Annotated in this window: 200 protein-coding genes, 9 tRNA genes and 3 pseudogenes (1 of these 212 cut by a window edge); 108 read left to right on the top strand and 104 right to left on the bottom strand. The window is 71.2% G+C overall.

The window, feature by feature from the left end:
* The 8 genes from AB0G04_RS06170 to AB0G04_RS06135 all read left to right on the top strand — a co-directional run.
* On the top strand, positions 1 to 330 hold the final stretch of the coding sequence (locus AB0G04_RS06170; RefSeq protein ID WP_360977241.1) for a hypothetical protein. It extends 558 nt beyond the left edge of the window; only the last 330 of its 888 coding nucleotides appear in the window; its start codon lies beyond the left edge, outside the window; it ends in the stop codon at positions 328 to 330.
* Between the two features lie 208 nt (positions 331 to 538).
* Entirely contained in the window at positions 539 to 1339 is an 801-nt protein-coding gene (locus tag AB0G04_RS06165) for a slipin family protein (RefSeq protein WP_360977238.1), read from the top strand.
* 99 nt (positions 1340 to 1438) lie between these two features.
* Positions 1439 to 1981: a hypothetical protein gene (locus AB0G04_RS06160; protein WP_360977235.1), complete on the top strand. Its 543-nt coding sequence runs from the start codon at positions 1439 to 1441 to the stop codon at positions 1979 to 1981.
* Positions 1981 to 2658, top strand: a complete 678-nt coding sequence (locus tag AB0G04_RS06155; RefSeq protein ID WP_360977880.1) for a PIG-L deacetylase family protein — start codon at positions 1981 to 1983, stop codon at positions 2656 to 2658. Before AB0G04_RS06160 ends, AB0G04_RS06155 begins: the two co-directional genes overlap by 1 nt.
* Positions 2655 to 4019, top strand: a complete 1365-nt coding sequence (locus AB0G04_RS06150) for a glycosyltransferase family 2 protein (RefSeq protein WP_360977232.1) — start codon at positions 2655 to 2657, stop codon at positions 4017 to 4019. Before AB0G04_RS06155 ends, AB0G04_RS06150 begins: the two co-directional genes overlap by 4 nt.
* Positions 4016 to 6181, top strand: coding sequence for an ATP-grasp domain-containing protein (locus tag AB0G04_RS06145; RefSeq protein ID WP_360977229.1), 2166 nt, complete (start codon positions 4016 to 4018; stop codon positions 6179 to 6181). Before AB0G04_RS06150 ends, AB0G04_RS06145 begins: the two co-directional genes overlap by 4 nt.
* Entirely contained in the window at positions 6178 to 7461 is a 1284-nt protein-coding gene (gene wecB / locus AB0G04_RS06140) for a UDP-N-acetylglucosamine 2-epimerase (non-hydrolyzing) (RefSeq protein ID WP_360977226.1), read from the top strand. The genes AB0G04_RS06145 and wecB overlap by 4 nt, the downstream gene beginning before the upstream one ends.
* Positions 7462 to 7465: 4 nt before the next feature.
* The gene (locus AB0G04_RS06135) at positions 7466 to 8191 is read left to right on the top strand and encodes an HAD family hydrolase (protein ID WP_360977223.1); all 726 of its coding nucleotides are present in this window, start codon (positions 7466 to 7468) and stop codon (positions 8189 to 8191) included.
* 79 nt (positions 8192 to 8270) lie between these two features.
* On the opposite strand, the gene AB0G04_RS06130 is transcribed toward AB0G04_RS06135, so the two are convergent.
* The 3 genes from AB0G04_RS06130 to AB0G04_RS06120 form a co-directional block, all read right to left on the bottom strand.
* The gene (locus AB0G04_RS06130; protein WP_360977220.1) at positions 8271 to 9305 is read right to left on the bottom strand and encodes a hypothetical protein; all 1035 of its coding nucleotides are present in this window, start codon (positions 9303 to 9305) and stop codon (positions 8271 to 8273) included.
* The gene (locus AB0G04_RS06125; RefSeq protein ID WP_360977877.1) at positions 9298 to 9609 is read right to left on the bottom strand and encodes a PadR family transcriptional regulator; all 312 of its coding nucleotides are present in this window, start codon (positions 9607 to 9609) and stop codon (positions 9298 to 9300) included. The genes AB0G04_RS06130 and AB0G04_RS06125 overlap by 8 nt, the downstream gene beginning before the upstream one ends.
* Before the next feature lie 252 nt (positions 9610 to 9861).
* Positions 9862 to 10728, bottom strand: coding sequence for an alpha/beta hydrolase (locus AB0G04_RS06120; RefSeq protein WP_360977217.1), 867 nt, complete (start codon positions 10726 to 10728; stop codon positions 9862 to 9864).
* 160 nt (positions 10729 to 10888) lie between these two features.
* Between AB0G04_RS06120 and AB0G04_RS06115 the strand changes: the two genes are divergently transcribed.
* The 6 genes from AB0G04_RS06115 to AB0G04_RS06090 all read left to right on the top strand — a co-directional run bounded on the left by AB0G04_RS06115 (position 10889) and on the right by AB0G04_RS06090 (position 16937).
* Positions 10889 to 11947: a hypothetical protein gene (locus AB0G04_RS06115; RefSeq protein WP_360977214.1), complete on the top strand. Its 1059-nt coding sequence runs from the start codon at positions 10889 to 10891 to the stop codon at positions 11945 to 11947.
* Positions 11944 to 12909 carry a hypothetical protein gene (locus AB0G04_RS06110; RefSeq protein WP_360977210.1) on the top strand — a complete coding sequence of 322 codons (966 nt, stop codon included), beginning with the start codon at positions 11944 to 11946 and terminating at the stop codon, positions 12907 to 12909. The genes AB0G04_RS06115 and AB0G04_RS06110 overlap by 4 nt, the downstream gene beginning before the upstream one ends.
* A gap of 11 nt (positions 12910 to 12920) precedes the next feature.
* Complete coding sequence (locus tag AB0G04_RS06105; RefSeq protein WP_360977207.1) at positions 12921 to 14234, top strand: hypothetical protein; 1314 nt, start codon at positions 12921 to 12923, stop codon at positions 14232 to 14234.
* A 72-nt stretch (positions 14235 to 14306) separates the two neighbouring features.
* Positions 14307 to 14855: a helix-turn-helix domain-containing protein gene (locus AB0G04_RS06100; protein WP_360977204.1), complete on the top strand. Its 549-nt coding sequence runs from the start codon at positions 14307 to 14309 to the stop codon at positions 14853 to 14855.
* The gene (locus AB0G04_RS06095; protein ID WP_360977201.1) at positions 14852 to 16084 is read left to right on the top strand and encodes an MFS transporter; all 1233 of its coding nucleotides are present in this window, start codon (positions 14852 to 14854) and stop codon (positions 16082 to 16084) included. The genes AB0G04_RS06100 and AB0G04_RS06095 overlap by 4 nt, the downstream gene beginning before the upstream one ends.
* A 103-nt stretch (positions 16085 to 16187) precedes the next feature.
* Positions 16188 to 16937: a DUF4232 domain-containing protein gene (locus AB0G04_RS06090; RefSeq protein WP_360977198.1), complete on the top strand. Its 750-nt coding sequence runs from the start codon at positions 16188 to 16190 to the stop codon at positions 16935 to 16937.
* A 26-nt stretch (positions 16938 to 16963) separates the two neighbouring features.
* Here AB0G04_RS06090 and AB0G04_RS06085 read toward each other — a convergent pair whose 3' ends face one another.
* Positions 16964 to 17470 (bottom strand): hypothetical protein, encoded by a 507-nt coding sequence (locus AB0G04_RS06085; protein WP_360977195.1) that lies wholly within the window; start codon positions 17468 to 17470, stop codon positions 16964 to 16966.
* Positions 17471 to 17595: 125 nt separating this feature from the next.
* Between AB0G04_RS06085 and lexA the strand changes: the two genes are divergently transcribed.
* Complete coding sequence (lexA, locus tag AB0G04_RS06080) at positions 17596 to 18270, top strand: transcriptional repressor LexA (RefSeq protein WP_360977193.1); 675 nt, start codon at positions 17596 to 17598, stop codon at positions 18268 to 18270.
* Between the two features lie 79 nt (positions 18271 to 18349).
* Here lexA and AB0G04_RS06075 read toward each other — a convergent pair whose 3' ends face one another.
* From AB0G04_RS06075 to AB0G04_RS06065, 3 genes are all read right to left on the bottom strand, one after another.
* The gene (locus tag AB0G04_RS06075) at positions 18350 to 19255 is read right to left on the bottom strand and encodes a hypothetical protein (protein ID WP_360977190.1); all 906 of its coding nucleotides are present in this window, start codon (positions 19253 to 19255) and stop codon (positions 18350 to 18352) included.
* 44 nt (positions 19256 to 19299) lie between these two features.
* Positions 19300 to 20829 carry a GGDEF domain-containing protein gene (locus tag AB0G04_RS06070; protein ID WP_360977187.1) on the bottom strand — a complete coding sequence of 510 codons (1530 nt, stop codon included), beginning with the start codon at positions 20827 to 20829 and terminating at the stop codon, positions 19300 to 19302.
* 82 nt (positions 20830 to 20911) lie between these two features.
* Positions 20912 to 22303 (bottom strand): cellulase family glycosylhydrolase, encoded by a 1392-nt coding sequence (locus AB0G04_RS06065; RefSeq protein ID WP_360977184.1) that lies wholly within the window; start codon positions 22301 to 22303, stop codon positions 20912 to 20914.
* A gap of 183 nt (positions 22304 to 22486) precedes the next feature.
* On the opposite strand from AB0G04_RS06065, the gene AB0G04_RS06060 reads away from it, so the two are divergent.
* Positions 22487 to 22810, top strand: coding sequence for a hypothetical protein (locus tag AB0G04_RS06060; RefSeq protein ID WP_360977181.1), 324 nt, complete (start codon positions 22487 to 22489; stop codon positions 22808 to 22810).
* Here the strand turns inward: AB0G04_RS06060 and AB0G04_RS06055 are convergent.
* Positions 22780 to 24771: an EAL domain-containing protein gene (locus AB0G04_RS06055; protein WP_360977178.1), complete on the bottom strand. Its 1992-nt coding sequence runs from the start codon at positions 24769 to 24771 to the stop codon at positions 22780 to 22782. The genes AB0G04_RS06060 and AB0G04_RS06055 overlap by 31 nt on opposite strands.
* A gap of 101 nt (positions 24772 to 24872) precedes the next feature.
* Here AB0G04_RS06055 and AB0G04_RS06050 point away from each other — a divergent pair, with 101 nt between their 5' ends.
* Positions 24873 to 26018, top strand: coding sequence for a branched-chain amino acid ABC transporter substrate-binding protein (locus AB0G04_RS06050; protein WP_360977175.1), 1146 nt, complete (start codon positions 24873 to 24875; stop codon positions 26016 to 26018).
* 38 nt (positions 26019 to 26056) lie between these two features.
* Here AB0G04_RS06050 and AB0G04_RS06045 read toward each other — a convergent pair whose 3' ends face one another.
* Positions 26057 to 27610, bottom strand: coding sequence for a serine hydrolase domain-containing protein (locus AB0G04_RS06045; RefSeq protein ID WP_360977172.1), 1554 nt, complete (start codon positions 27608 to 27610; stop codon positions 26057 to 26059).
* Positions 27611 to 27769: 159 nt separating this feature from the next.
* Here AB0G04_RS06045 and AB0G04_RS06040 point away from each other — a divergent pair, with 159 nt between their 5' ends.
* Together AB0G04_RS06040 and AB0G04_RS06035 are read left to right on the top strand one after the other, a co-directional pair.
* Entirely contained in the window at positions 27770 to 28822 is a 1053-nt protein-coding gene (locus AB0G04_RS06040) for a pectinesterase family protein (RefSeq protein WP_360977169.1), read from the top strand.
* Positions 28823 to 28881: 59 nt separating this feature from the next.
* Complete coding sequence (locus AB0G04_RS06035) at positions 28882 to 30069, top strand: hypothetical protein (RefSeq protein WP_360977166.1); 1188 nt, start codon at positions 28882 to 28884, stop codon at positions 30067 to 30069.
* Positions 30070 to 30133: 64 nt separating this feature from the next.
* Here the strand turns inward: AB0G04_RS06035 and AB0G04_RS06030 are convergent, their stop codons facing one another.
* Positions 30134 to 30826 carry a PaaI family thioesterase gene (locus tag AB0G04_RS06030; protein ID WP_360977162.1) on the bottom strand — a complete coding sequence of 231 codons (693 nt, stop codon included), beginning with the start codon at positions 30824 to 30826 and terminating at the stop codon, positions 30134 to 30136.
* A 110-nt stretch (positions 30827 to 30936) separates the two neighbouring features.
* Between AB0G04_RS06030 and kstD the strand changes: the two genes are divergently transcribed.
* Entirely contained in the window at positions 30937 to 32583 is a 1647-nt protein-coding gene (gene kstD / locus AB0G04_RS06025; RefSeq protein WP_360977159.1) for a 3-oxosteroid 1-dehydrogenase, read from the top strand.
* 103 nt (positions 32584 to 32686) lie between these two features.
* On the top strand, positions 32687 to 33118 hold the full coding sequence (locus AB0G04_RS06020) for an SRPBCC family protein (protein ID WP_360977156.1): 432 nt from the start codon (positions 32687 to 32689) through the stop codon (positions 33116 to 33118).
* A gap of 70 nt (positions 33119 to 33188) precedes the next feature.
* Here the strand turns inward: AB0G04_RS06020 and kstR are convergent, their stop codons facing one another.
* Entirely contained in the window at positions 33189 to 33818 is a 630-nt protein-coding gene (gene kstR / locus AB0G04_RS06015) for a cholesterol catabolism transcriptional regulator KstR (protein ID WP_360977153.1), read from the bottom strand.
* Positions 33819 to 33919: 101 nt separating this feature from the next.
* On the opposite strand from kstR, the gene AB0G04_RS06010 reads away from it, so the two are divergent.
* The 6 genes and pseudogenes from AB0G04_RS06010 to AB0G04_RS05985 all read left to right on the top strand — a co-directional run bounded on the left by AB0G04_RS06010 (position 33920) and on the right by AB0G04_RS05985 (position 39238).
* Positions 33920 to 35119 carry an acyl-CoA dehydrogenase family protein gene (locus tag AB0G04_RS06010; RefSeq protein ID WP_360977150.1) on the top strand — a complete coding sequence of 400 codons (1200 nt, stop codon included), beginning with the start codon at positions 33920 to 33922 and terminating at the stop codon, positions 35117 to 35119.
* On the top strand, positions 35104 to 36240 hold the full coding sequence (locus AB0G04_RS06005) for an acyl-CoA dehydrogenase family protein (RefSeq protein WP_360977146.1): 1137 nt from the start codon (positions 35104 to 35106) through the stop codon (positions 36238 to 36240). The genes AB0G04_RS06010 and AB0G04_RS06005 overlap by 16 nt, the downstream gene beginning before the upstream one ends.
* 29 nt (positions 36241 to 36269) lie before the next feature.
* Positions 36270 to 37142 (top strand): annotated as a pseudogene (locus tag AB0G04_RS06000) (OB-fold domain-containing protein); the annotation flags it as partial.
* On the top strand, positions 37134 to 37502 hold the full coding sequence (locus tag AB0G04_RS05995; protein ID WP_360977874.1) for an acyl dehydratase: 369 nt from the start codon (positions 37134 to 37136) through the stop codon (positions 37500 to 37502). The pseudogene AB0G04_RS06000 and the gene AB0G04_RS05995, both read left to right, overlap by 9 nt.
* Positions 37499 to 38638, top strand: a complete 1140-nt coding sequence (locus tag AB0G04_RS05990; protein WP_360977143.1) for a lipid-transfer protein — start codon at positions 37499 to 37501, stop codon at positions 38636 to 38638. Before AB0G04_RS05995 ends, AB0G04_RS05990 begins: the two co-directional genes overlap by 4 nt.
* Positions 38639 to 38641: 3 nt before the next feature.
* The gene (locus tag AB0G04_RS05985; protein ID WP_360977140.1) at positions 38642 to 39238 is read left to right on the top strand and encodes a hypothetical protein; all 597 of its coding nucleotides are present in this window, start codon (positions 38642 to 38644) and stop codon (positions 39236 to 39238) included.
* A gap of 25 nt (positions 39239 to 39263) precedes the next feature.
* Here the strand turns inward: AB0G04_RS05985 and AB0G04_RS05980 are convergent, their stop codons facing one another.
* From AB0G04_RS05980 to AB0G04_RS05960, 5 genes are all read right to left on the bottom strand, one after another.
* On the bottom strand, positions 39264 to 40775 hold the full coding sequence (locus AB0G04_RS05980; protein WP_360977137.1) for an SPFH domain-containing protein: 1512 nt from the start codon (positions 40773 to 40775) through the stop codon (positions 39264 to 39266).
* Between the two features lie 10 nt (positions 40776 to 40785).
* Positions 40786 to 41328, bottom strand: coding sequence for a hypothetical protein (locus AB0G04_RS05975; RefSeq protein WP_360977134.1), 543 nt, complete (start codon positions 41326 to 41328; stop codon positions 40786 to 40788).
* An 89-nt stretch (positions 41329 to 41417) separates the two neighbouring features.
* Positions 41418 to 42398 carry a glutamate ABC transporter substrate-binding protein gene (locus tag AB0G04_RS05970; protein ID WP_360977131.1) on the bottom strand — a complete coding sequence of 327 codons (981 nt, stop codon included), beginning with the start codon at positions 42396 to 42398 and terminating at the stop codon, positions 41418 to 41420.
* Positions 42395 to 43756, bottom strand: a complete 1362-nt coding sequence (locus tag AB0G04_RS05965; protein ID WP_360977128.1) for a hypothetical protein — start codon at positions 43754 to 43756, stop codon at positions 42395 to 42397. The genes AB0G04_RS05970 and AB0G04_RS05965 overlap by 4 nt, the downstream gene beginning before the upstream one ends.
* Positions 43757 to 43889: 133 nt before the next feature.
* Positions 43890 to 45473 (bottom strand): FAD-dependent oxidoreductase, encoded by a 1584-nt coding sequence (locus AB0G04_RS05960; protein ID WP_360977125.1) that lies wholly within the window; start codon positions 45471 to 45473, stop codon positions 43890 to 43892.
* 48 nt (positions 45474 to 45521) lie between these two features.
* Between AB0G04_RS05960 and AB0G04_RS05955 the strand changes: the two are divergent.
* The 4 genes and pseudogenes from AB0G04_RS05955 to dmpG all read left to right on the top strand — a co-directional run.
* Positions 45522 to 47096, top strand: a pseudogene (locus AB0G04_RS05955) (FAD-binding protein); the annotation flags it as partial.
* 145 nt (positions 47097 to 47241) lie between these two features.
* Positions 47242 to 48030: a 2-keto-4-pentenoate hydratase gene (locus AB0G04_RS05950; RefSeq protein ID WP_360977121.1), complete on the top strand. Its 789-nt coding sequence runs from the start codon at positions 47242 to 47244 to the stop codon at positions 48028 to 48030.
* Positions 48027 to 48905 (top strand): acetaldehyde dehydrogenase (acetylating), encoded by an 879-nt coding sequence (locus AB0G04_RS05945; RefSeq protein WP_360977118.1) that lies wholly within the window; start codon positions 48027 to 48029, stop codon positions 48903 to 48905. The genes AB0G04_RS05950 and AB0G04_RS05945 overlap by 4 nt, the downstream gene beginning before the upstream one ends.
* On the top strand, positions 48883 to 49890 hold the full coding sequence (gene dmpG, locus AB0G04_RS05940) for a 4-hydroxy-2-oxovalerate aldolase (RefSeq protein ID WP_360977114.1): 1008 nt from the start codon (positions 48883 to 48885) through the stop codon (positions 49888 to 49890). The genes AB0G04_RS05945 and dmpG overlap by 23 nt, the downstream gene beginning before the upstream one ends.
* A 92-nt stretch (positions 49891 to 49982) precedes the next feature.
* Here the strand turns inward: dmpG and AB0G04_RS05935 are convergent, their stop codons facing one another.
* The 3 genes from AB0G04_RS05935 to AB0G04_RS05925 are packed head-to-tail and all read right to left on the bottom strand — an operon-like array spanning position 49983 to position 52272.
* Positions 49983 to 50906, bottom strand: coding sequence for a ferredoxin--NADP reductase (locus tag AB0G04_RS05935; RefSeq protein ID WP_360977111.1), 924 nt, complete (start codon positions 50904 to 50906; stop codon positions 49983 to 49985).
* Positions 50906 to 51148, bottom strand: coding sequence for a hypothetical protein (locus tag AB0G04_RS05930; RefSeq protein ID WP_360977108.1), 243 nt, complete (start codon positions 51146 to 51148; stop codon positions 50906 to 50908). Before AB0G04_RS05930 ends, AB0G04_RS05935 begins: the two co-directional genes overlap by 1 nt.
* Positions 51145 to 52272 (bottom strand): Rieske 2Fe-2S domain-containing protein, encoded by a 1128-nt coding sequence (locus AB0G04_RS05925; protein ID WP_360977105.1) that lies wholly within the window; start codon positions 52270 to 52272, stop codon positions 51145 to 51147. The genes AB0G04_RS05930 and AB0G04_RS05925 overlap by 4 nt, the downstream gene beginning before the upstream one ends.
* Positions 52273 to 52353: 81 nt before the next feature.
* Between AB0G04_RS05925 and hsaA the strand changes: the two genes are divergently transcribed.
* The 5 genes from hsaA to AB0G04_RS05900 all read left to right on the top strand — a co-directional run bounded on the left by hsaA (position 52354) and on the right by AB0G04_RS05900 (position 56760).
* Positions 52354 to 53520 carry a 3-hydroxy-9,10-secoandrosta-1,3,5(10)-triene-9,17-dione monooxygenase oxygenase subunit gene (gene hsaA / locus AB0G04_RS05920; RefSeq protein WP_360977102.1) on the top strand — a complete coding sequence of 389 codons (1167 nt, stop codon included), beginning with the start codon at positions 52354 to 52356 and terminating at the stop codon, positions 53518 to 53520.
* 1 nt (position 53521) lies between these two features.
* The gene (gene hsaD / locus AB0G04_RS05915; protein ID WP_360977099.1) at positions 53522 to 54337 is read left to right on the top strand and encodes a 4,5:9,10-diseco-3-hydroxy-5,9,17-trioxoandrosta-1(10),2-diene-4-oate hydrolase; all 816 of its coding nucleotides are present in this window, start codon (positions 53522 to 53524) and stop codon (positions 54335 to 54337) included.
* Complete coding sequence (gene hsaC, locus AB0G04_RS05910; protein WP_360977096.1) at positions 54334 to 55242, top strand: iron-dependent extradiol dioxygenase HsaC; 909 nt, start codon at positions 54334 to 54336, stop codon at positions 55240 to 55242. Before hsaD ends, hsaC begins: the two co-directional genes overlap by 4 nt.
* Entirely contained in the window at positions 55239 to 55817 is a 579-nt protein-coding gene (gene hsaB / locus AB0G04_RS05905) for a 3-hydroxy-9,10-secoandrosta-1,3,5(10)-triene-9,17-dione monooxygenase reductase subunit (RefSeq protein WP_360977093.1), read from the top strand. Before hsaC ends, hsaB begins: the two co-directional genes overlap by 4 nt.
* 400 nt (positions 55818 to 56217) lie before the next feature.
* Positions 56218 to 56760: a Uma2 family endonuclease gene (locus AB0G04_RS05900; RefSeq protein ID WP_360977090.1), complete on the top strand. Its 543-nt coding sequence runs from the start codon at positions 56218 to 56220 to the stop codon at positions 56758 to 56760.
* Positions 56761 to 57786: 1026 nt separating this feature from the next.
* Here the strand turns inward: AB0G04_RS05900 and AB0G04_RS05895 are convergent.
* The 6 genes and pseudogenes from AB0G04_RS05895 to AB0G04_RS05870 form a co-directional block, all read right to left on the bottom strand.
* A pseudogene (locus tag AB0G04_RS05895) lies at positions 57787 to 58611 on the bottom strand (serine/threonine-protein kinase); the annotation flags it as partial.
* A 9-nt stretch (positions 58612 to 58620) separates the two neighbouring features.
* Positions 58621 to 59595: an acyl-CoA dehydrogenase family protein gene (locus tag AB0G04_RS05890; protein WP_360977087.1), complete on the bottom strand. Its 975-nt coding sequence runs from the start codon at positions 59593 to 59595 to the stop codon at positions 58621 to 58623.
* The gene (locus AB0G04_RS05885; RefSeq protein ID WP_360977084.1) at positions 59595 to 60806 is read right to left on the bottom strand and encodes an acyl-CoA dehydrogenase family protein; all 1212 of its coding nucleotides are present in this window, start codon (positions 60804 to 60806) and stop codon (positions 59595 to 59597) included. The genes AB0G04_RS05890 and AB0G04_RS05885 overlap by 1 nt, the downstream gene beginning before the upstream one ends.
* A complete protein-coding gene (locus AB0G04_RS05880) occupies positions 60803 to 62065 on the bottom strand; it encodes an acyl-CoA dehydrogenase family protein (protein WP_360977081.1) in 1263 nt (420 codons plus the stop codon). Before AB0G04_RS05880 ends, AB0G04_RS05885 begins: the two co-directional genes overlap by 4 nt.
* Positions 62062 to 62898 (bottom strand): enoyl-CoA hydratase, encoded by an 837-nt coding sequence (locus AB0G04_RS05875; protein ID WP_360977078.1) that lies wholly within the window; start codon positions 62896 to 62898, stop codon positions 62062 to 62064. The genes AB0G04_RS05880 and AB0G04_RS05875 overlap by 4 nt, the downstream gene beginning before the upstream one ends.
* Positions 62895 to 64448: a FadD3 family acyl-CoA ligase gene (locus AB0G04_RS05870; RefSeq protein WP_360977075.1), complete on the bottom strand. Its 1554-nt coding sequence runs from the start codon at positions 64446 to 64448 to the stop codon at positions 62895 to 62897. Before AB0G04_RS05870 ends, AB0G04_RS05875 begins: the two co-directional genes overlap by 4 nt.
* Positions 64449 to 64530: 82 nt before the next feature.
* On the opposite strand from AB0G04_RS05870, the gene AB0G04_RS05865 reads away from it, so the two are divergent.
* The 3 genes from AB0G04_RS05865 to AB0G04_RS05855 all read left to right on the top strand — a co-directional run bounded on the left by AB0G04_RS05865 (position 64531) and on the right by AB0G04_RS05855 (position 67574).
* Positions 64531 to 65706 carry an acyl-CoA dehydrogenase family protein gene (locus tag AB0G04_RS05865; protein WP_360977072.1) on the top strand — a complete coding sequence of 392 codons (1176 nt, stop codon included), beginning with the start codon at positions 64531 to 64533 and terminating at the stop codon, positions 65704 to 65706.
* Entirely contained in the window at positions 65703 to 66479 is a 777-nt protein-coding gene (locus tag AB0G04_RS05860) for an SDR family oxidoreductase (protein ID WP_360977067.1), read from the top strand. The genes AB0G04_RS05865 and AB0G04_RS05860 overlap by 4 nt, the downstream gene beginning before the upstream one ends.
* Positions 66480 to 66557: 78 nt before the next feature.
* A complete protein-coding gene (locus AB0G04_RS05855; RefSeq protein WP_360977064.1) occupies positions 66558 to 67574 on the top strand; it encodes a DUF3068 domain-containing protein in 1017 nt (338 codons plus the stop codon).
* A gap of 84 nt (positions 67575 to 67658) precedes the next feature.
* Here the strand turns inward: AB0G04_RS05855 and AB0G04_RS05850 are convergent, their stop codons facing one another.
* Complete coding sequence (locus AB0G04_RS05850) at positions 67659 to 67826, bottom strand: hypothetical protein (RefSeq protein WP_360977061.1); 168 nt, start codon at positions 67824 to 67826, stop codon at positions 67659 to 67661.
* A gap of 11 nt (positions 67827 to 67837) precedes the next feature.
* Positions 67838 to 68938 carry a steroid 3-ketoacyl-CoA thiolase gene (locus tag AB0G04_RS05845; RefSeq protein ID WP_360977058.1) on the bottom strand — a complete coding sequence of 367 codons (1101 nt, stop codon included), beginning with the start codon at positions 68936 to 68938 and terminating at the stop codon, positions 67838 to 67840.
* A gap of 95 nt (positions 68939 to 69033) precedes the next feature.
* On the opposite strand from AB0G04_RS05845, the gene AB0G04_RS05840 reads away from it, so the two are divergent.
* Positions 69034 to 70257 (top strand): cytochrome P450, encoded by a 1224-nt coding sequence (locus tag AB0G04_RS05840; protein WP_360977055.1) that lies wholly within the window; start codon positions 69034 to 69036, stop codon positions 70255 to 70257.
* Positions 70258 to 70334: 77 nt separating this feature from the next.
* Here the strand turns inward: AB0G04_RS05840 and AB0G04_RS05835 are convergent, their stop codons facing one another.
* The 3 genes from AB0G04_RS05835 to AB0G04_RS05825 are packed head-to-tail and all read right to left on the bottom strand — an operon-like array spanning position 70335 to position 72624.
* Positions 70335 to 70904: an HD domain-containing protein gene (locus AB0G04_RS05835; protein WP_360977050.1), complete on the bottom strand. Its 570-nt coding sequence runs from the start codon at positions 70902 to 70904 to the stop codon at positions 70335 to 70337.
* Complete coding sequence (locus tag AB0G04_RS05830; protein WP_360977047.1) at positions 70898 to 72124, bottom strand: MFS transporter; 1227 nt, start codon at positions 72122 to 72124, stop codon at positions 70898 to 70900. Before AB0G04_RS05830 ends, AB0G04_RS05835 begins: the two co-directional genes overlap by 7 nt.
* Entirely contained in the window at positions 72121 to 72624 is a 504-nt protein-coding gene (locus AB0G04_RS05825) for a MarR family transcriptional regulator (protein ID WP_360977044.1), read from the bottom strand. Before AB0G04_RS05825 ends, AB0G04_RS05830 begins: the two co-directional genes overlap by 4 nt.
* A 190-nt stretch (positions 72625 to 72814) precedes the next feature.
* On the opposite strand from AB0G04_RS05825, the gene AB0G04_RS05820 reads away from it, so the two are divergent.
* A complete protein-coding gene (locus AB0G04_RS05820) occupies positions 72815 to 73543 on the top strand; it encodes a DedA family protein (RefSeq protein ID WP_360977041.1) in 729 nt (242 codons plus the stop codon).
* A gap of 34 nt (positions 73544 to 73577) precedes the next feature.
* On the opposite strand, the gene AB0G04_RS05815 is transcribed toward AB0G04_RS05820, so the two are convergent.
* Positions 73578 to 74555, bottom strand: coding sequence for a helix-turn-helix domain-containing protein (locus AB0G04_RS05815; RefSeq protein WP_360977037.1), 978 nt, complete (start codon positions 74553 to 74555; stop codon positions 73578 to 73580).
* Positions 74556 to 74639: 84 nt separating this feature from the next.
* Between AB0G04_RS05815 and AB0G04_RS05810 the strand changes: the two genes are divergently transcribed.
* Complete coding sequence (locus AB0G04_RS05810; protein ID WP_360977034.1) at positions 74640 to 75371, top strand: SDR family oxidoreductase; 732 nt, start codon at positions 74640 to 74642, stop codon at positions 75369 to 75371.
* Positions 75372 to 75414: 43 nt separating this feature from the next.
* Here the strand turns inward: AB0G04_RS05810 and AB0G04_RS05805 are convergent, their stop codons facing one another.
* The 5 genes from AB0G04_RS05805 to AB0G04_RS05785 form a co-directional block, all read right to left on the bottom strand.
* Positions 75415 to 77235, bottom strand: a complete 1821-nt coding sequence (locus AB0G04_RS05805; RefSeq protein ID WP_360977031.1) for a cellulose-binding protein — start codon at positions 77233 to 77235, stop codon at positions 75415 to 75417.
* A 294-nt stretch (positions 77236 to 77529) separates the two neighbouring features.
* Complete coding sequence (locus AB0G04_RS05800; protein WP_360977028.1) at positions 77530 to 79107, bottom strand: GMC oxidoreductase; 1578 nt, start codon at positions 79105 to 79107, stop codon at positions 77530 to 77532.
* Entirely contained in the window at positions 79104 to 80255 is a 1152-nt protein-coding gene (locus tag AB0G04_RS05795; RefSeq protein WP_360977025.1) for a thiolase domain-containing protein, read from the bottom strand. The genes AB0G04_RS05800 and AB0G04_RS05795 overlap by 4 nt, the downstream gene beginning before the upstream one ends.
* Complete coding sequence (locus AB0G04_RS05790; RefSeq protein WP_360977022.1) at positions 80255 to 81163, bottom strand: lipid-transfer protein; 909 nt, start codon at positions 81161 to 81163, stop codon at positions 80255 to 80257. The genes AB0G04_RS05795 and AB0G04_RS05790 overlap by 1 nt, the downstream gene beginning before the upstream one ends.
* Positions 81160 to 82221, bottom strand: coding sequence for an OB-fold domain-containing protein (locus tag AB0G04_RS05785; RefSeq protein ID WP_360977019.1), 1062 nt, complete (start codon positions 82219 to 82221; stop codon positions 81160 to 81162). The genes AB0G04_RS05790 and AB0G04_RS05785 overlap by 4 nt, the downstream gene beginning before the upstream one ends.
* Positions 82222 to 82311: 90 nt before the next feature.
* Between AB0G04_RS05785 and AB0G04_RS05780 the strand changes: the two genes are divergently transcribed.
* The gene (locus tag AB0G04_RS05780; RefSeq protein WP_360977016.1) at positions 82312 to 83859 is read left to right on the top strand and encodes an acyl-CoA synthetase; all 1548 of its coding nucleotides are present in this window, start codon (positions 82312 to 82314) and stop codon (positions 83857 to 83859) included.
* Positions 83860 to 86417: 2558 nt separating this feature from the next.
* Positions 86418 to 87056, top strand: a complete 639-nt coding sequence (locus AB0G04_RS05775) for a M23 family metallopeptidase (RefSeq protein WP_360977013.1) — start codon at positions 86418 to 86420, stop codon at positions 87054 to 87056.
* A 160-nt stretch (positions 87057 to 87216) separates the two neighbouring features.
* Here the strand turns inward: AB0G04_RS05775 and AB0G04_RS05770 are convergent, their stop codons facing one another.
* A complete protein-coding gene (locus AB0G04_RS05770; RefSeq protein WP_360977010.1) occupies positions 87217 to 87996 on the bottom strand; it encodes a crotonase/enoyl-CoA hydratase family protein in 780 nt (259 codons plus the stop codon).
* Between the two features lie 62 nt (positions 87997 to 88058).
* Between AB0G04_RS05770 and AB0G04_RS05765 the strand changes: the two genes are divergently transcribed.
* Both AB0G04_RS05765 and AB0G04_RS05760 read left to right on the top strand, forming a co-directional pair.
* Positions 88059 to 89642 carry an acyl-CoA synthetase gene (locus AB0G04_RS05765; RefSeq protein ID WP_360977007.1) on the top strand — a complete coding sequence of 528 codons (1584 nt, stop codon included), beginning with the start codon at positions 88059 to 88061 and terminating at the stop codon, positions 89640 to 89642.
* A complete protein-coding gene (locus tag AB0G04_RS05760) occupies positions 89632 to 90717 on the top strand; it encodes a nitronate monooxygenase family protein (RefSeq protein WP_360977004.1) in 1086 nt (361 codons plus the stop codon). Before AB0G04_RS05765 ends, AB0G04_RS05760 begins: the two co-directional genes overlap by 11 nt.
* A 223-nt stretch (positions 90718 to 90940) precedes the next feature.
* On the opposite strand, the gene AB0G04_RS05755 is transcribed toward AB0G04_RS05760, so the two are convergent.
* The 4 genes from AB0G04_RS05755 to AB0G04_RS05740 form a co-directional block, all read right to left on the bottom strand.
* Positions 90941 to 91279: a hypothetical protein gene (locus AB0G04_RS05755; protein ID WP_360977001.1), complete on the bottom strand. Its 339-nt coding sequence runs from the start codon at positions 91277 to 91279 to the stop codon at positions 90941 to 90943.
* Entirely contained in the window at positions 91231 to 91527 is a 297-nt protein-coding gene (locus AB0G04_RS05750; protein ID WP_360976998.1) for an alpha/beta fold hydrolase, read from the bottom strand. Before AB0G04_RS05750 ends, AB0G04_RS05755 begins: the two co-directional genes overlap by 49 nt.
* A gap of 63 nt (positions 91528 to 91590) precedes the next feature.
* Complete coding sequence (locus AB0G04_RS05745) at positions 91591 to 92187, bottom strand: TIGR03086 family metal-binding protein (protein ID WP_360976993.1); 597 nt, start codon at positions 92185 to 92187, stop codon at positions 91591 to 91593.
* 221 nt (positions 92188 to 92408) lie between these two features.
* The gene (locus tag AB0G04_RS05740) at positions 92409 to 92612 is read right to left on the bottom strand and encodes a cold-shock protein (RefSeq protein WP_360976990.1); all 204 of its coding nucleotides are present in this window, start codon (positions 92610 to 92612) and stop codon (positions 92409 to 92411) included.
* Between the two features lie 265 nt (positions 92613 to 92877).
* Here AB0G04_RS05740 and AB0G04_RS05735 point away from each other — a divergent pair, with 265 nt between their 5' ends.
* Positions 92878 to 93450 (top strand): hypothetical protein, encoded by a 573-nt coding sequence (locus AB0G04_RS05735; RefSeq protein ID WP_360976987.1) that lies wholly within the window; start codon positions 92878 to 92880, stop codon positions 93448 to 93450.
* Here the strand turns inward: AB0G04_RS05735 and AB0G04_RS05730 are convergent.
* Positions 93413 to 95299, bottom strand: a complete 1887-nt coding sequence (locus AB0G04_RS05730) for an ABC transporter ATP-binding protein (protein WP_360976983.1) — start codon at positions 95297 to 95299, stop codon at positions 93413 to 93415. The genes AB0G04_RS05735 and AB0G04_RS05730 overlap by 38 nt on opposite strands.
* A gap of 952 nt (positions 95300 to 96251) precedes the next feature.
* Here AB0G04_RS05730 and AB0G04_RS05725 point away from each other — a divergent pair.
* Positions 96252 to 96818, top strand: a complete 567-nt coding sequence (locus AB0G04_RS05725; RefSeq protein ID WP_360976980.1) for a hypothetical protein — start codon at positions 96252 to 96254, stop codon at positions 96816 to 96818.
* 276 nt (positions 96819 to 97094) lie between these two features.
* Here the strand turns inward: AB0G04_RS05725 and AB0G04_RS05720 are convergent, their stop codons facing one another.
* Entirely contained in the window at positions 97095 to 98081 is a 987-nt protein-coding gene (locus AB0G04_RS05720) for a polysaccharide deacetylase family protein (RefSeq protein ID WP_360976977.1), read from the bottom strand.
* A 389-nt stretch (positions 98082 to 98470) separates the two neighbouring features.
* Between AB0G04_RS05720 and AB0G04_RS05715 the strand changes: the two genes are divergently transcribed.
* A complete protein-coding gene (locus tag AB0G04_RS05715; protein ID WP_360976973.1) occupies positions 98471 to 99259 on the top strand; it encodes a hypothetical protein in 789 nt (262 codons plus the stop codon).
* Between the two features lie 87 nt (positions 99260 to 99346).
* Here the strand turns inward: AB0G04_RS05715 and AB0G04_RS05710 are convergent, their stop codons facing one another.
* The 3 genes from AB0G04_RS05710 to AB0G04_RS05700 are packed head-to-tail and all read right to left on the bottom strand — an operon-like array spanning position 99347 to position 102367.
* Positions 99347 to 100405 carry a sulfotransferase gene (locus tag AB0G04_RS05710; RefSeq protein WP_360977871.1) on the bottom strand — a complete coding sequence of 353 codons (1059 nt, stop codon included), beginning with the start codon at positions 100403 to 100405 and terminating at the stop codon, positions 99347 to 99349.
* Between the two features lie 59 nt (positions 100406 to 100464).
* Complete coding sequence (locus tag AB0G04_RS05705) at positions 100465 to 101232, bottom strand: SDR family oxidoreductase (RefSeq protein ID WP_360976970.1); 768 nt, start codon at positions 101230 to 101232, stop codon at positions 100465 to 100467.
* A 4-nt stretch (positions 101233 to 101236) separates the two neighbouring features.
* Positions 101237 to 102367 (bottom strand): hypothetical protein, encoded by a 1131-nt coding sequence (locus AB0G04_RS05700; protein ID WP_360976968.1) that lies wholly within the window; start codon positions 102365 to 102367, stop codon positions 101237 to 101239.
* A gap of 80 nt (positions 102368 to 102447) precedes the next feature.
* Here AB0G04_RS05700 and AB0G04_RS05695 point away from each other — a divergent pair, with 80 nt between their 5' ends.
* Positions 102448 to 103419 (top strand): alcohol dehydrogenase catalytic domain-containing protein, encoded by a 972-nt coding sequence (locus AB0G04_RS05695; RefSeq protein WP_360976964.1) that lies wholly within the window; start codon positions 102448 to 102450, stop codon positions 103417 to 103419.
* Positions 103420 to 103423: 4 nt separating this feature from the next.
* On the opposite strand, the gene AB0G04_RS05690 is transcribed toward AB0G04_RS05695, so the two are convergent.
* The 5 genes from AB0G04_RS05690 to AB0G04_RS05670 all read right to left on the bottom strand — a co-directional run bounded on the left by AB0G04_RS05690 (position 103424) and on the right by AB0G04_RS05670 (position 108012).
* Complete coding sequence (locus AB0G04_RS05690; RefSeq protein WP_360976961.1) at positions 103424 to 104050, bottom strand: hypothetical protein; 627 nt, start codon at positions 104048 to 104050, stop codon at positions 103424 to 103426.
* A 499-nt stretch (positions 104051 to 104549) separates the two neighbouring features.
* The gene (locus tag AB0G04_RS05685) at positions 104550 to 105035 is read right to left on the bottom strand and encodes a hypothetical protein (protein WP_360976958.1); all 486 of its coding nucleotides are present in this window, start codon (positions 105033 to 105035) and stop codon (positions 104550 to 104552) included.
* Between the two features lie 68 nt (positions 105036 to 105103).
* Entirely contained in the window at positions 105104 to 105970 is an 867-nt protein-coding gene (locus AB0G04_RS05680) for a TIGR03619 family F420-dependent LLM class oxidoreductase (RefSeq protein WP_360976956.1), read from the bottom strand.
* Positions 105967 to 106869, bottom strand: a complete 903-nt coding sequence (locus AB0G04_RS05675) for an acyl-CoA dehydrogenase family protein (RefSeq protein ID WP_360976953.1) — start codon at positions 106867 to 106869, stop codon at positions 105967 to 105969. Before AB0G04_RS05675 ends, AB0G04_RS05680 begins: the two co-directional genes overlap by 4 nt.
* 9 nt (positions 106870 to 106878) lie before the next feature.
* Positions 106879 to 108012: an acyl-CoA dehydrogenase family protein gene (locus AB0G04_RS05670; protein WP_360976950.1), complete on the bottom strand. Its 1134-nt coding sequence runs from the start codon at positions 108010 to 108012 to the stop codon at positions 106879 to 106881.
* 60 nt (positions 108013 to 108072) lie between these two features.
* Here AB0G04_RS05670 and AB0G04_RS05665 point away from each other — a divergent pair, with 60 nt between their 5' ends.
* Positions 108073 to 109191: an acetyl-CoA C-acetyltransferase gene (locus tag AB0G04_RS05665; RefSeq protein WP_360976947.1), complete on the top strand. Its 1119-nt coding sequence runs from the start codon at positions 108073 to 108075 to the stop codon at positions 109189 to 109191.
* On the opposite strand, the gene AB0G04_RS05660 is transcribed toward AB0G04_RS05665, so the two are convergent.
* From AB0G04_RS05660 to AB0G04_RS05645, 4 genes are read right to left on the bottom strand one after another with little or no spacing between them, the layout of a single operon-like run.
* The gene (locus AB0G04_RS05660) at positions 109175 to 110224 is read right to left on the bottom strand and encodes a nitronate monooxygenase (protein ID WP_360976944.1); all 1050 of its coding nucleotides are present in this window, start codon (positions 110222 to 110224) and stop codon (positions 109175 to 109177) included. The genes AB0G04_RS05665 and AB0G04_RS05660 overlap by 17 nt on opposite strands.
* The gene (locus tag AB0G04_RS05655) at positions 110221 to 110913 is read right to left on the bottom strand and encodes a CoA-transferase (protein ID WP_360976940.1); all 693 of its coding nucleotides are present in this window, start codon (positions 110911 to 110913) and stop codon (positions 110221 to 110223) included. The genes AB0G04_RS05660 and AB0G04_RS05655 overlap by 4 nt, the downstream gene beginning before the upstream one ends.
* Entirely contained in the window at positions 110910 to 111728 is an 819-nt protein-coding gene (locus tag AB0G04_RS05650) for a CoA-transferase (RefSeq protein WP_360977868.1), read from the bottom strand. Before AB0G04_RS05650 ends, AB0G04_RS05655 begins: the two co-directional genes overlap by 4 nt.
* A 57-nt stretch (positions 111729 to 111785) precedes the next feature.
* A complete protein-coding gene (locus tag AB0G04_RS05645; protein ID WP_360976937.1) occupies positions 111786 to 112523 on the bottom strand; it encodes an enoyl-CoA hydratase family protein in 738 nt (245 codons plus the stop codon).
* Between the two features lie 49 nt (positions 112524 to 112572).
* On the opposite strand from AB0G04_RS05645, the gene AB0G04_RS05640 reads away from it, so the two are divergent.
* The 3 genes from AB0G04_RS05640 to AB0G04_RS05630 all read left to right on the top strand — a co-directional run bounded on the left by AB0G04_RS05640 (position 112573) and on the right by AB0G04_RS05630 (position 116300).
* Positions 112573 to 113559: an SDR family oxidoreductase gene (locus AB0G04_RS05640; RefSeq protein ID WP_360976934.1), complete on the top strand. Its 987-nt coding sequence runs from the start codon at positions 112573 to 112575 to the stop codon at positions 113557 to 113559.
* A gap of 33 nt (positions 113560 to 113592) precedes the next feature.
* A complete protein-coding gene (locus tag AB0G04_RS05635) occupies positions 113593 to 115101 on the top strand; it encodes an aldehyde dehydrogenase family protein (protein WP_360977865.1) in 1509 nt (502 codons plus the stop codon).
* A gap of 167 nt (positions 115102 to 115268) precedes the next feature.
* Positions 115269 to 116300 (top strand): MBL fold metallo-hydrolase, encoded by a 1032-nt coding sequence (locus AB0G04_RS05630; protein ID WP_360976931.1) that lies wholly within the window; start codon positions 115269 to 115271, stop codon positions 116298 to 116300.
* On the opposite strand, the gene AB0G04_RS05625 is transcribed toward AB0G04_RS05630, so the two are convergent.
* The 5 genes from AB0G04_RS05625 to AB0G04_RS05605 all read right to left on the bottom strand — a co-directional run bounded on the left by AB0G04_RS05625 (position 116280) and on the right by AB0G04_RS05605 (position 119886).
* Positions 116280 to 116882: a TetR/AcrR family transcriptional regulator gene (locus tag AB0G04_RS05625; RefSeq protein WP_360976928.1), complete on the bottom strand. Its 603-nt coding sequence runs from the start codon at positions 116880 to 116882 to the stop codon at positions 116280 to 116282. The genes AB0G04_RS05630 and AB0G04_RS05625 overlap by 21 nt on opposite strands.
* Positions 116883 to 116923: 41 nt before the next feature.
* Positions 116924 to 117376, bottom strand: coding sequence for a pyridoxamine 5'-phosphate oxidase family protein (locus AB0G04_RS05620; RefSeq protein WP_360977862.1), 453 nt, complete (start codon positions 117374 to 117376; stop codon positions 116924 to 116926).
* Between the two features lie 68 nt (positions 117377 to 117444).
* The gene (locus AB0G04_RS05615) at positions 117445 to 118428 is read right to left on the bottom strand and encodes an SDR family NAD(P)-dependent oxidoreductase (RefSeq protein WP_360976923.1); all 984 of its coding nucleotides are present in this window, start codon (positions 118426 to 118428) and stop codon (positions 117445 to 117447) included.
* Positions 118429 to 118430: 2 nt separating this feature from the next.
* Positions 118431 to 119192 carry a glucose 1-dehydrogenase gene (locus AB0G04_RS05610; RefSeq protein ID WP_360976920.1) on the bottom strand — a complete coding sequence of 254 codons (762 nt, stop codon included), beginning with the start codon at positions 119190 to 119192 and terminating at the stop codon, positions 118431 to 118433.
* 106 nt (positions 119193 to 119298) lie between these two features.
* Positions 119299 to 119886 (bottom strand): TetR/AcrR family transcriptional regulator, encoded by a 588-nt coding sequence (locus tag AB0G04_RS05605; protein WP_360976917.1) that lies wholly within the window; start codon positions 119884 to 119886, stop codon positions 119299 to 119301.
* An 89-nt stretch (positions 119887 to 119975) separates the two neighbouring features.
* On the opposite strand from AB0G04_RS05605, the gene AB0G04_RS05600 reads away from it, so the two are divergent.
* From AB0G04_RS05600 to AB0G04_RS05585, 4 genes are all read left to right on the top strand, one after another.
* Positions 119976 to 121055, top strand: a complete 1080-nt coding sequence (locus AB0G04_RS05600; protein WP_360976914.1) for a Zn-dependent alcohol dehydrogenase — start codon at positions 119976 to 119978, stop codon at positions 121053 to 121055.
* A gap of 2 nt (positions 121056 to 121057) precedes the next feature.
* A complete protein-coding gene (locus AB0G04_RS05595; protein ID WP_360976911.1) occupies positions 121058 to 122089 on the top strand; it encodes an LLM class F420-dependent oxidoreductase in 1032 nt (343 codons plus the stop codon).
* 233 nt (positions 122090 to 122322) lie between these two features.
* Positions 122323 to 122448, top strand: coding sequence for a hypothetical protein (locus AB0G04_RS05590; protein WP_360976908.1), 126 nt, complete (start codon positions 122323 to 122325; stop codon positions 122446 to 122448).
* Positions 122449 to 122557: 109 nt separating this feature from the next.
* Positions 122558 to 125878 (top strand): AAA family ATPase, encoded by a 3321-nt coding sequence (locus AB0G04_RS05585; protein WP_360976905.1) that lies wholly within the window; start codon positions 122558 to 122560, stop codon positions 125876 to 125878.
* 59 nt (positions 125879 to 125937) lie between these two features.
* Here the strand turns inward: AB0G04_RS05585 and AB0G04_RS05580 are convergent, their stop codons facing one another.
* Entirely contained in the window at positions 125938 to 126888 is a 951-nt protein-coding gene (locus tag AB0G04_RS05580) for a right-handed parallel beta-helix repeat-containing protein (protein WP_360976902.1), read from the bottom strand.
* 114 nt (positions 126889 to 127002) lie between these two features.
* Complete coding sequence (locus tag AB0G04_RS05575) at positions 127003 to 128484, bottom strand: hypothetical protein (RefSeq protein WP_360976899.1); 1482 nt, start codon at positions 128482 to 128484, stop codon at positions 127003 to 127005.
* A 284-nt stretch (positions 128485 to 128768) separates the two neighbouring features.
* Here AB0G04_RS05575 and AB0G04_RS05570 point away from each other — a divergent pair, with 284 nt between their 5' ends.
* From AB0G04_RS05570 to AB0G04_RS05560, 3 genes are read left to right on the top strand one after another with little or no spacing between them, the layout of a single operon-like run.
* Entirely contained in the window at positions 128769 to 129254 is a 486-nt protein-coding gene (locus tag AB0G04_RS05570) for an anthrone oxygenase family protein (protein WP_360976894.1), read from the top strand.
* Positions 129255 to 129266: 12 nt separating this feature from the next.
* Positions 129267 to 130601 (top strand): potassium transporter TrkG, encoded by a 1335-nt coding sequence (locus tag AB0G04_RS05565; RefSeq protein ID WP_360976891.1) that lies wholly within the window; start codon positions 129267 to 129269, stop codon positions 130599 to 130601.
* The gene (locus AB0G04_RS05560; RefSeq protein WP_360976888.1) at positions 130594 to 131265 is read left to right on the top strand and encodes a TrkA family potassium uptake protein; all 672 of its coding nucleotides are present in this window, start codon (positions 130594 to 130596) and stop codon (positions 131263 to 131265) included. Before AB0G04_RS05565 ends, AB0G04_RS05560 begins: the two co-directional genes overlap by 8 nt.
* Positions 131266 to 131288: 23 nt before the next feature.
* Here the strand turns inward: AB0G04_RS05560 and AB0G04_RS05555 are convergent, their stop codons facing one another.
* On the bottom strand, positions 131289 to 131912 hold the full coding sequence (locus tag AB0G04_RS05555; RefSeq protein WP_360976885.1) for a hypothetical protein: 624 nt from the start codon (positions 131910 to 131912) through the stop codon (positions 131289 to 131291).
* A gap of 95 nt (positions 131913 to 132007) precedes the next feature.
* Here AB0G04_RS05555 and AB0G04_RS05550 point away from each other — a divergent pair, with 95 nt between their 5' ends.
* Positions 132008 to 135265, top strand: coding sequence for a BTAD domain-containing putative transcriptional regulator (locus tag AB0G04_RS05550; RefSeq protein WP_360976882.1), 3258 nt, complete (start codon positions 132008 to 132010; stop codon positions 135263 to 135265).
* Here AB0G04_RS05550 and AB0G04_RS05545 read toward each other — a convergent pair whose 3' ends face one another.
* The 4 genes from AB0G04_RS05545 to AB0G04_RS05530 all read right to left on the bottom strand — a co-directional run bounded on the left by AB0G04_RS05545 (position 135266) and on the right by AB0G04_RS05530 (position 141905).
* Complete coding sequence (locus tag AB0G04_RS05545; protein WP_360976879.1) at positions 135266 to 136072, bottom strand: ABC transporter permease; 807 nt, start codon at positions 136070 to 136072, stop codon at positions 135266 to 135268. It lies immediately after the preceding gene.
* Positions 136069 to 137046 carry an ATP-binding cassette domain-containing protein gene (locus AB0G04_RS05540; protein WP_360976875.1) on the bottom strand — a complete coding sequence of 326 codons (978 nt, stop codon included), beginning with the start codon at positions 137044 to 137046 and terminating at the stop codon, positions 136069 to 136071. The genes AB0G04_RS05545 and AB0G04_RS05540 overlap by 4 nt, the downstream gene beginning before the upstream one ends.
* A gap of 72 nt (positions 137047 to 137118) precedes the next feature.
* Positions 137119 to 140430: a TIR domain-containing protein gene (locus AB0G04_RS05535; protein WP_360976871.1), complete on the bottom strand. Its 3312-nt coding sequence runs from the start codon at positions 140428 to 140430 to the stop codon at positions 137119 to 137121.
* Positions 140431 to 140564: 134 nt separating this feature from the next.
* Positions 140565 to 141905: a cation:dicarboxylase symporter family transporter gene (locus tag AB0G04_RS05530; RefSeq protein ID WP_360976868.1), complete on the bottom strand. Its 1341-nt coding sequence runs from the start codon at positions 141903 to 141905 to the stop codon at positions 140565 to 140567.
* 83 nt (positions 141906 to 141988) lie between these two features.
* Here AB0G04_RS05530 and AB0G04_RS05525 point away from each other — a divergent pair, with 83 nt between their 5' ends.
* Genes AB0G04_RS05525 through AB0G04_RS05515 form a run of 3 tightly spaced genes read left to right on the top strand, consistent with a single transcriptional unit; the run spans position 141989 to position 145664 of the window.
* A complete protein-coding gene (locus AB0G04_RS05525; protein WP_360976865.1) occupies positions 141989 to 143539 on the top strand; it encodes a sensor histidine kinase in 1551 nt (516 codons plus the stop codon).
* The gene (locus AB0G04_RS05520) at positions 143536 to 144249 is read left to right on the top strand and encodes a response regulator (RefSeq protein ID WP_360976862.1); all 714 of its coding nucleotides are present in this window, start codon (positions 143536 to 143538) and stop codon (positions 144247 to 144249) included. The genes AB0G04_RS05525 and AB0G04_RS05520 overlap by 4 nt, the downstream gene beginning before the upstream one ends.
* Positions 144246 to 145664: a glucose-6-phosphate dehydrogenase gene (locus AB0G04_RS05515; RefSeq protein ID WP_360976859.1), complete on the top strand. Its 1419-nt coding sequence runs from the start codon at positions 144246 to 144248 to the stop codon at positions 145662 to 145664. Before AB0G04_RS05520 ends, AB0G04_RS05515 begins: the two co-directional genes overlap by 4 nt.
* 52 nt (positions 145665 to 145716) lie before the next feature.
* Here the strand turns inward: AB0G04_RS05515 and AB0G04_RS05510 are convergent, their stop codons facing one another.
* A complete protein-coding gene (locus tag AB0G04_RS05510; protein WP_360976856.1) occupies positions 145717 to 146538 on the bottom strand; it encodes a class I SAM-dependent methyltransferase in 822 nt (273 codons plus the stop codon).
* A 47-nt stretch (positions 146539 to 146585) separates the two neighbouring features.
* Between AB0G04_RS05510 and AB0G04_RS05505 the strand changes: the two genes are divergently transcribed.
* A complete protein-coding gene (locus AB0G04_RS05505; RefSeq protein WP_360976853.1) occupies positions 146586 to 147176 on the top strand; it encodes a TetR/AcrR family transcriptional regulator in 591 nt (196 codons plus the stop codon).
* A gap of 50 nt (positions 147177 to 147226) precedes the next feature.
* On the opposite strand, the gene AB0G04_RS05500 is transcribed toward AB0G04_RS05505, so the two are convergent.
* A complete protein-coding gene (locus AB0G04_RS05500; protein ID WP_360976850.1) occupies positions 147227 to 147586 on the bottom strand; it encodes a DUF2784 domain-containing protein in 360 nt (119 codons plus the stop codon).
* A 342-nt stretch (positions 147587 to 147928) separates the two neighbouring features.
* Between AB0G04_RS05500 and AB0G04_RS05495 the strand changes: the two genes are divergently transcribed.
* The 9 genes from AB0G04_RS05495 to AB0G04_RS05455 all read left to right on the top strand — a co-directional run bounded on the left by AB0G04_RS05495 (position 147929) and on the right by AB0G04_RS05455 (position 148689).
* Positions 147929 to 148001, top strand: a tRNA-Arg gene (locus AB0G04_RS05495).
* Positions 148002 to 148005: 4 nt separating this feature from the next.
* A tRNA-Gly gene (locus AB0G04_RS05490) sits at positions 148006 to 148078 on the top strand.
* Positions 148079 to 148083: 5 nt separating this feature from the next.
* Positions 148084 to 148156: transfer RNA gene (locus AB0G04_RS05485), tRNA-Gln, on the top strand.
* 8 nt (positions 148157 to 148164) lie between these two features.
* A tRNA-Leu gene (locus tag AB0G04_RS05480) sits at positions 148165 to 148237 on the top strand.
* 15 nt (positions 148238 to 148252) lie between these two features.
* Positions 148253 to 148326 (top strand) — tRNA-Leu (locus AB0G04_RS05475).
* Between the two features lie 11 nt (positions 148327 to 148337).
* Positions 148338 to 148428 (top strand) — tRNA-Ser (locus AB0G04_RS05470).
* 3 nt (positions 148429 to 148431) lie between these two features.
* A tRNA-Met gene (locus AB0G04_RS05465) sits at positions 148432 to 148505 on the top strand.
* A gap of 20 nt (positions 148506 to 148525) precedes the next feature.
* Positions 148526 to 148600, top strand: a tRNA-Pro gene (locus AB0G04_RS05460).
* Positions 148601 to 148613: 13 nt separating this feature from the next.
* A tRNA-Lys gene (locus tag AB0G04_RS05455) sits at positions 148614 to 148689 on the top strand.
* A gap of 108 nt (positions 148690 to 148797) precedes the next feature.
* On the opposite strand, the gene AB0G04_RS05450 is transcribed toward AB0G04_RS05455, so the two are convergent.
* Positions 148798 to 149436, bottom strand: coding sequence for a methyltransferase domain-containing protein (locus AB0G04_RS05450; protein ID WP_360976847.1), 639 nt, complete (start codon positions 149434 to 149436; stop codon positions 148798 to 148800).
* Between the two features lie 138 nt (positions 149437 to 149574).
* On the opposite strand from AB0G04_RS05450, the gene AB0G04_RS05445 reads away from it, so the two are divergent.
* Entirely contained in the window at positions 149575 to 150162 is a 588-nt protein-coding gene (locus AB0G04_RS05445) for a dihydrofolate reductase family protein (protein ID WP_360976844.1), read from the top strand.
* Here AB0G04_RS05445 and AB0G04_RS05440 read toward each other — a convergent pair.
* Both AB0G04_RS05440 and AB0G04_RS05435 read right to left on the bottom strand, forming a co-directional pair.
* Positions 150140 to 150562, bottom strand: coding sequence for an NUDIX hydrolase (locus AB0G04_RS05440; protein WP_360976841.1), 423 nt, complete (start codon positions 150560 to 150562; stop codon positions 150140 to 150142). The two genes, AB0G04_RS05445 and AB0G04_RS05440, sit on opposite strands and share 23 nt — an antisense overlap.
* A 35-nt stretch (positions 150563 to 150597) precedes the next feature.
* A complete protein-coding gene (locus AB0G04_RS05435; RefSeq protein WP_360976838.1) occupies positions 150598 to 152178 on the bottom strand; it encodes an MFS transporter in 1581 nt (526 codons plus the stop codon).
* Between the two features lie 71 nt (positions 152179 to 152249).
* On the opposite strand from AB0G04_RS05435, the gene AB0G04_RS05430 reads away from it, so the two are divergent.
* Together AB0G04_RS05430 and AB0G04_RS05425 are read left to right on the top strand one after the other, a co-directional pair.
* The gene (locus AB0G04_RS05430; RefSeq protein ID WP_360976835.1) at positions 152250 to 153095 is read left to right on the top strand and encodes a GNAT family N-acetyltransferase; all 846 of its coding nucleotides are present in this window, start codon (positions 152250 to 152252) and stop codon (positions 153093 to 153095) included.
* Positions 153092 to 154546: a nucleotidyl transferase AbiEii/AbiGii toxin family protein gene (locus AB0G04_RS05425; RefSeq protein WP_360976831.1), complete on the top strand. Its 1455-nt coding sequence runs from the start codon at positions 153092 to 153094 to the stop codon at positions 154544 to 154546. Before AB0G04_RS05430 ends, AB0G04_RS05425 begins: the two co-directional genes overlap by 4 nt.
* 53 nt (positions 154547 to 154599) lie before the next feature.
* Here the strand turns inward: AB0G04_RS05425 and AB0G04_RS05420 are convergent, their stop codons facing one another.
* Complete coding sequence (locus AB0G04_RS05420; protein ID WP_360976828.1) at positions 154600 to 156459, bottom strand: elongation factor G; 1860 nt, start codon at positions 156457 to 156459, stop codon at positions 154600 to 154602.
* 290 nt (positions 156460 to 156749) lie between these two features.
* On the opposite strand from AB0G04_RS05420, the gene AB0G04_RS05415 reads away from it, so the two are divergent.
* Together AB0G04_RS05415 and AB0G04_RS05410 are read left to right on the top strand one after the other, a co-directional pair.
* A complete protein-coding gene (locus AB0G04_RS05415) occupies positions 156750 to 157352 on the top strand; it encodes a CPBP family intramembrane glutamic endopeptidase (protein WP_360976825.1) in 603 nt (200 codons plus the stop codon).
* Positions 157353 to 157410: 58 nt separating this feature from the next.
* Complete coding sequence (locus tag AB0G04_RS05410; protein ID WP_360976822.1) at positions 157411 to 158982, top strand: DHA2 family efflux MFS transporter permease subunit; 1572 nt, start codon at positions 157411 to 157413, stop codon at positions 158980 to 158982.
* Positions 158983 to 159085: 103 nt separating this feature from the next.
* Here the strand turns inward: AB0G04_RS05410 and AB0G04_RS05405 are convergent, their stop codons facing one another.
* From AB0G04_RS05405 to AB0G04_RS05395, 3 genes are all read right to left on the bottom strand, one after another.
* The gene (locus tag AB0G04_RS05405; protein ID WP_360976819.1) at positions 159086 to 160327 is read right to left on the bottom strand and encodes a VWA-like domain-containing protein; all 1242 of its coding nucleotides are present in this window, start codon (positions 160325 to 160327) and stop codon (positions 159086 to 159088) included.
* Entirely contained in the window at positions 160324 to 161508 is a 1185-nt protein-coding gene (locus AB0G04_RS05400) for a MoxR family ATPase (RefSeq protein ID WP_360976816.1), read from the bottom strand. Before AB0G04_RS05400 ends, AB0G04_RS05405 begins: the two co-directional genes overlap by 4 nt.
* A gap of 386 nt (positions 161509 to 161894) precedes the next feature.
* Positions 161895 to 163538, bottom strand: a complete 1644-nt coding sequence (locus AB0G04_RS05395) for a hypothetical protein (protein WP_360976813.1) — start codon at positions 163536 to 163538, stop codon at positions 161895 to 161897.
* 975 nt (positions 163539 to 164513) lie between these two features.
* On the opposite strand from AB0G04_RS05395, the gene AB0G04_RS05390 reads away from it, so the two are divergent.
* Together AB0G04_RS05390 and AB0G04_RS05385 are read left to right on the top strand one after the other, a co-directional pair.
* Positions 164514 to 165119, top strand: a complete 606-nt coding sequence (locus AB0G04_RS05390; protein WP_360976809.1) for a response regulator transcription factor — start codon at positions 164514 to 164516, stop codon at positions 165117 to 165119.
* Positions 165120 to 165180: 61 nt separating this feature from the next.
* Entirely contained in the window at positions 165181 to 165759 is a 579-nt protein-coding gene (locus AB0G04_RS05385; RefSeq protein WP_360976806.1) for a VanZ family protein, read from the top strand.
* Here AB0G04_RS05385 and AB0G04_RS05380 read toward each other — a convergent pair.
* Positions 165674 to 166855, bottom strand: coding sequence for a glycosyltransferase (locus tag AB0G04_RS05380; protein ID WP_360976803.1), 1182 nt, complete (start codon positions 166853 to 166855; stop codon positions 165674 to 165676). The genes AB0G04_RS05385 and AB0G04_RS05380 overlap by 86 nt on opposite strands.
* 486 nt (positions 166856 to 167341) lie before the next feature.
* Between AB0G04_RS05380 and AB0G04_RS05375 the strand changes: the two genes are divergently transcribed.
* The 7 genes from AB0G04_RS05375 (at position 167342) to AB0G04_RS05345 (ending at position 175222) form a co-directional block, all read left to right on the top strand.
* Complete coding sequence (locus AB0G04_RS05375; protein ID WP_360976800.1) at positions 167342 to 169267, top strand: nucleoside-diphosphate sugar epimerase/dehydratase; 1926 nt, start codon at positions 167342 to 167344, stop codon at positions 169265 to 169267.
* 116 nt (positions 169268 to 169383) lie between these two features.
* Positions 169384 to 170640 carry a nucleotide sugar dehydrogenase gene (locus AB0G04_RS05370; protein ID WP_360976797.1) on the top strand — a complete coding sequence of 419 codons (1257 nt, stop codon included), beginning with the start codon at positions 169384 to 169386 and terminating at the stop codon, positions 170638 to 170640.
* A gap of 27 nt (positions 170641 to 170667) precedes the next feature.
* Entirely contained in the window at positions 170668 to 171321 is a 654-nt protein-coding gene (locus tag AB0G04_RS05365; RefSeq protein WP_360976794.1) for a sugar transferase, read from the top strand.
* Complete coding sequence (locus tag AB0G04_RS05360; protein ID WP_360976791.1) at positions 171311 to 172384, top strand: hypothetical protein; 1074 nt, start codon at positions 171311 to 171313, stop codon at positions 172382 to 172384. The genes AB0G04_RS05365 and AB0G04_RS05360 overlap by 11 nt, the downstream gene beginning before the upstream one ends.
* 51 nt (positions 172385 to 172435) lie before the next feature.
* Entirely contained in the window at positions 172436 to 173644 is a 1209-nt protein-coding gene (locus tag AB0G04_RS05355; protein ID WP_360976788.1) for a hypothetical protein, read from the top strand.
* 272 nt (positions 173645 to 173916) lie between these two features.
* On the top strand, positions 173917 to 174336 hold the full coding sequence (locus AB0G04_RS05350) for a hypothetical protein (RefSeq protein WP_360976785.1): 420 nt from the start codon (positions 173917 to 173919) through the stop codon (positions 174334 to 174336).
* A 232-nt stretch (positions 174337 to 174568) separates the two neighbouring features.
* Positions 174569 to 175222 (top strand): hypothetical protein, encoded by a 654-nt coding sequence (locus AB0G04_RS05345; protein ID WP_360976782.1) that lies wholly within the window; start codon positions 174569 to 174571, stop codon positions 175220 to 175222.
* 140 nt (positions 175223 to 175362) lie between these two features.
* Here the strand turns inward: AB0G04_RS05345 and AB0G04_RS05340 are convergent, their stop codons facing one another.
* On the bottom strand, positions 175363 to 176460 hold the full coding sequence (locus AB0G04_RS05340) for a 12-oxophytodienoate reductase (RefSeq protein WP_360976779.1): 1098 nt from the start codon (positions 176458 to 176460) through the stop codon (positions 175363 to 175365).
* Between the two features lie 61 nt (positions 176461 to 176521).
* Here AB0G04_RS05340 and AB0G04_RS05335 point away from each other — a divergent pair, with 61 nt between their 5' ends.
* Positions 176522 to 176881, top strand: a complete 360-nt coding sequence (locus AB0G04_RS05335; RefSeq protein ID WP_360976776.1) for a MerR family transcriptional regulator — start codon at positions 176522 to 176524, stop codon at positions 176879 to 176881.
* Here the strand turns inward: AB0G04_RS05335 and AB0G04_RS05330 are convergent.
* From AB0G04_RS05330 to AB0G04_RS05275, 12 genes are read right to left on the bottom strand one after another with little or no spacing between them, the layout of a single operon-like run.
* On the bottom strand, positions 176878 to 177579 hold the full coding sequence (locus AB0G04_RS05330) for a hypothetical protein (protein ID WP_360976773.1): 702 nt from the start codon (positions 177577 to 177579) through the stop codon (positions 176878 to 176880). The genes AB0G04_RS05335 and AB0G04_RS05330 overlap by 4 nt on opposite strands.
* An 8-nt stretch (positions 177580 to 177587) precedes the next feature.
* Entirely contained in the window at positions 177588 to 179519 is a 1932-nt protein-coding gene (locus AB0G04_RS05325) for a metallophosphoesterase (RefSeq protein WP_360976770.1), read from the bottom strand.
* A 31-nt stretch (positions 179520 to 179550) separates the two neighbouring features.
* Positions 179551 to 180564 carry a GNAT family N-acetyltransferase gene (locus tag AB0G04_RS05320; protein WP_360976765.1) on the bottom strand — a complete coding sequence of 338 codons (1014 nt, stop codon included), beginning with the start codon at positions 180562 to 180564 and terminating at the stop codon, positions 179551 to 179553.
* Between the two features lie 27 nt (positions 180565 to 180591).
* Complete coding sequence (locus AB0G04_RS05315; protein WP_360976762.1) at positions 180592 to 181824, bottom strand: FAD-dependent monooxygenase; 1233 nt, start codon at positions 181822 to 181824, stop codon at positions 180592 to 180594.
* A 9-nt stretch (positions 181825 to 181833) separates the two neighbouring features.
* Positions 181834 to 182850: a GNAT family N-acetyltransferase gene (locus AB0G04_RS05310; protein ID WP_360976759.1), complete on the bottom strand. Its 1017-nt coding sequence runs from the start codon at positions 182848 to 182850 to the stop codon at positions 181834 to 181836.
* Positions 182851 to 182872: 22 nt separating this feature from the next.
* Positions 182873 to 184000 carry a hypothetical protein gene (locus AB0G04_RS05305; RefSeq protein ID WP_360976756.1) on the bottom strand — a complete coding sequence of 376 codons (1128 nt, stop codon included), beginning with the start codon at positions 183998 to 184000 and terminating at the stop codon, positions 182873 to 182875.
* Positions 183997 to 185196 (bottom strand): O-antigen ligase family protein, encoded by a 1200-nt coding sequence (locus AB0G04_RS05300; protein ID WP_360976753.1) that lies wholly within the window; start codon positions 185194 to 185196, stop codon positions 183997 to 183999. Before AB0G04_RS05300 ends, AB0G04_RS05305 begins: the two co-directional genes overlap by 4 nt.
* A complete protein-coding gene (locus AB0G04_RS05295; RefSeq protein ID WP_360976750.1) occupies positions 185193 to 186485 on the bottom strand; it encodes an NAD(P)H-quinone oxidoreductase in 1293 nt (430 codons plus the stop codon). The genes AB0G04_RS05300 and AB0G04_RS05295 overlap by 4 nt, the downstream gene beginning before the upstream one ends.
* Positions 186478 to 188040 carry a polysaccharide biosynthesis tyrosine autokinase gene (locus AB0G04_RS05290; protein ID WP_360976747.1) on the bottom strand — a complete coding sequence of 521 codons (1563 nt, stop codon included), beginning with the start codon at positions 188038 to 188040 and terminating at the stop codon, positions 186478 to 186480. The genes AB0G04_RS05295 and AB0G04_RS05290 overlap by 8 nt, the downstream gene beginning before the upstream one ends.
* Positions 188041 to 188057: 17 nt before the next feature.
* Positions 188058 to 189284 carry a glycosyltransferase family 4 protein gene (locus tag AB0G04_RS05285; protein WP_360976744.1) on the bottom strand — a complete coding sequence of 409 codons (1227 nt, stop codon included), beginning with the start codon at positions 189282 to 189284 and terminating at the stop codon, positions 188058 to 188060.
* 5 nt (positions 189285 to 189289) lie between these two features.
* Positions 189290 to 190390: an aminotransferase class I/II-fold pyridoxal phosphate-dependent enzyme gene (locus AB0G04_RS05280; protein ID WP_360976741.1), complete on the bottom strand. Its 1101-nt coding sequence runs from the start codon at positions 190388 to 190390 to the stop codon at positions 189290 to 189292.
* Positions 190383 to 191147, bottom strand: coding sequence for a polysaccharide deacetylase family protein (locus AB0G04_RS05275; protein WP_360976738.1), 765 nt, complete (start codon positions 191145 to 191147; stop codon positions 190383 to 190385). Before AB0G04_RS05275 ends, AB0G04_RS05280 begins: the two co-directional genes overlap by 8 nt.
* Positions 191148 to 191374: 227 nt before the next feature.
* Here AB0G04_RS05275 and AB0G04_RS05270 point away from each other — a divergent pair, with 227 nt between their 5' ends.
* A complete protein-coding gene (locus AB0G04_RS05270; RefSeq protein ID WP_360976735.1) occupies positions 191375 to 192382 on the top strand; it encodes a GNAT family N-acetyltransferase in 1008 nt (335 codons plus the stop codon).
* A 348-nt stretch (positions 192383 to 192730) separates the two neighbouring features.
* A complete protein-coding gene (locus tag AB0G04_RS05265; protein WP_360976732.1) occupies positions 192731 to 195520 on the top strand; it encodes a S8 family serine peptidase in 2790 nt (929 codons plus the stop codon).
* A gap of 252 nt (positions 195521 to 195772) precedes the next feature.
* Here the strand turns inward: AB0G04_RS05265 and AB0G04_RS05260 are convergent, their stop codons facing one another.
* Together AB0G04_RS05260 and AB0G04_RS05255 are read right to left on the bottom strand one after the other, a co-directional pair.
* Positions 195773 to 196813 (bottom strand): LuxR C-terminal-related transcriptional regulator, encoded by a 1041-nt coding sequence (locus AB0G04_RS05260; protein ID WP_360976729.1) that lies wholly within the window; start codon positions 196811 to 196813, stop codon positions 195773 to 195775.
* Between the two features lie 57 nt (positions 196814 to 196870).
* Positions 196871 to 197215 carry an STAS domain-containing protein gene (locus AB0G04_RS05255; protein ID WP_360976726.1) on the bottom strand — a complete coding sequence of 115 codons (345 nt, stop codon included), beginning with the start codon at positions 197213 to 197215 and terminating at the stop codon, positions 196871 to 196873.
* 265 nt (positions 197216 to 197480) lie between these two features.
* Here AB0G04_RS05255 and AB0G04_RS05250 point away from each other — a divergent pair, with 265 nt between their 5' ends.
* Both AB0G04_RS05250 and AB0G04_RS05245 read left to right on the top strand, forming a co-directional pair.
* Positions 197481 to 197705, top strand: a complete 225-nt coding sequence (locus AB0G04_RS05250; protein ID WP_360976723.1) for a zinc-ribbon domain-containing protein — start codon at positions 197481 to 197483, stop codon at positions 197703 to 197705.
* Positions 197706 to 197772: 67 nt separating this feature from the next.
* Complete coding sequence (locus AB0G04_RS05245) at positions 197773 to 198339, top strand: hemerythrin domain-containing protein (protein ID WP_360976720.1); 567 nt, start codon at positions 197773 to 197775, stop codon at positions 198337 to 198339.
* 3 nt (positions 198340 to 198342) lie between these two features.
* Here AB0G04_RS05245 and glpK (AB0G04_RS05240) read toward each other — a convergent pair whose 3' ends face one another.
* Positions 198343 to 199839, bottom strand: a complete 1497-nt coding sequence (gene glpK / locus AB0G04_RS05240) for a glycerol kinase GlpK (RefSeq protein ID WP_360976717.1) — start codon at positions 199837 to 199839, stop codon at positions 198343 to 198345.
* Positions 199836 to 200588, bottom strand: coding sequence for an IclR family transcriptional regulator (locus tag AB0G04_RS05235; RefSeq protein ID WP_360976714.1), 753 nt, complete (start codon positions 200586 to 200588; stop codon positions 199836 to 199838). The genes glpK (AB0G04_RS05240) and AB0G04_RS05235 overlap by 4 nt, the downstream gene beginning before the upstream one ends.
* A gap of 215 nt (positions 200589 to 200803) precedes the next feature.
* On the opposite strand from AB0G04_RS05235, the gene AB0G04_RS05230 reads away from it, so the two are divergent.
* From AB0G04_RS05230 to AB0G04_RS05220, 3 genes are read left to right on the top strand one after another with little or no spacing between them, the layout of a single operon-like run.
* Positions 200804 to 201658: an MIP family channel protein gene (locus AB0G04_RS05230; RefSeq protein ID WP_360976711.1), complete on the top strand. Its 855-nt coding sequence runs from the start codon at positions 200804 to 200806 to the stop codon at positions 201656 to 201658.
* Entirely contained in the window at positions 201651 to 203168 is a 1518-nt protein-coding gene (gene glpK, locus AB0G04_RS05225; protein WP_360976708.1) for a glycerol kinase GlpK, read from the top strand. The genes AB0G04_RS05230 and glpK (AB0G04_RS05225) overlap by 8 nt, the downstream gene beginning before the upstream one ends.
* A gap of 2 nt (positions 203169 to 203170) precedes the next feature.
* Positions 203171 to 204868 carry a glycerol-3-phosphate dehydrogenase/oxidase gene (locus tag AB0G04_RS05220; protein WP_360976705.1) on the top strand — a complete coding sequence of 566 codons (1698 nt, stop codon included), beginning with the start codon at positions 203171 to 203173 and terminating at the stop codon, positions 204866 to 204868.
* Between the two features lie 7 nt (positions 204869 to 204875).
* On the opposite strand, the gene AB0G04_RS05215 is transcribed toward AB0G04_RS05220, so the two are convergent.
* The 4 genes from AB0G04_RS05215 to AB0G04_RS05200 all read right to left on the bottom strand — a co-directional run bounded on the left by AB0G04_RS05215 (position 204876) and on the right by AB0G04_RS05200 (position 207828).
* Complete coding sequence (locus tag AB0G04_RS05215) at positions 204876 to 205721, bottom strand: CDP-alcohol phosphatidyltransferase family protein (RefSeq protein WP_360976702.1); 846 nt, start codon at positions 205719 to 205721, stop codon at positions 204876 to 204878.
* A gap of 117 nt (positions 205722 to 205838) precedes the next feature.
* Positions 205839 to 206378 carry a hypothetical protein gene (locus AB0G04_RS05210; RefSeq protein WP_360976699.1) on the bottom strand — a complete coding sequence of 180 codons (540 nt, stop codon included), beginning with the start codon at positions 206376 to 206378 and terminating at the stop codon, positions 205839 to 205841.
* Complete coding sequence (locus tag AB0G04_RS05205) at positions 206375 to 207124, bottom strand: hypothetical protein (protein WP_360976696.1); 750 nt, start codon at positions 207122 to 207124, stop codon at positions 206375 to 206377. The genes AB0G04_RS05210 and AB0G04_RS05205 overlap by 4 nt, the downstream gene beginning before the upstream one ends.
* Positions 207118 to 207828, bottom strand: a complete 711-nt coding sequence (locus tag AB0G04_RS05200) for an ATP-binding cassette domain-containing protein (RefSeq protein WP_360976693.1) — start codon at positions 207826 to 207828, stop codon at positions 207118 to 207120. Before AB0G04_RS05200 ends, AB0G04_RS05205 begins: the two co-directional genes overlap by 7 nt.
* 98 nt (positions 207829 to 207926) lie before the next feature.
* On the opposite strand from AB0G04_RS05200, the gene AB0G04_RS05195 reads away from it, so the two are divergent.
* Together AB0G04_RS05195 and AB0G04_RS05190 are read left to right on the top strand one after the other, a co-directional pair.
* A complete protein-coding gene (locus AB0G04_RS05195; protein WP_360976690.1) occupies positions 207927 to 208775 on the top strand; it encodes a histidine kinase in 849 nt (282 codons plus the stop codon).
* Positions 208776 to 208932: 157 nt separating this feature from the next.
* Positions 208933 to 209586, top strand: coding sequence for a response regulator transcription factor (locus AB0G04_RS05190; protein WP_360977859.1), 654 nt, complete (start codon positions 208933 to 208935; stop codon positions 209584 to 209586).
* Between the two features lie 7 nt (positions 209587 to 209593).
* Here AB0G04_RS05190 and AB0G04_RS05185 read toward each other — a convergent pair whose 3' ends face one another.
* Entirely contained in the window at positions 209594 to 210226 is a 633-nt protein-coding gene (locus AB0G04_RS05185; protein WP_360976687.1) for a DUF4360 domain-containing protein, read from the bottom strand.
* A gap of 285 nt (positions 210227 to 210511) precedes the next feature.
* On the opposite strand from AB0G04_RS05185, the gene AB0G04_RS05180 reads away from it, so the two are divergent.
* From AB0G04_RS05180 to tuf, 3 genes are all read left to right on the top strand, one after another.
* On the top strand, positions 210512 to 210868 hold the full coding sequence (locus AB0G04_RS05180) for a nuclear transport factor 2 family protein (RefSeq protein ID WP_360976684.1): 357 nt from the start codon (positions 210512 to 210514) through the stop codon (positions 210866 to 210868).
* Between the two features lie 101 nt (positions 210869 to 210969).
* Positions 210970 to 211560, top strand: a complete 591-nt coding sequence (locus AB0G04_RS05175; protein WP_360976681.1) for a redoxin domain-containing protein — start codon at positions 210970 to 210972, stop codon at positions 211558 to 211560.
* A gap of 492 nt (positions 211561 to 212052) precedes the next feature.
* Positions 212053 to 213243: an elongation factor Tu gene (tuf, locus tag AB0G04_RS05170; protein ID WP_360976678.1), complete on the top strand. Its 1191-nt coding sequence runs from the start codon at positions 212053 to 212055 to the stop codon at positions 213241 to 213243.
* 51 nt (positions 213244 to 213294) lie between these two features.
* Here the strand turns inward: tuf and AB0G04_RS05165 are convergent, their stop codons facing one another.
* The 4 genes from AB0G04_RS05165 to AB0G04_RS05150 all read right to left on the bottom strand — a co-directional run bounded on the left by AB0G04_RS05165 (position 213295) and on the right by AB0G04_RS05150 (position 218962).
* Positions 213295 to 215472, bottom strand: coding sequence for an esterase-like activity of phytase family protein (locus AB0G04_RS05165; protein ID WP_360976675.1), 2178 nt, complete (start codon positions 215470 to 215472; stop codon positions 213295 to 213297).
* Between the two features lie 133 nt (positions 215473 to 215605).
* The gene (locus AB0G04_RS05160) at positions 215606 to 217810 is read right to left on the bottom strand and encodes a heavy metal translocating P-type ATPase (RefSeq protein ID WP_360976672.1); all 2205 of its coding nucleotides are present in this window, start codon (positions 217808 to 217810) and stop codon (positions 215606 to 215608) included.
* Entirely contained in the window at positions 217803 to 218753 is a 951-nt protein-coding gene (locus tag AB0G04_RS05155) for a hypothetical protein (RefSeq protein WP_360976669.1), read from the bottom strand. Before AB0G04_RS05155 ends, AB0G04_RS05160 begins: the two co-directional genes overlap by 8 nt.
* A complete protein-coding gene (locus tag AB0G04_RS05150) occupies positions 218750 to 218962 on the bottom strand; it encodes a heavy-metal-associated domain-containing protein (RefSeq protein ID WP_360976666.1) in 213 nt (70 codons plus the stop codon). The genes AB0G04_RS05155 and AB0G04_RS05150 overlap by 4 nt, the downstream gene beginning before the upstream one ends.
* 121 nt (positions 218963 to 219083) lie before the next feature.
* Here AB0G04_RS05150 and AB0G04_RS05145 point away from each other — a divergent pair, with 121 nt between their 5' ends.
* Positions 219084 to 219380: a metal-sensitive transcriptional regulator gene (locus AB0G04_RS05145; protein ID WP_360976663.1), complete on the top strand. Its 297-nt coding sequence runs from the start codon at positions 219084 to 219086 to the stop codon at positions 219378 to 219380.
* A 99-nt stretch (positions 219381 to 219479) separates the two neighbouring features.
* Positions 219480 to 220283: an alpha/beta hydrolase gene (locus tag AB0G04_RS05140; RefSeq protein WP_360976660.1), complete on the top strand. Its 804-nt coding sequence runs from the start codon at positions 219480 to 219482 to the stop codon at positions 220281 to 220283.
* A 66-nt stretch (positions 220284 to 220349) separates the two neighbouring features.
* On the opposite strand, the gene AB0G04_RS05135 is transcribed toward AB0G04_RS05140, so the two are convergent.
* A complete protein-coding gene (locus AB0G04_RS05135; RefSeq protein WP_360976657.1) occupies positions 220350 to 221450 on the bottom strand; it encodes an XdhC/CoxI family protein in 1101 nt (366 codons plus the stop codon).
* Positions 221451 to 221570: 120 nt separating this feature from the next.
* Between AB0G04_RS05135 and AB0G04_RS05130 the strand changes: the two genes are divergently transcribed.
* From AB0G04_RS05130 to AB0G04_RS05115, 4 genes are read left to right on the top strand one after another with little or no spacing between them, the layout of a single operon-like run.
* Positions 221571 to 222449, top strand: a complete 879-nt coding sequence (locus AB0G04_RS05130) for a xanthine dehydrogenase family protein subunit M (RefSeq protein ID WP_360976654.1) — start codon at positions 221571 to 221573, stop codon at positions 222447 to 222449.
* A gap of 4 nt (positions 222450 to 222453) precedes the next feature.
* Entirely contained in the window at positions 222454 to 222930 is a 477-nt protein-coding gene (locus AB0G04_RS05125; RefSeq protein WP_360976651.1) for a (2Fe-2S)-binding protein, read from the top strand.
* Entirely contained in the window at positions 222927 to 225320 is a 2394-nt protein-coding gene (locus AB0G04_RS05120) for an aerobic carbon-monoxide dehydrogenase large subunit (RefSeq protein WP_360976648.1), read from the top strand. Before AB0G04_RS05125 ends, AB0G04_RS05120 begins: the two co-directional genes overlap by 4 nt.
* 21 nt (positions 225321 to 225341) lie before the next feature.
* The gene (locus AB0G04_RS05115; protein ID WP_360976645.1) at positions 225342 to 226427 is read left to right on the top strand and encodes an XdhC family protein; all 1086 of its coding nucleotides are present in this window, start codon (positions 225342 to 225344) and stop codon (positions 226425 to 226427) included.
* Positions 226428 to 226638 lie beyond the last annotated feature (211 nt).

Genomic DNA, 226638 nt, shown 5'->3' with positions numbered 1-226638 from the left:
GACGTACGCCGGTACGACCTCGGAACGGTCGGCGGTGTGGGGCTGGCGGTGACCGACGCGGTGCCGATCGGTGACGGCCGGGTGCTGGTCAGCGTCGCCGCCGAGGACACGCCGAACGCGGTCGACGACGGGCCGGTGGTGGGGTCGGGTGTCGCACTGCTCGGCGCGGACGGCGAGCCACCGGTCTTCGCCGCCCTGCCCACCGGCGACAAGGTGGAGGGCCTGGCCGTCCGCGAGGTCACCGCGGACGGTGTCCGCCTGCTGGCCGTCGTCGATGCCGACGACCACGAGACCCCGTCCGTACGGCTCGGTTTGCGGGTCCACTGGTAAATACGTTGTCAGCCGTTGCCGCCGCGCAGAAGAATGGTGATCGGCCCCGGCGGTCTCAGAAGAAAGCGCCTAAGCAGCGGGCGCACTGGCGATCAAACCTTGCTGGTCCGCTGCCATCCTCCGCGACCGATCCTTCACATCGGAACCGCTACGGGGCCACCCTTTCTTCTTTGTGCAATGAGCTTCCTGAGTAATGAGGTGTTTCCCGATGACCGACGAGGTGATCATCCGGAGTGGTTTCCGTGGCCTGCGCTATGTCGACGGCCGATTCGACCAGGTGCTGGAGCCGGGCCGCTACGAGCTGCCCCGGCGCCGCCGGCTGGGTGGCCGGGTCGCGACGGTCGACGTCGTCCAGGTGGATCTGCGTGAGCGTGAGCTGAACATCAAGGGCCAGGAGATCCTGACGGCCGACAAGGTCGCGGTCCGGGTCAACATCATCACGCACTTCCGGGTGACCGACCCGGTCGCCGCCGTCGAGCAGGTGTCCGACTACACCGACCGCGTCTACAGCGACGTGCAGCTCGCCGCCCGCCGGTCGCTGGCGTCGATGACCCTCGAGGCCATCCTCACCAACCGCAATCAGCTCTCCGAGGACATCCTGCGCGACGTCGAGGGCGTCTCGGCCGGTTACGGTGTCCGGATCATCCGTGCCGACGTGAAGGACCTGGTGTTCCCGGGCAACCTCCAGGATGTGATGAACCGGGTGCTGACCGCCCAGCGCATGGCCGAGGCGCAGATGGTCGAGGCCCGTACCAAGGCGGACCGGGAGACCCTGGAGGCCACGTCCCGGGCCAGCGCCGCGCGGCTCGCCGCCGAGGCGGACGCCGAGGCCAAGCGGATCCGGGCCGATGCCGAGGTCGACGCTCTGCGCCGGCTGGCCGCCGCGGCCGAAGCCTACGCGCAGCACCCGGCCCTGCTGCGGCTGCGGGAGCTGGAGACGCTCGGCGCGCTCGGTGCCAACGCCTCGGCCCGCCTGTACATCGGCTTCGACAAGCACGTCAACGAGTAGGGCGAGGCGGCACCGCTCAAGGACCCTCAACCGGGCGATGGCGCGACCGATCTGACAGGTCGCGCCATCACTCATGCCCGGACTGCGGAGGTTCCCCACATGCGTCTCGTCCCGCTGCCGCGCCGCCGTCGTGCCGCCTTCGCGGCCGGTGTCGTCGCCCTGGCCGCGGCCGTCACGACGGCCCTGTTCCTGAACACCGGCCCGGCGGCCGCCACCTGGCAGACCCTGTCCGGCAGCCCGACCTGTGACTGCGTGGTCAAGGACAGCAGCACCGGCAAGTACCGGGCGGTCTTCGGCTACGTCAGCCACTCCAACGCGACGGGCACCATCGCGGCCGGCGCCAACAACCGGGTCGAACTGTCCGGCGGTGCGTCGACCGACGCCAAGGTGACCACGAAGTTCCAGCCGGGCACCCACAAGGCCTCCTTCGCGACCGGCTGGGTCGGCAAGGACACCCAGGTCACCTGGAAGGTCGGCGGCAAGAGTGTGGCCGCCCACTGGAACCGTCCCACCTGCGGCAACGACGTCAGCCTGCCGGCCGGCGGCAACGGGTTCGGCCCGATCCTGGCGTTCCTCGCCGCCGGTGCGGTCGCCGCGGTCGTGGCGGTGTGGCGCCGGCGCCGGGCGGCTCACACGTCATGATGCGCAGCGTGCTTGCGGTCGGGGCACACCCCGACGACATCGAGCTCGGGTGCGGCGGCACGCTCGCCGCACACCGGGCGGCCGGGGACGCGGTGACGATGCTGGTGGTCACCGGCGGGCAGAATGGCCCCGGTGTCACCGCCGGCCGCCGCCGGGAGGCCGAGGCCGCCGCCCGCGCCCTGGACTGCCTGCTGATCTGGGGCAGCCTGGTGGACTGCGAGGTCAGCCCGGACGCGGCGACTATCGCGCTCATCGAACGGGCCGTCGCCGAGACGGAGGCCGACGTGGTGTACGTCCACGCACCCGACGACTCGCACCAGGACCACCGGGCGGTCGCCGCCGCCACGATCTCCGCGGCCCGCCATGGCCGCCGGATCCTGCACTACCGCAGCCCGTCGACGACCCGGTTCGAGCCGAGCCTGTTCGTCGACATCTCCGCACACCTGAACCGCAAGATCGACGCGCTGTCGTGTCACCGCAGCCAGGTCGAGAACTCGGCGATGGTCGACCCGGAGGTGGTAGCGGCGAGTGCCCGGCACTTCGGGGCGCAGGCGCGGGTGCGGTACGCCGAGGCGTTCGTACCGGCGCGTTTCGTCTGGGACCTGGCCGCGCCGCCGAGCCTTCCGGATCTGGTGGAGGTCCCCGCCTTCGCCGCTGTGTCGAGGGCGGCCGCGTGACCGGGCGGGGACGCCGCCGGGCGGTGTCCCCGCACCACCGCCTCGGACTGCTGCTGCACCTGGTCGTGTTCGCGGTGACGGTGGCCGTGCTCGGCCTGGACACCGCGCTCGGCTGGATCGCGACCGTCCTCAACGTCGTCTTCCTGCTGTTCTTCTTCCGGCACCTCGGGTTCGCGGTGTCCGCGGCCCGCTGGACCGAACGTGACCTCGACGCCCCGCTCGTGGGTGCCGAGTCGTTCACCCCGCCGGTCGCCGTGCTCGTCGCCTGCAAGGACGAGGAACTCGTGGTCGACGGCATGGTCGCGGCGATGCTGTCGCTGGACTATCCCGGTCACGCCCTGACGGTCGTCATCGTCGACGACGCCTCCACCGACGGCACCGGCGCCAAACTCGACGCGTGGGCCGCCGCCGAACCGCGGCTGCGCGTCCTGCACCGTGAACCGGGTGCCGGCGGCGGCAAGTCGGGAGCGCTCAACGACGCGCTCGCGCTTGTCGACGACGCCCAGGTCGCGGTGATCTTCGACGCCGACCACCAGCCCGAACCAGACGTGCTGCGCCGGCTGGTCCGTCACTTCCGCGACCCGAAGGTGGGCGCCGTGATGGGGCGGTGCGTGGTGCGCAACGGGGTCGAGTCGGGACTCGCCTCGACGATCTTCATCGACTACCTGTCCGGCTACCTGGTCAACGAATACGGGCGGCAGGCGCTTTTCGAGCTTCCGGCGTACGGCGGCGCGAACTGTGCGGTGCGCACCGACCTGATCCGGGCGCTCGGCGGATGGAACCCGCACACCGTCACCGAGGACACCGACCTCACGCTGCGGCTGCTGCTCGACGGGTGGCGCGTGCGCTACGACCCGTCGGCGGTCGACTTCGAGGAAGCGGTGCTGTCGTCGCGGCGGTTCTGGAAGCAGCGGTACCGGTGGGCCCGCGGACATCAGAAATGCCTGCGCGACTACTGGCGGCCGATTCTGCGTACACCCCATCTGTCCTTGATGGAAAAAGCCGAGACGATGCTCTTCCTGTGGGTGTACCACGTGCCCGTACTGTGCGGCCTGGGTCTGCTTCTGATCCTTCTCCGCGCCTTCGGCATCGGTGACCAGTCGGCCTTCTCGATGGTGGCGCTGTCGGCGCTGCTGTTCGCCGGCCCGTTCACCGAACTGGCCGTCGGCCTGGTGCTGGGCCGGGTCGAACGGCGCGCCGTCTGGATGCTGATCGGTTTCATCCCCGCTTTCGGCATGTCGATCCTGACCGCGACCAAGGCCTACCTCGACGGCATGTGGGGCACGTCCTACACCTGGTCGAAGACGGCACGTTCGGGCGCCACCTCGACGCCGGTCGCCGTCCTGGAGCCGGCCGCGTGAACGCCTTCGACCGCCGCCTGCGGAAGACCTATCAAAATCGGACAACCACCGCGACGGTACGGCGACGCAGGCTGGTCCTCCTCGAGATGATCGGCGCGGTGATCGCCTGCGTCGGCGGTTACGTGGCCTTCGTCGACCCGGTCCGCCGCTTCGAGGTCGGCCTCGCCTCGAAGATCATCGACGTGCTCGGCGTCGACCAGATCTCCGGGGCGCTCGGCGACTCGTTCGTCGTCTTCGGACCGGACCTGGAACCGGTCGTCGCCGAGATGACCGGCTCCTGTTCGGTCTGGAGCAGTGTGCTGGCCCTGGCGGCGCTCGCCGCGGTCGCCCTGCGCCAGCGGCCGCAGGCACTGACCGGCTTCCTCGCCGCGGCCGCCTTCGTCCTGGCCGCCAACCAGGTCCGGCTGCTCGGGTCGCTGCTCGCCGGCCGCTACTTCGCCGTCGACGCGCTGGTCTTCTTCCACGACTGGATCGGCGCGGTCCTCAACTTCGCCTACACCCTCATCGGACTCCTCATCATGATCGGACTGACGATGTACGACGCGCAGCGCGCAGAGCAGGACCGTGCCGGCCGGCACACCGCCGACCGCCCCGCCGCCTGGGCCCGCCCCGGCCTCGGCCACCGCGTCGCCCTCGAGGACGAGGCCGCCGGTCAGCGTGACCCCGGTCTGCAGATCGCCGCCGTCGTGCACCGGCGCATCCTGCCCAAGGCCCTCTCCCGGCGCCTGGCCCGCCGCCGTGAACAGCGCCGCATCGACTACCGGGTCGGCCACGAGACCCCGGCCCGGCGCGCCGAGGTGGTCCGCGAACTGGCCGCCAAAGGGCTCGGCGTGCACACCGCCACGCTGCTCGCGGTCGCCTCCTACGAGACGGACCCGCTCGTGCTCGACGCTCTCGCCGGTGCGGTCGCGGCCCGCCAGTGGGAGCCCGTCGCGGGCGGTGACGTGATCGCCCTGCGGCTGTGGGCCCGCGCCTGGCTGATGCGCGCGCCCCGGGAACGTACCGTCTCCGAGACCGGCCGCCTGATCGCCGTGACCGGTGCCGGCGGCCCGGCCGGTGTCGCCGTGATCCGGGCGTTGCAGGCCGCCGGCGACCACGTCCTCGCCCTCGACGCCAACCCCGACGCGGTCGGCCTGCGCCTGGCCGGCCGAAGCGCGGTCCTGCCCCGCGCGGACGCACCCGGTTACGGCGAGGCGCTGCTCGCGGCCCTGGCGGAGCACCGTCCGGCCGCCCTGATCTGCACGGTCGCCGAGGAGTACGGCGCGCTGACCCGGCTCGTGCCGCACCTGGACGAGCTCGGCGTGCGCACCTGGCTGCCGGACCCGGCCGCCGCCGACGTCTGCCTCGACAAGATCGCTTTCGCGACCGCCATGCACGCCGCCGGCATACCGCACCCGGCGACCGCCTGGACCGCCGTCACCACCGGTCACATCCCCGGCCCATGGGTGGTCAAGCCCGCCCGTGGCCGTGGCAGCCGCGACGTGGTCATGGTCGACGACCCGGCCGACCTGGCGCGCGCCTTCGCCACCGTGCCCGGCGCGATCGTGCAGACCCGCCTGTCCGGCCGCGAGTTCACCGCCGACGCCCTCGTCGGCCGGGACGGCACACTGCTCGCGTGCGTGCCGCGCTGGCGCGACGAGACCCGCGGCGGCATCTCCACCCGCGGCACCACCTTCGAATCCCTCGCCGTCACCGAGGTCGTCGGCGCGACCCTCCGGGCGGTACGCCACACCGGTCCCGCCAACGTGCAGGGCTTCGTCGCCGACACCGGGGAGGTCACGGTCGTCGAGGTCAACCCCCGGTTCTCCGGTGGGCTGCCGCTCACCCTGGCCGCGGGTGCCGACGTGGTCGGCGCCCACCTGGACAGCATCCTCGACCCGGACACCCCCCTGACGTCCCTCGGATTCCGGCCGGGCGTACGGATGGCCCGCCACTTCGCCGAGGTGTACTACACGGCCGACGGTGCCGCCCTGCCCGACCCCTTCGACCCGGACACCTCCACGGTCCCCGGCTACCGGCCACCTTCTCCCTCCGGGCACGCCCCGTCCGCCGGGCATGCCATGTCCTCGGGGCACGCCTTGCCCGCCGGGGTTGCCGGGCACGCCGGACCGATCGGGCACCTCGTCGCGGTGCGCGCCGGGACCGTGGCGGCCGGCCGATGACGCGTCGCCGCATCCTCGTGCCGTTCGGCACCCGCCCCGAGGTGATCAAGCTGGCCCCGGTGGTGCACGCCCTGCGCGCGGCCGGGCACGAGGTCATCACGATCGACACCGGTCAGCATCAGGACGCCGCGATGAGCGGGGACGTCCAGCGGGACCTCGGCCTCGTCCCCGACGTACGGCTGCCCAAGCCGGACGGCCTGGGCGGACTCGTCACGGCCGCCCTCGCCACCATCGCCACCCACCCGGCGGACCTGGTCCTGGCGCTCGGCGACACCCACACGGTGCCCGCCTACGCCTTGGCCGCCCGCAACGCGGGCCTCCCGTTCGCGCACCTGGAAGCCGGTCTGCGCAGTTTCAACCCGCGCAGCGCCGAGGAGGTCAACCGCCGGGTCGCGGCCGCCACCGCCCAGCTCCACTTCGCCCCGACCACCCGCGCCGCCGCGTTCCTGCACGACGAGGGCGTACCCGCGGAACGCGTCTTCGTCGTCGGTAACCCGGTCATCGACACCCTCCGGGCGAAGGGCGTCACACCCGTACCCCCGTCGGAGCGAAGTGGCGTCCTGGTGACCGCCCACCGTGCCTCCAACGTCGACGACCCGGCCCGCCTGGCCCGCCTCGTCGACGTCGTCGGCCGACTCGCCGCGATCGGGCCGGTCCGCTTCCCGGTCCACCCGCGCACCCGTGCCCGCCTGCAGGAACACGGCCTCGCCGCACGTCTCGCCGCGCTGCCGGGGGTGACCTGCGAGGAGCCGCTGCCGTACGACGACCTGCTCGCCGCCCTGGCGAACGCCCGCGTCGTGGTGACCGATTCCGGCGGCCTGCAGGAGGAGGCGGCCTACCTCGGCGTGCCGGTGGTGGTGCTGCGTCGTTCCACCCCGCGCTGGGAGGGCGTCGAAGCCGGAACCGCCGTCCTGACCGGCATCACGAGCGACGACGAGGCCGACCGTGCGGTGGCCGCCGCCCATCGCTTGAGCACACCTTCCGAGCTGGCCCGGGTGGCCGCCCTGCCCTGTCCCTACGGTGACGGCCGCACCGGCGCCAGGGTGGCCGCCCTGCTCGCCGACCCGGCACTGAACCGCCTGCTGGCCCTCGACGAACCCGACCACACCGACGGCACCCTCCCGTGGACCACCACCCCCGGCCCGGAAGTTCTCCCACCCGTACGACCGGCGCCCTCCCGTCCGGGACGGACGACTTTCTCCCTTCCGGCGCAGGCGGCGCCCTCTTTTCCGCTGCGGGCGGCGCCCTCTTTTCCGTTGCGGCTGCCGTATGAGTGCTGACCGCATGAACACCGAGACCCTGGACGCAGGCACCATGGATCTGATCGAGAACCCGCCCCTGGCCGTCGTCGTCGACCTCGACGACACCCTGTTCCCGCAGGGCAGCTACCTCTACGGCGCGTCCCGCGCGGTCGGCCGGGCGGGGGCGGCGGCGGGCCTCGACCAGGTCCGCCTCAGCCGCGCCGTCCGGCGGCAACTGCTTGCCGGCTCCGACCGGGGCGGAACCATCGACCGCGCGCTGATCGCCTACGGCATCGCCCCGGATCTGGCCGCCGACCTGATCCCGGTCCTGGTGGCCGCGTTCACCACCTACCGCCCGCGCCGGCTGCCGCGCTATCCCGGCGCGCTGGATGCCCTGGCCGCGCTGAGTGCCCGCTACCCGGTGGCCTGCCTGACCGACGGCAACCCGGTGATCCAGCGGGCCAAACTGGCTGCCACCGGCCTGTCCGAAGCCTTCACCACGATCGTCATCACCGACGAGCTGGGTGGCCGTACGCTGCGCAAACCCCATCCGGAAGGCCTGCGGCAGGCCGCCGAGACCCTGGGGGTGCGACCCTCCGACCTGGTGGTGATCGGCGACCGTCCCGGAAAGGACATGGCGGTGGCGGCGGCGCTCGGCGCCCGCTCGATCCGGGTCCGGACCGGCGAGTACGCCGACGCCCCCGATGAACCCGCCGCCACCGCCACGGTCCCCGACCTCGCCGCGGCCGCCGCCCTCCTCGGCGTCTGACCGCCCCACCCCAGCTGTCCCGAACCGCTGTCTCGCAGTGCTTGAGGCAGCGGTGCGCGACGGCCGGGGGAGGGGACGGTCAGTTGCGGGCCGGTCTGGTGGACGGGGCGGCATTCGCCGGGCGGCGTCTGTCTCCGGCGGTGATCAGCCCGACGGCGACGGCCAGCGTGAAGGCGAGCATGATGGCCGCCAGCGGATTGGCGGCCTGGTTGGCGAGCGGGTAGATCCAGTCGACGGCGAGCGGCACGGCGGCGGTGTCCGGATCGGGCCACATGCTGAGCACACTGTCCACGGTGTTGACCGCGCAGATGAGGGCGACCTGCGGCACGAGCAGGACGAGCGTCCACCGCGACACGCCCGGGGTGCGGGCGATCCGGTGTGTCAGCCAGGTCATGAACGGCCACGCCGCGAGTACGCCGAACGCGGCACCGGCGATGGCGGCCGCACGTACCCCGCCCGGCTCGGCCGGATACGCGTTGACGGTGACATGTTCGTAGCCACCGGACATCCGCAGCAGCATCCCGTCGTGATGTGCCCAGAACGTGTCGCCGCCGACGATCGTGCCGGTCTGCCAGCCGGCGTCCGCGAGGGCCCGGTGAGCGCGGGCGAGCACCGCCGGGTCGCCGGCCGGATAGACCCTGGTCCGTCCGACCGGTGCCGGCATCGGCCCGTCCCAGCCCTCGGCCCCGAGCTGCTGGAACTCACCCTCCGCCTGGTACCCGTAGGCGAGGCCGAGCAGGTTCCCGTCGCCGGTCGTGTGCGTGGACGACGGCGTCTTCGCGACGAGCGCGTCACTGAGGGCGGCGACGTCGGTGCCGGCCGGCGGCGCCGCGCTCCAGGCCGCGTACGCTCCGGCGCCGCCGAGGACCAGAGCGGTCCACATGGTGACCAGGACGGTGACGAGTTTGCCGGCCCATCCGGGCGGTACGAGCCGCAGCCTCAGTCCCGTCAGCAGGATCCAGACCGCCTCGTCACGCGACGGCCGCGTCTGTCCGGGCGCGGCCGCGTCCAGCAGGGTGGTGAGCATCTCCAGGCCGCGTTCACGCCGGTAGAAGCGCGGGTACGCCCGCAGCAGGCGCTGGTAGGCCCGTTCCAGATCCCCGGCGTCAGGCATAGCGCGCCCGCAGCCGTGCGCCGGCGACGCGGGCGTTGGACTCCATCCGCGCGACGGCGGCCTCGAGTTCGGCGCGCCCGTCGTCGGAGAGCACGTAGTAGCGGCGGAGCCGTCCGCCCACGGCCTCCTCCCGGTCGACCTTGATCAGGCCGTCGTTGGTGAGCCGGTCCAGCGCGGCGTAGAGGGTGCCGGCCTTGAGACCGACCCGGCCCTCGGAGAGCTCCTCGACCGCCTGCATGATCCCGTACCCGTGCAGGGGTGTGCGGACCAGTGCGGTGAGGATGAAGAACGTGGGTTCCTGCATCGCCATGGCCCGAACTATAGGTCATCTCTATATACAGTCGATCTGTAGCTCCTAGAGGTCCTCGGCCACGGCGCGGGCGGGTTCGAGACAGGCCGCCTCCAGGTCGTGGAAGAGTTGGCCGTGGTCGGCGGCCTGGTCCCCGCCCTCCGCCCCGCTTCGCCGTCCCGCCGCCGTCGTCCGGAACCCGCCACCTCGAACACGTGACGGCGGCGGCAGACCTCAGCCGTACGTGCGCCGGCTACGGCTGACGGGCTACGCGGCCAGGGTCCGGCGGAGGGTGTCGGCGAACGGGCCCGGGTCGCCGTGCTGGCCGTACTCGCCGCCCAGGAAGCCCGCATGGTTGCTGGGGAAGACGACGGGCTCGAGGCCGAGCCGCTCGGCGACCGCCCGGCCGCCACGATGGGCGATCTCGTCGGCCGACTCGGCACCGACGGCCACCACGATCCGGGTCGAGGCGGCCCGCAATGCGGCGAGGTCGGGCTGATAGAGGCAGCAGGTGACCAGGTTCTGCCCGAGCAGCGCGTCGTCGCGGGAGCCGTCGTCCTCGCCCGGCAGGCCGAAGGCGGCCGGATCGGGGCCGGGCTCGTCGGCGAAACCGGGCGGGACCGGGCCCTTCAGCGACACGATCTGGATGAACTTCACCATCGCCGGGCCGACGCCGGCCCGCTCGTACAGCGCGCGGATGCCCCGTACCGCGGCCACCGCGTCGTCCTTCTCCGGCAGCAGACCCACCAGGGGCGGCTCGTGGGCGACGAGAAGGCGTACCAGATCGGGGTGTGCCGCCACGAGGGCCAGTGAGTTGACCGCGCCGCCGCTGCTGGCGAAGAGGTCGACCGGGCCGCCGACCGCCTCGATGACCCGGCGGACGTCGTCGGCGTGCTGCTCGGGGGTGCTCTCCGGCGCCGGGTCGGTCCGCGTGCTGCGGCCGGTGCCGCGCGGGTCGTAGGTGATCACGAGCCGGTCGGTGAAGTGGCCGGCCAGCGTCACGAACCCGCTCGCGTCCATCGGCGAGCCGATCAGCAGGAGCGGTGTCTCGGAGGACTTCTCCACGGGTTCGCGTACGTCATAGGTGATGATCGCGCCGGGGACGTCAAGTGTGTGGGTCACAGGCTGAGTCATGGACCGAAACTACCGGTCGAGCCGCCGCCGCAAGGGCTTTCCCGCAGGAGGCCCCGGGCCGCTCCGAAGTAGATTACCGGCTGGTCGGATTCCGGATCGATTCATGCAACAGCGGCGATGTACGTTACGGAGCGCCAGAACGAACGCAATGGGGGTAATCGTGACGACATCCGTGGAACCGGCACCGCCGGTCGAGGCCGCGCCCGCGCCGTTCAGCGCACGGGAACGGTGGGTGCTTCTCGTCGCGAGCGCCTGGCTGGTCATCGGACTGCAGCTGGACGCGTACGCCCACGCCACCACACCGGACCTGGAGACGTTCTGGACCCCGTGGCACGGCGTCCTCTACTCCGGGATCGCCGCCTCAGGCTTCACCCTGCTGTGGATCATGCGGTCCCGGCTGCCCGGCATCCCGACATACCGGTCGGTGCTGGCCCTGCCCAACGCGCTGCGCCTGCCGCTGGCCGGCATGGCGTTCCTGCTCGTCGGCGGTGGCGTCGACACCCTGTGGCACAACATCTGGGGCATCGAGCGGGACATGGAGATCTTCGTAAGCCCCAGCCACGAGTTCATCATCCTCGGCATGGCGCTCGTCGCGATGGGCCCGACCCTGATGCTCGCCACCGGCCCGGAGAAGCGGCTCGGCGTCGGCGGCGCCTTCCTGGTCGGCATCTCCACCCTCTTCGCCACGCTGCCGGTGCACATCTACTCGCTGCACGCGTCGGCCATCGGCTTCCGGCACCTCGGCAGCGGAACCGTCGACCCGGTGCCGATCTTCTCGCCCGACGCTCAGCTCATCCACGGGTACGTGTTCAGCACGATCCTCCTGCTGGTGCCGTTCATCGCGATCGGCCGCCGCTGGCCGCTGCCGATGGGGCTGGCCTCGGTGCTGGTGGCGGTCATCGCCGTACTCATGCATCTGATGTTCGACTCGCAGGACGACTGGTGGCCGGCCCTCACCCTGGCGGCCGCGGCGTTCGGCCTGGAACTCGTGCTGCGCCTGGTGACCCCGCTGGTGAGTCTCTCCGCGAACGGCCGCTGGGTGCTGTTCGGCCTCATCACGCCGCCGGTCGCGTGGGGTGCCGTGCTGCTCGTCGGCCAGATCCAGGAGGGCAGCACCGGGTACAACATCCACATGGTCACCGGCCTGCTCACCCTGACCGCACTGACCGGCGTGGGCACGGTCCTGGTCGTCCGCAGCGTCCAGCACCTTCCCGAGTGAGAGTTCTCGTCCGGCTGCTGCTCGCCCTGATCACGGTGGGTGCGACGCTCATCGGTAAGGGCGGGCCGGCAGCCGCGCACGCGGGTGGCCTCACGGCCACCGACGCCCGGGGCACGGTGGTCTCGGTGACTCCCGCGATTCCCGGGCTGACCATCACCGCGATCGAGGAGGGCGCGCGGCTGCGTCTGCGCAACGGCACCGGTGGTCCGGTCACGATCAGCCCCGGCGGCGGTACGGCCACGCCCGCCGTGATCCCGCCCGGCGCCGAGCTGACCTGGATCGACGAACGCGCCACCCCCGACGGTCGATCGGTGGCGGCCGGGCAGACCGTCCCGTGGACGATCGCCCTCGACGCCGCCGGTGTCCCGGTGGTCGTCACCGGATCCCTGGTGGGGGAGGAGCGCCCGCTCGCGGCCGGATGGTGGGCCGCGGCCGGGCTCACCGGGGCGGCCCTCGTCCTTCTCGCGAAACGGTGGCGCCGTGCCGACCTGCTGCTGGCCGGTGCTGGGACCGTCGCCGCGGCCGCCTCGATCGTGCACGTGGCCGGTTCCACCCTCGCCGTCGAGTCGGCGCCGCTCGCCGGGACGTTCCTCAGTGCCGCCGGGATCAACCTGCTCGCCTGGCCGCTGATCATCGGAGGCGCGGTGACGGCCCTGCGCGGGCGCGCGGCCGGTGTGCTCGCGGTGTGCGCGGGAGCGGCGTTGACCGCGGTCTTCGTCCTGCCCGATGTGACGTCGTTCCATCGTCCGGTCCTGCCTTTCGCCGGTCCGGCCGTACTCGAACGGATCCTCGTCGTCCTGGCCCTCGGTCTCGGTGCGGGCGTCGCGGTCGCGGGCGCCGGAGTGCTGCGCGGCCTGGCCCAGAAAGCCGCCGCCGACTCCGCCGACTCGGCTGACTTCGCTGACTCCGCCGATTCCGGTGACGATGTCGCGCGGCAGCCGCCGGCCGCCGGGCCGGCGTGAGGTCACCGGTCATGCCGCTCGCGCACGGTGTCGGCAGCGATGCCGGGCTGCCGCTGCCGCTCGATCTCGTGCTGCAGGCCGGCGCCGCGACCGTCGTACTGTCGTTTCTGATCGCTGCCCTCTGGTGGCGCACGCCGCGGCTCAGGCCGTCCGAGCCGCGCGAGCACGGGCGGCTCGGACGATGGCTCCGGTATCCGGTGCTGGCATTGGCGTTGTACATCACCGGGCTGGCATTGGCCGGTCCACGCGGAGCGGGGAACCCGGCGGCGCACGCGCTGTTCGTCTGGCTCTGGGTGGGACTGATTCCGATCAGCATCGTCCTCGGGCCGGTCTGGCGGGCGGTCAACCCGCTGCGCACGATCTTCACGCTGCTGGGCCTGCCGCGCCACGGACTCCGCCCGCTTCCGCCCAGACGAACCGGGCCGTCCTGGCCGGCGGCGGTGTTCCTGCTCGTCTTTGTCTGGTTCGAGCTGGTGGTGCCCCATCACGGCGATCCGGTCCCGGTCGGTCTCTTCCTCCTCGGGTACGGGTTGAGCCAGATCCTTTTCGCCATCCTGCGTGGTGAGGAGTGGTTCGCCCGTGGCGACTGCTTCGAGGTCTACTCCGAGCTGGCCGGGCGTCTCAGTCCGCTCCGGCATCGGCAGCCGCTCTCCGGCCTGGTCGAACGGCCGGCCCCCGCGCCTGCCGGTCTGTCTCCCGCGCCTGCAGGCCCGTCTCCGGTTCCCGTCGGCCCGTCTTCGGTTCCCGTCGGCCCGTCTCCGGTTTCCGCGGGCGCGTCTCCCGTTTCCGCTGGTCCGGCTCTCGCCTCCGCCGGCCTGGCGGGGTTCGTCGCCGTCTGGTGGGGCTCGACGGTCTTCGACAGCGCCTCGGCGTCACCGGTCTGGACCGGTTTCGTGGACCGCGCCGGCGCACCGGTGTTCTGGGGCACCTGCGGTCTCGTACTGCTCTGTGCCCTGGTCTTCCTGGCGGTCCGCTGGACCGCGGGCCGCCTCGACGTGACCCTGTCGCTGATCCCGATCGCGGCCGGCTACACCCTCGCCCATTACCTGTCCCTGCTGATCGTGGAGGCCCCGCGCGGTTTCCTGCTGCTTCTCGGGCTGTCGATCGAGCGGTGGGACCCGTCACCGTCGCCGGTCGTGATCGCCGGAGCGCAGATCGCGCTGATCCTGATCGGGCACGTCCTCGGCGTGATCGTCGCGCACGACCGGGCGCTGGCGGATGCCGGGCCGAAGCCGGCCACGGCCGTGCTGGCCGACGAGTTCCCACTGGTGCTTTTCATGATCGGGTGCACCTGGGCCGGTCTTTTCCTGCTCTTCGTGCGCTGATGTCCTGATCTGGCTGACTTCTCACTGACAATAGCTATGAGAAGAAGTCTTTGCATTGGTATCTTCTCATTCATGCGCCGGAACCTCACAGACGTCGACTCCCTCAAAGCCCTGGCCCACCCGCTACGGCAGCAGATGTTCAGCCACCTCAACCGCTTCGGGCCCGCCACCTCCGCCGACCTGGCCGCCAAGTTCGACGCCGATCGTGGCGCCACCAGCTACCACCTGCGCCAGCTCGAGCGGTACGGCTTCATCGAGGAGGACACCGAGCGATCGGCCGGCCGCCGGCGCTACTGGAAGGCCGTCCCGCTGGACCTGCGCCTGCCGTACGCGCCGAAGGATCCCGAGATCGCCGCGGTGGCCGACGAGATCAGCGCGCAGTGGGCGGACCAGGCCGAGCGGGAACGGCGGGCATTCCTCGCCGACCCGGAGTCCTTCGGCGAGTTCGGTGAGGCCGCCATGCACTCGTCCAGCACCACCACCCTGACCGCTGAGGAACTGGCCCGGTTCACCGAGGAGTACGTCGCCTTCATCACCCGGTGGCACCGCTACCCCTCCGAGGCCACCGACGGCGCCAGGCCGATCACCGTCCTCTTCGACGCGTTTCCGACGCCGTCATGAGCGGGCTCTGGCGCAACCGCGACTTCACCCTGCTCTGGAGCGGCCAGATCATCTCCAGCCTGGGCGCCGCGATCAGCAGCACCGCCACCCCTCTGCTCGTCCTGGCTGAGACGGGCTCCCCGCTGGACGCCGGGCTCGTCGGAGCGGCCGGCACCCTGCCGCACCTGATCGCCAACCTGCCGGCCGGCCCGCTCGTCGACCGCTGGAACCGCCGCCTCATCCTCCTGTTCAGTGAACTCGTCGCGGCGATCGCCCTGCTCACCGTCCCGCTCGCGATCTGGTCCGGTGTGTTCACCGTCGCCCAGCTCTGCGTGGTCGCGTTCGTCCAGGGCCTGTGCTTCGTCTTCTTCGGGCTCGCCCAGGACGCCGCCCTGCCGATGGTCGTCCCGCCGGCACATCTGGCCACCGCGATCGCCGCCAACGAGGCCCGCAGCCGCGGTGCCACGCTGGCCGGCCCGCCGATCGGGGGCTTCCTGTTCGGCCTGGACCGGGCCGCACCGTTCCTGGTCGACGGCATCTCCTACCTGATCGCCGCCGCCGGGCTGCTCTTCCTCCGGCGTGACCTGCAGAAGCCACCGGAGGGCCCGGCCGAGTCGCTGTGGCGGGCCGCCGGCACCGGTATCAGATACATCTGGCACCAGCCCCTCATCCGGGTGTCCATCCTGCTGATCGCCGCCAGCAACTTCGTCTTCCAGGCGCTGATCCTGGTCCTCGTCGTGCTCGCCGAACGCCGGGGTGGCAGCCCGTCCGACATCGGGCTGATGCTCGGCCTCTACAGCGCGGGCGGTCTGGCCGGCGCCTTCGTGGCCGGCCGGCTGCACCGGCAGCTGTCCTTCCGTACCGTCCTGATCGGCATCAACTGGGTGTGGGCGGTCCTGCTGCCGCTCAACGTGCTGACAACCGGCACGATCCAGATCGGCGTCCTCGGTGCGCTCTGCGCCTTCGTGGGCCCGCTGTGGAACGTGGTCATCTTCACCTACGCCGGCATGGTCGTCCCGAACGAGCTGCTCGGCCGCGTGATGAGTGCCGTCGGCACCCTGACCTGGGGTGTCATGCCAATCGCGTCGCTCACCGCCGGCCTACTGCTCACCGCGATCGGGCCGACGGCCTCGATCTGGTCACTGTCGGCGATCATGCTGGCCGCGGCGATCACCGCGACCCTCAGCCCTTCGGTACGCCACGCGCCCACCCTGGAACCCGTCGAGGAGGAGGCCCGGGCCCTCTCGTAGGCGGCAGCCGGTGCCGGTCCTCTATGGATGACCGGTACCGGCTTCGTGCCAGCCGCCGCACGGAACCCCGCCCGTGGTGGATCTTCTCGGCAGAGTGGCCGGCATGACACGGAACAGGTCCCGCCGAAACGTCACCCGGCAGCTGACGGTCGCCACCACGGCTCTGCTCGGCGTGGCCGTCGCCGTGGGGCTCATCGGCGGTACCCGGGCTCGTGAGGCGTCCGCCGGTGCCGTCCCGCTCGCCTCCGGCACCGCGTCCGCCCCGGTTCCGGGCACGGTCTCCGCGTCCGTGCCGGCCGGTCTCGCTTCCGGCCCGGCCGCTTCCGCCTCCGCCTCGTGGTCCGTGCCGGCTGGTTCCGCTCCGGCCTCCGCTCCCGTCCCCGCCTCTGTTCCGCCGGCCGGGACGGACCCCGGCTGCCTGACCGACGACCTGGCCGGGACCCTCATCGGGCAGGATCGGGCGGCGGGGCCCGGCGTACGGGACGCGGTACTGCGCCTCACCAACACCTCGGGCCGTACCTGCCGGGTCGAGGGCTGGGCCGACATCGCCCTCGTCACCCCGCCCGGCGAGCTGGTCCGGGTGCCCACCGGCCGGACGGAACAGGCCGGCGGCGGCGCGGTGATCGTGCTGAAGCCGCAGGCCAGTACCTGGGCCAGGGTGCAGTGGGACACGTGCGCCCCGGGGCGTGCCGGCTGCGGTGTCGGGGTCGCCGTGCAGTACATCGTCGACCCGGACTCCACCGGGGCCGCCGCTGACAACGCCGAGGTGCCCGAGGCCGACCGGGACGGCATCGCCATGAGGGCCCTGCGGGTCGGCCCGCTCCGGGCGACCCGGGCCGCGGCCCTCGCCTGATCCGGCCGGCGGGCCGTGTCGTGTAGTCAGACGATGGCCGGGCCGAACGTGTCGGACATGGCGGCCACACCGAGGCAGAGCAGCGGACCGGGGAAACTCTCGTCGACGTCGGTGAGGTCGTGCCATTGCTGCACCACCGGATCCGCGGAGTGCCGTCGCAGTGACCGCGGACCGGGCTCCGGGATCTGGTGTCCCGCCTTGCGGAGCATCCCGGCGACGTTGTCGAGCAGCCGGCGGACCGCGGCGGCGATGTTGCCGGGCGCCGCGCCGGGATCGGGCAGGGCGTGCTCGGTGACCCAGGCCGCCAGTTCGGGACCGGAGACGATGTGACCGTGGATCGAGGATCCGTAGGTCCGGCCGTGGACGACCAGTGCCGTCGTCTGGACGAGCACCGGATGCACCGGTACCCGTCGGGGCAGGGCGATCACCGGATGGGTGGGGGCGAGAAGGATGGCGGCGCGCCGGGTGGAGGCCAGCCAGCAACCGCTGTCACCCGCCGCGACCTGGCCGGCGTACTCCCAGATGGTCGGCATCGGATGATCTTGGCTATCAACGGGCCGGCGGACATCGGTCGTCGGGCCGGGCCTGCCGTCCCCCGAACGTGCGGTTTCCGGTGACGATTAGTACATCTGATCTAATCATGGGGTAGGGTGCGGCCATGAGCATCGACAGCGGTGCAGATTCCCATCCGCCTCTGACCGCCCGCCAGCTGCGCATCCTCGCCGTCATCGAGGAGTCGGTGCGCTCGCGCGGCTATCCACCGACGGTTCGGGAGATCGGCGCGGCCGTCGGGCTCGTCTCGCCGTCGTCCGTTTCCTATCAGCTCGGCGTCCTGGAGAAGCACGGCCTGCTCCGCCGCCAGCCCCACAACTCCCGGGCGGTCGAGCTGCGCAAGCCACGCTCGCCGGCTGACGACGCCGCGGCACGGCCACCCGTCGCGCAGACGGCGGCCTCCGGGCGTGTAATCACGGTTCCGGTGCTCGGTGCCATCGCGGCCGGTGCACCGATCCTCGCCGAGGAGCACATCGAGGATCACCTGACCGTCTCGGCGGGAATGGTCGGCGGCGGCACCCTCTTCGCGCTGAACGTCAAGGGCGACTCGATGGTCGACGCCGCGATCTGCGACGGTGACGTCGTCGTGGTCCGGCAGCAGCCGGTCGCCGAGACCGGTGAGATCGTGGCGGCGATGATCGGCGACGAGGCCACGGTCAAGGTCTTCCGCCGCCGGGACGGACATGCCGAGCTGATCCCACGGAACCCGGCCTACCGGCCGATCCCCGCCGACGACGCGGTCATCCTCGGCAAAGTGGTCTGCGTCCTGCGCCGCCTCTGACATCCAACGGCGGACCGTGCCGATCCGGTGCCGTGCACCCGCCACGGCACCGGCCGGGACCCGCGAGGCGCGATGGGGACTACGGGGACGCGTTTGTCGTACGTGGCCAGGCCCGGTGGAACGAGCCGACGCAGCCGGATGCCGGCCGGATCTCGATGCCGGCGGCGTCGGCGGTGACCGACGGGATGGCGGTGACCCGGCGGATCTCCGAGAGGCACGCCTCGAAGCGCGGCCCGAACGCGGCCGTGTCGTCACCGGCGGCGAACCGGGCGCGCAGTGTCTCCCAGGTGAACTGGCGGGCGTCGTCGAGGTAGGCGCCGACCAGGGTGAGCCAGGCGTAGACGTCGAGGGCCATGCAGGAGTGGCCACCCAGGACCCGGACGACGTCGGCGTCCAGGGGCAGCCAGCGGAGGGCCGATTCGGCGAACGACGCCTCCAGGGTGATCACCGGCGGGCACTCGGTGCTGGAGTCGAGGAAGCCGCGGCCCTGCCGGGTGCGGCCGCTGACCAGGGTGCCGGTGGAGCCGGGAGCCTCGCCGATCCAGCCGTGCCGGAGCGTCCGGTGCAGCTGGCCCTCGAGTTCGGTGAACCAGCCACCCCGGACGGTCTGCTCGGAGAGTGAGCCCAGCGCGGCCAGGAACGCGTAGACGCGGTGCGGGTGCAGGGTGATGGTCCGGCTGCGGCACCGGTACACCTCGGTGCACAGGAACATCACCAGGTGACGCCCGAGGAGGCCGTACGGGATGCCCGCGTACCGCGCGAACTCGCCCTCACTCAGGCCGGAGCGCCAGCTGCCGAGGCCGGGGCGGTAGTACAGCTCGACGTCGCCGGGGTCGGTGACCGGCAGCACCAGGTCGGCGTGGACCGGCGGGTACAGGACGGTGCCCGCGCCGGACGAGCCGGGCAGGCGGCAGGCCGTGTGGCCGTCCGGCTGGTCGACGGTGATGTGGACGGCTACGTCGCCGTGCCGGAACGAGAAACTCACGTCGTCAGCAACGACTGATCATGGAGAAGGGAAGCAGCGGGCGATCAGGCGGCGGGCAGCATGCTGTGGTCGTACCGCATCCAGGTGCCCTTGCCCTCGTGCTTGGCCGCGTACATGGCGGTGTCCGCGGCGTGGAGCAGCGTTCGCAGGTCGTCGGTCTCCTCGGTGGACGCCACCCCGATGCTGGCGTTCGCCCGTACCGGCGCCCCGTCGATCATGATCGGTACGGTCATCGCCTGCAGGATCCGCTGCGCGGTGCGTTCGGCGTCGCGGGGGTCGCAGTCCCGCAGCAGGACGGCGAACTCGTCGCCGCCGAGCCGGGCCGGCAGGTCCACGCCGCGTACCGAGGCGCGCAGTTTCTCGGCGACCCCGGCTAGCAGGGAGTCACCGGCCGCGTGCCCGAGGGTGTCGTTCACGCCCTTGAACCCGTCCAGGTCGAGGAGCAGCACGGACACCGTTCCGGGGGAGGCCCCGGCGAGGGCCGCGTCGACCTCTTCGCGGAAGTGGGCGCGGTTGGCGAGCCCGGTCAGGTCGTCGAAGAGAGCTTGCCGCCGAAGCCGCGTCTCGTGTTCGCGCAGTTCACTGAGGGTGGTGTCGAGCTGCGCGATGAGGCTCTTGTTGTCGTGGAAGGCGAGCAGCTGCCGGGCCACCACGAGCCCGACGATGACGCCGAGTCCGCCGACCGTGCCCCACAGGCGGGCGTCCTTGTCCTCGTTCTGCGACAGCATGATGATCATGACGGAGAAGACGATCAGGATCGATCCGTACGGCAGGAGGCTGTACGGCTTGCGGCGCCGGGAGCCGAACGCATGCTCGTCGAATTGCGCCAGGATCTCCTGGATCCGTGGCCCCATGGCGATCAGCAGCGACGGCAGGAAACGGATGGCGTAGGCGTAGGCCGGCAGCGATCCGTCGGCGTCCGGTGCGATGAAGAGCCCGAGCGCGTTCACGACAGCCGCGAAGATCAGCGGGACGGCAGCCTTGCGGTGCATCGGCGCGTTGCCGCTGAGAATCATCTTCACTGCGGCGAACGCCGAGGTCAGCACGAGTGCGGCGCCGAACAGCGCACCGACCAGGTTGGTCTCGCGGTCCTCCGAGTTGATGGCGAAACACCAGGCCACCACGGCGCCACCGACCAGCACGGTCGCCGAGTCGAGCCAGAACGCCAGACGTTCCTTGCCGCTGCGTCCGGAGTGCGGGTGGACGAGCATGCCGATCACGATGAGGGCGATGCCGATGGTGAAGCACACCGACTGGACGGTGCCGCCGGCGGTGTTCCACTGGCTGCCCTCGAAGAACGAGGTGACGGTCTGTACGGTGTCGCCGGTGGTGAACAGGGCGCCGGCGATGGCCATGAACCGCCAGAACCGCCGGACGGCGCCGGTGGCGAGCCGGAAGACCCGCCACGAGGAGTACGCGAGCAGCGCGTCCAGCGGCACCTGGAACAACCAGAAGAGGTCGACCTGGGTGTCCGAGTGGCCCTGGAGCACGAAGAGCAACGCGACGCCGAGGAGGGTCCACGCCGTGGCCACCGCGAGCAACGGGTCCTGCCGTATCGATCCGTTCCCGTTCACTCCGGGACTATCGGCTCTTTCCCGCTGCCCCTGAGGAAGTCGGCGCCGCCTTCACCGGTGGAGGTGAAGGCGGCGCCGGTGATCAGGACGGCGTGCAGGTGAGCGTGGCGGGAGCGGTGTTGCTGCCACTGAACGAACCGGTGAAGCCCCAGGTCGTCGAGGCGCCCGCGGCCAGTCGCCCGTTCCAGGCGGCGTTCTTGGCCACGACCAGTGCGTCGGTGGTGGTCACGGTCGCGCTCCAGGTGTTGGTGAAGCGCTGCCCGCTCGGCCAGGTCCAGCTCACGGTCCAGGCGCTGATCGGGGCGCTGCCGGCCTTGACGGTGACGGCGCCCTGGAAGCCGCCCGGCCAGTTGCCGGTCACCGCGTACGTGGCGGTGCAGGCGCCGGACGGGACCGACGGCGACGAGGACGACGGCGGCGGGTCGGACGGCGGGCCCGAGGACGACGGCGACGACGGGTTGGTGCCGCCGTAGACGGTCGCCTGCTTCGCGGTGGCCTTGATCCCGTTCGCGCCGTTGAACAGCCGCTGGCCCCACGAGGTCAGCTGCGTCGCGTCGAAGCCGGTGACCATGTCCAGGTATTCGACGCCGCCGCCGTTACCGCTCCACGACCAGCCGAGGTATCCGATGCCGAGCTGCTGGGCGGTGGCCAGGATGGTGTCCTCGTCCGGGTTGCCGTCGGAGTGGTTGTGGCCGAACTCGCCGACCACGATCGGCAGCCCCGCCGTCTTGAACCGGCCCAGGTAGTCGGTGATCTCCGCGGCGGTGTCGAAGACCCCGTACATGTGCACGGAGAAGACGGTGTTGCGGTTCGGGTCGGTGGCGAACACCGAGGCTGCGTTGTCGCGCATGGTGAAGGACCAGTCCTGGCCCCAGTTCGGTGCGTCGACCATGATCTGGTGCGCGAAACCGGCGGCCCGCAGCCGGGTGATGGCGTTCTTGGTGTCGGCCACCCAGCCGGACGCGTTGGTGTTGCCGTACGGCTCGTTGCCGATGTTGAGGATGACGTAGTTCTCCTGGCCGTCCAGGGCACTCTTGATCGAGATCCAGTAGTCGACGGCCTGGGCGAGCGATGCGGCGGCGCCCTCCTCGCCGTACCCGGTGGTGTCGTGCACCTCCAGCACGCAGATCAGCTTGTTGGTCTTGCACTGGCTGATCACGGCGGACACGTTGGCGGCGCTGTCCGGTCCCCAGCGCTGCCCGCTGCCGAGCACCACCCGCACGGTGTTGGCGCCGAGGGCCTTGATGTCGGCCAGGGCCCGGGGAGTGCGGTCCTGGTACCAGGTGTGCGCGTGGTTGACGCCGCGCATGACGAACGGTGTGCCGTTTCCTTCGAGGATCTGGCCGCCGGAGACGGTGAAGCCGGTGGCCGCGTGCGCCGGCGGGGCCACGAACAGCGCCGTGACGCCGGCGACGAGTGCCGCCACGATGGCGGCCCACCAGGCGTGCCGCTTCCTCGGGATGGGGACGGTCATGCTTCTCTCCTGGGGATGGGAGTAGTGGGAGCGCTCCCAATGTCCCTCTTTTAATTTATGTTTGTCAACGTCTTCGAGGTGACCTTCCATCTTGGTTGCGCTCCGTGGTCTTGACAGATTCGGCTGCTGACGGCCAGAGTGCCTCTGGCCTGGGAATTCTGGCGCTGTGAGGGGCTGGCGAGCATGGAGTTGCATCCGGATGATCACGAAGAGCTACTACGTGGCAATTCGGTGGTGGAGCTGTGGCGACGCAGCGACCATGCGATCCAGGTGGCCGGCGAGCTGATGCGGATGCACGGCGGCACCGTGCCGATGAGCGATCTGTTGTGGCTGGGAGCCGAGGCGATCCTGCCGCGCCAGTGGAAGGCCGGCCGCGCCCCGGAGCCGGTGGAGGCCGCCGTCGAGGTCTACAACCGCTGGCGCAGACTCGAGGAACGCCGCGTGGAACGGCGCATGCAGGCCGACGAGGAGCGCCGTCAGCAGGCGGGCGAGACCGGGACGGCCTGACCCAGCGCCCCGGCGGCCACCGCCTCGGCGGAACGGCACGCCTCCGGCAGATCCCCGGCCGGAACCGGGTGACTCAGCACGAACCCCTGAGCGTGGTCACACGTCATCTGCCGGAGCCGGACCAGCGTTGCCGCGTCCTCCACGCCCTCGGCCACCACCTCGAGCCCGAGGTTGTGCGCCAGGTCGATCGAGCTGCGGACCATCACCTCGTCCGGAGTACCTCCGGCCAGGTCCCCGACGAAGATCCGGTCGATCTTCAGCTCGTCGGCCGGCACATCACGCAGCTGCAGCAGTGAGCTGAACCCGGTACCGAAATCGTCGACCGACACGGTCACGCCGCTGCCGCTCAACCGGCGCAGCGTCGTCCCGGAGTCGGCCATGATCCCGGTCTCGGTGAGTTCCAGCCGCAACAGCTCGGCCGGCAGCCCGGCCGCGCCGATCGTCGCCAGCACGGTCTCGGCGAACCGGTCGTCGCGCAGCGCACCGGGCGCCACGTTGAACGAGAGCCGCAACCGCCACCCCGAGGACAGCCACGCCGCCCCCTGCCGTGCGGCCGCCGCCAGCAGGTGATAGGTCAGCCCGGTCTCCAGGCCGCCGCGCTCGGCGACCGGCAGCAGGGTGGCCGGCATGATCAGCCCGCGGGACGGGTGCTGCCAGCGGACCAGTGCCTCCGCCGCGGTCACCAGACAGTCGCTCAGGCGTACCACCGGCTGGTAGTGCAGCTGCAACTGGCCGTCCGGATCACCGGTCTCGAGCAGCAGGCGCAGGTCGGCGAAGAGCTGCATCCGGTCGTCCTGCTCGTCGGCGTCGGTGCCCGGGTCGTACACCGCGACCCCGCCGCCGTTGCGTTTGGCCCGGTACATGGCAGTGTCGGCGTGCCGGAACAGATCGTCGGCGTCGACGGCGCCGCCCGCGGGGCTGAGGGCCACCCCGAGGCTGCCGCTGATCGCGGCCGGCCGGTCACCGAGCACGAAATCACGGTTCAGTTCGGCGACCAGCCGCTCGGCGAGCGCGGTGGCCTCGGGCAGACCCGTCACCCGGGGAAGCAGCACCGCGAACTCGTCACCGCCGAGCCGGGCCACCACGCCCGGCGCACCGACGTGCCCGGCCAGGCGCCGTCCCGCCTCGATCAGCACCTGGTCACCGGCATGGTGCCCGATCGTGTCGTTGACGGCCTTGAACCCGTCCAGGTCGATGACCATCATCGCGGTCCGGCCGCCGCGTTCGGCGTGGGTCACGGACTTCTGCAGCTTCTGCTGGAACAGGGCACGGTTCGGCAGGCCGGTGAGCGGGTCGTGCATGGCCTGGTGCCGGCTGTCGGCCGCCTGGGCCACGAGCCGCCGCTGGTAACCGAGGACCATCCGCATGATCATCGCGACCAGGGTCAGGCCGACGCCGAAGCCCATCGCGGTGCCCAGCAGCAACCGTCCCTGCGCTTCGCCGAGCCGGGTCACCTGCTGCTGGGCGTACTCGTGGTACGCCCGGGACACGTCGTCCACGTCGTTCTGCAGCGAGTAGAAGGCCGGCGTCACCTGGAGGCGGTCGAACTGCATGAAGTCCGGATCGCTGTCGGCGACCTTCGCGATCAGCTCCTCGGCGAGCCCCCGGTAGGTGACCTGGCCGGTCAGCAGCCGCCGGGCGTCCTCCCGGGTCCGCTCGTCGGAGGATCCGGCGATCTCCGTCAGGTTCCGCTCGGCCTCCTCGGCCACCTTCTCGAACCGGCTCCGTACGGCGACCGACGGCTCGACCTGGTAGTGCCGGAGGTTCACCTCCTGCATCGCGACGGCGATCCGTGCCTCGGTGAACTTCATGTCCACCACCAGGGCCGCGCTCTGCTGTTCGGTGGCACGCGTGGTGTCAGCCGTGCCCTGCAGCACGTAACCCGCGAGAGCCAGCAGCACGACGGCAAGCGACGCCGTCATCAGCAGGCTGCGGCCACGGCCCCGGATGTGCCCCAACACATCCCCTCATTCGGCAGGGAAGGCACCGGATCAAGGAAACCGGTTCAGCTTCGGCCGGTCGAGGTCGATCGGACCGGTGGACCCAGCGAACGGAGTTGCAGGTGCGTGGCCCCAGAATCCTCGCGGTAGCCGCCGCGGCCGTCATCCTGGCCGGGCTGTCCGCCTGCGCCGGGACGGACGACCCGAAGCCGGCCGCTTCCACGCCGGGCGTGATCCGCCTGGCCAGCCTCCTGCCGCTGACCGGGCGCAGCAGCCACTCCGGCGAGGCCATGCTCAACGGCGCGAAGCTCGCGATCAGCGAGGTCAACGCCGCGGGCGGGGTGCTCGGCCGGCAGCTCGAGCTGGTGGCCGAGGACGACGCGTGCGATCCCGGCACCGCGGTCACGGCCGCGCAGACGGTGATCAAGAAGGACGTGACGCTCTCCGTGGGCGGCTACTGCAGCAGCGCCGTGGTGCCCACCCTCAAGATCTTCCGGGACGCCGGCATCCCGATGATCATCGCGCAGGCGAACTCGACCGACCTCATCGAACCCCGTTACGACAGCGTGTTCCTGATCTGCGGCACCGTCACGGCCGAGGCCGAGTTCGCGGTCGACTGGATGAAACAGCTCGGCGGCAGGCGCCTGTCGGTGGTGCACGACGGCACCAGCTTCCCGATCACGCTGGCCGAGGCGACCGCCGAGCAGGCCCGCAAGACCGGCGAGCTGACCGTGGCGAACGTGCTGAAGCTGAGCCAGGGCGCCACCGGTTACGAGCGCATCGCAGGGTCGATCATCGGCTCGAAGGCCGACATCGTCTACTACACCGGGTACTACGGCGAGGCCAACCAGCTGATCAAGGACCTGCGGGGCAAGGGTTTCACCGGCCGGATCGTGGTCGGCGACGGCGCCACCGACGGGCCGCTGCTCGCCGATCTCAGCGAGGCGCAGGCACGGGACGTCTACGGTACGGCTCTGCTCGTACCCGCGTTCATGCCCGAGCTCAAGGACTGGTCGCAGCGTTACCAGGCCGCAAACGGCGCCGAGCCGGGCCCGTCGAGCGCCGAGGCGTACGACGCCGTCATGGTGGCCGCCGACGCGATCAAGCGAGCCGGGAACACCGACCGGGAGGCGGTCCGGGTCGCGCTGAGCGGCACCGACCACGCCGGCCTGTCCGGGCAGGTCGCCTTCAACGCCGACGGCACCCGGACGGTGCCGAAGTTCCTCCTGCTCGAGGCGAACGGGAAAGCGTTCCGCTTGCGGCAGTGACCGGTCCAGGGTCGTGGACCGGTCACCGCCACCCATGGTCAGTCCCGGGGTCGCGCCGGGTGCGGCAGCGTGACCGGGAGGAGGTCGACCGGCGCGGTGCTGGTGCGCAGTGCGGTCGTCCCGGCCGGGTTGCGGCGGAAGAGCCGCCCGCTGAGACGCAGCCATCCCACCGAGCCGTCGGGGTCACGGACGAAGTCCGCCCGGCTGTGTGCGTCCGATCCGTCCGGTCCCCAGACCAGCACGTGATCCCGGCGGTAGAACGGCAGCAGCAGCGCCTCCCGCCCGTCGGCACGCCCGCTCAGCCGCCCGCCCACCCCGACCAGGTCGATCGCGAGACTCTGCGGCTCGCCGGCGAAATCGATCTGCTCGGCCACGTAGTGGCCCTCGTAGCCGGCCAGCTGCGCCTGGGAGAGGGACCGCGGCGTGGCCGGCAGGTTGTGCAGGCCGGTGAACCGGCTGAGCGCCCAGTCGTCCGCGAACACCTCGGCGGTCAGTGACGGGCCGCCCGTCGAGTTGGTGAGTACGGTCAGCGCGAAGTCCCGCTCCGGCACGATCATGAACCCGGAGTGCTGTCCGGGCAGGTCACCGCCGTGCTGTACGACGCGCGGGCCCTCGGCGGTCGGCCGCAGCATCCACGTCACCCCGGCTCCGTCGATCTCCACGAACAACGTCCCGCCGGGCCCCGGACGCCACCGCATCGCCCGCAGCGACCGCCGGCTCAGCAGCGGACTGCCGTCCCCGAGATGGAACCGGGCCCACTTCAGCTGGTCCCGCGCGCTGGAGAACAACCCACCGGCGGGGTGCAGGCTGCGCGGGATGACAAGCGCCTCCGGCGCGGCGACGACGTTTCCGTCCGGATCGAACGCATGTGGTACGGCCACACGCGCGCCCGCCAGCTCGTCGAGGCGGAACGCGCTGTGCCGCAGCCGCAGCGGATCGAGGACGAGGTCGCGCATCGCCTGCTCGAACCCTCGGCCGGCGGCCACCTCGAGGATCCGCCCGGCCACATTGATCGCCGTGTTGTTGTAGGTGAACACTTCCCCCGGCTCGGTGAGTTGCCGCACCGTGGCCAGCGACTCGACGTACCGCTGCAGGAACGCGTCGTCGCTGCCGGTGTCGGTGTAGACGTCCCCGAGCCAGCCCGCGCTGTGGTTCAGGGTCTGCCGCAGTGTCACCCGCCGGGACGCGGCCTCGTCGCTGGTCCGGAAACCCGGCAGGTATGCCCGCACGGTCCGGTCCAGGTCCAGCCGGCCCCGCTCGACCAGGCGCATCACGGCCGTACCGACGAAGGTCTTGGTCGTCGAGGCGATCCGGAACACGGTGTCGGCGTCGACCGGCGCGGGTTCGGCCACGTTGGTCACGCCGAAGCCGCCGGTGTAGTCGCGGCCCTGATAGCGCAGGCCGTAGGCGACGCCCGGGATGCCGTACGCGGCCATCCCGGCCTGGATCTTCTCCTCGAGCTCCCGCACCGCGCGCGGCACCCGGCTCCCGGCCGCCCGGGCGGGTGATGCGGCGGTCACTCCGGTGGCCACAGCGGCGGCGCCACCGGCAGCGGTGCGCAGAAACGTCCGGCGGGACAACGGCTCGGTCATCGCACTTCCCCTCGTCGTCGACGGCGCCGTCCGGCGCACTCCGGCGACTGTATCCACTGAGGACATCCCCGGATTTCCCATTGACGCTGGCGAGTGGCTGCCCTACGGTGCTGAGGAAAGCGCTTTCCCCCAGCGCAATCCCCACATAAGGAGAGTGGTATGCGTCGGCGTACCTTCCTCGGCATGTCGTCCGGGCTCGGCATCGTCGCCACCGGGATGGTCGCCGGCCCGGCCGTCGCGGGCGGCCGCCGGCCCGATCTGATCGTGGCCACGGACGGCAGCGGTGATCACAGCGGGATCCAGGCGGCGATCGACGCCGCACCCGCCGGGGCCACCGAGCCGTACGTCATCGGCGTGCGTCCCGGCACGTACTCCGGTCAGGTAATCGTGCCCGCCACCAAGCCGAACATCGAATTGCGCGGGCTCGGCCGCCGGCCGGCCGACGTGGTGATCGCGGACGACCGCGCCAACGGCACCCCCAAGCCGGGCGGTGGCACCTGGGGCACCTCGGGGAGCGCGTCGGTCACCGTCGACGGTGCCGGTTTCAAGGCGGCCAACCTGACCTTCGCCAACCTGTTCGACGAGGCGGCGCACCCGGAGATCACCAACCGGCAGGCGGTGGCCGTGCTGACCCGGGCCGACCGGCTGGTCTTCGACCGGGTCCGGTTCCTCGCCAACCAGGACACGCTGTACGTCAACAGCAGCGCGGCCGGCGTGATCGCCCGGGTCTACCTGCGCGACTGCTACGTGGAGGGTGACGTGGACTTCATCTTCGGACGGGCCACCGCGGTCTTCGACCGGTGCCGCATCCACTCGCTGGACCGGGGCACCACGCCGAACGGGTACGTCACCGCGCCCAGCACCGACATCACCAATCCGCACGGGCTGCTGTTCCACCGATCCCGGTTCACCTCGGACGCCGCGGCCGGGACCGTCTTCCTCGGCCGGCCGTGGCATCCGAGCCAGGATCCGAACGCGATCGGGCAGACCGTCATCCGGGAGTCGTGGATCGGTGCGCACATCCCGGACGAGGCCTGGTCCGACTTCGGCACCTGGCCGTGGGAGGAGGCCCGGTTCGCCGAGTACCGCAACTTCGGCCCCGGTGCGATCGTCTCGGCGAACCGTCCGCAGCTGACCGCCGAGCAGGCCGCATCCAGCACCGTCGAGGCGTTCCTGCGTGGCTCGGACGGGTGGGACCCGGCGCGGTGCTGAGACGCCCGTGCGGGTGACGCCGGGAGGCCGCCGGAGAGAGCGGCACATATTCTCGGCCCGTGCCCGTCTCACGTAAACGCAAGAAGTCCCCGAAGTCGGCGGCGGCGGTCAAGGCGGACCGCCGCCGCGACAACGTCCGGAGGATCCAGCGCGAGAAGTCGTTCCGTGACATGGAGGCGGGCTGGGATCGCGGCCGCCTCATGCGCACCGAGCTGGCCCGGCCGCATGCCGCGGAGCTGGCCGGCCGGCTGCTCGCCTCGCCCCGGACCGGAACCGCGCTGGAGGACGAGTTGTGCGCGAGCCTCGGCCCGTTGCTCGCCGAGCTGGGTGACCTTCCGGCGGACGGCGGCTACGTCGGCCCGGACCACCTGGCCGCCGCGCTCGCCGACGATCTGCGCGATCGGCCGGGTGAAACGGCCGGGCGGGTGCTCGCCGCGCTGGCAGCCGTTCTTCCCGCACCCGCCCGGGAGCGCGCCGGGCTGACGGTGCCCGCTCGCACGGTCGCCGGCGAGGTGATGTGGACCCGCGACCGGTACGGCAGCCGGTTCGCCGTGGTCGCCCCGTTCGGTACGACGGAGGGCCCGGTCCGCTGGTACCTGTGGGACGTCGACGCCTGCACCTTTGCGCCGATGCCGGTGCACGCCGGCTTCTACGCCTCCCCCGAGGAGGCCCTGGCCGCGTGGCAGGTCGGCGTCGGGGCGGTCGCGGCCGGTGGCACGACGTGGCGGCGGGTCGACGACTCGCGCCTGCTCGCCGATCTGCTGCCGAGCCCGGAGGAGTTCGCCGCGCTGGGCGGGGAGTCGGCGGAGCAGTTCGCCGAGTACCACCGGTGCCGGAGCCTGGCGGAGGCGGTTCTCGCCCTGCCTGCGGTGCTGTCGCCGGAGGCGCCCGAGACTGCGTCGGACGCCGGTCCGGCTGTGTTCGCGGCATGGTGGCGCAAGCGGGCGGACCGGCCGGAGCCGGACGACCTCCAGGACCTGATCGAGATCCTGTTCGACGCCTGGCCCTCGCTCGCGCCGGATCTGTTCGACACCTGCTCACCGCACCGGGCCGAGTCGGTGGCCGCGCAGATCCGCGCCGACTACCGGGGCGACGTGAGCGAGCTGATGGCGCTGCTGCCGGACTGGGCCGCCTACCTGGCCGAGCGTTCCGGTATGCCCGCGGACCTGCTGGACCGGGTGCTGTCCCGGCTCGGCGCGGAGCCGGACGTCCGGCCGAGCTTCGAGCAGGCCCGGGTGGCCGAGTAGCCGGGTAATCGAGTAGCCGGGTGGTCGAGCAGCCCGGTGTTCGTGCAGCCGGGGGTCGAGCGGCTCAGCCGGCGCGGGACTCCCGGTTGCGGCCGATGACCTGGCCGAACAGCCGTTGTGCCTGCTCGGCCCGCAGCGCCACGAAGACGCCGGTCGCCTCGACCAGGACCTCGCCGGGTTCGTCGGCGGTGGCGATGCGGCCGGTCGCTGTGACCCGGCGGCCCTCGATCGCGGCGACCTCGGCGGTCAGCCGCAGTGGCGTGTACAGCGGCACCGGCCGGCGGTAACCCGTGTCGAGCCGTACGGTCATGCCCGGGTGGCCGGAGACGGTGACCGCGTACCCGAGCATCTGGTCGAGGAGCATCGCGCTGACGCCACCGTGGGCGTAACTGGGCGGGCCCTCGAAGGCGAGGCCGAGCGTGCAGGTGCCGATCGCGAGGCCGTCCTCCCGGCGGATCTCCAGCGGCGGGGCGAAGGCGCTGCCCGCGCCGGTCACCGGGTTGTAGAGCCGCACCCCGCCGAGCAGGTCGTCGGCGGCCGCGGACTCGAACCGTCCGCGGACGCGCTCGCCGAGCGGTGCCGCGGCATGCCGGATCCGTTCGGCGGCCCGGACCAGTTCCTCGGTCGGCGCCTCGGTGGCGGTGGCGTTCTCGATCAGCAGCCGCAGTGCGTCACCGAGGCCGGCGATCGCCTCCCGCCGCCGGGACAGCCCGTCATCGACGGCACGCAGCCGCCGCCCGTTGTCGACATCGCTCACAGCAACAGGCTCCTATACGCCAGGGCATCGGGCCTAGTGAATCTCATCACACTGCTATAACCTGTTCTAGTTATTGCGGAGGCGTAAACGGCGCGGCGAATGGGGATGCCATGGCGGGCACCGTGGAGTACGACGTGGTCGTAGTGGGTGCCGGTGCCGCCGGCATGACGGCCGCACTCACGACGGCCCGGTCCGGACTGAACACGGTTCTCGTCGAAAAAGCGTCCGTCTACGGTGGATCGACAGCCCGATCCGGGGCCGGGATCTGGGTGCCGAACAACGACGTGCTGCTCGCCGCCGGAGTGCCGGACACCTTCGGCAAGGCCGACACGTACATGGCCGCCGTGGTCGGGCCCGAGGTGTCCGCCGCCCGCCGGCAGGCCTTCCTGACGTACGGCCCGCGCGCCATCGCGTACCTGCAGAAATGGACGCCGCTGCGGTTCGCCTGGATGGAGGGCTACCCCGACTACTATCCCGAACTGCCCGGCGGGATGCCGGACGGCCGCTCCATCGAGCCGCTCGCTCTCGACGCCAACGTCCTCGGCGGCGAACTGGCCCACCTCAACGGCCCCTACCAGGCGAGCCCGCCCGGCACCGTGGTCTACACGGTCGACTACCGGTGGCTGTCCCTGGTCGCCCGGCACCCGCGCGGCCTCGCCGTGGCCACCGAGATCGTCTGGCGGTACCTCCAGCTCGCCGCCCAGGGCAAGAAGCCGGTCACCATGGGCCAGGCACTGGCCGGCGGGCTGCGGGCCGGCCTGATCGCGGCCGGTGTGCCGGTCCGGCTGAACACCCCGCTGCTCGACCTGCACTCCGAGGACGGCCGGGTGGCCGGGGTGCTGACCCGCCACGACGGTGCCGAGACCCTGATCCGGGCCCGGCGCGCCGTGGTCGTCGCCAGCGGCGGGTTCGAGCACAACGAGCGGATGCGCAAGCAGTTCCAGGCCGCACCGATCGGCACGGACTGGACGATCGGCGCAGACTCCAACACCGGCGACGGCATCGAGGCGGGTCAGCGGGCCGGGGCGGCGCTCGGGCTGATGGACGACGCGTGGTGGGGCCCGATGATCCCCCTGCCCGGCGAACCCTGGTTCTGTCTTTCCGAGCGCACCCTGCCCGGCACGATCTTCGTGAACCAGGCCGGGAAGCGGTTCGTCAACGAGGCCGCGCCCTACAGCGACGTCGTGCACACGATGTACGAGAAGGGCCACATCCCCTGCTGGATGATCACCGACCAGGACTACCGCAACCGGTACCTGTTCAAGGACCTGGCCCCGCTGCTGCCCTACCCCGCCGACTGGTACTCCTCGGGGGCGCTGGTCAAGGACTGGACGATCGGCGGGCTGGCCGCGAAGATCGGCGTGCCGGCGGCGGCGCTGAGCGCGACGATCAGCCGGTTCAACGCACAGGCCCGTGCCGGGCGCGACCCCGACTTCCACCGCGGTGACAGCGCCTACGACGCCTACTTCGCCGACCCGGCAAATCGGCCGAGCCCCTGCCTGGCACCGATCTGGCTGCCGCCGTACTACGCCTTCACGATCGTGCCCGGTGACCTGGGCACCAAGGGTGGCCTCACCACCGACGCCCGCGCCCGGGTACTGCGCCCCGACGGCACGGTGATCGGCGGACTGTACGCGGCCGGCAACGCGAGCGCCGCCGTCATGGGCCACAGCTATGCCGGCGCCGGTTCGACCCTCGGGCCGGCGATGACGTTCGGCCACGTGGCCGGACTCGACATCGCGGCCACGGCTCGGTAGGAACCGTGGCCACGACCCGTCAGGACACCGCGGCTACGCCCATCAGGACCCCGCGGCCACGGCTTTCAGGACATAGCGGCCACGGCTTATCAGGAGGTTGACAATGCCCAAGGTGACCGTCTCGGCGACCGCGACGGCGGAGCCCGACAAGGTGTGGCAGGTCGTCACCGATCTGCCCCGTACTCCCGAGTGGAACAGCATGCACCAGGGCTTCACCGGTGACGTGCCGGCGACGGTGGCGGAGGGCACCACGTACAAGCAGAAGGTGAAGTTGATGGGCATGCCCGCCGAGATGGCCTGGAAGGTCGTTACCGCGGACGCCCCGATCCGCCTCGAGATGGCCGGCGACGGCCCGATGGGGGTCAAGGCCAAGAACCGCTTCGTCATCGAACCTGCCGGCGCCGGTTCGATGATCACCTACGAGATGGAGTTCGCCGGGCCAGCCCTCAACGGCCCGATGGCCGCCATGCTGGAGAAGCAGGCCGGTCCCGCTGCCAAGCAGGCCCTCGAGAAGCTCATCTCCCTGCTCGGCTGACGCCCGCCGCAGTCCCGCGTGGTGTCCCGCGCCCGCCCACGAGCCGCGGTTCGCCACGCGGGTGGGGAGGTCAGTGCAGCAGGAGGCGGGTGGCCAGTTCGAGGTGGTTGACGACGTCGTTCGCGGAGGCGCGGCGGGTCACCCAGGCCACCAGGTTGGACAGCCACACGTCGCCGATGACTCGCGCCTTCGCCCGGTCGTCGGCGGTCGGCTCGGCGCCGTCGCCGTCGTGCATGGCGCGTGTGAACATCTCCTCCATCAGCCGGGCCACCGCGTTGACCTCGGCCGACGCTGACGGGTCGGCGAACATGAAGGCCCGTGTCATGGCCTCGGCGAGCAGTGGCTCACGCTGCATGGCCCGGGTCATCCGGCCGAGGACATAGAGCATCCGGTCGTACGGCGTATCGCCCGGAATGGGTTTGCGCCCGAGCTTCTCCTGAATGGACTCGAACTCGGAGGCGAGCGCCGACACGAGCAGGTGGATCTTCGACGGGAAATAGCGGTAGAGCGTGCCCAGGGCGACCCCGGCCCGCTCCGCGACCGTGCGCATCTGCACCGCGTCGTAACCGCCCTTGGACGCCAGCACCAGCGTCGCCTCGAGGATTCGGCGCCGCCGGTCGCGCTGCGCCGCCGACCCCTGCTCGGTCTCCGCGCCGACGAGAGTGTTGCGCGTGTTGGTACCCGTTCTTGCACTCGCCATGATCGCCCCTCCGCTCTGAATCAAGCCTAGCAACGGCGAGTTGCGTCCTCGTGTCACCCGGCGGTGGCAACCACAAACTGAAACGTGTTCTAATCGGTGCCATGGATTTCCGGCTGGACGAGACACAGGAGGCGATCACCCGTCTCGCCGCCGACGTGCTCGACGGCGTCACCGGCGAACCGGACAAATCGTGGGCGACGCTCGGTCAGGCCGGACTGCTCACCCTCGCCGTCCCGGAACGCCTCGGCGGCGCCGGGCTCGGTGTCCTGGAGACCGCGCTCGTGCTCACCGAGATCGGCCGCCGTGCCCTGAGTGTTCCGGCGTTGCCGCATCTGGCGCTCGGCGTGCTCCCGGTCGCCCGGTGGGGCACGCCGAGCCAGCAGGAGGAACTGCTGACCGGCCGCACTCTCGGAGCGGCGGTCGCCGAACCGGGCGACCCGTTCCCGCCGGCACCCCGCACCATCCTCGCGCCGGACGGTACCGTCACCGGCGTCAAGACCGGAGTGATCGCAGCGGACCGTCTCCTGGTGACGGTCGCCGGGCCGGCCGTCGTGATCGTCGATCCGTCCGGCCCCGGAGCGCTTCTGGCCGGCGGCATCCTGACCCTGGACCGGGCCCCCGCCGAAATCCTGGGCGGTGCGGCCGGTAACCCGAGCGGTGCGGCCGATGATCCGAGCGGTGCGGCGGCGCGCTACCCGAGCGGGGCGGCGAGCCACCCGAGCGGTGCCGGGTGTCACGCTGACCTGCACCGGTATGCAATCGCCGGTGCCTGCGCACTCGGTGACGGGGCCCTGGCCGGAGCGCTCGGGCTGACCGCCGAGCATGTGCGGAACCGGCACCAGTTCGGGCGGCCGCTCGCCACCTTCCAAGCCGTGGCGCAGCAGATCGCCGACGTCTGCATCACCAGCCGGACCCTGCATCTGGTGGCGCTCACCGCGGCGTGGCGGTTCGGCACCGGCCGGCCCGCCGACGACGACCTGGACGTGGCCGCGCAGTGGCTCACCGCCGAGGCGCCGCCTGCCGCCCGCACCTGTCACCACCTGCACGGCGGGCTCGGCCTGTCGGTCGACTACCCGCTGCACCGGCACACCGCGCTGATCCGCGACCTGGTCCGGTTCCTCGGCGGCGGCGAACACCGGCTGGCCCTGCTCGCCGACCGGGTGACAGCCGGGAGCCGGCCGGCGGCGGGCGGGGAGACGGCCGCGAGCCGGCGGCCGGCGGCGGGCCTCAACACAGCCGGGAACCGGCGGCCCGGAACCGGCCCCGAGGCGGACGGGGGCCCGGCGTGTTCGTCGAACTGACTGCGGAGCAGCGCTCACTACGGGACGAACTGCGGTCGTACCTCGGTGGGATCCTGACGCCCGTGGAGCGCCGCGTGCTGCTGCGCGAGAGGCACGGTGACGCTTTCCGTGACCTGGTGGCCCGGCTCGGCCGCGACGGGTGGCTCGGGCTCGGTTTCCCGGACCAGTACGGCGGCCGCGGCCTCGGACCCGCCGAGCAGCAGATCTTCGTGAACGAGGCGGCCCGCGCCGACGTGCCGCTGCCCGCGGTGACACTGCAGACGGTCGCGCCGACACTGCTCGCGTACGGCACCGACGAGCAGAGGCGCTACTTCCTCCCGCGGATCCTCGCCGGGGAGCTGCACTTCGCGATCGGGTACACCGAGCCGGAGGCCGGGACCGACCTGGCCGCGCTGCGGACCCGTGCGGTGCGCGACGGCGACGGGTACGTGGTCGACGGGCAGAAGACGTTCACCACCGGCGCGCACGAGGCGGACTTCCTGTGGCTGGCCTGCCGGACGTCACCGGAGCGGTACCGCGGGCTGTCGATCCTGATCGTGGACACCGGCGACCCGGGATACTCGTGGACGCCGATCATCACGTGCGACGGCACCCACCACGTCGACGCCACCTATCTGAGCGGGGTACGCGTGCCGGCCGGACGCCGCGTCGGTGCCGAGGGCGACGGCTGGCGGCTGATCACCACGCAGCTCAACCATGAGCGCGTCATGCTGGGCCCGGCCGGCCGGATCGGTGCCCTGCTCGATCGGGTGCGGCTCTGGGCGTACGACATCGGGGTGGAGAACGAGGCGGACGTCCGCCGCGCCCTGGCCCGGACCCACGCCGCACATCGCGTGAACGAGCTGCTCAACTGGCAGGTCGCCGGTGCGGCGCCGGAGCCGGCCGACGCCTCCGCCACCAAGGTCTTCTCCTCCGAGCGGCTGCTGCGGCTCGAGCAGGAACTGTCCGAGGTCGTGGCGCGGCACGGCGACCCGCGCGACCCGGTGACCGCGGAACTGCTCGAGTGGCTCGACGTGCACGAGCGGCGTGATCTGGTGCTGACGTTCGGCGGCGGCGTCAACGAGATCCAGCGGGAGATCATCGCGAGCGCGGGCCTCGGCCTGCCGAGAGTGCCGAGGTGAAGCCGGATGACGTGCCGAGGTGAAGCCGGATGACCGTGTCGCCTGATGTCGAGTCCCTCATCCGGGCCACTGCGGAGCGGCTGCTCGCCACGGGGGACACCGCTCCCGCCGCGGCGCGGGATCCGGTCAACCTGCCGATGATCCGCAACTGGCTGGAGGCGATGGGGGACACCAACCCCGCCTACGAACGGGACGGGATCGCGCCGCCCGCGATGATCCAGGTCTGGACCATGCGCGGCCTGACACCGCCGACCCGGACGGATCCCCTGCAGGTGATGTCACAGCTGCTCGACGAGTCGGGCTTCGACGCCGTGGTGGCCACCGACTCCTCGCAGACCTATCACCGTTACCTGCGGATCGGCGAGGAGATCACCGTTCGCAGCCGCCTCGTATCGGTGACGGGTCCGAAAAGGACGGCTCTCGGCGAGGGCTGGTTCGTCACGACCGCCACCACCTGGACAGCCGGCGACGAACCAGTGGCCGAGATGACCTTCCGGATCCTGCGGTACCGGCCGGCCGGTACCACCACGAGCCGGCCCGCCGCCGAGCCCATCGCGCCGGTGCTCACCGCCGACAACGCGTTCTTCTGGGCGGGCGTCACGGCCGGCGAGCTGCGCCTGCAACGCTGCGGCGCATGCGGCACCGTGCGTCATCCGCCCGGCCCGGCCTGCCCGGGGTGCGGTTCCTTCAAGCCGGAGTACGCGGTAGCGACCGGCACCGGAACCGTCCACAGTTTCGTGGTGCACCACCATCCACCGGTGCCCGGACGGCGAGCACCGTTCACGGTCGCGCTCGTCGATCTGCCCGAAGGCGTGCGCCTGGTCGCCGAGTACCGCGGCCCGCGTCCTGGGATCGGCGACCCGGTGCGGATCGCGTTCGACGGGGGCCTGCCGATCTGGCGTCCCGACGTGCCGGCCCTCGAACCGTGGACGCTCGACGTCACACCGACCCTGATCGTGAGCACGGCCCTCGCGACCCGTGACTTCCAGAACGTCCACCACGACCGCGACTCGGCGGTCCGGCTCGGCGGCAAGGACATCTTCCTCAACATCCTCACCACGACCGGCCTGGTCCAGCGCTTCGTCACCGACCGGCTCGGCCCCGCCCGGCGCGTCCGCTCGATCAGCATCCGCCTCGGAACGCCGTGTCACGCCTATGACGTGCTGACCTTCACCGGCCAGGTGTTCACCGATCGCGTGGACGTGGTCGGCCGCACCGCGCACGGCGTGCACGTCACCGGCTCCGTGGAGGTGGCGTCGTGACCGCCGCGATCGCCGGCATCGGCGCCACCGAGTTCTCCAAGGATTCCGGCCGCAGCGAACTCCGGCTCGCCGCCGAGGCGATCCGCGCCGCCCTGGACGACGCCGGGCTGCGGCCCGCCGACGTGTCCGGCCTGTGCACCTTCACCATGGACAGCAACAGCGAGATCGCCGTCGCCCGTGAGCTCGGCATCGGCGAGCTGACCTTCCTGACCCGGATCGGGTACGGCGGCGGCGCCGCGTGCGCGGTCGTCCAGCAGGCCGTTCTCGCCGTCGATGCGGGCATCGCCGACGTGGTGGTCTGCTACCGCGCGCTCAACGAACGGTCCGGCCGAAGGTTCGGGCAGGCCTACGTGTCCCCGGACCCGGACTCCGCCTGGCACGTCCCGATGGGGCTGGCCACCCCGGCCGCGCAGGTCGCCATGGTGGCCCGGCGCTACATGCACGAGCACGGTGCCACCGGCGAGGACTTCGGGCGGGTCACCGTGGCGGCGCGCAGGCACGCGGCGACCAACCCGTACGCCTGGTTCCACGGCCGTCCGATCACCCTCGAGGACCACCGCGCCTCCCGCTGGATCGCCGAGCCGCTGCGCCTGCTCGACTGCTGCCAGGAGAGCGACGGCGCGGTCGCCGTGGTCGTCACATCCCTGGAACGGGCCCGCGACCTGGCCCGGCCGCCCGCGGTGATCGCCGCCGCGGCCCAGGGCAGCGGACCCGGCCAGTACGTGATGACCAGCTACTACCGGGCGTCCACGGCGGCGGTGCCGGAGATGGGGGTGGTCGCCCGGCAACTGTGGGAGCGGTCCGGGTTCCGGCCGGCCGACGTGCGGACCGCGATCCTGTACGACCACTTCACCCCGTACGTGCTGATGCAGTTGGAGGAACTGGGGTTCTGCGGCCCGGGGGAGGCCCGGCACCTGATCGCCGGCGGTGGGATCGAGCTCGGCGGACGGCTGCCGGTCAATCCGCACGGCGGGCAGCTGGGGGAGGCGTACATCCACGGCATGAACGGCATCGCCGAGGCGGTACGGCAGGTCCGCGGCACCGCGGTCAACCAGGTCCCCGGCGACGGCCCGGTCCTGGTGACCGCCGGAACCGGCGTTCCCACCAGCGGAATGGTTCTCGCGCCTAATCTGTGAATCATGAGGTTCGCGCTGCTCACGGCGTTGACGGCCGCCCTGCTGGCCGGGTGCACCGATGACGGGAAGACACCGGCCGCGACACCCGCCTCCTCCCCGGCGCCGGCTCCGGCCGTCTCCGGCGAGCAGCTGCCCGAGGCCGAGAACCCCGCCGGCAACCTGGCGAGCGTCGGCAAGGAGGCCGACTGGGACGCCTTCGTCCTGGCCTGTGACGACCCGGAGCAGGAGGCCGTCGTCCAGCAGGTCACAACCGGTGACGTCACCGGCGACGGGGTCGCCGACAGCCTCGTCGCCCGCACCTGTGACGGTGCTGCTCCTTACTTCCCGTCGACCGTCGAGGTCTTCGACGGATCCTCCCCGGCCCAGCGACCGTGGCGGATCGGCACCCCGCTGCTCAAGGACGTCGCCGCCGCCGACAAGCCCTGGGTGACCGCCGTCGCCGTACGCTCCGGCGAGATCGTCGTCCAGGCCCACGGCACGGCGGGGAACGGCTGTCCCAAGCTGAGGATCACCTATCGGTACGCCCTCGAAGGCACCGCGCTGAAGCAGAAGGCCCGCGACGAGGTGCCGAGCGGCGCCTGCCTGCCGGCGGGGACGTGAGACGTCCCCGCCGACGTGGAACGACTCAGTCCTGGATCTTCGCCTCGACGGCCGGGTGGTCGCCGTTGGCCTTCGCCGCACCGCCCAGTTTCGCCAGCAGGCCGGTCAGGTCGATACCGGTGAGGTCGGTGCCGATCTGCAAACCCTGCGCCACGTTGCCGGCCACCGACTTCGTCAGCGACGTGGCACCGTCGGTCGAGATGACGGTCAGCTTGTCGACGTTGGCGAGCGGAGCGCTGGCCGCCTCGACGACCTGCGGCAGCACCTTCACCAGCAGGTCGATCACGGCCGCGTCGCCGTACGCCGCGAAAGCCTCGGCCTTGCGGGCCATCGCCTCCGCCTCGGCCTGACCCTTGGCGAGGATCGCCGCGGCCTCGGCCGAACCCTCCCGCTCGATTGCCTCGGCGATCGCGGTACGACGCCGCTGCTCCGCCTCACCCTCCTTGGCACCCTCGATCGCATTGGCCTCGGCCAGCGCGGCACGCCGTGCCCGTTCACCCTCACCGGTCAGGCGGGCCTGCTCGGCCTGCGCCTGCGCACCGGCGATGGTGGCCTGCCGCTGCGCGTCGGCGTGCAGCACCGCGGCGCTGCGGGCCGCCTCGGCCTCCTGCTCCACCCGGTACCGGGCGGCGTCGGCGGGCTTGCGCACCTCGGTGTCCAGCTGGCGCTGCTTCAGCTCGGCGTTCTGCTCGGCCACCTTCTGCTGCTCGGCGAGGATCTTCTGGTCCCGTTCGGCCTGGGCGAGCGGCCCGGCGGCGGCCGACTGGGCCTTCGCCGCGTCGATCTCGGCCTGGATGCCGGCCTGCTTCAGCGCGAGGTTACGGTTCGCCTCGGCGATCGCCTCCTCGGCGAGCAGCCGCTCCTGCTCGGCGGCCTGCCGGGCGCGGGCCTCGGCGATGGCCGCGTCCTTGAGCACCCGGGCCGCCTCCGGACGGCCGAGATCCTGCAGGTACGAGCCTTCGGCCAGGATGTCCTGCAGCTGGAAGGTGTCGAGCACCAGACCCTGGTTGGTCATCGAGTGCTCGGCCTCCTCGGCGACCGCGCTCGCGAACGCCGCCCGGTCCCGGATGATCTCCTCGATGGTGAGCCGGCCGACGATCGACCGCAGCGCGCCGGCCAGCACCTCGCGGGTGAAGTCCTCGATCTCCGACTGCTGGTGCAGGAAGCGCTGGGCGGCGGCGCGGATCGCGTCCTCGGTGCCGCCGACCTTCACGATCGCCACGCCGTGCAGCTCGGCGCGGATGCCCTGCTTCGACACCGCGCCCTTGATGCCGACGTCGATGCGGCGGCTGGACAGATCGAGCGACTGCAGCTTCTGCACGACGGGAAGCACGAAGACCGAGGCGCCCATGACGACCTTCTGTCCCGACATGTCGGTGCTGCTGGTGCCGTCCAGGCCCTGGGTCGTCTTGCCCTTGCGGCCGGTGATGATGAACGCCTCGTTCGGCCCGGCCACCTTGATCCGGGACAGGATGAACACGACGAGCAGCACGACCAGCAGCACACCGCCGCCGATCGCGATCAGCAATGGACTCATTCAGACCTTCTTATGTATGGGGTGCTTCTTCGGTGTGGGGTGTTTCCTCGACGACGACACTCGTCTCACTGGGCGCCTCGACCACGAAGATCCGGGCGCCGGTGGGGATGGCACGATCCGCGCGCGCGTAGAGCTTCACCGGCTGGCCGCCGAGCCGGACCCGCACCTCGCCGTAACCCGTTCCGGCCGGGACCGGCGTGACGACCACACCGAGCGAGCCGACCAGATGCTGCCGCTGCGGTGTCGCGTCGGTGCGCATGTTCCGGGCCGCCCGCGACAGGCGCCACGCGAGCCAGGCGGCGGGCACGGCGGCCAGCGCGCCGACCGCCACGGCAAGGGCGATCGACCCGGCGGTACGGGCGGTGAGCAGCTCCGAGGCGGCGGCGGCCGCGAAGCCGAACGCCCCGGCGAAACCGGCGACCACCTCGGTCGAGACCGGTCCGCCGGCATCCGGGTGGCCGAGGTGCAGCAACTCGCCGCCGAGCAGCGCGACGGCCAGGACCGCCACCGCCACGCCGCCGATCGCCAGGAACACCACGGTCGCGGTCAGCACGGGCCACCATCCCTGAGTTCAGGCCGGCACGCCACCGGCTGCGTCAGGGTAGTCCAGGCCGTCTACCTGCACTGTCGTCCGAACGATAGTCAGTCGGAATAGACCGGGACCGGTGGGCTGGCCGGGCCGAGCCGGGGCTTCAGCCATCGGTCGTAGATGCGTGTCCACGTACCGTCGGACCGCATCCTCTCCAGCACCCCGTTGACGAACCGGACCATGTCGGCGTGTTCTTTGGGGATGCCGATCCCGGCCGGCTCGTCGGAGACGGGTTTGCCGGTCACCTCGGTGGTCGGGTCCTGTGCGGCCAGGCCGGCCAGCAGGATGTCGATCGTCGAGACGGCCTGCACCTGGCCCTGCTGCAGCAGCACCAGGCAGTCCAGCGTGCTGTCGGTGCTCACCGGGACCGGCCTGGACGGCTGCTCCGCGATGGTCACGATGCTGGTGCTGCCCCGGGTCGCGCACACCTTCTTGCCGGCCAGGTCGGGGAAGTCCTTGATGCCGTCGGCCTTACGGACCAGCAGCCGCTGCCGGGAGGCGATGTACTCGGCCGAGAACGACACCTGCTGCCACCGCTCGCATGTCATCGACATGGTCCGGATGACCAGGTCGACCTCCTTGTTCTGCAGCACCGGGATACGCTCGGCCGTGGTGATCGCCCGGAACTGCACCTTGCGCGGATCACCGAAGATCGCCCGCGCCACCTCGCGCGCGAAGTCGATCTCGAAACCGACCAGTTCGCCGCTCGCCGGATCGCGGAACCCGAACAGGTAGGCGTTCTGGTCGATCCCCACCACGAGCCGGCCACGTTCCGCGATCCGCGCCATTGTGCTCTTCGCCGGCATGGCACCGGCCTTCGGCATCGAGGCCGGCGGCCGCAGACTCGCCCGGTTGTCACAGGTGGGCACCGGCGCCTTGCTCGGGACCTCGGCCGGGTCCTGCACGTTCAGCGGCTGCGGAACCACCGCCCTGGCGTCCGCCGCGACCGGCCGCTGCTCCTCGGGCGTGCCGCAGCCGGCGGCCACCAGAGCGACCATCAGCACAGCCGCCGTCACCTTCGTCGTCGTCCTCATCGGTACTCCCCGATCCGCGGCCGGAATCCGAACACCACCGCGGCCACCAGGCCCACGGTGAGCAGGACGACACCCGGCAGCAGGCCGCGGAGCGCGTTCGCCGCCTGTTCCGCCTGGCCGTCGACCCGCGCGTTGCCGACCGCCAGCGCCTCGGCCAGGCCGCTGTCCAGCCGGGCGAACACCGCGGGCAGGGCGTCGTCGCCGGGCGCGGTGGCCAGCTCGACCGCCTTGTCCCAGTCACCGCCGTTGTCCGCCACCCGGACCTGCTCGTGCAGTGTGCGCCAGCGGACCGCCTCGTCGCGGGCGGCGGCGATCGCGCGCCGATCCGACGACGGGGCCTGAGCGAGCGCCCGGGCGAACAGGCCACGCCGCCCGTCCACGCCGATCAGTTCGTCCATCCGGGCGGTGAAGTCCTTCTCGAGCGTGGCGCCGCCACCCCGGGCCACCAGGGTGAGCGATTCGTTCGCGCGGGCCTGCAACGCCGCCCGCCCGGCGTTCGCGAGCAGTGACACCAGCACCGAGCCGTCGCGCCGGCCCGTCTCCAGCCGCGCGGCCGAGGCGCCCAGCGCCACCACCGACCAGAGCAGCGCCAGCACCGTGATCGCGCTCGCCGCCACCAACCCCAGGTTGAAGGTCCGCCGGCTGCGGCGGGCCACCAGCACCTGCGCGGCGATCAGCGCCGCACCGGTCGCCAGCACGAGCAGCGTCACCAGCCACGGGAAGCCGGCCGCCTCATCCTGCTCGGTGACCAGTCGCCGGTGCGTGCTGTCGAAGACCCCGGCCGCGGCCGGCAGGATCGTCTGCTGCATCAGCCCCGACGCCTCCCGCAGGTAGGCGCCGCCCAGCGGGACACCGAGCCGCTGGTACGACCGGGCCGTCTCGACCAGGCCGGTGTAGGCCGGCAGCTGATCGGCGACCACCCGGAGCAGCTCCGCCTCCGCGTCGTCGGCGTCGCGCAGCGCGATCGTCAGGGCCGAGGTCGCCCGGGCCAGGTCGTCGAGATAGCGGGTGCGCAGCTCCGGTGACTCGCCGTCGGTGGCCAGGAACGCGGTCGCCGCCGTGGCGTCGGCGTCGGCCAGGTTCCGGTACAGCGTCTGCGCGTCGACACTGATCGGGCCGCTCACCTCGGCGACGTCGGTGATCAGTGCTTCCCGCTGCCGTACGTCGGCCACCGCGGCCGCGCCGGTCGCGAGTGCCAGCACCACCAGTCCGGCCGCTGTCAGCCAGTACAGCCGGGGCGTGTTGAGCCTGGCCCGTAACCGGGCGGCGAGTCCGCCGGGCTCCGGCGGCACCGGCACGACCTCGGCGGGCCGGGTCTCCGCGGGCTTGGTCGCGACAGGCGCGAGTCGGGTCGGCACTCTCACCCCCTGTGATCCACGTGGGACGGTCACCATACGGCGCCATCGGTCACGGTAGGGAACCGAGTCCACACACCCCGCCCATCCCGCACCGGCCGTGTCGCACGCCGGCCACGGGCTGTCCGGACCTGCCTCAGGTACGGCCGGCGATGTCCAGGGCGGCCAGGTAGCCGAATGTCATGGCCGGGCCGAGGGTGGCGCCGGCGCCGGCGTAGCCACGGCCCATCACCGAGGCGCTCACGTTGCCGGCCGCGTACAGGCCGGGGATCGGGGTGCCGCCGGGACGCAGGACCCGGGCCCGCTCGTCGGTGCGCAGCCCGCCCTTGGTCCCCAGATCGCCGGGGACCAGTGAGAACGCCAGGAACGGCGGCCGGAGCAAGGGCCCGAGGCAGGGGTTCGGCCGCTGCCGTGGGTCACCGTAGTACCGGTCGTACGCCGACTCGCCGCGCCGGAAGTCGTCATCGTGCCCGCGCCCGGCGAACCCGTTGAACCGCTCCACCGTCGCCCGCAACGCCTCGGCCGGCACCCCGATCCGGCCGGCCAGCTCCTCGAGCGTGCCCGCCCGGTGCGCGATCCCGGCGTCGAACCAGCGGCGCGGCAGCGGGGCCCGCGGCGCCCGCCCGGCGAACAGGTACCGGTCCCGGTAGGAACGGTCGGTGACCAGCCAGCACGGCAGGTGCGGGCCCGACCCGGCCCGGCCCAGCATGGCGTGCACGACGTCGACGTACGGCGCCGCCTCGTTGACGAACCGGTGGCCGGTGCCGTCGACGATCAGGCTGCCCGGCAGGTTGCGTTCGGCGAGGCAGAAGTACGGCCCACCGGTCAGCGGCAGCGTCGGCCCCCACCAGGCCTCGTCCATCAGATCCAGGGCCGCTCCCAGCCGCTGTCCCGCCTCGATGCCCGCGCCGGTGTTGCCGGCCGCGCCGACCGTCCAGCCGGCGCCCAGGCCGTGATGTTGACGGCGCATCGGCTCGTTGTGGTCGAACCCGCCACTGGCCAGTATCACCCCGCGCCGGGCCCGGAACCGCGTCCCGGCGCTGTCCGCGCCGGTGACCCGGCCGTCCTCGGTGTGCAGCGCGGTCATCGGCGTACCCAGTCGCACCGGCACCCCGGCCGCCCGCAGTCCGGCCCGCAGCCCGGCAGCGAGCGCCTGCCCCATGGTCAGCCGTTTTCCCCGGAACCGTCCGGCCGCGAGCTTGACGGCGGTCAGCGCCGACCGTGGGTGCCGCAGTCCGAGCGACAGCCAGCGGTAGTCGACGGCGGTCACCGCGATCCCGTTCGGCGCGGCCCGGTACGGCGGGGCCAGCGCCTCGAGGTCGTCGGCCACCAGGCGTGCGGCCAGGGGCCGTGGCTCGACCGTCCGTCCCTCGGCGAGCCCGCCGGGCGCCTCCGGGTGGTAGTCGGGGTAACCGGGCACCCGGGCGAACTCGAGCGGGGTGTGCTCGCGTACGAACGCGAGCACCGCGGGCCCGTGCTCGAGCAGCGCGTCCCGCCGGGCCGGCGACACCTCGTCACCTGCAACGTGTTTCAGATAGGTAGCCGCTTCCGGTCCAGGCAGCCACAGCCCGCCGCCGGAGCGGGCGGTCGAGCCGCCGTACACCTCGGCGCTGTCAATGACTACAGCACTGAGCCCACGGTGTGCGGCAGTGAGCGCGGCCGTCATGCCGGCCGCGCCGCTGCCCACCACGACGACGTCGTATTCCTCCTCGCGCAACACTAGAACAGGTTATAGTTATTCGGCCGATGCCGCCATCAGGAGGTGTGTATGGAGGCCACCGTCGTGATCGTCGGCTTCGGCGCGGCCGGGGCCTGCGCCGCGATCGAGGCCGCCGAGTCCGGAGCCGACGTCCTGGTCGTCGACCGTTTCAGCGGCGGCGGCGCCACGGCTGTCTCCGGCGGCGTCGTCTACGCCGGCGGCGGCACCCGTCAGCAGCTGGCCGCGGGGATCAAGGACGACCCCGGGATGATGTACGCCTACCTGCGCCACGAGACACGCGACGCCGTCTCGGCCGCGACCCTGCTACGGTTCTGCGACGAATCCGCCGGACTGCTCGCGTGGCTGGAGGACCACGGCGTCCCGTTCGACGCGACGCTCTGCCCGTACAAGACGTCCTACCCGACGAACCGGTACTACCTGTACCAGTCGGGCAGTGAGCACGCCCACCCGGACGCGGCACCGCGCGGTCACCGTACCCACGCGCCCGGCACCTCCGGTGGCACCCTCCACGCCGCCCTGGCCGCGGCCGCGCTGGCCAGGGGTGTCCGCTTCCTGCCGCAGACCCGCGCGGTCACCCTGGACATCCCCGGCAGTCGCGCACCGCTGCCACAGTCCGGCCGGGACAGCGGTGCACCACAGCCGGGGGTGGTGGTCTGCCGGACTCTGCGGGATGCGCCCGCGTGGGCCCGGTTCGCGCATCGCACGCTGCACCGATGGTCGGTCAAGCCGGGCGTCTACCTGCCTTGGCTCGGGCGTGCACTGCACCGGGCGGTCGCCCGGATCGAGGAACGTCACGGCCGTGAACTGCGGATCCGCGCCGATGCCGTGGTGCTGGCCGCCGGCGGTTTCGTCTTCGACCGGGAGATGATGCGCGACCACGCACCGGGCGTGCGCGGGCTGCGGCTCGGGACACCCGGCGACGACGGTTCCGGCATCCGGCTCGGGACGCGGGCGGGCGCGGGCGTCCGGCACCTCGACCGGATCAGCCTCTGGCGGTTCATCACCCCGCCCTCGGCGCTGCTCGGGGGGCTCCTCGTCGACCGGGACGGGCGGCGGGTCTGCGACGAGTCACGGTACGGGGCGGCGATCGGCGACGCGGTCCGCGCCTGCCCGGACGGCAGGGCCTGGTTGCTCCTGGACGCGGACGTCCTCCGGGAGGCGCGCCGCCAGCTGCCGGGCCAGACCCTGTGGTTCCAGCGCTGGCAGTCGTGGTGGCTGTTCACCGCCCGCCGGACGTCGGCTCCCACCCTGGCGGCACTGGCCCGCCGTGCCGGTATCGACCCGGACGGCCTGGCCGCGACCGTGTCGGCCACCAACCTCGCCCGCTTCACGGGAGCACCCGACCCGGCCGGCAAACCGGCGGAGCTGACCCGGTCGCTGGACAGGGCACCGTTCTCGCTGCTGGACGTGTCGTTGCGGGCGTTACCGGCGCCGATGCTGACGCTCGGCGGTCTCACCGTCGACGAGGTGACCGGTGAGGTGCTGCGCCCGGACGGATCCTCGATCCCGGGTCTGTACGCGGCGGGGCGTACCGCTGTCGGCATCTGTTCCGGTTCGTACGTCAGCGGCCTGTCCCTGGCCGACTGCGTGTTCTCCGGCCGCCGGGCCGGCCGCCACGCCGCCGGCCCGGCCCGCCCGCAGCCCCCGCAAGCCGTACCCGAGAGCGGCTCCGGGAGCGGAATCACCGGTGCCGGGCACGGCCGGCCGGGTGGGGCGCGGGATCACGATGCGCCCGGAGCGGAGCGGGCCGAGAGGATGGAGGACCGCGATGGTCAGCGCTGACGAACTGCGGCGGATCGCCGGCCGGCTGCGGGACGCCGAACGGGACCGGGCACCGATCGCGCCGGTCACCGCGGAGTTCCCGGGGCTGTCGGCGAGCGACGCGTACGAGATCCAGCTGCACAACATCCGGCGGCGCCGTGCCCCGGTCGTCGGGCACAAGGTGGGGCTCTCGTCGAAGGTGATGCAGGAGATGATGGGCGTCGACGAACCCGACTACGGGCATCTGCTCGCCGACATGCGACTGTCCGAGGACGAACCCGCCGACGCGTCACGGTTCTGTTTCCCGCGGGTGGAGATCGAGGTGGCGTTCCTGCTCGGCGACGACCTGCCGGGGGCGGACTGCACCGAGGACGACGTGCTCGCGGCGACCGAGGCGTTCGCCCCGTCGATCGAGCTGATCGACAGCCGGATCGCGGACTGGCAGATCAGCCTGGCCGACACGATCGCGGACAACGCCTCCTCCGCCGAATTCGTGGTCGGTGCTCAGCGCGTACGACCGGATGAGATCGATCCTCGCGGCATCGCCGCGGTGTTGCGTCGCGGAACCGAGATCGTGGCGGCGGGCCGGTCGGACGCGGTGCTCGGGAACCCGGTGACCGCCGTGGCGTGGCTGGCGCGGACGGTCGCGCGATTCGGGGTCCGTCTGCGGGCCGGGCACCTGATCCTGCCGGGGGCATGCGCGCGGGCCGTGGACGTGCGGCCGGGAGACGAGTTCCGGGCCGAGTTCGACGGGCTCGGCACGGTGGGACTGACCTTCGCGAGGGAGCGGGCATGACATGGCGAGCGGCGATCGTCGGGTCCGGCAACATCGGGACCGACCTGATGTACAAGCTGCTCCGGTCGCCGGCGATCGAGCCACTGTGGATGGCCGGCGCCGATCCGGACAGCCCCGGGCTGCGGCGGGCGGCGGCGGCCGGGCTGGCGGTCAGCAGCGACGGCGCCGGGTGGCTGCTGCGGCAGGACCCGCTGCCGGACCTGGTGTTCGAGGCCACGTCGGCGGCGGTGCACCGGGCGAACGCGCCCCGCTACGCGGAGGCCGGCATCCGGGCCGTCGACCTGACGCCGGCGGCGATCGGGCCCGCCGTGGTGCCGGAGGTGAACCTCGGCGAGCACCGCGACGCGCCGAACCTGAACCTGATCACCTGCGGCGGGCAGGCGACGATCCCGATGGTGCATGCGGTGTCGCGGGTGACGGCGGTCGGTTACGCCGAGATCGTGGCGACCGTGGCATCACGCTCGGCCGGACCCGGGACCAGGGCGAACATCGACGAGTTCACCCGGACCACGAGTCGCGGGCTGGAGACCATCGGCGGCGCGGCGCGAGGGAAGGCGATCATCGTGCTGAACCCGGCCGACCCGCCGCTGATCATGCGGGACACCATCTTCTGCGCGGTGTCCCCGGACGCCGACCGGGCGGACGTCACCAGGTCCGTCGAGGACCGGGCGGCCGCGATCGCGTCGTACGTGCCGGGCTTCCGGCTGCTCGACGAACCACAGTTCGACCTGATCGGCGATCAGCTGCGGGTCGGGATCTTCGTCGAGGTCGAGGGGGCGGGCGACTACCTGCCCGCGTACGCCGGGAATCTGGACATCATGACCGCGGCCGCGACCAGGGTAGGTGAGTGTCTTGCCGGATCTGAGGATCACTGACTCGTCGTTACGGGACGGGTCGCACGCCAAACGGCACCGGTTCACCGTGGACGAGGTCACCGCGATCGTCGCCGCCCTCGACGACGCCGGTGTGCCGGTCATCGAGGTCGCCCACGGCGACGGGCTCGGCGGATCGTCGTTCACCTACGGGTTCAGCCGCACCCCCGAGCAGGATCTGATCAGCGCGGCGGTCCGGACGGCGACCCGCGCGCGGATCGCGTTCCTGATGCTGCCCGGCGTCGGGATCTTCGACGACATCCGGGCCGCCGCGGGCAACGGCGCCACGGTCTGCCGGATCGCCACCCACTGCACCGAGGCAGACATCTCGGTGCAGCACTTCGGCCTGGCCCGCGATCTGGGACTCGAGACCGTCGGGTTCCTGATGATGGCCCACTCGATACCGCCGGAACGGCTCGCCGCGCAGGCCCGGATCATGGCCGACGCCGGGTGCCAGTGCGTCTACGTCGTCGACTCGGCCGGGGCGCTCGTGCTCGACCAGGTCAGCGACCGGGTCGCCGCACTCGTCGCGGAACTGGGCGCGGACGCGCAGGTCGGCTTCCACGGGCACGAGAACCTGGGGCTCGGGGTCGCCAACTCGGTGCTGGCGTACCGGGCCGGGGCGAGACAGATCGACGGCAGCACCCGGCGGTTCGGGGCCGGCGCGGGCAACACCCCGGTCGAGGCGTTCGTGGGGGTCTGCGACAAGCTCGGCATCCGTACGGGCGTCGACTTCTTCAAGATTGTCAATGCGGCCGAGGACGTGGTCCGCCCGGTGATGGCCGACGAGTGCAGGCTCGACCGGATGGCTCTGATCATGGGCTACGCCGGGGTCTACTCCAGCTTCCTGATGCACGCGTACTCGCTTGCCGAACGCTATGGCGTCTCCGGTGCCGAGATCCTGGTGCGGGCCGGTGAGCGTCGCCTGGTCGGCGGCCAGGAGGACCAGTTGATCACCATCGCCCGTGAACTCGCGGGCGGGCGGTGAGGGGCCGCCTCAGCCCCGGCGGTCGCGCTGGGGCCGGTGCGGCGGGCAGCCTCTCGCGTCGTAGGAACGGCACTCCTCGTAGCCCGTACGATCTAGTAGTAGGTGACCGAGACGTGCCCGGTGACCGGAACCGCCTGGCAGGCCAGGGTGTAGCCGTCGGCGAAGTCCTCGTCCTCGAGGATCTCGTTGTTGACCAGGCTGACCTCGCCACTGATCAGCCGGACCGCGCACGCGCCGCACTGGCCCTGCCGGCAGGAGTACGGCGGGTTGAGCCCGGCGTCGATGATCACGTCGAGGAGTCGCTTGCCGGGCGCCCACGGCAGTATGTGCGTCTGCCCGTCGATGGTGACCTCGGCGATCGATTCCGGACTGTCGACCGGGGCCGTCTCGTATCTCTCGATCCGGATCCGATCGGCGGGCACGCCGGCCAGCTGCAGCGCCTTCTCGGCGACCGCGACGAACGCCTCCGGGCCGCAGACGAAGGACTTCCTGCCGATGTACGGCGTGAGCAGCACTTTCAACGAGTCGGCGGTCGGCACGCCGCGCTCGTCGTCCATCCACCAGGTGACCGGCAGCCGGCCGTCGAGCTCGGCCCGGAAGATGACCGACCCGGCATCACGGTTGGCGTAGACGAGGACCGGATCGCCGCGCGTCGCCTTGATGATCCCCATGATCGGGGTGATGCCGGAGCCCCCGGCCAGCAGCAGCAGATCCTCGTCGAGCGAGTCGGGCGTGAACCGGCCGGCCGGTCCGGCCATCTCCAGGACGTCGCCGACCCGGACGTGGTCGCAGATCCAGTTCGACACCTGCCCGGAGCGCACCCGCTTGACGGTGATCCTCGGGGCCTCGCCGGTGCCCGGCGCGCTCGCCAGCGAGTAGCAGCGGTCTCCGGCCGGGGTGCGTACGGTCAGGTACTGGCCGGGCAGGTAGTCGAGCGCCGTGTCGAGCACCAGGGAACACGCGTCCGCGGTCTCCGGGATGACCGAGGCGATCCGGATCGGACGGAAGACGGGCATCAGCTCACCTCCAGGCGACCCTCACGTACCGCTCGGTCGATGCTTTCGCGAAGTTTGGTGCAGGTCGGCACGAGCGCCGCCGGCCGTCCGCCCGCCTCGGCGGTGAGCAGCGCGCACGCCCCGCCGGTCCATTGGACGCTGGTCTGCATCGCGCTGCGTTTGCCGGCCCGGACCGGCATCCCGCACTCGTCGCAGCCGACGCCGGTCAGGCCGCCCTCCAGGTATTCGGCGCGCTCGGTCATGACGCGGCGGTCCGGGCCTGGTTCTCGGCGACCTCGGCCTCCCACGTCTGCACCGCGCGGGTGGTGTCGACCTCGAACTCGTACCGCGCCACCATGTCGTCGGTGATGTCCTCGACGTCGACGTAGAACTGCTCGTACCACCGCCGCAGCTGGTAGACCGGCCCGTCCTCGGCGCAGAGCAGCGGGTTGTCGATCCGGGTCTTGTTCTTCCAGATCTCCACGTCCTGCAGGAACCCGACGCCGATGCTCTTGGAAAACTTGGCCGCGGCCTTGGCCGCCTGCTCGGTGGTCAGGCCGGGCAGCCGTTTCATGATCACGCCCCACTGGAGCACGAACGAGTCCGGGCTGACCGGGTAGTGGCAGTTGATCAGCACCGACTCGATGCCGATGCCGTTCCAGTCGTTGTACAGATAGTCGATCATGTAGGCCGGCCCGTAGTAGGCGGCCTCCGACCGCAGTGACGCGTCGCCCGACTGGCTCGCGGCGGCCGGCACGTCGGGTCGCGGGCGGGTGTTCAGGAACTGCGCCGCCACGTGGCCCTCGAGCACGTTCTTGAAGAACGTCGGGAACGCGAAGTGGATGTAGAAGAAGTGGGCCATGTCGACCACGTTGTCGATGATCTCGCGGCAGTTGGCGCCGTCGATGCGCACCGAGTCCCAGGTCCAGTCGCTCCACTCGTCGGAGAAGGCGCCCTCGATGCGGGGGATGGCGACCTCCGGCGGCGGCGGACTGCCCTGCGGATCGTTCCAGACGAACAGCTGACGATTCTGCTCGCAGGTGGTCCACGACCGGGTGCGGGCGCGCATCGGGATGCGATGCGCGTACGGCACCTCGACGCACCGGCCGTCACCGTTCCACCGCCAGTCGTGGAACGGGCAGGCGATCGCGTCGCCCTTGACCGTCCCCTGCGTGAGGTCGCCGCCCATGTGCCGGCAGTAGCCGTCGAGCACGTGCAGCTCACCGTGCGAGTCGGCGAACACCACGAGCTTCGTGCCGAACGCCTCGATCGCGTGCGGCCGCCCGTCCCGGAACCCCTCGGCCAGTCCCAGGCAGTGCCACCCCCGGGCGAACCTCGCCGGTGGTCTGCCGACGTCGATGGTGCGCGGTTGCTGGCTGATGGTCATGAGCCGCTCCTGGTCGTCAGGTAGAACGTGTTCTAGTATAGGGGTCGCTCGACACGCGGCCAACCAGCCTGGAGGGATCTCATGGAAGCGGTCCTCGCCGGAGTTAGAGAACTGTTACCTGTTCTGCGCGAGCGTGCCCAGGAGACCGAGGATCGCCGCGCGCTGGCACCGGAAACCGTCAAGGCGCTCGCCGAGACCGGCTTCTTCCGCCTGCTGCAACCGGCCCGGTTCGGCGGCCACGAGGCGCACCCGCTCACCTTCCTCACCTCGGTCCGCGAGATCGCCTCGGCCTGCGGCTCCACCGGCTGGGTCGCCTCGGTCATCGGCGTGCACGCCTGGCAGCTCGCGCTCTTCCCCGACCGGGCGCAGCAGGAGGTCTGGGGCAACGACACCGGCACCCGCATGTCGTCGTCCTACGCACCCACCGGCAGGATCACCAGGGTCGACGGCGGCTATCGCGTCGACGGGCGCTGGAGCTTCTCGTCCGGCTGCGACCACGCCACCTGGGTGCTGCTCGGCGGCATCGTCCCGCCCGGCGACGACGGCACCCCCGCCGACTTCTGCACCTTCCTGCTGCCCGCTGCCGACTACACGATCGAGGACGTCTGGCACACCGTCGGCCTCCGCGGCACCGGCTCCAACGACATCGTCGTCGGCAACGCCTTCGTCCCGGCCCACCGCGCGCTGAGTTTCAACGACACGGCCCGCTGCGTCTGCCCCGGCCAGGAGCAGAACCCCGCACCGCTCTACCGGATCCCGTACGCGTCGCTGTTCTCCTACGCGATCACCACCCCGATCATCGGGATGGCGACCGGCGCCTACCAGGCCCACGTCGACCACACGCGCTCCCGCGTACGCGCCTCCTACGTCGGCGTCAAGGCTGCCGAGGACCCGCACTCGCAGGTACGCGTCGCCGAGGCGGCCGGCGACATCGACTCCGCCTGGTTCGCCCTGCAGGCGAACATGCGCGACCTGATGGACCTGGTCACCGCGGGCAGCAGACTCCCGATGCCGCTGCGGTTGCGCGTCCGCCGGGATCAGGTACGCGGCACCGAGCTCGCCATCCGCGCCGTCGACCGGCTCTTCGAGAACTCCGGAGGTCGCGCCCTCGCCGTCGGCACCCCGATCCAGCGCTTCTGGCGCGACGCCCACTCCGGTCGTGTCCACGCGATCAACGACCCGGAACGGGCGCTGTCCATGTTCGGCCGCGGCGAGTTCGGCCTGCCGCTCAACGACGCGATGGTGTGAGATGACACTGGCTTTTCACCGCGACGGCGCGGGGTCACCGGTGGTTCTGCTCCACGGGGGCGGTCCCGGTGCGTCCGCCCGGAGCAATTTCGGCCGTACGATCCCCGCGCTCGCTCCATTCTTCGATGTCATCGCAGTCGACCAGCCCGGATACGGTGGCTCGCTCGGCGACCCCGTCGAAGGGCAGTACTTCACCCACGCCGCGGGCCGGCTGGCCGCCCTGCTCGACAAGCTCGGCATCGAGCAGGCCGACCTGATCGGGAACTCGCTCGGCGGTGGAACGGCCGTGCGGTTCGCCCTGACACATCCGGAACGGGTCCGGCGGCTGCTCCTGATGGGACCCGGCGGTCTGTCACTGAACGTCTTCTCCGCCGACCCCACCGAAGGGGTCAAGCGCCTCGCCGCGTTCGGCCGTGACCCGAGCCGCGAACGGCTGGCCGCGTTCCTCCGTACCCTCGTGTTCGATCCATCCCTGATCACCGGCGAACTGATCGAGGAACGTCTCCAGGCCGCGAGAGACCCGGCCGCCATGCGTGCGATGCGCGAGATGGGGGCGTCGTTCAGCGACCCGCGGACGTACGAGGAAGGGATGCTCTGGCGCGACGCCCACCGGCTGCGCCACGAGACCCTGCTCGTCTGGGGCCGCGAGGACCGGGTCAACCCGCTCGACGGCGCCCTGGTGGCCCTCAAGATCCTGCGCAACGCCCGCCTGCACGTCTTCGGCGGCTGCGGCCACTGGGCCCACCTGGAGAAATTCGACGAGTTCAACCGCCTCGCCATCGACTTCCTGTCCTCGCCCGGAGGGAACCGCTCGTGACAAACCTGATCCGATCCCTCGGCTACCTGCGTGTCGAAGCGACCGACCTGCCCGCCTGGCGTGACTTCGGCGTCAAGGTGCTCGGTATGACCGAGGGCCGCGGCCCCGACCCGCAGGCGGTGTACCTGCGCATGGACGAGATGCCGGCCCGCATCGTGGTGGTGCCCGGCGAGAAGGACCGGCTGGCCGCCTCCGGCTGGGAACTCGCCGGCCCGGCCGCCATGACCGCACTCGTCCGGGTCCTCGACGCGGCCGGCGCAGCCGTCGAACCGGCCGGTGCCGACGAGTTGGCCGACCGCCGTGTCTCCGACCTGATCAGTGTCGACGACCCGGCGGGCAATCGCCTCGAGTTCTTCTGCGGCGCCGCCCTCGACAACCGCCCGTCACTCAGCGCGTACGGCACCCGGTTCGTCACCGGCACCCAGGGCATGGGGCACGTGGTGCTGCCCGCTCGCGACGACCCGGCGTCGCTCCGGTTCTGGACCGAGGTCCTCGGCTTCCGCCTCCGCGACTCGATGCGCCTGATCCCCGAACACCTCGGCCTGCCGCCGAGCGACCACCCACTGTGGATGCGTTTCCTCGGCTGCGGCCCCCGCCACCACAGCGTCGCCCTGGCCCCCATTCCGGCGCCCACCGGACTGGTCCACCTGATGATCGAGACCGAGACTCTCGACGACGTGGGCCGGGCCATCGACCGCTGCGCACGCAACAAGGCGCCGATGATCTCCACCCTGGGCCGTCACGCCAACGACGAGATGGTCTCCTTCTACGTCCGCACACCGAGCGGCTTCGACATCGAGTACGGCTACGGCGGCCTCACCGTCGACGACACGACGTGGGTGGCCCGTCAGACCACCGCCCACAGCGTCTGGGGCCACCGCTTCTCCGGTGGAGGAGGCCATTGACCAGCCCGCCGCCCGCCTACTCCCGCCCCTCCGGCGTGGACAGCCGGCGGTTCCGGCACGTGTTCGGGCACTTCGGCACCGGCGTCACCGTCATCACGGTGGCCGATGCCGACGGCCCGGCCGGCTTCGCCTGCCAGGCGTTCGCGCCGCTCTCGCTCGACCCGCCGCTGGTGCTGTTCTGCCCGCAATCCGGATCGGACACCTGGCGCCGCATCCGTGCCGCCGGAACGTTCTGCGTCAACATCCTCGCGTCCGACCAGCGTGACATCTCCCGGCTCTTCGGCACCCGCGGCACCGACCGGTTCGCCGCCCTCGACCTGACCTCGGCACCCTCCGGTGCTCCCGTCCTGACCGGAGCCCTGACCTGGGCGGACTGCACCGTCGACGCCGTCCACCCGGGCGGGGACCACGTCGTCGTCATCGGCCGGGTGACGTCGCTCGGCCCCTGCCGCGACGCCGCGCCGCTGCTCTTCCACCGCAGCCGCTACACGACGACCACCCCGGTCTCGCCGTACGAGCCACCCGAGGTGGTCGACACCCTGCTCTCCTGGCCCCGCCACACCGACTGGATCTGACCCGGCCGGCGGGCACCCTGCGCTCCTGGCCTCGCCACACCGGCTGGATCTCACCCGCCGGCCATACGTCGGGCCTGTCGACCGCCCGCGAGGCCTGACTGTCGTACGGCCGGCGGGTTGGTTGTGCCATGTTCGGCGGGAGGATGACATCTGGCTTGGTGTCAGCTGGGCGTGCGACTATAGTCGTTTGCAGGGGTCGTGGACGCCGGAGACGCGAGTGTCACGCGGAGCCGGCCGACGTGAATTCCGTGTCGCAAGCTGCCAGATCCGCATCCGGCCTGGCCGGGTCGATCGCTGCTGAGGGGGTGCCCACGTGGGTAGGCTTCGGGAACGGCAATTCGTCCGCAGAGGAGGCCGGTCCGTGAGCGTCGAGTCAGCGCCTGAGTGGCATCGTCCGCCCGTGGAGGGGTACACCGCTGATGACCTGGATCGGATTCCCGATCTCCCGCCGCATGCCGAGCTCATCGACGGGAGTCTTGTCCTCGTGAGCCCGCAGAAGGTGTTTCACACTCTTATGCTCGACCTTCTGACCCAGTCTCTAAGGTCAGCCGCACCTCGGCCGACCTATCGAGTCCGCAGGGACATGTCGGTGGTTCTCAACAACAAACAGCGTCCGGAACCAGATGTGGTCGTCTTGCATGCCGACGCTGAAACAGACCTCACCGCCACGTGGTATCCGGCTCAGGCGGTCGTGCTCGCGGTCGAAGTCGTGTCACCCGAGTCGCTCATCCGTGACCGGTCCCGCAAACCACAGCTGTATGCCGAGGCCGGTATCCCGTATTTCTGGCGGGTCGAGGCTCAGGAGGGCAAGCCGGTCGTCTACGCCTACGAGCTCGATCCGGCCAAGGGGGAGTACGGCTCGCTCGGCATCTTCCACGACCGGGTGGTGCTGACCGTGCCGTTCGAGATCGACATCGACCTCACCGAGATCGAGCGCATGTGACGGTCAGCTGCAGTGCGACCATTCGCTGAGGAATGTCAGGCCGCCCACGGTGCCGCTCCAGCGGATGCAGGTCGCCGGAGCTGCCGCGCTCACCGGACCGGCGTAATACTGGAATGACCCCTTGTCCGCCTTTGTCACGTCGCCCTGCACCTCGAGGATCGCGGCCATCACGGTCTTCTGGTCCAGGGTGTTCGCCTTGATGGTCACCACGCAGTTCATTCCGCCGGATTCCCGGTGGAGCAGGTAGACCGTGCCTCGTAGCACTCCCGCACCGGTCTTCAGCTTCTTCGAGTCGATCACCGCGTAGCCCTCCCCGCAGAGCTGAACCGGATCGCTGTGCGGATTCGTGGCCGGAGCGGTCGAGTCCGGGTCACCGCTCGCGTCCGGGTCGGTGGTCGCCGTGGTGGTGGGCTGATCAGGGTCGGTGGCCGGGTCATCGCCGGGAGCGGTTGTCTCCGCCGGTTTCGCGGTCGTGCCTTTCGGGGACGGCTTCTGCTTTGCGGGACGGGTACCGGCCTCGCCACGGGGCTCGCCGTCCTCGCCGCCGGCCTGCATCTGCGCACCCGGGGGCCCGCCGGCCTGTGATTCGATGACCGGGTCACTGGTACCGTGCCGGTTATCGATGATGATCCCGACACCCGAGAGCAGGGCAACGACAGCGACGGCCGCGAGTACCACGGTCATGTTGCGCCGCCGCGGCGGCACGGCAGTGGCATCACCGCCGACCGAGCCCGTCGCGGCAGTCCCGGCCGCACCGAAAGCGGCAGCGGCAGACCCGGCGGACGCTGAGCCGGCCGGCGCCGCGCCCACGGCGTAATGCCCGCGCGACGGCCCGTCGACCCGGGCGGACCCGGGCGCGACCGAACCTGCGGCTCCGGGCGCGAACGAACCTGCGGCTCCGGGCCGGGCGGGCGAGCTCGGAGCCGGCCGGAAAGCGGCGGAACCGGGCGACGGGGCCGGCGGTGGCGACGCGACTGAGCCGTACGGCGGAGGGTTGCCGCCGGAGGCCGCCATGCCGGGCCGGGCAGATGCCGCACCCCGGGCCGCCGCAGCCAACGCGGACGCGCTGGGGAAACGCTGACCCGGGTCCTTGGCCAGCGCCCGCAGGACGACCGAGGCCACCGCGGCGGGAACGTCGGCCGGCAGGACGGGCGGCAGGCCGTGCACCAGCTGGGCGAGGACGGCGAGCGGGTTGTCGCCGACGTACGGCGGCCGCCCGGCCAGGCAGCTGAAGGCGACGGCACCGAGCGCGTACACGTCGGTGACGGCGGTGACCGGCCGCCCCTCGGCCTGTTCCGGTGCCATGTAGTGCGCACTGCCGAGAACCACGTTGGTGCTGGTGATGCCGGTGATCCCGGTGGACCGGGCCACTCCGAAGTCGACGAGCACGATGGCGCCGGCCGGCCGCACCAGCAGGTTGCTGGGTTTGACGTCGCGATGCACGATGCCGGCCTCGTGGGCGGCGTGCAGGGCGTCGGCCACCTGGGCGACGACGGTCATGGTCTCGGCCGCACCGAGGCGACCGGCCTGCTGGATCTTCTTCGACAGCGGGGTGCCGTCGATGTACTCCATCACGAGATAGTCGAGCCGATGCCCGCCGACCTGCGCATTCTCACCGTAGTCGTAGACCTGCACGATGCCCGGGTGGCGCAGAGCGGCCATCATCCGGGCTTCGGAGCGGAACCTGGTGATGAAGTCGGAATCGGACATCAACGCCGGGAGCAGCACCTTGACCGCGATCTCCCGGTGCAGCAGCAGGTCGTTGCCGCGCCACACCTCGCCCATGCCGCCCGCCGCGATCCGCTGCGTCAACTGGTAGCGGCCGTTGAGCACGTCTCCCGGTGAAAGCACCGGATCATGCTAGTGGGAAAAGTCCACCAGCACCGTCGGTGTGAGCCGTGCGACATGCATGTCCGGCGATCCGTAGAGCCGTGCCGAGGCCCACGCCCGCCGGAGGTAGCGGTGGGCGTCGTGTTCCCAGGTGATCGCGATGCCGCCGTGCATCTGCACCATCTCGGCGGCCACCGCCCGCAGCGTCTCCGAGCAGGTGATCTTCGCGACGGCGGCGAGCCGACCGGCTTCGGGGGAACCGCTGACCAGCGCTTCGACGGCGGATTCGGAGGCCGAGCGGGCGGCCTGCACCCGGATGTACGCCTCGGCGAGGCGATGCTGCAACACCTGGAACGAGCCGATCGGCCGTCCGAACTGATGCCGGTCCTTGACGTGGGCGACGGTCAGTTCGAGGGCACGTTCCGCGGTGCCGACCTGTTCGGCGGCGAGCGCGGCACAGGCGAGGTCCCGTAGCACGGGTGCCGGGCCGTTCAGGCGCCTTCCCGGCACCGCGTCGAGTCGCAGAGTGCCCACCTGCCGGGTCACGTCGAGTGTCGCGGTCACCTCGGCCTCGATCTCCACCTCGTGCAACGCCCCGTCCACCGTGACGAGCACGGTCCCGGCCGCGAAGACGTCCGGGAACACGCCGCTGACCAGGCCGTCGGTCACGTTGCCGGAACCGTCCCAGGCCACGGTCACGACCCGTTCACCGGCGCAGACGGCGGGCAGCAGCCGCCGGCGGGCCTCCTCGTCGCCGGACCGCAGGAGCGCCTCGACGGCCAAGAGGGTGCCGAGCATCGGCGCGGGGCTCAGCACCCGGCCGAGCTCCTCGAGCACGATCGCCGCCTCGGCCAGGGTGGCGCCGGCTCCGCCGTACGCCTCCGGGACGATGAGCCCCGCGACGCCGATCTCCTTGCACAGCCGCGCCCACAGGCCCGCGTCGGGTCCGGCGGAGCCGAGCAGTCCGCGCACCGCCTCCCGCAGCGCCGCACGTTCCTCCACCATCACTCACTTCCTTTTCCATCGGTACGGGCAATGCCCGCCCCCGCCGATTCCGGGCAGCCCCGTGACGGCCACGCGACGTCCGCGCCACTCGCGGCCCCAAGGCGGCTCACGGGCTGAGGCGCCGGGTCACCGGCTGTCGCGCGGCCGTCCGGTGCTGTGCCGGTACCGGTGATCGCGGCGAGCACCCGCGCCCGATGCTGGTCCGGCGTCCCCCAGGACAGGTGCAGTGCCCGGACCAGGGTGAGATGGCGCCCGAGCCGGTGCTCGGCCGTGTACCCGATCGCCCCGTGCACCTGCAGCGCCGTCCGCGCCGCGAGCAGCGCCGCCTGTCCGCACGCGACCTTGGCGGCCGACACATCCCGTCCGGCGTCGAGATCCGCCGCGGTGTCCCGGACCGCTGCGGCGCCGGGATGGCCCGCGGTGTCCCGGACCGCTGCGGCGGCGTGATCCGCCGCGAGGTGCCGGATCGCTGCGGCGCCGAGATGCGGCCCGGTCCAGGCGACCGCCGCCGCGTACAGCAGCGGCCGGGCGAAGTCGAGCGCGACGGCCACGTCCGCCAGCCGGTGCCGCACCGCCTGGAACGAGCCGATCGGCCGCCCGAACTGCGTCCGTGTGCGCGCATACCCGACGGACATGTCAAGCAGTGCCTGCCCGGCCCCGAGCAGCTGAGCCGAACACGCGAGCACCCCCAGATCCAGGGCCTGCCGGATCGGCCGTCCCGTCCCGAGCAGGGCACCGCACTCGACGTCGGCGAGCCGCCGCGCCGGATCCGCGGACTGATGAACCGCCCCGGCCCGCCCGAGACGAACGGCGTCCCCGTCCACGAGCAGGATCAGATCCGCACTGTCCCCGTCGAGGGCGTACGGAAGCCACGGCGGCGCCGCGAGCGATGCGATCACCTGTCCCGCGGCGAGCCCGGCCAGCCGCTCGTCGTCCGGCCCGAGCAGCAGCGGTACGGCCGCGACCGACTCGGCGACCGGTCCCGCGACCGCGTGCCGTCCGAGCTGTTCGCACGCGATCACCAGGTCGTCGGCCCCGGCGCCGAGCCCGCCGGCCCGCTCCGGGATCATCAGCCCGGTGACACCGGCGTCGCCGAGCGCGGCCCACAGCCGACGGTCTGGTCCGGCGCCGTCGTGGGCCGGCGCCTCGCTGAGCATCTCGTGCAGCACGGCGGCGAAGTGGTTCTGTTCCCCGGACGGCGCGAGTCTCATCGCGGCAGGCCCAGCACCCGCTGCGCGAGGATGTCCCGCTGGATCTCGTTGGTTCCCGCGTAGATCGGCCCGGCCAGCGAGAACAGATATCCGGCGGCCCACTCCGGATCGATCTCGGCGTCGGGTCCGAGCAGGTCCGACGCGGTCTCGTGCAGGGCGACGTCGAGTTCGGACCAGAACAGCTTGGTGGCACTCGGCGCGACCGGCACGTCAAGCGACGCGAACGCCCGCATCCGGTACGCCCGGGCCCCGATCCACGCGTCGACCACCCGGCTGGCCCCTGCCGTTGTCTCAGCGGCCCCGGGACAGCGCTGGGTGCCAGCCGCTCCGCTCCGGCCAGACCGCAGCGCTGTATCACCGCACCGGATACAGCGCTGGGTGCCAGCCGCATCGGTCCGGCCAGAATCCGGCGCTGTATCACCGCACCGGATACAGCGCTGGGGTCTGGCCGGGCCGGTGGTCTGCCACAGCTGGAGCAGCCGGCCGGCGGTTGCCGTGAACCGGCCCGGCCCGCGCAGCGACAGGCCGCGCTCGTGCCCGGCCGTGCTCATGGCGACCCGCCAGCCGTCCCCGGCCGTCCCGATCACGTCGGAGTCCGGTACGAACACGTCGTCGAGGAAGATCTCCGCGAACCCGGCCGTCCCGTCGAGCTGCCGGATCGGCCGTACCGTCACGCCCGGTGCGCGGAGGTCGAACATCAGATAGGTGAGGCCCTGGTGCCGCGGCTCGCCGGAGTGACTGCGGAACAGGCCGAACGCCCGGTCCGCGACGACCGCCCGGGAACTCCACGTCTTCAGCCCGGACAGCACCCACCCGCCGCCGGTCCGCACGGCTCGCGACCGGATCGCCGCGAGATCGCTGCCCGCCGACGGTTCCGACCAGGCCTGCGCCCACACCTCGTCACCGCGGGCCATCGGCGGCAGCACCCGCGCGCACTGCTCGGCGGTGCCGTGCGCGAGCAGTGTCGGGGCCAGCAGGAACAGCCCGTTCTGCCCGATCCGCACGGGCGCCCCGGCCGCGTGGTACTCCTCGTCGAACAGCAGCGTGTGCAGCGGTGGTGCGGCCCGTCCGCCGTACTCGACCGGCCACGACACGGCCGCCAGCCCGGCGTCCGCGAGCTTGCGCTCCCATTCCCGGTGGGCGGCGTCACCGGCGGCGGTGTCGACGCCGGGCAGGGGAGCGGACGGAACGTTCTCCCGGAGGAAGGCACGCACGAGATCGCGGAACGCGACGGCGGCCGGGTCGAGGTCGAGGTTCACCTCGCGGCCCTCTTCATGGCGGCGGCGTCGAGACCGGCCAGCGGGTCGTCGCTGACCTCGGCGTTGTGCGAATGAGCCACATGATGCAGGCCGAACACCGCGTCCATCCCGGCGCGCATGCCCATCTGGTCCTCGCACTGGTTCACCGCGCGTTTCGCCAGCGCCAGCCCGAACGGCGGCATCGTGGCGATCCTCGCGGCCACGGCGAGGGTCTCGGTCTCCAGCGCGGCGCGCGGCACGATCCGGTTGACCATCCCGATCTCGTACGCCCGTCGCGCTCCCCATCGATCCCCGGTGAAGAGCATCTCCCGGGCGAGACGCGGTCCCACCATCCACGGGTGGGCGAAGTACTCGACGCCGGGAATGCCCATCCGCAGCACCGGGTCGGCGAAGAACGCGTCCTCGGCCGCGACGATCAGGTCGCACACCCAGGCGAGCATCAGCCCACCGGCCACGCAGGCGCCCTGCACCATGGCGATCGACGGTTTCGGGATGTCCCGCCAGCGCCGGCACATGCCGAGGTAGACCTCCGACTCGCGGGCGTACCGCCGATCGGCTCCGGCCTTCGTGGTGTGGTCCCACCAGGTCACCGCCCGTCGCGGGAACGGCGTGTCGGCGTCGCGTTCCGGGGTGCCGATGTCGTGCCCGGCGGAGAAGTGATCGCCCGCGCCGGCCAGCACGATCACCCGTACGTCATCGTCGTCGACGGCCCGGGTGAACGCGTCGTCGAGCGCGTACGTCATGGCCGAGTTCTGCGCGTTGCGGTAACGCGGCCGGTTCATCGTGACGAGCGCGACCGGCCCGCGCCGCTCGTAGAGCACCTCGTCGCTCATGCGGGTCCTCCTCCGGATCGTCCTTCCGGCCCTGGCGTGCGGTGTGGAAGGGCCGGGGCGGTGGGCTCCCGCAGCAGGTATTTGAGGACCTTCCCGCTCGCGTTGTGCGGGAGTTCGGACCGCAGCTCGACCGAGCGTGGCGCCTTGTAGCCGGCGAGCCGTTCCCGGCAGAAGGCGATCACCGCGTCCGGGTCGGGTTCGTGCCCGGGCCGCGGCACCACATAGGCGCGGCCGATCTCGCCGAGCCGTTCGTCGGGCACCCCCACGACGGCCACCTCGGCCACGCCGGGCAGCCCGGCGATCACCCGTTCCACCTCGGCCGGGTAGACGTTGAAGCCGCCGCACACGTACATGTCCTTGAGCCGGTCGGTGATCGTCAGGTTGCCGTGCTCGTCGAGCCGTCCCACGTCGCCGGTGTGCAGCCAGCCGTCCGGGTCGACGGCCGACGCGGTGGCGTCCGGGTCGTCGAGGTAGCCGAGCATCAGGTTGGGCCCGCGCAGCAGCACCTCGCCGTCCTTCTCGGCGATCCGCACCTCGAATCCGGCGGCGGCCCGCCCGCTGGTGCACGCGACGGTCCGGGTGTCGTCGCCGGGCCGGCACATGGTCGCCACCACGGCCTCGGTCAGTCCGTACGCGGTCAGGACCGTCGCGAAGCCCAGCTCGTCGCGGATCCGCTCGACCAGCACCGGTGGCACGGCCGCGGCTCCGGTGACGGCCAGCCGCAGCGATCCGAGCGAGCGCCCGATCCGGCTCTGATGGCCGAGCAGCCCCAGGTAGAGGGTCGGCGGCCCGGGCAGCACGGTGACGTGCTCGTGCTCGATCAGGTCGAAGGTGCGCGGCACGTCGAACACGGCTTGCGGCACGATCGTCGCCCCGCTGGTCAGGCACGCCAGGATGCCGGCTTTCAGGCCGAAGCTGTGGAAGAACGGGTTGATCACCAGGTAGCGGTCGCGGACGCTCAGCCCGGCGATCCCGGCCCACGCGCGCGCCACGCCCAGCGACTGCCGGTGCGCGCTCATCACGCCCTTGCTGACCCCGGTGGTGCCGGAGGTGAACAGGATGTCGGCGAGGTCGTCCGGACGTACCGCCGAGGCCCTTGCGGAGGCCGTGGCCACCGGGACCGCGGCAGCCCGGCCGAGGAACGCGTCCCAGTGCGGCAGTGGGAGCACGAAGGGCGGCAGGGTCCCGGCCGGGAGCGACGCGAGCCGGTCGATGCCGAGGAACGGCCCGGTCACGATCAGGCCCTTCGCGTGGCTGCGGCGGATGATGCCGGCCGCCTCACCGCCGGTGAACCGGGTGTTGATCGGTACGAGAGTCGCTCCGGCGCAGGCCACACCGAGGGCGGCCAGCACCCAGCGCGCGGTGTTCGGCGCCCAGAGCGCGACCCGGTCGCCGGGTGCGATGCCGGACGCGATCAACGCGCGCGCAACGGTCGTCACATCGTCGTGCAGCTCGGCGAAGTTCCACCGCCGCTGATACGGATCGACCAGCGCGGGTTCCCTGCCGTAATCGTGCGCTGCCCGTGCCACCGCCGCCGGAACGGTCTCCATCGGACCTCCCAGGCCGTACCGGGACGGCCATGCCGGGACGGCCGTACCGAAAGCTTTACCAAGCAAGTGCTTGGTCGGTAGCGTGAGCCTACGCGTGATCGGGGAGGCGACGCCAGTGACCGACGACGATGCGTTCCGGCGGGAGATCCGCGAGTGGCTGGCCGCCAACGTGACCGGCGATCTGCGCGGGGCCGGCGGTCCCGGCCGGGAGAACCAGGCCTTCGAGCAGCGGCTCGCCTTCGCCCGGCGGCTCGCCGCGGCCGGCTGGACCACGCTGGCGTGGCCGGTGGCACACGGTGGGCGCGGCGCGTCCCTGTCCCAGCAGGTCATCTTCCATGAGGAGTACGCGAGAGCCGGCGCCCCGAGCCGCGTCGACCACATCGGCACCACCATGGTCGGCCCCACCCTGATCGATCTCGGCACACCCGGACAGCGGCGCCGCTTCCTGCCGGCCCTGGCCGCGGTCGAGGACCTGTGGTGCCAGGGCTACTCCGAGCCCGGCGCCGGTTCGGACCTGGCCGGGGCGACGACCCGCGCGCGGCTCGACGGCGGCCGGTGGGTGATCAGCGGCCAGAAGGTGTGGACCTCACTGGCTCACGTGGCGGACTGGTGTTTCGTGCTGGCCCGTACGGCACCCGCGCCAGCCGGAGGCCCGCGCTCGGCGGGACTGTCCTACCTGCTCGTGCCGATGCGGCAGCCCGGCGTCACGGTCCGGCCGATCCGGCAGCTGACCGGGGACAGCGAGTTCAACGAGGTGTTCTTCGACGACGCGGTCACCGAGGCGGACCTGGTCGTCGGCGAACCGGGACAGGGCTGGAAGGTCGCCATGGCCACCCTCGCCCACGAGCGCGGCGCCGCCACCGTCGGCCAGCAGATCGGCTTCCAGCGTGACCTGGACGACCTGGTCGAGGTGGCGCGGTGCATCGGCGCGGCAGCCGATCCGCTGCTGCGCGACCGGCTCACCCGGGCCTGGATCGATCTCACCGTGCTGCGTGCGCACACCCTGCGGGTCCTGCGTGAGCCGTCGCCGGCCGCGCCCTCGGTGATCAAACTGCTCTGGACCCGCTGGCGTCAGGGTCTCGGCGAACTCGCCATGGACGTCCTCGCCCACGGTGACGCCGACCCGTCGTCGGTGCGCCGCTGGGAGACGTACTTCCTGTTCAGCCGGGCGGACACCATCTACGGCGGCTCCAACGAGATCCAGCGCGGCATCATCGCCGAACGGGTGCTCGGTCTGCCCCGGCAGGCTCGCGGATGATCGGGACCGGACCGCCGGGGCACGACCTGCTGGCCGGAAAGGTCGTGGTGGTCACCGCGGCGGCCGGTGCCGGCATCGGCTCGGCGGTGGCCCGCCGCTGCCTCGACGAGGGTGCGCGGGTGGTGCTCGGCGACAGTCACGAGCGCCGCCTCGGCGAGACCCGTGATCTGCTGTCGTCCGCCTATCCGGGCCGGGTGTGGGCGGTGCCCTGCGACGTCACCGACGAGGCCGCGGTCCGGCGGTTGATCGGCGGAGCGGTCTCCCGGTACGGGCGGCTCGACGTGCTGGTCAACAACGCCGGGCTGGGCGGCAACCGGCCGGTGACCGAGATGGAGGACGGGGAGTGGGAGCTGGTCCTGGACGTCACGCTGACCGGTACGTTCCGGTGCACCCGCGCCGCGCTGCGCCAGATGATCGCCCAGGGCGGGGGCGGGGCGATCGTCAACAACGCGTCGGTGCTCGGCTGGCGGGCCCAGGCCGGTCAGGCCCACTACGCGGCGGCCAAGGCCGGGGTGATGGCGTTCACCCGCTGCACGGCGCTGGATGTGGCGGCGCACGGAATCCGGGTCAACGCGGTGGCGCCGAGTCTGGCCGCCCATCCGTTCCTGGCGAAGGTGATGAGCGAGGCGGAGCTGGACGCGCTGGCGCGGCGGGAGGCGTTCGGGCGGGCCGCCGAACCGTGGGAGGTAGCGACCGTGGTGGCGTTCCTGGCCAGTGACTACGCGTCCTATCTCACCGGTGAGGTGGTCTCGGTGAGCAGCCAGCATCCGTAACCCTTTCCATCGATGTTACGGAGCAGTAGATTGAAACGCGTTCTAGTTTCTGGGCGGGGGGGTTCCTGGGAGGACGCGATGCGGCGGATCACCGGTGCGGCAGTGTTCGGTCTCGGCATAGTGTGTCTGCTCTTCGCGATGGCTCTGGCCTGGGTCATCGTGCCGTCCCAGCGGAAGGTGCCGCTCGATCTGGTGCCGCCCGACGTGGCCGTGGAGACCGCGAACGCGTCGTTCGTACAGGCGAAGGCTCTCCCGAACGGGACGCCGCAGGTGGTCGTGGAGAACGCCGGCCTGCGCTCCGTCACGGGCATCAAACCGGACTTCCAGGCGGCCGCCGGGCTCGACGGCGAGACCCTGGTCTGGAACGTGTACCACGCCACGAACCGGATCGACACCGGCGAGATCATCAACAGTGCCGAGAGCCGCGTCGCCCTCGACCGCCGGTCCGGCGAGGCGGTGCCGTGGGAGGGTCAGTGCCACGTCGAGGTCCAGGCGCCCTGCACACCCGGAAACGTGGCGTTCGCCGGCCAGCTCTACCTCTTCCCGTTCGGCACCGAGAAGCGCACCTACCAGTACTGGGACTCCACTCTCGGCCGGGTGCTGCCGATCGAGTACCAGGCCGAGGTGGAGTACAACGGGCTGCCCGCGTACCGGTTCCTGCAGCGGGTCCCCGAGCAGCGGGTCGAGATGAGCCCGGACAGCCTGGGCGCGTTGCTGGCCTTCCTGGCGCCCGGAGCGACCAGCGGGACCATCTCCTACCGGGCCACCCGCACGCTGTGGGTCGAACCGCAGACCGGCGCCATCATCGGGTACCTGGAGCAGCAGCACCGCGAGCTGGTGCCGGACATCGGCGAGCGGGTCGTCATCTTCGACGCCGACCTGCGGTACGACCAGGCCACCATGAAAGCGGTCGGCGAGCAGGCGGCGAACGGCCGGGACCAGCTCAACCTGCTCGGGAAGTGGGTGCCGGCCGGCCTTGCCGTCCTCGGGCTGGCGGGCATCGTCGCGGGCCTGCTGCTGGCGAGCGGGCCGGGGCGGCGGGGCGGTCACCGGGCGGCCGGCGTGCCCGAGCCGGTGAGGACGCCGGTGCCGTAGGGCGGTCTCCGCGCCACCCGGGTGCGCGTGGCCGTACAGAACAAGGCATTGTCTCCCCCGCCGAAGCGGGGGAGGCGGGCGAACCTATCGTTGTCCGTAGAATTCCGGCGGGAGCATCGGGTCGTTCCCGATGGAGTTCTGGGCGACCTCGCTGGCGGTGGGATTCAGCGCCGTCATCACCGCGGTGACGCCGACGGCGGCCAGCGCCGTCGCGAGGACCGCGCTGAGCAGCATGACCTTGATGGGGACCATGGGTGGCTCCTCTACAGGCGTTCGATGATCGTCGCGGTCGACATCGCCCCACCGGCGCACATGGTGACCAGCGCCGTCGTCGAGTCTGACCGCTCCAGCTCGTGCAGGGCGGTGGTCAGCAGGCGGGCCCCGGTGCTCCCCACCGGATGGCCCAGGGCCAGCGCCCCGCCGTTGACGTTGACCCGGTCCGGATCGGCGCGGTGCACGGCGAGCCAGGAGAGCACCACGCCGGCGAACGCCTCGTTCACCTCGCACCGGTCCAGGTCGTCGATCTTCATGCCGGCCCGGGCCAGGACCCGGTCGGTGGCCGCGATCGGCCCGTCCAGGTGGTAGTAGGGCTCGGCCCCGACCAGGCACTGCGCGACGATCCGCGCCCGCGGCCGCAGTCCGAGACCGCGGGCCCGGCCGGCGTCCATCAGCAGCACGGCCGCCGCTCCGTCGGAGATCTGCGACGAGGTGCCGGCCGTGTGCCGGCCGTCCGGAAGCACCGGTTTCAAGCCGGACAGCCCCTCGAAGGTGGTCTCGCGCAATCCCTGGTCACGGTGCACGTCACCGACCGGGATCACCTCACGGTCGAACCGGCCCCCGGCCCATGCCCGAGCCGCATGACTCTGCGAGCGCACCCCGAACCGGTCCAGGTCGGCGCGGGTGAGACCGCGGCGCTCGGCGATCCGCTCGGCCGCCACGTACTGGTTGGGCAGATCGAGGTCCCAGGAGTCCGGCCGGGGGAGCCCCGCGTCGCCGAGGTTGGCACGCAACGGGACCCGGCTCATCGACTCGACCCCGCAGGCCACGCCCGCACTGATCGCGTCGGTGGCGATCAGGCCGGCGATCAGGTGCGCGGCCTGCTGCGCCGAACCGCACTGGGCGTCGATCGTGGTGCAGCCGGTGGTGTGCGGCAGTCCGGCGTGCAGCCAGGCCGTACGCGTGATGTTGTTCGACTGCTCGCCGCCCTGGGTGACGCAGCCGCCGATCGCCTGCTCCACCTCGTGGTTTCCGGCGATCCGGCGCAGGGCCACCCCCAGCAGCTCGGCCGGGTGCAGGCCGGACAGCCAGCCGCCACGCTTGCCGATCGGGGTCCGGATCGCATCGACGATCACCGGTACGCCCACCGCGACCTCCAGCTAGAACGTGTTCTCGATTGAAGCTACCAAATCTCTCTGTTCCCGTGTTTGAATCGGTAGAACTTGTTGCTGTAGGAGGAGCTGTGGCTGAGCCGCGCACCCGCATCGACCCCACCGATCCGGACATCTACCTGCACGGCATCCCGCACGCCGAGTTCGCCGAGATGCGCCGCAGCGAACCGGTCCGCTGGATCCCGCAGATGCGTGGCAGCGCCGGATTCGACGACGACGGCTACTGGGCCGTCACCCGGCACGCCGACGTGATGGCGGTGTCGCGTAACAGCGACACGTTCTCCAGCCGGGAGAACACCGCGATCGCCCGGTTCCAGCCGGACATGACCCGCGAGGGTATCGAGATGCAGCAGGCCATCCTGCTCAACATGGACCCGCCGCAGCACACGGCGCAGCGCGCCATCGTGTCCCGCGGTTTCACTCCGCGGGCCGTCAACAGCCTGCGGACCGCGCTGGAGGCCCGCGCTCTGAGGATCGTGTCCGGCGCGGCCGCCGCTCCGGGTGGCGACTTCGTCACCGACGTCGCCTGCGAACTGCCCCTTCAAGCGATCGCCGAACTTCTCGGCGTGCCGCAGGAGGACCGCCGCAACGTCTTCGAGTGGTCCAACTCGATGATCGGCTACGACGATCCGGAGTTCAGCGGCGCCGACCCGATGGAGTCCGCCATGGGCCTGCTCGGGTACGCCATGCAGATGGCCGACGAGCGCCAGACCTGCCCGCGCGACGACATCGTCACCACCCTCGTCAAGGCCGAGATCGACGGCGAGCACCTGTCCGTCGACGAGTTCGGCTTCTTCGTGCTGATGCTCGCCGTGGCCGGCAACGAGACGACCCGCAACGCCATCTCGCACGGCATGCACGCGCTGCTGTCCCATCCGGAGCAGTGGGAGCTGTTCAAACAGACCCGCCCGCGTACGGCCGTCGACGAGTTCGTCCGCTGGGGCAGCCCGATCAACGTGTTCCAGCGCACCGCGCTGCACGACACGGTGCTGGCCGGCCAGCCGATCCGCAAGGGCCAGCGGGTCGCGATGTTCTACGGCTCGGCGAACTACGACGACGCGGTGTTCGCCGACCCGTACACCTTCGACATCACCCGCAGCCCCAACCCGCACCTCGGCTTCGGCGGCAGCGGCGCCCACTTCTGTCTCGGCGCCAACCTGGCCCGCCTCGAGATCGATCTGATCTTCCACGCGATCGCCGACCACATGCCCGGGATCAGTCTGGCCGGCGAACCCCAGCGGCTGCGCTCGGGCTGGATCAACGGCATCAAGCACCTCCCGGTCCGCTACCGCTGAGACCCGCCGGCCGTACCCCAGGCCCCGGCCTGAGCGGGCCGGCGGCGGCCACGCCGGGCACTTCCCCGGCAAGCCGGTCAGGTGATCGCGTGACCGAATTCCGCGGCGAGCGGGGCCAGGTCGGGCGCACCGAACCGGTCCACCAGTGACTCGAACCGCTTGACCTTGTCGTCACCGAACCGGGCGACGCGCGCCGAGAAGGTCTCGGGGGAGAGGAACCGCGGCGGGGAGCTCTTGCTGTGGAACTTGTCGGCGTACATGACGAGGTCCTCCTCGCCGCTCTCGGCGAGGTAGTCGCCCGGCGGGAGCGGGAGCCGCTGGCTCAGCACGTCGTCGCGGGTGATACCGACCCCGGTGTGGTGGGCGCAGAACCGGCGCAGCGTCTCCGGCAGACCGGCCTCACCGAGCAGCTCGTAACCGAGCAGGCCGTGCCGCACGTAGTGGTCGCCGGGCTCCAGGCGGTACACCCCGATGTCGTGCAGCAGGCATCCGGCCCGGACCAGCGCCATGTCCACGTCGCCGCCGCCGACCTGCTCGGCGATCCGGCAGACGATCACCGAGTGGGTCCACACCAGCTCGAAGGCCTCGGCTGACGGGGCGAAGCGCTCGTGCAGCGCCCTGATCTCGTCGTCCCCGGGTATCAACATCGCCTCGAGGCTACCTCGCGCCGCAGCTCGGGCGTGCGCGCGGCGATCAGTGCCACCGCAACGACGCAGAGGATCCCGCCGCTGACCAGGGCGGCCGGTGCCGACGTCGACGCCGCGACCAGACCGCCGCGCAGGTTGCCGACGTCCGGGCCGGCCTGGCCGACGATCTGTTCGGCCGCCACCACCCGGCCCAGGTACGCGTCCGGCGTGTGCCACTGCACGACGGTGCCCCGGGACACCACCGCGACCGTGTCGGCGGCCCCGGCCACGGCCAGCAGCGTCAGCCCCGACCAGACGTCCGGCGCGATCCCGAACAGCCCGAGAGCGGCACCCCACGTCAGTGACCCGGCGAACATCATCGGTCCGGGCCGGTTCAGGCGGGTGAACGACCCGGACAGGGCGGACGCCGCCACCCCGCCGACGGCGATCGCACTCAGGAACAGCCCCAGAGTGCGCGGGTCGCCGCCGAACCGGTCCGCGTTCACCATCGGGAACAGGCTGATCGGCATGGCGAGCACGGTCGCCGCCAGGTCGGTGAGCAGCGCACCGCGGACCGTCCGGTGCCCGGCCAGGAACCGCAGCCCGGCGAGCACACCGTGCCGGACGGGGGCCTCGGACCGCGCCGGCGGCATCGGTGGCAGCATGGCGACGGCAGCGATCACGCCCGCGAACGACACGGCGTTGATCAGGTAGCAGGCGCCCGGCCCGGCGAGGGCCACGACCACTCCGCCGAGCGCCGGTCCGAGCAACATCGAGACCTGGAAACCGACCCGTTTCAGTGCCAGCCCCGCGGCGACCTGACCGGCGGGCAGCAGGCGCGGCAGGATGGTCATCCCGGCCGGTCCGCCGCCGGCGGCGAACACCGCGTTGGCCGCGACCAGTGCCAGCAGCAGCACCACTGGGGACGAATCGGCGAAGCCCTGGACGGCCAGCAGGGCCGCGCACGCCGCCTGCCCGGCCGCGGTGAACAGATAGAACCGGCGGCGGTCGGTGCGGTCGGCGAGCGATCCGGCGAACAGGCCGAAGAGGATGATCGGCAGTGCCTGGGCCATGCCGGCGGCCCCGGTCCAGATCGGGCTGCGGGTCGATTCCCAGACCTGGTACAGCACCGCCACCTGGGCCATCTGGCCGCCCAGCCCGGAGAACAGCTGCCCGGTCCACAGCCGCCGGAACTCCGGCGACGCCCGCAGTGGTGCGACGTCGAGCAGGGCCCGTCTCACCGCCGCCACTCCGGATCGCCGGCCAGCCGCTCGGTGATCCGGTCGTGCAGGCTCTTGCGCTCGAGGGCGGCCTCGATGTCGCGGACCACCCGGGTCAGCGGGTAGGGGATCTCCGCCTCGATCTCGGCGATCGCCGCCTCGGTGGCCCGCCACTCGGCGGCCAGCCGCCCGACCACCGCCCGCGCCCGGTCGGTCAGGTCGACCCGCTTGCTGCGGGCGTCCGGCCCGGGGACGGTCCGCACCCAGCCGGCCGAGCGCATGGCCGCCACCTTCTGGCTCATCGCCGAATGGGTGCGCTGCACCGACACGGCAAGCTCGGTGATCGTCATGGGCCCGTGCACCCCGAGCCGGATCAGTTCCATCACCCAGTTCGGCTTGAGCCCGTCGATCCGTGCGTCGGCGTAGACCCGCGCGATCTCGTCGTCCATGGCGGCCTGCAGCAGCCGCCATGGACGCCAGGCACTCTCCTCGGTGGGGTCGGCGAGCCAGTCGTCGGTCATCCGCAGACTGTAACAGCACTTATATAAGCACTGTTACTTTTACCGGAGCTTCAAATGGGGCACATTAGCCTCCGTCGAGCCGTCCGGCGGTGGGGTTGGCACTACCCCGGGATGGCGGGCTTGCTCCATCGTGCAAGGCTTCCGAGGTTCGTACGGTCGATGACAGCACGTCGATGAAGGGGGAGTGCCGGTGCTGGACCCGCTGATGCCGCTGCTCTGCTCGCCGTGGCTCTACCTGATCGTGTTCGTGGCGGTGACGATCGACGGGTTCCTGCCGGTCATGCCGTCCGAGGCAGTCGTGATCGGACTCGGAGCTCTGTCCGCGACCGGGTCACCCGATCTGGTGGCGCTGGGCGTGACCGTGGTGGCCGGTGGAGTCGCCGGAGACCGGTTGTCCTATCTGATCGGGCGGCGCACCGGCGGCCGTTTCCGGACCGGCAAACTGGCGGCCGCGCGGGAGTCCGCCGAGCGAGCCCTGCACCGGTACGGCGCCGTCGCGATCCTGGTCGGACGGTTCCTGCCGTACGGGCGCACCGCCACCACCGTCACCTCGGGGGCGGTAGCGATGCCGCTCGGCCGGTTCCGGGTGCTGACCGTGCTGGCCAGCACCGCGTGGGCGGCGTACACGATCGGGCTGGGTCGCCTCGGCGGTGAGACGTTCGCCGGTTCGCCGTTGATGGGTGTCGGCTTCGGGCTCCTGCTCGGCGCCGGCCTGACCGTCGTGCACACCGTGGTGGTCCGATGGCGTTCGGTGCGGGACCGGCGCCGGGAGAACGCCGCACGCGCCGAGGCCGTGCCGCAACCCGACGTCGAGCAGCACCCCCGGCCGCGCCACCGGCTGGACCATCTCCCGACCGGACACCCCGAGGTCGTTCCCTGCCAGTACTTCGCGATCCGGCAGAGCGCCCCACTGCCCTGAAGCGATGCGCCCTGAGGCGCTACCGCGCTGAGTGCTACCCCGCGAACGCGCGGCGGTACTGCTGGGGTGGAACGCCGACGTGGATGCCGAAGTGGCGCCGCAGATTCGCCGCGGTCCCCAGGCCGCACTGCCCGGCGATCGTCTCGACCGGCAGATCCGTCGCCTCCAGCAGCGCGCGGGCGTGCGCGAGCCGCTGATGCAGCAACCAGCGCAGCGGCGTGCTGCCGGTGGTGGCCTGCACCCGCCGGAAGAAGGTACGCGGGCTGAGACCGGCACGCCGGGCCAGTTCCTCGACGGTGTGCTGCCGGTCCAGGTGCGCGGTGGCCCACTCCAGCACCCCGCTGATCCCGTCGCCGTCGTGGGCGGGCACGGCCAGGTCGATGAACTGGGCCTGCCCGCCGGGACGGTGCGCCGGGACCACGAGCCGGCGCGCCAGCTGATTGGCCACGTGGGCGCCGAAGTCGGTACGGACCACGTGCAGGCACAGGTCCAGCCCGGCGGACATGCCGGCACTGGTCAGAACCGGGCCGTCGTCGACGTACAGCACCGAGTCGTCGACCCGGACCTCCGGATACCGGCCGGCCAGGATCGCGGTGTGTGCCCAGTGCGCGGTGGCCCGGCGGCCGTCCAGCAGGCCGGCCGCCGCGAGTGCGAACGCGCCGGTGCAGAGCGACATCAGCCGTACGCCGGAGTCGGCGGCCTGCCGGAGGGAGTCCAGCAGCGCCTCGGGGACCTCCCGGTCGCCGTGGACGCAGGCCTCCGGCACCGCGGTCACGATGACCAGGTCGGCGCGAGGCAGCTCGGCCAGGGTGTGCGGTGACCGCAGGCTCAGGCCGTGCGGGGCCGGCGGGCCGGGCTCGGCGACGGGGCAGAGCCACATGTCGTACCACTCGCCGGCGAGGTCGGGCTGCGGAACACCGAAGACGGCGGACGCGATCGCCACCTCGTAGAGATCCCACGGGTGCAGGCCGTCGTGGTCCGCCACGACCACCGCCACGGAAGGTCCGGTCATGGGCGCCACTCTATGGCAGCAATTTTGCGCATGCGGGCACTCCTGCCACTCGTCCCGGCGGCCCCGGCTTGGCAGCCTGAGGACATGAGCACATACACGGGGAAGAGAGCGGTGGTCCTCGGCGGCACCCATGGGATGGGGCTGGCCGTGGTGGAGCGGCTTCGGGAGGGCGGCGCCGAGGTGTTGTCGACCGGCCGGTCCGCCTCGCCGGACGACCCGGATGCGGTACGCGCGGACGTGACCCGCCCCGGCGAGATCGACGCGCTGGGTGCCACGGTCGCCGCGAGGTTCGGTGAGTTCGACCTCCTGCACGTCAACGTCGGTGTCGCGTCGGTTCAGCCGTTCGAGGAGGTGACGCCGGAGATCTACGACCGGATGTTCGACGTCAACGCCAGGGGCGCGTTCTTCGCCGTCCAGCGCCTTGCGCCGATGATCCGGGAGGGCGGCTCCATCGTGTTCACCACTGCGGTCACCAACGGCCTCGGCTCCGCCACGATGAGCGTCTACTCCGGGACCAAGGCCGCCGTACGGGCGTTCGCGAAGGTGCTGGCCGCCGAGTTCCTGCCCCGGCGGATCCGGGTCAACACCGTCGCGCCCGGGTTCATCGACACGCCGACCATGGGGTTCACCGACGCCACGGCCGAGGAGCGGGCCGCGATCATGAAGATCGGTGACGAGGTCACGCCGATGCGGCGGCACGGAACCGTGGCCGAGGTGGCCCGCGCCGTGCTGTTCCTCGGCTTCGACGCCACCTTCACCACCGGCGTCGAGCTTCCGGTCGACGGCGGGCTCGGGCACGTCGAGGCCCCGGCATGACGAAAGGGCCGCCCACCGTCGGGTGGGCGGCCCTTCACACGGATCAGAGGCTGACCGCGCGCCCGCCGAGGGTGACCGCGAGGCGGCCGTCGGAGGCGAAGGACCAGCCCAGAGCCCCGCTGAAGCCGGCGCAGCGGGAACCGTTCGTACCGGACCAGAACTGGTTGGTGGCATCGGAGTTGCCGATGATCCGGTCGTTGGTGCCGCTGCCGCTGCGGCACGAGGTGTTGTTCCGGAACACCGAGGTGCCGCCGTCGAAGTTGAAGTTGCGTTCGGCGTTGTCGATGCTCAGGTTGTTCGAGATGGTCATCGATCCCGGGTTGCTGTTGAACGTGAACCCGTGCTTGCCGTTCTTGAAGGCGATGGTCCGCCGCACGATGTGGTTGACCCCGATGTTCTCGCCACCCAGCTTGAAACCGTTGCGGTCGCCGTTGCCGGCCTGCCCGCCGTTGCTGAGCGTGCCGTTGTCGTAGGCGAGCGAGTCCTCGATGGTGACCACGCCGATCGGGCCGGTGTCGGTCTTGGTGTACAGGTCCCAGCCGTCGTCGATGTTGTTGTGCGCGACCGCGTACCGGAAGACGTTGCCCGGTCCGACCGTCAGCTTGGCGGCGAAACCGTCCGCGTCCTCACCGTCGGAGTCGGCGTTGTCGTGCGACTCGGCACTGAGGACCAGGTTGTTGGCCGGCCACTGGGACTGCGGCGTCGTGGACAGCGTCCGGGACAGCTGCAGGCCGGTGTCGCGGTTGAAGCGGGTGACGGTCCGCTCCAGCACGTTGTTGCTGCCGCTGACGAAGATGCCGTTGTCGCCGGCCCGCTCGACCGTGACGCCGTACACCTTCCAGTAGTTGCCGTTGACGGCGAGGCCGCGGTTGGCCGGGTCCTCGGCCTGCGCCGAGAAGTTCAGGACCGGCTTCTCCCCGTTGTACGCCGCGATCGTCTTGAGTGCCCCGGCGGATCCGTTGTTGCCGGTCGGGATGGTGACCGTCGAGGAGTACGCGTAGGTGCCGCCCCGCAGGTAGATCGTCCCGCCCGCCGCGATCCGCCCGATCGCGGAGGTCAGCGTGGTCGGCGCGGTGATGGTCCCGGCGGCGCCGTCGGTGCCGGTCGGCGCCACGTAGAGGGCGTCGGAGGACGGCGGGACGGAGGTCGACGGGCTCGCCGACGCGGACGCCGAGGCGCTGGCGCTGGCACTCGCGCTTGCGGACGGTGACGTGGTCGGGGACGACGTCGGCGTCGAGACACCGTCATCCACCACGATGTCGTCGAACCGGCCCGCCGCGTTCTCGGTGAGCAGCCCGATCCGCCCGGCCGTGATGGTGCTGTCGCTGACCGACCCGACGCTGGTCCCGTTCACCGAGCCGCTGATCGTGGTGCCGCTGAACGACAGCTTCAGGGTGTAGTAGGTGCTCGTGGAGATGGTCTGGCTGAGGCTGCCGAGAACCGTGACGGCGCTGCCGTTCATGGTTTCCAGCTGCACCCGGTTGGCGCCGGTCAGGGACAGCCGGTACATCTTCGTGGAGCCGGCGGCCCGCCCGGTCAGTGCGACCACGCCGGCGCTCGATCCGAAGGACGTCGCCTTGACGCGGGCCTGTACCGAGTAGTTCGCCCAGGTGGTGGTTCCGGCGAACTGGCGGGCGCGTTCGCTGCCGGTGTCCGACTGTTGCAGGGCCCGCGTGCCGTCGCTGACCACGGACCAGGTGCCGCCTGATTTCGACCATCCGGTGGTGCTGCCGGATTCGAAGTCGGCGTTGAAGAGGGTCGCCGCCTCGGCCGTGCCGATCGACACGAACAGGCCGGCTGCCACCAGGCCGGACAGGCCCGCAGCGCCTAGCGATCGGCGCAGCGTACGGCCCCGGGTGAACATTTTTCGAGACGGCGAGGCCGGGACCGCCTGTAGTGGTTCAGCGACCTGGCGCTGTCGGGCACGATGCCGGGTCGAAAAATGTTCATCGGGGGACATGGGGGGATTACTCCTGTCGCAGAATGAATCCGCCGGACACGATGCATCGACCCCGGTTCGCAATTGCAAACCGTGGCAGAATGCAGCGTTGGGGATGGTCCGGCGGACTGCCATCGGGAACTGATTCCTTCAGGAAATCTGCCACGGGCATATATGTGAGTCAACGGAATCCATTTGCAGGTTTGTTGCAGGAATGGGTCAGACGTGTGTGGCCAGGAAGACGTCGAGGCAGCGTTCGGCGTTCGCGGTGATGGTCAGGGCCGGGTTGGCCAGGCACGCGGAGCCGGGCAGCAGCGCGCCGTCCACGCAGTAGAGATTCTGATATCCCGCGACTTTTCCGGCGAAATCGGTGGCTCTGCCCATCACCAGGCCGCCGAGCGGGTGGTACGTGTTCCGCGACCCCAGTCCCATGCCGGTGTTGCGGTCGTAGGACGGCAGACCGGTCAGCAGTGAGCCCTTCGAGCCCTCGGTGGCCCACCACAGCCTGGTCGCCAGGTCACGGCCGGCCTTGTCACCGGAGGTCGCCATCTCCGCGTACGGCCAGTGGACCTTCCCGGCGCCGGTGGCCGCGTCGTACCGGATCTCGCCGCGCTCCGGTGCCAGGGTGGTGATCAGGTGCGCGCTCGACGACGGCAGCCACGACGGGATCGGCGCCGCCTCCCAGGCCATCGCGGCCCTGGCGTACGGGTTCGAGTCGTCGAAGAACCGCACGTTGCCCGGCCCGCCCTGCGCGCTGCCGACGGTCCGGCGCAGGTTGAGCCGGGCAATCAGGAAGTCGCCGTTGTTGCCCCAGCCCTTGCCCACCGCCGTACTGGCCAACCGCGGCAGTCGTCCCCGTGCCCGCGACGTGAGCAGCAGCGACGTACTGCCCAGCGACCCGGCCGCCAGGAACACGTAGTCGGCGTCGAACACCGGCGACGCCAGCAGTCCGCCGCGTTCGTCGATCTGCCGGCAGGCGACCTCGAAGCGTTCCGAGCCGGAGATCTCCCGGATCTCAGCCACCTCGTGCAACGGGAGGATCCGGACATTCCCCGTGGCGAGAGCCCACTTCAGGTAGTTCTTGTCGACGCTGTTCTTGGCGCCGGAGTTACTGCCGAACGGCCCCTCGCCGATGGTGTGGCAGGCCGGTACGCGCCCGGCCAGCTCGTCGCGGATCACGTCCCAGTCGACGCCGAAGTGGACCGGCACCGGGGTACGGCCGAACTCGGCGATGTACTGCAGCCAGGAGCGCGCGCCGACGTACGACGGATGGCTCTGAATGTCCGCGGGGATCGTCGCGGCGCCGAGATTCCGCCGGGCGCGGGGCCAGTAGGTGCTGTCGAACTCCGTGTACGACAGCTCGGCCGGGTAGACGGTCTCCCAGTCGGCGCGCCGCGGCTGCGGCAGGAACATGCCGATGACCAGGGATCCACCACCCACCCCGGCTCCGCACATCACCTGGATGCCGTCGCCGGCGTGCTTCTGGATGAGGCCCGCCCCGCGCGTGATGACCCTGCTGACGTCGAGCCCGAGCGGCGGGCGGTCGCCGAACCAGGCGCAGCGCCAGTCCGGGTTGCTGATCGTGCAGAACGTCGTGCCGGAACCGTCGTCGTCCCAGCGGCGGCCCCGTTCCAGGACCGTCACCGTCATGCCCGCCTCGGCCAGGCGGTAGGCGGCCACCGCACCACCGAACCCGCTGCCGATGACGAGCGCGGTCCGGCCCGCCAGGGCGGGGACGTCCAGTGCGGGCGCGACCGCGGCGGCGGCACCGGCCTGCAACAGGGTTCGACGTTTCATGGGTTTCTCCCAACGACCCACATCGAGAAGAACTGCGACCCGCCCCCGTACGCGTGACCGAGTGCCGTCGCGGCACCCGCCACCTGATGTTCACCGGCCCGGCCCATCACCTGCATCGCGGCTTCGGCGAACCGCAGCAGGCCGGACGCGCCGATCGGGTTGGAACAGAGGACCCCGCCGCTCGGGTTGACCGGCAGCGCGCCGCCGAGCGCGGTCCCGCCCGATTCGACGAGTTTCCAGCCCTGCCCCTTCTCGGCGAACCCGACGTTCTCCAGCCACATGGGCTCGAACCAGGAGAAAGGCACGTAGAGCTCGGCCACGTCGACCTCGTCCAGCGGATCCTTGATGCCGGCCGCGGCCCACAGGGCAGCCGCCGCCTCCGCTCCGGCCCGGGGATCGACGTGATCCTTGCCGGAGTAGAACGTCGGTTCGGTCCGCATCGCCGTGGCCCGGATCCACGCCACCTGGCCGCTCGACTGCTCCGCGGCCTGCTGATCCCCGATGACCACGGCGCAGGCCCCGTCCGAGGAGGGGCACGTCTCGTCGTACCGGATCGGGTCCCACAGCATCGGCGACGCCTGCACCGACTCCAGGGTGATGTCCGGTTGCCGCAGGTGGGCGTAGGGATTCAGGGCACCGTTGCGCCGGTCCTTGACGGCCACCAGCGCGCCGATGTGACCGGGCGCGCCGGACCGGCGGATGTACGACCGGATGTGCGGCGCGAAGTAGCCACCGGCGCCCGCGGTGATCGGCGCGCTGAACGGCGGCTGGATCGACAGCGCCCACATGGCGTTCGACTCCGACTGCTTCTCGAACGCCACCGCAAGTACCCGCCGGTGCACCCCGGCCCGGATCAGCGTGGTCGCCACGATCGCCGTAGCCCCGCCCACCGAGCCGGCGGTGTGCACCCGCAGCAACGGTTTCCCGGCCGCGCCGATCGCGTCGGCCAGGAACAGTTCGGGCATCATCACACCCTCGAACAGGTCCGGCGCCTTCCCGAGCACGACGGCGTCGATCTGCGACCAGTCCGTCCCGGAGTCGGCGAGCGCCCGCTCGATCGCCTCCCGGCACAGCCCCGCCATCGACACGTCGGTCCGGCGGGTCCGGTGCTCCGTCTGCCCGGTACCGAGTACGGCGGCCCTGCGCATCACGCCTCCAGCCCTTCCAGCACGCAGATCAGGTTCTGCTGCAACGCGGGCCCGCTCGTGGCGTGCCCCACCGCGGTCCGCGCGCGCCCGGACATCACTTCGGCGGCGGCCGCCCCGATCCGCGACAACCCGGCCGCGAACATCGGGTTCGTCTCGAACGGCAGGTAGGTGCCGGCTCTGACGACGTGCCGCAGCAGCGACTCCTGATGGGTGAACGGGGCGTGCAGCGCGGCCACGTCCACCGCGCCGTCCAGACCCGCGTCGTGCGCCGCCGCGGCCGCCGACGGCACGGTGGTCAGGTCACGCTCGCCGAGGCCCTGCGGATCGACGCGATGCGCGATGCCGGAGATCCATGCGGCGGGTCTGCCGCGTACCCGGTCCCGCGCGGCCAGGACCACGGCCGAGACTCCGTCCGCGACCCGCACGGCCGTCATCCCGGCCATGTCCCGCTCACTGATCAGTCCGGCCTCGAACACGAGCCGGGCCTGCAGCGCCGCCACACTCGCCGCATCCGGCCACAACGGCGCCACCGTGTACGGGTCGAGCTGCAGCGCGAGCACCCGGTTCAGGTCACCGGCCGTGCCCATGCCGAACCCGTAGACCAGCGCCGTCTCCGCCTCACCGGCCAGGATCTTGAGGTACGCCTCGTACAGCGCCCACGCCGCGTCCATCTCCACATGCGACTCGCTGATCGGCGGCACCGCGCCGATCGCGTCGACGGCGCTCACGAACGAGAACGCCCGCCCGGCCAGATAGTCCGACGACCCGGAGCACCAGAAGTCCACCTCGCGGCGCCCCAACCCGGCCTGTGCCAGTGCCTGCTCGAAGACCGGCACCAGCGTCTCCACCGCGCTCGTGGTGACCGACCGGTCCGAGCGGGCGAACCCGATGACGGCGACGTCGTTCACAGATGCTCCCGGTACGACTCGTAGGGCGCGTCCGGCTCCCCGGACGGCTCGAAGTGACCGATGTTCTCCGGGGTCGTCGACCAGGCGGCCCGATCCCGCCAGACCGCGGCCACCCGCAGCCCCATCCGCACCTCATCGGCCGGCACCCCCAGCACGAGGTGCGGGATCGGGATGTCCGCGCCGTCCAGCAGCACCTGCGCGACCACGTACGGCGGTGTCAGCCGCTGCCCCGCGAACGGCACGTTGACCACGCAGAAGGTGGTGACCGTGCCCCGGTCCTCGACCCGCACCACCTCGGCCGGTGCCACCCCGCACGCCGGGCAGACCCGCGGCGGCACGTAGACCTTGCGGCAGGCCGGGCAGCGCTGCCCGATGATCCGCCCCTCGGCCAGCACCCGCAGGTAGCGGTCCTCCTCGGCCGACGTGGTGTGCCGGTAGTGCAGCCGGATCGGCGTGGTCATGATCAGAACCGGCTGGCTCGCACCGTTGTCTCCGGGTGCTTGAGACAGCGGTGCGGGCCAGCCGGGGTTCCCGCCGGGCGTCCCGCCGGGTCCCTCGCCAGGCGTCCTGCCGGGTTCTTTGCCGGGCATCCTGCTGGGTTCTTCGCTGGGCGTTTTGCCGGGTTCGGCGTCGGGCTCGAAGCACGAGATGTCGCGGATGTGGCCGGTACGTTCGGCGGCCCACCTGATCCGTACCCGCATGCCGGTGCTCATGGCCTCCGGTGAACCGGCGTCGACCGCGTGCAGCATCGCGGTGTCCGCGCCGTCGAGCCGGATCAGCGCCCACCCGAACGGCCGGTCCAGCGGCTGTCCCTCGAGCGGACGTTCCATCCACGTCCAGGTCACCACGGTGCCCGCAGAGGAGACCTCGACGAGTTCGGTGACCGGCTCGTGGGTGGCCGGGTCGTACTCCAGCGGCGGCACGTGCACCCGCCCGTCCGACGTCCGCCCGCCCAGCACCCGCCGATCCCGCAGCCCCGCCATGAACTGGCCGAGCACCGGCCCGAGCGAGCGCGTGTAATCGAAGGCGATGGTCAGCGGCGCCGACAGAGTATCCACGTCAGTGAGTGAAACACGTTCCAACTTTGCCGGGCAAGAACGCCGCCATGATGGCTTTTACATCGATGGAACGAGTTATAGAGTCGCGGCATGACCGGCATCGGGATGTGGACCATCGCGGCCGAGAGACCGCAGCACACGGCCATCGTGGAACCGGGCGGCCGCACCCTCACCTACGGCGAACTGGCCGCCGAGTCCGACCGGATCGGGCGCGGGCTGCGCACGGCCGGCCTCGGCGCCGGCGACACCATCGCGTTGCTTCTGCCCAACGGCGCCGACATCCTCGCCGCCTACTTCGCGGCGATCCAGATCGGACTGCACGTGGTGCCGATGAACTGGCACCTGACCGCCGCCGAACTCGGCTACATCCTGCGCGACAGCGGCGCGGCCGCGTTCGTCGCCCACGACCGGTTCGCCGACACGGCCCGCGCCGCCGCCGACCAGGCCGGCCTTCCGGCCGCGAGCCGCTTCGCGGCCGGAGAGATTCCCGGATTCGGGTCGGTCGCGGCACTCGGCTCCGGCGGCTCCGGAAGACCATCCCCGCGTACGGTCGGCGCACTCATGGTCTACACGTCCGGCACATCCGGCCGCCCCAAAGGAGTGCGCCGCCCGCTGCCCGGCCTCGACCCCGACCAGGTGCCGCCGGTGTCGCTCTGGTTCTTCGGGTTGTTCGGCCTCCGCCCGTTCGACGACCACGTGCATCTGTGCTGCTCACCGCTGTACCACACGGCCGTGATGAACTTCGCTGTCATCTCGATCCAGTTCGGGCACACGGTCGTCGTGATGGATCACTGGGACGCCGCCGAGTTCCTGCGCCTCATCGAACGGCACCGGGCCACCCACAGCCACATGGTCCCCACCCAGTTCCGCCGCCTGCTCGCGCTGCCCGCGTCGTACCGCTCGCAGGTCGACGTCTCCTCGATGCGCGCGATGATCCACGGTGCCGCCCCCTGCCCGCAGCCGGTCAAACGGCAGATGCTCGACTGGTTCGGCCCCGTGGTGATCGAGTACTACGCGGCCTCCGAAGGCGGCGGCACCCTCATCACCGCCGCCGACTGGCTGCGCCGCCCCGGCTCGGTCGGCCGCGCCTGGCCCGGCTCCCGGGTGCGGGTCCTCGACGACGACGGCAAGGACCGGCCGGCAGGCGAACCCGGCACCGTCTACCTGCAGATGGGCGACGCGACCTTCGAATACCACGGCGACGCCGAGAAGACCCGGGCCTCCTGGCGCGACCGCATGTTCACCGTCGGCGACATCGGCTACCTCGACGACGACGGCTACCTCTACCTGTGCGACCGCGCCAGCGACGTGATCATCACAGGCGGCGTGAACGTCTACCCCGCCGAGATCGAGAACGAACTGACCGTTCATCCGGCCGTCGCCGACGCCGCCGTCTTCGGCATCCCGCACGACGAATGGGGCGAGCAGATCAAAGCCGTCATCCAGCCCGCCCCCGGCGTGACCCCCGGCCCCGCCCTGACCACCGAACTGCTCGCCCACCTGACCGGCCGCCTGGCCCGGTTCAAGCTCCCGCGCACCATCGACTACGTCGACGAGCTGCCCCGCGACCCGAACGGCAAACTCTACAAACGCCACCTCCGAGACCCGTACTGGTCCGGCCATGACCGCGCCATCTGACCGACCCACACCGCCCCTCCACCCGCTCCACCAGCTCTCCACCCCGCCTTGCTCGCGGCGCCGGTGGCCGTTGCCATGCCGGCCCGTCTTGCCGGTCCCTCTTGCCCGCCCAGTCTTGCCCGCCCCGTCTTGCCGGTCCGTCTTGCCCGACCCGTCTTGCCCGCCCCGCCTTGCCGGTCCGTCTGCCGCCTCGCTGCCTGGCTCCGGCCTCGCGGTCCGTCTGCTTGCTTGGCGGACGCTTGCTGATCCGCTCGCTAACCGCCGCTCCGTCCGGGACACGTTGGCCCGCCAGTCCGCTCGCCGACCGGCCGGTCCGCCCGTCAGCCGTGCGTCACGCCTTTCCTGCACTCGATAGCGCTTCTGTGGTACGGCTGGCCGAATGGATCGGCTGAGAGTGCATCCGGACACCGTGTGCCTCTCTCGGAATCAACCAGCGGCCGAGCCGGGTTCGGCCGGTGGAGCGACCTTTGGCCCGGCATGATCGCGCCCGAGAAGGGGCTACCGTTCTTCCGGTCGGTCTGTCAGCTGATTCCTGACAACGTGCTGGCGAACGTACTCGAATTGCTGGCGGGTCAATTTTGGCATGATCGAGTTCTTACACTTCAGATCGGGGGTACGGGAAAATTATTGTATGGGACAGGCGTCGTTGTTCAGCAGAGCAGAGGTCGTGGCCATGCGAGACCGGACCGCTTCGCGCAATTATTCTGCCGAGCGGGAGGAATTTCGCCGGGAGCATGAGCGGCGTCGTGAGTGGGGTTTGCGGCGCCGCCATGCCGAGAAACTACGGCGCATTCGGCAGGGCGAATCCGGTGCGGCACAGCCCTCTGCATCCGGTGCGGCACAGCCCACTGCCGCCGGAGGCACCCGCGGGTGCCTCGCTGTCGGCGTCCGGATGCGTCCCGCTGCTGATTCTCCAGCGTGTCCCGCCGCTGACGCTCCGATGCGTCCCGCGTCACCGGCTTCGACGCCAGCGCCAGCGCCAGCGCCGACGCCAACGCCGACGTGCTCGCGGCGAGCAGTACCAAGATCAGCCGCTCCAGCCCCTGGCCGAGCGGAGGAGGGCCGACGAGCAGTTCTTACGCCTCAGTCGACTTCTTTGACATCGCTGCAGCCGTCGCCGCCGGGCTTGCGGCGAGGTGTATCACGATCAACCGTGCCAGTTCCTGTCCGACCGGAGGAAGACCGGGGTACAGCCCTTCTGCCTCGGTCGACTTCGCGGACATCGCTGCAGCCGACGCCGTCATCGGAGCCGCGCCGATCGCCGTCGGCGCCGACCCAGCTGACGCCGTCGCAGCCAGCGTTGTCTCGGTCGGTGTTGTTGTGGTCAGTGTTGCCGCGGGTGGCGTTGGCGCGGTTGGTGTCGTCTCGTTTCGGTGTTGCCACGGCTGACGTCGTTGCAGTCGATTTCGCCTCGGTCGGCGCATTCGATGTCGGCACTGTTGCAGTTGGCGCCGGCGCAGTGGGGGGCCTGGCATCGGCTCCTCTCGTCCACCGGCGCCGGCGTGCGTCGCGATGTCCGGAGTTGCCCTGGCGGTCGTTGACGGCGCGACTCCTGAGATGGTCGGCGGGTTGCGGGGTATGGGTGCTGAAGTCGGCGTTTGTAGCGACCGGCCTGGTGTTTGCTTTATCGATTTGGGTGGTCGATGTAAAGCGGTGGTCGAGCTTTTCAATCGGCGTCGGCGGATACGGTCAAGTTGGTGGCGGGCACCCTTCTATTGAGAGGTCAAGTCGTATCAACTTCTCTGGTCTGATCAGGGTCGGCAGATCACAGCGAGGGGCGTGGAATCTGTAGGCCTTGGTTTCGCGGTTGAGGGATTGGTTTGGCTTTGCGTGAGTGAGAGGCTGGTGATCCGGCTCACGTGGGCGCGGGTACTGGTTGAGTCTTGAATCCGCGCGACGTAATGGCCGGCCTCCCGTTCCTGTTCGGTCTGGGTTCTGGGTGTTGATCTTTCGGCTGTGCCCCAGTTCTGCCTGGACTTATATTTCGGCCCGGCGGCCCTGCCGCTCTTCACGGCACGGACTTGGAAACGGCTGAGCGCAATACGTCCCTGCCTGCAGCGCTGCCTGTCGTCTGCGTCGCGCCCAATGCCCAGGAGACGGGCCGCGCCACCGAGGCGGCCACGGAGATGAGCGGCCAGCGGCTGAGGTGGCCAGGGAGTTGAGCGGCCAGGGACTCAGGCGGCCAGGGGCTGTGGCGGCTGGGGACTCAGGCGGCCAGGGGCTGTGGTGGCCGGGGCCTCAGGTGGCCAAGGGCTGAGGCGGCCAGGGAGATGAGCGGCCAGGGCGTCAAGGCGGCCGGCGGTTGAGGACGGCCGGGAAGCTGCCGCGGAGTGGAGAGGGTGCAGGCGACGGTGGCGGCGGGCTCGAGCGGGACGGATGCGGGGGGATGTGCGCCCGGGCACATGACGCATATCACCGCTTTGGCCTGCTTGGCCGGCTGTGCCGCCGGCGAGCCGGCCATGGTGCCCGCGGCTCAGCAGCAGCCTCCGGCCGCTGTTGTGTCCACTCCGGCCGAAGAGACGGCCGATGTGTCCACTCGGGCCGAAGAGGTGGCCGATGTGTCAACTCCGGCCGAAGAGGCGGCCGATGTGTCCACCGCCGTCGGAGAGGCGGCCGTTGTGTCCACTCCGGCCGAAGAGGCGGCCGGGGCGGCGTCTGCGGACCTTGAGCTGGTCGCGGCCGCGGCCAAGATCAAGTATGCGTTCCCGGTGAAGGCCAAGAACGTGTCGTTTCACAAGACGCACGTCGGTTATCCGGCCACCGACATCTTCGCTGCCTGTGGCAAGCCGTTCCGGGCCACCACGAGCGGTGTGGTGCTGGAGGTCAGCCGGGTCGACCGGTGGAAGAAGGGCATGAAGACCGGTCCGTACAACGGTGGCAAATTCGTCTCGATTCTCGGCGACGACGGTGTTCGCTACTACGGCTCGCATCTGAGCACGGTCAACGCCGGCGTCAAGAAGGGCGTACGCGTCAAGGTCGGTCAGCAGCTCGGCAAGGTCGGCAAGACCGGTAACTCCAGCGGTGTCTGCCACGTGCACTACGGCATCTCGCCGGCGTGCGGGAAGACCGGTGACTGGAAGGTTCGCCGGGGTGTGGTCTGGCCGGCCGGCTACCTCACCTCGTGGCGCAAGGGTGGCCACAAGAGCCCGTCCGCCGCGGTGAAGGCGTGGAACAAGAAGCACCGCTGCAAGGCCTGATCCGGCGCGTGATCCCGTGCGCCGAACCGCCTCCGGCGCACGGGAATCCGGTGACCCGGCGCCTCAGCCCGTGAGTCGCGCCGGGGCCCGGCGCCGGGACCGCGTCGCGGGGTGGGCGCCGGTGCGGAGCGGAAATGACGGCACTGTCCGGACCGTACGATCAAAGGCCTTTGAACTGCGGTTTTCTTTTCTCGATGAAGGCTCGGGGGCCCTCTTTGGCGTCGTCGGAGGTGAAGACCTCCATGCCGATGCGGGACTCGACCTTGAAGGCGTCGTTCTCCGCCAGGCCCTCGGTCTCGCGGATGGTACGCAGGATCGCCCGGACCGCCAGCGGGCCGTTGGCCGCGATGACGCCGGCGATCTCGACAGCTTTCGTCAGGGCCTGCCCGTCGGGGACGACGTGACCGATCAGGCCCATGCCGAGTGCCTCGGCGGCGGTGATGTGCCGGCCGGTGAGCAGCAGTTCGGCGGCCACGGTGTACGGCAGCTGGCGCGGCAGCCGGACCGCTGAACCGCCGAGCGGGAACAGCCCCCAGCGCGCCTCGGAGACGCCGAACCGGGCGCTTTCCCCGGCGATGCGTACGTCGGTGGCCTGCAGGATCTCGGTGCCGCCGGCGACGGCCGCACCCTCGACCGCGGCGATCAGCGGTTTCGTCAGGCGGCGGCCCTTGAGCAGCGCGTCGATGCGGGACAGGTCGGCGCCGCCGTTGCGGAAACCGTCGCCGGGATGGTCGCTGGTCATGGCGCGCAGGTCGGCGCCCGCGCAGAAGGCGCCGCCCGCGCCGGTGAGGATCGCGACCCGGATCTCCGGGTCGGCGTCCACCCGGTCCCAGGCGTCGCGCATCACGGCCAGCATCTCCGCGGAGAGCGCGTTGCGGACCCGGGGCCGGTTCATCGTGACGATCAGGATCGGTCCTTGCTGCTCGACGAGCGCGTCCACCCGGTTCCCCTCCTTCTGTACAGCCCTTGCCCCGGAACGATAACAGGTTCTACTTTGCGTTGATGGCGGCCAATATTGCGGACCTTTTCGAGCACGCGGTCGACGCCTTCTCCGATCGCGTCGCGGTGGCCTGCGGCGAGCGCGAGATCACCTACGCGGAGCTGGAGGAGACCTCCAACCGATTGGCCCATTTCCTGCAAGGTCGAGGAGTGGGCAAGGGCGCCCACGTCGGGCTGTACGCGGGCAACTCGATCGAGGCCGTAGTGGCCATGATCGCCGTCTACAAGCTCCGTGCCGTGGTCGTCAACGTCAACTATCGCTACGTCGAGAACGAGTTGCAGTATCTGTTCGATGATGCCGGTCTGATCGCGCTCCTCCACGACCGGCGGTTCTCACCCCGGGTGAAGGCGGTGGCGTCCGGCATGCGGGCGATGATCGCGCTTCCCGACGACAGCGACTCCGATCTCCCGGACGCCTCGTACGACGAGGCCGTCGCTACCGGGTCGCCGGAACGAGACTTCGAGGCCCGCTCCGGCGACGACGTCTACCTGCTCTACACCGGCGGCACCACCGGCTACCCGAAGGGCGTGATCTGGCGGCACGAGGACGTCTGGCGGGTCCTCGGCGGCGGCATCGACTTCATGTCCGGCATCCCGCTCGAGGACGAGTGGGCGCAGACCCGGCGCGGTGCCGAGATGCCGCCGATGACCCGGTTCTGCCTGGCCCCGCTCATCCACGGCAACGCGCAATGGGCCGCCCTGGCCGCACTCTTCGCCGGCGACACCGTGGTGTTCCTGCCCCGGTTCGACCCCGACGAGGTCTGGCGGCTCATCGAACGGCACAAGGTCAACGTGGTGGTCCTGATCGGCGACGCGATGGCCCGGCCGATCATCGAGGCGTATCTGGCCGGCAGCTACGACGCATCGTCGCTGGTGGCCGTCTCGTCGAGCGCCGCCCTGTTCTCGCCGTCGGTGAAACGGCAGTACCTGCGGGCGCTGCCGGACATCATGGTCACCGACGCGATCGGCTCGTCGGAGACCGGGTTCGCCGGCATCGGCATCGTCGCCGAGGTGGACGGCGGAGCCGTCGACGGCCCGCGCGTCATGCCCGGCCCGGACACCATCGTCCTCGACGAGTACGACAGACCCGCCGGGCCGGGTGTGATCGGCCGGCTCGCCCGCGGCGGGCACGTGCCGCTCGGCTACTACCAGGATCCCGTGAAGACCGCGCAGTTGCTCACCGAGGTGGACGGGAAACGGTACGCGATTCCCGGTGACCTGGCGCGGCTCGAGGACGACGGCACCATCACCCTGCTCGGGCGCGGCAACACGTGCGTCAACACCGGCGGCGAGAAGGTCTTCCCGGAAGAGGTCGAAGGTGCCCTCAAAGCCCACCCGGACGTCTTCGACGCGCTCGTCATCGGCGTGCCCGACGACCTGCTCGGGCAGAGGGTGGCCGCGCTGGTGCAGCCGCGGCCGGACGTCACCCTCGACCTGACCGAGCTCGACACCCACGTACGGCAGCGGATCGCCGGCTACAAGGTGCCCCGATCGGTCTGGCTGGTCGGACGGATCGCCCGCACCATCAGCGGCAAGGCCGACTACCGCTGGGCACACGCCTACGCGAAGGAGCGCGATGCGGACTGACCTCTGTGACGTCCTCGGCGTCGAATATCCGATCGTCGGGTTCAGCCCGTCCGAGCACGTCGTCGCGGCGATCAGCCGGGCCGGCGGTCTGGGCGTCCTCGGCTGCGTCCGGTTCAACGACGCGAGCGAACTGGACGAGGTGCTGACCTGGCTCGACCGGGAGACCGGCGGCCGGCCGTACGGCGTCGACGTGGTCATGCCCGGCCGCGAACCGGCCGAAGGCCCGGTCGCCGACCTCAACGAACTGATCCCTTCCGGGCATCGGGACTTCGTCGAGCGGACCCTGCTACGGCTCGGCGTGCCCCCGCTGGAGTCCGCCTCCGACCGCCCCGGCGTCCTGGGCTGGCTGCACTCGGTGGCCCGCAGCCACGTCGAGGTCGCCCTCCGCCATCCGGTACGGCTGATCGCGAACGCGCTCGGCCCGCCACCACCCGACGTCATCGAGCAGGCCCACGCGCAGGGGCTGCTGGTCGCCGCCCTGGCCGGCCGCGCGGACCACGCCCGCAGGCACGTGGCCGCCGGCGTCGACATCGTGGTCGCACAAGGCTACGAGGCCGGCGGGCACACCGGGGAGATCGCCGGGATGGTGCTGGTCCCGGAGGTCGTCGACGCCGTGGACGTGCCGGTTCTGGCCGCCGGCGGCATCGGCAGCGGCCGGCAGATCGCCGCCGCCCTCGCCCTCGGCGCTCGTGGCGTCTGGATGGGCTCGGTGTGGCTCGGCACCAGCGAGTACCACAGCGGTCCCGCCCTGCGTGACGCCCTGCTGCGGGCCACGTCCAGCGACACGGTCCGCAGCCGGATCTACTCCGGCAAGCCGGCGCGGCTGTTGCGTAACCGCTGGACCGAGGCCTGGTCCGCCGACGGTGCCCCGGCCGCCCTGCCGATGCCGCTGCAGAACCTGCTGGTGTCCGGCGCACACGACCGGCTCATGGCGTCCGGCGACCCCACCGTGGTTCCCATGCCGGTCGGCCAGATCGTCGGCCGGATGAACGAGGTCCGGCCGGTTGCCGAGGTGCTCACCGACCTGGTCACCGAAGCCGACGAGACCCTGACCCGACTGCACAAGCTGCTGTGACGAGGGATCACCCCGACGTGGGCGACCTCGGGGTCGGCCGGCCCGCGGTCGCCCAGCCGGCCGGCCAGGAGCCCGGCCGCGACACTGCCGAGCCTCGGGCCGTGGCGGGTCTCGTAGACGGCTCCCGGCCCGTCGCTCAGATCGAAGAACAGGGTGACCGGCGGGTGCGCGATCATGGCGACGTCCCAGAACCCGGGCACGCGCTGAGGGAACCCGGCCAGGCTCACACCCCCGGCAGCCGGAGGCGCGGGCGCGGGACCGCGACGTCCACGTCGGACCATCGCACGGCGTCAGTCTGATCGGCGGTGAGCAGCAGATCGGCGTTCGATTCGGGCTCCTCCAGCATCGGCAGGTGCCCCACGCCCGGCAGCATTCCGGCCCGGCCTTCCTTGCGGATCATCGCGTCCGACCGGATCCGCCGCAGCAGCGGACCGGCCGGCGGCGACAACAGCATCCGCAGGAGCAGCGGCTGCGGGCGGAACGCGGCCAGGTCGGGGCCGGTGCTGACCAGCGTCAGCGCGCCGACCAGGGCGGGGCGTCGCTCGGCCGGCGCGGTCGCCACGTAGCCACCGCTGGAGTGCGCGGCGAACGCAGGCCGAGGTCGTCGAGCACCGCCGCCACGGCCTCGGCCTGCGCGGGCACCGCGTACGACGGGGCAGGCGGTGACTTGCCGCCGCCCGGCAGGTCGATCCGGATGACGTGCCGGTGCCGTGCGAGCGCCGGAATCACCGGCCCCCAGCAGGCGCTGCCCGCACCGGAACCGTGGAGCAGCACCAGCGGCGGTGCCGACCGGAGGCCGTCGTGTATCACGTGCAGACCATGTCCCATATCGGGGACGATGCGGGAGAGCCGGTCCCCGGTCTTGAACGAATGTCAGTGCGGCGCGGACCAGTTCGGGTCACGGCCGATGAAACCGATCAGGCGGGTCTGCGGGTCGGCGCCGGCCGGCACCGGGACGGCCGGACCGAACTGCCCGGAGGCTCGCAGCATCTCGTCCATCGGCTCCATACCGGACATCAGGTCCGCGCAGAGGGCCGGCTCGAGACGCTCATCCTGACCGGTGGCGCGGGCCAGGTCCCAGGTGTGCATGAAGACGTCGGTGGTGTAGAAGCGGTCGATCGCCTGGTCGAGAGGGATCTCGCCGAGATGCGGGTTGCTGAGCGTACGGCCGGCGGTGCCGGGATCGTCGAGCAGCTCCTGCACGGCCGTGGCATGCGCGTGCCAGGCCCCGGCGGGGTCGGTGCCGGCGTTCGGGCCCTGCGGCAGGGTCACGGCGGCGCCGGACGACAGGAAGCCCGGAAGCCATTCGACCAGGTGACGGACCACGTCCCGGGCGGTCCATCCGGCGACCGGGGCGGGCGCGTCCCAGTCCTTCGTGCCTTCGACACGGGCGGTGAAATCGGTGGCGATCCGGCGATGACGGTCGGCGGGAGACAGCTCGGCGAGGGACATGCGGCGAAGCCCTTCCATGCGGGCGGACGTTTCAACTGGGAAGTTTAAAGCATCCGGCCCGGTCGGGGCTGATCATGATCATTGTTTCGCCGATTTCATCAGCGCCCGGGCGCCGCTTTCATCAACGCCAGTGACAGTGCTGGTAGAAGCACTGAAGATCCGGTGACCCGGCTCTATGAACACCGGGGAAACAAAAACCGGGAGTGCGTGAAAAAGCTTCACGCACTCCCGGTGAAATGTCAGATCGTGCGGATGTTCTCCGCCTGCGGGCCCTTCGCGCCCTGCGACACCTCGAATTCCACCCGCTGGTTCTCTTCCAGGGTGCGGAATCCGCTCGTCGCGATCGCTGAGAAGTGGGCGAAGACGTCAGGACCGCCACTGTCCTGGGTGATGAAGCCGAAGCCCTTGTCGCTGTTGAACCACTTCACGACACCGGTGGCCATGATTTTCTCCTTGCCGACAGGTGGAGCGCCGCACCGTGCGGAACTCCGCGTCGCCGCGTTGTTGACCCCCGGAATCCGGGCACCGACGAAAAACGCCTGTGGGCTCGAGTTGCCCATCAGGCGCCGGATACGTCTGTGTCTAGAGAGATCCCTAAAAATCAGAACTGCAACACGCTCAACCTAACACACGAATCGGGGAGGCGCCCGGGCGAATCATCCTCAAGGGCGTAGGGTCGGAATCGGCAGACCGGTCGTTGGGGGTGGCATGTTCGTCTTCCGCCTGTTCCTGGCCACGGCGCTGGCCGTGCTCGCCGGGGGAGTCGCCGCAGCCCCGCCGGCCGTGGCCGCCGGCATTCCCGGCACCGCCATGCTGCAGCCCGCCGACCTGGGCGGCGTGAAGCCGCTCGACGCCGGCCGCGACGACTGGCTCCGCCTGCGGCCACCCCGGCCGTGCGGGCTCACCGGCCCGGCACCACTGGCCGACCGCGCCGTGACCGCGGTCGTCGGCGGGAGCCGTCCCGACGCCGTCATGGAGTACGTCGCCGTGCACCGCGGGGACGCCGCCGCCCGATACCTGCGCAAGCTTCGCAAGTCACTGAACGGTTGCCGGGACTGGCGGCTGGAGCGGGCCTCGGCGGACCGGCTGACGTTCCGCTGGACCAGGCACTGGGAACACGTCGGCGAACAGGTCACCCACCACACGTACGGCACGATCGCGCACGCCGGCGGCACGCTCGTCCTGGTCGCCGACTCGGGCTGGGAGACCTCCAGCGGCAACCCGGCGACCACCGAGCGACTGATCATCCCCGCACTGCGGCGGGCCGCGACGCTTCACTGAACTGGGTGCGGTACAACTCCTCGTAACGGCCGCCGGCGGCGAGCAGCTCGTCGTGCGTACCCCGTTCGACGACCCGGCCGTCCTCGACGACCAGGATCTGGTCGGCCGCCCGGACCGTCGACAGCCGGTGGGCGATCACCACCGCGGTCCGCCCGTTCAGCGCCTCACCGAGAGCGTCCTGCACCGCCTGCTCCGACGTGGAGTCCAGATGCGCGGTTGCCTCGTCGAGCACCACCACCCGGGGCTGGGCCAGCAGCAGCCGGGCGATGGTGAGCCGCTGCCGCTCGCCGCCGGACAGCCGGTAGCCACGCTCGCCGATCACCGTGTCCAGCCCGTCCGGCAGCGACTCGATCAGGTCGGCGATGTGGGCGCGGCGCAGCACGTCCCACAACTCGCTCTCGGACGCGGACGGCCGGGCCAGCAGCAGATTGGCCCGCACCGACTCGTGGAACAGGTGACCGTCCTGAGTGACCATGCCGAGCGTCTGCCGCAGCGAGACGGCGCTCAGGTCACGCACGTCCACCCCGGCCAGGCGGACCGCGCCCTCACCCGCGTCGTACAGCCGTGGCAGCAGGCTTGCCATCGTCGACTTGCCCGCCCCCGACGACCCGACCAGCGCCACCATCTGCCCCGGCTCGGCCCGGAACGACACACCGTGCAACACCTCGTCACCACCGCGGGAGTCCAGGGTGGCGACCTCCTCCAGCGACGCGAGCGACACCTTGTCGGCCGACGGATAGGCGAACCGCACGTCGTCGAACTCCACCGACACCGGCCCGTCCGGCACCGGCCGCGCGTCCGGCCGCTCCTCGATCAGCGGTTTCAGATCGAGCACCTCGAAGACCCGCTCGAAGCTGACCAGCGCACTCATCACCTCCACCCGCGCGCTCGCCAGACTCGTCAGCGGCGCGTACAGCCGGGTCAGCAGGATCGCCAGCGCCACCACGGCGCCCGGATCGAGCCGCCCCTGCAGCGCGTAGAAGCCGCCCAGCCCGTAGACCAGAGCGATCGCCACCGCCGACACGCTCGTCAGCGCGGTCAGGAACGCCCACTGCGCCATCGCCGTACGGATACCGATGTCGCGTACCCGCCGCGCCCGGGCCGCGAACTCGGCCGACTCCGCCGCCGGATCGCCGTACAGTTTCACCAGGGTCGCGCCCGGCGCCGAGAACCGCTCGGTCATCTGCGTGTTCATCGCCGCGTTGTGCTCCGCCGCCTCCCGCTCCATCCCGGCGAGCCGCCCGCCCATCCGCCGCGCCGGCAGCACGAACACCGGCAACAGCAGCAGCGCCAGCACGGTGATCTGCCACGAGATGCCGATCATCACGATGAGCGTCAGCACCAGCGCCACCAGGTTGCCGACCACACCGGACAGCGTGTCGCTGAACGCCCGCTGCGCCCCGATCACGTCGTTGTTCAGCCGGCTGACCAGCGCGCCCGTCCGGGTGCGGGTGAAGAACGCGACCGGCATCCGCTGCACATGATCGAACACCTTGGTGCGCAGATCGAGAATCAGCCCCTCACCGATCCGCGCCGACAGCCCCCGCTGCACCAGCCCGAGACCCGCCTCGGTCAGCGCGATCACCGCGATCGCGACGGCCAGCGTGATCACCAGCCGCTGGCCCTTCGACTCGACGATCGCGTTGACGACCTGCCCAGCGAGCACCGGCGTCGCCACCGCGAGGAACGCCGTCACGACGCTGAGCAGCAGGAACCAGGTCAGCACCCGCCGTTGTGGTCGCGCCAGCGCCAGAATGCGGCGTAGGGTCGCTCTCGAGAACGGGCGCTTGTCGTCCTGCCGGTTCATGGCGTGCCACATCGAGTTCCAGGCCGCGACTTCCATGCTCATGCCCCGAAACTCCCACCTCACCTTGGGTTGAAGTCAAACCATTTATCGGTACGGGCCACTTATCGGTACGAGCCACTTATCGGTACGAGCCACGCCCTCACCCGACCGCAACCACGCCGTCCCCGGCCACACCGCGACGCGATCCCGGTGCCGGCTCCCCGCACGCCCGCCGGGCTGCTGCCCACTCCCGCCAAACCCACCCGCGCGCGCCGCCAGCGTCGCCGCTCATGGCCAACCGCCGTTTGCCGCCAGCCGCCAGCCGCCAGCCGCCAGCCGCCAGCCGCCAGCCGCCAGCCGTCCCCTGTTTGCCGCCCGCCGCCTGCCGTTGCCCCCGCCTGCCGTTGCCCGCCGCCTGCCGTTGCCCGCCGCCTGCCGCCAGCCGTCCTCCGTCTTTGCTGCCCTCAACGAATTTGGCGCCCGCCTAGCCCGCTTTATCTGCGTTGTGAGCTGCGCCCATATGCCGTCCGCACATCACCACGCACGTGAGGCGCCCGGCGGTGTGGTGATGTGTGGTCCAGCGCGGCGCGGAGGTGGCCATGCCGCCTACGCGCCCGGCGGTGCGTGGTGAGCTGCGCCCATATGTCGGCCGCAGATCACCACACCGCCGATGACCACGCCGCACATCGAACTACGCCGCCAGAGACGGGTGGGCGTAAGACGGTGTTGCGGCGAACTGGTCGCCGGGCGAGGGGAATCCGGGTAACCGAGGGCAGCGTGGTGGTGGTACGGCCGGAGTTGTGGTGGCGACCAGGCACGGGGCGGTGTTGCGGCGTGGTCTGTCACGAGAGCCGGCCGGCCCGGCACCGCATCCCGCAGCGCACTGCGGCACCCTCTCGGCCGACCCGCTGTCCTGCACGGTCCATCAGCTCGCCGGTGCGTTTGCCGGCGTCACGACGCCGGTGTCTGCCGGAGGCGGAGTTGCTCGGGTGGGCGGCTGCCCGATGATGGGTGGATGCCGAGTTTCGTGGTGGCCGCTTTCGTGGCGGCACACCGGTGGGTTCCGCCGGCTCAGGAGTGGACGGACGGTCTGCCCAGCGAGGTGGTGACCGTCAGCGACTGCCTCGCCGACTTCGAACCCGGGGTCCTGGATCCGCTGACGGCGCCGTGGCATGCGGCGGTGGACGATGCTCGCCGCGCTGCCGGTGGCCGGGTGGGTGTGCACGCACTGTCGATGTGCGTGCCGTCCGATCTCGTGGAGACGGTCGAGGAGGCCGTGCGGGAGTGGTTCGGCGATCACCCGTACCCGATCATCGAAAATCTCGGACGGCGGTCCGCGCCTCCTGCCGGGAGGGAAATCGGGTTCGAGGTCCTGGGGTTCGACTCCGGGCGTTTCCACAGCTGGCACTGCTACGGGTTGCGCGATCGGGGCATCCGGCTCGGCGGGTACGGGCAGCTGACCGGGCTGGCCGAAGCGCGGCTGGTGTCCGAGACGGCGAACCGTGATCGCGGGACGCCGGGCGGTACGCCCGAGGACGTGACGTGGTTCCCGGTCCGGATCGCCGAGCACGACGCCGTCTGAGCACGACGCCGTCTGAGCGGGCCGCCGTCCGTGCAGGCCGCCGTGCGCTTTGTTGCGGTGCCGCAGCCGAGCGGGCCACCGCGGCGCGGCCGGGAGTGGGCAAACACCGTGCGGGTTGTTGCGGTTCCGCGGTCGGCTGGCAACCGCGGCGAGGCCGGAGCCGGCAGACACCCGGCGCGGTGACAGGCGGGCAGACGCGCTGGGAAGACAGACGGGGCGCAGAGGTGCGGCGCGGCAGCCGGAGGGCCACCGCGCCGCGGAGTGCGGGCGGTCAGGTCAGGATGCGGCGCACGAGACGCTCGGCCAGTTCCAGTTGCCGTTGGGCTGGACGGTGATCCCGAAATTGTTGCCACTGCCGTTGGGCTTGGCCACCATCTGCTGGGCGGACGGCCAGGTCGCCGTCGTGTTCCAGGTGTTGATGACCTTGGCGGGGGACGGCAGGTTGAGGGTGACGGTCCAGTTGCTGGAGCCGGTGACCGCGATGTTGAGGTTGTAGCGGTCGCCCCACCTCTGGCCGGCCGAGAGGGTCGCGGTGCAGCTGCCGCCGCCGGGGGGCGGGCTGGTCGGGCTGGTCGGGGTGGTGCCGCCGTCGGGTGCGACGGCCCGGCCGGTCGACGGGGAGATCATGCCGGCGCACAGGTTGCGGGCGGCGAGGCCCTGTGCAATGCGCGGGATGGCGGCGACCGTGTTGGCCGGCCAGTCGTGCATCAGCATGACCTGGCCGTTGGTGAGGCGGGCGGCGGCCGCGACGATGGCGTCGGTGCTGGCGTTGTTCCAGTCCTGCGAGTCGACGTCCCAGATGATCTCGGTGAGGCCGTATCGCTGCTCGACCGAGCGCAGTGTCGCGTTCGTTTCGCCGTACGGCGGGCGGAACAGTTTGGGGGTGCCGCCGCCGGCCGCGGCGATCGCCGACTGGGTCCGGGAGATCTCCGATTCCATCGCGGCCTGGCTGAGCTGGGTCATGTGGGGATGCGTGTAACTGTGGTTGGCCACCCACATGCCGGCGTCCACCTGGGCGCGGACCAGACCCGGATTGGAAGCGGCGTATTCGCCCTGGTTGAACATGGTGGCCCGCAGCCCGTTGTTGCGTAGGGCAGCCAGGAGATTCTGGGTGTTGCCCGCCCGCGGGCCGTCGTCGAAGGTGAGGGCGACGTAGCCGTTGCAGGCGGCGGCTTCGGAGGGAGCCGGGTTGCTCTCGGCGGCCACGAAGCCGGTGGCGGCCGCGACGGCGGCGAGCCCGGTGATCATCAGGCGTCTCCACATGGCGGGTTCTCCTCGGGGTTAGCGGCGCGCCGGACGCTGGACGGTGTCCGGCGCGCCGCTGGTGGGGACGGCGTGACATGGCGTTTCGTCCTGGTGACGCCTGGCGGGGAATCCAGGAGTGCGGTCGGAACCATGCCGTGGGGGACGGAAGCGAATCGATGTACGGCGATTCCCTCCCACCGGCGAGTATCAAGTGGTCCGCGGCACACTGTCAACAACTTCCGGAAACATATCGGAATCAAAATCCGCTACATTCGATGGCAGTGGAAGACGAAGTAGCTGGTGAACAACGTTTCAATCGGCAAGCGGGAGGAGGGGTCAACGGCGCTTCCGAAACTGTTGCAGACGGTGTCACCGAAACTTTCGGAAGCCGTGAGATGATCGTTCGTGTGATCGATCGGACTCCGTACGACGCCGACCGGGCGGCCTACTCACGTGTCGCGCTGGCCCGGCTCGTCCTCTCGCAGCGGGCCGCCGCACTGTCCGGCCGGGCCGCCGCGCTCGTCCCCACCAGGCACGACCGATTCAACGGTCCGGGCGCACGTGCCAGTGAGGCCGGATCATTGGCCGCGATCACGGCGGCCGTCCTGACCAGCGCGGTGGTCTACGAGCGCGAGCGGGGCACGTCCTGGGAGCTGATCGGTCACTACCTGGACATCACGGGTGAGGCCGCGTCGGAGCGGTTCACCCCGGCCGTCGAGGAGTGGCACGAGGCTTTCGAGGTGCCGTACCGGCTCGACGAGACGGGCCGCAAACGGATCACGCGGCTGCCGTCCGCCGCCTACGACCCGGCGAGCTATGTCCGTCACCTCGACCTCTGGGCCCACCAGCGGACGGCGCTGAGCGACGACCACCATCCGGTGAGCGGCGGCCTGGACAACGATGGGGACGACGACGACGCCGACATGGCCGACGACCGCATCCATGGCCGGATCCGGGCCGCCGGGCTGCCGGACCTGCTGCGGATCCTGGCCGGATATCTGCGTGCCGAGCCGCCGGCGACGGACCAGCGGAGTTGTACGCTGGCCGGCATCTCCGAGACGGTCGAGGTCGACGTGACGGCCGACGGTGATGCGGTCGACGTGACCGTCAGCGGGGCGCGGGCCGCCGATCTGCGGATTCGCATCAGCACCCTTCTGGACGTCTTCGAGGCGCGAGCGGCGACTGAGCCGGGCTGAGTGACGGCTGTGCCGGACTGAGTGACGGCTGTGCCGGACTGAGTGACGGCTGTGCCCGGCTGGGCGGCGGGCCGGGCGGCGGGCTCGTCAGACGCCGAAGGCCCGGTCCACCACGTCCGGGGTGAGCCCGTAGGCCGCCGGGTCGTAGGTGTGGTCGGCTCCGGGCGTACCCACCTTGACGGCTTCGAGGACCGCGGACCTGGCCGGACCGGCCAGCCGGGACCCCAGGCGTTCGTAGATCGTTTCGACGGTGCGCAACGGATCGGCCACCAGGTCCTCGTGGCGTACGTCGATGAACCGCGATGGGTCGTAGCGGGCCCGGTCGGCGCGGAACCGCCGCAGCCCGCGCGACCACAGCGACAGCTGCGCCGCGCCGAGCACCGGCCCGGTGAAGATCGTGGACCAGCCGGCCGAGGCGCGTTCGTTGAGGCTGCACATCGAGGCGATCACCGTTCGCGGATCGCGGTGCGTCTGGATCACGGTGGCGTCGGGGTATACCGCGAACAGGGCGTCGAGGGCGAACAGGTGACTCGGATTCTTCAGCACCCACCGCCGGTCCGGGTCGTCGAGCCCGATCAGCTGCAGGTTGCGGCGATGCCGGCGGTAGGCGGCGGTCCAGTCGTGCCCGGCCAGCCAGCGCGAGTAGGACGGGATGTGAGCGGTGCACTCGAACGACACCGAGGTCATCGACTGGCACAGCAGCCGCCAGCATTCCTCGACCTGGCCCGGCCCCATGTGGTGCACGCCGTCGAGACCGAGACCCCGGTAGGCGTCCGCCAGGGCCAGGTAGACCGGGTGCGACTCCCACTCGGCGCGCGGCGGGCGCGGCTGCGGGACCTCGGTGAGCCATAGCTCCGGTCCCTGATGCGCGGGATCGGCGGTGAGGAGCCGGTGCAGGGCGGTGGTCCCGGTGCGGGGCAGGCCGGTGACGAACACCGGCCGGGCCAGCGGCGTGGCGGCATGCTCCGGATACCGCTGCCATGCGGCCTCGGCGAGAAGCCGGGAGACCAGGGCGCCACGCAACAGGCCGCGGGTCCACTTGCTGCCGGCGGGGGTCAGGCATGCCTCTTGCGCGTACGACGAGAGCAGCACCCGAAGCCCGCCGGCGTAGTCGTCACCGTCCCCGAAATCGTCCAGCCCGGTCATCCGGGTCGCCGACGCGTGCAGGTCGTCGAAGCTCCCGACATCGGTCCGCGAGGTCGTCGTCAATGGTGGAACTCCCCGCAGTTGACGTCGAGGCACGCACCGGTGATGCCGCGTGCCAGATCGGAGGCCAGGAACACCACGGCGTCGGCGATCTCGTCGGGTTCCGGCAGCCGCCGCAGGTCGGTCGTGGCCGCCACCTCGTCGTAGATCTGCCGGGCCGGCACCCCGCGCTGGGCGGCCTGGAACTCGAACCAGCCGCGCAACTGGTCGGCCCAGATCCAGCCGGGTGCCACCGAGTTCACCCGTACGCCCCGGGGCCCGAGCTCGGTGGCCAGGTTCTGCGCCGCCGCGAGCAGGGCGGCCTTGGTCAGCCGGTACGGCCCGAACGGCCGGCGCGAATGCCGCAGCACCGCCGAGTTGACCACCACGATCGAACCGCGGGACTCGATCAGGGCCGGCGTCACGTGCCGGATCGTGCGCAATGCAGCCAGCACGTTGACCTCGAACGACTCACCCACCGCCGCCAGATCGACCTTGCCGAGGCTGCTCATCGGCGGCATCGCGAACGCGTTGTGCACCAGCGTGTCGATGCGCCCGAACTCGCCGAGCACCCGATCGACGACCCGCCGGACCGCGACGTCGTCGGTGAGATCGGCGGGTGCGGCGAGCGCACGGTCGCCGATGCTCGCCGCCAGATCCTTCACCACCGATTCGGTACGGGCCACGAGCACCACGGAGGCGCCTTGTCCGGCGGCCCGCACCGCGACGGATGTGCCGAGTCCCGGCCCGACCCCGGCGACCACGACCACCCTGCCGTCGAGGAGCATCGGCTCAGCCCAGCATCCGGGCCGCGACCGCGGCCTGCCGTGCGGCGATCCGTTCCCGCCACTGCTCCGGCTCGATCGGTGTGTAGTGGGGCAGCAGTTTCGGCACGTCGTCGACGGCCACGATGTCGACCGACGGCCCGTCCGCCTCGGTCAGCTCACGGGACAGCCGCTGCCAGCGCAACTGCACGTATCCACGGCGGTGCCCGGTGCGTTCCAGCCAGTTCGCGACGTGCGGGTCCCGTTCGCTGATCACGTAGCGGATCATGCCGTCCGGGTCGATCCGTGCCTGGTCGCGCGTGAGGCTCGTCTGGTGGTTGATGTAGTCGAGCGACACGTACCACATGCTGCCGAGCTGGATGCCCTGGTACGGCGCGTCACTGGCGGGGACGGTCACGATCATCGCCTGGTCGTCGTGCAGGTCGTAGTGACCGACCGAGGAGAACTGGGTGGTCAGCCCGCCGGGTGTGGACCGCGGCGGGGTGAGCGTGTTGACCGGCAGGCCGAGGTAGAACCGCTCGGCGAAGGCGAGGAACGTGCGCAGCCGGTTGATCAGGATCTTCCCGGCCACGCCGTACCGCTTGGTCAGCGCATCGAGTGTGGGGGCGGGTGGCGCCGCACCGATGCGATCCGCACGCTGGATGCGCAGCACCCCGGGCCGTTCGGTGGCCCAGTCGCTGAAGACCTCCCGGACCACCAGCATCCCGGCGCGCTTCAGGCCCGGCCCGAGATACATTCGGTACGAGCCGTCGGGCTCGAGGTCGATCCGGCGGTCGTCGAAGGCGGCCAGGCTGCCCGGCACCTGGATCGGCGAGTAGTCGCCGTCGAGGATCTGGAAGCTGAGGTCCACGGTGGTGCCCCGCTGCCCGGTGATCACGTACTCGGCGTCGTCGCGCAGCCAGGCATGGAAATACAAGGTGTCCGGGTTGTCCAGGCCCATCTTGGTGTACGGGCCGGTGGAGCGTACGAAGTAGGGGAAGTCCCGCTCGTAGGCCCACGCCATCTGTACCGACGCGCGGATGCTGCCGGCCAGGTAGTCGTAACCCTCGGCGAGATCCTGGTCGTCCTGGACGTGCGGGGCGCCGGTGATGACCCGCTCGGCTTCCTGGACAGCTTCCGCGAACGGTCTGGTGAGCACCCTCCGACGATAGAACTCGTTCTAGTTTCAGGTCAATGTCCCATTGACCGACCGCGATAACAGGTTCCACTCTGGAGGGCGTGCTGGCGTATCGGATGACGGAGTGGGGCGCCCCACCGCGCACGGTCGAGGTGCCGGAACCCGAACCGGGTCCCGGTGAGGTGCTCGTGAAGGTGGCCGGATGCGGGCTGTGCCGGTCCGACCTCACCATGCGGCACATCCCGGCCGAGGCGGGCGGGGCCCTGGGCTGGCGGATGCCGTTCACCCTCGGCCACGAGACCGCCGGCTGGATCGCGGACACCGGCGAACCGGTCGCGCTCGTGTCACCCGCGTCGTGCGGGACCTGCCGGCTCTGCGTCCGCGGACAGGACAGCGGCTGCCCGCGCGGCCTGGCTGGACGCGGCTACGGCCGCGACGGCGGCCTGGCCGCCCTCGTCGTCGCCGACCGCCGGGCACTGCTGCCCCTCGGCGACCTCGACCCGCGTACCGCCGGACCCCTCACCGACGCCGGAGCCACCGCCCACCACGCGGTACGGCGTGCGCTGCCCCGGATCACCGCCGGGAGCACCGCCGTGGTCCTCGGTGCGGGCGGGCTCGGCGCGTTCGCGGTTCAGTTCCTGCGCGTGCTGACAGCCGCCCGCGTCATCGCCGTCGACCCGCTGCCGGCCCGCCGCTCCTACGCCGGTTCCGTGGGCGCACACTCGACCGTGGAATCCCTCGACGGGATCAGGGCCGACGTCGTGCTGGACTTCGTCGGCACCGACGCGACGATCGCGGCCGGGATCGCGGCGGTGCGGACCGGCGGCGCCTACGGGCTGATCGGCTCGGCAGGCGGCAAACTGCGCGGGCCCTGGTTCTCCACGCTGCCCCGCGACGGCGAGGTGTTCACCTTCCAGGGCTCGTCGATCGCCGACGCCCAGGACGTGATCGCGCTGGCCCGGGCCGGACTGATCCGCAACCAGGTGGAGGAGTTCGGTTTCGGCGAGATCGGCGAGGCGTACGCGACACTCGCGGCCGGCTCGCTCACCGGCCGCGCCGTCGTGGTCCTCTGACGCCTCAGATGCCGGCCACCCCGTTCGCCCACCACCAGCTCTTCAGGTAGCCGTACTCCATGTCGCCCCAGAACCATCCCCACTGGTTGTCCGGGCTGACGTACGGGCCGATCTCGTCGAAGACGACCTTCGCCTCCTTCCGCCGGCGAATCAGGCTGTAGTACGCCGCCATCCACTGCCGTACCTGCGTGAGCTGCTCGGAGGACGGCGGCGCCGAACGGAACTTGGCGATCCAGGCGTCACAGTCCTGCTGCACCTCCGGTTTGCGGAAGTACCTGCGGACCGCCTTCTGCGACTGTTTGCTGCGGTCGTCCCACGCGAACTCGCGCATCGCGTACTCGAAATGCGCGAACAGCGGCAGCAGGGTCGTCCTGTGTCCCGGCGGTGCCGCCTCGGCCGCCGAGTGCGCGACCGCGAACATCCGCTCGTGCGAGCCGTACCACTTCGCGCACGTCAGCATGACGGCGAGCTCGTGCATGTCGAAGTTGTGCGGATCCCTCCGCCGGGCTTCTGCGTAGAACTCGTTGAGCCGGCCGGCACCGGCGGCGAAACACGACGACATCAGCCGGATCACCGGTCCCGGATCGTCCGGATCGGCCAGTTTCGTCCTCGGCCAGGCCGGCGAAGACACCGAGCCGGTAGCCGCGCAGGGCCCAGTCCGTGCCCGCTGCCTCGATCGCCTGCTTCGCGACCCGCCAGTCACCGTCGCGCAGCAGACGCCCCCGGGCGTCCCGCAGCACCGCGTCCCTGATCATCGACTGCTCGTCGGCGTCGAACTCGGGGGTCGGCGGAAACGGCCCGCTGACGACGCGGCGGATCAGGTAACGGGCGACGAATAGCATCGCAGGATCGTACGGGCGCGAAGGTCCGTACGACAGACCCGTCTCCCGTCACGACCGGACCCCCGGCAGACCTCGGCGGCCTCACCGACCCGCGTGATCAGCGCCTGGGAGAAGCGGCAGCAGGCGGTTCCGGTCCCGATGCCGGCGGCCTCGGTCGGCGGCGATGCGAACGAGCCGATTCCCGGTCAGCTCCCGCTGTTCTGAGTGACCCGCCGACGAGTTCGGTCGCCGGCTCCGGCAAGAACCGCCCGAGTGCTGCGTCCGGTGGATCGGGACGCTTTCCGCGTACTAAATGACGGGTTTGATCCGCCAGACGTCGAAGGTCTGCTGGAGCCGCCAGGACCCGCCGGGCTCGCGGGCCTCGTTGCGCCACCGGAACGTCTCCGGCGCGCGGGCGAAGGGGGCCAGATCGGAGAAGATCCAGCGGAGGTCGCCGCCGTCGAGGACGATGCCGTCGCCGGAGGGTGCGGCCAGGAACGTGTGCACCCGGCGGCGGCCCGGGCCGACCCACGTGGAACGCCAGACGCCGGGGCCGGCTGACGGGTCGGGGAAGCGGACGCTGACACCGTGCTCGACGCCGGGCAGGATCCATACGTCGGTCGTGGCGTGGCCGCCGAGGGCGTACCCGAAATGCCACTCGCCGCGCCGGACCGTCGTGGTGCCGTCGGGTGCGTACTCGGTGCAGTCGAGCGCCCACGACCCGGTGAACCGGCCGAACAGGCTCAGGTCGGCGCCGGGCGCCGGTCCGTCAGCAAGGAAAGGCACATCGGTCACCGCACCGAGGCTACCGCCGCCGCCGAACCCCCCGGCCGTATGGCCGGTGTGCGGCACGGCTGGCGGGCTCACCCGCTGCTCAGCGGCTTGATGAACTTCTCGGCGAAGCGGTGCAGGGCGTCCTGTTTCTCCTGCAGGGTCGCGTCGAAGCGGCGCCACGGTACGACGATGGCGTCGGTGACACCGATCTCGGCCTGCTGCCGGAAGCCGTCCAGGCCGGGCCGGTCGATGCAGACCGCCTGGATCTCGAACGGCAGGCCGTCGCGGCCGTGCTCGGTGCGTAGCTCGCGCAGCCGGCCGATGACCGACCGCAGGTCGTCGAAGCCGATCATGGCCGACGACCAGCCGTCGCCGATGCGGGCGGCCCGCCGCAGCGCCGGCTCGGTGTGCCCGCCCACATAGATCGGGACCGGTTCGGCCGGCGCCGGGCTCATCTGGAGTTTCTCGAACGAGAAGTGCCTGCCGTGGAACGAGACCATGCCGCCGGCCAGGATCCGCCGGATGATCTCGATGGACTCGTCGGCGCGGACACCGCGGTCCTTGAACCCGGTGCCGCACCAGTACGACTCCTCGGGCGACCAGCCGAGCCCGACACCGAGACCGAACCGGTTGCCGGTGAGCACCGCGACCGTGCCGATCTGCCGGGCCAGCAGCAACGGGTTGCGCGGGTCGAGTTTGAGGACCTGGGTGTAGAAGCGGATCGTCGACGTGACGGCACCCATCGCCCCGGCCGCGACCATCGGGTCCGGCCAGGGCGTGTCCGCGTTCCAGAACCGGCTGCCGTCCGGTGTGTACGGATACGAGGCGGACACGTGCTCCGAGTAGAACAGCGAGTCCGGTAAGGCGATCGAGGCAAAACCGACCTCTTCGGCGGTACGGGCGAGCCCGGTCAGCTGGTCGAGCGGACTCAGCGCGATCCCCAGGGTGAATTTCACGGCAGCACCTCGGCCAGGTCGAGAAGGTGGGCGGTGGCGCCGCCGAGCAGGAACTCGTGATGTTCGGCGGCCAGGAAGTAGCGGTGCAGCGGATAGTCCAGGTCGATGCCGACACCGCCGTGCACGTGGACCGCGGTGTGCAGAACCCGGTGCCCGGTCTCGGTGGCCCAGAACCCGGCGGTCGCGGTCTCGGCGGGTTCGGGGCGGCAGGCCGCCTGCCACAGGGCCAGCCGCAGCGCCTCCACGTCGATCCACGCGTCGGCGAGGCGTTGCGAGACGGCCTGGAAGGAACCGATCGGCCGCTCGAACTGGACCCGTTCGCGGGCGTAGGCGGCGGTCAGTTCGAGGGCGCGTTCGGCGATGCCGAGCTGCATGGCGGCCGCGCCGATGGTGAGCCGTCTCCGGAGCGGGCCGCCTCCGGGCAGCGTCCCCTCCGGTGAACCGTCGATCTGCCCGGCTCCGGGACTGCCGGACACCTCCTGAGGCAGGCGTGACCGCGGGCGCTGCAGGGTCACGCTGTCCGCTGCCGGGATCAGGACCAGCGCGGCGTCGGCGGCCGCCGGGGTGGACGCGGGGCCCGCAACGGTGAGGACCAGCTCGCCGCGACCGGCCGGGGCGGCCCACTTCTCGACCTGCTCGGCGGTGCCGAACTCGGCGATCGTCGACGCGGCCGCCACGATCGACGGCAGGTACGGGACGGCGGCGGCGTGCCGGCCCAGTTCGACCAGGACGGCGCACTGCTCGATCAGGCCGTAGCCTTCGCCGCCGGCGCGTTTCGGCAGGGCCGCGGCCAGCACCCCGGCCTCGGCCAGCGCCGGCCACAGCGGGCGCCCGGACTCGGCCAGGTCGCGGGTGAGCCCGGACAGTTCACGGGCCTCGCTGCTCAGTTCGAAATCCATGGTCCCTCCTCAGCGCCGGATCGGGAGGCCGAGAGCGCCGGCCGCGATGATGTCGCGCTGGACCTCGTTGGCCCCGCCGCCGAACGTGAGGATCAGTGAGGCCCGGTACATCCGCTCGATCCGTCCGGCGAGCACCGCTCCCGGCGAGCCGGCCCGGATCGTCGCGGCCGGGCCGATGATCTCCATGAGCAGCCGGTACGCCTCGATCGCCAGCTCGGTGCCGTAGACCTTCCCGGCCGAGGCCCGCGGTGCGGCCGGGGTGCCGTCGGTGACGCAGGCCCGCCAGTTGAACAGTTTCAGCACCTCGGTCTTGGCATGCACGCGGGCCAGGTGCAGCCGTACCCACTCCTGTTCGAGGCGCCCGGTGCCGGCCGCCCAGTCCCGGACCTCCCGCAGCGCCCGTTGCAGCGGCGCGGCCGAGGTGAGGGCCACCCGCTCGTGGTTGAGCTGGTCGGTGATCAGGCGCCAGCCCTGGTTCTCCACGCCGACCAGGGCGGACACCGGCACCCGTACGTCGTCGTAGTAGGTGGCGCTTGTCGACGGCCCGGCCACGGTCCGCACCGGTGTCCAGGAGAAGCCGGGGGCATCGGTCGGCACGACGAGCATGGAGAGGCCTTTGTGCCGTGGAGCGTCGGCAGAGGTGCGGCAGGCCAGCCAGACGTAGTCGGCGTACTGGATGAGGCTGGTCCACATCTTCTGGCCGTTGATCACGTAGGAGTCGCCGTCGCGGACCGCACGAGTCTTGAGCGCTGCCAGGTCGGTGCCGGCATCCGGTTCGGAGTAGCCGATCGAGAAGTGCACCTCGCCGGCCTCGATCCGGGGCACGAGTTCGGCCTTCTGCTGTTCGGTGCCGTGCCGGGCGATGGTGGGCCCGACCGTGTAGAGGGTCAGGAACGGCACCGGCACCCCGGCCAGCGCCGCCTCGTCCGCGAAGATCAGCTGCTCGATCCGGGGCCGTCCGCCGAGGCTCAGCCATCCGTCGCGCCCGAGTTGCCGGACCACCTGCCGGTACGCGACGCCGTCGCCGTACTCGCCTCCGCCGCCGTCCAGCCCGGCCCGCAGATCGGGTGTCATCAGGGCGGCGAAGTACTCCCGAAGTGAGGCCCGCAGCTTCTCCTGCCCGGGCGTGTATCCGACGTGCATGGGCCACCCCGATCCCGGTAAGTTAGAACACGTTCTACTCGCTGCGACGGGAGGGCGTCAATGATGGAGGCTTATCTGGCAGGCGCGGTGCGTACCCCGGTCGGCCGTCGTGGCGGTTTGCTTTCCGCCGTGCACCCGGCCGATCTGGGTGCCTTGGTGATCAGGGAACTCCTGAAAGACGTCGATCCGGCCGCGGTCGACGACGTGATCCTCGGCTGCGTCGACACGATCGGCCCGCAGTCCGGCGACATCGCCCGGACGGCGTGGCTGGCGGCCGGACTTCCAGAACATGTTCCCGGCGTCACCGTGGACCGGCAGTGCGGATCGTCGCAGCAGGCCGTGCACTTCGCCGCCCAGGCCGTGATGAGCGGCACCGCCGACCTGATCGTGGCCGGTGGAGTGCAGAACATGAGTCAGGTCCCGATCGGTGGTGCGATGGCCCCGGCCGGGCCCTATGTGAACAGTGACGGCTGGCTGCGACGGTACGGCGACCAGCCGATCTCGCAGTTCCGCAGCGCGGACGACATCGCGGAGAAGTGGTCCATCACGCGCGCCGAGATGGAGGCCTTCGCGCTGCGAAGTCATGAGAGGGCGGTCGCCGCGATCGACCGGGGCTGGTTCGACGGCGAGATCACCGGGCCGGGAAGAGACGAGTGCCCTCGCCGCGACACCACCGCGTCCAGGATGGCCGCCCTCCAGCCGCTCCGGGCGGGCGGGTCGGCCACCGCCGCCACCTCCAGCCAGATCGCCGACGGCGCCGCGGCTCTCCTGATCGCCGGTGAACAGGCGATCCGCGATCACGGCCTGCGTCCGCGAGCCCGGATCCACCACCTCTCCGCCCGCGGCGACGACCCGGTCCTGATGCTCACCGCCCCGATCCCGGCCACCGCCCACGCCCTGCGCCGGACCGGCCTCACCGTCGGTGACATCGACCGTTTCGAGATCAACGAGGCGTTCGCGAGCGTCGTCCTGGCGTGGCTGCGGGAGACCGGCGCCGACCCCGGCCGGGTCAACGTCAACGGCGGCGCGATCGCTCTCGGACACCCTCTCGGCGCCACCGGCGCCCGGCTCATGGTCAGCCTGCTGCACGAACTCGAACGCTCCGGCGGCCGGTACGGCCTGCAGACCATGTGCGAGGGCGGCGGGCAGGCCAACGTGACGATCATCGAACGGCTGTGAGCCGTCCCAGCCCGTCCTCGGCGTCCCTCACGATCCGGTCGATCAGCGCGGCACACGACGGCAGGTCGTCGATCAGCCCGGCGACCTGCCCGGCCGACATCACCCCGAAATCCGGCCGCCCCTCGACCATCGCCGTGCGCAGCAGCACCGGCGTGCCCGCGGCCATCAGCGTCTGCGCCCAGCTCAGATCCCGGCCGTGCCGTGCCGCCCGCCCGGCCCGCATCAGCTGCGGCCACGACAGGCCGGCCAGACGGCGGAACGCGATCGCGTGCCGGGCCGCCCTCAGCAGCGCGCTCACCCGGCCCGAGTCCTCCAGCCCATTGATGTACGGAGTACGCAGAACCCGGTGCGGCACCCCGTCCACCCTTGTCGTCACCACGGTCCCGGTCACGGTCGCGTCGAGGTAGAGCTGCTTCACCCGCATGCCGACCGGGCTCTCCGCGGTCAGCAGGAACCGGGTGCCCATCGCGATGCCGGCCGCACCGTAGGCGAGCGCCGCGAGCAGCCCGCGCCCGTCGAAGAACCCGCCGGCCGCCACCACCGGGATGTCGACCGCGTCCACCACCTGCGGGAGCAGGAGCGTCGTCGGCACCTGGCCGGTGTGCCCGCCGCCCTCACCGCCCTGCACCAGCACCGCGTCGACACCCCAGCCGGCGACCTTCTCGGCGTGCCGCAGCGCACCGACCGACGGCATGGTCAGCACCCCGCCGTCGGTGCACCGCCGGATCAGGTCACGGTCCGGCGCGAGGGCGAACGACGCCAGCCGGACCCGCTCGCGGATCAGCAGGTCGATGCGTTCGCCGGCGTCCGGCGCGTCCGCGCGTACATTGACTCCGAAGGGGTTCCCGGTCCGGCCCTTGATCTCCCGGATCGTGGCGCGCAGCTGGTCCAGGCTCATGGTCGCCGACGCGACGATGCCGAAACCGCCGGCCTCGGCGACCGCCGAGACCAGCCGGGCGCCGGCCACGTAACCCATCCCGGTCTGCACGATCGGATGCCGGCAACCGAGCAGCTCGGTGAGCGGCGTCCTCATCGGACCTCCCGCTCCCGGTGACCGTCCGGATCGAGCCGCTCCCGGATCAGCCGGAGCTCCGTGCCGGTCGGTTCCCGGGTCTGCGGCACATGATCGGGAACGGTCAGCGTGAAACCGGTGGCGGCCAGCACCTCGCCGACCGTCACGCCCGGATGCACCGAGCGCAGCCGCATCGACCGGTCCGGCGTGGCGAAGTCGAGGACGGCCAGGTTCGTGACGACCAGGCGGATCTCGTACGCGCCGCGGTCGTGACCGACGCCGGACACCATGTCGACGTGCTCGACGAAGACCCGCGGCGAGTGCCGGGGGATCCAGTAGCTGACCGGATGGTTGATCGTGTTGCCGGGCGCCCCGCGCACGCACAGCAGCTGCGACACCGGCCGCTCCCACGGCCCGACACAGGAGATGTTCTGGTTGCCCGACCGATCGAGCTGGCTCGCGCCCATCATGACGTGCCGGGTTCCGGCCGCCACCATCGAGAAGACCTGGCGGTACGGCAGCCAGCCCTCCTCCCGGCCGTCCCGCAGCAGCGTTGCCTCACCGTCGGTCACCAGCAGATCCGGTGCGAAGGTGAGCTGGGCCAGCCGGGCGCCCAGCTGCGGGATCAGCCCCGCGAAACCGGCCAGGACCGCCCCGTCCCCGCGCCACGCCTCGGCGCAGGCCACCACGCACGTCTCCGCCCGCGTCACCGTTTCACCGCGGCCTGATAGTCGTTCTCGTCGCCGTCGAGGTACCGCTCGCGGAAGGTGGCCCAGTCGGTGCGGGCATATTCGCGCTGGAACGCCTCGTCCCGCCCGTAGTCGGGGACGCAGCTGGTGAAATGGGCGCCGTTCGGGGTCTCCAGCACGCCGTCGACCATCGACCGATTGACGAGCAGCGTCTGCGGCGGACCGCCGGCCACCAGCTCGTCGGTGGTCTCGACGCGTTCGCACGAGAGGAACCGTCTCCTCGCGGCCAGGCAGAAGAGATCGTCGAAGTACGGGTCGGGGCCCAGATAGCGGCCGTTGCCGGTGCGATCCGCCCGATTCAGATGGATGAACGCGACGTCCAGGTGGATCGCCGGCATCGCGACCAGCTCGGTCGCGTCGGGATAGGGGGAGCGGACCGTCCGCAGGCCCGGATTGACCCGCATCACGTCGGAACCCAGGCCCGCGCGGATCGGCAGGAAAGGCAGCCGGTTCGCGGCCGCAAGCAGGCCCCAGTAGAGCATTCCCTCGTCGTACTCGGCCAGCTCGACGGTGCCGGTGCTGCGTGCGGCGCGGAAGTGCGGTTCCAGCGGGATGCTGTCGAGCGACACGAAACCGGTGACGATCCGGCGTACGCATCCCGCCGCCACGAGCAGCCCCACATCCGGCCCGCCGTAGCTGACCAGTGTCAGGTCCCGCACACCGGACCGCACGAGCGCCCGTACCACCGACATCGGCTTGCGCCGTGACCCCCAGCCACCGATCCCGACGGTCATCCCGTCCCGGACCTCCCCGGCCGCCTCCTCGATGCTGACCATCCGGTCCACGCCGTCACCCGTCCCTTTTCTCGCTTTCTCACTCTTCTCCGGCGCTTCTCACTCGCCGTCCACGAACCTCTGCCGGGCCCGGTCACCGGCGCCGTTCAGGTTGAGCTCGAAGGTGAAGCCCTGCTCGAACCGGTAGGACCGCTTCACGTCGACCGGATCGATCCCGTTCAGCGACTCCTTCGCCCGCCGGATGACCAGCGGGTCCTTCGCCGCGATCTCCCCGGCCACCCGCCGCGCCGCCTGCCGCAGACCGGCGGGCGGCACCACCTCGAGAACGGTCCCGAACCGGTGCAGTTCCCACGCGGTGACCGGACGACAGGTGTAGACCATGGTCCGCATCAGCTGGTGAGGGACCAGCCGGGCCAGGTGGGTGGCCGCTCCGAGCGCGCCCCGGTCCACCTCCGGCAGCCCGAACGTGGCGTCGTCGGCGGCCACCACCAGATCGGCGTTGCCGGCCAGGCCCACCCCGCCGCCCAGACAGAACCCCTGCACGGCCACGATCACCGGGACCGGACAGTCGTAGACCGCCGCGAACGTCGCCGCGCACCCCCGATTGGCCGCGAGCAGCGTCTCGTGCCCCGGGGTGCGCTGCATCTCCTTGATGTCCACACCGGCACAGAACCCGCGTCCCTCGGCGGCGAGCACCACCACCCGCGTCCCGGGATCCGCGCCGGCCGCCCCGATCGCGTCGGCGAGGGCATGCCAACCGGCCGCCGGGATCGCATTGACCGGCGGATAGTCGACGACCACCTCGGCGACCGCGCCGCGGTGCAGTTCGATCCCCACGGCGGTCAGGCTAACCTAGCGCTTGCTTGGGTGGCTAGCATCGACGGACATGGACCCCCTCGACTTCACCGGCCGCGCCGTGGTGGTCACCGGTGGCACCCGCGGCATCGGTGCCGCCATCGCCGCCGCCTTCCATGCGGCCGGCGCTGACGTCCTGATCTGCGGCCGGAACCCGCCCGACCGTCCGCCACCCGCGCCGGCCGGCCCCGCTTCGGCCGGGTTTGCGTCGGCCGGGCCTGCGCCGGGTGGGCTTGCCTCGGGCGGGCTTGCGTCGGGCGGGCCTGCGGGTGGGCCGTGTCGTCCGGTCGAGTTCTTTCAGGCGGACGTCCGTGACCCTGGGCAAGCCGCGGCGCTGATCGACGCGGCGAGGAGCCGCTTCGGCCGCCTCGACGTGCTGATCAACAATGCGGGCGGCAGCCCCGAGGTCCCGGCCGGCACCGCCTCGCCGCGTCTGCACGCGAAGATCATCGAACTGAATCTGATCGCGCCGCTGCACGTCGCGCAGGCCGCCAACGCGGTCATGCGCGAGCAGAGCTCCGGTGGCGTCATCCTGATGATCGGGAGTGTGAGCGGCACCCGGCCCTCTCCGGGAACCGCCGCCTACGGCGCGGCCAAAGCCGGCCTCCATCACCTCGCCACCAGCCTTGCCGCCGAGTGGGCGCCGCAGGTCCGGGTCAACAACCTCGTCGTCGGCCCGGTTCAACCGACCCCGATCCCAGCGACCGCCCCGGACGGAACGCCGGCGACCGCCCCGGACGGAACGCCGGCGACCAGCCCGGACGGGATGCCGGTGGGCGGCTCAGGCGGCGGGTCTGTGGTGGGTTCGGGCGGCAGGCCGGTGGCGGCCTCGACCGTGGCGCGGACGGTGCCGATGGGGCGGGCGGCCACCGCCGCCGAGGTGGCGAGCGCCTGCCTGCTGCTGGCTTCCCCGCTGGCCGGCTACATCAGCGGCGCCTCGCTGGCGGTCCACGGCGGCGGTGAGTGGCCGGCGTATCTGGCGGACGTCCGGGACACGGCGTACCGTGCCCAGAAATAGAACGTGTTGCAATTCGGGCGTGCGGAGGCGGGCATGGTGCTCTCGATCAAGGCCAAACGCGACGAGGTCGGCCTGGCCGGCGGGGAACTGCTGGTCGACGGCGGCTGGCGTCCCGCCGCCGACGGGCGTACCTGGACCCATTTCCATCCGGCCACCGCCGAGGAGGTCGGCGCGTTCGCGGTGGCCGGCGCGGTCGATGTGGACGCCGCGGTCCGCAGTGCCCGGGCGGCGTTCGACGACGGCCCGTGGCCGCGGACGAGGGCCAAGGAGCGGATCCGGGTGCTGCGCCGGATCGCCGACTCGATCCGGGAGAACGCCGTCGAACTGCAGACCCTGGTGGCCCTGGACAACGGGGTGCCGGTCAGTTTCGGTGAGACCTACGCGATGTCGGTCGAGTGTGCCGCGGATGTCTTCGAGCACCACGCCGGCTGGGTCGACAAGCTGGCCGGCGAGACGCTGCCCGGCTACCAGGGTGGCGACCATCTGGTGATGACGCTGCGCGAGCCGGTCGGTGTGGTCGCCGCGGTCGTCCCGTGGAACGGCCCGCTGCTGCTCGCCGCCCAGAAGCTCGCCCCGGCGCTGGCCGCCGGCTGCACCGTGGTGCTGAAGCCGTCCGAGTTCGCCACGTTCTCCACGCTGCGCCTGGCCCGGATCGTCGAGGAGGCCGGCCTGCCGCCGGGTGTCCTCAACGTGGTCACCGGTCCCGGTGAGCCCACCGGTGACGCCCTGATCAACCACCCGCTCGTCGACAAGATCAGTTTCACCGGCAGCCGGGCGGTCGGCCGCAAGGTGCTGACCGCCGCGGCGAACGGGGTCAAGCGCACCAGCCTGGAACTGGGCGGCAAGAGCCCGTCGCTGGTCTTCCCGGACGCCGACGTCTACGCGGCGGCTGCCACCACGATGGGCACGGTCACCATGGGGCTGTCCGGGCAGGCCTGCGTGGCGCACACCCGGGCCCTGGTGCACCGTGACGTCTACGACGAGTTCCTCGCGATCGCCGAGGCGATGGCCGCGCTGGTCACCTACGGCGACCCGTTCCACCCGGAGACCACCGCCTCCCCGCTGATCAACGAGCGGCAGCTGAACCAGGTGCTCGGCTACATCGAGAGCGGCCGTACCGAGGGCGCCCGCCTGGTCTGCGGCGGCGGCCGGCCCGACGGTGAGCTGGCGGCCGGCAACTTCGTGCAGCCCACACTCTTCGCCGACGTCTCCAACGACGCGACGATCGCCCGCGAGGAGATCTTCGGCCCGGTGCTGGCGGTCATCCCGTTCACCGAGGAGGACGAGGCGCTGCGCCTGGCCAACGACACCACGTACGGCCTGGCCGCCACGGTCTGGACCAGCGACGTGAAGCGGGCGTTCCGCCTGACGAAAGCGCTGCGCGCCGGAACCGTGGGGGTGAACGGCTACCAGCTGGAACCGCATGTGGCCTTCGGCGGCTTCGGCCAGTCCGGCCTGAACCGGGAGGGCGGCCGCTCGTCAGTCGAGGCCTACACCGAGCTCAAGACCGTCCTGATCCCCACCACCGAGGAGATGATGTAGACCCCGCCTGTCGCGTACCGCTGTCTCAGCGGCACTGAGCCAGCGGTCTGTGACAGCTGGGAAGTTTGCAGGTTCGGGGGCCGGCCGCCGATGGAGATTGCTGAACGGCGGCCGTGCACGATATCGTTGCCTTCCTAGACGGCTTCCGTCTAGGAAAGGGGTCCGGAATGAACCTGCAGCAGGCCGCGTGGCGGGCGAAAACCTTGCCGCCGGTGGAGAAGCTGGCCGGCGGCATGGTGTCGGTACCGGTGCCGATCCCGGACAACCCGCTCCGCTACACCCTGTGCTACCTGATCCCCGGAGACGACGGACTGGTCGTCGTCGACCCGGGCTGGGACAGTGACCTCGGCTGGGACGCGCTCACCAGCGGTCTCGCCGAGGCGGGCGCCACCGCCGCCGACGTGACCGGCGTGGTGCTCACCCATGTGCACCCCGACCATCACGGGCTCACCGGGCGGCTGCGGGACGCCTCGGGAGCGTGGGTGGCGATGCACCCCGCCGAGCAGGCGACGATGCTGCGTGACCAGGACGCCGAGCCGAGTGCCGCGCTGACCGGCTGGCTGCGGGAGCTGCACGTGCCGGCGGAGGAGATCGACCGGCTGCTAGCCCGGTGGGGGAAGGCGGTCCACTCGCATTTCGCGCCGCTCGCCGACGCGGACGTGATGCTCGAGGACGGCGACTTCGTACCGCTGGCCGGGCGGCGGCTGCGGGCGATCTGGACGCCCGGCCACACCCCCGGTCACCTGTGCCTGTTCGACGCGGACGCGCAGGTTCTGCTCACCGGCGACCACGTGCTGCCGCGGATCAGCCCGAACATCGGCCTGCAGCTCAGCGGCGGGGACCCGCTCGGGCGCTACCTGGAGTCGCTGGAGAAGGTCGCCGCCTACGACGCGTGCGAGGCGCTGCCCGGCCACGAGTACCGGTTCCGGGGCATCGCGGCCCGGGCCGCCGAGCTGGACGGCCACCATCGGGAGCGGTGCCGGGAGATTCTGGCGACCGTCGACCGGCTGGGCGCGCCCACGATCTGGCAGGTGGCGTCCGAGCTGACCTGGTCGCGGCCGTGGGACCAGATCGGGCCGATGCTGGTCGGCGCGGTGGCCGAGACCGCCGCCCACGTGGAGCTGCTGGTCCGCTCGGGCGACCTGGTCCGGGAGGGCGAACGGCTGCGGGCCGGGGCACTATCCGGCCTCGGCCACTGACGCCAGGACGAAGTCGACCAGCTCCTCGGCGTACCGGTCGGCGCCTGCCGCGACCTTGACCCGGAGCCGGGCCGGGGTGGTGAGGGCGTGATTCAGGGCGCCGCCACTGATCGTGTTCAACAGCAGGGTGACGCTGATGTCGCCGCGCAGCTGTCCCCGGTCGATGCCGCGGTGCACGATCGCCCGCGCGGCCGCCGCCTGCGACTGCAGGAACCGGTCCAGATGTTCCTGACCGGCCGGGATGCTCTCCGCCTCGAGCATCAGCCGCAGCACCGCGCCGCCGGCCTCGTCGAGGAAGGCGTGCAGCACCTGCCGCGCCATCGCCACCAGGTCGTCGCGCAGTGTTCCGGTGTCGATGTCGCGCACCCCCGACAGCCGGGACGCGAACACCCCGGCGAGCAGCGCCTCCTTGTTGGGCCAGCGCAGGTAGATGGACGCCTTGCCGACCCCGGCCCGGCGCGCGACCGCGTCGACCGAGAACCGGGCCCAGCCCTCGGCGCCGAACACCTCGGCCGCGGCCCGGGTGATCCGCTCGTCGACCTCGGGGTCGCGGGGCCGACCCAGGGCGGAACCGGCTGTCATGTTGTCTCCCGAGGGCCCGCGCGCGACGACGAGCGCTCAGTTTAGGCGAGCAGCTTGCGGTGATCCCAGCTCGCGATGCGGACCGGCTCGATCAGGTAAGCGGTGCGTTTGCGGGCCGCGTGCGTCACGTACGCCTCGAGGGCGTCGGCCGGCACGTCCGGCATCCGTGCGGCGATCAGCCGGCCGACCCCGGTGACGCCGGGCAGGTCCTCGATCACCTCCACGGTCCCGCCGATCTGTACACCGCGCAGCTCGAAGTAGTCCTCGCCGTCCTCGACGAGACAGGTCAGCCGCGGGTCCCGGGCCAGGTTGCGGGCCTTCTGCGAGGCCCGGTAGGTCCAGAACGCGATCCGGCCTCCGGCCGACGCGAAGAACATGGTCACCAGATGCGGGGTGCCGTCCGGGTTGATGGTGGCGATCTGGGCCTTTCTGGCGTACGCCAGAAGTGTCCCGATCTCGTCGGGCGTCATCGAGACCGTCTCCCGCTGCTTCACCACCACTCCCATCCCGTCGATCTTGTGAGGTTTCGCCTTGTAGGCAGCCAGAAGCGCACGACTTCGGACTATTCGTTGAAAGTGGACGCCGCGAGTGGCAGGGTTTCGTCGCAGACATAGCCGGGGGAGGGCGGGGAGCCGGTGAAGACGGTGCCCAGGGCGGCGTCCAGCTCGGCGGCGGTCCAGTGCCCGGTGGCCGCGCGGAAGGTGGCCCGGACGGTCGGTGGCCCGAGCAGTGCCACCACGTCGCCGTGGACCACGAAGACCTCGCCCGTGATGCGCTCGCCCGCCGGGCCGGCCAGATGAACGACCAGGGGTGCGACCCGGTCGGGAGCCATCGGGTCGGGTCCGTCGGGTGCCGGGCCCATCAGCTCCCCGGTCATCGCCGTACGCGCCCGTGGGCAGATCGCGTTCACCCGTACGCCATGGTGAAGGCAACCTCGCGCCGTGGCGAGCGTGAGGGAGACGATGCCGCCCTTGGCCGCCGCGTAGTTGGGCTGACCGGCGGAGCCGAGAAGGTATGCCTCGGACGAGGTGTTGATGATCCGGGCGTATACCGGCCGTCCTTCGGACTTGCTCAGTCCCCGCCAGTAGGCGGTCGCGAACCGCGTCGTCACGAAGTGACCGCGCAAGTGGACCCGGATGACCGTGTCCCACTCCTGTTCGGACATCGAGAAGATCATCCGATCGCGCAGCACGCCCGCGTTGTTGACCAGGACATGCAGTCCGCCGAACGTGTCCACCGCGGTCTTGACCAGGGCTTCGCCGGTGGCCCAGTCGGCCACGTCGCCCGGGCTGGCCACGGCCTCACCGCCGGAAGCGCGGATGCGGGCGACGAGGCCGTCGAGCGCGTCCCCGGGCAGGTCGTTGAGGACGAGCCGCGCGCCGGCCGCCGCCAGGGCCTCGGCCTCCGCCGCGCCGAGCCCCTGCCCGGCCCCGGTGACGATGGCGACCCGCCCATCCAGGGGCCGTCCGGACCGCACGGCCTCCGCCGGCTTAGGTGCCTGTCCCGGGTGCGCTGCGGCCGGCGGCAGGGCCGGCTCGGCGGGCATGATCAGTACCCCGGGCCGCTGAGCAGGCCACCGTCGGCCAGGAACTCGGCGCCGGTGGTGTACGACGACTCGTCGGAGGCGAGGAACGCGACCAGCCGGGAGATCTCCACGGGTTCGGCGAACCGGGCGATCGGCAGCGACTTGAGGAAGCCGCCCGGGTCGACGGCGGTCATGGTCTGCGCGGCGGCCAGTGCCATCGACGTCATCACGCCGCCCGGGTGCACCGAGTTGACCCGGATGCCGGCCGGCCCCAGCTCCTGAGCCGCCGACCGGGTCAGGCCGCGGACACCGAACTTGCTGGCGCTGTAGGCGGACAGTCCGGACGCTCCGGCGAACCCCTCGATCGAGGAGATGTTCACGATCGAGCCGCCCCCGGTGCTGATCATGGGTGGGACGACCTCGCGGATCCCGAGCCAGGTGCCGACCAGGTTGACCTCGATGACCTGCCGGAACTCGGCCGGTTCCATCTCGGCGACGGGCGCGTGCCGCAGGATGCCGGCGTTGTTGACCAGCACGTCGATCTTCCCGAACGCCGCGATCGTCGCCGCCACGGCCGCGGCCCACTGATCGGAGTCGGTCACGTCGTGGTGCACGTACCGGCACAGGTCCGCGCCGAGACCGTCGGCGACCTCGCGGCCCTTGTCGTCGAGCACGTCGCCGATCACGACGCGTGCCCCCTCGGCGGCGAAGTGCCGGGCGTGGGCCTTGCCCATGCCGCGCGCCCCGCCGGTGATCAGTGCAACCTTGCCGTCCAGCCGCCCCATCGCGTCCTCCGGTCCCGGTCTCCCGGCTCGCGCTCACCGTTGTCTCAGCCCGCGTGGGGCAGCGGTGAGCGCCGGCCGCGCTTCAACCAAGCGCTTGCTTGGGAGATTACGCCCGGATCCCGTCGAACAGAAGGCGCAGCAGGCCCTCGATGATCTGGTCGGTGCTCCATGTCGCCGAGGACCGCCATGACGTGGGCAGCCACAGGATGTCGCGGAGCAACCGGTAGGTGAGCCGGGTGTCCAGGTCGGCCCGGAACTGGCCGGTCTGCTTGCCGCGCTCCAGCTGCTCGATCCAGGTCTGTTCGATCTCCTTCATGGCGGTACGCAGGTACGCGAACCGGGGCTGCCCGCTGAAGTAGTTCCAGTCGTTCTGCAGCATCGTCAGTGCGGCGCGGTGCCGGCTCAGGTTGGCGGTGCTGGACCGTACGATCTGCTCGATCGCCGTCCGCGGGTCAGCCGTGTCCCGGACCGCCTCGCGGTACCCGGTGAGGACGTCCTCCAGGAAGGCGCTGAGGATCTCGTCGCCGATCGACTCCTTGGAGTCGAAGTGGTGATACAGGCTGCCGGACAGGATGCCGGCCGCGTCGGCGATCTCGCGGACCGTCGTGGCCCGGAACCCCTTCTCGGCGAAGAGGTCGCCGGCCAGCTGAACGAGGTGCGCGCGCCGCTCGGACGGGCTCTTGGATTGCGTCACCGGCCGATTATCGCTCTTGACCGAACGCTTGCTTGGTACCAGGCTCGCCGATAGCGTAGAACACGTTCTAATTCCGAGGGGGTACCGGTATGCGCGCGGCGGTGCTGCACACGATCGGGGACGAGAAACTCGACCTGCGTGACGACGTGACGGTCCTCGGCCCCGGGCCGGGCGAGGTGCGCCTGCGGGTGCGCGCCTCCGGCGTCTGCCACTCCGACCTGTCCGCCCTGCACGGGGCCCTGCCCCAGCCGCTGCCCGCGGTCCTCGGCCACGAGGCGGCCGGCGACGTGATCGAGGTCGGCGACGGCGTCGAGGATCTGCTGCCCGGTGACCGGGTCGCGGTCAACTGGCTGCCCGCCTGTGGCACCTGTCCGTACTGCCGGCGCGGCGAGCAACACCTGTGCATGACGCATGTGATGGCCGGTTACGTGATCCCCCGGTTCGCCTCCGGTGACCTGCAGATCTTCGGGATGGCCGGATGCGGGTCGTTCGCCGAGGAGATGGTGGTGCCCCGGCCCGGCGTCGTGAAGATCGACGACGACGTGCCGTACGAGGTGGCCGCACTGGTCGGCTGCGGTGTCACCACCGGCGTCGGTGCGGTGATCAACACGGCGGGGGTGCGGCCCGGCGACACCGCCGTCGTCATCGGCTGCGGAGGTGTCGGGATCGCCGCCGTCCAGGGTGCCCGGCTGGCCGGTGCCGCCGTCATCATGGCGGTCGACACGGTGCCCGCGCGGCATGAGGCGGCGCGCCGGTTCGGGGCCACCCACACGGCCACCCCGGACCAGTTGAGCGACCTGCAGATGGAGGTGGTCCCGGAGGGCTTCGACCACGCCTTCGACATCGTGGCCCTGCCGCAGACACTCCGGACCGCATGGACCGCCTGCCGGCGCGGCGGCACCGTGATCGTGGTCGGCGCGGGCCGCGCCGAGGACCACGTCGAGTTCAGCCCGTTCGAGCTGCTCTTCGAGGGCAAGCGGATCATCCCGTCGCTCTACGGCTCGGCCGATGCGCACCGTGACTTCCCCCGCCTGCTCGCGTTGTGGCGGGCCGGGCGCCTCGACATCGAGGGCATGATCAGCCGGCGGCTGCGGCTCGACCAGGCCGGTGACGCGCTGGCCGCGCTGGGCAGCGGTGACGTCATCCGCCAAGTGATCATCCACGACTGATCATGCGGCTCGGGATCCAGCTGGGCTACAGCGGCGACGACTTCGCCGCCGAGGCCGCCGAGGCCGTCGAGTTCGAACAGGCCGGCGCCGACCTCGTGGTGGTGCCGGAGGCGTACAGCTTCGACGCCGTCAGCCGCCTCGGCTATCTGGCCGCCCGGACCCGGACGATGGATCTGGCGTCCGGTGTGATGCAGCTCTACACTCGCACTCCAACGCTGACCGCGATGACCGCCGCCGGACTCGACCACGTGTCCGGCGGCCGGTTCAACCTGGGCCTCGGCGCGTCCGGACCGCAGGTCATCGAGGGTTTCCACGGCGTCCGCTACGACGCACCGGTCGCACGCACCCGCGAGGTCGTCGAGATCTGCCGCCGGGTCTGGCGCCGCGAGCCCCTCACCTTCGACGGCACCCACTACCGCATCCCGCTGCCCGGCGACCACACCAAACCCCTGAAGATCATCAACCATCCGGTACGGCCACGCGTGCCGATCCTGCTGGCCGCCATGGGCCCGCGCAACGTGGCACTGGCCGCCGAGATCGCCGAAGGCTGGCAGGCGCTCTGGCTCGACCCGCGCGCCGCCGGCCGGGTCTTCGGTGACGCGCTCGCCGATGGCCGGTCCCGGCGCGACCCGGCCCTGGGTCCGCTGGACATCAGCGTTCCCGTACCGTTCGCTCTCGGCGACCCGGACCCCGGCCTGCTCACCCGGCACCGCGCCCAGCTCGCGCTCTACCTCGGTGGCATGGGAGCCCGCGGCCGTAACTTCTCCAACGACCTGGTGCGCCGCTACGGCTACGCCGATCAGGCCCGGCGCGTCCAGGACCTCTATCTGTCCGGGCGGCGCGCCGAGGCCGCCGCCGCGGTCCCCGGCGACCTGGTCGCGGCGACCTCGCTGGCCGGCCGCCCGGACGACGTCCGCCGAGGGCTCGACGCCCTGGCCGCAGCCGGCGTCACCACCCTGCTGGCGTCGCCGCTCGCCACCACCCGAGCCGAACGCGTCAAGGATGTCGCCGAACTCCGCCGTCTGCTGCCCTGAGCCGCGCCTTCGCGCCGAAACTCAGCGACGGTAGCGATGTCGGCAGCTGCGACGATCCGGACGGCCTCGCTCCCCGCGGCCGGGTCATCGTCGAGAGGCGATACGAGGTCGTACCGGACAACGGCGGTTCCTGGCCGGCTGACCAGGCCATCCCCGCCCTGATCGCCTTCTGGGAGAAGCAGGGCTATCGCGTCCATGACGACCGGCGCAACGACCGGCCGCCCCGGTTCGTCGTGCGAACCCCGGACGACTACTCGGTGATCATCGACGCTTGGGACCGCGACGGCTATTACGACTACACACTGGGAAGTTCCTCACCGTGCATCTGGGAGAACGGCAGCCCGGACCGCGAGCCGTAGCCGAGGCACGCAACAGCCGCCGGACGCCAGTCCTGGGCTACGGCCGGCGGGCCCGGGCAGCGCGGACAGCGGGTCCGGGAGAGCAGCGTCCGTCCATATAGTGGGGACCGTGTCCCAGGGTCTGACCTATCTCGATGCCGTCAAGCTGCTCGGTGGCTCCGGGCCGCTGATGAAGGCCGCCGACAACCTGCTCGGTGGTGCGCTCGCCGTCGCCACGGCCGGTGGCAGCGAGGCCGCGATCAGCCTCTTCGACGCCAAGACGGAGGCGGTCCGGCTCGGGCACCTGGTGGCCGAGAAGATCTCCGATGTCGTACGCGGACAGGCGCGCTTCAACCGCAGCGAGCGGCTGCAGGCCGCGCATGGCGTCCTGGTCGTCTCGTCGTTCTTCGCCTCGCTGGAGGACTGCCTCGGCACCGCCGGTCTGGAGTCGCCCGGTTTCTCCCGCGACGATCAGCTGCTGCTCGTGGCGGCTGCCCACAGCGAGGGCTCCTGGCAGTCCCGGCTGCTGGATGCGGCGATCCCGGCTCCGGGCCCGGATCTGGGCCGGGACCGTCTGCTGGCCGAGCTGACCACCTGGTACCGGGCTCTGGCCACCCGGCTGCGCCGTAACCTGCGCGGCCTCGCGGTCTGGGACGAGGCCGGCCCGCAGACCCGGGACGCGGTCGCCCGTCTGCTCGGTGACGTGCTGCCGGAACTGGCGGTGGCCAGCTACTCCGAGACCGCCCGGCGACTGGCCGTGGACGTGCCCGAGTTCGCGATCTGGCTGTCCGAACTGGAGTCCCGGTCGGTGTCGCGCGGACTCGAGGCGATGGAGGCCGCGCTGATCCGGGCAACCGCCGGTGACGCCCCGGCGCGCCGCCGCGCCGGTCTGGCCGCCGTCTACCGGGCGGCGCTGGGTGAGCCGGTCCTGGGCGGCCACCGCGGCGACTTCGGTGAGGTGACGATTCCGAGCCTGGGTGCGGCCTACCTGGATCCGCGGTTCCGGGTGCGGACGGCGAGTCCGGGTGCCCGGCCCGCGGACGAGGACTGGTGGCGGGACTGCGACGTCCGCGACGACTTCGACGAGTTCCTGGCCACGTTCCTGACCACTCCGTCATCCGCTCACGCGCCGATGCTGCTGCTGGGCCAGCCGGGTGCGGGTAAGTCGTCGCTGACCCGGGTTCTGGCGGCCCGCCTGCCGGCCTCGGACTTCCTGGTGGTCCGGGTGGTGCTGCGGGAGGTGCGGGCCGAGGCGGAGATCCAGGACCAGATCGAGCAGGCGATCCGGGACGCGATCGGCGAGACGGTGGCCTGGGTTGATCTCGCGCACGACGCGGGTGCGGCGATGCCGGTGGTGCTGCTCGACGGTTTCGACGAGCTGTTGCAGTCGACCGGGGTGCACCAGTCCGACTACCTGCAGCGGGTGGCGGCGTTCCAGCAGCGTGAGGCCCTGCTCGGCCGTCCGGCGGCGGTGGTCGTGACGAGCCGGGTCGCGGTCGCGGACCGGGCCCGGCTGCCGGCCGGCAGTCTCGCGGTGCGGCTCGAGCCGTTCGACGGGCCGCAGGTGGACCGGTGGCTGGCGACCTGGAACGCGGCGAACGACAGCTACTGGGCGGCGACCGGCCGCCGGCCGCTGCGCCGCGAGGTGGTCCTGCGGTTCCCGGAGCTGGCCGGTCAGCCGCTGCTGCTGCTGATGCTGGCCCTGCACGACGCGACGGCGAACGCGCTGCAGGACGCCGGCGGGTTCGGCGCGGGCCAGCTGTACGAACGGTTGCTGACCGACTTCGCCGACCGGGAGGTCCGCCGGGTGCACCTCGGTGTGCCGGAGGAGGATCTGCCGGGCCTGATCGAGCAGGAGCTGCTGCGGCTGTCGGTGGTCGCGTTCGCGATGTTCCACCGGCTGCGTCTCTGGGTGACGACCGCCGAGCTCGACGCCGACCTGGCCGGCCTGGACCTGCCGTCGAACCGGCCGGACCAGCCCGGCGGGTTCCGCGGCGCGCTCACCGCGGGGCAGGAGATGGTCGGCCGGTTCTTCTTCATCCAGCGGTCGCAGGCGGTCCAGGACGATCAGACCCTGCGCACGTACGAGTTCCTGCACGCCACCTTCGGCGAGTACCTGGTGGCCCGGCTGGTGGTGCGGGCGGTCCGGGAAGCGGCCGCGATGTCACGGGTCCGGTCGGTGCGGATCGGCCACCGCGACGAGGACGACCTGCTGCGCTCCCTGCTCGGGTACACGCCGCTGTGCGCCCGCAACACCGTCCTGCCGTTCGTCCGCGAGTTGCTGAGCGGCCCGGACCGCGGCGAGCTGGCGGACTGGGTGGTCGACCGGCTGCGGGTGGCGGTGACCCGGCCGTCGTGGACGCCGCGGGCGTACCAGCCGATCGACAAGCGGGTCGATCACTGGATGGCGACCTATTCGCTGAACCTGCTCCTGATCGCGCTGGCCTGCGACGTGCCGGTCCGTGCCTCGGAGCTCTTCCGGTACGCCGAGGATCCGGCCCATTGGCTGCGGTCGACGGCCCTGCAGTGGCGGGCCGCCGTGTCGAGTGGCCTGTTCCTGGAGATTCTCGGATCGGTGCTGGTCGAGCGGGACTGGGCCGAGGACGGGCGCCGCGACCTCATCCTGACCGCCGGGGTCCGTACCGTGATCAACGGGCTGGATCCGATGTGGTCGATGGAGGCGTTCCCGCGTACCGGCGAGGGGTCCACCCGCCGGAGAGGCTGGAGTTTCGCCGATTTCCCGGTCGGCGAGGCATTCGCGTCGATGGACCTGACCGGAGCGTTCAGCGACGACGTGCTCCGGCACGCGGCCGAGCCGGCCGCCGAGATGCTGTCGACGTCGGCGTTGCTGACCTTCGTCGAGCACGAATCCGGGACTGCCGAGTCGGTGGCGCACAGCCTGGCCCGCCTGGCGCTGGCATCCCGTCTCGGGTTCTCTGGGACCGAACTGGCCACGGTCCACCGCCGGGCGGCCCGGGCGGTGCGGCGGCACGGGCCGGACGGGGAGCGGTTGCCGCTGGACGCGAGCTGGCTGGAGTTTCTGCTGCGATCCCTGCTGGACGATGCGAAGCGTCTCCCGCCGGGCGAGGTCCTCGGGGTGTCGCGGGGGCTGCTCGGGGAGGTCTCGGGTTATCCCGAGCTGCTGCCACTGCTGCTGGAGTGCCTGAGTGTGGGGGAGGCCGGCCCGGCCGCCGAGAAGGATACCGATCCCGGAGCCGTGGGGGCGACCACCGCGCTGGTCGCCCTGCACGGGGAGTCGATGTCGGTCTACGACTGTCTGCGCTTGCTGGAGGCGATGCCCCCGGAGCGGTCGAGGGCTGTCGAGTTGATCCTGGAGAAGGTCGACCGGGTGCTCCGGCAGGATTTCGTGGAGCGGTTCCTGGAGACCGAGCGCGAGCTCGCCGCCCGGATCCGGGACGCGCGCAGCCGGTTCGACCCGCCTCCCGGCTGACCCCGTGGTGGCGCCCTCCCCCGGACGGACCGGATCGGGGGAGGGCGCCGCGGAGAGTCCTACACGCTGATGCGGCCGGCGCCCGCGTTCGCGGTCACGATCGACTTCACGCTGGCGGCGGGGTCCGCCGTGTAGGGGTAGGGGATCGCTGCGACCGAACCGCCGGTCTGCCCGCTGCCCGAGTTGACGAGCAGGTTGCCGCGGGCCACGAGGGTCCCGGCGTCGGACGAGCCCTCACCGAGGTGGAACGGGTCGTCGACGTTCTCGAACGAGTTGTTCTCGACGAGTACCCCGGCGCCCTCGGTGCTGGCCACGCCGTACCCGGAATTGTTGTTGTAGTAGTTGTTGTAGACGTGCACCGGGTTGCCGAAGCGGACCCGCGGGTGCCGCTGGGTCGACGCGTCGAACCAGTTGTGGTGGTACGTGACCCGCAGGTGGCCGACGTCCTGACTCGCGTTGCCGTCGCTGTGCCCGAGCAGCATCGACTTGTCGTGGTCGAATACCCGGTTCCACGAGACGGTGATGTAATCGGAACCGCGTTTGATGTCGACGGCCCCGTCGTTTCCGTTGCTGAAACTGTTGTGGTCGACCCAGATGTTGGTGGCCGATTCCTGGACGTTGATGGCGTCGTCGTTCCAGTTCCGGAAGGACAGATTGCGGATGATGACGTTGCGGTCGCCGTTGATGTTGAATCCGCAGCCGACGATGGCGGCGCCGGCGTTGCCGATGATCGTCTTGTTGGACCGCACCCGCAGCATGCCGGAACAGTTGATCGTGCCGGACACCCGGATGTTCGCCGCCGAGGTGGAGGCGAGTGCCGTGGTCAGGGCGGACGCGCTGGTCACTGTGGTGGTGGCGGCGCTGCCGCCACCGGTGGTGCCACCGTTGCGGGTGGCCCATCCGACCAGATCGGTGATCGCGGCCGCAGCCGGCGCGGGTACGGCAAGGGCGGCTCCGGCAAGGGCGAGGGAAACGGCGCCCTGCGTGAGCCGATGAATTCGGCCAGGCATTGTCTGCTCCTTTTCAGGTAGCGAGAATCCGTGACCGGGCGTGTCCGTGCGGGCGGCGGAGGCAAGGGGATCGCCGCGCTGTCACGAAGCCGGGGCGTACCGCGTCCGGTGTTCTCAGCTGGCGGTGAGAGTGACCGTGACCTGTCCGAAGCCGCGTTTGCGATCGGCCTTGGGGATCGCCTGGCGGACCGTCCCGGTGGTCGCCTTGAGGGTCTCCAGAATCGCCTGGACGGAGCGGCTGCCCGGCGGGAGGTACCGGTCGTAGATCGTGCTGAGGCAGTCGCTGGTGATCAGCGTGATGGTCGGCCCGGTGGTCCGTACGGCGGCCAGGACGTCCTGACCCGCGCCGGCGACGGTGCCGGTGCGTTCGAGCACGCAGGAGCTGAACTCGAACAGGTCGGCGACGGCCCGGGCCGACTCGGTGAGCCCGGCGGCCCGCAGCAGCTCCTGGACCGCCGGGTCGGCGGTGTCGCCCTCGGCGAGCGCTTTCCGGGCGGCCGGGCCGTGCTCGGCGTGGGCCTGCAGCAGCGCCTCGGCGGCACCGGGCCGCAGTGCACGGCTGCCGGGCAGGAGCAGGTCGAACTGGCGCAGCCCGGTGTCGAGGGCGATCACCGACCAGTCGAGACGGCCGGTGAGCCGCACCGGGCCGGGCCCGCCGGGCTGCAGTTCCAGGGTGACGGTCTGACCCCCGCCGACCGCGACGCCGCCGGCCAGGTAGGTCAGCACGGTGTCGCGCGCGGCGTCGAGGAGGTCGGGGGAGGAGGCGGTGAGCTCGGTGTCGACGACCGGGCGGACCCGGCCGTCCGGCGGCAGCTGCAGGATCATCGGGAACGGGAAGCGGTTGCGGACCCGGACCCGCTGGGAGCCGGTACCGGCCAGCACGCACGCGTCGAACCGCCCGGCCGGCACGGAGACGACCGCGGCCGTGGTGCCCGTGGCCCGCGGCTCGCACGGCAGGTCCTCGGGGTCTCGCCCGGTCAGGTGGTCGAGGGTGCCGGTCAGCGAGGAGACGGCGGCGGCGCGGGCGTACGCCCAGAAGCCCCGATGGGTGCCGGGTTCGACCGGCACCAGCGTGCCGGTGCCGGTCCGGATCGAGTCGCCGACCGCGTCGGTGGTGACCTGCCAGGTGCCGATGATGTAGCTGTCGAAGAGGATCGTCTCGCCGGTGATCGCCCGCTCGACGGTGTCGGTGACCGCGCCGGGCAGCGGGATCCAGCCGCCGAGCTCGTCGGACCAGCCGAAGAGGTTCAGCATCTCGGGGAGTACCCCGGTGGGCAGTTCCTCGTAGTCGATGGTGACCCGGCCGCGCGTGACGTCCCCGCGGACCTCGATGCCGATCATGTCGCCGACGGTGACGACGCCGGCCGGTGGCCGGCGGTCGGCGGGGAGTGGCTCGCGCGTGAACCGGACCCGGATGTCACCCCGGCCGCCTCCGGCGGGCACGCTGAAACGGACGTGCCCGTCCAATGCGGACTTCGATCCGCCACCCGCCTCGACCAGGCGGGATTCCTGAACCCCGATGGGACCGCACGCGGCCGTGCCGATCGCCGTGACGGCGACCAGAATGCCCGCGAGAATCCCCCGTGCGAGTTTCATGTATGTCCTCCCCGGCGGAGGAGGATAACCGGCTTCTGTGAACACCGGTCATCGACCGCAACGTGTCAACCGTCGCACTCCCGCGACCAGGGCCTCCGTTCGGCCGGAGCATCCGTCCGGAGCCGGCGGAAGTCCGGCGGCGGTGGGATTCCGGGGTGGGCGGGATTCCGGGGTGGGCGGGAGTCCGGCGGTGGCGGAGTTGTCCACACATCGTATCGTCGCCGCAACGGGCGGTCCGCCCCGCGAAGGTGAAACCAGTCGATCGGGACCTACGGGGGATCCGGGTGCATACCGCCGTTCTGCTGCTGGCCGTCCTCATGCTCGGGCTGATGGCCGGACTCTTCTACGCCTATGCCGGCTCGGTCATGCCCGGTCTGGACCGGGCCGCGGACCGCTCCGCCGTGGACGTGATGCAGCGGATCAACATCGCCATCCAGAACCCGCTGTTCCTGCTGCTCTTCATGGGTTCACCGGTGGTCACCGCGATCGCCCTGTTCCAGAACGCCGGCCGCGCCGATGTCGCCGGGCCGCTGCTGGCCGCCCTGTCGCTCTACGCCGTGACACTTGTCGTCACGTTCGCCGTCAACATCCCGCTGAACAACCGCCTGGACCGTCTCGGTGACCCGGCCGCCCTGACCGATCCGGGCGCGCAGCGGGCCGCCTTCTTCACCCCGTGGGTGCGGTGGAACGCGGTGCGGGCGGTCACCTCGGCGGGCGCGTTCCTGGCCGCCGCCTGGGCCCTCGTCGAGCACGGTGGCCACCTCGGGTGATATGACTCATCGGTGCGATCACCCTGGCGGAATCCGGCGCGCGTCGTACCGCTCGCGTTCCTTGTCCTGATCATCATCGGGACCGGGCTGATGATGCTGCCGGTCGCCCGTGCCGAGCCCGGCCACGCCCCGTTCGTCACCGCGCTGTTCACGGCGGCGTCCGCGGTCTGCGTCACCGGCCTCGCCGTGGTGGACACGCCCACCTACTGGTCAACCTTCGGCCACGTGCTGCTGACCGTGCTCTCGCAGATCGGCGGCTTCGGGATCATGACGCTCGCGACGCTGCTGAGCGTGCTGGTGTCCCGGCGGCTCGGCCTCCGCGGCCGTCTGCTGGCGCAGGCGGAGAGCGCCGGTCTGTTCGGCGACAACCTGCGCGGCATCCTCTACCGGGTGGCGATGGTCATGCTGGTCGCGGAGGGTCTCATCGCCGTCGTGCTCACCTTCCGGTTCTGGCTGGGGTACGACTACTCGTTCGGCCGGGCCCTGTGGGAGGCGGTGTTCCATGCGGTGCAGGCGTTCAACAACGCCGGATTCGCGCTCTACCCGGACAGCCTCGTCCGGTTCGTCACGGACCCGTGGATCTGCCTGCCCCTGGCACTCGGTGTGATGGCCGGCTCGGTGGGCTTCCCGGTCCTGTTCGAGCTGGCGCGTGAGTTCCGTACCCCGGGATGCTGGTCGACCCACACCTGGCTGACGGTGGTCGGAAGCCTGCTGCTCTCGGTCTTCGGATTCCTGGTCTTCCTGGTCTTCGAGTGGCGCAACCCCGGGACGCTCGGGCCGCTGGGCACGCCGGCCAAGGTCCTGGCCGCGTTCACCCAGGACGTGATGACCCGGTCCGGCGGCTTCAACAGCATCGACCTGGGCCGGATGAACAGCGAGACGATCGCCGTCACGAACGGGCTGATGTTCATCGGCGGCGGCAGCGCCAGCACCGCGGGCGGTATCAAGGTCACCACGTTCATGCTGCTCGGCTACGTGATCTGGGCCGAGCTCCGCGGCGAGCCGGACGTGGTGGTCCGGAAACGGCGGATCGCCGAGGAGGCTCAGCGGCAGGCCGTCACGGTGGCCCTGATGGGCGTCGCCCTGGTCGCCACGGGTACGGTCGCACTGGACGCGCTGACCGAGGACGTGCCGTTCGACCGGGCCCTGTTCGAGGTCACCTCCGCCTTCGCGACGGTCGGGCTGAGTACCGGCATCACGCCGAACCTGCCCCCGTCCGCACAGATGGTCCTGGTGGTCCTGATGTATGTCGGCCGGGTCGGCACGATCGCGGTCGGCACCGCGATCGCGTTGAACACCCGCCGCCGCCATTACCGCTATCCGGAGGAGAGGCCCCTCGTTGGCTGACGAGAAACTGCCCCAGGGGGGCCACGTCGCGGTGATCGGCCTCGGCCGGTTCGGCAGCGCCGTCGCGGAGTCCCTGATCGACCTCGGTTACGAGGTGCTCGGCATCGATTCCGACCCGCGGATCGTCCAGGACTGGTCGGACCGCCTCACGCACGTCGCCCAGGCCGACTCCACCGACGAGGAGGCGCTGCGCCAGCTCGGTGTGCACGAGTTCGGGCGCGCCGTCTGCGGTATCGGCACCAACCTGGAGACCAGCGTGCTGACCGTGCTCACGCTCACCGAGATCGGCGTGCCGGAGATCTGGGCCAAGGCCACCAGCGTCAAACACGGCAAGATCCTGTCCTCGGTCGGCGCCGATCACGTCGTGTTCCCCGAGTCGGAGATGGGTGAGCGGGTCGCACACCAGATCACCGGCCGGATGCTGGACTACATCGAGTTCGACGACGGCTTCGCCATCGCCAAGGTCCGGGCACCCCAGGGCGCCGCCGGGCGGACCCTCGCCCAGCTGGGGCTGCGCACGAAGTGGGGCGTCACGGTGGTCGGCACGAAACGGCCGGGCGAGGATTTCGTGTACGCCCGGCCGGAGACCACGGTTCCCGAGGGTGCCGTCCTGATCGTCGCCGGGGACACCGCGAAGGTGGAGGCTTACGCGGCCGAGAACTGAGCGACGACCAGGACGGCGGCCGGCTACCGCGGGATCTGGCTGAGCTTCTTCACCCCGGCCGCGACGAACCTGAGGAACTCGGCCTCGTCAGCGGCGTTGCCCTGCGACTGGACGAAGGTGGCCGCGACGTCCCCGTCGGCCACCCCGACCTGCAGGAGCCGCTCCTGGGTGCCGTCCTTGCGGGTGAGGATCTGCCGCACCCCGGCGGCGGGCTTGCCGAGGTTCGGCAGGACCAGCTTGGTGGTGGTCACCTTGTCGTCCTTGAGCTGCTGGCTCGGGCAGCGTGCCGGGGTGTCGGCGGCTGCCTTGACCGACGCCTGGGCGTACTTCGCCCCGGGCGCCCCGATCATCGTGACGATGATCGTGCCGTCCGACTCCAGGAAGCCCCGCAGCGCCACCTTGGTCTGGCGTACGTCGGTCACCTTCGGCTTGTTGGCGCACATGGTCCCGGTGGCCGGGTAGCGGACGTCGGTGCTCGACGCGAGCTTCGGCGCCACCGTGTAACCCGGCGGTGCCTCGGCGGCGGTGAGCAGGCCTTTCTGGAGCTGGTCGGGTGCCGGCGCGGCCATGGCCGGGCTGGCCGGGCCGAGCAGGGCGGCGATGACGGTTCCGGCAGCAATTTTACGGTGCAATGCGGTATTTGCCATGATTCAACCGTAAGGGACCGGAGTCGCTGGGTGGTGGACCGGCGCGGCGCGTGCCCGATTTGGGGTAGGTGGACGGCACCCGGCAGGATCGTCACGTGAGTGCGGACACCGACCGGCTGTGGATCGGGCTGCTCGGCGAGCTGCGGGTCACCCGTGGCGGCGATGGGCTGCCGATTCCCGGCGCCCGGCTGCGCGGCCTCCTGGTCCGGCTGGCCGCCGCCGGTGGCCGGCCCGTGCCACCCGGCCTGCTGGTCGAGGCGCTCTGGCCGGAGGAGCAACCGGCCGACCCGGTGAACGCCCTGCAGTCACTGATCTCCCGGCTGCGGCGGCTGCTCGGTGGCGGTGACACCGTCGCACAGGCGGAAGGCGGCTACCGGCTGGCCGTCGGCCCCGGCGACGTGGACGCCCTCCGGTTCGAACGGCTCGCCGCCGACGGCCGGGACCGGCTGCGCGCCGGCGACCCGGCCGGTGCCGCCCGGCCGCTCCGCGAGGCGGCCGCCCTGGTCCGCGGGCCGGTCGCGGTCGAACTGCGCGGCGCCGCGCCCGGTCACGCCACCCGGCTCGACCGGGCGGTCGTCGAGGCGGGCGCCGACCTGGCGGAGGCCGAACTCCACCTCGGGCAGGCCGAGCACGCCGCCGCCCGGCTGAGCGGCCTGCTCGCCGAGCATCCGCTGAACGAACGGCTCGCCGCACTGCTCATCGACTCGCTGGACGGCCAGGGGCGGCAGGCCGACGCGCTCGCCGTCTACGAGCGGGTCCGTGCCGGCCTCGCCGAACGGCTCGGGGCCGATCCGGGTGCGGCACTGCGGGAGCGGCACCTCCGGCTCCTGCGCGGCACTCCGGACGTACCGCCGCCGATCGAATCCGGGCCACTGCGGACCGTGACCGAACCGCCGGCGACCAACCTGCCGGAACCTCTGACCAGCTTCGTCGGTCGCCAGGACGACCTGGCCCGGATCGACGAGCTGCTCACCGCCGGGCGTCTGGTGACCGTTCTCGGTCCCGGGGGCGCCGGCAAGACGCGACTCGCGACCGAGGCGGCACGGCGGCGAGCCGGTGCGTTCCGCGACGGCGCCTGGATGGTGGATCTCGCGTCGGTGACCGAGCCGGCGAAGGTCGGCGCTGCCGTCGTGGCATCCGCCGGGCTGCGCGGATCGGCCCTGTTCGAGACGGTCAACCGGGTCCGCCCGGAGGGCCTGAGCGACGTCGACCTGCTCGCCGAGCGGCTGTACGGCCGTGAGCTGCTGCTGGTCGTCGACAACTGCGAGCACCTCATCGACGCCGTCGCGCACCTGGTCACCGCCCTGCTGGCGCGGTGTCCGCGGCTACGCGTGCTGGCCACGAGCCGGGAGCCACTGGCCGTCGACGGCGAGGCACTGGTGCCGCTCGGGTCCCTCGGCCTGCCGGAGCCGGGCGCCGGGCCCGCCGAGGCCGCGGCGGCACCGGCGGTGCGGTTGTTCGCCGAACGGGCCGCCGCGGTGCGGCCCGGATTCACCGTGGACGCCGGCACCGCCGGTGACGTGGTGCGGATCGTCCGCGGCCTGGACGGGCTGCCACTGGCCCTGGAACTCGCCGCGGCCCGGCTGCGCACCCTGGGCCTGGCCGAGCTGGCGGACGGTCTCTCCGACCGGTTCCGGCTGCTCACCACCGGCAGCCGGACGGCACAGCCCCGGCACCGGACCCTGCGCGCCGTGATCGCCTGGAGCTGGAATCTGCTCACCGGCGAGGAACGGGCGCTGGCCGAGCGGATCGCGGTGCTGCCGGGCGGGGTGACCGCGACGTCCGCGGCCGTGATCGCGGGCACCGGCCCGGCCACCGCCGACCTGCTGGCCGCCCTGGTCGACCGGTCGTTGCTGCAGCTGGCGCCGGGCGGCCGGTACCGGATGCTGGAGACGCTGCGCGAGTACGGCATCGAGCGCCTCGCCGAGCAGGGCCTGCTCGACGAGGCCCGGGATGTGGCGGCCCAGCACCTCGCCACGCTCGTGGCCGACGCCGACGCCCGCCTGCGCACCGCCGGGCAGGTCGTGGCCCTGCGCGACATGCGGGCCGAGTACGACAACGCGCTGGCCGCCCTGCGTCACCTCTGCGACCGTGGCGACGCGCGGGCCGCCGTCTCGTTCGCGCTGGACCTGTGCTGGTACTGGCAGATGTTCGGGCGGCACGACGACGCCGCGTACTGGCTGCGGGTGGTGCTCGCGGTCCCCGGCGAACGCGACCCGCTCGAGGCCGACTGCGCCGAGGCGTTCATGGTGCTGAACCGCACCGGCCCCGAACCGGGCTCGCTCACCGAGACCGCCGAGCAGCGCACCACGCGCCTGCACGCCCTGGCCCGGCGGCTGGCCGCGCATCCGCTGCTGCCCGGCCCGGCCGGGGCGATCGCCGCGTTCGCCCTCTACATGGCCGGGGAGACCGAGGCCGCCGAGCGGCGGGTCGACCAGCTGATCGCCGGGCCGGACCGCTGGCTGGTCGCGCTGGCGCACATGTTCCGGGCCCAGATCGCCGAGAACAACGGCGACCTGGGGCAGCTGACGCTGGACGTGACGGCGGCGCTGGACGGGTTCCGGTCGCTCGGCGACCGCTGGGGACAGGCCAACGTCCTGCCGCTGCGGGCGCTGCTGCGTCAGTACGACGGCGACCTCGGCGGGGCACGCGTGGATCTGCGCGCGGCGCGGGCGTTCGCGGCCGAGTTCGGTTCGCTGGACATCGGCGACGAGATCTTCATCGACCTGCGGTGGGCCGACCTGCACATGCGCCTCGGCGAACCGGACGAGGCCCGGGTGGCGGTGGCCTCCGCACGGGCCCGCGCCGACCGGTCCGCTTCCCGGGAGATGATCCTGCTGGTCGACGCGCTCGAGGCGGGGATGCTGCTGTGGCTCGATGACCTCGACCGGGCCCGTGAGCTCATCGAACGGGCCGCCGGTGCCCTCGGCATGGACGACGGCCGGATGCCCCTGATGGGCGGGGACCACGGGCGCGCGATCGTCGGCGCCATCAGGGCCGCACTGGCCTTGCGGGACGGCGACGCGGAGGCGGCCGGGAAGGCGCTCGCTCGCGCCTATCCGGCCGCTGTCCAGACCCGGGACATGCCGATCATCGCGATGGTCGCGGTCACCGCGGGTGGCCTCGCCGCGCTGCGCGGGCGGCTCCGGGACGCGGCGATGCTGCTCGGCGCGGCGGCCCGGCTGCGCGGCTCGCACGACCACACCGACCTGTACGTGACGCAGGTGGCCATGCAGGCCCGCTCCGTGCTCGGCGACAAGGAGTACGGCGAGGCCTACGCGTCCGGCTGGGCCCTGGAGACGGCAGCCGCGCAGAGTCTCGTCGACCCCGCGCGGCTCGCCCTGCCGTCGTGATCAGGCCCGTCGCGCGTAGGCGCGCAGCGCCAGCGGCACGAACACCGCCAGGAGCCCGGCCATCCAGATCAACGTCGTCGTCAGCGGCCCGGCCACCGGCCCGTCGACGAGCAGCCCGCGGATCGTCGTGACCAGCGGCGTGATCGGGTTGACCGCCACGAACCCCTGCACGAACCCGGGCAGCGTGTCGGTCGGCACATACACGTTGCTGCCGAAGGTCAGCGGCAGCACCAGCAGGAACATGATGCCCTGCACGGCACCGGAGGTACGGGCCAGCATCCCCACCCAGACGGAGATCCAGCAGAAGCACAGTCCGAAGGCGATCGACAGCGCCACCGCGGCCAGCGCCGGCAGGAACCCGGTCTCCACCCGGAAGCCCATGATCGTGCCGAAACCGAGCATCACGACGCACACGCTCAGGTAGCGGACCACATCGGCGAGCACCGCGCCGACCAGCGGCGCCGCCCGGGAGATCGGCAGGGACCGGAACCGGTCGAAGACACCCTTCTCGATGTCGGCGTTGAGGTTCTGGCCGAGCGCCACGCCGCCCATCGCCAGCGACTGCGCCAGCATGCCCGGTAGCAGGAACTGCAGGTAGCCGCCCCGGTCCCCGTTGGCGATCGCACCGCCGAACAGGTAGGTGAACAGCAGCAGGAAGATCACCGGCTGGATGGTGACGTCGATCAGCGCCTCGGGCGTGCGCATCGTCTTGATGAGGCTTCGTTTCGCCAGCGCGAGGCTGTGCCGGACGGTCCCGGCGAGCCCTGATCCGGCCGGCCGGATCTGGGGTTGCGCGATCGTGGTCATACCAGCTCCTTCGCCTCGGTGCGTGCGGTCAGCGCGTGGAACACCTCGTCCAGGCTCGGCAGATGCAGGCCCAGTTCGGTCACCTCGATCCGGTCCGCACGCAACGCCGGGATCAGCTTGTCCAGAACCTCGTCGCCCGTCACCGGTACCGACGCGGCACCCGGCCGGGAGCCGGCCGACTCGTCCAGGGAGGCCGCGGTCCCCGGCGCGGCCGCCGCGTCCAGCAGCCGCACCACGTCCGGCAACCGGGCCGGATCAGACGGGCGGACCCGCAGCGTCTGCCCACCGACGCGCCGCTTCAGCCCGTCCGGGGTGTCGTGCGCGATCACCTTGCCGTGATCCACCACCACGATCTCGTCGGCGAGAGCGTCCGCCTCCTCCAGGTACTGGGTGGTCAGCAGCACGCTCGCGCCGCTCGCCACCTGGGTGCGGACCACGCCCCACATGTCCTCGCGTTTGGCCGGGTCGAGCCCGGTCGTCGGCTCGTCGAGGAAGATCACCTCGGGGTGACCGACGAGGCTCGCCGCCAGGTCCAGGCGGCGGCGCATGCCACCGGAGTACGTCTTGGCCGGCCGCTGCCCGGCCTCGGTCAGATCGAACCACTCCAGCAGTTCGCCGGCCCGGCGCCGCGCGTCCCTCCCGCTCAGATCGAGGAGACGACCGATGAGCACGAGATTCTGTACGCCCGTGAGGTCCTCGTCCACCGACGCGTACTGGCCGGTGAGCCCGACCTTGCGGCGTACCGCGTGCGGGTTCTTTAGCACGTCGATCCCGGCCACGAAGGCGCTGCCCTCGTCGGGGCGCAGCAGGGTCGCGAGGACCCGTACCGCCGTTGTCTTGCCGGCGCCGTTGGGCCCCAGCACTCCCAGCACGGTGCCGCGGCGCATCGACAGGTCCACACCGTCGAGCGCCTGCGTCTTCCCGTACCGTTTGCGCAGCCCCTCGGCGCGCACCACCAGATCTTCGGTTCCCATGCCGAAGAGCCTGAGGGCAGTGCCTGGCACGGCGCGCACACCGGCCTGGCACGGCCCGCACATTCCGCTGTCTCAGCGGGGACAGGTCGGCTGGTACGGCGTCTCCGGGACGTAGGCTGCCCACTCCTCCGGTGTGAAGCCGCCACCGGTGACGGCGCAGGCGGTCCTGGACGGCGCCGCCCGCAGAGCGTTCAGGGCCGAGTAGTCCCAGAGCACGGCCCGTGTCCCGCTGCTGTCAGTGCCGCTGGTCACCAAGGTGTGCCCGTCCGGGTGGAAGAGCAGTGACCTCGACTCGAGTTCGGTGCGCTTCATCCCGCCGACACGCTGGGGGGTGGACGGCTCGGCCACATCCCAGAGTGCCAGCACGGAGTCCCTGGTGCCGGTCGCGAGGGTGCGGCCGTCCGGGGCGAAGGCCACCGAGTCGATCATCGCGGTGTTGCCGGTCAGGATCGCCTGCCGGCGGCGGACCGGGCCGGCGATGTCCCACAGTGCCGCCGTCCGGTCCGAACTCCCGGTCGCCAGGGTCCGCCCGTCCGGGCTGAACGCCATGGATCTCACGAATGCGGAGTGCCCTTTGAGCCGCCCGGCCCGAACCGGGTTCGACCGGTCGGCCAGGCTCCACAGACTGACCGTCCGGTCCTCGGCGACGGCGACGGTGCCACCGTCAGGGCTGAAGGCGATGGGCCCGACCAGATCGTCGCCCAGCAGATCGGGAAGCCGGGCCGGCTGCAGCGGGTCGGTGAGATCCCACAGCGTCACGTCGAATCCCTCGCCGACGGCCAGCGTCCGGCCATCCGGACCGAACGTCAGCGTCGAGCCGTAGGGCCCGACGGGCAGCTTGCCGAGCGGCGCCGGCGCGCTCGGATCGCTGAGGTCGGTCAGCGTCACGAAGCCGTCCGACGCCCAGCGGACGGTGGCGAGGATGTCACCGCTGGGGCTGACCGCCGCCGCATTGAGGGAACCGGGGCCGACACGTACGGTGGCGCGCTCGACCGGGCGGGCGGGGTTCGACAGGTCCCACACGGTCGCCGTCCCGTCGGCGTGTGCTGTGGTCAGGCGCCGGCCGTCCGAGCTGAGAGCGGCCATCAGCCCTTTACGGGTCTCGCCGGTGGCCCGGCCGACGATTTTCGGTGCGCCGTGCGCCTCGACGGTCCAAAGGCTCAGTGAGCCGTCGACCGCCACGGTGGACAGAACCCGGCCGTCCGGGCTGAACGACATCGCCAGCGCGGCGCCGTCGTTGCTGTTCACATCGGCGAGGTGGACCGGCGTGTCCGCGGTCATGTCCCACAGGCGGGCCGTCCCGTCGTTGTCACTGGTGGCCAGGGTCAGGCCGTCGGTGCTGAACGTCACGTCGGCGGCGCGGACCGCCTGCGTGGAGAGCTTCTTCGGCTCGGCGGGGTCGTCCACGTTCCAGATCGACAGACTCCCGGCGGAGTCGTGGGTGGCCAGCAGGGGCCGTGCCGGACTGAAGGCTGCTCTCCGGACCTTGCCGTCCAGCGTGAGCAGCGCGGTGGGGCTCTTGCGATCAGTGATGTTCCAGACCACTCCGGTGGCGTCGGAGACGCCGGAGGTCACGACGGTACGGCCATCGGGGCTGAACGTGGGCGGTATGAGACCGCCCGGGATCTGGCTGAGCTGAGCGGGACTGGCCCTGTCGGTCAGATCCCAGAGGGTCCACATCCCGTCGAAGCCGCCGACGGCGAGCGTCCGCCCGTCCGGGCTGAAGACGGGCCGGCCGGCGTTCGGCAGCGGCACCGTGCTGATCGTGACCGGCTCGGCCGGATCGGAGACGTCGAGCAGAACCGGCTCGAAGTCCCATCCGCCGACGACGGCGAGTGTCTTGCCGTCGGGGGCGAAGGTCAGGAAGGGGAAGACCGGGAAATCGTCGACCGTGGCGAGGCGGACGGGCACGGCCGGGTTTGCCACGCTCCACAGCGACAGGGTGTAGTCGGCGGCGATGACGGCGATGACGTTGTTCGCGCCGTAGGACATGGCCAGCACCTCGTCGATGGCGCCGATCTTGCGGGTGGAGGTGACGAGGGCTGCGAGCTCGGCACGGGACTCGGCGCCCGCCTGGATCTTCTCCGCGGCGATCCCGAGCCGGATCGCCATCGCCGGGTCGTTGCCGACAGTCGCCGTGGCCCTGTTGAACAGCCGCCGTCCGAGCGTGATCCGCTTCTGCTCCGCGGCGTTCTCCTCCTGCCGGCGGGCCTCCTCGGCGGCCGCTCTCGCCTTTCGTTCGTTCTCCCGGGCGATGGCCCCCTGCCGGCGGGCCTCCGCCGCGGACTCCTCGGCGATCCGCTGCTGTCGCCGCGCGATGGTTCGCTGCCGCTCGGCCTCCGTGGTGGCCTGCGCGGCGAGGAGTTGCTGCTGCTCCGCGATGATCCGCTGGCGTTCCGTCTGCCGCGCGGACTGCCTGGCCAGTTCACGTTGCTCCTGAGCGACCTTCCGCTGCTCGTCGGCCAGAGCCCGCGACCGGTTCGCCAGTTCCTGCTGCTTACGTGCGTTCTCCTGTTGCCGTCTCGCCTCCGCCGCCGCCCGTTCGGCCGCGGCCCGCTGTTCCCCCGCCTGCTTCTCCTGCGACTTCGTCTCCACGGCGGCGGCGTGTGCGCGAGCCTCCTGCGTGCGGGCGTTCTCCTGCTGGCGCCGGGCCTCCTCCGCGAACCGCCCGGCATTGCCGCGTTCCCGCGAGGCGAGTTCCTGTTGCCGCTCGGCCTCGACGCTGGCGGCGGTGGCCCGGTCGGCGTTGTGTCCCGCGACCACGCCGGTCAGCGACGCCACGGCGGTCAGCAACGCCAGCGCCGCCACGGCCCCTCGGCGCAGCCGCAGGGCCCGGCGGTGCTGCCGGATGTCCTCGCCCTCCAACTCGTCCTTGCTGAGGCCGTGCATCGGGGCGGCCAACTGCGCGATCGCGTCGCGGAAGCGAGGATCGTTCAGGCTGAGGCTCGGGTCGTCGCGGGTCCAGCGCAGGTCGAGAAAGAGCGGCTCCTCGGCGAACACCCCGCGCAACGCGTCCGGCACGGCCGTCGAGTCCGCGGACAGGTCGCCGTGCTCCGGGTCCCACCGCCACTCCCCGTCGGTCAGCACGGGCAGGATCCGGTCCGCCGGTTTCGTCGCGATCCAATGCTCGATCTCGCGGTTGACCCACGGCGACTGTGCCGCCTCCGGTGACGCGAGCAGCACGAACCAGTCCGAGCCGTCCAGCGCCTCCTGGATCGAGGACCACAATGCCGGGGTCACCGACAGACCGGTCTGATCCCGGAAGATCCACAGCGCACGGCGGCGATTCCAGGGCTTCGCCAGCCGATGCAACCCACGCTGGACGGCCGGCGCCAGCCGCCCGTCAGCGGCGTGGCTGTACGAGATGAAGCCATTGAAAGTCATGAAGGCCTCCGCGTTCGATCATCGGCGCCGACCGATTCTCCACGCAGGTGCCGTCAGGGGGAAATCGGCGCCCGCAAACGAGCGCCACCAGCAACTGCCCGGCCGGTCCGGTGCCCGGCCGGGCGACCGGGTGGTCAGACGGCGGCAGGTGTGGTGGCCGGAGCGCCGTGGTCGTCGTCGACCATCGTCTCCTCGTCGAACGGGTCACCGCCGGAGAGGACGAGCTGGGCCCGGTCACGGTCGAAGCCCTTGGTCCACGTGCCGATCAGAACCGTCGCGACGGCGTTGCCGGCGAAGTTGGTGAGCGCACGGGCCTCGGACATGAACCGGTCGATACCGACGATCAGGCCGACGCCGTCGACCAGGTCGGGGCGGTGGCTCTGCAGACCACCGGCGAGGGTGGCCAGACCGGCACCGGTGACCCCGGCCGCGCCCTTCGAGGCGATGATCATGAAGAGGAGCAGCGAGATCTGTTCGCTGACCGACAGCGGGTCGCCCATCGCCTGGGCCACGAACAGCGACGCCATGGTCAGGTAGATGGCCGTGCCGTCCAGGTTGAACGAGTACCCGGTCGGCACCGTGATGCCGACGACCGGGCGGCTCACACCGACGTGCTCCATCTTGGCGATCAGGCGGGGCAGCGCCGACTCCGACGACGACGTCGACAGGATCAGCAGGAACTCACGGCCCAGGTACTTGAACAGACGGAAGATGTTGATCCGGGCGATCAGCCAGAGCAGCGCCCCGAGCACCACGAAGACGAAGAGCGCGCAGGTGACGTAGAAGCCGAGCATGATCTGGGCGAGGCTGACCAGCGCGTCGGTGCCGGTCGCGCCGACCACCGCGGCGATCGCACCGAAAGCGCCGATCGGGGCCAGCCACATCAGCATCGCCAGGATCCGGAAGACCAGCCGCTGGAACAGGCCGATCGCCCGCAGCACCGCCGCCGACCGCTCGCCCATGGACTGCAGCGCGAACCCGGCCAGCAGCGCCACCAGCAGGGTCTGCAGCACGTTGCCGGTGGCCAGCGGCGTGAGCAGGCTGTCCGGGATGATGCCGAGCAGGAAGTCGGTGGTGCTCTTGGCGGTGTCCTCGCCGATCGCCTTCTGCCCGGCCTCGGCCGTCGAGGCGTCCAGCTGCATCCCCGACCCGGGGTGGATCAGGTTGCCGACGACGAGCCCGATGGCCAGCGCCACGGTGGACATCGTCAGAAAGTAGCCGAGGGCCAGGCCGCCGACCTTGCCGACCTGGGCCGCCTGCCGGATCGAGCCGACGCCGAGGACGATGGTGCAGAAGATGACCGGGGCGATCATCATCTTGATCAGGTCGACGAAGCCGGTACCGATCGGTTTGAGCTCGACCGCGGCCTTCGGCCAGAGCAGGCCGACGGCGATGCCGAGCAGGACGGCCGCGATGACCGCCAGGTACAGGTAGTGAGTGCGGTCGCGTTTGACCGGCGGGGCAGCGGGAGTCATGGGAGGAATGTGGCCTGGGTCTCAGCTCCGATCACGGTTACGGTCATTTTGTTCACCCGTACGAAATGAATCGAGGCTCTGGTTTGGCACCGTGGAGCATCGCGCGGCAGCTGTTCGCTCTCCAGGTGCTGGTGGTGACACTGCTGGTGGCGACCGGGACGACCGGCGCCGTGCTGCTCGCCGGCAACGACGCGCGCAACGCCGCGGTCTCCGAGGTCGTCGCGGTGGCCGAGACGATCGCGCACACCCCCGCGGTCGCCGAGGCCCTGCACGACGCCGACCCGTCGGCGGAGCTGCAGCCGTACGCCGAGGCCACCCGCAAGGCCACCGGCACCGACTTCGTCGTGGTGATGGCGCCCGACCGCACCCGCTACAGCCACCCCACCGCCGAACTCATCGGACAACCCTTCGCCGGTACGGTCGACGAGGCACTGGCCGGCGGCACGGTGGTGGAGGAGTACCGCGGCAGTCTCGGCGCCTCGGTCCGGACCGTCGTGCCGGTGCGCGACCCCGGCACCAACGAGATCATCGGCCTGGTCTCGGTCGGCATCACCACCAAGGCGATCAACCGGGCCCTCATCGCCCAGCTGCCGGTCGTCGGCCTGGCCACCGGCATCGCCCTGCTCCTGGCCGCCTTCGGATCGTGGCTGCTCAGCCGTCGCCTGCGCCGCCAGACGCACGGCCTCGGACCGGCCGAGATGACCCGGATGTACGAGTACCACGACGCCGTCCTGCACGCCGTCCGCGAGGGTCTCGTGGTCGTCGGCCGCGACGGCCGGGTCACCCTGATCAACGACGAGGGCCGGCGGCTGCTCGGCATCACCGACGACGAACCGGACAGCCTGCCGCCCGAGGTGGCCGGACTGATCGCCGAACGCCGGCCCACCGTGGACGAACCGGTCCTGGTCGGCGACCGGGTACTGGTGGCCAGCCGCCGCGAGACCCGCTTCGACGGCCGGCTGCTCGGCACCGTGCTCACCCTGCGCGACCACACCGAGCTGCGGGCACTGACCGGCGAACTCGACTCGGTCCGCGGCCTGACCGAGGCGCTGCGCGCACAGGCGCACGAGGCCGCCAACCGCCTGCACACCGTACTCACCATGGTGGAACTCGGTCGTACCGACGAGGCGATCGAACTGGCCACCGCCGAGCTCGCAGTCGCCCAGCAACTCACCGACCAGGTCGTCGGCGCGGTCGAGGAACCCGCGCTCGCCGCGCTGCTGCTCGGCAAGTCGGCTCAGGCCGGCGAACGCGGCGTCGAGCTCACCATCGACCCGGACTCCCGGCTCACCGGCACGCCCGTTCCCGGCCGCGACCTGCTGACCGTCGTCGGCAACCTGATCGACAACGCGCTTGAGGCGGTCACCGAGGTCCCGCCGCCCCGCCGGGTCGGCGTACTGGTCCGCGAGGCCGACGGCGAGGTGCTGGTCCGGGTCAGCGACAACGGTCCCGGGCTGCGCCCCGACCAGGCGGCCGACGCCTTCCGGCGCGGCTGGTCCACCAAGGGCGACGGGCACGGCATCGGACTGTCACTCGTCCGGCAGGTCGCCGAGCGGTACGGCGGACGCTACGCGATCGACCCGGCCCCCGCCGGGGGAGCGGTCCTCACCGTACGGCTGCCGGTGCCGTCATGACCGCCGGCGACGTGATCCGGGTCCTGGTGGTCGACGACGAGCCGCTGATCGCCGAGGCGCACCGCGCGTACACCGAGAAGGTCGCCGGTTTTGAGGTTGCCGGGGTGGCACTGACCGCGCGTGAGGCGATGAGCCTGCTCCGCGCCGAGCCGATCGATCTGGTCCTGCTCGACCTGAACCTGCCGGACAAGCACGGCCTGGAGATCGCGCGGGCGCTGCGCGCTGCGGGCAGCGGCACCGACGTGCTTGCCGTCACCTCGAACCGGGACATCGCCACGATCCGTTCCGCGGTCGCCCTCGGGGTCACCCACTACCTGCTGAAACCGTTCACCTTCGCGGCGTTCCGCGACAAGCTCGACCGGTACGCCCAGTACCGCCGCCAGGTCGCCGGATCGCTTGAGGTGGCCGCTCAGCACGAGGTGGACCGGGTGTTCGCCACGCTGCGTGGTGCCCCGGCCGCCGACACCCTCCCCAAGGGACTCGACCCGAGGACGTTCGATCTGATCCTGACCGCGCTGCGCGCCGCCGAGCCGGCCGGGCTGTCCGCGGCCGAGGTCGGCGTCCGTACCGGCACCTCCCGCGTCACCGCCCGCCGCTACCTGGAACATCTCGCCGAATCGGGCCGGGTGATCCGCAGCCCGCGGTACGGCGGACCCGGGCGCCCCGAGGTCGAGTACCGTCCGGCCTCCGCGGGTACCCACCGTCCATGACGGACCAGACCCTGATCATCCTGGGCGCGACCGGCGACCTCGCCGCCCGGCTGCTGCTGCCCGGACTCGGCGCGCTGCTCACTGCCGGCCACGTTCCCGGACTCACCCTGATCGGCGCCGCCACCGACGACTGGGACGACGCACGCTGGCGGCAGCGCGTCCACGACTCGTTCGGCGCCCACGGCGCACGTGCCGCGGCCCAGTCGGCCGGCGAGGGCACGCCGGAGAGCGACACCGACCCGGCGGCCTCCGACGTCGCCGACCGGTCCCGCTACGTGCGTACCGACGTCACCAGTGCCGACGACCTGCGACGGCTGCTCGATACGGTGCGGGGCTCGGTGGCGATCTTCTTCGCGCTGCCGCCGGCCGTCACCGCGCGTGCCTGCGAGGCACTGCTCGAGGTGGACCTGCCGCCCGGCACCCGCCTGGTGCTGGAGAAGCCGTTCGGCACCGGCAGCGAGCAGGCCGCCGAGCTCAACCGGCTGATCGCCCGCCTCGTCCCCGAGGAGCAGGTGCACCGGGTCGACCACTTCCTCGGCAAGTCGACCGTCCTCAACATCCTCGGCCTGCGGTTCGCGAACCGCATCTTCGAACCGGTGCTGGACGCCAACCACGTCGAGTCGGTCGACATCGTCTTCGACGAGAACCTGGCGCTCGAGGGCCGGGCCGGCTACTACGACAAGGCGGGTGCGCTCGCCGACATGATCCAGAGCCACCTGCTGCAGATCCTCGCGCTGCTCACCATGGAGGCGCCGTTCACCCTGGCCGCCGCCGAGTTCCGCGACCGCAAGGCCGACGTGCTGCGGGCCACCCGGCCGTGGAGCGACGACCCGGCCGAGTGCAGCCTGCGCGCCCGTTACACGGCCGGTGAGCTGGACGGGCGCAGCCTGCCCTCGTACGCCGACGAGCCGGGCGTCGACGAGTCGCGAGGTACCGAGACGCTCGCCGAGATCGTCCTGGCCGTGGACACCTGGCGATGGGCCGGCGTGCCGTTCCGGCTGCGCTCCGGCAAGGCGGTCGGCGACAGCCGCAAGGAAGCGGTGATCACCTTCAAGCGGCCGCCCCGGGTTCCGGACGGGCTGACTGGCTGTGACCAGCCCGACCGGCTACGGATCGGCTTCGGCCCGGACCACGTGTCCATCGACTTCAACATCAACGGCCCGGGCGATCCCTTCGAGCTCGATCCGGTCACCATCGGCGCCGATTTCGGTGCGGGCGATCTTCCGCCGTACGGGGAGGTGCTGCGCGGCGTCTTCGCCGACGACCCGACCCTTTCGGTACGGGCGGACACGGCCGAGCAGTGCTGGCGCATCGTCGAGCCGATCACCTCGGCGTGGCGCGCCGGGAAGGTGCCGTTGCTCGAATATCCCGCCGGAAGCGCCGGCCCGAGCCTCTTTCTGCCCTCCACGCGGTGACCACGACCGTGGTGCCCTGCTTCTTCCGCGCGGTGACCACGACCGTGGTGCCCTATGTCTTCCGCGCGGTGACCACGATCGTCGTGTAGGGCATGGTGAACCGCTCGCCGATCACCTCGCTTAGCCCGGCCAGCAACGCGTCCAGTTCGCCCGGCGGCAGCAGATGGTGGCCGCCGGCGGTCGGCACCTGGTCGAGCCAGTCCTCGCGGCGGTACTCGTGCTCCCACGAGTACCGCCACACCTCGGCCGCTTCGAACGCCGCATCCAGTCCGGCCGTCGCCTTTTCCGCGACGCTCGCGTACGGGTCGGCGCCCGCCCACGGGTCGAACGGCAGACTCGGCGCCGCCCGCCGGTAGATCGTGGCGAATGTGGCGGCCAGCCCGGCCGGTGGCTCGACGGTGTTCCAGAACAGCGCCAGCCGCCCGCCCGGCCGCAGAACCTGAGCGGCCCGGGCGGCGCCCGCGACCGGATCCACCCAGTGCCAGGTCTGCCCGGCCACCACCGCGTCGAAGGTCCGCCCGCGCGGCTCCCACTCCTCGAACCGGGCCTGCTCCACCGTGAACCCGGACCGGCGCGCCACCTCGGCTATCCGCGGGTCGGGTTCGACGCCGAGCACCCGGCAGCCGGCGTCGCGGAACTGCCGGGCCGCGATGCCGGTGCCGATCCCGACGTCGAGCAGGTCACGGGCGTCCGCGGCGATCCGTTCGATCATGGCCGCGGGGTAGCGGGGCCGGGTGCGGTCGTAGCGCTCGGCGTCGATGCCGAACGACAGGGCGATCCTCCGCCGGTCCGGGTCCGCGGGGTGACCGGCATCGTGGGGGTGGCCGGCATCGTGGGAGCGGGCGTGGTGGGAGTGGCCAGGGTTAGTGGGCATGCGCCCACTCTAAATGGGCGCTTGCCCACTCGACTAGATTCGCTTGCGTGCCGACCGGTGTGGCCCTGCGAGACGTGCGCGAACAACTCTTCGACGCCGCCGACCGCATCCTGCTCAGATCCGGTCCCGAAGCGCTCACCAGCCGTGCCGTCACCGTCGGCGCCGGATGCGCCAAAGGCGTCCTGCACCGGCACTTCACCGACTTCGACACGTTCCTCACCGAGTACGTCCTCGACCGCTCCACCCGCATGGACGCGCAGGTTCTGTTCCTGCGCGAGGCTGCCGGCACCGGAACCGTCGCCGGGAACGTCGCCGCCGCCCTGACCGCCCTGTTCGATTCCGTCGCGGTCGCCATCGTCGCGCTTGTCACGTTCCGCGACGGCCTGCGCGCCCGGCTCCGCGAGACCTGGCCCGCCGGCATCCCCGTTCTCACCCGGGCCGCCGAGATCCTCGCCGACTACCTGGAGGACGAACGCGCCCGGGGCCGGATCGCCGCCACCGCCGACCCCGCCACCCTCGGCGCCATCCTGATCGGCACCGCCCACCTGCTCCACGCCGACCGCACCGGCCCGGCACCCACGCCGGACGACCTGCTCCGGACGGTCATGGCGATCATCCCCAGCGTCGGCCCCCGATGAGCGTCCTGGCCGTCATCCCTGGCATCGCCGCCCGTTGAGGTTCGCGGCCGTCAACCCCGGCGCCGCCGCCAACGGATGACGACACCGGCGTAGGAGACCGCCACCACCACCGCGATCAGCAGCCGGACCTCGTCGAGGAACCGTTCCGGGTAGATCACCCCGGTCAGGTACGTGTCGATGAACCCCCGGCTCAGGCCCGACTGCCCGGCCCGTTCCCGGGCCCGGTCCTCCACGTGGGTCAGCGGGCAGTTCAGCTCGAACAGCACGATGCACAGACCCCACGCCGCAGCGGCCAGATGCAGCCAGATCACTCGCGGCCAGCGCCACGCCAAAAACCCGCCGAGCACCACGAACACGATGAACAGGAAGTGCACCGCCATCGCGGTCTCGGCCAGGATCCGGTAACCCATACCGGCCAGTCTCCGTCTCCTCGAAGAAACTGTCGATTAATTCGTTGGACGGAGGCCGCCCTGCTGCCTATCTTTGTATTCACGCCCACCGAGACGGACTCGGCAGGCGGAAGAACCGAGAGGGGGAGACGATGTCCGGCAAGCAGATGCGACAGCTGATGTCCCTCCTTCCGAGTCTTCCCGTCCTGAGCGGCCCGAGCCTGCGTGGTCTCGGCCGACGTCCGGGCCGGTGGCGCGACTAGCAGTCAGCTAGTGACCAGCGCGCCGCCCTCCGATTCCCGGACTGGGCGGCTTTTTCGTACGCACATTCTTTGAAAATTCCACAGCGAACGACATGTCAATGTCTCCGTAGCTCAGCGGAAAGAGCACCGGATTACGGATCCGGGTGTCGGGAGTTCGAATCTCTCCGGGGACGCATTGTGGTTGTAGCTCAGACGGTAGAGCGCCGCCTCGCCATGGCGGAGGTCCCGGGTTCGAGGCCCGGTAACCACTCTTGATGCGGGCTGGTGCAACCGGCAGCACGCCGCGCTCTGGTCGCGGAGGTTGGAGGTTCGAGTCCTCCGCCCGCAGCTTCACCCGCCCTCGTGGCCCAACGGCAGAGGCACCAGACCGAGGATCTGGACGGTGCGCGTTCGAATCGCGCCGAGGGCACGCACGTTTGATCAAGCCCGGGTAGCCCAACTGGCAGAGGCGCCGAATTCAGGGTTCGGAGGATGGGGGTTCGAATCCCTCTCCGGGTACGCAACACAGTGGAGGGCTGGCCGAGTGGCCTAAGGCGGCGGATTGCTAATCCGCAGCAGGGGTAGTAACCCTTGCCGGGAGTTCGAATCTCCCGCTCTCCGCACGTCGCCGTAGCTCAGCGGGCCAGAGCGCCGCCCTCATAAGGCGGAGGCCGGTGGTTCGAGACCACCCGGCGACACGGGGGACAAGAGGAACACACGGGTCGTGGCGCAGCTTGGTCAGCGCGCTCGCTTTGGGAGCGAGATGTCGCGGGTTCGAATCCCGCCGACCCGACGTACGGCACGACGCGCCGCTAGCTCAACAGGTAGAGCAGCTGGCTCTTAACCAGCGGGTTCGGGGTTCGAGTCCCTGGCGGCGCACCACCACACCTGGTCGGAGCGGGTAGCCCGCTGCTGGACCTTGCTGCTGAGCACGGGGACAGCAGCAAGGTCCGGCAGCGGGCTTCCGTGCTTCCGGTCGGCCACCCGAGTTCACGAGGCCGCCCGGTGCCGCCGGCGGGCGAGCAGCCAGAGGTAGCTGACCTCGTGGCCGCCCTCCGACTGGGCCTGGATCTCGTCGCGGACGATGTCGAAGCCGGCCTCGGTCAGCAGGCGGCGGGTGACGTCGGGTTCGTAGGAGCTGAAGTACATCGGGGCGCCCAGCCAGTCGGCGACGACGCCCGGCAGGTCCTCGATCTCGACGCAGCACAGCAGGTAGCCATCGGTGGCGAGCCAGGTGTGCACGAGGCCGAACATCTCGGCGAGTCGTTCGCGTGGAATGTGGTCGAAGGTGTAGAAGGCGGTCACCGCGGCGAAGCTGCCGGGCGCATGGTCGAGTTTCAGGATGTCACCGGTGCTGAACTCGCCGGCCGGCACGTTCGCCCGCGCCAGTTCGACCTGGCGGGGCGAGACGTCGACGCCGGTCAGACGGTGGCGGCGGGCGATCCGTTCACCGGCGGGCAGTCCGTTGCCGCAGCCGAGGTCGAGCACCGGCGAGCCGTCGGGCAGCCGGGCGAGCAGGTCGTCGAGCCAGGCGGCCCGTGGCCACGGGGCGTCGCGTTCGAGTTCGGCATATCGTTCGGCGACCGTGTCGTACCCGTGCGCCACGAGTTCCTGCGGTTCCTGGCCCATCTCCTGAGGATAGCCGGGTCCATCGCTCGGAGGCCTGCGCACGAGGGCCTCAGCAGGGCGGATGCTTGGGTGAACGGCTTGCGTGAACGTCCGGGATGGAGAAGCCTGCGGGTAGGGATGCGCTTGAGGAGGCCTGCCATGGGCAAGGTCATCGCTGCCCTGTCCATGTCGTTGGACGGGTTCGTCGCGGATGAGAACGACGATGTGGCCGAGCTGTTCGGCTGGTACCAGAACGGCGACGTCGAGGTGCCGAGCGCCGATCCACGCTTGGTGTTCCACGTGACCGAGGCGAGCGCCGGGTTCCTGAAACCGGCGCTGGCGGGAGCGGGGGCATTGATCTGCGGGCGGCGGCTGTTCGACCGTACCGAAGGGTGGGGTGGCCGGCATCCGGCCGGGTGCCCGGTCTTCGTGGTGAGCCATTCGGTGCCGGCCGGCTGGCCGCGTGCCGGATCGGAGACGTCGTTCCACCCCGACGCCATCGACGCGCTGGAGGCGGCGCAGAAGGTGGCGGGGGACCGGACGGTGTCGGTGTCCACGCCGACCCTGACGCATCAGTACCTGGACGCGGGCCTGCTCGACGAACTCGTCGTGTCGCTGGTGCCGGTGCTGCTCGGCACGGGCACCAGCCTGTTCGGTACGCAGGAGGTGGCGCCGATCCGGCTCAGCGATCCGGAGGTGATCGAGGGCCGGGGCGTCACCCACCTCACCTTCCGCGTTCTGCGTTAGGCAGTTTCCGCAGGAAGCGGTTCAGGTGCGGGTCGAACAGGGCCGGGTCGGACTTTCCGATCTCGTCGCGGCTCCACCATCGGATGCTGTGGAACTCGGCGGCGTCGGGCCGTAGGTGCTGGTCACGCGGGATCTCGACGACGTACCAGAGGCTCACGTCGGTGTGCCCGGCATCGATGCCGACGGTCTCGGTGACGGTCAGGAAGAGGGGTTCGGCGGACACCTTCGCGTGGATGCCGAGTTCCTCCTCGATCTCCCGCGTCGCGGTGTCCCAGGGGTCCTCGCCGACCAGCCGAGGGCGTGTCCCCGGTGCTCGCCCTCGAGGTTGTCGATCGGTTCCAGCCTGGTCACCACGTTGTGCACTGCCGCCACCGTTGAACGCATCCCGGCATGATGGCATCCGGATGTACCGGCCAGGTGACAACCGGTTGCGATTCAGCCGAGCAGATCGCTGTCGCCGCCGGACGGTCGCGGGTCCGGCAGCCGGGTCATCCGGAACGAGGTGAGCAGACCGAGCAGCCCGGCGAGCAGGGGCAGCAGCAGGGCGATCTGCAGCGCGATCGGGCGTGCCTCGGTGTTGATCCGGACCATCTCCTCGCGTACCTCGGGTGACTGGTCCTGGAGAAGGGCTTCCAGGTGCTCGTTCGTCATCACCTCGGCGTCGCTGCGCAGGGCGGCGGCGACCTGTTGCTGCTGGGCCGGGTTCAGTACGGTGCTCTCCCCGGCCCGGTCGGTGAACGAGAACGCGAGAGTCGCCAGCATGATCGCGCCGGCCGTGGCGAGGCCGAACGAGAGACCGAAGGAGCCGCCCGCCGAGTTGGCCGCGGCGGCCTCGCTGACGTGCTCCTCCTCGACCGGGGACAAGGTGAAGTTGTTGAGCTGCGAGACCAGCAGGCCGAGTCCGGAACCGGCGATCGCCAGCGGGATCAGCAGCTGCCAGCCGAAACCGGCCCGCGGTACCAGCGGGATCAGGGCCGCGGTGCCGATGCCGAGCAGCAGGAACCCGGTGCGGATGATGACCGCCGGTCGCCGTCTCCCGGCCTTGCGCCCGGCCAGCAGGGCGACGGCGAACATGCTCAGCGAGAGCGGGGCGAGCGACAGGCCGGCTTCGAGGGCGTTGTACGCCAGCACCATCTGCAGATAGATCGGCAGGGCGATCATGAGGCCGCCGAGAGCGATCTGCTGCAGCATCTGCGCGGTGATGCCGGTCCGGAACAGCGCCGACCGGAACAGGTCCGGGTCGAGGAGGGCAGGACGGTTCGCCCGCTTGCGGCGGACCAGCCAGTACGCGAGACCGGTCAGCCCGAGGACGCCGAGCGCGATGAGTGCCAGGACGGCGTCGCCGCCCTCCTCCCACACCAGGATGCCGAGGACGATGCCGCCCATGCCGAGGACCGAGAGCACCGAGCCGACGGCGTCGATGCGCCGCGGTCCGGTGTACTCGACGTCGCGGATCAGGCCGACGCCGGAGAGCACCGCGGCGATGATGACGACCTCCAGTGCGAAGCCGACCCGCCAGGACCGGAACGTGGTGATGAAACCGCCGATCAGCGGCCCGACCGCGGCGGCGATCGCGGCGGCGGCGCCGACCATGGCGTACACCCGGCGTTGTTCGGGCCCTTCGAAGTTGCCGTGGATGAGTGACTGCATGGACGGCAGCAGCAGCGACGCCCCGATGCCGCCGATCAGTGCCCAGCAGATGACGATCGGGAGCAGGCTGTCGGCGATGGTCATGGCCAGCGCGCCGACCGCGTACCCGAGCAGGCCCAGCACGAAGGCCCGCTTGCGTCCGATCAGGTCGCCGATCTTGCCGCCGATCAGGATGAAGGCGGCGGAGACCAGGGCCTCCAGGGCGATGGCCGACTGTACGCCGCTCGCCGTGGTGTCCAGGTCGCGGACCACCGCGGAGATCGAGACGTTCATCAGCGAGGTGTCGACGACGAGGACGAACATGGCCATCGACAGCAGGATGCCGAGTCGTGCCGGCCGGCCTGTGGTCCTCGCGTCCCCCGTCATGTGGTGCAGCGTGCTGACGATCGATGCCGGCGGCATCCCCCGGCACGGATGAGGTGGGCGACAATACCCGCATGACCTCGCGCATCGTCTCTCTCGTGGAGCCCGGCTCCGACTTCCCGGCGTGGATCGCCGAAGGACCCGACGGGCGGCCGCTGGGCACGGCGTTCCTGCGGGCACCGGCCTCGGCGCGGACCGGTGAGCTGCGGATCACCGTGCATCCGGCCGAGCGGCGGTCCGGGGTCGGCACCCGGCTGCTGAACGAGGCGAAGTCGGCGGGCACCGCGCGGGGACTCACGGCGTTGCTCGGTGACGCGGTGGCGGAAGGGTCCGAGGGGGACGCGTTCTGTGTCGCGGCCGGGCTCCGGCGGGTGCTGGCTCTCACGTACACCCGCCTGGATCTCTCGTCCTGGAGCGGGGTTCCGGAACCGGAGCGGGGCGGGTACCGGCTGATCCACTGGGAGGGCACGGTTCCGGACGAGCTGGCCGAGACGTTCGCGCGGTCCCGCAAGGCGATGGACGACATGCCGATGGACGACGCCGCCTGGGAGCCGGACGTGTGGGACGTGCCCCGGCTGCACCGGATCGCCGACGCGGTGGCCAAGCGTGGCGAGATCCTCCTGACCACGGCGGCGATCGGGGCGGACTCCGAGATCGCCGGGTTCACCGAGGTGGTCGTCGCCGGGGACGGGACCGGGGACGGGCAGCACTACGGGACCGGGGTGCTGCCGGAACACCGCGGGCGCGGGCTGGCCCGCTGGATGAAGGCGCAGCAGATCACGCACGTCCGGGGGCGGTTCCCGGAGCTGGCCGGCCTGCTCGCCGACACGGCGGACAGCAACACGGCGATGCGGCGGGTCAACGACGCGCTCGGCTACGCGCCGACCCACCGGAGCCTCCTGTACCAGGCCGATCTGTGATCAGTTCGATCACCGTGGAGGGAGGGCTGGCCGGGGAGCTCGCCGGGTTCGCCGACCGGCACGGCCTGGAGTTCCGGCACGTCCGGCTGGACCGGGGCAGGCAGCGCTCGCAGCCGATGCTCGTGGTTCCCGGCGGTGCGGCGGCCGTCCGCGAGTGGACCGGCGTGATCGAACGGACCGAACGGCGGTGGCTCCAGCCGGTACGCACCCGGACCCTGGTCCCCGCCGACGAGGCCCGGCCGGGCGAGCGGGACTTCGAGCATCACGTGGAGCTGCGGGCGGAGCCGGGCCGGGTGGTACGCATGCTCGCGCTCGCCGACCTCGCCGAGGCCCACGGCGCCGGGCTGTGCCGGGATCCGCGCCGTCTCGTCGTCCAGCGTCTGCCGGGCTCCGGACCCGAGGCCGCCGCCGCGAGCCTGGTTCAGTTGTCGGCGGCCCTGCGTGAGGCCGATCTCGACATCGCCTCGATCCAGCGGTGGTGCGTACGGCACGACAGCAATCCGGGCTGGGACACCGGCTGGCTGACCCCGGTGGCCCCGCGGCGGCTGTGGACGGTGAACCGCGACGTGATCCGGCCCGGCCTGGCGGAGCTCCCGGACACGTTCCGGCCGGTGCCGGGTGGCCGTGAGGTCGGCCAGCGGCCCGCCTTCGACCCGGCGCTCAAACAGTTCGGCAACGCGTACCGGCCGGGGGAGCCGGTCTTCGCCGACCCGCAACTCGGCAGGCAGTGGCGCGCGGCCCGGGACGCGGCCATGAACCGGCTCCTCACGGTCCTCGGCGGCAGCCGGTGGGCGGAGCATCTGGTGCTGCGGGGCAGCGCGCTCATGCGGGCCTGGGTGGGTGACGACGCCCGGCGGCCGGGCGATCTGGACTTCGTGGTCGTACCGGTGAACGTGAGCAGCGACAGCCGGAACGCCACCGAACTGCTCGACGGGATCAAAGCGGCGGCGTCCGGCGCCGGCCTGCGGTCCGATGAGACCGCCGAGTCGGCGATCTGGACGTACGAGCGTGCCGACGGCCGCCGTCTGGTCATCCCGTTCTCGGCGCCGGGAGTCCCGGACGGCAGCGTCCAGATCGACGTGGTGTTCGGTGAGCGGCTGCCGATCGATCCGGAGCCGGTCGCGTTGCCGGGTGTCGCGACGCTGGTTCTCGGGGCGACTGCCGAGCTGTCGTTGGCCTGGAAACTGCTGTGGCTGGCGACCGACCGCTACCCGCAGGGCAAGGACCTGTACGACGCCGCCCTGCTCGCCGAACACACCACCGTGGACGTGGCGCTGGTGCGGGAGCTGCTGCTTCCCGAGCTCGGCGACGAGGCGCTGGACTTCTCCGCCGCTACGCCGCTGAGCTGGTACGACGTGGACTGGGACAACTTCGCCGACGAGTACCCGGGGGTGCCCGGCGACGCGGTGCACTGGCAGCGGCGGCTGGCGCTGGCTCTGGACCGGGACTGAGGCGGACCCGGGACTGAGGCGGGCCCGGGGAGAACCCCGGGCCCGCCCGTCACTCATACCGCCGGGCGGTAACCGGCCGGACGGCTGGTGAACGTGCCCCGGCCGTGCGTGCGGCTGCGCAGGCGGGTCGCGTACCCGAACAGCTCGGCAAGCGGAACCGTGGCCGTCACCGTGCGTTCCGAGGAGTCGGTGACCTGACCGCGACGCGCCGCGAGATCGCCCAGCACCGCGCCGAGCGTGTCCGGCGGCGCGCTGACCGTGACCTCGGCGACCGGTTCGAGCAGCGTGAGCGTGCAGACGCGCAGCGCTTCGCGGAGCCCGAACCGGCCGGCCGCACGGAACGCCATCTCCGACGAGTCCTTGACGTGCGTCTGACCGTCGGTGAGCGTGACGCGCAGCCCGACCACCGGGTGACCGCCGAGCGGGCCGCCCGCGAGCGCCTCCCGGCAGCCGACCTCGACCGCCCGCACGTATTCGGCCGGCACCCGTCCGCCGGTCACCGTCGACGCGAACGCGAAGCCGGTGCCGTCGAGCGGCTCGACGTTCAGGACGACGTGCGCGAACTGGCCCGCGCCACCGTCCTGTTTGACGTGCCGGTGGACCACGCCGGTGACGCCGCCGGTGACGGCCTCACGGAGCGCGACCTGCGGGCGGCCGGTGGTGATCTCCAGGCCGGTCGCCTGCCGCAGTTTCTCCACGGCAACCTCCAGATGCAGTTCACCCAGACCGGACAGCAGCGTCTGACCGGTTTCGGCGTCCGTCCGTACGCTCAGGGACGGGTCTTCCTCCGCCAGCGCCGCGAGAGCGCCCGGCAGACGCTGGGCCTCGGATCGGGTGCGTGCCTCGACGGCCACCGAGACCAGCGGCTCGGCCGTCCGCGGCGCCTCCAGCACGACCGGATGCTGCCGGCTGGACAGGGTGGTGCCGGTGCGGACGGCCTTGAGACCGGTGACGGCGACGATGTCGCCGGCCACCGCGCGGTCGGCGTCGGTGTGCCGGTCGGCCTGCACGCGGACGATACGGGAGATTCTTTCGGTACGGCCGGAGCCGGCGTCCCACATGACATCCCCCTTCGTGATCGTGCCTTCGTAGACGCGCAGGTAGCTGAGTCGTTCCCGCTTCTTGAAGACGAGCGCGACCGGATGGCCGTCCGCGTCGCCGGCGGGTGCGGGCAGGTAGTCGACGATCGCGTCGAGCAGCTGCTCGACACCTTTGTTGCGGTAGGCAGAACCGCACAGCACGGGCACCGCGCGGCGCTCCAGCGTCAGCTCCCGGATCGCCCGCTTGAGCGTCGCGTCGGACATGTCGCCGAGCTCCTCCAGAGCGTCCGCGTGCAGCTCGGCAACCGCCTCCTCCAGCAGCTTGCGGGCGGTGGCGGCCTCCGGTGGTGGCTGGTCGACCAGGCCGGTCACGCCGGTGAAGCCGCCTTCCCGGCCGATCGGTACCTGCAGGACCAGCGGTGTCACCTCGAGCCGGTCCCGGATCGAGGCGACCGCGGCGTCCAGATCGGCGCCCGCGCGGTCGAGTTTGTTGACGAACGCGATGCGCGGAACGCCGTACCGGTCGGCGGTCCGCCACACGGACTCCGACTGCGGTTCGACACCGGCGACGCCGTCGAAGACCGCGACCGCGCCGTCAAGTACGCGCAGTGAGCGTTCGACCTCGTCGGAGAAGTCGACGTGGCCGGGTGTGTCGATCAGGTTGAGCCGGTGACCGGCCCACTCGCAGCTGACCGCCGCGGCGAAGATGGTGATGCCACGATCGCGCTCCTGGGGATCGAAGTCGGTCACGGTGTTGCCGTCGTGCACGTCGCCGGTCTTCCAGGTCATGCCGGTGGCGAAGAGGACGCGTTCGGTCAGTGTCGTCTTGCCGGCGTCGACGTGCGCGAGGATGCCGATGTTGCGGATGTTCATGACGGTTGTCTCTCGAGTCTCTGGCTGCGCCACCGCTGTCTCAGCGCGTTCGGGACAGCGGTGTGCGACAGCCGGTCTGCGGGTGGCGGACTGCGCCTGTTACAGGCAGCGACCAGCCCCGGTGGCGCAGCCGGAGCCGGCCGCACCAGACACGAGAATCAGCTCGAAACGCGACACGGGGATGACGACGGCGGTGCGGTAACGCATGGCCGTGTCTCCTCTCCTGTCGCGGTGATGGGCCAACGGTAGAGAGGTCCGTCCACCGGCGTCGACCGATTAATCTGACATTCATGACCGTCGTCATGGTGCTGCTGATCATGGCGCTGGTGCGGGTCTGGAACCGGCGCGGCCCGGCGCGGGCACAGCCCTTCACCGGGCCGATCGCGGCGATCCTGCTGGTCGCGGTCTCCGGTCTCACTCCCGCCGCGGCGGGCCTCACCCTTTCCGGCTGGGCCTACGCGCTGGGCGCGGCCCTGCTCACGGCGGGCGGATACGGGATCGCGCTCCGGATCCCCGCGGCGCGCCGGGCCTTGGCCGCCCGCGACTTCCTGGACCCGGTCCGCCGGGCACTCGCCGGGGTGCCGTTCTCGACGGTGATCTTCGAGGAGGTGGCGTTCCGCGGGGTGCTGTGGGGACTGATCTACTCCGGCCACGGAGCGGTCTGGGCAACCGTGGTGACGGCGGTGCTCTTCGGGTTGTGGCATCTTCCGGACACCAGGGAAGTGGCGTTCACCACCTTCGCGGGTGTTCTTCTCAGCGTGCTCCGGCTGGCCGGCGGGGGACTTCTGGCCCCCTTCGTGCTCCATTGGACCGCGAATGGCCTGGGAATACTCGCCTCGGCATGGGCGCGCCGATCGGTGTCCACGGAATCCGGCGGCCCCGATAAATCCTGAGACCCCTGTCGTACCCCGTCGCTAGGCTCCGGAAAGCCGCCCTACCTGTGGAGATGTTGTGAGCAGTCAACCCGCGGCGCCGGCGAAACTGGACGGCGCCGTTCTCAAGATCGCCGGGGTTGTCGTCCTCGGTGCGATCATGTCAATTCTCGACGTGACCGTGGTCAGCGTCGCGATCCCGACCTTCCAGGAGGAGTTCGGCGCGACCTACGCCGAGGTCGCCTGGACCATGACGGGCTACACACTGGCCCTCGCGACGGTGATCCCACTGTCCGGGTGGGCGGCCGACCGGTTCGGCACCAAGCGGCTCTACATGGCCGCGCTGCTGCTGTTCACCCTCGGTTCCGCTCTCTGCGCGACCGCGGACGGCATCGGCCAGCTCGTGGCGTACCGGGTCCTGCAGGGCCTCGGCGGCGGCATGCTCATGCCACTCGGCATGACGATCATGACGAGGGCGGCCGGCCCGGAGCGGATCGGCCGGCTCATGGCGGTTCTCGGCATCCCGATGCTGCTCGGCCCGATCAGCGGGCCGATCCTCGGCGGCTGGCTGATCGACGCGTACAGCTGGGAATGGATCTTCCTGATCAACCTGCCGATCGGCGCGGGTGCACTGATCTACGCCCAGCTGGTGCTCCCGAAGGACAGCCCGGAGCCGTCCGAGTCGTTCGACTTCGTCGGCATGCTGATGCTCTCGCCCGGTCTCGCGCTCTTCCTCTACGGCGTGTCCACATTGCCGGAGGAGCAGAGCATCACGTCGGACAAGGTGTGGATGCCGATGCTCGCCGGCGCCCTGCTGGTGATCGGGTTCGTGTTCTACTCGTTCAAGCCGGCGCACCCGCTGCTCGACCTGCGGCTGCTGCGCAACCGCAACCTGACCGTCGCATCGATCACCCTCGCCGTCTTCACGGTCGCGTTCATGGGTGCCGGCCTGCTCTTCCCGAGCTACTTCCTGCAGATCCGGGGCGAGTCGACGCTGCACGCCGGCCTGCTGATGGCACCGCAGGGCATCGGCGCGATGGTGACCATGCCGATCGCCGGCATGCTCGCCGACAAGGTACCGGTCGGCCGGACCGTGCCGTTCGCGCTGCTGCTGATCGCGGGCGGGTTCTTCACCTTCACCCAGGTCGGCACGGACACGTCGTACGTGCTGCTGTGCGGTTCGCTCTTCGTCATGGGTCTCGGCATGGGCGGCACCATGATGCCGATCATGACGTCGGCGCTGCGCACCCTCACCAACCACGAGGTGGCCCGCGGTTCGACCCTGCTCAACATCCTGCAGCAGATCGCCGGCTCGGTCGGTGGCGCCGTCATGTCGGTCATCCTCACCGCCGAGCTCAAAGACTCGCCGACCGTTCCGCCGCCGCCCGGCGCCCCGGCCGGTACCCCGCCGATCTCCGAGGCCGGCCTCGCCATCGCCGCCACGATGAACCCCGACAAGGTCCAGGTTCCCGACCCGAGCATCGTGGAACGGGGACTGGAGTTCGCGGCCGACGCCTTCGCCACCACGTTCACGGTCGGGTTCGTGCTCACCGCGCTGACCCTGATCCCGGCGTTGTTCCTGCCGCGCAAGCGGGAGGAGTCGCACCTGCTCGACGAGGAGAAGGGCGCCACCCCGGTCGTGCTGCACTGACCGTCACCGCTGCCGGACGCCACCAGACGGCCCCCCGTTCCCCGCACCGGACGATCCGGCGAGGGTGAGCCGCCTGGTGGCGAGATCCCTGGCCCGACGCACGTCAGGCGAGCGTGACGACCCGCGCCCAGGACGGCGGCAGGTCCCGTTCGAATTCGGGATCGTCCTCGCCGGCGTGCCGCAAGCGCGGGAACAGGCCGATCACCGTGCGGCACGACGGCTGTCGCTCCGGCCACGGCGTCTGACCGTCGGTCAGCACCACGATCACGTCCGGGCGGGAGGCGAGTGCCCTCTCGAACCCCTTCCGCAGGTCGGTGCCGCCGCCACCGATCAGCGTGAGCCCCTCCGACTCGCAGATCCCGTCCGTGACGTGGGCGGCCGCATCACAGGACAGCACCCGCACCAGATCACGCCGCCCACCGACGGCACGACCGATCGCGGCCACCTCGAGCAGGGCGCTGCCCAGCTCGCTGTCGCTCACCGAACCGGACGTGTCGATCACCACGGTCACCCGGGGCGGGCGGCGCCGCAGACTCGGCAGCACCACTCCCGGCAGGCTCGACGACCGCCGCGACGGCCGGCTGTAGACGTAGTCCTCCCCGACCCCCGGCGCCGACACCGCCGAACGGACCGCGTTGCCCAGCAGCTCACGCCACGGCTGCGGCGGGTGCACCACCTTCTCCGCCCAGCGCTGCCAGCCCGCCGGAGTGTCGCCCCGGCCCACGATGCCTTGCGCCACCCGATAGCGGACCAGTGCCCGTTCCTGCTCGTCGAGGCCGTCCGCGCCATCCGGGCCGAGTTCCCACGGGCGGGCCTGCCCGTCGGCGCCGCCACCACAGTCCAGCCAGACCAGCTGCCGGGCGTAGACGCCCAGGGCGATCTCCCCGAGGTACTCCTCCATCAGCCGGCCCGGCTCCAGGCCCAGCAGCTCCGGGACGACCGCGCCCTCGGGGCGGGGCAGTCCGTCGCCGTACACATCGTCGTTGATCTCGAAGTCCGCGGCGATGTTCATCCGCAGCCGGTCACCGGGGCCGGTCAGATCCTTCTCGGCGGCCAGCCGATCACCCCGGCCGTGATGGTCGCGCAGCAGGTGGGACACCTCGTGCACCCACACCCCGGCCAGCTGGTCCACCGGGGTCGCGGTCAGGAACGCCGGATTGACGTAGCACCGCCAGTACCGGTCCACGGCCATCGTCGGCACCGACCACGACACGACCGGCCGCAGTGCGTACAGCGCGGTCGCCAGGTACGGGCGCGCCTCGACGGCCAGCAGCCGGGCGGCGTACAACCTCTCGCTCTCCGCGCCGCTGAAAACCGTCCGCGGCCCGACCTCCCCGGTCCTCATCGGGCCGCGGTCACCCGCCGGCGGAGGCCGACCACCGGAGCCAGGCGTTCCATCTCGGCCGGGACCGGCCACTCGTCGCGGCGCAGCTTGGCCAGCGTCGAAGCCGGCACCACCACCAGATCGGGGGCGCCCGTCTCCAGCGCCCGCACCAGCACCGCCCAGGCCGCCTCCCAGCGGAGGCGATCCGGCCGCTTCCGGACCGCCTCCACCACCCCGTCGAGCGTCGCCTGCCGCTGGTCGCCCCGCTCCGGAAGGACCGCCGCCGCCGGATCGGCCAGCAGCGTCTCCGGGTCGGGCAGGTCCAGCCGATCGACGAACGCCAGCAGCTCCAGCCCCGGCCCGTCCCCGACCGTGCCGCGGACCAGCATCGACAGCACCTCCCGGGACACCCCGGCCGCGAACGCGAACGCCACCAGCCGCAACGTCATGTCCCAGCTGCGCGGCGACGGCCACGGCCCGCCCCGGCGCGCCTCGCTGTCCGGAAGCCGGTGCGTCAGCGTGGGCCGGGCCTCCAGGAACCCGCACACCGCCCGCCGCGCCCGCGCCACCGCCTCCGGAAGCCGCGCCCGGTCCAGCGCCGGCAACATCGCCCGCGGCCAGGTGCCGCCCAGACCGCGCACCACCACCTCGTGCTCGAACGCCCATTGGAGGTGCACGAACCGGTTCGCCAGCGGCGGGCTCAGCTCCCACCCGTCGGCCGCCGACGACCGCGGGTTGGCGGCCGCCACGATGCGTACCCCCGGAGGCAGGCGCAACGCACCCACCCGGCGTTCCAGCACCACCCGCAGCAGCGCCGCCTGCACCGCGGGCGGTGCGGTCGACAGTTCGTCCAGGAACAGCAGACCCTTCCCGGCTCGTACCAGCCGGACCGCCCAGTCCGGCGGTGCCATCGGCACACCCTGCGTGGCCGGATCGTCCCCGACGACCGGCAGGCCGGCGAAGTCCGACGGTTCGTGCACACTCGCGATCACCGTGGTCAGCGGCAGACCCAGCCCGTCCGCGAGCTGGTTCAGGGTGGCGGTCTTGCCGATGCCCGGCTCACCCCAGAGCAGGACCGGCAGATCCGCGGCGACAGCCAGGGTGAGCGCCTCCAGCTGGCTGTCCGGCCGCGGTTCGGTGCCGGTGGCCGTCAGCAGGGCGAGAAGATCGGCGGCGACGGGCAGGTTCTGGTCGACAATCATCAAGTTCGATCACCTTGGGGAGACAGGGCGGCCTTCGGCCACCAGGATCCGATGGGGGGCGTACGGGTGAACGGCGCGGAATTCCGCGGGCCGCTGGAGGACTTGCCGTGGGCGGGGTGCCGGTCCGTGGTGGGTGAGTTTCGGTTCGCTGCGGTGGGAGGCCGGTCCGCGGTGGGTGGGTGTCGGTTTGCCGTAGGCCGGCGTGCCCTTTGGCGAGTCGCGGCGCTCGCGGACGGTCGATGCCCGGCGTGACCCGGCTTCGTGGCTGGGGTGGGCGGGCGGTGTGGTCTGGCGAATGCCGCGTTGGTTCGTATGCCCGGCGGCGTGGCTGGGGTGCACGGGTGCTGGGGTCGGTGGAATGCCGCGTGGTTTCGCATGCCCGGCGGTCAGTGGAGGCGGGCGGTCCTCTTCGGAAGCCGGTGAGGGCGGCCGCGCCGGCCGTGACGTTCCTTGCGGGAGCCGAACGGAACGGTGACGCCGGCCGGAACCCGCGCGGCCAGCCCGGCCCGGTAGAGGCCGTGCTCGATCCGGCCCTCCGCGGCAGCCGCGAACGCCTCACCCAGCGCACCCTCGAGCCTTGCGCCCGGCCCGAGCAGTGCGCTGACGAGAGCCTCGGCCCCCGCCTGGTCGCCGTGCACCAGCCGTGTCCGGATCTCGTCGAGACTCTCCGGGTTGCGGGTCACGGTGCGGATCGCGCGCAGGCACGGCAACGGTGGCCCGCCGAGCACGGCGAGCAGTTCCTCACGCCCCAACTCCTCGGCATCGTGATCGAGCGGCATGAGCCGTCCGTCCACGAGCGCCACCCGGTGCACCGTCCCGCAGCACTCGACCAGCCGAACCCCGTCATCCCCGGCCGCGGCCTGCCCGTTTCCGGCTTGGCCGTTCCCGGGTTGGGCGTAACCGGGTTGGGCGTTCCCGGCTGGGCCGTGTCCGGCCTGCCCGTTTCCGGCGTTCGTCGGCCGGGTCCCGGCCACCGAGTGTCCGGCTCCGGCCGTTGTGGGTCGTATTCTGGCTGTTGCCGATCCGATTCCGGGCGACGATGGTCCGGGCGCGGCTGTCGTCAGCCCCGTTCCGGCCACCGTCGGTATGGATGAAGCCGTGCGCGGTCCGGATGCAGCCGTCCCGAACGTGGTTCGATGCCGGCCGGGTGCCAGCCCTTCCGCGACGAGCGGGTGCAGAAGATCGGCGGTGATCATCCCCGCCCGGAGGAGTTCCAGGTCCGGCGGTAGCCAGGTGGCGGCGTACGGAAGTACCGGCTGACCACCGCGCCGGACGGGCGGCCGTTCCGCGGCGGTGGGCGCATCCGGAACGGTGTCGTCCGGCAGCAGGACGCGTCGGCCGTTACCGAGCCGGACCACGACCGGGCCGGACCAGCCGTCGGCATTCCGCAGGATCGTCGCCTCGGCCGCCCAGCGGTGCGCCGCATACCCGCGCCCGACGGGAACGCCGTCCGGGGTGTCGGCCGGGCTGCCGGGTCGCGGCGGGCCGGTGAGTTCGTCGGCGCCGCAGCGTTCCCCGAGTTCGTGGGCACGATCGGCGGCCCAGAGATGCGGATGCAGGTCGAGCCGGAAACGCCGGTCCGGTCGCGGCCGGGGATGCGGCCCGGTGTCGTCGGCAGCCGGATCCCACAGTGCCAGGCTGATCCGCTGTCCGGAATCCGCCCAGCTCGGCGCGGTCCGGACCACCAGGTGCGCGTAGTGGTCCGCCGACGTGTAGCGCGCCAGCGAAATGGTCAGTCCGGGCCGCAGCAGGCCGTCCGAGACGGTTCGCGGCAAGTTCCATCGGAGCAGATCCGGTGCGAGCCGCCGGAGATCGGCACGGACCAGCGCCGCGAACTCCCGCCCCCGGAGGGATGCGATCGTACGCAGGTCGAGATCCACGTCGAACTGTGCGGCAGTGCAGGCACCGGCCCAGTCACCGGCATGCCGGCGGGCGGTTGCGGTTTCGATCATCGAGGCCGGCACGGCGTACTCCCGCACGTGCCGCCAACTGATAAGACGGGCCTGCCCGTCCGCGTTCAAGGAGCGCATCAGCACTCACCTTTTGCGGACGAGACCCCCGTTCCACAAGCGAAGGTGTTCATTGCCGGGGAGCGTACATCCTCGTCCCGGCCCCGCCAACCCCCGGTTCTGACGCCGATGCCAACGTCCGGCTCATGCCCGCCTCCCCCTCTACGACGACGGGCACGCGACCGGCCTGTACCGGCTGACCTCGGCCGGAAGCAGTGGCTTTGTTCCCGGCACCCGGCTCTGTGCCCGCCTTGAAGTGGCGGTGCGCCGCCGGCGGTACGTCCGTCGCACAGCAGTCCTCCGCACGCGCTGGGTCGTCGCGCGTCGAGGCGATGGCGCGGGCCCACTGCGGTCCGGAGTGGACAGCGAAGGCTCGGGCGAACCCGGGCCGGCCTTCATCGGGGACCAACACCCGCACGCCGCTACGCGGAAAGGTAAGTGCGAGAAATGTCGGAATATACCGGAATGAGTGGTGGAACGTGGGTCACCCGGCGGAGGGAATCGCTAATCTTTTTCGGACGCGTGAAGTCGATTCGTTTTCCGGAAGATCTTGAATCACACGGATAGCGGTCCGGTTGCGGAGGGGGAATCGTCATCACTTTCAGGTGACCGGAATGGCGAGAATCGATCAGATTGTTGTACCTTTGGTCCAGAAAAAGTGCGACATCGACCGGGTTTCCGACGGGTAACTGATCGATGTCCCGGTCATTTCGTCACCCTGATTCGTTGATCCGGTACACCTGACTCGGTTGATCGGCCATGGGCTGGTGCGCAGAGTCCTCCGGCCCGTTACGTTAAGTGTGTGTCCAGTGAAGATCCGTATTGGCACGAACTGCCTGTGAACTGGGAGGACGGCCGTTTTCCCCGATCAATGGAAGATCTGTCGACCCGCGATCGTCCGAATGGACACGGGGCGATAGAAAGGTATGTGCTTCCTGCGTTCCTGACAGGTCGACGAACCGGCCGGCGCCGGCGTCCATCGCAGAGGGTGGTGTGATGATCCGGGTCGTTGTGGTGAGAGACGAGGGATATTTCGGTGTCGCGGTGCGTGCGTTCCTGGAGGCCGAACCGGACATGCATTACGTCGACACGCTGCCGATCGGCGCCGACCTGGCACAGCGGGCCGCACAGTTGTGGCCCGCGGTCGTCGTGATCGACACGCAGTACATGGTGAGCCAGGTCCTGCCGATAGCCGACCAGCTGCACACCGCGATCCCGTCGTGTTCGATGCTGCTGCTCTGCGATCCGTCGAAACGTGGCATGCTGCCGCCCCGCCGGTGGAACGGCGGCCTGAACTTCCTGGTCAAGGACACCTCCCCGGCGATGCTGGCGGATGCGGTCCGGCGTCTGGCGCGTGGCGAGCGGGTGGTGTCGCCGATGCTGCAGGCCGCCTCACTGAACACCGATCGCGGCCTGAGCACGCGCGAGCTGGAGGTGCTGGGACTGGCGGCGGAGGGCGATTCGGTCAAGGAGATCGCCGGGCGTCTCTACCTTTCCAGCGGTACGGTGCGGAACTACCTTTCCGCGGTCATTTCGAAAACCCGGGCCCGCAATCGTCTCGACGCTATTCGGATCGCACGTAAGCAGGGCTGGCTCCGTTGACGGCCGCGGAGTTGACGGCCGCGGAGTTGATGGCCTCGCACCGCGGGTAGCGTGGGAACGGATGCCAACCCACCAATTAGACATCCCGGCGCTACCCGTTCTGCTGCCCCTGGGTCTCGCCCTGATGATCGTGACCGGCCTGTTCCTGCGCCGCCGGGGGCTGCTGACTCCCGGCCGTCTGGCGCTGGGCTGGTTCGCCGGGTGGTACGCGGTGGCCGTGCTCGGTGCGACGCTGCTGCCGATGCACCTGGCCTGGGGCGGTGCCTACGACCCGGACCACTACCGGTTCATCTTCATCCCGCTGCTGGAGATGCGGCCGCTCGACTTCGTGCTGAACACGGTGATGACCCTGCCGCTGGCGGGCCTGCTGTTCCTGCTGTTCGGCATCCGGGAGGAGGGCCGGCTGGTGCGGATCGGATTCCTCGTCAGCCTGGCCATCGAGACGACGCAGCTGGTCATGCTGTTCACCCTGGACGGCAATCGCTGGGCGGATGTGAACGACCTGATGTCGAACACGCTCGGCACCTGGCTCGGCTATCTGGCGTTCCGCCGGCTCATGCGTTCCGCACACTTCCGCCGGGCAGTGGGAAGCTGTTCTTTCGCCCGAACTGCCCGCGGTGTCCCGGCAGAGGTCCGATGACCCGCCGTTTCATCGGACGGGCATAGATCGTCTCGTAGAGGCTGCTCACCGAGTCGGCCAAGCGGTCGGCGTCGTAGGGTTCGCCCGCCGATCTGGCCGGCAGTCGTCCACCGCGCCGTTCGGCGAGGCACAGCATCTCGGCGCGCAGAGCCCGGGGCAGTGACTCCCGGTCGTGGGACAGCCGGAACGTGCCGCTGACCGGATCGCGCGCGGCGGCGCGTTCCTCGAGCGGCACGCACGAGCCGTACACCGCGGGCAGGCCGCAGGCGACCGCCTCCAGCGTGGCCAGGCCGAACGAAGACTGGTCGGGGGAGGCGAACACGTCCATGGCGCAGAGCATGTCCCTCGGGTGGGCGACCGGTCCGGCGAACCGCACCCGGCCGGCGACGCCCTCGATCTCGGCGAGGCGTTCCAGGGCGGCGCGTGCCGGGCCGTCGCCGACGAGCAGCAGCGTCGCGGCCGGTACCTCGGCGATCGCCCGGATCAGCAGGTCGAACCGCTTGTCCGGCTCGAGCCGGCCCACGCCGCCGATGACGGCCCGGTCCTCCTGGATGCCGAGCCGGGCCCGGGCCGCGGCCCGTACCCCCGGGTCGAACCGGAACTCGCCCGCGTCGATCGCCTTCGGGATGATGGTGATCCGCCGGCCGGGAACGCCCCAGGAGCGGAGCCGGGCGGCGATCGCCGGGCTCGGGGCGATGGTGACCTGCCCGAGTCGTTCGCCGGCCAGGTAGAGCGCCCGCACGCCGGGGGTGAATCGCCGGCCCTCGATGGTCTCGGCGTCCAGGTGGTGCTCGGTGGCGACCATGTGCCGGATGCCGGCCAGGCGCGCGGCGATCCGGCCCTGCAGGCCGGCCCGGTACAGGTGGGTGTGCACGAGGTCGTACCGGCCGGAGCGCATGAGCCGGCGCAGCCTGCGCACGGCGGCCGGATCGTGGTCCCGGACGCTGCCGACGCGGTGCACCGGCGTGCCGGTCAGGTCACCGCCCGCGTCCAGCGTGACGATCTCGCTGTCGTGCGGCATCCGGCGCACCAGCAACCGCAACTGGTGCCCGGCCGCACCCGGCCCCAGCGTGCTGATGACATGCAGCACCCTCATCCTTTGTCCCCCGGTCGCATTCTCGACAGAACGCTTGCGACGCTCGCCCTGAAGACGCTGCCGAAACTGCGTCACAACTACAAGTCGCAGATGTCATACCTAAGGCGAGAGCTTTTCACTGTGGATATGACATCCTCCGCCGAATGGCCCTCCGGGGGTACCCGTACGTGTCTCCGGAGAATGCCGATCAAGGGCCTGTGCTCAATAGAACGGCGAAGGTGAGATTTCCTCACGTAGGCTATGACAATTGCTACTGTAAACCGTCCTCCCCGACTGCAACTCTAATTTTGCGAAAGGTCGGAAGGGGCGTTGCGTAAGCGAGTCACGGCGCACATTTTCTGTCCGGAAATGTAATTGAGCCGACTCGCTTCTTTTTGTCTTGCAGTCTGTCTCACAGCCTTGTCCGAGCGAAGGAATCCGCGGCCGGCCGGGCCGGCATCGTACGAGGGGGAATCCATGCAGGTACGGCGACGAGCGTCCGGCGACATGAGCGCCGACGCGACTCCCGGCGACTGGCGCGGCCCGGGTCCCCACCCGGTTCCGTGGCACCGCCGAGCCCTGCCGGGCCGCGCGGCGCGTGCGGTCACCGACGCGGCGGCAATGGCCACCGCGCTGCTCATCGCGACGCTGCTACGCCATGACGGCGACGTCGCCGAGGTCCACTTCATCGGCCTGGCGGTGCTGTCCGCGGTCGCCGGCGTGGTGCACACCGCGGCCGGTATCCACTTCGGCCTCTACACCGGGCGCTGGACGTACGGGTGCTTCGAGGAGATCGCCGCCCTGGTCCGCACCGCCGCGGTCACCGCGCCGGCGCTCCTGCTCCTGGACACCCTGCTCGGCCGCCTCGTGCCCCGCTCGGCGATCATCGGCGCCGGCCTGATCACCCTGGTCCTCACCGCGGGCGTGCGCTACACGGTCCGCTCGATGCAGGACAGCCGCCTGCGGCCGTCGCCGGAGCACGGCGCCCGGGTCGTCGTGATGGGCGCCGGGGAGGGCGCCACCCAGGTTATCCGCGCCATGCTGCGCAGCCCGCGCAGCCCGTACGTCCCGGTCGCCCTGCTCGACGACGACCCGGCCAAGCGCACCTTCCGCGTGATGGGCGTGCCCGTCCGCGGCACCCGCGACGACATGGCCGAGGTGGTCCGCCGGTTCCGGGCCGAGGCCGTCGTGATCGCGATCCCGAGCGCCGGCGCCGACCTGATCCGCAAACTGACCGACCTGGCGCAGCCCCTCAACGTCGACCTGAAGGTCGTACCGCCGGTGGTGGAGCTCTTCGGAAGGACCGTCCGCGTCGAGGACATCCGCCCGGTCAGCCACGAGGACCTGCTCGGCCGCCGTGAGGTCGGCATCGACCTGGCCGCCGTCGCCGGTTACCTGGAGGGCCGGCGTGTGCTGGTCACCGGCGCCGGTGGCTCGATCGGCTCGGAGCTGTGCCGCCAGCTGGCCCGGTTCAACCCGGCCAAGCTGGTGATGCTCGATCGCGACGAGTCCGGCCTGCACGCGGTGCAGCTGTCGATCGACGGACGCGGCCAGCTCGACGACCGCAACCTGGTGGTCGCCGACATCCGCGACCAGCAGCGCCTCGACGAGGTGTTCACCGAGCACAAGCCGCAGGTGGTCTTCCATGCCGCCGCGCTCAAGCACCTTCCGCTGCTGGAGATGCACCCGTCCGAGGCGCTCAAGACCAACATCATCGGCACGTACCAGATCCTGCAGACCGCGATGCGGCACAACGTCGACCGGCTCGTCAACATCTCCACCGACAAGGCCGCCGACCCGTGCAGCGTCCTCGGCTACTCCAAGCGGATCACCGAGCGGCTGACCGCGGCCGCCGACGCCGCCGCGACCGGCACGTACTGCAGCGTCCGGTTCGGCAACGTGCTCGGCTCCCGCGGCTCGGTGCTCACCGCCTTCGCCGCCCAGGTCGAGGCCGGTGGGCCGATCACCGTCACCCACCCGGACGTGACCCGCTACTTCATGACCGTCCAGGAGGCGGTGCGGCTGGTCATCCAGGCCGGCGCCCTGGACAGCAAGGGCGAGGTGCTGATCCTCGACATGGGCGAGCCGGTACGCATCGCCGACGTGGCCAAACGCATCGCCGACGCCGCCGACCAGCACATCCAGATCGTCTACACCGGACTGCGGCCGGCCGAGAAGCTGTCCGAGGTGCTGCTCGGCCCGGACGAGCCGGACCACCGGCCGAACCACCCGCTCATCTCGCAGGCGCCGGTGCCGCCGCTGGACGGTGCCGTGCTGTCGCTGCTCGACCCGGCGTCGCCGCGGGAGGACCTGATCGCCGTCCTGCACTGGCTCGCGGAGAGCCCGGCACTGCCGAAGAAGCCGCACCCGGTGATGACCACCAAGCAGCGCCGCCCCGAGACCGCCGCCGTCCCGCCGGGCCGGCGTTCATGAGCCGCAGGCACAAGCCCCGGGCCAGAAGAGGCGAGGGCGCGGCCACCGGTACCACGTCGTCCGTTCTGGCCCGATCCCAGGTCGAAGAAGATTCACATCGTGAGGAGAGAACCCCCATGCGGGTCGTCATCGCCGGTCAGGGTTACGTGGGGCTGCCGCTCGCGGTCCGCGCGGCCGAGGTCGGGCACACCGTGGTCGGCTTCGACGTCGACGACGAGCGGATCAAGCGGCTCGCCGCGGGGGAGTCCTACGTCGACGACGTGCCCGCGGCCGACCTGCAGCGGGTCCTCGCGGCCGGTTCGTTCCACCCGTCGTCGGATCCCCGGGCCTGCGCCGGCTTCGACGTCGCGGTGATCGCCGTCCCGACGCCGCTGCGCGACGGCAGCCCGGATCTCAGCTACATCGAGGACTCGGCCCGTACCCTGGCCCGCTACCTGCGGCCGGGCGCGACCGTGGCCCTGGAGTCGACCACCTATCCGGGCACCACGACCGAGCTGGTCGGGCCGCTGCTGGAGGAGGGCTCCGGACTGATCGCCGGCGTCGACTTCCACCTCGGCTACAGCCCGGAACGCATCGACCCGGGCAACCGTGAGTGGAACCTGGTCACCACGCCCAAGGTGGTGTCCGGTATGAACCCGGCGTCGCTGGCGATGGTGCAGGCGTTCTACGCGTCGGTGGTGGAGAAGACCGTGCCGGTCTCCGACCCGAAGGTCGCCGAGCTGGCCAAGCTGCTCGAGAACACCTTCCGGCACGTCAACATCGCCCTGGTCAACGAATTGGCGGTGTACGCCCACGACCTCGGCATCGACGTCTGGGAGGCGATCGGTGCCGCGTCGTCGAAGCCGTTCGGCTACATGCGGTTCGTGCCCGGCCCCGGTGTCGGCGGCCACTGCCTGCCGATCGACCCGTCCTACCTGTCGTGGCGGGTGCAGCGGACCCTCGGCCAGAGCTTCCGCTTCGTCGAACTGGCCAACGACATCAACAACCACATGCCCGACTACGTGGCGCGCCGTCTCGTGGCCGCGCTCAACAAGCGGCGCAAGTCGGTGAACGGCTCGACGATCCTGCTGCTCGGCCTCGCCTACAAGAAGAACACCGGCGACGCCCGGGAGTCACCGGCCCGGCGGGTCGCCTCACTGCTGCTGGAGATGGGCGCGGACGTACGGGGCGCCGACCCGCACGTCGTCGAGGACGCCCACGTCGACAGCCGGGTCGAGATGGTGCCGCTGACCGCCGAGCAGCTCGCGGGTGCCGACGCCGTGGTGCTGCTCGCCGACCATGACGCGTTCGACCTGGACCTCGTGCTCGAGCACGCGCCGTACGTGCTGGACACCCGGCACCGGCTCACCGGACCGAACGTCGAGTCGCTGTAGATCGAGTCGCTGTAGGGGAGAGTTATCGTGCGCCTGATCTGGAACGGTCTCAACCGTCTGACCGCTCTGCTCATGATCATCCTGCTGGCACCCGTGATACTGGCCGTCGCCGCCTGGATCCGGATCTCCGACGGCAAGGGTGTCCTCTTCGTCCAGGACCGGGCCGGCAAGGACGGCGTCCCGTTCCGGATGCTCAAGTTCCGCTCGATGGTGCACAACTCGGTCGCCCTCAGCGCCCAGCTCGGCATCGACGACCCGTTCGGCCTGGTCGAGAACGACCCGCGGATCACCCGGTGCGGGCGCTTCCTGCGGCGTACCAGCCTCGACGAACTGCCCCAGCTGATCAACGTGGTGACCGGCCGGATGAACCTGGTCGGGCCGCGGCCGGACGTGCTCCCGCAGGTGGCGTGCTACTCGCCACAGGACGCGCGGCGTCTGGAGGTGAAGCCCGGCATCACCGGGTGGGCTCAGGTCAACGGCCGTGACGACATCGACTGGGCGCAGCGGTTCGTCCTGGACCGCTGGTACGTCGACAACTGGTCGCCGCTGCTCGACCTGAAGATCCTGTGGCGGACCGCGGTCAGCCTGAACCGGGACGAGCCGCCGGTGCACGTCGACCAGATCAACATCACCCGCCAGCAGGCCGCCACTGAGCAGCCGGAAGTCAGCCGTGCCGGCTGAGCGGACCTCCGAGATCGGATCGGAGTTCCACTGGGACCCGGCCGCCCTGCTCGAATCCGGGCGGGGCGGCCTGCCCGGCTGGCTGCCGGAACGGCGCGAACTGTTCGCCACCGGGTGCGGCGCCCTCAGCGAACTGCTGCGCCGGCTGGCCCCGGCCGGCCGGCTGCACGTGCCGTCGTACTTCTGCATGGGCGTCGCCGAGCACCTGTCCCGGCAGGTGCCGGTCGCCTGGTACCGGCACCTGCCCGACACCGGTGGCGTTCGCTGGGGGACCCTGCGGCCCGGCCCCGGCGACGTCGTGCTCACACAGAACCTTTTCGGACGCGAGGACGGCGCGCCCTGGACCGCGTGGATCACCGAACATCCGGGCGTCACGGTGATCGAGGACCACTCGCACGACCCGTTCAGCGACTGGGCCCGCGACAGCGTCGCGCACTACGCCGTGGCCTCGCTGCGCAAGACGCTGCCGCTGCCGGACGGGGGTCTGCTGTGGTCACCACGCGGTCTCGAGCTGCCCCGCCCGGTCGACGGCGGGTCCGCGGGCGCCGATCTCAAACTCGCGGCCATGCTGCTCAAGGCCGCCTGGCGGGACGGGCAGCCGGTTCCCAAGGATCACTTCCGGACACTGCAGCAGCAGGGTGAACATCAACTTCTCGGCAGTGCGGCGGCGGCCCATGCGGTCACGGCGGCGGTGCTGCCGCTTCTCGACATCTCTGCTGTACGCCAGGCGAGTGCGCGGAATTCGACTCAGCTGGGGGCGCTGCTCGCCAGCCGTACGAAATGGGAGGTCTTGGGGTCTGGGGGTTTCCGTTTGCAGCTGCTGTGTTCCTCCGCCGCATCGCGCGACGGGCTGCTCGCGCATCTCGCCCAGCACGGCATCTACGCGCCGGTGCACTGGCGGCAGGGCCGCTCCGGATTCTGGAGCGGCGACGCCGAGGCCGCCGATCTGGCCGGCCGGATGTTGACGCTCCCCGCCGACCACCGATGCGGACCGGGGGATCTGCTGCGGATGGTGGAGACGATCGACGGATTCGCTCGCATGGATCTTTCCGGAGTCTTATGATCCCAGAGTGACCGATCGATCCACTGAGCGTGATCTTGTGGGAGGTGGGCGATGACCTCCATGAGCTGGTTCGCGCTGGGAATGGCCGTGTTCGGCGCGTTCAGTTACGCGACCGGATCGATCCTGCAGGCCATCGGCGCCAAACGCAGCCACAGCACGGCCAGCACCCTCGGCCATCCGCTCTACCTGATCGGCATCGTCTTCGACATCGTCGCCTGGATCGGCGCGATCGTCGCCCTGCAGCACCTCGCCGTGTACGTCGTCGAGTCGGTGCTCGCCTCCTCGCTCGCCGTCACCGCCGTCGCCGCCTGGCTGTTCCTCGGCTCCCGCCTGCGCCGGCGAGACGTGTTCGCCATCGTCTGCACCACCGCCGCCCTCGGCGTCCTCGCCCTCTCCGCCGGCCAGCAGCACGAGATGCTGCCGTCCACGACGGTCCGCATCGGGCTCGTATCGGCGCTGCTCATGCTCTGGCTGCTGGGCTGGGGCGCCACCAAGACCGGCCGCTCCGGCCTGATCGCCCTGGTCGGCGGGTTCTCCCTCGGTGGCGCCGCCATCTCCGGCCGCGCCCTGCAGTTCCCCGAGGAGGAGATGCGGCAGTTCACCACCGGATTCGTCGCCGTCGTCACCGAACCCGTCACCTGGACGATGATCGCGTTCGCCCTGACCGGCATGCTGCTGTACGCGAGCGCACTGCAGGGCGGCGAGGTCGGCCGGGTCACCGCCGTCCACTGGACCGGCGAGGTCGTTCTGCCGTCGATCATCGCGCTCACCCTGATCGGCGACACCGTCCGGCCCGGCTGGGAACTGCCCGCCCTCGTCGCCGGCCTGGTCACCGTCGGCGCGGCCATCGTCCTGGCCTCGGCGCCCGCCGCCGTCGCACCGGCCGGCGACAACCCGCAGCCCGCCGGCGCCGGCACCGTCATGGTCCCCCCGCCCCGCGCCGGAGCCCTCATGCCCGCCGAGGCGTGGCGGCTCGCCATCCCGGCCGAGGCGTACTGGCCGGCGCTGCAGCCGCCACTCGTCCGCGGCTACGGGACCTTCCTGTGGTGGGGGACGCCCAGCGCGCCGCAGCCGCTGTGGGTCCCGCCGGACCGTACCCTCGGCGCGCCCGGCGCCCTGCCCGCCTGGGCCGGACCGCAGCTGCCGGAGTCCCGCACCGCCGCCGCTGCACAGCCCGCCCTCCGGCGTGCCGGGCGGCTCCCCGGCCATCGGCACGCCGCGCTGCCGCCGGGCCACAGGCAGGGCCGAACCGCTGCCTGACCGTGCCGTGATTTGACCGTGCCGGGGTTTTGATCGCGCCGCCGCCCGCTGTCCTTGCCGCTCGTCGCTCGCCACGCGCTCGTCGCTTGTCGCTCGCCGCCGCTCGTGGCCGCCCGCCGTGCCACTGTCTGCCGTCGTTCTCGCCGCGACCTTGAGGTGGGTGAATAGCTGCTGCCGGATGCCAACTTGGCCGCCGGGTGTGCCGAATCCACCCGGCTGATCTCCCTGCGGCAGTAACATCGAGGGACCCTGAAGGGGCCATGGTGGTCGATATGTCTCTGCAATGGTGGTCGATCGAAATCGTTGACGGGCCGCACTCGTCCGCGGGCCGCTGGCGTGACATGCACGAGGAGACCGTGATCTCCGCCGGCATCTCGTTCGATGCTCGCGAATGGCACTGGCGAGTCTTCTCCTGGGGAGTCCTCCTCGAGATCGCCTTCGCCGACGAGGAGAACTGGCCCGCCTTCCTCGCCCTGCCGGCGGTCCGCGCCGCCCTCGACGCGGTGCCGGACCCGGTCCATGGCCTGCACATCTACCCCGGTCGCGGCGGCAGTTCCGGCCGCGTCCAGCCCCGCCGGCCTCGCCCGACCGCCGGAGCCGGGGCCGTCCCGATCCCGCGCGACGAACCACGACCGCGCGTCACCCTCGCCACTCCGGAGCCGGCTCCGACCACGAGCGGGGTAACCGTCTGAACACCCGAATCACCCCCTCCGCCCCGGACGTCCCCGGCCAGCCGCAGCCGGGGACGTCCATGTCCGGCTGTCGCGCACCGTTGTCTCGGCCGTGTTGAGGGAGCGGTGGTGTCCAGCCGGTTTGGGGGTGACTCGCGTACACCGTTGTCTCGGTCGTTTGAGGTGGCGCTCGGCCGGCGCTTTGCCGGGTGGGAAAACGGCGTGACTCGCTTGCGATCATGGGATCGGTTGCATGGGCGTGAGGCGGGGGGCCGACGTGCTGGTGTTCGGCGGGGTGCTGGTGCACGCGGCGCTGGTGGGGAGCTCCGGCTTCCGCGCCCGGGTGGGGGAGAAGGTCACGCTAGGGCTCCAGGTGTACTGCCGCCGTCGGAGCCTCGTGGTCGCGCCGCAGGAGCGGGACGAGCCGGTTCAACCGGGGCCCGCCGGTGAGCTGGGCCTCACCGGGATCGTGCTTCCGCACGCTGCATCGATGCTCGGCGGGTGGGTGCTGGAGGTGGCCGGGATCCCGGTTCACGTGGAGGAGGCGCCGGCCGGCCGGGCGCCGGGTGTGATCGTGGGGCGCAACGATCGGCGGGCCGCCTCGGATCCGGTGGAACCGCTGCCCGGGGCCGGTACGTGGGTGCGGGTGACCGGGCCGGTCAGCGTCGCCGACGACTACGAGACCGAGGACGCCGAGCAGGCCTGGCTGATGCCGATGCGGCGGCCGTGGCTCGTACGGCGGATCGTGCGCCGCACACCGGCTGGCCAGGCGCTGGAGGCCGGGGCGATCGTCCACACCGGTGACACCAGTGACTACCTGATCGACTTGGCCGGCACCGGGCACGCTGATCTCCCTGGACCGGGCTCCTCGGGGACACCAGGAGTTCGATCGGGGTGCGGCCCGTAAGTACGTGCTGGACCGGCACGGCCTGGAGCGTCGCTGTCCGCTCTCGCGGGACGGTGCTCGTCAGGCGTCGCGCTGCTGTGGACCCTCCGGAAGGCGGACCGCGGCAGCGCGATCGGCGAGACGCCGGCGGCCGAGGCGTCTCAGAAGTAGACGTCCTCGTGGGCCTTCTCGTAGTCGCGGATCTCGGCCGGCCGACCCTCCGTGACGAGACGGGCCCAGCTCGGGTTGCCGAGCAGGATGCGGCCGGCGGCCACCAGGTCGAACTCTCCGTCGGCCAGGCCCTCGCCCAGCCGGGCCATGGCGCGTGAGGCAGGGAAATCGCTGGTCAGACCGATCGACCCGACGGTGATCGAAGGGCGTCCGGTCAGTTTCCGGGCCCAGCCGGCCAGGTTGAGCCGGGAGCCTGGGAAGGCCGGCTCCCAGAACCGGCGCTGCGAGGCGTGGAAGACGTCGGCTCCGGCGTCGGCCAGAGTCGTCAGGATCGTCTCCAACTCGGCGGGGGAGTCGGCGATGCGGGCTTCGTAAGCGCGTTCCTTGAACTGTGAGAAGCGGATGATGACCGGGAGTTCGCCCCGCACGGCGCGGATCACCTCGGCCGGGAAGGCCGCACGCCGCGCGGGGGAACCGCCGAAGGCGTCGGTGCGGCGGTTGGTCGCCGGCCACAGGAACTCGTCGAGAAGGTATCCATGGGCCGCATGGATCTCGATCGCGTCGAACCCGGCACGGGCTGCGACCCTGGCGGACTCGGCGAAGGCGGCGACGATCGCGTCGATGTCGGCGGTGGACATGGTGCGCATCGGCGGTGATCCCGCGGCTGAGGCGGGCTCCGGGGTGCCGGTGGTCCCGGACGGGGTCCAGGCGGGGATGCCGTCCACCGGGCGGCGCTCGCTGCCCAGATGCCAGAGTTGGGTGGCGATCCGGCCGCCGGCGGCGTGGACCGCGCCGGTGACCTTGCGCCAGCCCTCCTCGGCGGCACCGGCGGTCATCCGGGGGACGGTGGTCTCGTGGCTCGCGCTCGGATGCCCCACCAGCGTTCCCTCGGTGACGATCAGGCCGACGCCGTTCCCCGCGCGGCGCCGGTAGTACGCGGCCACCTCGTCGGTGGGTACGCCGCCCGGCGAGCGGAACCGTGTCATGGGCGCCATCACGAAACGGTTCGGCAGCTCGAGCCCGGCGATGGTGACGGGCGAGGCGAGGGCGGTGAGGCCGGTCGCGGCGGGGCGGGTTGTCGTCGTCATGAGAGCACGCTAAAACTTGACACCGATGTCAGGGTCAAGGCGACGTGACCGGGGAGACAGCATGCGGATCGGGGATCTCAGCGCAGCGACCGGGGCCAGCGCGCGATCGCTGCGTTACTACGAGGAGCAGGGGCTCCTCAGCAGCGAGCGGGGTGCGGGCGGCCAGCGGCAGTACCCGGAGTCGGCGGTCGAGCGGGTCGGCCTGATCCGCACGCTGCTCGCCGCCGGTCTGTCGACCGGTGCCATCGCCGACGTGCTGCCGTGTGTGGCCGACGAGACGATCCGTACGCCGTGGCTGGCCGGACGCCTCACCGAGGAGTTGCGCCGCATCGAGGCGCAGATGGCCGACCTGCGCCGGACCCATGAGATCCTCGCCGGTCTCGTGGACGACTACACGATCGGTTCCGGGCACTACAACTAGCCGAGGAGCTGCACGGCCCTGCGGGTGACCTCCGCCAGCGAGGCGTCGTGCTTCTCGGAGTAGCCGAACAGGATGGTGGTCACCGATACGTCGCCTTTCGCCGCGACGGCGACCTCGGCGAACATCACGTCGACGTAGGTGTTGTCGCTGCCGATCGCCTTCATGTCGAAGCGTGCCGGGAAAGCGGCTGACACGTCACCGGCGCGGGGCATCGGCAGCGGCTTGAGATGGATGCTGAACCTCGGTGTCTCGAAGGCAGGGCATCGGCCGGGCAGGGCGATAGCCGCTTCGGCGAGGGCCCGGGCATCCTTCGCTCCGGGTGCGGTGAGGATCTCGGTGACCGTTTCCAGGTCCAGCGAATGCCTGGCGTCGTTCTGGAAGACGGCGCTGACCGAGTGCCGGGGTGTGGTGCCGGGCATGGGCACCTCGACCGGCAACCGGCAGCGATCCCCGGCGGTGCCGGCGCGGTCGAACAAATTGTCGATGACGGAGCCGAACTGATTGTTCTCTGCGACTTTGTATCCGGCCGGCAGGTCTCTCGCGGAGAGCAGCCTGTCCGGCGGCGGCCCGGCGAAAACGGAGAGCAGCCTGTCCGGGGGCGGCGGCCCGGCGAAAACGGAGAGAAGCCTGTCTGGGGGCGGCGGCCCGGCGAAGCCGGTGAGGAGCGCCAGCGTGAGACCGAGATGGGCGAACAGCATGTCTGCTCCTAGGGGTGCATCGGCAGGGAAGCGCCGGTTCCGGCGATCAGGCCCGCGGTGAGACGGCCCCGGCCCGCGACGCGGCTGAGCACGATCCGGTCGATCTCGGTGCTGGGCTGACGGCTTCCCGGCAGGGCGTCGGCCAGGGCGCGGACCGTCATCGTGGTCGTCTTCCCCGGTGCGGCCGGGACCACGTCGATCGCCAGGAAGGCGTAGGCGTCGTAGCGGACCTGGGACCAGTCCACCGATTCGGGCACCCTCGTTCCGGTCCGCTGACCGCCCTTCGCGGTGGCCACCGGGGTGGCCGCCCACACGTAACTGTTCGCCACCTGTTCGGTGCTGTTCTCGCGGCCGGACGGGCGGTACCCGCGGTAACGCTCCCCCTCGGGGAGAGCCTGCGGGCCCTTGGGTTTGACGCCGGCGGGGGCGGGCGCCCCGTGGCCGGGTGCGGGACGGAACGGATATCGCGGCCGCCCGCCGGAGCCCGCGCAGATGTAGGTGACTCCGTCCTCGGCGGGCCGGATCGTCGCCCCGTCCGGTGCTGAGCGGGTCTTCTTGCCGAACCGGATCGGGTCGGTGCGCTCGAACTGGTGGTTGTGGCCCTGCACGGCCAGGTCGACCCGATAGCGGGAGAACAGCGGGTCGAGGACGTTGCGGACGCCGCCGTCGGACGCGTGGTTGTTCGACGTCGCGTACGCGCAGTGGTGGAAGAACGCGACGATGAAGTCCACCGCGGTCCCGGAACGCCACTCCCGCAGTACCGCCTCCAGCCACCGGGCCTGCGCCCCGCCCGAGTAACCGGTGTTGGTCTGCAGCTCGGCCGACAGTTCGTTGGCGTCGACTGAGACGAAACCGACGTTGCCGTGGACGAACCGGTAGACCGACGGGCAGCCGCCCGGGCCGTTGGACGGCAGGTCGAGCCGGGTCCGGTGACCGCCGTACCCGTGGTCGCCGTGGATGGGTTCCATGTCGTGGTTGCCGGTCGCGAACATCCACGGCACGTAGGCGGCGAGCGGTTCGATCTGGTTGAGGAAGACGTCCCATACGTACGGGTTGAACAGGCTCGTTCCCGGCGGGGAGGTCCGGGACAGGGCCATCGAGTCGTTGGCGGGCAGCCCGGAGCCCGTCGGATTGGCGTAGCAGATGTCCCCGGCGAGCAGCGTGAACGCCGGTTTCTGGGCGCGCATCAGGCCGATCTGGGTGACGGCGGGCCACGGGTCGGTACCGTGCGCGCCGGCGATGGGGTCGGTGCTGAGGTAGGAGTTGTTGTCGAAGACCCCGGCCGGCCAGCGACCGCCGTCCCTCCGCACCACGGCCGGCTGTTCGTGCCAGGCGTACCGCGGGTCGGTGGGGGCGGTGTGGGTGCCGACGTCGGCGAACGCGGTGAACGTGAACGGGGCGGCGACGGCCGGGGCGGGTGCCGCCGTGAAGTGGGCGTCACCGGTGACGGTGCCGTCGGAGAGCCGGATCCGGTAGTGGTGCACGGCGCCCGGGGTGAGCCGGTCGAGCACCGCCTTGATGTAGAACTGGCTGCACACCGGGCCGCCCACGATGGCGTCGGCGCCGGTCAGATGCCGGATCTCGGCGTCGTGCCGGGTGCCGTAGGTTCCCGGGACGCTGCCGACCTCGACGACGGCGCGCAGCTTCGCCGGCAGTTTGCCGGTGCTGCTGACCAGCTGCGCGGTCACCGCCATGGCGTTGCGGGGTGTGCCGTCGGCGGCGGGCACGAACGACAGGTGCCGCCCGGAGACCACCAGGCCGTCGCGTCCGGCCCGGCCGCCGGCGGCCGCGAACGCCACCTCGGCATGCCGGAACCGGGCGTACGCCAGACCGCCGGCGCCCGCCGTCACGGCCAGCAGCGCCGAGCGGCGGCTTACCCGGGCCCGGTCGAGCAGGCGGGTGTTGTGTTCGGAGTACTCGTCCACGGTGCGCGGTCCCATAAAAGACATACTGCACCAGAAAACACCCATTTCATCGGTACGGCGGAAACCGTCCCGACATCATCTCGGCCGTCGGCGTGCCGCACAGCTTCTCGACCGCCAGCGGGTCGGTCACCACGCGCCACGTGTGGAAGTCCTGCCGCCCCGTCGCGAACGCCGCCTTGTAACGGAACAGCGAGTCGTCCGCGCCGCCCACCCCGCCCCCGATGTGGTGCACCAGGTTGCCGCGTTCGCGCCCCCACAGCCGTACCTCGTGGTAGAGCAGCTTGTCCGCCCACCAGACCTGACCGTCGCGGGTGGACTGCAGATGCGTCTGCATGATCCGCTGGTAGGCGAAGAACAGGTTCCCGCCGAGCACCTCGCCGTCGCGGACCGCCGCGGCCAGGTGGACGTTCTCGCCGAGCACGGCCCGCAGCCGGTGGAAGTGGTCCAGACCGAAGAAGTAGAAATCAGTCGCCCCGACCCGCCGCATCGTCGCGTGATACGTCTCCACCCACTGCTCGAGCAGGTCCCAGTCGTCGAACACGATCCGTACCCCGGCCCGCTTCGCCTTGTTGATCTGGTTGCGGTGGGTCCGGTGGGTCTCCTGCCACAGCTGCTCCGGCGTGAGCGTCAGATCAGCCGACACCGTCTCGCCGTGGTGGACCACGGCGCCGGCCGTGCCGAGGGCGTCGGCCGGTGCCCGGAGCAGCGGGTGCAGCCGGGTGAAGACGGTGATCACGTCATGGGTGCGCAGCAGGGCCGACATGTGACGGGCGGCGCGCGTCCAGAACCCGGTGTCCGAGGGCGGGACGTCGCTGACCGGGCCGGGGTAGCCGTACGGGGAGACCGCGTCGCACAGCCCGGTGCCCGGGACCGGCCGCAGCACGAGCGGCAGGAGCAGCACCTGGCCCATCTCGTCGTAGCGGAACGCCACCGGGGTGCCCCCGGACAGGCGGGCGTCGAGGGTCACGTACCCGGGCAGGTGGTAGACGTCGTGGTGGACCCGCCGTAACGCGTCCTCCCACGCCGGGTCGCCGGGCTCCAACAGGGCACCTTCGGCCATCGGCCATCCCTTCGTCTCGTCGTGTCGTCATGCCGTGTTGGGCAGGATCGCGTGTCCGGTCGTAACGTTCGTGGCATCGGTGCGCCGCCGGGCCCGGCTCCACCGGCGGGCGCTGAGCGTCCACCGCAGGATCGTGCGGGGGATCGTGCTCTGCGTGGCCATGTGCAGCAGGTACCGCCACGTGGCGTACTCACCGCGGCGGTTCGACAGGGCGTACGAGAACCGCCGCGCCGGCAGATGGGCGTAGTCGGGCATGTGCTCGAACCAGTTGCTGCTCGCCCGCGCCGCGCGCTGCAGAGGTGCGAGCGCCGCCTTGCGCCGATGCTCGTAGCGTTCCAGGGCCACCGCCAGATCGTCGCCGGAGGCGACCGCGTCCGCCAGGGCCATCGCGTCCTGCATGGCCAGCTTCGTGCCGGAGCCGATGGCGAAGTGGGTGGTGTGCGCGGAGTCGCCCATCAGCACGACGTTGCCGTGGTCCCAGCGGTGTGCGGTGACCCGGCGGAAGTTCAGCCAGCCGGTGCCGCCGAGGTCGGCGCGCTGGTCGATCAGCTCCGCGCCGTCCAGGTGGGACGCGAAGATCTGCCGCAGCCTCTCGGTGCCGGCGGCCGCGTCCATCTCGTCGAAGCCCAGCGCCGACCAGGTGGCCGGGGTGCACTCGACGATGAAGGTGCTGGTCCGGTCGTCGAACGGGTAGGCGTGGAACCACACCCAGCCGGCCGGCGTCTCCTCGAACCCGAAGGTGAACGTGTCGAAGACCTTCGGGGTGCCCAGCCAGATGTACTTGTTGCGGGCGATCTCCACCTCGGCACCGAAGTGTTCCGCGTGTGCCTCCCGGATCCGGCTGCGCGCACCGTCGCAGGCCACGATCAGGTCGGACGGCGGCAGGTCGGCGAGGTCGGTCAGCTCGTCGGACCAGTGGATGTCGACGCCCACCTCGGCGGCCCGTCCGGCCAGGATCTCGAGCAACCTGTGGCGGCCCAGGCTGAAGCCGTACCCCGCGAGGTGGGTGACGGGTTTGCCGGTGGCGCGTACCTCGTACTCGTCCCACTTGTACGCGGCGTCCCAGATCCGTTCGGCGCTGACCGGGTCGTACCGGAACAGGTCGTCGAGCAGGTCGTCCCAGAACACCACACCCCAGCCCCAGGTGACCCCGGCCGGGTTGCGTTCCAGCACGGTGACCTGGTTGCCGGGGTCCGCGAGCTTCGCCAGCGTCGCGAAGTACAGGCCGGCGGGGCCGCCGCCGACGCACGTGATCCGCATGACGGGCTCCTATCGGTAGGCCGGGAAGGTGGTGGTCAGATCGGCCGGGTCGGCCTCCGGGCGGCGTTCGCGTACCAGCCGCTCGTACGCCGGGCGGTCGGCGACGACGCGCCAGGTGTGGAACGCGTGCCGGCCCGGCGAGAACCCGGCCTTGTACGAGAACAGCGAGTCGTTCGCGCCGCCCTTGCCGCCGCCCAGGTGGAACACCTCGTCACCGCGGGACTTGCACCAGCGGCGCACCGAGTCGTAGAGCAGTTCGTCGGCGTACCGCTTGGGGGCCCGCCGGGTCGACGACACGTATCCGGTGGCGATCCCGTCGTAGGAGAAGAAGGTGTTGCCCCCGACGACCTCGCCGTCCTCAAGCGCCACGACCAGGTGCATCTTGTCGCCGACCGCGTCGTGCAGGGCGGCGAGGTGTTCCCGGGTGAAGAAGTAGTACGACGTGGCGCCGACCCGGCGCATGTTGTCGTGGTAGACCTCGACCCATTCGCCGAGGCGGTCCCAGTCGTCGAAGACGATCTCGGTGCCGGCCCGCTTGGCCCGGTTGATGTGGTTGCGATGGTCGGCGCGGGTCTGCTTCCACATCTCGTCCTCGGAGACGGTCAGGTCCATCGACACCGTCTCGCCGTGGTGGACGACCACGCCGTGTTCCCGCAACGCCGGTGACGGCGTGCCGAGCAGCGGATGCATCCGGATGAAGGCCGAGACGACACCCTGCTCCCGCAGGGTCGCGAGGAACGCGGCGCACGCCTCGTCCCAGAAGGCGGCGTCGTCGCACGAGCCGACCGGGCCGGGGTAGCCGTACGGCGAGATGGCGTCCCGCAGATCCGAGTCCGGGATGTCCCGCAGGATCAGCGGGATCAGCAGCCGCCGCCCGTCGCGCTCGAAGTGGAACGCGGCCGGGGCGCCGCCGTAGAGCCGGGCGTCGAGGACGACGTACTCCGGCACGTGGTACATGTCGTGTCCGACGTGCGCGAGCGTCTCCTTCCACTCGCGGGCCGCCGGTTCCAGCAGCGATGCCGTCATGTCGGGTTTCTCCTTCCGGCGTTCACGCCTTCAACAGGCTGGCGTTGAGCGCCATGTTCGCGGCGAACTGATCGTTCACCACCTGGTGTTTCTCCAGTCGCAGTTGCACGGCCGGGTCGTAGCGGCCCAGCTTCACGAAACCGTCGGACCACCAGCCGTTGTCGGTGCCGGTGCCGTCGACGAAAGCCCGGTAGGTGGTCCCACCCGGCCAGATGACCTTGGTGAGCAGAGCCGAGAACGCCGCCATGTCGGAGTCCGACCATCCCTGGGCGCGGTCGTGCGCCTCGACCACGTAGGTGACGACCCCGTTGCCGTGACCGACGTCCTGACCCGGCTGTTTCGCCGCGCCCCAGACGTCGTTCCAGAACCAGGCGGTCGGCTCCGCCGGATTACGGCGTAACTGGCCCCGCAACTGGGAGCTGATCTCGTCGACCACCGCGTTGCACCGCGCCTTGCGGGACTGGTCGGCGGTGAGATGGGCGAGGTTCATGGCGATCAGGGCCCAGTGCGCGGCCATGTGCGTACGCTCGCGGTAGATGTGGTCCCTGGGCCCGCGCGAGTGCCACTTGTCGAAGATGTTCGCCTCGGCGAAGGCGAGCAGCCGGGTGTACCGGTCCCGGTGGCCGCTGTCCGCGAGGTCCTTCATGGCCACGAGCAGGTTGGTGCCGTACCGCCAGAGGTACGACTCGTAGAGCGGGAACTCGTCGCCGCCGCCGCCCGCGCGACTGGACGCCCAGCCCCGGTAACCGTCCCGGAACGAGCTCTTCGCCAGCGAGGCCGAGGGCGCCGCGGCGGCGACCACGTTCTCCAGGAACTCCAGGCCGCGGTCCAGGTAGCGGGTCTGTCCGGTGGCCCGGAACATGGCCGTGCAGGCGTCTATGTCGTACGCCAGGTCGTAGTGGTCCCGGCTGTCCTTCGAGCGGCTCAGCGGCGTCCCGTTGCGGTACGAGAAGTCCCAGCTGCGCAGATAGACCCCGGTCCAGTACGAGACCGGTCTGACCTTGGCGGCCGCCTCGACGGCCGGTGGCGCCGCCGGCAACGGCTGCCGCACCTCCGGGACGTCATCGGTGGCACGCACCAGATGAAGGCCGGCCGCCCCCGCGACCGCCGCGCCCCCGAGCCCGGCGACCAGCACCGTGCGCCGTCTCATCGGGCCACCGCCAGGTCGCGCCGATGGTGATTCGCCGGCCGGGAGAGTGCCGCTGCGGCGGCCAGGCCGGCGAACATCCAGGCCAGCCGGGAGTCGTAGTAGTCGCCGGAGAACAGGCCGCTCAGCGCCACGAAGACGGCCGCCGCCACGGCCAGACCGGTGAGCTGCGGACGGGCCCCGCCGCCCCGCACCACCCGGGTCCACAGCACGATCGAGGCGGTCATCAGGGCGAGCCCGGCCAGCCCGCCCTCGGCGGCGACCGCGAGCACATAGTTGTGCGGGTACTCGACGGCCTGGTTCACCCCGATCAGGCCGTAGAAGCCGTCGAGACCGGAGCCGGCTATCGGGTAGTCGGCGAACATGCGTACGGCGGCCATCCAGATGTCGGTCCGCCCGGAGAGATATTGTTCCTGCACGGTCTGTTCAACGAATCGTTCCTGGAACAGATCGGTGAACTCCGGCGGCGCGAACACCCCGATGACGCCGACCGCGACCACCGTCACCACGGCGGCCGCCGCGACCGCTCCGGCGCTGATCCGGTGCCGCAGCTTGAGCAGGGCGAAGAAGCCGACCACACCACCGGCCACCAGTGTCCCGCGGGAACCGGACAGCACCGTGGCCAGCAGGAACAGCGGGATCACCAGCAGTGGCAGCTTGCGTCCGGTCAGCATGAACAGGGCGATCGCGCTGATCACCCCGAGAACCTCGATGCGGGCGAACACATTCGGCCCGCCGCCGAACGCCGAATACCGGCCCTGCTCGCCGGGCCCGCTGATGAAGATCGCGGCCAGGGCGTAGACGATCGCCGCCACGAAGAACAGCTGGAAGGTGAGGCGGGCCACGGTCTCCGGGTCGCCGGCCGAGTACTGGTAGAACGCCAGCACCAGAACGATGAGCAGCACCAGGTCGAGGGTCTGCGGGCCGATCCGGGCGGCCGGCGGGGCCCACAGCGCGGAAGCGATCTGGAACACGAAGAACAGCACCGCGACGACCAGCCAGCCCTCCCGTTCCTGTACCGTCCGTTCCCGTCGCGCGGTGTCCAGGGCCAGCACCACCAGCGCCACGGCCAGGCCGATCACCCGCAGGTCGACCCAGGCCAGTTCGAGCAGCCCGGCCCGGTCCAGGGTGTACCGGCCGCCGATCGCGACGAGGATCAGCAGCAGGCCGGGGGCGAGGAAGGCGCGGTTCGCGTTCACCTGCGTCCCGCTATCCTGCTCGCCACGATCGCGAAGACCAGGCACGCGCCGTAACCGGCAAGCGAACCGTAGGCGGCACCGAGGATCCCGAGACGGGGGATCAGCGCCACGTACACCACGAAACTCACCACGAACCCGGTGATCTCGGCGGCCGAGACGAGAGCGCCGTGGCCCTTGGCGATCAGCAGGCCCAGGCTGACCCGGGAGACCGCGTAGAGCCCGGCCGCCACCACCAGCGGCAGCACCACCACCTTGGCGTCCGCATACTCGTGCCCGAACAGCGGCTCGATCAGCAGGTACAGGCCGCCGGCCACCAGCGGCACCACGATCAGCACGTAGACGGCCGCGACCACCACGATCGGCGCCGCCGTGAGACCGCCCTCGTTGTGCGAGGCCCGCCACCGGCCCAGACGCGAGTCGGCGTACGCCCGGACCGGCCACGCCAGCAGCTCCGTCATCGTGGCGACCGCGGTGTAGTGGCCCAGCGCCGCGGTCGACGCCAGAGCCGGGATGACGAGCCGGTCCACCCGCAGCATGGCCATGTTGGACAGGGCCGCGGGAAAGAGCGAGAGACCCTCCCGGCGTACGAGACGGTTCTGCGCGGCGCCGACCGGCGTGCTCCCGGCGACGACCGGCAGCCGCAGCCAGATGACGAGGTAGATCACGGTCGGGGTGGCTCCGGCGAGCAGATACGCCAGGAACCACGTCTCCGGGTGGCTCGCGCCGGTCACGTACAGGCCGATCAGCATGGCCAGCAGCAGCAGCGCCTCGATCACCCGGGCCAGCAAGAAGTCCCGTACCCGGCCCACCGCGATCGCGATCGACCGGGTGGCCAGGCCGGCCGCCTCGATCAGCGCGAACCAGGCGAGCATCGCCACGATCAGCGGGCCCGGGGTGAGCCGGGACGGCGCGGCCAGCTGCCAGATCACCGCTCCGGCCAGGAAGAACACGCACGGTACGGCCAGCAGCCGGGCGTAGGCGCGGACCGCCGGAGCGGGCGAGACGTTGTGGTACGCGGCGACGAAACTGCGTTCGGTGCCGAGCAGAAGCAGCTGGGTGGCCAGGTAGACCACCTGCAGCATGAGCGCGACCTCACCGCGGTGCGTCGGATCGAGCGACCGGACCATCAGGATGTTCGCGGCCATCGCCACGCCGCCGGTCAGCACCTGCGACGCGAGCAACTGAACGCTGGGCTCCCGCAGTACCTTTCCGGCCAGGGTGATCGGGTCACCCCGTCGTGGCGGACCGGCCTCGCCTGCTTCCGGACTCCCGACCCGCAGCTCACTCACCGCGTCGCTGCTCCTCGTTCGTGGCGGCGGTCTCGCTGTCGTCCTCGGCCGCCGCGCGCTGCGACGGCACCTCGGCCTTCTCGTCGTCGGATCCTGCGGACTCGATCTCCGGGTCCACCACCCGGGCCCGGCCGCGCGCCGTACCGACCACCGGCAGCGACACGAACGTGTCGTCCAGCCGCGGCGACTGGGTCGGGTCCAGGCCGAAGACCAGGTCGGGGCTGTCCGCTCCGGCGCTCACCCCGGCCGGGCCCTGCCACGAGCCGTTCTCCGGCAGCTTGCGCGGCAGCGCGTTGAGCACCGCGCCGGCCAGCTTCGCCCCGACCCGCTGGAGCAGGTCGATCGACTTCTCCACGTCCGCGGTCCGGGTCCGGCCGGCTCGTACCACCAGCAGGGCGCTGTCGGTGACCTGCCCGAGCACGGCCGCGTCAGCCACCCCCTGCAGGGGCGGGGCGTCGACTAGCACGATGTCGTAGCGCTCGGTCAGCGTCCGCACGGTCGCGCCCAGCCGGGGCGAGGCGAGCAGCTCACCGGGATCGGGTGCGTGCTCGCCCGCGGGCAGCACGGTCACCCGGCCGCCGAGCGAGTTCTGCAGCACGTCCGGAACCTTCGCGGTGCCGGCCAGCACCTCGGCCAGGCCGGGCGACCTGTCCAGGGACAGGTAGCGCCCGATGCCCGGCGTCCGCATGTTGGCGTCGACGAGCACCACCCGCGCCCCTGTCTCCGCCATCGCGATGGCCAGGCCGCAGGTCACGGCCGTGGTGCCCTCCTTGCGGACCGCGCCGGTCAGCAGCAGGGAGCGGCCACGGCCGGAGCGGATCGTCTCGTGCGGTTCGGCCAGCACCGGCAGCAGACTGCGCAGCCGCCGGAACGCCTCGGCCAGCGCCTGGTCGGCGTGCCCGGAACGGGACCGGCCACCGATCGCGATCGTGCCGACCGCGTCCAGTCCGAGCCGGCGCAGATCGTCCTCGTCGCCGACCGTACGGGCTCCGGCCTCGCGGGCCGCCACGGCGATGGCACCGAGCAGCAGCCCCAGCACGGCGGCGAAACCGGCGTTGCGGCCCAGATTGTCCGGCTCCTCGACGGTGACCGCGTCCTGCACGATCGAGACCGTCGTGGCGGGGCCGGCGTCCGGGCCGGCCGGGGTGCCGATCTGCCGGGCCAGGCCGACGAGCACCGCCGCCGCCGTGGTGACGATCTGCCGGCTGCGTTCGGCCTCCGGATCGGTGGCCGACACCTCCAGCAGGTCGGTGCCCTCGCGGATCTGCGCGGCCAGGCTCTTCTGCACCTGCTCGGGTGTCACTTCGGGACCCATCCGGTCCACCACGGCCTGCGCCACCCGGGGCCCGGTCAGCAGAGCGATGTACGAGTTGAGCCGTCGCGCCCCGGCGTCCGGATCCCCGGTGCCGGAACTGACGAACAGCACCATGGTCGACTTGTGGCCCTGCGCGCCCGCCAGGGTCAGGACGGCCGCGACAGCGGCGGCGACCAGCACCGGCACCACGAGCCAGAGCCATCGGCGCCGGCAGGCCCGCACGTACGCACGCAGTTCCACAGTTTCCCCGAATCTTTTCAGGTATTGGCGGGTTCGAGGCGGGCCGCCCGGTTCAGCACGGCCTCGAACCTCTCGAAGAGCAGGTCGCGGGAGAACTGCTCCACGGCCAGTCGGTGTGCGGCGTCCCGGGCCTGTTTCAGCCACAGCTCGTCGCGCAGGTAACGGGCCAGTTCCGACCCGGCGGACTCGGTGTCGGAGGGGTCCAGCACCAACCCGGCACCGGTCTCGCGGAGCAGGTCGGCCTGCCATCCGCCGTAGTTGACGGCGATCGGCCGGGACGCGGCCAGCGCGTCGAAGAACTTGTTCGCCGAGTTGTCCCACAGCCCGCGGATCGGCCGGACGGTGCTGCTCGACATGGTGGCGGCGCCGAGGATCACCGGCAGCTCCGACTTGGGCACCTTCTCCCACATGTGCACCACCGAGCCGAGCAGGCCGAGCTCCGCGGCCAGGATCTTGGTCGGCTCCCACTCCTTGCCGTGCCCGACGATCAGCAGCCGCAGGTCGGGGTCGAGCCTGGTGGCCGTGTGCATGGCCCGGACCAGGTACCCCACGCCGTTGACCACGCCGAGCGCGCCGGTGTAGACCAGCAGCGGCCGGTCCCCGAGCCAGTCGTGTGCGGCCCGGAAACGGCGTACCTCCTCCGGATCGACGCGGAACAGGTCCAGGTCGGCGGCGTTCGGGATGACCGTGGTCGGCGTGCCCGGCCGGCGGGCGACGACACCGCCGGCCATGCCGGGGGAGAGGGCGACCACCTCGGACGCGTTGCGATAGGCGAAGTGCGCCAGCGCGCCGGCGGCCTTGCGCAGCACCGGATTGCGCAGCGCGCCCATCTCGATCGGTACCTCGGGCCACAGGTCGCGGACCTCGAAGACGAACGGCACCCGGCGCAGCTTCGCGGCGATCACTCCGGGCACCGCCACGGTCAGCGGTGTGCTGGTGGCGAACACCAGGTCGGCACGCAGCTTCGCCGCCTTCACGGCGGCCAGCACCATGAACTCGGCGAAGGCCCGCAGGCGGCGGGCATAGGACATGTTGTTGTTGTACGGAACACGGAACCAGTGGACGGTCACCCCGTCGTCGACGGTCGTGGTCCAGCCTAGCCGCCGTGCGCCCGGGGTGATGTCGGTGGTGATCACGTCGACCGTGTGCCCGCGCGCGACCAGCCGGCGGGCCTGCTCGTACGAGCGGATCCCCCCGGCCATGCCCGGATTGCAGTAGTACTGATGGATGTAGACGATGTGCATGCGTCTCAGCCCTCCCGAATCGCGTCCACGACGCGTTTCCGGTCGTGTTCGGTCAGAGCGGATCCGCTGGGCAGGCACAACCCGCGGCGGAACAGGTCGGCGGACACCTCGCCACCACGGGTCACACAGTCCTGGAAGACCGGCTGCAGGTGCATCGGCTTCCACGCGGGCCGGGCCTCGATGTCGCGCTCGTTCAGCACCGTGAGCAGCCGGTCCCGGTCGCCGTCGACGAGCGCGCAGGTCAGCCAGTAGTTGGGGACGCCGTACCCGGCGATCGGCATGAACGTCAGCTCGGGGAGTTCCCGCCGGTAGTACTCGAAGGTGGCCTTCCGTGCGGCGATCATCTGTTCCAGGCGCTGCACCTGACCCCGGCCGACCGCGGCGAGCAGGTTGCTGAGCCGGTAGTTGTAGCCGACCGCGCGGTGCTCGTAGTGCGCGACCGGCTCGCGGGCCTGGGTGGACAGGTATCGGGCCTGCTTGGCGACCCGGCTGTCGCCGGTGACGAGCATGCCGCCGCCGCCGGTGGTGATGATCTTGTTGCCGTTGAAGGAGAGCACGCCGGCCAGCCCGAACGAGCCGGCCGGCTGACCCCGGTAGGAGGCGCCCAGGGCCTCGGCGGCGTCCTCGATCAGCGGTACGCCGTAGCGGTCGCAGGCCTCCAGCAGCGGGTCGTAGTCGGCGCACTGGCCGTACATGTCCACGGTGATCACCGCGCGCGGCAGCGTGCCGCGCCCGGCCCGGGCCCGTAACTCCTCGGCGACGAGTGCCGGGTCGACGTTCCAGCTGTCCGGGGTGGAGTCGACGAACACCGGCCGGGCGCCCAGGTACATCACCGCGTTGGCGGTCGCCGCGAAGGTGAACGACGGCACCAGCACGGTGTCGCCGCGTCGTACCCCCGCCGCGATCAGGGCCAGGTGCAGGGCCGCCGTGCCGCTGCTCAGCGCGACCGCGTGCCGCACGCCGACCAGCTCGGCCACCTGCTCCTCGAAGGCGTCCAGGTCGGGGCCGACCGGGGCCACCCAGTTCGAGTCGAACGCGTCGAGCAGCAGTTTGCGTTCCAGGTCGCTGACGTCGGGAGGGGACAGGTAGATGCGCGGTTCAGTCATGGACGCGGGTCCTCACAGCCAGGATCGGCCAGGCCGGGTGCAGTCCCTGCCGGTGGATGAACATCGGGGAGTGGCCCGGGTACATGGCCGGCCGCAGCGTCGTGGCGAAGCTGCGGTACCCGGCCTCTTGCGCGATCCGCACGTCCCGGTCGCCGAAATCGACGGCCGGATGCCCGTACGGCGCGGCGAAGTCCCTGATCTCGACGCCGAGTTCGTCCTCGATCGCACGCTTGGAGTCGACGAACTCGGCCGTCACCGCCACGTCGTCCTGGTCGGCGAGCCGGTGGTGGGTGACCGTGTGCGACCCGAAGTCGAAGCCGGCCGCCAGCAGGTCACGGCAGTCCTGCCAGGTCATGTTGCCCGGTTGCCCGACCAGCCCCGAGGTCAGGAAGAACATCGCCGGGACCTTCAGTTCGAGCAGCACCGGAGCGGCGACTTCGAGCCAGGTGGGGTGGGCGTCGTCGAAGGAGAGACAGAACACCGGACCGGTCAGCGGCTTTGCGCCGGACAGCACAGCCAGCGCGTCGTCCCAGGACAACAGCGGTCCGATCCGCTGCAGGGCTCGCAGGTGGCGGCGCAAGTCCTTCGCGTACTCCGGCGGGACGTCGTGGTAGAAGGGGCAGTAGAGGCCGGGCGCGCTCGGCAGGCGGCGCCGCAGGCCGGCCGGGGCCAGGATCCGTCCCTGCAGCCGGGGCTGTGCGCGCAGGCGGCTGCGCAGTCCCAGTTCGTTCAGGCGTCGTCTGATCGCCGTCTGCATGCGATCGGCACCTTCCCGCTAGTCCGACTCCGCGTGGCCGCGGGGCAGTGCCCCGCGGCTCTCACCAACCATTGCAAATACGTGACTGGTGTGGCAGTAGCAATTGTCATAAGGAATGTGAGTATTATTCGCATCGATTAGAAATAGCCCGATCGGCTTCTTGTGGAATGGGCTTATGGTTGAGCATCATCAGGCCCGCCGGGCCATAATTGCGATCGGGGACCCTCATGTTGCGACTGCATCAGGTGCAGCCTGACGCCGCCCTCTGGGCAGACCGGGCGACGTACGCGGATCGGCTGATCTTCCACACTCCCGAGTGGCTCCGCTTCGTCGCCGAATGCCAGCGCGCCGAGCCGCTGCTGGCCACGGTCACCGACGGCGGCCAGATCGTCGGCCACTACACAGGTCTGCTGAGCAGGCGGTTCGGCATGCGTATCCTGGGCAGCCCGATGGCCGGGTGGACCACCTCCTACCTGGGCTTCACCCTGCGCCCCGAAGTTCCCCGGCGCGCCGCGCTGTCGGCCCTGATGCCGTTCGCCTTCGGCGAGGCCGGCGCCGCCCACCTCGAGATCCGCGACCGCGGCCTGACCGCCGCCGATCTGGACGGCCTCGGTCTCCGCTGGGACGACGCCCCGACCGCGGTGATCTCATTGATTCCGGGCGAGGACGAGCTCTTCGGATCGATGGCCGGTGCGTGCCGCAGAAACATCCGCAAGGCCGCCAAGTCAGGCGTCACCGTCGAGGAGGCGGCCGCTGATCCCGCATTCGCCGACGAATTCTACGATCAATTGCGGGACGTATTCGCCAAACAGAATCTGGTACCGACCTATTCGGTGGAAAGAGTTCGGTCGTTGATCCGTCACCTCGGACCGGCCGGCCGGGTGCTGCTGCTGCGCGCCCGCGATCCCGAGGGCCGCTGCATCGCCACGGCGGTCCTGCCCTGGTACCACCGCACCATGTACTTCTGGGGCGGCGCCAGCTACCGCGAGCACCAGCACCTGAGGCCCAACGAAAGCCTCATCTGGTACGCGCTGCGCTGGGCCAGGTCGCGCGGTGTCACCGAGTTCGACTTCGTCGGCGGCAACTCCTACAAGTCCAAGTACGGCACCACCGAGGTCGCGGTTCCGTGGGCCCGCCGTTCCCGTTCGCCGTTCGTCGCCCACCTGCGCGACGCCGCCAAGCAGGGCTTCGCCCTCAAGCAGAGAACCGTGGCCCGCCTCACCGCGGCCCGCTGACCTCGCCGGCCGTACCGCGGGAAGGTTCGGGAGAGCTCGACCGGTGGCAGGGCCACCGCGGCCGCAGCTGCAAGAACTGTGAAATCAGTGCAACTTCTTGCCGAAACATAGCCGCCATATCGTCGCGTCTGGATTTTCGTCATTCGCGCGGCCCGGCATTTTCCCGTAACCGGCCGGAGGTGCAGGAGCCCATCCTGAGCTGCAATGTCGACAGCGACGCGGCGAAATCGACATGGGTGCGAAACACATTGAAAGAACTGCAAGAACTTGCAAGAAACTGGGTTTCGTCAATAGGGTCCAACCGCACTCCGTTCCCGGCGGAGTGCGTCACCGACCGGAGGAAGACCCATGACGAAGGACCCGAGTGGCCCGGAGCCGGATCCCGGCAGGCGCCGGACGAGACGGGTGATCGGCACCGGCTTGACCGTCCTCGCGCTCTCACTGTCCACATTGGCCGGTACTCCCGCCGCCGCTGCGCCGGCGGATTCCAGGATCGATGACCGGGTCACCGCTGCCGTGGCGGACGGCCGCGAGGCATCCTTCTGGGTGCTGCTGCGCGACCGGCCCGACCTGGCCCCGGCCACGAAGGCGAAGGGCAAGGCCCGGGCCGGAGCCGTCCACCGGGCCGCGACCGACAGTGCCGCCCGCAGTCAGCGGGGCCTGCGCAAGCTGCTGACCAGCCGCAAGGCGAAGTTCAAGACGTTCTGGATCGCCGACACCGTCAAGGTCACCGGCGACGCCCGTCTGCTCGCCGAGGTCGCGGCCCGCCCGGAGGTGAAGGCCGTGCTGCCGGACACCCCGGTGACGCTCCCCGCGCCGGTCGCCGGTGCCGTGCGGGCGACCGTCGACGCCGTCGAGTGGAACGTTGACCGGATCGGCGCTCCGCGGGTCTGGGCCGAGAACGGCGTCCGCGGTCAGGGCGTCGTCGTCGCGAACATCGACACCGGTGTGCAGTTCGACCACCCGGCACTGGCCGCGAGCTATCGCGGGCGGCAGGCCGGCGGCGGCTGGACGCACGACTACAACTGGTTCGACCCGACCGGGCTCTGTGCCGACGGCACCCCGTGCGACAACAACGGTCACGGCACGCACACGATGGGCACGATGGCCGGCGCCGGCGGTATCGGCGTGGCTCCCGGCGTCAGCTGGATCGCTGCGAAGGGCTGCGAGCACAGCTCCTGCTCGGTGGAGGCCCTGCTCGCGGCCGGACAGTGGATCGTCGCGCCGACCGACCGCAACGGGCAGAACCCGCGCCCGGACCTGGCTCCGGACGTCGTGAACAACTCGTGGGGCGGAGCGGCCGGGTTCGACCCGTGGTACTCCGACGTGGTCCGTTCCTGGGTGGCCGCCGGCATCTTCCCGGCGTTCTCCAACGGCAACGCCGGACCGGGTTGCAACACCTCGGGCACGCCCGGCTCCTACGCCGGCACGTACGCGTCGGGGGCGACGGACGCCGAGGACCGGATCGCCTGGTTCTCCAGCCGCGGCACCGGTCAGGACGGCGGCGTCAAGCCGGACCTGTCGGCGCCCGGCGTCGACATCCGCTCCAGCGTGCCGGGCGGTGACTTCGCGGCCAACAGCGGCACGTCGATGGCTTCCCCGCACACCGCGGCCACCGTGGCGCTGATCTGGTCGGCGGCTCCGGCGCTGCGCCGGGACATCGCCGCCACCAGGGAGATCCTGGACGAGACGGCGATCGACACGAACGACACCAGCTGCGGCGGTACGGCCGGCGACAACAACGTGTTCGGGCAGGGCCGCCTGGACGCGTACGCGGCGGTGCGGCTCGCGGTGAGCCCGTCGGGAAGCCTCACGGGTACGGTGCGCGCGAACGGCGTACCCCTCGGCGGGGTTGATCTGACGCTGACCGGAACGGCGTCGCGGACGGTGACCGCCGCGGCCGACGGCGCCTATCGTTTCGGCCGGCTGCCGGCCGGTTCCTACCGCCTCCGGGTGGCCCCGTTCGGGTACGACCCGTTCGAGACCGGCGTGACCATCACGGCCGGTGACGCCGTGACTGTCGATCCGGCTCTCACCAGCGCGGCCTCCGGTGTGGTGTCCGGCGTGGTGACCGGTGCCGGAGTGGCGCTCGAGGGCGCCGTCGTCGGGCTGACCGGAACCCCGGCGACCGTCACCACCGGTGCTGACGGGCGTTTCCGGCTTGCCGCACCGCACGGCAGCTACGAACTCACCGTGCGTCCGCTGGGTGGCTGCTTCGCCGCCGAGAACCGATCACTGACGGTCAGCGGTGACGTCACCCTCGACCTCGCGTTGCGGCAGATCGTGGACGGGTACGGCTACCGCTGCGCCCCCGCGACCGAGGCGTACCGCCCCGGCACCGAGAAGTTGCCGATCACCGGTGACGACGCGGTGACCGAGGTGACCCTGCCGTTCGCGGTCCCGCTCTACGGTGTCGCCCGTAACCGCGCCTGGATCAGCACCAACGGCGTGATCGGGCTCGGCAGCCCGAGCACCTACTACCAGAACACCGCCCTGCCGGACGCCGCCGAACCGAACCATGCCTTCTACGCGCTCTGGGACGACCTGGTCGTCGACGATCCGGCCGGTATCTACACGGCCGCCGGCGCGGACACCTTCGTGGTGGAGTGGCGCAACGTGCGGTTCTTCGGCTACGACGGCCGGATCTCGGTCAGTGCCGTCCTGCACGCCGACGGCACCGTCACCTACGGGTACCGGGGCCTGTCCGGGGAACGGTCGAGCGGAGCCGGGGCCACGATCGGCGTGGAGAACCCGGCGGGAACGGCCGGTCTCGCGTACTCCGTCGATGCCGCCTCGCTGCGGGAGGGCACCGGGGTGACCTTCCGGCCCGATCCGGTGAACCGCATCGCGGCGACCTTCAACGTCACCGCCGAGACTCGATGGGGTCAGCAGGTCCTGGTCGTCGGCAACCTGCCGGAGCTGGGCGGGTGGGACCCGGCGCGGGGCGTCGTGCTCGACGCGGCCCGTTACCCGGTGTGGTCGGGAGGCGTCGCGCTGCCGCCCGGTACAGCGGTGGAGTTCAAGTACGCCAAGCGGGATCCGGACGGGACGGTCACCTGGGAGCCGGGTGCCAACCGCACCACGGTCACCCCGCCGACCGGGCAGTACATCACCCACGACACCTTCGGACCGCACTGATCCGGCATCGATGACCGGTGTGGCACGTCCCGCCCGGCAAGGGGACGTGCCACACCTGACGGTGATTGGCGCCGGCTCGTGCCCGTCTTCCCGACCGTGCCGCTCGCCCGGTCGTTCCTGATCAGCCATCGGCCGCGGATGGACCGGGCACGCCTGCACCTGCCCTCGGACCCGGCCGCCGCAGCCGGGCCGGTACATGGTCGCCGATGGTGTGGGCGCTGCTCAAGGTGTGAGGCTGCACCGCGTGAGGCTTCACCGCGTGATGTGCGGGATGGGGTTGAGCAGCCCGGCCGGCATGTACAGGCCCTGCCGATCGGCACGCACCGCCGCCGCGGTCCGCGACTCGGCCCTCATCTTCAGCATGATGTGCTCGAGGTGCCCGACCGCGGTACGGGCGGTGATCCGCAACTCGTTCGCGATCGCCGCGTTGCTGCGCCCCTCCACCAGCAGGCCGAGCACCTGCAACTCGCGGCGGGTCAGGCCGTACGTCTCCGGCGGCGGCCCCAGCAGCATCATGGCCCGGTAGTGGCCGGGCGGCTCCGGAGGGCAGGCCAGCGCCGTCACCCGCAGCAGGACCGGCTGTCCCGGCGGATCCTCCCCCGGCACCAGGAATCGCGCCAGCGTGCGATCCGGCGTCAGCAGCGAACCCAGCAGCCGTAACGTGGCCGGTTCCACCCCGAGTTCCCGTGGGCCCGGCAGTCCCGGCAGTCCCTCGGCGCGTCCCGCCCGGGTCAGCACCACACCGGCTCGGGCGTCCTGCACCATCCCGGTGAGCGTGGTCAGGGTCCGCAGCGGATCCACCACGTGCGCGATCAGCGGAGTCAGCATGACCAGCAGGTCGACGTCCTCGTCCCCGAGCGGCACCGGCGACTCGGTGTGCGCGCCGAGCAGCCCCACATACCGCCCGTCCGCGGTGACCAGCGGGACCGACACTCCTTCGGCCAGCCCGGCCGGTGCGAAGTGGTCGACCCAGACGGCCAGTTCGGACACCGGGACCGGCGAGTCGACCACCCGGATCGGCCGGCGCCCGCGGTGCATGCCGACCCGTTCCACCTCGGCCATGAACTCCCGGCTCGTCAGATGGTGCCGCAGGCGTGGCCGGTGACCCGGGGTGGCGACCGGCTCCTGCAGCCAGCGTTCCGGGTCGAGCAGGCTGAGCCAGGCCGCGTCGTGGCGCAGCACCGGGCGTAACGCCTCGATCAGCGCCTCGGCCCGCTCCCGGACGCCGACCCGCAGCGCCGCGACCCGCAGGATCTCGGCCGTGATCCGCCCGCCGACGGGAGGTTGGCCCACCCGTCCATCATGGCCGCTCCGGTGGTGTATCGGCACGCTCCCGGCGGGGTCGGCCGATCAGGCGGTCCAGGTCGCCGCCCCGGCGGGATGGCCGAGGAACGTCTCGATCCCGCACAGCCGCAGGATCATGTCGACCGACGGGTGGACGGCGACGATCCGTACCCGGTCCGGACCGGCCGCCGCCTCCACCGCCCGTAGGGCCCGCAGCCCGGCGTGGTCACAGAAGTCCATCCCGGTCAGATCCAGCCGGATCAGTTCCGGGCCCCCGTCCAGCAGCTCGGTCAGCTGGCGCAGCATCGGCGCCGCCGTCCGGGTGTCGAGCTCACCGACGACCCGGACCAGCAGTTCGCCGGGGCCGGCCCGCCGCGCGGTGACGGTGAGATCTTCCTGAAGTTCTCGCACGCGCCCTCCCGTACCGATCCGTACCGCGGTCGACGCTACTCAGCGGCGGTCGGTCCGGACATCGGAAGAAACTCCCACCCGTTCCGCGCGAACAGACAGCATCGACCAGCTTCCGGACGGAATCGCTGGCCGCCGGGGTGCCCACCGGGTGTGCTGCGGCACGGTCACCACCACGATGTCGCCGGGGCCGTCTCGGCGATGCCGGCACGTTCCGCTTGCCGTTGGGTATGACCATGGGGTCCACCGGTGAATGAGGGAGTCAGCGATGTTCGTGCTGTTCGGACTGCGGAGCAAGGACCACGTGATCGGCACACGGGTCATGACGTGCGAGATCTGCCACTGGGAGGCACCGCAGCAGATTCTGCGGCGTACCACGAAGTTCACGTTGTTCTTCGTGCCGTTGTTCCCGGTGAAACCGGCGAGCCACTACATGGTCTGCGGCCACTGCCTCGGCTTCCGCAAGGCCGATCCGCGCCTCATCGCCGCCTGAGGCATGTTTCCGTCCGGGACGGGTAGCCCCACGTCGGAACTGAACGTGTCTGCCCCCTGGAGGAAACGTGACAAGCCCGCAGAGCGGCGGGGACGTGTTCGATGTCCTCGCCGGTGACCACCGTGACGTCACCGCCCTGATCGGTGAGATCTGGACGGTCAAGGACCCGATGATCCGGCGTGACCTCACCGACACCGCGATCAGCGAACTGGTGCGGCACGCGGTGGCCGAGGAGATGTACATCTACCCGGCCATGCGCAAGTACCTCGACGACGGCGAGAAGGCCGTCGAGCACGACATCGAGGAGCACAAGGAGCTCGAGGTGACGATGAAGCGGCTGGAGGACGTGGACGTCTCCAGCCCCGAGTTCGACCAGGCGCTGCGCAAGCTCGAGGAACTGCTAGCCGACCACGTGCGCGACGAGGAGCAGGAACAGTTCCCGGAGATGCGCCTGCGGATCCCCGCCGACGAACTGGCCGGGCTGGCCGGGAAGGTCGAGACGGCGAAGAAGCTGGCTCCGACCCGGCCGCATCCGGGCGCGCCGAACAGCGAGCTGTTCCACAAGCTGGTCGGGCCCGGGGTGGGGCTGGTCGACCGGCTCCGTGACCGGCTCACCCACCGCGCCACGAAGTAACGGTCAGGCCGGCTGGATCCAGTCGAAGGTGCGTTCCACCGCGCGGCGCCAGTTGGCGTACTCGGTGGAACGCACCGCCGGGTCCATGGCCGGCATCCACTGCCCGGCGATGTGCCAGTTGCGGCGCAGGCCGTCGAGGTCGGGCCAGTAACCGACGGCCAGGCCGGCCGCGTACGCCGCACCGAGGGACACCGTCTCGACGGCGAGCGGGCGTACCAGCGGCACGTCGAGGACGTCGGCGATCATCTGCATGAGCAGGTTGTCGGCCGTCATCCCGCCGTCGACCTTGAGCGTGGTCAGGGTCAGGCCGGAGTTGGCGTTCATCGCGTCGACCACCTCACGGGTCTGCCAGGCGGTCGCCTCCAGCACCGCGCGGGCCAGGTGTCCCTTGGTGATGTACGAGGTCAGGCCCACGATGACGCCGCGTGCCTCACTGCGCCAGTAGGGCGCGTACAGGCCGGAGAAGGCGGGCACGATGTAGCAGCCGCCGTTGTCGGCGACGGTCCGGGCCAGCGTCTCGATCTCCGGCGCGCTGGAGATCAGCTCGAGCTGGTCGCGGAACCACTGGACCAGGGAGCCGGTGATCGCGATCGAACCTTCCAGGGCGTACGCCGCCGGCTCGCCCGCGATCTGGTAGGCGACCGTGCTGAGCAGGCCGTTCTCCGGGGGTACCAGCTCCGTGCCGGTGTTGAGCAGCAGGAAACTGCCGGTTCCGTAGGTGCATTTCGCCTCGCCGGGCGTGAAGCAGGTCTGCCCGAAGAGGGCCGCCTGCTGGTCGCCGAGCGCGGCGCCGATCCGTACCCCCGGAAAGCCCTGCGACGCCGTGCCGAAGCCGCCGATGGACGGCCGCACCGCCGGCAGCATCGCGCGGGGGATGCCGAAGAAGTCGAGGGCCCGCGGGGACCAGTCCAGCGACCGGACGTCGAGGAGCATGGTGCGGCTGGCGTTGGTGACGTCGGTGACGTGCTGGCTTCGGCCGGTCAGGTTCCAGATCAGCCAGGTCTCCATGGTGCCGCACAGCACCTCGCCGCGTTCGGCGCGCCGCCGCAGGCCGGGCGTGTGGTCCAGGATCCAGCGCAGCCGCGGCCCGGAGAAGTACGTCGCCAGCGGCAAGCCGGATATCTCGGAGATGTCGGAAGCCTCGGCCCGGGTGAGAAGAGAGTTCACCAGCGCGTCCGTGCGGGTGTCCTGCCAGATGATCGCCCGCCCCACCGGAACCCCGGACAGCCGGTCCCAGACAACCGTCGTCTCCCGCTGGTTGGCGATGCCCAGCGCCGCCACCTGACCGAGCTCGATCCCGGCCCGGCTCAGGACCCGGGGAGCGAGCCGTTCCACGTTGCGCCAGATCTCCATGGCGTCGTGCTCCACCCAGCCGGGCCGGGGGAAGTACTGCTTGTGCTCCTGCTGCGCGAGCGACACCAGCTGCCCGCGCCGGTCGAAGACGATGCACCGGGTCGAGGTGGTGCCCTGGTCGATGGCGACCACGTATTTCTCCGTCATCGGGTGGCCCCCAGGTCCCGGGAGATCGCGCGGGCGGCGTCGCGTACGTAGGCCACCAGCTGGGCGCGAGGCCGGTAGCGGCTGTCGCAGAGCCGCTCGACCGGGCCGGAGACGCCGATCGCACCGACCACCAGGCCGCCGTAGCCGCGGATCGGTGCCGCCACCGCGGCCTGCCCGAGCAGGAACTCCTCGATCTCGCTCGCCCAGCCGGCGTCGCGTACCCCGTCCAGGGCGGTGGCGAGCGCGCGCGGATCGGTGAGGGTGAGCCGGGTGAAGGCTTCCAGGTCGGGGACGGGACCGCCGGCCCGGTAGGCGAGCAGTACCTTGCCCAGCGCCGTGGCGTGCAGCGGCAGCAGCGCGCCGACGTCGAGGGTCTGGAAGGTGTCGTCCGGCCGGAACACGTGGTGGACGACGAGGACCCGGCCCTCGAGGACGGTGCCGATCCGGACCGCCTCGCCGCTGCGCGCGGCCAGCGGATCGGCCCAGTTGATCGAGCGGGACCGCAGTTCGTTGATGTCCAGGTAGCTGGTGCCGAGGTGCAGCAGGGCCCCGCCGAGCTGGTAGTGCCCGGAGACCCGGTCCTGTTCGACGAACCCGACCAGCTGCAGGGTGCGCAGGATGCCGTGGGTGGTGCCCTTCGCCAGGTCCAGGGTGCGGGCGATCTCGGTGAGCCCGAGCCGGCCCGGCCCACCGGCGAGCGTCCGCAGGATCGCGGCCGCTCGTTCGATCGCCTGCACAGTGCCCGGCATGTTTCGGACTCTATGCCACCGTGCGACGACTCGCGGTTATCGAGGGTTGTTCGCGACCTACATGGACTGTCGCAAGGCGCAAAGTGGACCGCGCCGTCTCCACCGTCGCGAACAATCCTCGCCGATGTTCGACAATGCCGACCGCTGTTCATTGCCCCTTACCGGGCCTCTCCATAGCGTCCAGGCATCTGGAGGCAACGAAGCCTGGAGGGAGCATGGCCACACGATTCAAGACACCCGGCCTCGTCGGGGAACTCGCCGCCGAGTTCGCCGGCACGATGATCCTGATCCTGTTCGGCGTGGGGGTGGTGGCGCAGGTCGCCGCCGCCGGCATCGGGGACCACGACAGCATCGCCTGGGCCTGGGGCCTGGGTGTGACACTCGGCATCTACGTCGCGGCGCGGGTCAGCGGCGCACATCTCAATCCGGCGGTGACCATCGCGCTCGCCGTCTTCAAGGGCTTCTCCTGGCGGAAGGTGGCCCCGTACTCGATCGCCCAGTTCCTCGGCGCGTTCGTCGCCGCGCTGATCGTGCGCTGGAACTACACCGAGGTCCTGAACGCCGCCGACCCCGGTCTGACGATCAAGACGCAGGGCGTCTTCTCGACGCTGCCCGGCAACGGCACGCTCCCGGTCGGCGAGTGGGGCGCCTTCCGGGACCAGATCATCGGCACCGCGATCCTGCTCTTCGTGATCCTGGCGCTCACCGACATGGCCAACACCGCTCCGGCGGCCAACCTCGGACCGGTCGTCGTCGGCCTGCTCGTGGTCGCCATCGGCATGGCATGGGGCACCAACGCCGGCTACGCGATCAACCCGGCCCGTGACTTCGGGCCGCGACTCGCCAGCTTCCTGACCGGGTATGGCGGCGCGTTCCGCGACCAGACAGGGTATCTCTACTTCTGGATCCCGATAGTCGGGCCGATCATCGGCGGCGTTCTCGGCGCGGGGCTGTACCAGACTTTGATCGGACGTTTCCTTCCGTCGGACGCTCCTCAGGAACCGGGCGAGATTCCGACCCAGCGTGACGGAAACCTGAGTGACGAGAACGTGGAGGCGAACCGTGGCTGACTTCGTGGGCGCAGTGGACCAGGGGACCACCAGCACCCGTTTCATGATCTTCGACCATGGCGGCAACGAGGTGGCCCGGCATCAGCTGGAGCACGAGCAGATCCTGCCGCAGGCCGGCTGGGTCGAGCACAACCCGATCGAGATCTGGGACCGGACCGTCACCGTCGTGCGGACCGCCATGCAGAAGGCTAACCTGAGCGCGTCGGACCTGGCCGCGGTGGGCATCACCAACCAGCGCGAGACCACGGTCGTGTGGGACCGGCGTACCGGCCGGCCGTATTACAACGCGATCGTGTGGCAGGACACCCGTACCGACCGGATCGCCTCCGCCCTCGACCGTGACGGCCGGGGCGACGTGATCCGGCGCAAGGCGGGGCTGCCGCCGGCGACCTACTTCTCCGGCGGCAAGATCCAATGGATCCTGGAGAACGTCGACGGGGTACGCGAGGCCGCCGAGCGTGGTGACGCCCTCTTCGGCAACACCGACAGCTGGCTGCTGTGGAACATCACCGGCGGGAAGGACGGCGGCAACCACGTCACCGACGTGACCAACGCCAGCCGGACCATGCTGATGAACCTGGAGACCCTCGACTGGGACGACGAACTGCTGTCGTTCTTCGGCATCCCCCGGCGGATGCTGCCGGAGATCCGGCCCTCGTCGGACCCGAACGGCTACGGTGTCGCCCACGTCAGCGGACCGCTCGGCGGCGACGTGCCGCTCACCGGGGACCTCGGCGACCAGCAGGCCGCCACGGTCGGGCAGGTCTGCTTCTCACCCGGCGAGGCCAAGAACACCTACGGGACCGGCAACTTCATGCTCCTCAACACCGGGACGAACCTGGTGCGCTCGGAGAACGGCCTTCTCACCACGGTCTGCTACAAGTTCGGCGACGCCGCCCCGGTCTACGCCCTGGAGGGTTCGATCGCGGTCACCGGCTCGGCCGTGCAGTGGCTGCGCGACCAGCTGCACCTCATCAACTCGGCCGCCGAGAGCGAGTCGCTGGCGTCGCAGGTCCCGGACAGTGGCGGCGTCTACTTCGTACCCGCGTTCTCCGGCCTGTTCGCGCCGTACTGGCGATCCGACGCCCGCGGCGCCATCGTCGGCCTGTCCCGGTTCAACACCGGCGCGCACATCGCCCGTGCCACCCTCGAGGCGATCTGCTACCAGACGCGGGACGTGGTCGACGCGATGGCGCAGGACTCCGGCGTGACCCTGGACGTGCTCAAGGTCGACGGCGGGATCACCGTGAACAACCTGTGCATGCAGATCCAGGCCGACGTGCTCGGTGTGCCGGTCAGCCGGCCGGTGGTCGCCGAGACGACCGCGCTGGGCGCCGCCTACGCGGCCGGCCTCGCGGTCGGCTTCTGGAAGAACACCGACGAGCTGCGGGAGAACTGGAACGAGTCGCAGCGCTGGCAGCCGGCCTGGTCGCACGAACAGCGGGAACAGGGCTTCGGGCGGTGGAAGAAGGCGGTGCAGCGAACCCTCGACTGGGTGGACGTGGACTGATCATGACTGCTCTTTCTCCTTCCTACCGGGACGCCGCACTCGTTGCCCTGTCGGCGCGGGAGGTCGACGTCCTGGTGATCGGCGGAGGAGTGGTGGGGGCGGGTTGCGCGCTCGACGCGGTCACACGGGGACTGACCGTGGGCCTCGTCGAGGCGCGCGACCTCGCCTCCGGCACGTCGAGCCGGTCCAGCAAACTCATCCACGGCGGCCTGCGCTATCTGGAGATGCTCGACTTCGCGCTGGTGCGCGAGGCATTGCGGGAGCGCGGACTCATCCTGCAACGCCTCGCACCACATCTGGCCCGGCCCGTCCGGTTCCTCTATCCACTGAAACATCGCGGCTGGGAACGCCTCTACGCCGGTGCCGGCGTGACCCTCTACGACACGATGGCCGGGCCCGGTTCCCTGCCGCGGCACCGGCACCTGACGCGCCGCGGCGCGATGCGGGCCTGCCCGGCGTTACGCAAGGACTCGCTGGTCGGGGCGTTGCAGTACTACGACGCGCAGCTCGACGACGCCCGGCACACCATGTTCCTGGCCAGGACCGCGGCGTCCCACGGGGCCCACGTCGTGACGCGGGCCGAGGTGGTCGGTTTCCTCCGGGAGGGCGAAAGGGTCACCGGCGTACGGGTGCACGACCTCGAACACGACCGGACGTACGAGATCCGCGCCCGGCAGGTGGTCAACTCGACCGGGGTATGGACCGACGAGACGCAGTCCCTGGTCGGTGAGCGCGGCCAGTTCCACGTGCGCGCCTCCAAGGGCATCCACCTGGTCGTGCCGCGCGACCGGATCCAGTCGTCGACCGGACTGATCCTGCGGACCGCGTCGAGTGTCCTGTTCGTCATCCCGTGGGGCCGGCACTGGATCATCGGCACCACCGACACCGACTGGCGGCTGGACAAGGCGCATCCGGCCGCCTCCAGCAAGGACATCGACTACCTGCTCAGCGAGGTGAACAAGACGCTGGCGACGCCGCTGGAGCGGGCCGACGTGCAGGGCGTCTACGCGGGGCTGCGGCCGCTGCTGTTCGGCGAGTCCGAGTCGACGTCGCAGCTGTCCCGGGAGCATTCGGTCGGCAGCCCGGTGCCGGGGCTGGTGGTGGTCGCCGGTGGCAAGTACACGACGTACCGGGTGATGGCGAAGGACGCGATCGACGCCTGCGTGCACAGCCTGGCCCGTAACGTGCCACGGTCGGTCACCGACCGGGTTCCGCTGGTCGGGGCGGACGGCTATCCGGCGCTGTGGAACCGCCGGGGCCTCCTGGCCGCCGAGTCGGGCCTGCACGTGGCCCGGATCGAGCATCTGCTCGGCCGGTACGGGTCGCTCATCCACGAGCTGCTCGACCTGGTCCGCGACGATCCGGATCTGGGCCGGCCGATCGAGGGCGCCGAGGACTACCTGCGGGCCGAGTTCGTCTACGCGGCCGCCGCCGAGGGCGCCCGCCACCTGGTCGACGTGCTGACCAGGCGGACCCGCATCTCGATCGAGACGTTCGACCGGGGTGTGGTGGCGGCACCGCACGCCGCCGAACTGATCGGCCGGGTGCTGGGCTGGACCCCCGAACAGCGTGACCGGGAGGTGGAGAACTACCGCCTGCGGGTCGAGGCGGAACGGGCCTCGCAGGAGCAGCAGGACGACGAGACGGCCGACGCGGCCCGCCTCGGCGCTCCGGACGTGGTGCCGGTGCGCGTCAGATGAGGCCGGCTCAGAGAGCCGCCAGCTTCCGGTGGTACGTCCTGGTGGTGGTCCAGAGCTTGTAGACCAGCAGCGACTCGAAGGCGAGCAGCAGCACCCCGGAGGCGATGGTGACCGGCACGATCGCGCTGGTCACCGGGCCGACGATGAAGACGAACATCATGAACTCGATACCGCTGAAGACGTGCGCGCGGATCCGCTGCCGCAGCAGGAAGTGGCGGATCCGCAGGAAGAGACCGAACCGGGTGCGGAAGTCACCGTGCACGTCGACCCGCGCCGACTCCATCGACTCCGGCGTCACCACCTCGTCCGACTCGTCGACGTACTGTTCCGGGGCGGCCCCGGTCGCCTCGAGCAGCCGCTCCTTCATCGTCTGCTTGACCTTCTGCATCTGCAGGGCGTTCAGGTACCGGAACATGTCCAGGAAGATCACCCCGGTGGCCAGCCACAGGTAGTGGGTCTCACCGGTCAGATGCCACTGCCCGCCGAACAGGGCCAGCGCGCACGTCACCACCCGCAGCCGGTCGAAGACGTAGTCCAGCCACGTGCCGAACAGCGAACCCGTACCGTTCAGCCGGGCGATCTTGCCGTCCATGCAGTCCAGCACGAAGGCCAGATGGAACAGCAGGGCGCCGGCCAGCAGCCACTTGTACTCGCCCTGCCAGAAACACGCCGCCGCGCCCAGGCCCACCGCGAACGCGGCCAGCGACAGCAGGTTCGGCGTCGCCCACCGCCACGGCGCCACCAGTCGTACCAGCGGGCCGGCGAGCGGATCCACCAGCCACACCGTCCACCACGCGTCGCGGCGTTTGTAGGTGCGCTCGCGGATCTCCGCGAGTGTGGGGCGCTGGGCCATCGCTGTCACTCCTCGACGTGTACAGCGCGGGGGGAACACGTGATCGGCACGTGAACGTAAGGGGTGGGCCCCGCGCTGAGCGGCATTCAACAACGGGGCGTCAAGGCCCCGACCATCTCACGCCTCACGACGGCAGAACGTTGCCACCGAAATCACGATCGCCGCGGCCGCCCAGACCGGCAACGAGGGCAGGGCGACGTCCGGCAGGTGGGTGCGGACCAAGGGCACACCGATCTCGTACGCCGTGAGCACCACCCCGGTGGCGCCGACCGGATGCCGCAGCACCGTGCCCACCGCGGCCGCCACCAGCAGATCCAGCAACAACCCGCCGGTGGCACCCGGCTCACCCGCCAGCAGTGCGGTGACCAGGACGAACGGGGCCGCTGTGGCGGTCAGGGCGACGATCTTGGCGACGGCCAGCAGCGGGCGCCGCGGCACTGCCAGCAGCGACGCCCGGATCTGGCCGCCGGCCTGGTACTCGTGACCGGCCGCCAGCACGCCCAGCACCAGGACCCCGATCTGCCCGTAGGCCACCACCCCACGGGGCGGGTCGGTGAGCCGCAGCAGCAGCGTCACGGCCCAGGTCAGCGCCAGGGTCAGCCGCAGCGACGGCAGGGTGACCAACTTGATCACCTCGGCCCGCAGGGCCCCGATCATGCCTCCCGCCTGTCGAACAGCCAGGCGCCGAGGCCCAGCAGCGCCGCCACCCAGGCCGTCATCACCAGCCCGGCGGTCAGGGGGGCGATGTCCACGTCACCCACATCGTTGAGGAACATGTGCGCGCCGACGATGTCCGGCAGGTAGGCGGCCAGCGGGGTCACCTTCGTCAGCAGGTAGGACACCGACACCACCGAGCTGTTCACGATCAGCACGGTCAGTGTGATCACCCCGCTGCGGAAGATCAGGGTCAGGGCGTACGCGAGCAGGCCCAGCAGCACCCAGTAGAGGACCGCCGCGGCCGCCCGCCCCGGTTCGGCCGGTGGCACCAGCGGTCCGAGGACCATCTCGGTCAGCGCGAGCGTCGCCACCGCGGTGATCGCCCCCTGCACCGCCACCAGCAGGCTCACCGCCACCGCCTTCGCGCCCACCAGCCGGTACCGCCGCGGCATCGCGGCGAGCGTCGTGGTCATCTGTCTCGCACCCGGAGCGTCCTCCCCGGAGGAGGTGTACTCGCTGCTCACCGCGACGACACCGAGGATCAGCGCACCGAGCAGCCCGATCCCCAGCGGCTGGAACGCGGTGTCCGACGGATCGCCGGCGATGCCCCGCTCGATCGCCTGGCGGGTGGCTCCGGCACTGAGGAGCGCCAGAGCCGGCGCCGCGATCAGCCCCAGCACCAGGCCCACCCACGCGGTCGGCAGCCCGAGCAGTTTCCGCAGCTCGGCATGGATCAGGTTCACCACGCCGCCCCCTTGCTCGCGGTACGGGCCAGGAAGGCGTCCTCCAGAGTCGGATGGTCGCCGACCACCTCGGCCAGCGTCCCGGACGTCACCACCCGGCCCTGGTCGATGATCACCACGTCGTCGGCGGTCTCGGCCAGTTCGCCCATCAGATGGCTGGACAGCAGCACGGTCCGGCCCTGGCCCGCGCGCTCGCGCAGGAACGTACGCATCCATCGGATCCCGGCCGGGTCGAGACCGTTCACCGGCTCGTCCAGGATCAGCACCGGGGGATCACCGAGCATCGCGGCGGCCAGGCCGAGCCGGCGGCTCATCCCGAGCGAGAACCGGCCGGCCCGCTTGCCGGCGTCCGCGGTGAGCCCGACCACCTCCAGAACCTCGTCCACCCGTCCCCGGGGTATGCCGTTGCTTGTCGCCACCCAGCGCAGATGGGCCCGGGCGGTCCGCGCCCGATGTGCGCCGCTCCCGTCCAGCAGCGCCCCCACGACGGTGAGCGGACGGTCCAGGCCGGCATACCGTTGTCCGTCGATCAGGGCCCGTCCGGCCTGCGGACGGTCCAGCCCGAGCAGCACCCGCAGCGTGGAGGTCTTGCCGGCGCCGTTCGGCCCGAGGAACCCGGTGACCCGCCCCGGCAGCGCCGTGAAACTGACCTCGTGCAGGATCGTGGTCCGTCCCCGGACCCTGGTGACACCGTCAATCGTGATCATCCACCCAGTCAAGTCGGCCGGACCGGCCCCCACATCGGACCGTGCTCCGGCTTCCGCGGGCCGTCTACGACCTGGGTCCGAGCTCTAGAGTCGGACCGGTGAACACGTTCGAGCGGCCGGCGTTGCGCAGCCGGGCGGTCCCGGTCGTCCTGGTGATGGCCGCTGTCCTGATCATGGCGATGTGCACGGTCGGCGCCGACGGACCGGCCGCGCGGGTGCTCCCGATACTGATCGGCGGCAGCGCGGTCGCGGCCGCGACCTGGGCGGTGCGGCGCTGGCGGGCCGACCGGGCCGAGTACGAGCGGCGCCTCACGGCCTGGGCGGCCACCGAAGCGGTACTGGCCGAGCGCCTGCGCATCGCCCGCGACCTGCATGATCTGGTCTCGCACGGGCTCGGGCTGATCACCGTCCGGGCAGCGGCCACCCACTTCGAGCCGGGGCCGGCCGAGATGCGGGCCGCACTCGACGACATCGAGGCGACGAGCCGGGACACCACCGCCGAACTGCGCCGGATGCTGACCGTCCTGCGGGATCCGGCCGCACCCGGCCCGCGTGCGCCGCTGGAGGGGATCGCGGCGCTGCCGGAGATCGTCCGGGCGGCCGAGGTGGCCGGGCTGCGACCGGCCCTCACCGTCGGGGACCTCGGTCAGGTGTCACCGGGCGTGCAGGTCGCGGTCTGCCGGACGGTCCGGGAAGGACTTGCCAACACCGCCCGGCACGCGGGGCCCGCCGACGTGGTGGTGCGGGTGCGCCGGGACGGTTCGCACGTGGTGGCCAGCGTCGCCGACACCGGCCCGGCCGACGGCTGGCGGCCCACACCCGGCGCCGGTCATGGCCTGGCCGGCCTGCGCGAACGGGTCGGCAGCCTGGGCGGCACCCTGACCGCCGAGCGTGTGGACGGCGGCTTCCACCTGGTGGCCCGCATCCCCGACACCCCGCCCGAATGACCCCGGCCATGCACCACCGCGGTCTCCGCGCGTGTAAGACAGCGGTGGCGCGTAGCTGGGATGCGGTTTTGGCGGGGCGGCGGCCGTTCTGCGGAGTACGGGAGGCGGCTGTGGGGTTCGGCCGCGGCGGGGAGGGAGAGGCGCGTTGGGCGTACCGATGAAGGTCCTGGTTGTCGATGATCAGCCGTTGCTGCGCCGGAGCCTTGCCGTGGTGATCGGCCATCAGAGCGATCTCGAGGTGGTCGGGCAGGCCGGTGACGGTGCCGAGGCGGTGTCGCGGGCCCGGGCCACCAGGCCGGACGTGGTGCTGATGGATGTCCGGATGCCCGGCCTGGACGGTCTGGAGGCGACCCGCCGGATCTGCGCCGATCCGTCGCTGACCGGTACCCGGGTGCTGGTGCTGAGCATGTTCGAATTGGACGAGTACGTCTACGAGGCACTGCAGGCCGGGGCGTCCGGGTTCCTGCTCAAGGACGCGCGCCCCGAGGATCTGGTCGAGGCGGTGCGCCGGACCGGCCGTGGCGAGTCGTTGTTCGCGCCGTCGATCCTCACCCGGCTGATCGCCCACTACGTGGCAGTGCCCCGGCCGGAACGTCCGGCCGGGGCACTGCGACGGCTCACCCCGCGCGAGATGGAGGTTCTCGCGCTGATCGGGAACGGTCTCGCCAACGACGAGATCGCCGTCGCGCTGGTCATCTCGGTGAAGACGGTGAAGACGCACATCACGCACCTGCTCGCGAAACTGTCCGCCCGCGACCGTGCCCAGCTGGTGATCGCCGCCTTCAACGCCGGTCTGGTCCGCCCGCGCTGAGGCAGGACTACCAGCAGGTCTTCCAGGTCAGCTGGAAGATGGTGTCGAGGCTGACGTCCGCCGAGTCCACGGTCATCCAGCTGTACGTGGCCGGGTCCGAGCTGCCGGCATTGACCTGAACCGACGAGTTGACGACGAGATAGCGCGAGGCGCGGCACGGGCTCCAGTTCAGCGACTCGATCCCGACCTCATCGGTGATCGTCCAGTTGTCGTCGTAGTAGCCGGCGACCCCGCGCTCAGCGGTGACGCTGTTGTTCATGCCCTGGAAGTAGTAGAACGCCCGGTGGCTCGCGCTCGCACCCTTTTCCAGGTGGGCGAAACCGCGGTAGTCGGCCTTCGCGATGGCGAAGCTGTAGCCGGACGGGACGGAGACGTTCAGGAACAGCTGACAGCCCTTCCGGGACTCGAGTGGTGACACGTTGGGGCCCACCTGCGCGGTGTAGGCGCTGTAGGAGATGGTGATCGCCTGGTTGTCCTGGGACGCTTGCGCTGTCGCGGTGCCGGGTTTGCAGCCGGTTCCGTTCACCTTGCCCACCGAGATCGTCATCGGCTCGGTCGGTGGATTGACCTGTTGCGGCGCGCTGACCGGGGCGGTGAGGGACGAGAGCGCCATTGCTCCGGCGGCGAGGATGTTCAGCATGATTTGTCTCCTGTCTCGTGCGAAAGAAAATGGGTGCGGGAATGCGCCTTGCGGGCTGCCGCTGGTGCCGCGACAGGGCACCCGGGAAAACGTACGTTCACCGGTCCGGCCGCGCAGGCGATAGCACAAGGGAGACGCCCGCCGGTGTTTACCGGAAGCGGTTTATTGCCCGTCCGGGGCGCACCGCCCCGGCTTTCCGGGCAGACTTCGGTGAACCCGGCACGTCTGAATCGGATCAATGCTAGGAACCTCGACACCGGCGGGCGCCGGTGCGACGGTGAGGGCATGACAGACATCGACCCCGCTGAGGAGAACAAGAGACGTTTCCTCGATGCTTTCGGCCGGTTCGCGGCCGGTGAGATCGAGGTGCTGCGCGAGATCATCCGGGAGGATTTCGTGTCGCACACCGTTGGCGCCCCGCCCGGACGGGACGCCTGGATCGAGTTCATCGTCAATTCACCGATCGCGACCGCCGAGATCGAGATTCAGCACGTCATCGCGGATGCCGAATTCGTCGTGGCGCACTACACGCTGATTCCCGCCGAGGGGCCGGACGAGGACGTCGTCGACATCTGGCGTTTCGAGGACGGCCTGATCGTGGAGCACTGGGACGTCAGCCGCCCGCGGACGGCCGGAGCGTGACGCGGGTCCCGGGCCCCGGCTCGGGACCCCCGCCCGTAGCCCATATCTCCTATCTGCTTGGTGGGGTATAGTTACCGCATACTCGAGACTGGAGACCCACGATGACGACCGTGCAGGACCTGCGCCGCGTCGACGACGAAGCGTTCCGGCGACTCCTGGACCGCAACGCGATCTGGAAGCGGATGGTGAAGGCCGGCGACCGGCTGCCGATGCTGCCGGTCTACGAGGTGGACCTGGGTCCCGTCCATCTCGACCGGCTCCTGGACACCGGCCCGCTCGTGCTGGTCTTCATCCGCTACGCCGGCTCCGGATACTGCGAGGCGCTGCTCCGGGCCTACGCCGCCGAACTCGAACCGGCGCTCACCGCCCTCGGCGCCCACCTGGTCGCGGTCAGCCCGCAGGCGCCGCGCCGCCTGGCCGGCGTCAAGCACCGCGACGAACTGCCCTTCCTGGTCGCCTCCGACCCGCGGCATGTGCTGATCGACGCCCTCAACATCGGCTTCAGCAGCCCCGGCGCCGACCGGCCGCTCGCCACCGGACGGTCGGTGCTGCCGTTCGCCGCGGTGGTCGTCGCCGACCGCACCGGGCACGTCCGGTTCGCCGAGGTGCGCCCCAACTGGCTGGAACAGCTGCCCGCGGCCACGGTGATCCGTGCGGTCCGCGCCCTCGGCGGAGCGGCATCGATCGCTTGACATGCCTCCGGGGCGGCTGCGTGAGGCCGTCACCATCGACAGTGCCGTTTTCGGCGGCGAGCGGCAGGTCGTCCTGCACCGGCCGGCCGCCGCTCATCGCTTTCTTCGTGCACCTCCCCGACGCCACCCGCGACTCCGACCTCGGCGTGGTACCGCGAATGCGTGACTTCATCGCGGTACGCCGGTGGCCACGACTACGTCAACTGGCGCCGCGCCTTCGCCGACGGGCTCCAGGCGGTAAATCGGTCGCGCTGATCTCCGCGTCGCCGTAGATTCACCGCCATGTTCGCGCCCGGTCTGCAGTCGCCGCTCTCGGTGACTCCCGCGCGCGCTTTTTCGTTCAGCGGCGTCGATTCGCGACTCTGACCCCTTCCCAGAAGCAGCAGAACCCAGGGAAGGGGTGGCTGCTCCGTGCGTGGTTCTGGCGCGTCCCGGCTGGCATCGGGCTCGCGCGACACCCACCCGCCTCGCATCCAGTGAGGATCAAGATCAATGGCCAAGAGCCAGTTCATCCGTACGAAGCCACACCTCAACATCGGCACGATGGGTCACGTCGACCACGGCAAGACGACCCTGACCGCCGCTATCACGAAGGTTCTCGCCGACCGCGACCCGGCAACCAACCGGTACGTCGCGTTCGAGGGGATCGACAAGGCGCCGGAGGAGGCCGCCCGCGGTATCACCATCACCATCGCGCACGTCGAGTACGAGACCGCGTCGCGCCACTACGCCCACGTCGACATGCCGGGCCACGCCGACTACGTGAAGAACATGATCACCGGCGCGGCTCAGGTGGACGGCGCGATCCTGGTCGTGTCCGCCCAGGACGGGTCGATGCCGCAGACCCGCGAGCACGTGCTGCTCGCTCAGCGGGTCGGCGTGCCGTACCTGGTCGTGGCGCTGAACAAGAGTGACGCGGTGGACGACCCGGAGCTGCTCGACCTGGTGGAGCTGGAGGTCCGGGAGCTGCTGTCGCGGTACGGGTTCCCCGGCGACGACGTTCCGGTGGTGCGTGTCAGCGCGCTCAAGGCGCTCGAGGGTGACCCGCACTGGGTGGCGTCCGTCGTGGAGCTGCTCGACGCGGTCGACGACTACGTGCCGATCCCGCCGCGGGAGCTGGGCGAGCCGTTCCTGATGCCGATCGAGAACGTGCTGTCGATCAGTGGCCGCGGCACCGTGGTCACCGGCAAGGTCGACCGTGGCGAGCTGCGTGCCGGCGAACCGGTCGAGGTCGTCGGTCTCGGCCCGACCGTGGCCAGCGTCGCCACCGGGCTGGAGATGTTCGGCAGGGTCCTGGAGTCGGCGCAGGCCGGTGACAACGCCGCTGTCCTGCTCCGTGGGGTCAAGCGCGAGCAGGTGCAGCGCGGCCAGGTCCTTGCCGCGCCGTCGAGCGTGCGGCCCCACCGGGTCTTCACGGCGCGGTTGTACGCGTTGACGAGCGCCGAGGGCGGCCGGCACACGCCGTTCGCCGCCGACTACCGGCCGCAGTTCTACTTCCACACGACCGACGTGTCGGGCGGGATGGACCTCGGCGGCCGGGACCTGGTGATGCCGGGCGACACCCTGGACGAGGTGACGGTGACGCTGGGCAAGGCGATCGCTCTCGAAGCGGGCATGGGTTTCGCCGTCCGCGAGGGCAACCGCACGGTCGCCGCCGGCACCGTCACGGCGGTCCTCGACTGAGAACCGCGGGGTGAACTGCGGCTCGTTTCACGCCGCAGTTCACCCCGCGGGTCAGCGGAGGCCGGGGACGTCGATGACGATCAGTTCGGTGTCGTCGGCGCGGCCCGGGATGCGGCCGTCGTTGCCGGGGAAGTTGTTGTCGTTGGCGACCAGCACCCGCGAGCCGCCGAGCGGCAGCACCGACTCGACGGACTGCAGCGGGAACGAGAACAGCTCGCCCACGCCGTACTCGCCGGGCCGTGCCGGGGTGGAGACACCGTCCCGGTCGGCGATGCGCATCAGGTCGACGGCGTCGCGCCGGGTCACGAAACCGTCCGCGCCGACGCGATCGAGATCGGTCACGACCAGCCGCTTGACCTGCGACTGCACTCCCATGAAGTTGTCCCGTTCGATGAGCAGGAGCCGCCTGCCGTCCAGCACGGCCGCGTCGCCCACCACCAGCGACGGGTCCGCGACCGCGAACGACCAGGTACGACCGGTGTAACGGTTGGCCCGCACGTCGAACTCGTAGACGATCCGGCGCCGCTGGTTCGCGTCGTCGACCCGGGCGCCTTCCAGAACCGGGTACAGCGTCTTCCCGTCCCTGCTGACCGCGAGAGCCTCGAACCCGCGGCTGGCCGGTACGGTCGCGGCCTCACCCGGCGCGAGGTCCGGCGACTGCGGCGACTTGCCGCCGTCCGGCAGCGGGATCGGCGCCTGCAGCACCTTGCCGGTCCGGTCCACCTTGATCAGGTACGGCCCGAACTCGTCCCCGACCCACAGATCACCACGCGAGTCCCGGGCCAGCGACTCGATGTCGAAGTCGGCGCCGGTCAGCAGCCGCTCGGCGGTTCCACCGTTGACGATCGGGAACGGCACCTTGCGATCCGGGTCCCGGAAGCTGACGAACCCGTTCACCCGCACCCGGTGGCGGCGGTAGTCGGGGGTGATGTCATAGGCGCGGAGCAGGAAGTCCGCCGAGTTGTTCTTGGCGCCGAACCCGTTGTCGGGCATCGCCAGCAGGCGGTCGCCGTGCAGCGGGATCACCGCCGAGAACCCGGGAACCGGCTGGCCGGGGAACGGTGCGGTGATTCCGTTGACCGGCGCGGCCGGCAGCTGCGTGCCGGAGACCGGCCCCGGCTGGTAGGCAGTCGCCGACAGGATCGCCCGGCTCCGCAGCGTCACCTCGGGCCTGATCTTCATTGCCAGCGTGTAGTGGCGGGTGATCTGGGCGGCGCTGCCGTTGTCGTCGGAGAGCAGGTGCAGCACCCGGCGGCCGCCCGGCAGCGAGGCGCCGAGCGCGGCCGCCTCGATGTTGTCGAGCAGCGGGTTCGGCTGCGGCTGCTTCGCGACGGCACCGGACGGCGGGCAGTCCGCGATGTCGGCGAGCAGTTGCTTGCCGAGCCACGCGCGGGGGTCGGTCACCGTCGACAGCGAGGCGACCCCGGACACGTCGGCCGCTCCGGTCGCCGACACCTGGTACACGCGCACGCTGTTGCCGACACCGGCCGTGAAGCCCCGCTCCACCGCCAGCAGCCGGTCACCGTCGACCGCGACCAGTTCGACCAGGCCGATGCCGGGGCCGGTGCGGTAGGCGTACTCGGCCGTGACCCGGTAGCCGCCACCGGCCCGGCCCTCGTACCGCAGGATTCGGTGGGTGCCCGCGCCGTCGGCGGCGAGCGGGCCCTCCATGCCGGCGTAGAGCACCCGGTGGTCCGGGGTCGCGGCAAGCGCCTCGAAGGTCTGGTTGGTCGCGGCCTCCCCGTCCGGCGCGACCCGGAACCGGGACGGCACCGGCAGCGAGGCGATCTCCCGGCCGTCGGAGAGCCGGAAGCGCCGGATCGACGGCTCGCGCTCGGAGCTCGCCAGGATCGTCCTGCCGCCCGGCTCGGCGATCAGCCCCTCACCGTCGAAATCGGTTCCGGTGTACGGGGTACCGTCCGGCCCGGTCAGCAGAGTGACACCGGTGACCGCGGTCCGCTTCAGGTCCAGCGCGTAGACCCGGGCCGGGGTGGTACCGATGTTGTCGACCAGCGCCAGCCCTCGGTCACGGCCGGTCAGTGCGAGCGCCGACAGCCCGGCCACCGGCGTACCGGCGAAGGTCGTCTTGTCCAGGGAGTCGGAGAAACCGAGCAGCGACGCGTCGGCTGAGCACGTCCTGTCGGTCGGGGTGTGAGTCGCGTACGCCGGGGCCGCCGGAACCAGAAGGAGCGCGGCGGCCGCGGACGCGAGAATCGCTTTGTCAGCCACGCCTCGACACGATCCGATTCCGGTCCGAACAGGATGTGAACACCACGGTCGCCCCGGACGTCCGTTCAACGAACCGGCTGTCGCGCACCGCTGTCTCAGCGCAGCTGAGACAGCGGTAGCGCACAGCCGGGGGTCACGCGACGGGCTTGAAGCGGCGCAGGCGGAGGCTGTTGGCGACCACGAAGACCGACGAGAACGCCATCGTGGCCCCGGCGATCATCGGGTTCAGCAGGCCGGCCGCCGCCAGCGGCAGGGCCGCCACGTTGTAGGCGAACGCCCAGAACAGGTTGCCCTTGATGATCCGCAGTGTGCGGCGGGACAGCCGGATCGCGTCCACCGCCGCGGTCAGGTCACCCCGCACCAGGGTCAGGTCGGACGCCTCGATCGCCACGTCCGTTCCGGTGCCCATGGCCAGCCCCAGATCGGCCTGCGCCAGCGCCGCCGCGTCGTTGACCCCGTCACCGACCATCGCCACCACCCGGCCGTCCTCCTGCAGACGCCGCACCTCGGCGACCTTGTCGGCCGGCAGCACGCCGGCGACCACCCGGTCGATGCCCACCTCGGCCGCCACGGCCCGGGCCACGGTCTCGTTGTCACCGGTCAGCAGCACCGGGGTGAGACCGAGCCCGCGCAGCCCGGCGACGGCGGCGCGGCTGGTCGGCTTGACCGTGTCGGCGACGGCCAGGACGCCTCGGGCCCGGCCGTCCCAGCCGGCGACCACGGCGGTCCGGCCGGCCTTCTCCGCCTCGGCGACGGCGGCCGCGATCTCGGCCGGGATCTCCAGGCCTTCCCGTTCCAGCAGGGCGACCCGCCCGGCCAGCACGTCGCGGCCGGCGAGCTTACCCCGTACGCCCAGGCCCTCGAAGCTGGTGAAATCGGTGACCGGGAGATGATCGCTGGACGCCGCCGCGATCGCCCGGCCGATCGGGTGTTCCGAGGCCGCCTCCAGAGACGCGGTGAGCCGGAGCAGATCCTCCTGGGCGGAGGACTCGTCGGGGAAGACCGAGACCAGTTCCATCACCCCGGTGGTGACCGTGCCGGTCTTGTCGAGGACGACGGTGTCCACCCGGCGGGTCGACTCCAGCGCCTCCGGACCCTTGATCAGGATGCCGAGCTGCGCGCCGCGTCCGGTGCCGACCAGCAGCGCGGTGGGCGTGGCCAGGCCGAGCGCACACGGGCAGGCGATGATCAGCACGGCCACGGCGGCGGTGAACGCGGCCGTCCAGCCCGCGCCGGTACCCCACCACCAGCCCAGTGTGGCGACCGCGAGACCGATCACGATCGGCACGAACACGCCGGAGATCCGGTCGGCCAGCCGCTGCACCCCGGCCTTGCCGGCCTGGGCCTGCTCGACGAGGCGGGCCATCTGCGCCAGCTGGGTGTCGGCGCCGACCCGGGTGGCGCGGACGACGAGCCGGCCGCCGGCGTTGACCGTACCGCCGGTGACGTCACCGCCCGGCCCGACCTCGACCGGGACACTCTCGCCGGTCAGCATCGAACGGTCCACCGCCGACGAGCCGTCCTCGACGACGCCGTCGGTGGCGATCTTCTCGCCCGGCCGGACCACGAACACGGTGCCCGGCGCGAGCTGCTCGACCGGTACGCGTACCTCCGTGCCGTCCCGCAGGACCGCGACATCCTTGGCGCCCAGCTCCAGCAGCGCCCGCAGGGCGTCACCGGCCCGCCGCTTGGACCGGGCCTCGAACCAGCGCCCGGCCAGGATGAACATGGTGACCCCGGCGGCCGCCTCCAGATAGATGGCACCGGCCCCGTCGGTGCGGCTGATGGCCAGGCTGAACGGATGCGTCATGCCGGGCTCGCCGGCCGTGCCGAAGAACAGTGCCCACAGCGACCAGCCGAACGCCGCGAGCGTGCCGATCGACACGAGGGTGTCCATGGTGGCGGCGCCGTGCCGCAGGTTGATCGCGGCGGCGCGATGGAACGGCCAGCCACCGTAGATCACGACCGGTGCGGCAAGCGTCAGCGACAGCCACTGCCAGTAGGTGAACTGCCACGCCGGAACCATGGCCAGGAGAATCACCGGAACGCTGAGGACGACGGCGGTGACGAGCCGGTCCCGCAGCGGGTCCCCGGCGGCCGGCGGCTCCTCGATCTTCTGCGGGATCCTGGCGGTGTAGCCCGTCTTCTCCACCGTGGCGATCAGGTCGGCCGCGGTGAACTCGCCGTCGACGGTGGCCACCGCTTTCTCGGTGGCGTAGTTGACGGTAGCGGTGACCCCGTCCATCCGGTTGAGCTTCTTCTCGATCCTCGAGGCGCAGGACGCACAGGTCATCCCGCCGATCTCGAGCTCGATCAACTGGGGTGCGATGCTAGTCATGGGTGTGCCCATCGGCGTCGTGGTCCGTCGGGGCCGGCGGCGGCGTGACACCGGCCGTGACGGCGGTGAACTCGGCGGTGCGGACCTTCCCACCGTGCTGGAAGTCCAGGTAGAGACGGTAGACCCCGGCGGACGGGACCTCGGCCTGGAAACTCAGGGCGTCCGCGCGGGCCGGGTGCACGTGCAGGTAGGCGAGGTCACCCGCCCGCAGCACCACCAGGTGCCCCCGGGCGCCCAGGTACGGCTCGAGGTCGGTGACGGGCTTGCCGTCCCTGCTCACCGCGAAGGTGAGCTCGCTGGCCGACCCCGCTCGCAGGTCCCCGGTCAGGGTGACGGTGTATCCGTCGATCTCCGCGGTGCGGGCCGGCTGCGGCAGTGGCACCGGCTGGTAGTCGCCCGGGGCCGGCACGTCCACGCCCAGGGTGAGGGCCTGCCCGGCGGCCGAGGGCTGGAAGTCGGCGAGCACCCGGTACTGCCCGGGGGCGTTCACGCTCAGCGGGATCGACCAGGTGCCGTCAGCCTCGAGCACCGGATGCACATGCTGGTAGCCGGACATGTCCCGCCGGACCAGGATCAGGTGCAGGTCCTTGTCGTGATTCTCGGTGTACTCGACGACCGGCTTGCCGTCCGGCCCGAGCACCTGGAACGCGAACCGCTGCGGCGCTCCGGTCGACAGCCGGGCGGTCAGCGGGTTCAGCCGATAGCCGTCCTGGGCGATCTGCAGCCCGCCGGGCGGACGCCCCGTCTCGGTGTGTCCCTCGTCGGCGTGCCCGGTGCCGGTCTGCCCGGTGCCGGTCGGCCCGGCCGGCGCGTGCGCCTCTCCGTGCGTGGGCGCGACCTCCGGCTGCTGGTCCGGGCCGATCACGCGACCCGCGCCGGCTGCCGCTCCGAAGATCAGGATCAGCCCCATGGCGTACGAGGAGAGCTTGACCGTCGTTCTCATGAGGCGTCACCCAGCTCGTATCCCGCCTCGTCCACCGCGGCCCGCACGGCCTCGCGGTCGACGGGTGCCGCCGAGCTGACGGTGACCGTGCCGCCGGCCAGGTCGACGGTGACGTCGCTGACGCCCGGGATGCGGGACACCTCGGCGGTCACCGAGTTCGCGCAGTGGCCGCAGGTCATGCCGGTGACGGGGTAGGTCGTGGTCTGCATGGTGTTCCCTTCGCTCGGTGTCCCCTCCACCATACACATACCCGGTAGGGGTATCCAGTCCCGTCCGGGGCCCGGTGCTGTGCGGGGCGCGATACCCCTGGGGGGTTGTAGCATGGCGGGCATGACCAACCCCGCTCCGACCCGCGGATACACGGCCACCAAGGACAACCTGCAGTCACGGCTGCGCCGCATCGAGGGCCAGGTGCGCGGCATCGAGCGGATGGTCGACGAGGACCGCTACTGCATCGACATCCTCACCCAGATCTCGGCGATCCAGGCCGCCCTCGACAAGGTGGCGCTCGGCCTGATGGACGGCCACGCCCGGCACTGCATGCACGAGGGTGCCAAGGACGGCCGTGCCGACGAGATGGCGTCCGAGCTGATGGCCGCGGTGGGGCGCCTCATGAAGCGCGGGTGATCTGTCTCATAACCTCTTGTCCGGCCGGTGGCGGCCGTCGAAGAGTGCTGGATACCGGTCGGTAACAAGCGTCCGGGTGCCGCGCAGACAGGGACGGGAATGACGCAGCAGCCAGCCCCACTCGTGCTCGTTTCCTCCGCCATGGGTATCGGTTCCCGCTACTACCGGCCGCTCGCCGAAGCGTTCGAGGCCCGCGGCTGGGCGGCCCGGGCGCTGCCGCGGCGCGGGTTCGAACCCGGTGAGCCGCCCGCCTCACGCCGCAACGACTGGTCGTACGCCGACGAGATCGACGTGCTCGCGCGGGCGGTCGTGGCGGCCCGTGCCGAGGTGCCGGACCGGCCGGTCATCATCCTCGGGCACAGTCTCGGCGCCCAGCTGGCGGTCGGGCACCAGCTCGGCCACGTACCGGCGGACGGCGTGGTCACCGTGGGCGGGGCGCTGCCGTACCACCGGCACTACCCGCTCGGCGGCCTGCCCCTGGTGATCCAGGCCGGACTGATCGTCCCGGCGCTGACCGCGCTGTTCGGCTTCCTGCCCCGGCCGGCCTTCGGCGGGCCGGGCGCCCGCACCCTGATGCGCGAGTGGGCCCGGATGGCGCTGACCGGCCGAACCCCGTTCCCGTCGCCCGAGCCGGTCCGTACCCCGTCCCTGATCGTGGCGCTGGAAGGCGACCGCCTCGCCCCGCCGATGTCGGTCGAGGCGTTCGCGGGCGCCCTGTTCGATCCACCGGCCACCACGGTGTGGCTCTACCGGCACGCCGACGTCCCGGCCGGTGCCAGCAACGATCACATCGGCTGGGCCCGCCGGCCGGCGCCGGTCGTCGACCGCATCGTCACCTGGTGGTCCGAGACCGTCGGTACCGGCCGTCGCCCGGCCGAGGCGACCCGCCTGACCGAGAGCTGAGCGCCACCGCTGTCTCACCGCGGTCAAGACAGCGGTCTGCCCAGCCGCCAAACTCCCGGCTGGCCGTTACTGCTGTTTCGGCGTGGTCGAGACAGCGGTGGTGTCCAGCCGGGGTTGGGCGGGGCCGTGGATGGGGGCGGTCAGGCCGGTCAGCGGAGCGCCCGAACCGCCCCACGACAGGGCCACGATCTCGGCGGCGACGGCCACCGCGGTCTCCTCGGGAGTACGGGCACCCAGATCAAGGCCGATCGGGGCGCGCAGACGGGCCAGCGCCTCCTCGGTGACGCCGGCCTCGCGGAGGCGGTGCAGCCGGTCCTCGCAGGTGCGCCGGCTGCCCATGGCGCCGATGTAACGGGCCGGGGTCGTCAGGGCGACCTGCAACAGCGGGATGTCGAACTTCGGGTCGTGGGTGAGCACGCACAGGACCGTGCGCTCGTCGACCACGGTCGACGACAGGTAGCGGTGCGGCCATGCGACGACGACCTCGTCGGCGTCCGGGAAACGCGCCTCGGTGGCGAACACACCACGGGCGTCGCAGACGGTGACCCGATAACCGAGGAACTTGCCGATCCGGGCCACCGCCCCGGCGAAGTCGATGGCCCCGAACACGATCATGCGGGCCGGCGCGGCCCAGGACTGCACGAACACCTCGCGTTCGCAGGCGGTGACGATGGCGCTGCGGCCGTGGGCGAGCAGTCCGCGTGCCTGTTCGCCGGCGATCCGGTCCAGCTCGGGGTCGCCCAGGGTGCCCTCGGCACGGTCCGGCCAGACCACGAGCTGCGCGTCGGGCAGGGAGACGGTGGCAACCGGCCGGCCGGCGGCGACGGCGGCCAGCAGGTCGTCGAGCGCGGTCAGGGCGACGTCCGGCTGGATCATCACCTCGATCGTCCCGCCGCAGGTCAAACCCACCTCGAAAGCGTCGCCGTCGCTCACCCCGTACGTATGCGTCTGCGCCTTGCCGGTGTGCAGGACATCTTCGGCGGCCGCGTAGACCGCACCCTCGACGCAGCCGCCGGAGACGCTGCCGATGACCTCGCCGTGCTCGTTGACGGCCATCGCCGCGCCGGGCTGCCGGGGCGCCGACCGCCACGTGTGCACCACCGTCGCCACCGCGAAGGAGATGCCGGCGGCGCGCCAGGCCAGCAGGCCGTCAACGATCTCGCGCATCCCAGCACCTTCCGTGATCATCGGTAGAACGTCAACGATGAGTTAAGACTTCGCTTAGGTCGGTGTTGACATTGGACGCTGTGGGCGGGAGGGTCTGCGCGACTTCACGGGAGGTGCAGGGTGCAGGTGCCGGCTCCGTTCGAATACGAACGTGCCACAACTGTGGATCAAGCCATTGGACTGTTGGAGCGACTGGGCAGCTCGGCACGGCTGGTGGCCGGCGGCCACAGCCTGCTGCCGATGATGAAGCTGCGGCTCGCCAACTTTGAATATCTCATCGACATCAACGATCTGCACGCCGAGCTCGGCTACCTCAGGCTCAGCGACGACGAGGTGCGGATCGGGGCCATGACCCGGCATCGTGAGCTGCTGGAATCGGATGTCCTGGCCGGCGTTTTCCCGATCTTCCGGGATGCGGAGAAGGTGATCGCCGACCCGATCGTGCGCAACCGGGGCACGCTCGGCGGTTCACTGTGCCAGGCGGACCCGTCCGAGGACCTGTCGGCGGTGTGCACGACCCTGGACGCGAGCTGCGTCATCCGGGGTCCGGGCGGTGCCGAGCGGGTCGTCACCATGGAGGAATTCCACGTCGGGCCGTACGAGACGGCCGTCGCGGACAACGAGATCCTCACCGAGATCCGGATCCCCCGGAAGAACTTCAAGGCCGGCAGCGCGTACGCGAAGGTCGAGCGCCGCGCCGGTGACTGGGCCGTGGTGTCCGCGGGGGCGGCGGTCTGGCTCGACGCCGACCAGCGGATCGTGGACGCCCGGGTGGGCCTGGCCGCGGTGGGCCCGAACACCACCGGCATCCCGGAGATCTCGGCGGCGCTGCGCGGGCACGAGCCCGACGAGAGCCTGTACGAGCTGGCCGGCGCCATCGCGGCGCGCAGCTGCGACCCGGTCACCGACACCCGCGGCAGCGCGGACTACAAGCGCCACCTGGCGGACGAGCTGACCCGGCGCACCCTGCGCAAGGCTGTGGAACGGGCGAGGAGCTGAGCTGATGCAGGTCACGATGACCGTCAACGGGACCGAGTACACCCGTGAGATCGAAGGCCGCATGCTGCTCGTGCACTTCCTGCGCGACGTGCTCGGCCTGACCGGCACCCACTGGGGCTGCGACACCAGCAACTGCGGTGTCTGCGTGGTGTGGCTGGACGGCGAGCCCGTCAAGTCGTGCACGGTGCTCGCCGCGATGGCCGGGGGCCACGAGGTGCGTACCGTCGAGGGCCTGGCCAACGGCGCCGAGCTGGACCCGATTCAGGAGGGTTTCCGGCAGTGCCACGGCCTGCAGTGCGGCTTCTGCACGCCGGGCATGCTGATGACCTGCCGGGCACTGCTCGACAAGAACCCGGATCCGACCGAGGGCGAGATCCGCGAGGCCATCTCGGGCCAGATCTGCCGCTGCACCGGTTACTCCTCGATCATCCGCTCGGTCCGCTGGGCGGCCGTACACGAGGCTGAGGCGGTTTCCCAATGACCACGACACAGGACACCAAGCTCACCGAGTTCGAGGACAACGACCAGAAGCCGGTCGGTTTCGGCCGGATGCTGCGCAAGGAGGACGCCCGTCTCCTCCGCGGCCGCGGCCGGTTCGTCGACGACGTCCAGCTGCCCGGCATGCTGCACCTGGCGATCCTGCGGTCGCCGTTCGCGCACGCCACCATCGTCAGCATCGACACCAGCGCCGCTGAGGCGTCGCCCGGTGTCAAGGCGGTCGTCACCGGCGAGACGCTGAAGGGCCTCGGCCTGGCGTGGATGCCGACGCTGTCGAACGACGTGCAGGCGGTGCTCGCCACCGACCGGGTGCGGTTCCAGGGCCAGGAGGTGGCGTTCGTCGTCGCCGAGGACCGGTACCAGGCCCGCGACGCCCTCGAACTGATCGACGTCGAGTACGAGGTGCTCGAGCCGGTCGTCGACGTGCGCAAGGCGCTGTCGCCGGACGCCCCGGTCATCCGTACCGACCTCGAGGGCAAGACCGACAACCACGTCTTCGACTGGGAGACCGGTGACGAGGAGGAGACGAACCGGGTCTTCGCCTCCGCTGACGTGATCGTCAAGGAGGACATCGTCTACCCGCGCGTGCACCCCGCGCCGATGGAGACGTGCGGTTCGGTCGCCGACTTCGACCCGGTCGAGGGCAAGCTGCGGCTCTGGTCGACCACCCAGGCCCCGCACGCGCACCGCACCCTCTACGCGATCGTCGCCGGCATCCCCGAGCACAAGATCCAGGTGATCGCGCCGGACATCGGCGGTGGCTTCGGCAACAAGGTGCCGATCTACCCCGGTTACGTCCACTCCATCGTCGGTTCCATCGTCACCGGCAAGCCGGTGAAGTGGATGGAGGACCGCTCGGAGAACCTGATCAGCACCGGGTTCGCCCGCGACTACATCATGCGAGCCGAGATCGCGGCGACGCGTGCGGGCAAGATCCTCGCCATCCGTACGAACGTGCTCGCCGACCATGGCGCGTTCAACGGCACGGCCGCCCCGGTGAAGTACCCGGCCGGCTTCTTCGGCGTGTTCACCGGCAGTTACGACCTGCAGGCCGCGCACTGCAAGATGACGGCCGTCTACACCAACAAGGCGCCCGGCGGTGTCGCGTACGCCTGCTCGTTCCGGATCACCGAGGCCGTCTACCTCGTCGAGCGGATCGTCGACGCGCTGTCGTACGAGCTGCAGATGGACCCGGCCGAACTGCGGCTGAAGAACTTCATCCAGCCCGAGCAGTTCCCCTACACCACCAAGACGGGCTGGGTGTACGACTCCGGCAATTACGAGCCCACGATGCGTCTGGCCATGGAGATGGCCGGCTACGAGGAGCTGCGCAAGGAGCAGGCTCTCAAGCGCGCCAAGGGCGAGCTGATGGGCATCGGTATCGCGTTCTTCACCGAGGCGGTCGGCGCCGGCCCCCGCAAGAACATGGACATCCTCGGCCTGGGCATGGCCGACGGCTGCGAACTGCGGGTCCACCCGACCGGGAAGGCCGTGGTCCGGCTCTCGGTGAAGACCCAGGGGCAGGGCCACGAGACCACGTTCGCGCAGATCATCGCCGAGGAGCTGGGCATTCCGCCGGCCGACATCGACGTGCTGCACGGCGACACCGACAACACCCCGTTCGGTCTGGGTACCTACGGAAGCCGGTCGACGCCGGTCTCCGGTGCGGCTGCCGCCCTGGTGGCCCGCAAGGTGCGGGACAAGGCCAAGCTGATCGCCTCCGGCATGCTCGAGGTGTCGGTCGCCGACCTGGACTGGGTCAAGGGCACGTTCCAGGTCAAAGGCGACCCGGGCCGGTCGGTGACGATCCAGGAGATCGCGTTCCGGGCGCACGGCGCCGGGGATCTGCCGGACGGCGTCGAGGGCGGTCTCGAGGCGCAGATCTGCTACAACCCGTCGAACCTGACGTACCCGCACGGGGCGTACATCTGCGTCGTCGACATCGACCCGGGCACCGCCGAGGTCAAGGTCCGCCGGTTCATCGCGGTCGACGACTGCGGCACCCGGATCAACCCGATGATCATCGAGGGGCAGGTGCACGGCGGCCTCACCGACGGCGTCGGCATGGCCCTGATGGAGATGATCTCCTTCGACGAGGACGGCAACTGCCTCGGCGCGTCGCTGATGGACTACCTGATCCCGACCGCGCTCGAGGTGCCCGACTGGGAGACCGGCTACACGGTCACCCCGTCGCCGCACCACCCGATCGGCGCCAAGGGCATCGGCGAGTCCGCGACCGTCGGCTCGCCGCCGGCGATCGTCAACGCGGTCGTCGACGCGCTCAAGCCGTTCGGCATCCGGCACGCCGACATGCCGCTCACCCCGTCCCGCGTCTGGGACGCGATGCGCGGCCAGGCCACTCCGCCGATCTAAGAGCACTTCAGGGAGTACGTGATGACGACGAGTACCGCCGAGCGGGCGCGGGAACTGACCGCGGCACGACGGCCGTTCGTGCACGCCACCGTGGTCCGGGCGCAGGAACCCACCTCCGCCCGGCCCGGCGACGACGCGGTGATCCTCGCCGACGGGTCCATCGAGGGCTTCGTCGGCGGAGTCTGCGCGGAGACGTCGGTGCGGGCCGCGGCCATGGACACGCTGCGAGACGGCAACTCCATGCTGCTGCGGGTCCTTCCCGAGGACTCGGCGGAGTTCCCCGAGACGCCCGGCGCGCTCGTCGTCGTCAACCCCTGCCACTCCGGCGGGGCGATCGAGATCTTCCTCCGTCCGGTGCTGCCGAAACCGCTTGTCGCGGTCGCGGGGGAGAGCCCGATCAGCCGGGCCGTCACCGAACTGGCCGGGTTCCTCGACTTCGAGGTCACCGGCTCCTACGAGGGGGTCACCGCCGTCGTCGTGGCCGGGCTGGGCCGCGACGAGGAACGTGCCGTCCGGGCCGCCCTCGACGCGGGAGTACGCCTGATCGCGCTGATCGCCAGCCACACGCGCTCGGCCATCCTGCTCGACGCCATGGGCTTGACCGCCGACGAGCGCGCCCGGGTACGCCCGCACGCCGGGATCGACATCGGTGCCCGTACGCCCAAGGAAATCGCACTTTCGGTCTTGGCGGAGATCGTCCGTGAGATGCGCACAGGCGGGCTGTCCGCCCCGGCGGCCGCCAAGAAGCCCGCCGCCGCGTCGCACGCCGAAGCCGCCGCCTTCGCCAAGGCCGAGCCCGGGTTCGTGGCCGGCCCGACCCTGCCCGTCGGGCCGGCCACGTTCACGCCCGGGACGCCTACCGAGGCCTCCGCCATGTCGTCCCCCGAGGCGCTCGCCATGTCGTCTCCCGAGGCGCTCGCTACGTCGTCTCCCGAGGCGCTCGCCATGTCCTCTCCCGACGCGCCCGCCGCGACGGCGATCGACCCGATCTGTGGAATGACCGTCGTCATCGGACCCGGCACTCACCACGCCGTGGTCGACGGCGAGAATTTCTGGTTCTGCTGCCCCGGCTGCCTCAAGAAGTACACGCGCGGCCGAACCGCATGACAGTGCTGAACGGTCATGTCCTCCCGGCCCTCGCTCCGCTGCTGGGTGGTCGTCTTCTCCCGGCCCTTGCTTCGCTGCGGTGCGGTCGGCCATGACGGTGCTGAACGGTCATGTCCTCCCGGCCCTTGCTTCGCTGCGGTGCGGTCGGCCATGACGGTGCTGAACGGTCATGTCCTCCCGGCCCTTGCTTCGCTGCGGTGCGGTCGGCCAT

The sequence above is a fragment of the Actinoplanes sp. NPDC023801 genome (assembly GCF_040639655.1).
Classification (GTDB): domain Bacteria; phylum Actinomycetota; class Actinomycetes; order Mycobacteriales; family Micromonosporaceae; genus Actinoplanes.
Note: the sequence above shows the minus strand (reverse complement) of the source record. Positions and strands in the feature narration are given on the sequence as shown.

What these genes read in the sequence shown, in the direction of transcription:
- kstD (WP_360977159.1), top strand. Translation starts at nt 30,937, where the DNA reads ATGGCGGGCACCGTGGAGTACGACGTGGTCGTAGTGGGTGCCGGTGCC.
- AB0G04_RS06160 (WP_360977235.1), top strand. Translation starts at nt 1,439, where the DNA reads ATGCGTCTCGTCCCGCTGCCGCGCCGCCGTCGTGCCGCCTTCGCGGCC.
- AB0G04_RS06130 (WP_360977220.1), bottom strand. Translation starts at nt 9,305, where the DNA reads ATGCCTGACGCCGGGGATCTGGAACGGGCCTACCAGCGCCTGCTGCGG.
- AB0G04_RS05580 (WP_360976902.1), bottom strand. Translation starts at nt 126,888, where the DNA reads ATGCCTGGCCGAATTCATCGGCTCACGCAGGGCGCCGTTTCCCTCGCC.
- AB0G04_RS05875 (WP_360977078.1), bottom strand. Translation starts at nt 62,898, where the DNA reads ATGAGCGACGAGGTGCTCTACGAGCGGCGCGGGCCGGTCGCGCTCGTC.
- AB0G04_RS05745 (WP_360976993.1), bottom strand. Translation starts at nt 92,187, where the DNA reads ATGGAAGGGCTTCGCCGCATGTCCCTCGCCGAGCTGTCTCCCGCCGAC.
- AB0G04_RS05115 (WP_360976645.1), top strand. Translation starts at nt 225,342, where the DNA reads ATGACGACGAGTACCGCCGAGCGGGCGCGGGAACTGACCGCGGCACGA.
- AB0G04_RS05670 (WP_360976950.1), bottom strand. Translation starts at nt 108,012, where the DNA reads ATGCACGTCGGATACACGCCCGGGCAGGAGAAGCTGCGGGCCTCACTT.
- AB0G04_RS05630 (WP_360976931.1), top strand. Translation starts at nt 115,269, where the DNA reads ATGAACCTGCAGCAGGCCGCGTGGCGGGCGAAAACCTTGCCGCCGGTG.
- AB0G04_RS05855 (WP_360977064.1), top strand. Translation starts at nt 66,558, where the DNA reads ATGCGGCGGATCACCGGTGCGGCAGTGTTCGGTCTCGGCATAGTGTGT.
- AB0G04_RS05450 (WP_360976847.1), bottom strand. Translation starts at nt 149,436, where the DNA reads ATGGGCCAGGAACCGCAGGAACTCGTGGCGCACGGGTACGACACGGTC.
- AB0G04_RS05230 (WP_360976711.1), top strand. Translation starts at nt 200,804, where the DNA reads ATGGCCACACGATTCAAGACACCCGGCCTCGTCGGGGAACTCGCCGCC.
- AB0G04_RS05535 (WP_360976871.1), bottom strand. Translation starts at nt 140,430, where the DNA reads ATGACTTTCAATGGCTTCATCTCGTACAGCCACGCCGCTGACGGGCGG.
- AB0G04_RS05835 (WP_360977050.1), bottom strand. Translation starts at nt 70,904, where the DNA reads ATGTTGATACCCGGGGACGACGAGATCAGGGCGCTGCACGAGCGCTTC.
- AB0G04_RS06165 (WP_360977238.1), top strand. Translation starts at nt 539, where the DNA reads ATGACCGACGAGGTGATCATCCGGAGTGGTTTCCGTGGCCTGCGCTAT.
- AB0G04_RS05760 (WP_360977004.1), top strand. Translation starts at nt 89,632, where the DNA reads ATGCGGACTGACCTCTGTGACGTCCTCGGCGTCGAATATCCGATCGTC.
- AB0G04_RS06060 (WP_360977181.1), top strand. Translation starts at nt 22,487, where the DNA reads ATGGAGTTGCATCCGGATGATCACGAAGAGCTACTACGTGGCAATTCG.
- AB0G04_RS05810 (WP_360977034.1), top strand. Translation starts at nt 74,640, where the DNA reads ATGAGCACATACACGGGGAAGAGAGCGGTGGTCCTCGGCGGCACCCAT.
- hsaA (WP_360977102.1), top strand. Translation starts at nt 52,354, where the DNA reads ATGGAAGCGGTCCTCGCCGGAGTTAGAGAACTGTTACCTGTTCTGCGC.
- AB0G04_RS05945 (WP_360977118.1), top strand. Translation starts at nt 48,027, where the DNA reads ATGACATGGCGAGCGGCGATCGTCGGGTCCGGCAACATCGGGACCGAC.
- AB0G04_RS06020 (WP_360977156.1), top strand. Translation starts at nt 32,687, where the DNA reads ATGCCCAAGGTGACCGTCTCGGCGACCGCGACGGCGGAGCCCGACAAG.
- kstR (WP_360977153.1), bottom strand. Translation starts at nt 33,818, where the DNA reads ATGGCGAGTGCAAGAACGGGTACCAACACGCGCAACACTCTCGTCGGC.
- AB0G04_RS05375 (WP_360976800.1), top strand. Translation starts at nt 167,342, where the DNA reads ATGAGCGCCGACGCGACTCCCGGCGACTGGCGCGGCCCGGGTCCCCAC.
- AB0G04_RS05600 (WP_360976914.1), top strand. Translation starts at nt 119,976, where the DNA reads ATGCGCGCGGCGGTGCTGCACACGATCGGGGACGAGAAACTCGACCTG.
- AB0G04_RS05925 (WP_360977105.1), bottom strand. Translation starts at nt 52,272, where the DNA reads ATGACCATCAGCCAGCAACCGCGCACCATCGACGTCGGCAGACCACCG.
- AB0G04_RS05575 (WP_360976899.1), bottom strand. Translation starts at nt 128,484, where the DNA reads ATGAAACTCGCACGGGGGATTCTCGCGGGCATTCTGGTCGCCGTCACG.
- AB0G04_RS05640 (WP_360976934.1), top strand. Translation starts at nt 112,573, where the DNA reads ATGGACCCCCTCGACTTCACCGGCCGCGCCGTGGTGGTCACCGGTGGC.
- AB0G04_RS05850 (WP_360977061.1), bottom strand. Translation starts at nt 67,826, where the DNA reads ATGGTCCCCATCAAGGTCATGCTGCTCAGCGCGGTCCTCGCGACGGCG.
- AB0G04_RS05950 (WP_360977121.1), top strand. Translation starts at nt 47,242, where the DNA reads ATGGTCAGCGCTGACGAACTGCGGCGGATCGCCGGCCGGCTGCGGGAC.
- AB0G04_RS05625 (WP_360976928.1), bottom strand. Translation starts at nt 116,882, where the DNA reads ATGACAGCCGGTTCCGCCCTGGGTCGGCCCCGCGACCCCGAGGTCGAC.
- AB0G04_RS05860 (WP_360977067.1), top strand. Translation starts at nt 65,703, where the DNA reads ATGATCGGGACCGGACCGCCGGGGCACGACCTGCTGGCCGGAAAGGTC.
- AB0G04_RS05270 (WP_360976735.1), top strand. Translation starts at nt 191,375, where the DNA reads ATGTTGCGACTGCATCAGGTGCAGCCTGACGCCGCCCTCTGGGCAGAC.
- AB0G04_RS05555 (WP_360976885.1), bottom strand. Translation starts at nt 131,912, where the DNA reads ATGGCAAATACCGCATTGCACCGTAAAATTGCTGCCGGAACCGTCATC.
- hsaD (WP_360977099.1), top strand. Translation starts at nt 53,522, where the DNA reads ATGACACTGGCTTTTCACCGCGACGGCGCGGGGTCACCGGTGGTTCTG.
- AB0G04_RS05350 (WP_360976785.1), top strand. Translation starts at nt 173,917, where the DNA reads ATGTCTCTGCAATGGTGGTCGATCGAAATCGTTGACGGGCCGCACTCG.
- AB0G04_RS06010 (WP_360977150.1), top strand. Translation starts at nt 33,920, where the DNA reads ATGGATTTCCGGCTGGACGAGACACAGGAGGCGATCACCCGTCTCGCC.
- AB0G04_RS05210 (WP_360976699.1), bottom strand. Translation starts at nt 206,378, where the DNA reads ATGATCGGGGCCCTGCGGGCCGAGGTGATCAAGTTGGTCACCCTGCCG.
- AB0G04_RS06155 (WP_360977880.1), top strand. Translation starts at nt 1,981, where the DNA reads ATGCGCAGCGTGCTTGCGGTCGGGGCACACCCCGACGACATCGAGCTC.
- AB0G04_RS05650 (WP_360977868.1), bottom strand. Translation starts at nt 111,728, where the DNA reads ATGGTCAGCATCGAGGAGGCGGCCGGGGAGGTCCGGGACGGGATGACC.
- AB0G04_RS05720 (WP_360976977.1), bottom strand. Translation starts at nt 98,081, where the DNA reads ATGTGGAGACGCCTGATGATCACCGGGCTCGCCGCCGTCGCGGCCGCC.
- AB0G04_RS05185 (WP_360976687.1), bottom strand. Translation starts at nt 210,226, where the DNA reads ATGCTGAACATCCTCGCCGCCGGAGCAATGGCGCTCTCGTCCCTCACC.
- AB0G04_RS05215 (WP_360976702.1), bottom strand. Translation starts at nt 205,721, where the DNA reads ATGGCCCAGCGCCCCACACTCGCGGAGATCCGCGAGCGCACCTACAAA.
- AB0G04_RS05150 (WP_360976666.1), bottom strand. Translation starts at nt 218,962, where the DNA reads ATGCAGACCACGACCTACCCCGTCACCGGCATGACCTGCGGCCACTGC.
- AB0G04_RS05435 (WP_360976838.1), bottom strand. Translation starts at nt 152,178, where the DNA reads ATGACGGGGGACGCGAGGACCACAGGCCGGCCGGCACGACTCGGCATC.
- AB0G04_RS06045 (WP_360977172.1), bottom strand. Translation starts at nt 27,610, where the DNA reads ATGACCGAGCCGTTGTCCCGCCGGACGTTTCTGCGCACCGCTGCCGGT.
- AB0G04_RS05765 (WP_360977007.1), top strand. Translation starts at nt 88,059, where the DNA reads ATGGCGGCCAATATTGCGGACCTTTTCGAGCACGCGGTCGACGCCTTC.
- AB0G04_RS05610 (WP_360976920.1), bottom strand. Translation starts at nt 119,192, where the DNA reads ATGGGGCGGCTGGACGGCAAGGTTGCACTGATCACCGGCGGGGCGCGC.
- AB0G04_RS05795 (WP_360977025.1), bottom strand. Translation starts at nt 80,255, where the DNA reads ATGCGCAGGGCCGCCGTACTCGGTACCGGGCAGACGGAGCACCGGACC.
- AB0G04_RS05710 (WP_360977871.1), bottom strand. Translation starts at nt 100,405, where the DNA reads ATGACCGGGCTGGACGATTTCGGGGACGGTGACGACTACGCCGGCGGG.
- AB0G04_RS05800 (WP_360977028.1), bottom strand. Translation starts at nt 79,107, where the DNA reads ATGAAACGTCGAACCCTGTTGCAGGCCGGTGCCGCCGCCGCGGTCGCG.
- AB0G04_RS05825 (WP_360977044.1), bottom strand. Translation starts at nt 72,624, where the DNA reads ATGACCGACGACTGGCTCGCCGACCCCACCGAGGAGAGTGCCTGGCGT.
- AB0G04_RS05400 (WP_360976816.1), bottom strand. Translation starts at nt 161,508, where the DNA reads ATGATTGTCGACCAGAACCTGCCCGTCGCCGCCGATCTTCTCGCCCTG.
- AB0G04_RS05280 (WP_360976741.1), bottom strand. Translation starts at nt 190,390, where the DNA reads ATGACTGAACCGCGCATCTACCTGTCCCCTCCCGACGTCAGCGACCTG.
- AB0G04_RS06095 (WP_360977201.1), top strand. Translation starts at nt 14,852, where the DNA reads ATGAGCGGGCTCTGGCGCAACCGCGACTTCACCCTGCTCTGGAGCGGC.
- AB0G04_RS06120 (WP_360977217.1), bottom strand. Translation starts at nt 10,728, where the DNA reads ATGACTCAGCCTGTGACCCACACACTTGACGTCCCCGGCGCGATCATC.
- AB0G04_RS05340 (WP_360976779.1), bottom strand. Translation starts at nt 176,460, where the DNA reads ATGACGACGACAACCCGCCCCGCCGCGACCGGCCTCACCGCCCTCGCC.
- AB0G04_RS05615 (WP_360976923.1), bottom strand. Translation starts at nt 118,428, where the DNA reads ATGCCCGCCGAGCCGGCCCTGCCGCCGGCCGCAGCGCACCCGGGACAG.
- AB0G04_RS06090 (WP_360977198.1), top strand. Translation starts at nt 16,188, where the DNA reads ATGACACGGAACAGGTCCCGCCGAAACGTCACCCGGCAGCTGACGGTC.
- glpK (WP_360976717.1), bottom strand. Translation starts at nt 199,839, where the DNA reads ATGACGGAGAAATACGTGGTCGCCATCGACCAGGGCACCACCTCGACC.
- AB0G04_RS05125 (WP_360976651.1), top strand. Translation starts at nt 222,454, where the DNA reads ATGCAGGTCACGATGACCGTCAACGGGACCGAGTACACCCGTGAGATC.
- AB0G04_RS05415 (WP_360976825.1), top strand. Translation starts at nt 156,750, where the DNA reads ATGACCGTCGTCATGGTGCTGCTGATCATGGCGCTGGTGCGGGTCTGG.
- AB0G04_RS05145 (WP_360976663.1), top strand. Translation starts at nt 219,084, where the DNA reads ATGACCAACCCCGCTCCGACCCGCGGATACACGGCCACCAAGGACAAC.
- AB0G04_RS05985 (WP_360977140.1), top strand. Translation starts at nt 38,642, where the DNA reads ATGAGGTTCGCGCTGCTCACGGCGTTGACGGCCGCCCTGCTGGCCGGG.
- AB0G04_RS05190 (WP_360977859.1), top strand. Translation starts at nt 208,933, where the DNA reads ATGAAGGTCCTGGTTGTCGATGATCAGCCGTTGCTGCGCCGGAGCCTT.
- AB0G04_RS05275 (WP_360976738.1), bottom strand. Translation starts at nt 191,147, where the DNA reads ATGCAGACGGCGATCAGACGACGCCTGAACGAACTGGGACTGCGCAGC.
- AB0G04_RS06105 (WP_360977207.1), top strand. Translation starts at nt 12,921, where the DNA reads ATGCCGCTCGCGCACGGTGTCGGCAGCGATGCCGGGCTGCCGCTGCCG.
- AB0G04_RS05980 (WP_360977137.1), bottom strand. Translation starts at nt 40,775, where the DNA reads ATGAGTCCATTGCTGATCGCGATCGGCGGCGGTGTGCTGCTGGTCGTG.
- AB0G04_RS05515 (WP_360976859.1), top strand. Translation starts at nt 144,246, where the DNA reads ATGACGGACCAGACCCTGATCATCCTGGGCGCGACCGGCGACCTCGCC.
- AB0G04_RS06040 (WP_360977169.1), top strand. Translation starts at nt 27,770, where the DNA reads ATGCGTCGGCGTACCTTCCTCGGCATGTCGTCCGGGCTCGGCATCGTC.
- AB0G04_RS06135 (WP_360977223.1), top strand. Translation starts at nt 7,466, where the DNA reads ATGAACACCGAGACCCTGGACGCAGGCACCATGGATCTGATCGAGAAC.
- AB0G04_RS05595 (WP_360976911.1), top strand. Translation starts at nt 121,058, where the DNA reads ATGCGGCTCGGGATCCAGCTGGGCTACAGCGGCGACGACTTCGCCGCC.
- AB0G04_RS05385 (WP_360976806.1), top strand. Translation starts at nt 165,181, where the DNA reads ATGCCAACCCACCAATTAGACATCCCGGCGCTACCCGTTCTGCTGCCC.
- AB0G04_RS05430 (WP_360976835.1), top strand. Translation starts at nt 152,250, where the DNA reads ATGACCTCGCGCATCGTCTCTCTCGTGGAGCCCGGCTCCGACTTCCCG.
- AB0G04_RS05815 (WP_360977037.1), bottom strand. Translation starts at nt 74,555, where the DNA reads ATGACCGGACCTTCCGTGGCGGTGGTCGTGGCGGACCACGACGGCCTG.
- AB0G04_RS05315 (WP_360976762.1), bottom strand. Translation starts at nt 181,824, where the DNA reads ATGCGGATCACGTGCGTCGGCGGCGGCCCCGCCGGCCTGTACTTCGCG.
- AB0G04_RS05730 (WP_360976983.1), bottom strand. Translation starts at nt 95,299, where the DNA reads ATGAGCATGGAAGTCGCGGCCTGGAACTCGATGTGGCACGCCATGAAC.
- AB0G04_RS05740 (WP_360976990.1), bottom strand. Translation starts at nt 92,612, where the DNA reads ATGGCCACCGGTGTCGTGAAGTGGTTCAACAGCGACAAGGGCTTCGGC.
- AB0G04_RS05735 (WP_360976987.1), top strand. Translation starts at nt 92,878, where the DNA reads ATGTTCGTCTTCCGCCTGTTCCTGGCCACGGCGCTGGCCGTGCTCGCC.
- AB0G04_RS05390 (WP_360976809.1), top strand. Translation starts at nt 164,514, where the DNA reads ATGATCCGGGTCGTTGTGGTGAGAGACGAGGGATATTTCGGTGTCGCG.
- AB0G04_RS05440 (WP_360976841.1), bottom strand. Translation starts at nt 150,562, where the DNA reads ATGCCATCATGCCGGGATGCGTTCAACGGTGGCGGCAGTGCACAACGT.
- AB0G04_RS05890 (WP_360977087.1), bottom strand. Translation starts at nt 59,595, where the DNA reads ATGGTGGAGGAACGTGCGGCGCTGCGGGAGGCGGTGCGCGGACTGCTC.
- AB0G04_RS05200 (WP_360976693.1), bottom strand. Translation starts at nt 207,828, where the DNA reads ATGATCACGATTGACGGTGTCACCAGGGTCCGGGGACGGACCACGATC.
- AB0G04_RS05405 (WP_360976819.1), bottom strand. Translation starts at nt 160,327, where the DNA reads ATGAGGACCGGGGAGGTCGGGCCGCGGACGGTTTTCAGCGGCGCGGAG.
- AB0G04_RS05510 (WP_360976856.1), bottom strand. Translation starts at nt 146,538, where the DNA reads ATGCCCACTAACCCTGGCCACTCCCACCACGCCCGCTCCCACGATGCC.
- AB0G04_RS06065 (WP_360977184.1), bottom strand. Translation starts at nt 22,303, where the DNA reads ATGACCGTCCCCATCCCGAGGAAGCGGCACGCCTGGTGGGCCGCCATC.
- AB0G04_RS05780 (WP_360977016.1), top strand. Translation starts at nt 82,312, where the DNA reads ATGACCGGCATCGGGATGTGGACCATCGCGGCCGAGAGACCGCAGCAC.
- AB0G04_RS05885 (WP_360977084.1), bottom strand. Translation starts at nt 60,806, where the DNA reads ATGAGACTCGCGCCGTCCGGGGAACAGAACCACTTCGCCGCCGTGCTG.
- AB0G04_RS05335 (WP_360976776.1), top strand. Translation starts at nt 176,522, where the DNA reads ATGCGGATCGGGGATCTCAGCGCAGCGACCGGGGCCAGCGCGCGATCG.
- AB0G04_RS05395 (WP_360976813.1), bottom strand. Translation starts at nt 163,538, where the DNA reads ATGCGCTCCTTGAACGCGGACGGGCAGGCCCGTCTTATCAGTTGGCGG.
- AB0G04_RS06125 (WP_360977877.1), bottom strand. Translation starts at nt 9,609, where the DNA reads ATGCAGGAACCCACGTTCTTCATCCTCACCGCACTGGTCCGCACACCC.
- AB0G04_RS05285 (WP_360976744.1), bottom strand. Translation starts at nt 189,284, where the DNA reads ATGCACATCGTCTACATCCATCAGTACTACTGCAATCCGGGCATGGCC.
- AB0G04_RS05140 (WP_360976660.1), top strand. Translation starts at nt 219,480, where the DNA reads ATGACGCAGCAGCCAGCCCCACTCGTGCTCGTTTCCTCCGCCATGGGT.
- AB0G04_RS05265 (WP_360976732.1), top strand. Translation starts at nt 192,731, where the DNA reads ATGACGAAGGACCCGAGTGGCCCGGAGCCGGATCCCGGCAGGCGCCGG.
- AB0G04_RS05660 (WP_360976944.1), bottom strand. Translation starts at nt 110,224, where the DNA reads ATGAGGACGCCGCTCACCGAGCTGCTCGGTTGCCGGCATCCGATCGTG.
- AB0G04_RS05445 (WP_360976844.1), top strand. Translation starts at nt 149,575, where the DNA reads ATGGGCAAGGTCATCGCTGCCCTGTCCATGTCGTTGGACGGGTTCGTC.
- tuf (WP_360976678.1), top strand. Translation starts at nt 212,053, where the DNA reads ATGGCCAAGAGCCAGTTCATCCGTACGAAGCCACACCTCAACATCGGC.
- AB0G04_RS05235 (WP_360976714.1), bottom strand. Translation starts at nt 200,588, where the DNA reads ATGCCGGGCACTGTGCAGGCGATCGAACGAGCGGCCGCGATCCTGCGG.
- AB0G04_RS05370 (WP_360976797.1), top strand. Translation starts at nt 169,384, where the DNA reads ATGCGGGTCGTCATCGCCGGTCAGGGTTACGTGGGGCTGCCGCTCGCG.
- AB0G04_RS06100 (WP_360977204.1), top strand. Translation starts at nt 14,307, where the DNA reads ATGCGCCGGAACCTCACAGACGTCGACTCCCTCAAAGCCCTGGCCCAC.
- AB0G04_RS05500 (WP_360976850.1), bottom strand. Translation starts at nt 147,586, where the DNA reads ATGGGTTACCGGATCCTGGCCGAGACCGCGATGGCGGTGCACTTCCTG.
- AB0G04_RS05355 (WP_360976788.1), top strand. Translation starts at nt 172,436, where the DNA reads ATGACCTCCATGAGCTGGTTCGCGCTGGGAATGGCCGTGTTCGGCGCG.
- AB0G04_RS05935 (WP_360977111.1), bottom strand. Translation starts at nt 50,906, where the DNA reads ATGCCCGTCTTCCGTCCGATCCGGATCGCCTCGGTCATCCCGGAGACC.
- AB0G04_RS05345 (WP_360976782.1), top strand. Translation starts at nt 174,569, where the DNA reads ATGGGCGTGAGGCGGGGGGCCGACGTGCTGGTGTTCGGCGGGGTGCTG.
- AB0G04_RS06085 (WP_360977195.1), bottom strand. Translation starts at nt 17,470, where the DNA reads ATGCCGACCATCTGGGAGTACGCCGGCCAGGTCGCGGCGGGTGACAGC.
- AB0G04_RS05175 (WP_360976681.1), top strand. Translation starts at nt 210,970, where the DNA reads ATGACGACCGTGCAGGACCTGCGCCGCGTCGACGACGAAGCGTTCCGG.
- AB0G04_RS05310 (WP_360976759.1), bottom strand. Translation starts at nt 182,850, where the DNA reads ATGACGGCATCGCTGCTGGAACCGGCGGCCCGCGAGTGGAAGGAGACG.
- AB0G04_RS05250 (WP_360976723.1), top strand. Translation starts at nt 197,481, where the DNA reads ATGTTCGTGCTGTTCGGACTGCGGAGCAAGGACCACGTGATCGGCACA.
- AB0G04_RS05220 (WP_360976705.1), top strand. Translation starts at nt 203,171, where the DNA reads ATGACTGCTCTTTCTCCTTCCTACCGGGACGCCGCACTCGTTGCCCTG.
- AB0G04_RS05420 (WP_360976828.1), bottom strand. Translation starts at nt 156,459, where the DNA reads ATGAACATCCGCAACATCGGCATCCTCGCGCACGTCGACGCCGGCAAG.
- AB0G04_RS05305 (WP_360976756.1), bottom strand. Translation starts at nt 184,000, where the DNA reads ATGAGACGGCGCACGGTGCTGGTCGCCGGGCTCGGGGGCGCGGCGGTC.
- AB0G04_RS05330 (WP_360976773.1), bottom strand. Translation starts at nt 177,579, where the DNA reads ATGCTGTTCGCCCATCTCGGTCTCACGCTGGCGCTCCTCACCGGCTTC.
- AB0G04_RS05635 (WP_360977865.1), top strand. Translation starts at nt 113,593, where the DNA reads ATGGTGCTCTCGATCAAGGCCAAACGCGACGAGGTCGGCCTGGCCGGC.
- AB0G04_RS05675 (WP_360976953.1), bottom strand. Translation starts at nt 106,869, where the DNA reads ATGGATTTCGAACTGAGCAGCGAGGCCCGTGAACTGTCCGGGCTCACC.
- AB0G04_RS05120 (WP_360976648.1), top strand. Translation starts at nt 222,927, where the DNA reads ATGACCACGACACAGGACACCAAGCTCACCGAGTTCGAGGACAACGAC.
- AB0G04_RS05325 (WP_360976770.1), bottom strand. Translation starts at nt 179,519, where the DNA reads ATGGGACCGCGCACCGTGGACGAGTACTCCGAACACAACACCCGCCTG.
- wecB (WP_360977226.1), top strand. Translation starts at nt 6,178, where the DNA reads ATGACGCGTCGCCGCATCCTCGTGCCGTTCGGCACCCGCCCCGAGGTG.
- AB0G04_RS05380 (WP_360976803.1), bottom strand. Translation starts at nt 166,855, where the DNA reads ATGAGGGTGCTGCATGTCATCAGCACGCTGGGGCCGGGTGCGGCCGGG.
- AB0G04_RS05320 (WP_360976765.1), bottom strand. Translation starts at nt 180,564, where the DNA reads ATGGCCGAAGGTGCCCTGTTGGAGCCCGGCGACCCGGCGTGGGAGGAC.
- AB0G04_RS05665 (WP_360976947.1), top strand. Translation starts at nt 108,073, where the DNA reads ATGATGGAGGCTTATCTGGCAGGCGCGGTGCGTACCCCGGTCGGCCGT.
- AB0G04_RS05155 (WP_360976669.1), bottom strand. Translation starts at nt 218,753, where the DNA reads ATGAGAACGACGGTCAAGCTCTCCTCGTACGCCATGGGGCTGATCCTG.
- AB0G04_RS05520 (WP_360976862.1), top strand. Translation starts at nt 143,536, where the DNA reads ATGACCGCCGGCGACGTGATCCGGGTCCTGGTGGTCGACGACGAGCCG.
- AB0G04_RS05930 (WP_360977108.1), bottom strand. Translation starts at nt 51,148, where the DNA reads ATGACCGAGCGCGCCGAATACCTGGAGGGCGGCCTGACCGGCGTCGGC.
- AB0G04_RS05135 (WP_360976657.1), bottom strand. Translation starts at nt 221,450, where the DNA reads ATGCGCGAGATCGTTGACGGCCTGCTGGCCTGGCGCGCCGCCGGCATC.
- AB0G04_RS05180 (WP_360976684.1), top strand. Translation starts at nt 210,512, where the DNA reads ATGACAGACATCGACCCCGCTGAGGAGAACAAGAGACGTTTCCTCGAT.
- AB0G04_RS05870 (WP_360977075.1), bottom strand. Translation starts at nt 64,448, where the DNA reads ATGGAGACCGTTCCGGCGGCGGTGGCACGGGCAGCGCACGATTACGGC.
- AB0G04_RS05160 (WP_360976672.1), bottom strand. Translation starts at nt 217,810, where the DNA reads ATGACTAGCATCGCACCCCAGTTGATCGAGCTCGAGATCGGCGGGATG.
- AB0G04_RS05530 (WP_360976868.1), bottom strand. Translation starts at nt 141,905, where the DNA reads ATGACTCCCGCTGCCCCGCCGGTCAAACGCGACCGCACTCACTACCTG.
- AB0G04_RS05540 (WP_360976875.1), bottom strand. Translation starts at nt 137,046, where the DNA reads ATGGGAACCGAAGATCTGGTGGTGCGCGCCGAGGGGCTGCGCAAACGG.
- AB0G04_RS05705 (WP_360976970.1), bottom strand. Translation starts at nt 101,232, where the DNA reads ATGCTCCTCGACGGCAGGGTGGTCGTGGTCGCCGGGGTCGGGCCGGGA.
- AB0G04_RS05725 (WP_360976980.1), top strand. Translation starts at nt 96,252, where the DNA reads ATGCCGAGTTTCGTGGTGGCCGCTTTCGTGGCGGCACACCGGTGGGTT.
- lexA (WP_360977193.1), top strand. Translation starts at nt 17,596, where the DNA reads ATGAGCATCGACAGCGGTGCAGATTCCCATCCGCCTCTGACCGCCCGC.
- AB0G04_RS05545 (WP_360976879.1), bottom strand. Translation starts at nt 136,072, where the DNA reads ATGACCACGATCGCGCAACCCCAGATCCGGCCGGCCGGATCAGGGCTC.
- AB0G04_RS05970 (WP_360977131.1), bottom strand. Translation starts at nt 42,398, where the DNA reads ATGAGGACGACGACGAAGGTGACGGCGGCTGTGCTGATGGTCGCTCTG.
- AB0G04_RS05805 (WP_360977031.1), bottom strand. Translation starts at nt 77,235, where the DNA reads ATGTTCACCCGGGGCCGTACGCTGCGCCGATCGCTAGGCGCTGCGGGC.